205 protein-coding genes, 9 tRNA genes, 6 rRNA genes, 4 pseudogenes and 1 riboswitch (2 of these 225 cut by a window edge) are annotated in these 230,686 nt (G+C 52.6%); of the genes and pseudogenes, 78 read left to right on the forward strand and 146 right to left on the reverse strand.

The genetic code is table 11. From position 1 onward, the window contains the following. A protein-coding gene (btuB, locus tag SK35_RS23080; protein WP_048215166.1) for a TonB-dependent vitamin B12 receptor BtuB crosses the window boundary here: on the reverse strand, nt 1-1,181 show its 5' portion. The gene continues 676 nt to the left of window position 1, outside the view; the window shows 1,181 of its 1,857 coding nt (coding positions 1-1,181); its start codon is at nt 1,179-1,181; its stop codon lies off the left edge, out of view. Between the two features lie 65 nt (nt 1,182-1,246). Continuing rightward, a riboswitch (cobalamin riboswitch) is annotated at nt 1,247-1,433 on the reverse strand. Nucleotides 1,434-1,548: 115 nt separating this feature from the next. Between btuB and trmA the strand changes: the two genes are divergently transcribed. Continuing rightward, nucleotides 1,549-2,649 carry a tRNA (uridine(54)-C5)-methyltransferase TrmA gene (trmA, locus tag SK35_RS23085; protein ID WP_048215167.1) on the forward strand — a complete coding sequence of 367 codons (1,101 nt, stop codon included), beginning with the start codon at nt 1,549-1,551 and terminating at the stop codon, nt 2,647-2,649. A gap of 72 nt (nt 2,650-2,721) precedes the next feature. Here the strand turns inward: trmA and SK35_RS23090 are convergent, their stop codons facing one another. Together SK35_RS23090 and fabR are read right to left on the reverse strand one after the other, a co-directional pair. After that, nucleotides 2,722-3,081, reverse strand: a complete 360-nt coding sequence (locus SK35_RS23090; protein ID WP_003825114.1) for a YijD family membrane protein — start codon at nt 3,079-3,081, stop codon at nt 2,722-2,724. A 15-nt stretch (nt 3,082-3,096) separates the two neighbouring features. Continuing rightward, a complete protein-coding gene (fabR, locus tag SK35_RS23095; RefSeq protein WP_003028862.1) occupies nt 3,097-3,732 on the reverse strand; it encodes an HTH-type transcriptional repressor FabR in 636 nt (211 codons plus the stop codon). Between the two features lie 191 nt (nt 3,733-3,923). Between fabR and sthA the strand changes: the two genes are divergently transcribed. Beyond that, nucleotides 3,924-5,324, forward strand: coding sequence for a Si-specific NAD(P)(+) transhydrogenase (gene sthA / locus SK35_RS23100; RefSeq protein WP_003028860.1), 1,401 nt, complete (start codon nt 3,924-3,926; stop codon nt 5,322-5,324). On the opposite strand, the gene oxyR is transcribed toward sthA, so the two are convergent. From oxyR to argC, 4 genes are all read right to left on the reverse strand, one after another. Beyond that, nucleotides 5,307-6,224, reverse strand: a complete 918-nt coding sequence (oxyR, locus tag SK35_RS23105) for a DNA-binding transcriptional regulator OxyR (protein WP_008787060.1) — start codon at nt 6,222-6,224, stop codon at nt 5,307-5,309. The genes sthA and oxyR overlap by 18 nt on opposite strands. 333 nt (nt 6,225-6,557) lie before the next feature. Beyond that, entirely contained in the window at nt 6,558-7,928 is a 1,371-nt protein-coding gene (argH, locus tag SK35_RS23110; RefSeq protein WP_008787059.1) for an argininosuccinate lyase, read from the reverse strand. 108 nt (nt 7,929-8,036) lie between these two features. Then, nucleotides 8,037-8,810 (reverse strand): acetylglutamate kinase, encoded by a 774-nt coding sequence (argB, locus tag SK35_RS23115; RefSeq protein ID WP_003028854.1) that lies wholly within the window; start codon nt 8,808-8,810, stop codon nt 8,037-8,039. Nucleotides 8,811-8,820: 10 nt separating this feature from the next. Then, nucleotides 8,821-9,825 carry an N-acetyl-gamma-glutamyl-phosphate reductase gene (argC, locus tag SK35_RS23120; protein WP_032945645.1) on the reverse strand — a complete coding sequence of 335 codons (1,005 nt, stop codon included), beginning with the start codon at nt 9,823-9,825 and terminating at the stop codon, nt 8,821-8,823. A 155-nt stretch (nt 9,826-9,980) separates the two neighbouring features. Between argC and argE the strand changes: the two genes are divergently transcribed. The 4 genes from argE (at nt 9,981) to SK35_RS23140 (ending at nt 17,008) form a co-directional block, all read left to right on the forward strand. Further along, a complete protein-coding gene (gene argE, locus SK35_RS23125) occupies nt 9,981-11,132 on the forward strand; it encodes an acetylornithine deacetylase (RefSeq protein WP_048215168.1) in 1,152 nt (383 codons plus the stop codon). Nucleotides 11,133-11,401: 269 nt separating this feature from the next. Continuing rightward, the gene (gene ppc / locus SK35_RS23130) at nt 11,402-14,053 is read left to right on the forward strand and encodes a phosphoenolpyruvate carboxylase (protein WP_003825139.1); all 2,652 of its coding nucleotides are present in this window, start codon (nt 11,402-11,404) and stop codon (nt 14,051-14,053) included. Nucleotides 14,054-14,262: 209 nt separating this feature from the next. After that, entirely contained in the window at nt 14,263-15,996 is a 1,734-nt protein-coding gene (locus SK35_RS23135) for a phosphoethanolamine transferase CptA (RefSeq protein ID WP_048215169.1), read from the forward strand. A gap of 151 nt (nt 15,997-16,147) precedes the next feature. Further along, a complete protein-coding gene (locus SK35_RS23140; RefSeq protein WP_048215170.1) occupies nt 16,148-17,008 on the forward strand; it encodes a helix-turn-helix transcriptional regulator in 861 nt (286 codons plus the stop codon). Here SK35_RS23140 and SK35_RS23145 read toward each other — a convergent pair. The 5 genes from SK35_RS23145 to SK35_RS23165 form a co-directional block, all read right to left on the reverse strand. Continuing rightward, on the reverse strand, nt 16,995-17,351 hold the full coding sequence (locus SK35_RS23145) for a PTS fructose-like transporter subunit IIB (protein ID WP_048215171.1): 357 nt from the start codon (nt 17,349-17,351) through the stop codon (nt 16,995-16,997). The two genes, SK35_RS23140 and SK35_RS23145, sit on opposite strands and share 14 nt — an antisense overlap. Before the next feature lies 1 nt (nt 17,352). Continuing rightward, complete coding sequence (locus SK35_RS23150) at nt 17,353-18,231, reverse strand: [formate-C-acetyltransferase]-activating enzyme (RefSeq protein WP_048215172.1); 879 nt, start codon at nt 18,229-18,231, stop codon at nt 17,353-17,355. Then, entirely contained in the window at nt 18,197-20,494 is a 2,298-nt protein-coding gene (locus SK35_RS23155) for a formate C-acetyltransferase (protein ID WP_048215173.1), read from the reverse strand. The genes SK35_RS23150 and SK35_RS23155 overlap by 35 nt, the downstream gene beginning before the upstream one ends. A 169-nt stretch (nt 20,495-20,663) precedes the next feature. Beyond that, nucleotides 20,664-20,984: a PTS fructose-like transporter subunit IIB gene (locus tag SK35_RS23160; RefSeq protein ID WP_048215174.1), complete on the reverse strand. Its 321-nt coding sequence runs from the start codon at nt 20,982-20,984 to the stop codon at nt 20,664-20,666. A gap of 14 nt (nt 20,985-20,998) precedes the next feature. Beyond that, a complete protein-coding gene (locus SK35_RS23165) occupies nt 20,999-22,078 on the reverse strand; it encodes a PTS fructose transporter subunit EIIC (RefSeq protein WP_048215175.1) in 1,080 nt (359 codons plus the stop codon). A 308-nt stretch (nt 22,079-22,386) separates the two neighbouring features. On the opposite strand from SK35_RS23165, the gene ptsP reads away from it, so the two are divergent. The 3 genes from ptsP to gldA are packed head-to-tail and all read left to right on the forward strand — an operon-like array spanning nt 22,387 to nt 26,682. Continuing rightward, entirely contained in the window at nt 22,387-24,888 is a 2,502-nt protein-coding gene (ptsP, locus tag SK35_RS23170; protein ID WP_048216367.1) for a phosphoenolpyruvate--protein phosphotransferase, read from the forward strand. Between the two features lie 15 nt (nt 24,889-24,903). Then, nucleotides 24,904-25,566, forward strand: a complete 663-nt coding sequence (gene fsa, locus SK35_RS23175) for a fructose-6-phosphate aldolase (protein ID WP_048215176.1) — start codon at nt 24,904-24,906, stop codon at nt 25,564-25,566. 12 nt (nt 25,567-25,578) lie between these two features. Beyond that, nucleotides 25,579-26,682, forward strand: a complete 1,104-nt coding sequence (gene gldA, locus SK35_RS23180) for a bifunctional L-1,2-propanediol dehydrogenase/glycerol dehydrogenase (protein WP_048215177.1) — start codon at nt 25,579-25,581, stop codon at nt 26,680-26,682. Nucleotides 26,683-26,768: 86 nt separating this feature from the next. On the opposite strand, the gene katG is transcribed toward gldA, so the two are convergent. The 3 genes from katG to SK35_RS23195 all read right to left on the reverse strand — a co-directional run bounded on the left by katG (nt 26,769) and on the right by SK35_RS23195 (nt 31,071). Continuing rightward, a complete protein-coding gene (katG, locus tag SK35_RS23185; RefSeq protein WP_048215178.1) occupies nt 26,769-28,949 on the reverse strand; it encodes a catalase/peroxidase HPI in 2,181 nt (726 codons plus the stop codon). Between the two features lie 168 nt (nt 28,950-29,117). Beyond that, a complete protein-coding gene (metF, locus tag SK35_RS23190; protein WP_003825161.1) occupies nt 29,118-30,005 on the reverse strand; it encodes a methylenetetrahydrofolate reductase in 888 nt (295 codons plus the stop codon). A gap of 157 nt (nt 30,006-30,162) precedes the next feature. Next, nucleotides 30,163-31,071, reverse strand: a complete 909-nt coding sequence (locus SK35_RS23195) for a LysR family transcriptional regulator (protein ID WP_048215179.1) — start codon at nt 31,069-31,071, stop codon at nt 30,163-30,165. 89 nt (nt 31,072-31,160) lie between these two features. Here SK35_RS23195 and SK35_RS23200 point away from each other — a divergent pair, with 89 nt between their 5' ends. Then, nucleotides 31,161-31,538: a carboxymuconolactone decarboxylase family protein gene (locus SK35_RS23200; RefSeq protein WP_048215180.1), complete on the forward strand. Its 378-nt coding sequence runs from the start codon at nt 31,161-31,163 to the stop codon at nt 31,536-31,538. Nucleotides 31,539-31,576: 38 nt separating this feature from the next. Here SK35_RS23200 and SK35_RS23205 read toward each other — a convergent pair. Then, nucleotides 31,577-32,572, reverse strand: a pseudogene (locus SK35_RS23205) (bifunctional metallophosphatase/5'-nucleotidase); the annotation flags it as partial. A gap of 58 nt (nt 32,573-32,630) precedes the next feature. Here SK35_RS23205 and SK35_RS23210 point away from each other — a divergent pair. Beyond that, nucleotides 32,631-32,864: a hypothetical protein gene (locus SK35_RS23210; RefSeq protein WP_048215181.1), complete on the forward strand. Its 234-nt coding sequence runs from the start codon at nt 32,631-32,633 to the stop codon at nt 32,862-32,864. Nucleotides 32,865-32,908: 44 nt separating this feature from the next. On the opposite strand, the gene SK35_RS23215 is transcribed toward SK35_RS23210, so the two are convergent. Together SK35_RS23215 and metB are read right to left on the reverse strand one after the other, a co-directional pair. Then, nucleotides 32,909-35,341 carry a bifunctional aspartate kinase/homoserine dehydrogenase II gene (locus SK35_RS23215; RefSeq protein ID WP_048215182.1) on the reverse strand — a complete coding sequence of 811 codons (2,433 nt, stop codon included), beginning with the start codon at nt 35,339-35,341 and terminating at the stop codon, nt 32,909-32,911. 2 nt (nt 35,342-35,343) lie between these two features. Beyond that, nucleotides 35,344-36,504, reverse strand: coding sequence for a cystathionine gamma-synthase (metB, locus tag SK35_RS23220; protein ID WP_003028818.1), 1,161 nt, complete (start codon nt 36,502-36,504; stop codon nt 35,344-35,346). Between the two features lie 265 nt (nt 36,505-36,769). Between metB and metJ the strand changes: the two genes are divergently transcribed. Beyond that, nucleotides 36,770-37,087, forward strand: coding sequence for a met regulon transcriptional regulator MetJ (gene metJ, locus SK35_RS23225; RefSeq protein WP_003825168.1), 318 nt, complete (start codon nt 36,770-36,772; stop codon nt 37,085-37,087). Nucleotides 37,088-37,145: 58 nt separating this feature from the next. Here the strand turns inward: metJ and SK35_RS23230 are convergent, their stop codons facing one another. The 3 genes from SK35_RS23230 to rpmE all read right to left on the reverse strand — a co-directional run bounded on the left by SK35_RS23230 (nt 37,146) and on the right by rpmE (nt 39,880). Continuing rightward, nucleotides 37,146-38,570, reverse strand: a complete 1,425-nt coding sequence (locus tag SK35_RS23230; protein ID WP_032945626.1) for an MFS transporter — start codon at nt 38,568-38,570, stop codon at nt 37,146-37,148. Nucleotides 38,571-38,648: 78 nt separating this feature from the next. Beyond that, nucleotides 38,649-39,329, reverse strand: coding sequence for an oligogalacturonate-specific porin KdgM family protein (locus SK35_RS23235; RefSeq protein ID WP_003825173.1), 681 nt, complete (start codon nt 39,327-39,329; stop codon nt 38,649-38,651). Nucleotides 39,330-39,667: 338 nt separating this feature from the next. Next, nucleotides 39,668-39,880 carry a 50S ribosomal protein L31 gene (rpmE, locus tag SK35_RS23240; RefSeq protein ID WP_008787040.1) on the reverse strand — a complete coding sequence of 71 codons (213 nt, stop codon included), beginning with the start codon at nt 39,878-39,880 and terminating at the stop codon, nt 39,668-39,670. Nucleotides 39,881-40,137: 257 nt separating this feature from the next. Between rpmE and priA the strand changes: the two genes are divergently transcribed. The 7 genes from priA (at nt 40,138) to rraA (ending at nt 48,124) form a co-directional block, all read left to right on the forward strand. Then, on the forward strand, nt 40,138-42,336 hold the full coding sequence (gene priA / locus SK35_RS23245; RefSeq protein WP_048215183.1) for a primosomal protein N': 2,199 nt from the start codon (nt 40,138-40,140) through the stop codon (nt 42,334-42,336). A gap of 156 nt (nt 42,337-42,492) precedes the next feature. Beyond that, a complete protein-coding gene (gene cytR / locus SK35_RS23250) occupies nt 42,493-43,518 on the forward strand; it encodes a DNA-binding transcriptional regulator CytR (RefSeq protein ID WP_003825179.1) in 1,026 nt (341 codons plus the stop codon). Nucleotides 43,519-43,611: 93 nt separating this feature from the next. Then, entirely contained in the window at nt 43,612-44,586 is a 975-nt protein-coding gene (gene ftsN / locus SK35_RS23255; RefSeq protein ID WP_071692614.1) for a cell division protein FtsN, read from the forward strand. 91 nt (nt 44,587-44,677) lie between these two features. Beyond that, a complete protein-coding gene (gene hslV, locus SK35_RS23260; protein WP_003028805.1) occupies nt 44,678-45,208 on the forward strand; it encodes an ATP-dependent protease subunit HslV in 531 nt (176 codons plus the stop codon). 9 nt (nt 45,209-45,217) lie between these two features. Further along, nucleotides 45,218-46,549, forward strand: a complete 1,332-nt coding sequence (hslU, locus tag SK35_RS23265) for an HslU--HslV peptidase ATPase subunit (protein ID WP_003028803.1) — start codon at nt 45,218-45,220, stop codon at nt 46,547-46,549. A 67-nt stretch (nt 46,550-46,616) separates the two neighbouring features. Next, the gene (gene menA / locus SK35_RS23270; protein ID WP_003825185.1) at nt 46,617-47,546 is read left to right on the forward strand and encodes a 1,4-dihydroxy-2-naphthoate polyprenyltransferase; all 930 of its coding nucleotides are present in this window, start codon (nt 46,617-46,619) and stop codon (nt 47,544-47,546) included. A 92-nt stretch (nt 47,547-47,638) separates the two neighbouring features. Beyond that, complete coding sequence (rraA, locus tag SK35_RS23275; RefSeq protein WP_008787034.1) at nt 47,639-48,124, forward strand: ribonuclease E activity regulator RraA; 486 nt, start codon at nt 47,639-47,641, stop codon at nt 48,122-48,124. A gap of 221 nt (nt 48,125-48,345) precedes the next feature. Here rraA and zapB read toward each other — a convergent pair whose 3' ends face one another. Further along, complete coding sequence (gene zapB / locus SK35_RS23280; RefSeq protein WP_095533156.1) at nt 48,346-48,591, reverse strand: septal ring assembly protein ZapB; 246 nt, start codon at nt 48,589-48,591, stop codon at nt 48,346-48,348. Nucleotides 48,592-49,019: 428 nt separating this feature from the next. Here zapB and SK35_RS23285 point away from each other — a divergent pair, with 428 nt between their 5' ends. From SK35_RS23285 to fpr, 4 genes are all read left to right on the forward strand, one after another. Further along, nucleotides 49,020-49,865 (forward strand): MIP/aquaporin family protein, encoded by an 846-nt coding sequence (locus SK35_RS23285; RefSeq protein ID WP_008787032.1) that lies wholly within the window; start codon nt 49,020-49,022, stop codon nt 49,863-49,865. Nucleotides 49,866-49,887: 22 nt separating this feature from the next. After that, the gene (gene glpK, locus SK35_RS23290) at nt 49,888-51,396 is read left to right on the forward strand and encodes a glycerol kinase GlpK (RefSeq protein WP_003028792.1); all 1,509 of its coding nucleotides are present in this window, start codon (nt 49,888-49,890) and stop codon (nt 51,394-51,396) included. Nucleotides 51,397-51,531: 135 nt separating this feature from the next. Beyond that, complete coding sequence (glpX, locus tag SK35_RS23295) at nt 51,532-52,542, forward strand: class II fructose-bisphosphatase (protein ID WP_008787030.1); 1,011 nt, start codon at nt 51,532-51,534, stop codon at nt 52,540-52,542. Nucleotides 52,543-52,637: 95 nt separating this feature from the next. Then, nucleotides 52,638-53,384 (forward strand): ferredoxin--NADP(+) reductase, encoded by a 747-nt coding sequence (gene fpr / locus SK35_RS23300; protein ID WP_048215185.1) that lies wholly within the window; start codon nt 52,638-52,640, stop codon nt 53,382-53,384. A gap of 63 nt (nt 53,385-53,447) precedes the next feature. Here fpr and SK35_RS23305 read toward each other — a convergent pair whose 3' ends face one another. After that, nucleotides 53,448-53,876, reverse strand: coding sequence for a DUF805 domain-containing protein (locus SK35_RS23305; RefSeq protein ID WP_008787028.1), 429 nt, complete (start codon nt 53,874-53,876; stop codon nt 53,448-53,450). Nucleotides 53,877-53,976: 100 nt separating this feature from the next. On the opposite strand from SK35_RS23305, the gene SK35_RS23310 reads away from it, so the two are divergent. Together SK35_RS23310 and tpiA are read left to right on the forward strand one after the other, a co-directional pair. Continuing rightward, nucleotides 53,977-54,579, forward strand: a complete 603-nt coding sequence (locus SK35_RS23310; protein WP_032945595.1) for a YiiQ family protein — start codon at nt 53,977-53,979, stop codon at nt 54,577-54,579. A gap of 228 nt (nt 54,580-54,807) precedes the next feature. Next, nucleotides 54,808-55,575 (forward strand): triose-phosphate isomerase, encoded by a 768-nt coding sequence (tpiA, locus tag SK35_RS23315; RefSeq protein WP_003028783.1) that lies wholly within the window; start codon nt 54,808-54,810, stop codon nt 55,573-55,575. Nucleotides 55,576-55,614: 39 nt separating this feature from the next. Here tpiA and SK35_RS23320 read toward each other — a convergent pair whose 3' ends face one another. The 7 genes and pseudogenes from SK35_RS23320 to cpxP all read right to left on the reverse strand — a co-directional run bounded on the left by SK35_RS23320 (nt 55,615) and on the right by cpxP (nt 62,999). Further along, entirely contained in the window at nt 55,615-57,087 is a 1,473-nt protein-coding gene (locus SK35_RS23320) for a DASS family sodium-coupled anion symporter (protein ID WP_003825206.1), read from the reverse strand. Between the two features lie 113 nt (nt 57,088-57,200). Then, nucleotides 57,201-58,183: pseudogene (locus SK35_RS23325) on the reverse strand (SLC13 family permease). Nucleotides 58,184-58,256: 73 nt separating this feature from the next. Next, nucleotides 58,257-59,006 (reverse strand): CDP-diacylglycerol diphosphatase, encoded by a 750-nt coding sequence (locus SK35_RS23330; RefSeq protein WP_048215186.1) that lies wholly within the window; start codon nt 59,004-59,006, stop codon nt 58,257-58,259. A gap of 104 nt (nt 59,007-59,110) precedes the next feature. Further along, on the reverse strand, nt 59,111-60,100 hold the full coding sequence (gene sbp, locus SK35_RS23335) for a sulfate/thiosulfate ABC transporter substrate-binding protein Sbp (protein WP_032945592.1): 990 nt from the start codon (nt 60,098-60,100) through the stop codon (nt 59,111-59,113). 200 nt (nt 60,101-60,300) lie between these two features. Continuing rightward, the gene (gene pfkA, locus SK35_RS23340; protein WP_003825214.1) at nt 60,301-61,263 is read right to left on the reverse strand and encodes a 6-phosphofructokinase; all 963 of its coding nucleotides are present in this window, start codon (nt 61,261-61,263) and stop codon (nt 60,301-60,303) included. Between the two features lie 185 nt (nt 61,264-61,448). Then, nucleotides 61,449-62,351: a CDF family cation-efflux transporter FieF gene (gene fieF, locus SK35_RS23345; RefSeq protein WP_003825216.1), complete on the reverse strand. Its 903-nt coding sequence runs from the start codon at nt 62,349-62,351 to the stop codon at nt 61,449-61,451. A gap of 147 nt (nt 62,352-62,498) precedes the next feature. Further along, entirely contained in the window at nt 62,499-62,999 is a 501-nt protein-coding gene (gene cpxP, locus SK35_RS23350) for a cell-envelope stress modulator CpxP (RefSeq protein ID WP_008787022.1), read from the reverse strand. Nucleotides 63,000-63,149: 150 nt separating this feature from the next. Between cpxP and cpxR the strand changes: the two genes are divergently transcribed. Next, nucleotides 63,150-63,848 (forward strand): envelope stress response regulator transcription factor CpxR, encoded by a 699-nt coding sequence (gene cpxR, locus SK35_RS23355; RefSeq protein ID WP_003028763.1) that lies wholly within the window; start codon nt 63,150-63,152, stop codon nt 63,846-63,848. Then, nucleotides 63,845-65,218 carry an envelope stress sensor histidine kinase CpxA gene (gene cpxA / locus SK35_RS23360; protein WP_032945590.1) on the forward strand — a complete coding sequence of 458 codons (1,374 nt, stop codon included), beginning with the start codon at nt 63,845-63,847 and terminating at the stop codon, nt 65,216-65,218. Before cpxR ends, cpxA begins: the two co-directional genes overlap by 4 nt. Nucleotides 65,219-65,258: 40 nt before the next feature. Here cpxA and SK35_RS23365 read toward each other — a convergent pair whose 3' ends face one another. The 4 genes from SK35_RS23365 to yiiM form a co-directional block, all read right to left on the reverse strand. After that, a complete protein-coding gene (locus SK35_RS23365; protein ID WP_103015331.1) occupies nt 65,259-66,503 on the reverse strand; it encodes an MFS transporter in 1,245 nt (414 codons plus the stop codon). A gap of 122 nt (nt 66,504-66,625) precedes the next feature. Then, complete coding sequence (locus tag SK35_RS23370) at nt 66,626-67,579, reverse strand: sugar phosphate isomerase/epimerase family protein (protein ID WP_048215188.1); 954 nt, start codon at nt 67,577-67,579, stop codon at nt 66,626-66,628. Nucleotides 67,580-67,587: 8 nt separating this feature from the next. Beyond that, entirely contained in the window at nt 67,588-68,292 is a 705-nt protein-coding gene (locus tag SK35_RS23375) for a GntR family transcriptional regulator (protein ID WP_020996112.1), read from the reverse strand. A gap of 227 nt (nt 68,293-68,519) precedes the next feature. Then, complete coding sequence (gene yiiM, locus SK35_RS23380; protein ID WP_048215189.1) at nt 68,520-69,194, reverse strand: 6-hydroxyaminopurine reductase; 675 nt, start codon at nt 69,192-69,194, stop codon at nt 68,520-68,522. Between the two features lie 152 nt (nt 69,195-69,346). Between yiiM and SK35_RS23385 the strand changes: the two genes are divergently transcribed. Continuing rightward, a complete protein-coding gene (locus SK35_RS23385; RefSeq protein WP_048215190.1) occupies nt 69,347-70,243 on the forward strand; it encodes a dihydrodipicolinate synthase family protein in 897 nt (298 codons plus the stop codon). 41 nt (nt 70,244-70,284) lie between these two features. On the opposite strand, the gene kdgT is transcribed toward SK35_RS23385, so the two are convergent. Next, complete coding sequence (gene kdgT, locus SK35_RS23390) at nt 70,285-71,268, reverse strand: 2-keto-3-deoxygluconate transporter (protein WP_020996114.1); 984 nt, start codon at nt 71,266-71,268, stop codon at nt 70,285-70,287. Nucleotides 71,269-71,501: 233 nt separating this feature from the next. Then, nucleotides 71,502-72,122 (reverse strand): superoxide dismutase [Mn], encoded by a 621-nt coding sequence (sodA, locus tag SK35_RS23395; RefSeq protein ID WP_003825239.1) that lies wholly within the window; start codon nt 72,120-72,122, stop codon nt 71,502-71,504. A 289-nt stretch (nt 72,123-72,411) separates the two neighbouring features. On the opposite strand from sodA, the gene rhaT reads away from it, so the two are divergent. After that, nucleotides 72,412-73,446, forward strand: coding sequence for an L-rhamnose/proton symporter RhaT (rhaT, locus tag SK35_RS23400; RefSeq protein ID WP_003825242.1), 1,035 nt, complete (start codon nt 72,412-72,414; stop codon nt 73,444-73,446). Here the strand turns inward: rhaT and rhaR are convergent. Further along, complete coding sequence (gene rhaR / locus SK35_RS23405) at nt 73,443-74,291, reverse strand: HTH-type transcriptional activator RhaR (RefSeq protein WP_048215191.1); 849 nt, start codon at nt 74,289-74,291, stop codon at nt 73,443-73,445. The genes rhaT and rhaR overlap by 4 nt on opposite strands. Before the next feature lie 147 nt (nt 74,292-74,438). Further along, complete coding sequence (gene rhaS / locus SK35_RS23410) at nt 74,439-75,287, reverse strand: HTH-type transcriptional activator RhaS (RefSeq protein WP_008787013.1); 849 nt, start codon at nt 75,285-75,287, stop codon at nt 74,439-74,441. A 303-nt stretch (nt 75,288-75,590) separates the two neighbouring features. On the opposite strand from rhaS, the gene rhaB reads away from it, so the two are divergent. The 5 genes from rhaB to rhaM all read left to right on the forward strand — a co-directional run bounded on the left by rhaB (nt 75,591) and on the right by rhaM (nt 80,820). After that, nucleotides 75,591-77,060 carry a rhamnulokinase gene (gene rhaB / locus SK35_RS23415; protein ID WP_048215192.1) on the forward strand — a complete coding sequence of 490 codons (1,470 nt, stop codon included), beginning with the start codon at nt 75,591-75,593 and terminating at the stop codon, nt 77,058-77,060. Then, the gene (gene rhaA / locus SK35_RS23420; RefSeq protein ID WP_008787011.1) at nt 77,057-78,316 is read left to right on the forward strand and encodes an L-rhamnose isomerase; all 1,260 of its coding nucleotides are present in this window, start codon (nt 77,057-77,059) and stop codon (nt 78,314-78,316) included. The genes rhaB and rhaA overlap by 4 nt, the downstream gene beginning before the upstream one ends. Before the next feature lie 143 nt (nt 78,317-78,459). Next, nucleotides 78,460-79,287, forward strand: coding sequence for a rhamnulose-1-phosphate aldolase (gene rhaD, locus SK35_RS23425; protein ID WP_008787010.1), 828 nt, complete (start codon nt 78,460-78,462; stop codon nt 79,285-79,287). Nucleotides 79,288-79,360: 73 nt separating this feature from the next. Further along, nucleotides 79,361-80,509, forward strand: a complete 1,149-nt coding sequence (gene fucO, locus SK35_RS23430; protein ID WP_048215193.1) for a lactaldehyde reductase — start codon at nt 79,361-79,363, stop codon at nt 80,507-80,509. Further along, nucleotides 80,506-80,820 (forward strand): L-rhamnose mutarotase, encoded by a 315-nt coding sequence (gene rhaM, locus SK35_RS23435; protein WP_048215194.1) that lies wholly within the window; start codon nt 80,506-80,508, stop codon nt 80,818-80,820. The genes fucO and rhaM overlap by 4 nt, the downstream gene beginning before the upstream one ends. 57 nt (nt 80,821-80,877) lie before the next feature. Here the strand turns inward: rhaM and SK35_RS23440 are convergent, their stop codons facing one another. Next, complete coding sequence (locus SK35_RS23440; RefSeq protein WP_003825255.1) at nt 80,878-81,426, reverse strand: helix-turn-helix domain-containing protein; 549 nt, start codon at nt 81,424-81,426, stop codon at nt 80,878-80,880. Between the two features lie 101 nt (nt 81,427-81,527). On the opposite strand from SK35_RS23440, the gene SK35_RS23445 reads away from it, so the two are divergent. Beyond that, nucleotides 81,528-82,187: an AzlC family ABC transporter permease gene (locus SK35_RS23445; RefSeq protein ID WP_048215195.1), complete on the forward strand. Its 660-nt coding sequence runs from the start codon at nt 81,528-81,530 to the stop codon at nt 82,185-82,187. Further along, nucleotides 82,187-82,510, forward strand: a complete 324-nt coding sequence (locus SK35_RS23450) for an AzlD domain-containing protein (RefSeq protein WP_003825260.1) — start codon at nt 82,187-82,189, stop codon at nt 82,508-82,510. Before SK35_RS23445 ends, SK35_RS23450 begins: the two co-directional genes overlap by 1 nt. A 42-nt stretch (nt 82,511-82,552) precedes the next feature. On the opposite strand, the gene SK35_RS23455 is transcribed toward SK35_RS23450, so the two are convergent. Continuing rightward, nucleotides 82,553-82,765 (reverse strand): DUF1471 domain-containing protein, encoded by a 213-nt coding sequence (locus SK35_RS23455; protein WP_003825262.1) that lies wholly within the window; start codon nt 82,763-82,765, stop codon nt 82,553-82,555. Between the two features lie 129 nt (nt 82,766-82,894). On the opposite strand from SK35_RS23455, the gene SK35_RS23460 reads away from it, so the two are divergent. Both SK35_RS23460 and SK35_RS23465 read left to right on the forward strand, forming a co-directional pair. Then, a complete protein-coding gene (locus SK35_RS23460; RefSeq protein ID WP_048215196.1) occupies nt 82,895-83,416 on the forward strand; it encodes a Crp/Fnr family transcriptional regulator in 522 nt (173 codons plus the stop codon). 58 nt (nt 83,417-83,474) lie between these two features. After that, complete coding sequence (locus tag SK35_RS23465; protein ID WP_032945569.1) at nt 83,475-83,981, forward strand: YgjV family protein; 507 nt, start codon at nt 83,475-83,477, stop codon at nt 83,979-83,981. On the opposite strand, the gene fdhD is transcribed toward SK35_RS23465, so the two are convergent. Beyond that, nucleotides 83,948-84,784 carry a formate dehydrogenase accessory sulfurtransferase FdhD gene (gene fdhD / locus SK35_RS23470; RefSeq protein ID WP_071692610.1) on the reverse strand — a complete coding sequence of 279 codons (837 nt, stop codon included), beginning with the start codon at nt 84,782-84,784 and terminating at the stop codon, nt 83,948-83,950. The genes SK35_RS23465 and fdhD overlap by 34 nt on opposite strands. 194 nt (nt 84,785-84,978) lie before the next feature. On the opposite strand from fdhD, the gene fdnG reads away from it, so the two are divergent. From fdnG to fdhE, 4 genes are read left to right on the forward strand one after another with little or no spacing between them, the layout of a single operon-like run. Beyond that, nucleotides 84,979-88,029, forward strand: coding sequence for a formate dehydrogenase-N subunit alpha (gene fdnG / locus SK35_RS23475; protein ID WP_156174783.1), 3,051 nt, complete (start codon nt 84,979-84,981; stop codon nt 88,027-88,029). Between the two features lie 12 nt (nt 88,030-88,041). After that, on the forward strand, nt 88,042-88,944 hold the full coding sequence (gene fdoH / locus SK35_RS23480) for a formate dehydrogenase O subunit beta (protein WP_003825273.1): 903 nt from the start codon (nt 88,042-88,044) through the stop codon (nt 88,942-88,944). After that, nucleotides 88,941-89,576, forward strand: coding sequence for a formate dehydrogenase cytochrome b556 subunit (fdoI, locus tag SK35_RS23485; protein WP_003028686.1), 636 nt, complete (start codon nt 88,941-88,943; stop codon nt 89,574-89,576). Before fdoH ends, fdoI begins: the two co-directional genes overlap by 4 nt. Further along, nucleotides 89,573-90,502 (forward strand): formate dehydrogenase accessory protein FdhE, encoded by a 930-nt coding sequence (gene fdhE, locus SK35_RS23490; RefSeq protein WP_003028685.1) that lies wholly within the window; start codon nt 89,573-89,575, stop codon nt 90,500-90,502. Before fdoI ends, fdhE begins: the two co-directional genes overlap by 4 nt. A 43-nt stretch (nt 90,503-90,545) precedes the next feature. Here the strand turns inward: fdhE and nadS are convergent, their stop codons facing one another. Then, nucleotides 90,546-90,833: a NadS family protein gene (nadS, locus tag SK35_RS23495; RefSeq protein WP_048215199.1), complete on the reverse strand. Its 288-nt coding sequence runs from the start codon at nt 90,831-90,833 to the stop codon at nt 90,546-90,548. After that, the gene (locus SK35_RS23500) at nt 90,834-91,145 is read right to left on the reverse strand and encodes a hypothetical protein (RefSeq protein ID WP_048215200.1); all 312 of its coding nucleotides are present in this window, start codon (nt 91,143-91,145) and stop codon (nt 90,834-90,836) included. 220 nt (nt 91,146-91,365) lie between these two features. Between SK35_RS23500 and SK35_RS23505 the strand changes: the two genes are divergently transcribed. The 3 genes from SK35_RS23505 (at nt 91,366) to SK35_RS23515 (ending at nt 93,134) form a co-directional block, all read left to right on the forward strand. Continuing rightward, on the forward strand, nt 91,366-92,295 hold the full coding sequence (locus tag SK35_RS23505) for an alpha/beta hydrolase (protein ID WP_048215201.1): 930 nt from the start codon (nt 91,366-91,368) through the stop codon (nt 92,293-92,295). A gap of 84 nt (nt 92,296-92,379) precedes the next feature. Further along, nucleotides 92,380-92,691 (forward strand): type II toxin-antitoxin system HigB family toxin, encoded by a 312-nt coding sequence (locus tag SK35_RS23510; protein WP_048215202.1) that lies wholly within the window; start codon nt 92,380-92,382, stop codon nt 92,689-92,691. Beyond that, the gene (locus SK35_RS23515; RefSeq protein ID WP_048215203.1) at nt 92,688-93,134 is read left to right on the forward strand and encodes a helix-turn-helix domain-containing protein; all 447 of its coding nucleotides are present in this window, start codon (nt 92,688-92,690) and stop codon (nt 93,132-93,134) included. Before SK35_RS23510 ends, SK35_RS23515 begins: the two co-directional genes overlap by 4 nt. 17 nt (nt 93,135-93,151) lie before the next feature. Here SK35_RS23515 and fabY read toward each other — a convergent pair whose 3' ends face one another. The 10 genes from fabY to yihU all read right to left on the reverse strand — a co-directional run bounded on the left by fabY (nt 93,152) and on the right by yihU (nt 102,827). Further along, nucleotides 93,152-94,093, reverse strand: a complete 942-nt coding sequence (gene fabY / locus SK35_RS23520; RefSeq protein ID WP_003825286.1) for a fatty acid biosynthesis protein FabY — start codon at nt 94,091-94,093, stop codon at nt 93,152-93,154. Nucleotides 94,094-94,137: 44 nt separating this feature from the next. After that, nucleotides 94,138-94,575 carry a D-aminoacyl-tRNA deacylase gene (gene dtd / locus SK35_RS23525; RefSeq protein ID WP_003825289.1) on the reverse strand — a complete coding sequence of 146 codons (438 nt, stop codon included), beginning with the start codon at nt 94,573-94,575 and terminating at the stop codon, nt 94,138-94,140. Next, nucleotides 94,572-95,444: a virulence factor BrkB family protein gene (locus tag SK35_RS23530; RefSeq protein WP_048215204.1), complete on the reverse strand. Its 873-nt coding sequence runs from the start codon at nt 95,442-95,444 to the stop codon at nt 94,572-94,574. Before SK35_RS23530 ends, dtd begins: the two co-directional genes overlap by 4 nt. After that, on the reverse strand, nt 95,438-96,037 hold the full coding sequence (gene yihX, locus SK35_RS23535; protein WP_008786997.1) for a glucose-1-phosphatase: 600 nt from the start codon (nt 96,035-96,037) through the stop codon (nt 95,438-95,440). The genes SK35_RS23530 and yihX overlap by 7 nt, the downstream gene beginning before the upstream one ends. 90 nt (nt 96,038-96,127) lie before the next feature. Further along, nucleotides 96,128-97,018, reverse strand: coding sequence for an aldose epimerase family protein (locus SK35_RS23540; protein WP_048215205.1), 891 nt, complete (start codon nt 97,016-97,018; stop codon nt 96,128-96,130). Between the two features lie 30 nt (nt 97,019-97,048). Beyond that, on the reverse strand, nt 97,049-98,374 hold the full coding sequence (locus SK35_RS23545) for an MFS transporter (protein WP_048215206.1): 1,326 nt from the start codon (nt 98,372-98,374) through the stop codon (nt 97,049-97,051). Nucleotides 98,375-98,478: 104 nt separating this feature from the next. Then, nucleotides 98,479-99,912: an MFS transporter gene (locus SK35_RS23550; protein WP_008786994.1), complete on the reverse strand. Its 1,434-nt coding sequence runs from the start codon at nt 99,910-99,912 to the stop codon at nt 98,479-98,481. Between the two features lie 69 nt (nt 99,913-99,981). Further along, nucleotides 99,982-100,992 (reverse strand): zinc-dependent alcohol dehydrogenase, encoded by a 1,011-nt coding sequence (locus SK35_RS23555; protein ID WP_008786993.1) that lies wholly within the window; start codon nt 100,990-100,992, stop codon nt 99,982-99,984. Nucleotides 100,993-101,023: 31 nt separating this feature from the next. Beyond that, a complete protein-coding gene (locus tag SK35_RS23560) occupies nt 101,024-101,911 on the reverse strand; it encodes an aldolase (RefSeq protein ID WP_008786992.1) in 888 nt (295 codons plus the stop codon). 25 nt (nt 101,912-101,936) lie between these two features. Then, entirely contained in the window at nt 101,937-102,827 is an 891-nt protein-coding gene (yihU, locus tag SK35_RS23565) for a sulfolactaldehyde 3-reductase (protein WP_008786991.1), read from the reverse strand. A gap of 172 nt (nt 102,828-102,999) precedes the next feature. On the opposite strand from yihU, the gene SK35_RS23570 reads away from it, so the two are divergent. Next, nucleotides 103,000-103,896: a sugar kinase gene (locus SK35_RS23570; protein WP_008786990.1), complete on the forward strand. Its 897-nt coding sequence runs from the start codon at nt 103,000-103,002 to the stop codon at nt 103,894-103,896. A gap of 39 nt (nt 103,897-103,935) precedes the next feature. Beyond that, nucleotides 103,936-104,724, forward strand: coding sequence for a DeoR/GlpR family DNA-binding transcription regulator (locus SK35_RS23575; protein ID WP_008786989.1), 789 nt, complete (start codon nt 103,936-103,938; stop codon nt 104,722-104,724). Nucleotides 104,725-104,791: 67 nt separating this feature from the next. Here the strand turns inward: SK35_RS23575 and typA are convergent, their stop codons facing one another. Further along, nucleotides 104,792-106,615 carry a ribosome-dependent GTPase TypA gene (gene typA / locus SK35_RS23580; RefSeq protein ID WP_008786988.1) on the reverse strand — a complete coding sequence of 608 codons (1,824 nt, stop codon included), beginning with the start codon at nt 106,613-106,615 and terminating at the stop codon, nt 104,792-104,794. A gap of 379 nt (nt 106,616-106,994) precedes the next feature. On the opposite strand from typA, the gene glnA reads away from it, so the two are divergent. From glnA to SK35_RS23600, 4 genes are all read left to right on the forward strand, one after another. Continuing rightward, nucleotides 106,995-108,404 (forward strand): glutamate--ammonia ligase, encoded by a 1,410-nt coding sequence (gene glnA / locus SK35_RS23585; RefSeq protein WP_008786987.1) that lies wholly within the window; start codon nt 106,995-106,997, stop codon nt 108,402-108,404. Between the two features lie 282 nt (nt 108,405-108,686). Continuing rightward, complete coding sequence (gene glnL / locus SK35_RS23590; RefSeq protein ID WP_008786986.1) at nt 108,687-109,736, forward strand: nitrogen regulation protein NR(II); 1,050 nt, start codon at nt 108,687-108,689, stop codon at nt 109,734-109,736. A gap of 10 nt (nt 109,737-109,746) precedes the next feature. Continuing rightward, a complete protein-coding gene (gene glnG, locus SK35_RS23595) occupies nt 109,747-111,156 on the forward strand; it encodes a nitrogen regulation protein NR(I) (protein ID WP_003825317.1) in 1,410 nt (469 codons plus the stop codon). 111 nt (nt 111,157-111,267) lie between these two features. Then, nucleotides 111,268-111,378 carry a YshB family small membrane protein gene (locus SK35_RS23600; protein WP_020996121.1) on the forward strand — a complete coding sequence of 37 codons (111 nt, stop codon included), beginning with the start codon at nt 111,268-111,270 and terminating at the stop codon, nt 111,376-111,378. Between the two features lie 87 nt (nt 111,379-111,465). On the opposite strand, the gene hemN is transcribed toward SK35_RS23600, so the two are convergent. The 3 genes and pseudogenes from hemN to SK35_RS26960 all read right to left on the reverse strand — a co-directional run bounded on the left by hemN (nt 111,466) and on the right by SK35_RS26960 (nt 113,892). Continuing rightward, a complete protein-coding gene (hemN, locus tag SK35_RS23605; RefSeq protein ID WP_048215207.1) occupies nt 111,466-112,839 on the reverse strand; it encodes an oxygen-independent coproporphyrinogen III oxidase in 1,374 nt (457 codons plus the stop codon). Nucleotides 112,840-113,027: 188 nt separating this feature from the next. Then, on the reverse strand, nt 113,028-113,537 hold the full coding sequence (gene yihI / locus SK35_RS23610) for a Der GTPase-activating protein YihI (RefSeq protein WP_003028627.1): 510 nt from the start codon (nt 113,535-113,537) through the stop codon (nt 113,028-113,030). Between the two features lie 169 nt (nt 113,538-113,706). Next, nucleotides 113,707-113,892: pseudogene (locus SK35_RS26960) on the reverse strand (hypothetical protein). Nucleotides 113,893-114,101: 209 nt separating this feature from the next. Between SK35_RS26960 and yihA the strand changes: the two are divergent. Beyond that, nucleotides 114,102-114,734 carry a ribosome biogenesis GTP-binding protein YihA/YsxC gene (gene yihA / locus SK35_RS23615; protein ID WP_071845249.1) on the forward strand — a complete coding sequence of 211 codons (633 nt, stop codon included), beginning with the start codon at nt 114,102-114,104 and terminating at the stop codon, nt 114,732-114,734. A 119-nt stretch (nt 114,735-114,853) separates the two neighbouring features. On the opposite strand, the gene SK35_RS27175 is transcribed toward yihA, so the two are convergent. The 3 genes from SK35_RS27175 to SK35_RS26965 form a co-directional block, all read right to left on the reverse strand. Continuing rightward, a complete protein-coding gene (locus SK35_RS27175) occupies nt 114,854-114,901 on the reverse strand; it encodes a spot 42 RNA, inhibition of DNA synthesis (RefSeq protein ID WP_071892919.1) in 48 nt (15 codons plus the stop codon). Between the two features lie 166 nt (nt 114,902-115,067). Next, entirely contained in the window at nt 115,068-117,854 is a 2,787-nt protein-coding gene (gene polA, locus SK35_RS23620; protein WP_048215208.1) for a DNA polymerase I, read from the reverse strand. 215 nt (nt 117,855-118,069) lie between these two features. After that, complete coding sequence (locus SK35_RS26965; protein WP_230320052.1) at nt 118,070-118,405, reverse strand: hypothetical protein; 336 nt, start codon at nt 118,403-118,405, stop codon at nt 118,070-118,072. On the opposite strand from SK35_RS26965, the gene SK35_RS23625 reads away from it, so the two are divergent. Beyond that, nucleotides 118,299-119,153, forward strand: a complete 855-nt coding sequence (locus SK35_RS23625) for an acyltransferase (RefSeq protein WP_231587334.1) — start codon at nt 118,299-118,301, stop codon at nt 119,151-119,153. The genes SK35_RS26965 and SK35_RS23625 overlap by 107 nt on opposite strands. 13 nt (nt 119,154-119,166) lie before the next feature. On the opposite strand, the gene dsbA is transcribed toward SK35_RS23625, so the two are convergent. The 3 genes from dsbA to SK35_RS23640 form a co-directional block, all read right to left on the reverse strand. Beyond that, complete coding sequence (gene dsbA / locus SK35_RS23630; protein ID WP_003028621.1) at nt 119,167-119,790, reverse strand: thiol:disulfide interchange protein DsbA; 624 nt, start codon at nt 119,788-119,790, stop codon at nt 119,167-119,169. A gap of 16 nt (nt 119,791-119,806) precedes the next feature. Next, nucleotides 119,807-120,793, reverse strand: coding sequence for a serine/threonine protein kinase (locus SK35_RS23635; RefSeq protein WP_048215210.1), 987 nt, complete (start codon nt 120,791-120,793; stop codon nt 119,807-119,809). A gap of 76 nt (nt 120,794-120,869) precedes the next feature. Further along, nucleotides 120,870-121,139 carry a YihD family protein gene (locus SK35_RS23640; protein ID WP_003028616.1) on the reverse strand — a complete coding sequence of 90 codons (270 nt, stop codon included), beginning with the start codon at nt 121,137-121,139 and terminating at the stop codon, nt 120,870-120,872. A 126-nt stretch (nt 121,140-121,265) separates the two neighbouring features. Here SK35_RS23640 and mobA point away from each other — a divergent pair, with 126 nt between their 5' ends. Together mobA and mobB are read left to right on the forward strand one after the other, a co-directional pair. Continuing rightward, nucleotides 121,266-121,793: a molybdenum cofactor guanylyltransferase MobA gene (mobA, locus tag SK35_RS23645; protein ID WP_230320601.1), complete on the forward strand. Its 528-nt coding sequence runs from the start codon at nt 121,266-121,268 to the stop codon at nt 121,791-121,793. Continuing rightward, nucleotides 121,775-122,293, forward strand: coding sequence for a molybdopterin-guanine dinucleotide biosynthesis protein MobB (mobB, locus tag SK35_RS23650; RefSeq protein ID WP_103015350.1), 519 nt, complete (start codon nt 121,775-121,777; stop codon nt 122,291-122,293). Before mobA ends, mobB begins: the two co-directional genes overlap by 19 nt. Before the next feature lie 338 nt (nt 122,294-122,631). Here the strand turns inward: mobB and rrf (SK35_RS23655) are convergent. The 9 genes from rrf (SK35_RS23655) to pepQ form a co-directional block, all read right to left on the reverse strand. Next, nucleotides 122,632-122,747 (reverse strand): 5S ribosomal RNA (gene rrf / locus SK35_RS23655). A gap of 100 nt (nt 122,748-122,847) precedes the next feature. After that, nucleotides 122,848-125,754 (reverse strand): 23S ribosomal RNA (locus SK35_RS23660). Nucleotides 125,755-125,963: 209 nt separating this feature from the next. After that, a tRNA-Ala gene (locus SK35_RS23665) sits at nt 125,964-126,039 on the reverse strand. Between the two features lie 105 nt (nt 126,040-126,144). Further along, nucleotides 126,145-126,221, reverse strand: a tRNA-Ile gene (locus tag SK35_RS23670). 71 nt (nt 126,222-126,292) lie between these two features. Next, a 16S ribosomal RNA gene (locus SK35_RS23675) occupies nt 126,293-127,834 on the reverse strand. Together the 16S, 23S and 5S rRNA genes with 2 tRNA genes alongside form the textbook arrangement of a ribosomal RNA operon. A gap of 378 nt (nt 127,835-128,212) precedes the next feature. After that, entirely contained in the window at nt 128,213-128,758 is a 546-nt protein-coding gene (hemG, locus tag SK35_RS23680; RefSeq protein ID WP_032945724.1) for a menaquinone-dependent protoporphyrinogen IX dehydrogenase, read from the reverse strand. Nucleotides 128,759-128,769: 11 nt separating this feature from the next. Next, nucleotides 128,770-130,221, reverse strand: coding sequence for a Trk system potassium transporter TrkH (trkH, locus tag SK35_RS23685; RefSeq protein ID WP_003017848.1), 1,452 nt, complete (start codon nt 130,219-130,221; stop codon nt 128,770-128,772). A gap of 38 nt (nt 130,222-130,259) precedes the next feature. Beyond that, a complete protein-coding gene (locus SK35_RS23690; protein ID WP_003017851.1) occupies nt 130,260-130,874 on the reverse strand; it encodes an IMPACT family protein in 615 nt (204 codons plus the stop codon). After that, on the reverse strand, nt 130,874-132,205 hold the full coding sequence (gene pepQ / locus SK35_RS23695) for a Xaa-Pro dipeptidase (RefSeq protein WP_048215211.1): 1,332 nt from the start codon (nt 132,203-132,205) through the stop codon (nt 130,874-130,876). The genes SK35_RS23690 and pepQ overlap by 1 nt, the downstream gene beginning before the upstream one ends. Nucleotides 132,206-132,393: 188 nt before the next feature. Here pepQ and fadB point away from each other — a divergent pair, with 188 nt between their 5' ends. Both fadB and fadA read left to right on the forward strand, forming a co-directional pair. Continuing rightward, entirely contained in the window at nt 132,394-134,583 is a 2,190-nt protein-coding gene (gene fadB / locus SK35_RS23700) for a fatty acid oxidation complex subunit alpha FadB (protein ID WP_048215212.1), read from the forward strand. A gap of 9 nt (nt 134,584-134,592) precedes the next feature. Beyond that, complete coding sequence (fadA, locus tag SK35_RS23705; protein WP_003828895.1) at nt 134,593-135,756, forward strand: acetyl-CoA C-acyltransferase FadA; 1,164 nt, start codon at nt 134,593-134,595, stop codon at nt 135,754-135,756. Between the two features lie 154 nt (nt 135,757-135,910). On the opposite strand, the gene SK35_RS23710 is transcribed toward fadA, so the two are convergent. From SK35_RS23710 to ubiD, 4 genes are all read right to left on the reverse strand, one after another. After that, nucleotides 135,911-136,891: a LacI family DNA-binding transcriptional regulator gene (locus tag SK35_RS23710; RefSeq protein ID WP_032945721.1), complete on the reverse strand. Its 981-nt coding sequence runs from the start codon at nt 136,889-136,891 to the stop codon at nt 135,911-135,913. After that, nucleotides 136,888-137,814, reverse strand: coding sequence for an ROK family protein (locus tag SK35_RS23715; protein ID WP_048215213.1), 927 nt, complete (start codon nt 137,812-137,814; stop codon nt 136,888-136,890). The genes SK35_RS23710 and SK35_RS23715 overlap by 4 nt, the downstream gene beginning before the upstream one ends. Before the next feature lie 228 nt (nt 137,815-138,042). After that, complete coding sequence (gene fre / locus SK35_RS23720; RefSeq protein WP_003828903.1) at nt 138,043-138,744, reverse strand: NAD(P)H-flavin reductase; 702 nt, start codon at nt 138,742-138,744, stop codon at nt 138,043-138,045. Nucleotides 138,745-138,784: 40 nt separating this feature from the next. Further along, on the reverse strand, nt 138,785-140,278 hold the full coding sequence (ubiD, locus tag SK35_RS23725; protein ID WP_048215214.1) for a 4-hydroxy-3-polyprenylbenzoate decarboxylase: 1,494 nt from the start codon (nt 140,276-140,278) through the stop codon (nt 138,785-138,787). Between the two features lie 204 nt (nt 140,279-140,482). Here ubiD and rfaH point away from each other — a divergent pair, with 204 nt between their 5' ends. Next, nucleotides 140,483-140,971 (forward strand): transcription/translation regulatory transformer protein RfaH, encoded by a 489-nt coding sequence (gene rfaH / locus SK35_RS23730; RefSeq protein WP_003017881.1) that lies wholly within the window; start codon nt 140,483-140,485, stop codon nt 140,969-140,971. Between the two features lie 5 nt (nt 140,972-140,976). Here rfaH and tatD read toward each other — a convergent pair whose 3' ends face one another. The 9 genes from tatD to udp form a co-directional block, all read right to left on the reverse strand. Beyond that, nucleotides 140,977-141,759 carry a 3'-5' ssDNA/RNA exonuclease TatD gene (gene tatD, locus SK35_RS23735; RefSeq protein WP_032945714.1) on the reverse strand — a complete coding sequence of 261 codons (783 nt, stop codon included), beginning with the start codon at nt 141,757-141,759 and terminating at the stop codon, nt 140,977-140,979. A gap of 41 nt (nt 141,760-141,800) precedes the next feature. Continuing rightward, nucleotides 141,801-142,592: a Sec-independent protein translocase subunit TatC gene (gene tatC, locus SK35_RS23740; protein ID WP_003828911.1), complete on the reverse strand. Its 792-nt coding sequence runs from the start codon at nt 142,590-142,592 to the stop codon at nt 141,801-141,803. Nucleotides 142,593-142,594: 2 nt separating this feature from the next. Further along, nucleotides 142,595-143,143, reverse strand: coding sequence for a Sec-independent protein translocase protein TatB (gene tatB / locus SK35_RS23745; RefSeq protein ID WP_048215215.1), 549 nt, complete (start codon nt 143,141-143,143; stop codon nt 142,595-142,597). 3 nt (nt 143,144-143,146) lie between these two features. Continuing rightward, nucleotides 143,147-143,401: a Sec-independent protein translocase subunit TatA gene (tatA, locus tag SK35_RS23750; protein ID WP_003017888.1), complete on the reverse strand. Its 255-nt coding sequence runs from the start codon at nt 143,399-143,401 to the stop codon at nt 143,147-143,149. A 78-nt stretch (nt 143,402-143,479) separates the two neighbouring features. After that, nucleotides 143,480-145,120: a ubiquinone biosynthesis regulatory protein kinase UbiB gene (gene ubiB, locus SK35_RS23755; RefSeq protein ID WP_003828916.1), complete on the reverse strand. Its 1,641-nt coding sequence runs from the start codon at nt 145,118-145,120 to the stop codon at nt 143,480-143,482. Beyond that, nucleotides 145,117-145,722 (reverse strand): ubiquinone biosynthesis protein UbiJ, encoded by a 606-nt coding sequence (gene ubiJ / locus SK35_RS23760; protein ID WP_003828918.1) that lies wholly within the window; start codon nt 145,720-145,722, stop codon nt 145,117-145,119. The genes ubiB and ubiJ overlap by 4 nt, the downstream gene beginning before the upstream one ends. Nucleotides 145,723-145,735: 13 nt before the next feature. Beyond that, the gene (ubiE, locus tag SK35_RS23765; protein WP_003017897.1) at nt 145,736-146,491 is read right to left on the reverse strand and encodes a bifunctional demethylmenaquinone methyltransferase/2-methoxy-6-polyprenyl-1,4-benzoquinol methylase UbiE; all 756 of its coding nucleotides are present in this window, start codon (nt 146,489-146,491) and stop codon (nt 145,736-145,738) included. A 94-nt stretch (nt 146,492-146,585) separates the two neighbouring features. Next, entirely contained in the window at nt 146,586-148,016 is a 1,431-nt protein-coding gene (gene rmuC / locus SK35_RS23770) for a DNA recombination protein RmuC (RefSeq protein WP_156174784.1), read from the reverse strand. A 140-nt stretch (nt 148,017-148,156) separates the two neighbouring features. Next, the gene (gene udp / locus SK35_RS23775) at nt 148,157-148,918 is read right to left on the reverse strand and encodes a uridine phosphorylase (protein ID WP_003828923.1); all 762 of its coding nucleotides are present in this window, start codon (nt 148,916-148,918) and stop codon (nt 148,157-148,159) included. 265 nt (nt 148,919-149,183) lie between these two features. Here udp and SK35_RS23780 point away from each other — a divergent pair, with 265 nt between their 5' ends. Continuing rightward, nucleotides 149,184-149,990, forward strand: coding sequence for a dienelactone hydrolase family protein (locus tag SK35_RS23780; RefSeq protein WP_003828924.1), 807 nt, complete (start codon nt 149,184-149,186; stop codon nt 149,988-149,990). Between the two features lie 96 nt (nt 149,991-150,086). Here the strand turns inward: SK35_RS23780 and metE are convergent, their stop codons facing one another. Beyond that, nucleotides 150,087-152,348 carry a 5-methyltetrahydropteroyltriglutamate--homocysteine S-methyltransferase gene (metE, locus tag SK35_RS23785; RefSeq protein ID WP_048215216.1) on the reverse strand — a complete coding sequence of 754 codons (2,262 nt, stop codon included), beginning with the start codon at nt 152,346-152,348 and terminating at the stop codon, nt 150,087-150,089. A 235-nt stretch (nt 152,349-152,583) separates the two neighbouring features. On the opposite strand from metE, the gene metR reads away from it, so the two are divergent. Further along, complete coding sequence (gene metR / locus SK35_RS23790) at nt 152,584-153,537, forward strand: HTH-type transcriptional regulator MetR (protein WP_003017908.1); 954 nt, start codon at nt 152,584-152,586, stop codon at nt 153,535-153,537. Here metR and SK35_RS23795 read toward each other — a convergent pair. The 3 genes from SK35_RS23795 to pldB form a co-directional block, all read right to left on the reverse strand. Then, complete coding sequence (locus tag SK35_RS23795) at nt 153,425-154,324, reverse strand: carboxylate/amino acid/amine transporter (RefSeq protein WP_008787092.1); 900 nt, start codon at nt 154,322-154,324, stop codon at nt 153,425-153,427. The two genes, metR and SK35_RS23795, sit on opposite strands and share 113 nt — an antisense overlap. A 79-nt stretch (nt 154,325-154,403) precedes the next feature. Next, complete coding sequence (gene yigL / locus SK35_RS23800; RefSeq protein WP_008787091.1) at nt 154,404-155,204, reverse strand: sugar/pyridoxal phosphate phosphatase YigL; 801 nt, start codon at nt 155,202-155,204, stop codon at nt 154,404-154,406. A 15-nt stretch (nt 155,205-155,219) separates the two neighbouring features. After that, nucleotides 155,220-156,236 (reverse strand): lysophospholipase L2, encoded by a 1,017-nt coding sequence (gene pldB, locus SK35_RS23805; RefSeq protein WP_048215217.1) that lies wholly within the window; start codon nt 156,234-156,236, stop codon nt 155,220-155,222. Nucleotides 156,237-156,346: 110 nt separating this feature from the next. Here pldB and rhtB point away from each other — a divergent pair, with 110 nt between their 5' ends. After that, entirely contained in the window at nt 156,347-156,967 is a 621-nt protein-coding gene (gene rhtB, locus SK35_RS23810) for a homoserine/homoserine lactone efflux protein (protein ID WP_003828938.1), read from the forward strand. A gap of 45 nt (nt 156,968-157,012) precedes the next feature. Here the strand turns inward: rhtB and rhtC are convergent, their stop codons facing one another. From rhtC to pldA, 3 genes are all read right to left on the reverse strand, one after another. Continuing rightward, nucleotides 157,013-157,633, reverse strand: a complete 621-nt coding sequence (gene rhtC, locus SK35_RS23815; protein ID WP_003828942.1) for a threonine export protein RhtC — start codon at nt 157,631-157,633, stop codon at nt 157,013-157,015. A gap of 63 nt (nt 157,634-157,696) precedes the next feature. Beyond that, a complete protein-coding gene (recQ, locus tag SK35_RS23820; protein ID WP_008787089.1) occupies nt 157,697-159,526 on the reverse strand; it encodes an ATP-dependent DNA helicase RecQ in 1,830 nt (609 codons plus the stop codon). An 88-nt stretch (nt 159,527-159,614) separates the two neighbouring features. Beyond that, a complete protein-coding gene (pldA, locus tag SK35_RS23825; RefSeq protein WP_003828947.1) occupies nt 159,615-160,484 on the reverse strand; it encodes a phospholipase A in 870 nt (289 codons plus the stop codon). Nucleotides 160,485-160,649: 165 nt separating this feature from the next. On the opposite strand from pldA, the gene yigI reads away from it, so the two are divergent. Both yigI and rarD read left to right on the forward strand, forming a co-directional pair. Beyond that, nucleotides 160,650-161,117: an acyl-CoA thioesterase YigI gene (gene yigI / locus SK35_RS23830; RefSeq protein WP_003017917.1), complete on the forward strand. Its 468-nt coding sequence runs from the start codon at nt 160,650-160,652 to the stop codon at nt 161,115-161,117. A gap of 51 nt (nt 161,118-161,168) precedes the next feature. After that, a complete protein-coding gene (rarD, locus tag SK35_RS23835) occupies nt 161,169-162,062 on the forward strand; it encodes an EamA family transporter RarD (protein ID WP_048215218.1) in 894 nt (297 codons plus the stop codon). Between the two features lie 72 nt (nt 162,063-162,134). Here rarD and corA read toward each other — a convergent pair whose 3' ends face one another. From corA to lptM, 8 genes are all read right to left on the reverse strand, one after another. Continuing rightward, complete coding sequence (corA, locus tag SK35_RS23840) at nt 162,135-163,085, reverse strand: magnesium/cobalt transporter CorA (RefSeq protein ID WP_003017920.1); 951 nt, start codon at nt 163,083-163,085, stop codon at nt 162,135-162,137. Nucleotides 163,086-163,239: 154 nt separating this feature from the next. Continuing rightward, the gene (ysgD, locus tag SK35_RS23845; protein WP_212723238.1) at nt 163,240-163,296 is read right to left on the reverse strand and encodes a YsgD/CorL family protein; all 57 of its coding nucleotides are present in this window, start codon (nt 163,294-163,296) and stop codon (nt 163,240-163,242) included. Between the two features lie 247 nt (nt 163,297-163,543). Further along, nucleotides 163,544-165,706, reverse strand: a complete 2,163-nt coding sequence (uvrD, locus tag SK35_RS23850) for a DNA helicase II (RefSeq protein WP_003828957.1) — start codon at nt 165,704-165,706, stop codon at nt 163,544-163,546. Nucleotides 165,707-165,794: 88 nt separating this feature from the next. Beyond that, nucleotides 165,795-166,511 (reverse strand): 5-amino-6-(5-phospho-D-ribitylamino)uracil phosphatase YigB, encoded by a 717-nt coding sequence (gene yigB, locus SK35_RS23855; protein WP_008787086.1) that lies wholly within the window; start codon nt 166,509-166,511, stop codon nt 165,795-165,797. Beyond that, nucleotides 166,511-167,413 carry a tyrosine recombinase XerC gene (gene xerC, locus SK35_RS23860; RefSeq protein ID WP_048215219.1) on the reverse strand — a complete coding sequence of 301 codons (903 nt, stop codon included), beginning with the start codon at nt 167,411-167,413 and terminating at the stop codon, nt 166,511-166,513. The genes yigB and xerC overlap by 1 nt, the downstream gene beginning before the upstream one ends. Continuing rightward, nucleotides 167,410-168,117, reverse strand: coding sequence for a DUF484 domain-containing protein (locus SK35_RS23865; protein ID WP_048215220.1), 708 nt, complete (start codon nt 168,115-168,117; stop codon nt 167,410-167,412). Before SK35_RS23865 ends, xerC begins: the two co-directional genes overlap by 4 nt. Further along, nucleotides 168,114-168,938 carry a diaminopimelate epimerase gene (gene dapF / locus SK35_RS23870; protein WP_003017933.1) on the reverse strand — a complete coding sequence of 275 codons (825 nt, stop codon included), beginning with the start codon at nt 168,936-168,938 and terminating at the stop codon, nt 168,114-168,116. The genes SK35_RS23865 and dapF overlap by 4 nt, the downstream gene beginning before the upstream one ends. A 48-nt stretch (nt 168,939-168,986) precedes the next feature. Further along, nucleotides 168,987-169,190 carry an LPS translocon maturation chaperone LptM gene (lptM, locus tag SK35_RS23875; RefSeq protein WP_003017937.1) on the reverse strand — a complete coding sequence of 68 codons (204 nt, stop codon included), beginning with the start codon at nt 169,188-169,190 and terminating at the stop codon, nt 168,987-168,989. A 138-nt stretch (nt 169,191-169,328) separates the two neighbouring features. On the opposite strand from lptM, the gene cyaY reads away from it, so the two are divergent. Continuing rightward, a complete protein-coding gene (cyaY, locus tag SK35_RS23880) occupies nt 169,329-169,649 on the forward strand; it encodes an iron donor protein CyaY (protein ID WP_003828967.1) in 321 nt (106 codons plus the stop codon). Between the two features lie 75 nt (nt 169,650-169,724). Here the strand turns inward: cyaY and cyaA are convergent, their stop codons facing one another. Continuing rightward, the gene (gene cyaA / locus SK35_RS23885; RefSeq protein WP_032934207.1) at nt 169,725-172,271 is read right to left on the reverse strand and encodes a class I adenylate cyclase; all 2,547 of its coding nucleotides are present in this window, start codon (nt 172,269-172,271) and stop codon (nt 169,725-169,727) included. 394 nt (nt 172,272-172,665) lie between these two features. Between cyaA and hemC the strand changes: the two genes are divergently transcribed. Genes hemC through hemY form a run of 4 tightly spaced genes read left to right on the forward strand, consistent with a single transcriptional unit; the run spans nt 172,666 to nt 176,743 of the window. Continuing rightward, nucleotides 172,666-173,607, forward strand: a complete 942-nt coding sequence (hemC, locus tag SK35_RS23890) for a hydroxymethylbilane synthase (RefSeq protein WP_003828972.1) — start codon at nt 172,666-172,668, stop codon at nt 173,605-173,607. Next, nucleotides 173,604-174,344 (forward strand): uroporphyrinogen-III synthase, encoded by a 741-nt coding sequence (gene hemD, locus SK35_RS23895; protein ID WP_003828974.1) that lies wholly within the window; start codon nt 173,604-173,606, stop codon nt 174,342-174,344. The genes hemC and hemD overlap by 4 nt, the downstream gene beginning before the upstream one ends. Before the next feature lie 21 nt (nt 174,345-174,365). After that, nucleotides 174,366-175,541 carry a uroporphyrinogen-III C-methyltransferase gene (hemX, locus tag SK35_RS23900; RefSeq protein WP_003828975.1) on the forward strand — a complete coding sequence of 392 codons (1,176 nt, stop codon included), beginning with the start codon at nt 174,366-174,368 and terminating at the stop codon, nt 175,539-175,541. A gap of 2 nt (nt 175,542-175,543) precedes the next feature. Further along, nucleotides 175,544-176,743 carry a protoheme IX biogenesis protein HemY gene (gene hemY, locus SK35_RS23905; RefSeq protein WP_048215221.1) on the forward strand — a complete coding sequence of 400 codons (1,200 nt, stop codon included), beginning with the start codon at nt 175,544-175,546 and terminating at the stop codon, nt 176,741-176,743. Between the two features lie 581 nt (nt 176,744-177,324). Here the strand turns inward: hemY and SK35_RS23910 are convergent. From SK35_RS23910 to trxA, 20 genes are all read right to left on the reverse strand, one after another. Beyond that, nucleotides 177,325-177,401, reverse strand: a tRNA-Pro gene (locus SK35_RS23910). Between the two features lie 41 nt (nt 177,402-177,442). Then, nucleotides 177,443-177,528 (reverse strand) — tRNA-Leu (locus SK35_RS23915). A 20-nt stretch (nt 177,529-177,548) separates the two neighbouring features. Continuing rightward, nucleotides 177,549-177,624 (reverse strand) — tRNA-His (locus SK35_RS23920). Between the two features lie 56 nt (nt 177,625-177,680). Then, nucleotides 177,681-177,757: transfer RNA gene (locus SK35_RS23925), tRNA-Arg, on the reverse strand. Between the two features lie 102 nt (nt 177,758-177,859). Then, on the reverse strand, nt 177,860-179,245 hold the full coding sequence (gene thrP, locus SK35_RS23930) for a bifunctional threonine/serine APC transporter ThrP (protein WP_003828980.1): 1,386 nt from the start codon (nt 179,243-179,245) through the stop codon (nt 177,860-177,862). Between the two features lie 278 nt (nt 179,246-179,523). Next, nucleotides 179,524-180,264 carry a lipopolysaccharide N-acetylmannosaminouronosyltransferase gene (gene wecG, locus SK35_RS23935; protein ID WP_048215222.1) on the reverse strand — a complete coding sequence of 247 codons (741 nt, stop codon included), beginning with the start codon at nt 180,262-180,264 and terminating at the stop codon, nt 179,524-179,526. Then, nucleotides 180,264-181,619: an ECA oligosaccharide polymerase gene (gene wzyE / locus SK35_RS23940; protein WP_020996101.1), complete on the reverse strand. Its 1,356-nt coding sequence runs from the start codon at nt 181,617-181,619 to the stop codon at nt 180,264-180,266. The genes wecG and wzyE overlap by 1 nt, the downstream gene beginning before the upstream one ends. Then, complete coding sequence (locus SK35_RS23945; RefSeq protein ID WP_048215223.1) at nt 181,616-182,695, reverse strand: TDP-N-acetylfucosamine:lipid II N-acetylfucosaminyltransferase; 1,080 nt, start codon at nt 182,693-182,695, stop codon at nt 181,616-181,618. Before SK35_RS23945 ends, wzyE begins: the two co-directional genes overlap by 4 nt. Next, nucleotides 182,692-183,942, reverse strand: coding sequence for a lipid III flippase WzxE (gene wzxE, locus SK35_RS23950; RefSeq protein WP_003017971.1), 1,251 nt, complete (start codon nt 183,940-183,942; stop codon nt 182,692-182,694). The genes SK35_RS23945 and wzxE overlap by 4 nt, the downstream gene beginning before the upstream one ends. A gap of 1 nt (nt 183,943) precedes the next feature. Further along, nucleotides 183,944-185,074, reverse strand: a complete 1,131-nt coding sequence (gene rffA, locus SK35_RS23955; protein WP_048215224.1) for a dTDP-4-amino-4,6-dideoxygalactose transaminase — start codon at nt 185,072-185,074, stop codon at nt 183,944-183,946. Nucleotides 185,075-185,078: 4 nt separating this feature from the next. Continuing rightward, nucleotides 185,079-185,756, reverse strand: a complete 678-nt coding sequence (gene rffC, locus SK35_RS23960; RefSeq protein WP_048215225.1) for a dTDP-4-amino-4,6-dideoxy-D-galactose acyltransferase — start codon at nt 185,754-185,756, stop codon at nt 185,079-185,081. Next, nucleotides 185,734-186,615, reverse strand: coding sequence for a glucose-1-phosphate thymidylyltransferase RfbA (rfbA, locus tag SK35_RS23965; RefSeq protein ID WP_032945685.1), 882 nt, complete (start codon nt 186,613-186,615; stop codon nt 185,734-185,736). The genes rffC and rfbA overlap by 23 nt, the downstream gene beginning before the upstream one ends. A gap of 33 nt (nt 186,616-186,648) precedes the next feature. Then, a complete protein-coding gene (rffG, locus tag SK35_RS23970; RefSeq protein WP_048215226.1) occupies nt 186,649-187,716 on the reverse strand; it encodes a dTDP-glucose 4,6-dehydratase in 1,068 nt (355 codons plus the stop codon). After that, nucleotides 187,716-188,978: a UDP-N-acetyl-D-mannosamine dehydrogenase gene (gene wecC / locus SK35_RS23975; protein WP_048215227.1), complete on the reverse strand. Its 1,263-nt coding sequence runs from the start codon at nt 188,976-188,978 to the stop codon at nt 187,716-187,718. Before wecC ends, rffG begins: the two co-directional genes overlap by 1 nt. Continuing rightward, nucleotides 188,975-190,105, reverse strand: a complete 1,131-nt coding sequence (wecB, locus tag SK35_RS23980) for a non-hydrolyzing UDP-N-acetylglucosamine 2-epimerase (protein ID WP_032934208.1) — start codon at nt 190,103-190,105, stop codon at nt 188,975-188,977. Before wecB ends, wecC begins: the two co-directional genes overlap by 4 nt. A 55-nt stretch (nt 190,106-190,160) precedes the next feature. After that, a complete protein-coding gene (gene wzzE / locus SK35_RS23985; protein ID WP_003829003.1) occupies nt 190,161-191,207 on the reverse strand; it encodes an ECA polysaccharide chain length modulation protein in 1,047 nt (348 codons plus the stop codon). 12 nt (nt 191,208-191,219) lie between these two features. Then, nucleotides 191,220-192,323: a UDP-N-acetylglucosamine--undecaprenyl-phosphate N-acetylglucosaminephosphotransferase gene (gene wecA / locus SK35_RS23990; RefSeq protein WP_048215228.1), complete on the reverse strand. Its 1,104-nt coding sequence runs from the start codon at nt 192,321-192,323 to the stop codon at nt 191,220-191,222. Between the two features lie 238 nt (nt 192,324-192,561). Continuing rightward, the gene (gene rho, locus SK35_RS23995; RefSeq protein ID WP_002437993.1) at nt 192,562-193,821 is read right to left on the reverse strand and encodes a transcription termination factor Rho; all 1,260 of its coding nucleotides are present in this window, start codon (nt 193,819-193,821) and stop codon (nt 192,562-192,564) included. 87 nt (nt 193,822-193,908) lie between these two features. Continuing rightward, on the reverse strand, nt 193,909-194,028 hold the full coding sequence (locus SK35_RS24000) for a rho operon leader peptide (RefSeq protein WP_049259789.1): 120 nt from the start codon (nt 194,026-194,028) through the stop codon (nt 193,909-193,911). A 130-nt stretch (nt 194,029-194,158) separates the two neighbouring features. Continuing rightward, complete coding sequence (gene trxA, locus SK35_RS24005; protein ID WP_001280776.1) at nt 194,159-194,488, reverse strand: thioredoxin TrxA; 330 nt, start codon at nt 194,486-194,488, stop codon at nt 194,159-194,161. Nucleotides 194,489-194,631: 143 nt separating this feature from the next. Here trxA and rhlB point away from each other — a divergent pair, with 143 nt between their 5' ends. Further along, entirely contained in the window at nt 194,632-195,900 is a 1,269-nt protein-coding gene (gene rhlB / locus SK35_RS24010; protein ID WP_003829013.1) for an ATP-dependent RNA helicase RhlB, read from the forward strand. A gap of 136 nt (nt 195,901-196,036) precedes the next feature. After that, nucleotides 196,037-197,518 (forward strand): guanosine-5'-triphosphate,3'-diphosphate diphosphatase, encoded by a 1,482-nt coding sequence (gppA, locus tag SK35_RS24015; RefSeq protein WP_048215229.1) that lies wholly within the window; start codon nt 196,037-196,039, stop codon nt 197,516-197,518. A 51-nt stretch (nt 197,519-197,569) separates the two neighbouring features. On the opposite strand, the gene rep is transcribed toward gppA, so the two are convergent. The 4 genes and pseudogenes from rep to SK35_RS24035 form a co-directional block, all read right to left on the reverse strand. Continuing rightward, entirely contained in the window at nt 197,570-199,591 is a 2,022-nt protein-coding gene (rep, locus tag SK35_RS24020; protein WP_003829018.1) for a DNA helicase Rep, read from the reverse strand. A gap of 104 nt (nt 199,592-199,695) precedes the next feature. Further along, nucleotides 199,696-200,424 (reverse strand): annotated as a pseudogene (pnuC, locus tag SK35_RS24025) (nicotinamide riboside transporter PnuC). After that, nucleotides 200,424-201,173: a nucleoside phosphorylase gene (locus SK35_RS24030; protein WP_048215230.1), complete on the reverse strand. Its 750-nt coding sequence runs from the start codon at nt 201,171-201,173 to the stop codon at nt 200,424-200,426. Before SK35_RS24030 ends, pnuC begins: the two are co-directional and overlap by 1 nt. Before the next feature lie 25 nt (nt 201,174-201,198). Further along, nucleotides 201,199-201,903, reverse strand: a complete 705-nt coding sequence (locus tag SK35_RS24035) for a Crp/Fnr family transcriptional regulator (protein ID WP_048216370.1) — start codon at nt 201,901-201,903, stop codon at nt 201,199-201,201. A gap of 193 nt (nt 201,904-202,096) precedes the next feature. Here SK35_RS24035 and ppiC (SK35_RS24040) point away from each other — a divergent pair, with 193 nt between their 5' ends. Together ppiC (SK35_RS24040) and ppiC (SK35_RS24045) are read left to right on the forward strand one after the other, a co-directional pair. Further along, a complete protein-coding gene (gene ppiC / locus SK35_RS24040) occupies nt 202,097-202,378 on the forward strand; it encodes a peptidylprolyl isomerase PpiC (RefSeq protein WP_038634595.1) in 282 nt (93 codons plus the stop codon). Nucleotides 202,379-202,427: 49 nt separating this feature from the next. Further along, on the forward strand, nt 202,428-202,709 hold the full coding sequence (ppiC, locus tag SK35_RS24045) for a peptidylprolyl isomerase PpiC (protein ID WP_003017999.1): 282 nt from the start codon (nt 202,428-202,430) through the stop codon (nt 202,707-202,709). 100 nt (nt 202,710-202,809) lie between these two features. On the opposite strand, the gene ilvC is transcribed toward ppiC (SK35_RS24045), so the two are convergent. Beyond that, on the reverse strand, nt 202,810-204,285 hold the full coding sequence (ilvC, locus tag SK35_RS24050; protein WP_003829020.1) for a ketol-acid reductoisomerase: 1,476 nt from the start codon (nt 204,283-204,285) through the stop codon (nt 202,810-202,812). Nucleotides 204,286-204,449: 164 nt separating this feature from the next. Here ilvC and ilvY point away from each other — a divergent pair, with 164 nt between their 5' ends. After that, the gene (ilvY, locus tag SK35_RS24055; RefSeq protein WP_003829023.1) at nt 204,450-205,352 is read left to right on the forward strand and encodes an HTH-type transcriptional activator IlvY; all 903 of its coding nucleotides are present in this window, start codon (nt 204,450-204,452) and stop codon (nt 205,350-205,352) included. Between the two features lie 172 nt (nt 205,353-205,524). Further along, nucleotides 205,525-206,718 carry an enoyl-ACP reductase FabV gene (gene fabV / locus SK35_RS24060; RefSeq protein WP_008787067.1) on the forward strand — a complete coding sequence of 398 codons (1,194 nt, stop codon included), beginning with the start codon at nt 205,525-205,527 and terminating at the stop codon, nt 206,716-206,718. Between the two features lie 63 nt (nt 206,719-206,781). Here fabV and ilvA read toward each other — a convergent pair whose 3' ends face one another. The 6 genes from ilvA to ilvL form a co-directional block, all read right to left on the reverse strand. Next, nucleotides 206,782-208,326: a threonine ammonia-lyase, biosynthetic gene (ilvA, locus tag SK35_RS24065; RefSeq protein WP_003018007.1), complete on the reverse strand. Its 1,545-nt coding sequence runs from the start codon at nt 208,324-208,326 to the stop codon at nt 206,782-206,784. A gap of 5 nt (nt 208,327-208,331) precedes the next feature. Further along, nucleotides 208,332-210,182: a dihydroxy-acid dehydratase gene (ilvD, locus tag SK35_RS24070; protein WP_048215231.1), complete on the reverse strand. Its 1,851-nt coding sequence runs from the start codon at nt 210,180-210,182 to the stop codon at nt 208,332-208,334. Between the two features lie 158 nt (nt 210,183-210,340). After that, on the reverse strand, nt 210,341-211,270 hold the full coding sequence (locus tag SK35_RS24075; protein ID WP_003829030.1) for a branched-chain amino acid transaminase: 930 nt from the start codon (nt 211,268-211,270) through the stop codon (nt 210,341-210,343). 17 nt (nt 211,271-211,287) lie between these two features. Continuing rightward, nucleotides 211,288-211,551, reverse strand: coding sequence for an acetolactate synthase 2 small subunit (ilvM, locus tag SK35_RS24080; RefSeq protein ID WP_003018017.1), 264 nt, complete (start codon nt 211,549-211,551; stop codon nt 211,288-211,290). Next, the gene (ilvG, locus tag SK35_RS24085; protein ID WP_048215232.1) at nt 211,548-213,194 is read right to left on the reverse strand and encodes an acetolactate synthase 2 catalytic subunit; all 1,647 of its coding nucleotides are present in this window, start codon (nt 213,192-213,194) and stop codon (nt 211,548-211,550) included. The genes ilvM and ilvG overlap by 4 nt, the downstream gene beginning before the upstream one ends. Before the next feature lie 139 nt (nt 213,195-213,333). Then, nucleotides 213,334-213,432, reverse strand: a complete 99-nt coding sequence (gene ilvL / locus SK35_RS24090; RefSeq protein WP_001311244.1) for an ilv operon leader peptide — start codon at nt 213,430-213,432, stop codon at nt 213,334-213,336. 352 nt (nt 213,433-213,784) lie between these two features. Here ilvL and SK35_RS24095 point away from each other — a divergent pair, with 352 nt between their 5' ends. Then, a complete protein-coding gene (locus SK35_RS24095; protein WP_020996103.1) occupies nt 213,785-215,305 on the forward strand; it encodes a YifB family Mg chelatase-like AAA ATPase in 1,521 nt (506 codons plus the stop codon). Between the two features lie 24 nt (nt 215,306-215,329). Here the strand turns inward: SK35_RS24095 and maoP are convergent, their stop codons facing one another. Then, nucleotides 215,330-215,668, reverse strand: coding sequence for a macrodomain Ori organization protein MaoP (maoP, locus tag SK35_RS24100; protein ID WP_003018025.1), 339 nt, complete (start codon nt 215,666-215,668; stop codon nt 215,330-215,332). 106 nt (nt 215,669-215,774) lie between these two features. Here maoP and hdfR point away from each other — a divergent pair, with 106 nt between their 5' ends. After that, nucleotides 215,775-216,620 carry an HTH-type transcriptional regulator HdfR gene (hdfR, locus tag SK35_RS24105; RefSeq protein WP_008787063.1) on the forward strand — a complete coding sequence of 282 codons (846 nt, stop codon included), beginning with the start codon at nt 215,775-215,777 and terminating at the stop codon, nt 216,618-216,620. 100 nt (nt 216,621-216,720) lie between these two features. Here the strand turns inward: hdfR and SK35_RS24110 are convergent. The 6 genes from SK35_RS24110 to SK35_RS24135 all read right to left on the reverse strand — a co-directional run bounded on the left by SK35_RS24110 (nt 216,721) and on the right by SK35_RS24135 (nt 222,027). After that, nucleotides 216,721-216,796, reverse strand: a tRNA-Trp gene (locus SK35_RS24110). 52 nt (nt 216,797-216,848) lie between these two features. After that, nucleotides 216,849-216,925: transfer RNA gene (locus tag SK35_RS24115), tRNA-Asp, on the reverse strand. A gap of 55 nt (nt 216,926-216,980) precedes the next feature. After that, nucleotides 216,981-217,096, reverse strand: a 5S ribosomal RNA gene (gene rrf, locus SK35_RS24120). Between the two features lie 100 nt (nt 217,097-217,196). After that, nucleotides 217,197-220,103: ribosomal RNA gene (locus SK35_RS24125) — 23S ribosomal RNA — on the reverse strand. 221 nt (nt 220,104-220,324) lie between these two features. Continuing rightward, nucleotides 220,325-220,400, reverse strand: a tRNA-Glu gene (locus SK35_RS24130). An 85-nt stretch (nt 220,401-220,485) separates the two neighbouring features. Continuing rightward, nucleotides 220,486-222,027 (reverse strand): 16S ribosomal RNA (locus SK35_RS24135). Between the two features lie 481 nt (nt 222,028-222,508). Here SK35_RS24135 and SK35_RS24140 point away from each other — a divergent pair. After that, a complete protein-coding gene (locus SK35_RS24140; RefSeq protein WP_003023753.1) occupies nt 222,509-223,213 on the forward strand; it encodes a FadR/GntR family transcriptional regulator in 705 nt (234 codons plus the stop codon). 1 nt (nt 223,214) lies between these two features. Then, nucleotides 223,215-224,642 (forward strand): multidrug transporter subunit MdtD, encoded by a 1,428-nt coding sequence (mdtD, locus tag SK35_RS24145; RefSeq protein ID WP_008786557.1) that lies wholly within the window; start codon nt 223,215-223,217, stop codon nt 224,640-224,642. Here the strand turns inward: mdtD and rbsR are convergent. From rbsR to kup, 7 genes are all read right to left on the reverse strand, one after another. After that, nucleotides 224,608-225,600, reverse strand: coding sequence for a ribose operon transcriptional repressor RbsR (gene rbsR, locus SK35_RS24150; protein WP_003023757.1), 993 nt, complete (start codon nt 225,598-225,600; stop codon nt 224,608-224,610). The two genes, mdtD and rbsR, sit on opposite strands and share 35 nt — an antisense overlap. 3 nt (nt 225,601-225,603) lie before the next feature. Beyond that, nucleotides 225,604-226,533, reverse strand: coding sequence for a ribokinase (gene rbsK / locus SK35_RS24155; protein WP_003826997.1), 930 nt, complete (start codon nt 226,531-226,533; stop codon nt 225,604-225,606). A gap of 141 nt (nt 226,534-226,674) precedes the next feature. Next, complete coding sequence (rbsB, locus tag SK35_RS24160) at nt 226,675-227,565, reverse strand: ribose ABC transporter substrate-binding protein RbsB (protein WP_003023760.1); 891 nt, start codon at nt 227,563-227,565, stop codon at nt 226,675-226,677. A gap of 24 nt (nt 227,566-227,589) precedes the next feature. Beyond that, nucleotides 227,590-228,555, reverse strand: coding sequence for a ribose ABC transporter permease (gene rbsC, locus SK35_RS24165; RefSeq protein ID WP_003826999.1), 966 nt, complete (start codon nt 228,553-228,555; stop codon nt 227,590-227,592). A gap of 5 nt (nt 228,556-228,560) precedes the next feature. After that, nucleotides 228,561-230,066: a ribose ABC transporter ATP-binding protein RbsA gene (rbsA, locus tag SK35_RS24170; protein ID WP_003023764.1), complete on the reverse strand. Its 1,506-nt coding sequence runs from the start codon at nt 230,064-230,066 to the stop codon at nt 228,561-228,563. A gap of 7 nt (nt 230,067-230,073) precedes the next feature. Beyond that, on the reverse strand, nt 230,074-230,493 hold the full coding sequence (gene rbsD, locus SK35_RS24175; protein ID WP_003827001.1) for a D-ribose pyranase: 420 nt from the start codon (nt 230,491-230,493) through the stop codon (nt 230,074-230,076). 192 nt (nt 230,494-230,685) lie between these two features. After that, nucleotide 230,686: a 1-nt sliver of a low affinity potassium transporter Kup gene (gene kup / locus SK35_RS24180; RefSeq protein WP_003827003.1), read on the reverse strand. It continues 1,868 nt past the right edge of the window; a 1-nt sliver of its 1,869-nt coding sequence is all that appears in the window; its start codon lies beyond the right edge, outside the window; the stop codon is cut by the window's right edge — 1 of its three bases falls inside, at nt 230,686.

Consider the following 230,686-nt stretch of genomic DNA (forward strand, 5'->3'; position numbering starts at 1 on the left):
CAGCCTGCAGCAGTCTGCCAGGTGCCATGCCAGCCGAATTGTTCATCATGATCTTCACGGCCTGAGGCTTCCAGCGTGACGCTATCAATTTGTTGTTGCCCAGTTAGATAAAGTCCGGTCGTATCACGTTTATAAGAGTCCGATTTCGTGGTACTACTGGAAGTCAGCTTTTCTTGTTTCCAGTCGACACCACCGCTAATCGCTCCATGCCCAACCTCAACGTTATTTCCCCACTGAATATAGCGCTGTTCCATATTATCCAGCGTAGCATCCCCCGCATAACGACCGAGTTGATTGCTATAGTTGTAATCTTTGAGATGCTGGTAGTTAGCAATCAGTTGGGCGGAATAGATACCTGAGCTGTAACGAAGGCCGGAATCCCAGGACTGAGTGTAACTCTGAGCTTCGTCATTACCGCCAGCATAGCCATAAGAGCCCTGATCGTAATCGCTATTCGCCGTGTAGCCGTAACCACGGAAGAAACCGGAGAAGTTATCGTTAAACTTGTGCTGCAAGCCGCCCCAGAACAGTTTGTTGCGATAACCATCGCGATCGCTGTCACCGCTGTAAGGGGAATCAGGTTGAATGTTAAAACCTTTGGTCGTCTGGTAAGCGCCAGCCGCCGTCACCATCGTGTCACCAAATCGTTTATTTATCGTGCCGTCGTAGGTCTGATAACCATCAGTCCCCATACCTGCGTTGATCTGTGATTTCTCTTCATTACTCATCGTAATGATGTTCATCACACCACCGATCGCACCAGATCCGTACACAGCTGAACGCGGCCCGCGAATATATTCAACACGTTGCACCAACGATACCGGAATCTGACCAATATCAATCGCATTACCGATGCCCGCACGCGCCATCGGCACGCCATCAATCAATACCAGGACATGCCGGGACTCAGTACCGCGAACATACAGCGAGGAGCTTTTCCCCATACCGCCGCTTTGCGAAATATCTACGCCCGGCAATCGGCGCATGACATCATTGAGATCTTTTGACTGCCAGCGCTGAATATCTTCACGCGTCACCACATCAGTGGGAGCAAGGACAGTATTAACAGGCTGCTGAAAACGGTTGGCAGTAACAACGAGAGTATCTGGGCTAGTATCCTGTGCCCAACCAGAAAATGCCGTGACGGAAAGTGCCGTGCACAGCAACGATTTTTTAATCATTGTAAAGCATCCACAATATAAGAAGGATGCCGCAGGTCCCACCGATAGTACGCGATGATGAAAGCCAGATGCGACGTTAGCCGGCAGGTCTTCGGGCTTGGAGGCAACTTAAAGAGACGATGACTTCCCACGGCATGCCGCAGTGTCTGCACCAGGTGCGCTCATCCCCTACCTTCCTTACCGCTGCGCGTCAGCTCCAGATTCACACTGGATTCCCTTTTAACTCACAGGACCGGAAAACGGATGCTACAGTTTGTTACAACCCACTGTCCAGACTGCGTATCACAATATCGGAAATCATCAATGACTGGACATCTGATGAGCAATCCCTACAATCCCCGCGTACTTTTATTTTTCAGGACGCATCATGACCCCCGAACACCTTCCGACAGAACAGTACGACGCACAGTTAGCTGAAAAAGTGGTGCGTCTGCAGAGCTTAATGACGCCATTTTATGCACAGGCTCCGGAAGTGTTTCGCTCACCGGTCAGCCACTACCGTATGCGCGCGGAATTCCGTTTGTGGCATGACGGTGATGATCTGTACCACATCATGTTCGACAGTCAGACTAAAAACCGTATCCGTGTCGACAGCTTCCCGGCAGCCAGTGAGCTTATCAACACGCTGATGACGGCAATGATCGAAGGCGTTCGCAACAACCACGTCCTGCGTCACAAACTGTTTCAGATTGATTACCTAACTACCCTGAGCGATCAAGCGGTGGTCTCGATGCTGTACCATAAAAAGCTGGATGACGAATGGCGTCAGGAAGCTGAAGCGCTGCGGGATGCGCTGCGAGCGAAAAACCTGAATGTGCATCTGATTGGCCGGGCAACCAAAACCAAAATCGAGCTGGATCAGGACTACATTGACGAACGCTTGCCGGTTGCGGGTAAAGAGATTATCTATCGCCAGGTTGAGAACAGCTTCACCCAGCCGAACGCCGCCATGAATATTCAGATGTTGGAGTGGGCGATTGATGTCACCAGGGGCTCAAAAGGCGATCTGCTGGAGCTGTATTGCGGCAATGGCAATTTCTCGTTAGCCCTGGCACAAAACTTCAACCGCGTACTGGCAACGGAAATCGCCAAGCCGTCCGTTGCTGCTGCACAGTACAACATTGCGGCTAACCAGATTGAAAACGTACAAATAATCCGCATGGCGGCCGAAGAGTTTACTCAGGCGATGAACGGCGTTCGCGAGTTCAACCGTTTGCAGGGAATCGATCTGAAGAGTTACCAGTGTGAAACTATCTTCGTTGACCCACCGCGCAGCGGTCTGGACAGCGAAACGGAGAAAATGGTGCAGGCGTATCCGCGCATTCTGTACATCTCCTGCAATCCGGAGACGCTGTGTAAAAACCTGGAAACGTTAAGCCAGACGCACAATGTTTCACGTCTGGCGCTATTCGATCAGTTCCCGTATACGCACCATATGGAGTGCGGCGTACTGTTAACCAAGAAGTAAAACTGAACGTAGGCCGGCCGCTTCAGATTGCCGGATGGCGGCTTTGCCTTATCCGGCCTACAGTTACAACTGTTACTCTGCTATTTCCTGCTTACGGTTACGCACTTTAAAGCCGATCCAGAACACCAGAATCACCGACAGTACCGCCGGGAAGAAGTTAGAGCCGATATCCGGATATTCAGCGCGTACTACGGTGCTGTACAACAGAACGCCGAGGATAAAGCAGGCGGCAGCCAGGCCCGGCAATCCCACAGGCATGGTGCGGTTCTGATAGCGTTGATGCAGACAATAAACCGTCAGCACCAGCGAAATGATCGGGAATACTGAGAATGGCACAATGGAGCTAAACAGCGCCGCAAATGTACCATTGATCGATAAGCCAGCAACCAGCGCCAGCAGCAGCGTACCTTTATCTTGACCTGACTGTTTCATTGCTTGTCCTTCTCGTTACTCGGAGTGGTGCGTCATCTTCTCTTGTTCACGGCGGTACCAATAAAATGCGCCTTTCGCGATCATGCGTAGTTGCAATACCAGCCGCTCTTCCAGCTGTCGGCGCTGCTCAGCGCCAACATCCAGTGCTTCTGCCCCGGCGCTGAACACAATGGTTACCATGGCTTCGGCTTGCGCTTCAGTAAACGCACGAGGCATATGGTTTTCGAGTTCCAGATAGTCCGCAAGTTCCGCAATGAAGTGCTGAATTTCACGAGCGACCGCTGCACGAAACGCTGCGGATGTCCCCGAACGCTCGCGCAATAATAAACGGAAGGCGTTGGGATTGTTGCCGATGAACTCCATAAATGTTGAGACCGAGGTGCGGATCACACTCCCGCCCTTCGCGATACGCTGGCGCGCCTGGCGCATCAACTGACGCAGCATCAGACCGCTCTCGTCCACCATCGTCAGGCCGAGTTCATCCACATCGCGGAAATGGCGATAAAACGAGGTTGGCGCAATGCCCGCTTCACGAGCGACTTCGCGTAAACTGAGGCTGGCAAAACTACGCTCAGCGCTGAGTTGACTAAATGCGGCTTCTACCAGCGAACGCCGGGTTTTCTCTTTTTGTTGCGCTCTAACGCCCATCACGATGTCTGAATCCTTCCACATACCTTGCTGGCACTATACCAGAGATTAGGCGGTTGGCATGGCTTTGTGAATGATTGTTTACGCGCAGTTTGTGCTTCGACTTCGCAAAAAAGCACAACGATAATTGGGTTATCTCAACAACGATGTTACTATTCTGTTGCTTTTATGTATAAGAACAGGTAAGCCTGACCATGTCACATTCTTACGATTACGATGCAATAGTAATAGGTTCCGGTCCCGGCGGCGAAGGCGCGGCAATGGGTCTGGTTAAGCAAGGAGCGCGCGTCGCGGTGATTGAGCGCTATCATAATGTCGGCGGAGGTTGTACCCACTGGGGCACCATCCCGTCGAAAGCTCTCCGCCACGCCGTCAGCCGCATTATTGAATTCAATCAGAACCCACTGTACAGCGACCACTCCCGACTCCTTCGTTCTTCTTTCGCTGATATTCTCAACCACGCTGATAACGTTATTAATCAGCAAACGCGTATGCGGCAAGGATTTTACGAGCGCAACCACTGTGAAATTTTGCAGGGAAATGCCCGTTTTGTTGATGAACACACGATCGCCCTGGAATGTCACGACGGTACGGTGGAAACGCTGACTGCGGATAAGTTTGTTATTGCCTGCGGTTCGCGTCCTTATCGCCCTGTTGATGTCGACTTTTCGCATCCCCGGGTTTACGACAGTGACTCTATCCTGAGCCTGCACCACGAACCCCGTCATGTGCTGATTTATGGCGCAGGGGTCATTGGCTGTGAATATGCGTCGATCTTCCGTGGAATGGACGTCAAAGTTGATTTAATCAACACACGCGATCGTCTGCTGGCATTCCTCGATCAGGAGATGTCCGACTCGCTCTCTTACCACTTCTGGAACAGCGGTGTGGTCATTCGCCACAACGAAGAGTATGAGAAGATTGAAGGTTGCGATGACGGCGTCATCATGCACCTGAAGTCCGGTAAGAAACTGAAGGCCGACTGCCTGCTGTACGCCAATGGCCGTACCGGTAATACCGATTCGCTGGCGCTGGAAAACATTGGTCTGAAAACCGACAGCCGCGGGCAGCTCAAAGTGAATAGCATGTACCAGACGGCGCTGCCGCATGTGTACGCCGTAGGGGATGTGATTGGTTATCCGAGCCTGGCATCGGCGGCCTACGACCAGGGACGCATTGCCGCCCAGGCACTGGTAAAAGGCGAGGCCACCGCGCATCTGATCGAAGATATCCCAACCGGGATTTACACCATTCCGGAAATCAGCTCCGTTGGTAAAACAGAACAGCAGCTCACAGCAATGAAAGTTCCATACGAGGTTGGCCGCGCCCAGTTTAAGCATCTGGCACGTGCACAAATCGTGGGTATGAGTGTCGGAACGCTGAAGATCCTGTTCCATCGCGAAACCAAGGAGATTTTGGGGATCCACTGCTTTGGGGAGCGCGCGGCCGAAATTATTCACATCGGGCAAGCGATAATGGAGCAAAAAGGTGGTGGTAACACTATCGAGTACTTCGTTAACACCACCTTTAACTACCCAACCATGGCAGAAGCCTATCGGGTAGCGGCGCTAAATGGCTTAAACCGCCTGTTTTAACGCACTGTCGAAATGGCCATCCATTGATCCACGGATGGCCTCTGCCAGCTGTTCATAACGGCTGCGCAGCGGCGAACCAGGACGGTACACCAGACCAATCGTACGACGCGGTTCGGGTTTAATGCATGGCAGATAAACGACACCATCACGCTTACGCTCCGGCGGAACGGCCAGCGCAGGCAGTAACGTAATACCGCTACCTGCCGCCACCATATTGCGCAGCGTTTCCAGACTGGTTGCCCGGAAATGGGTATCTTCATCAGCACCCGCTTCAAAGCAGAAGCCCATCGCCTGATCGCGCAGACAGTGGCCATCTTCCAGCATCAGCAGTTTTTCACCCGCCAGATCGGACATCGGTACACAGTCACGGTTTGCCCATGGGTGATCTTCATAGATCGCCAGCATCATAGGCTCATCAAATAACGGTACTTCGATGAACGCCTCACTCTCTTTGACCAGCGCCAGAATGACGCAGTCGAGCTTGCCGCTATCCAGTTGCGCCAACAGCTGATGTGTCTGCGCTTCATGGAGATACATCTCCAGTTTTGGGAAGGTCTGGTGCAACATCGGAATAATATGCGGCAGCAGGTATGGCCCCACCGTTGGGATCAAACCAATATGCAGCGGGCCAGACATTGTCTCGCCTTGTTGGCTTGCCATCTCCTTGAGCACTTTGACCTCGCGCAGCACGGTGCGCGCCTGATCCACCAGCAGCAAACCGGCCTGGGTGAACAGCACCTTGCGACTCGTACGCTCCAGCAACATGACGCCAAGCTCATCTTCCAGCTTGCGGATCTGCCCGCTCAGCGTGGGTTGGCTAACGTGACAGGAGTCTGCCGCTCGTCGGAAGTGACGATGTTCGGCTAGCGCCACCAGGTATTCAAGATCACGAATATTCATTATTCATCCTCCATCGCCACGATAGTTCGTAGCGATAGGTAGCATAGCAACGAACGATTATCCCTATCAAGCTTTCTGTTTAATAATGCACCACAGAAACGGAACGGTACCCCTTTAACCCTTGAAGCTACTGTCCGTTTTGAGAGTTTCTCTCATACTCGAAATAACTAAAGCCAACGTGAACTTTTGCGGACCTTGCGTCCGCATTTTTTTTGCATAAAAAAGCCCGGCGTCGCAAAGCTCGGCCGGGTTATGGTTTGGTAGGCCTGATAAGCGTAGCGCCATCAGGCAGAACGGCGCACAGTGCCGGATGGCGGCTTTGCCTTATCGGACCTACAGACGTGCCTTCGCGTAGTCGATCGCCTGCGCAACCTGCTGCGGCGACACGCCACCTTTCGCTGCACGTTTATCCAGACACGATTGCAACGAGAGGATCGGGTAAACGTCATCACCAATCACCTGGCTAAACTTTTGTAAGTCGACAAGCGACAGCGCTTCCAGCGGTTTGCCCTGACGAATCGCCTCGACTACCGTTTCCCCCACAATATGGTGCGCTTCGCGGAACGGGACGCCCTTCGCCACCAGATAATCCGCCAGCTCAGTGGCGTTAGCATAACCCTGCTGCGCCGCTTCCTGACAACGCGGACGTTTCACCTGAATGCCATCCAGCACCAGCGCGGCCATATGCAGGCAGTCCAGCCAGGTGTCGAGCGCGTCGAACAGCCCTTCTTTGTCTTCCTGCATATCTTTGTTGTATGCCAGTGGAAGGCCTTTTAACGTCATCATCATGCCGGTCAGCGCACCCTGCACGCGACCGCATTTGCCACGGATCAGCTCCAGCGCATCCGGGTTTTTCTTCTGCGGCATCAGAGATGAACCGGAAGTCACACGGTCGGAGAGTTCAACAAAGCCCGCTTCGCCGGTGTTAAAGAAAATCAGATCTTCAGCAAAACGCGACAGGTGTACCATGCCGATAGAGGCATCGGAGAGTAACTCCAGCACGTGGTCACGGTCAGAAACGCTGTCCAGGCTGTTGCGCGTTGCCGAGGCAAAGCCCAACCAACCCGCCAACTGCTCTCGATCGATTTCATACGCCGTACCCGCCAGCGCGCCGCAGCCTAACGGACTGACGTCCAGGCGTTTGAGCGCATCCTGCAAACGGCTCTCGTCACGCGCCAACATTTCAACATAGGCCAGACACCAGTGAGCAAACGTCACCGGCTGCGCACGTTGCAGGTGGGTGTAACCCGGCATGACGGCGTCCTGGTTATTCTCCGCCGTCACCACCAGCGCAGTTTGCAACTGACGATTGGCCGACAGTAATTCGATAACCGTGTCTTTGCACCACAGCTTGAGATCGGTCGCGACCTGGTCATTACGGCTACGCCCGGTATGCAGTTTTTTACCAAGCTGGCCGACTTTATCAATCAGCTTACCTTCCACCCAACTGTGAATATCTTCGGCATCGCTTTGCAAAATCTGCTGAGGATTCGCGCGAACCTCTTCCAGCAGGTTATTCAGCGCCTCTTCCAACTGCAGCTGTTCATCGGCAGTCAGTACACCGACCGTTACCAACGCTTTGGACCAGGCCACAGAGCCAACAATATCCTGTTCTGCCAGGCGGTAGTCAAAACGCAACGAGTCGTTGAACTGTTTGAACCGCTGATCTGCTGCCTGTGTAAAACGCCCACCCCAAAGTGCCATAACGAATTTCCTTAATATGATATTTTTGCCCGGTGGCGCTGCGCTTACCGGGCCTACAAAACCCACGTAGGCCGGATAAGGCGAAGCCACCATCCGGCACATTAATAGTTAAGCCAGAATACGCGTACCAATTGGCGTGCCGTTAAACAGCGCCGGAAGCTGCTCTGCATGACGCCAGGAGGCGATATCCACCGGACGGCCCAGCGTACGCGCGGCATCCAGCGCCGCATTCACCTTCACGATCATGCCATCGGTAATAATGCCCTGTTCAATCAGCTGTTCCGCTTTCGCTGCGGTCATTTCGGCAATGCGCTGGCCTTTGCCATCCAGAATACCGCTCACATCAGAGAGCAGGATCAGATCCGCACCCAGCGTTGCCGCCAGCGCCGTTGCAGCCTGATCGGCATTCACGTTCATCAGCAGACCATCATCAGTGACACCAATAGAGCTCACTACCGGCAGAAAACCGCTTTCCAGCAGCGTGTTAATCAGCTTAGGCGAACCCGGCTGCGCCAGTCCAACATGACCCAGTTCTTTATCGAGCGGCGTCACTTTTACGCTGTCGCCATCGCCAAGATACAGACCCACAGACGCGATGTGATGCTTTTTCGCCCAGGCCAGCAAGGTTTTATTCGCCGTTCCCGCCAGGGCACCGGTAATAATGTCAATTTGATCGGCAGGCGTGACGCGCAGACCATTTTTCTTTTTCACCGGCAGATTCAGCTGCTTCATCAGCTCGTCGACCACGCAGCCGCCACCGTGCACAATGACCAGCGGACGCTGGTGCGACTCACGATAATTCACCAGTGCGGTAAACAAGCGCTCCAGCGCCTCTTCACTATCCAGTAAAACGCCGCCCAGCTTGATAATTAATGGATTCATTGTTGCACCCTTAAATAAGAGACTGCGTTTGGGCAAAGCCAAAACGAATATTTGCGCACTGCATCGCCTGTGCCGCCGCGCCTTTCAATAAGTTGTCTTCCGTCGCCACAACGATCAGATGCTCACCCTGCACAGCAAACCCGATATCGCAGAATGGTAATCCAACCACATTCTTCAACGCTGGAACCCCTTTGTCATACAGACGCACCAGCGGTTTATCGCCATACGCCTGTTGCAGCGTCTGCGCTACCTGAGCATGAGTTACACCCGCTTTAAGGCGGCAAGTGATAGTTTCCAGAATTCCGCGCGGGAAGTTGCCCAGATGCGGGGTGAAAATCACTTCAGCCCCCAGATGAGTAGCGATTTCCGGCTGATGACGATGGGTAAACACGCCATACGGTTGCAGGCTTACTTCGCAAAAACTATTAGAGATAGCCGCTTTACGGCCCGCGCCGCTTACGCCGCTGGTCGCATTAATTACCGGCCACTGGCTGAGATCCAACAGCCCGGCGTCAATCAGTGGTTTCAGCGAAAGCTGCGCCGCCGTCGGGTAACAACCCGGCACAGCAATCAGATTCGCTTCTTTCAGTTGGTCTTCTTTCCATTCCGCCAGCCCGTAAACTGCCTGCTCCAGCAGGTCGGGATGCTGATGGGTAAAACCATAATATTTTTCATAGAACGCGCCGTCATTTACGCGAAACGCGCCAGAGAGGTCAAACACCACGCAACCGGCCTGCAAAAACTGCGGAGCCAGGTCATGACTTACCTCATGAGCCGTTGCGAGGAACACAACATCCACCCCTGCGCTAAACTCGCTGATATCTGACATTGGCTGCAACGGTAAATCGACAATGCCTTTCAACTGCGGATGCAAATCGGAGATTAATTTTCCTGCATCATTGCTTTGCGCTGAGACGGTCAAAGCGGTTATGGTCATATCAGGATGGCGATTTACATAGGTCACAAGCTCTGCGCCGGCATAGCCACTGGCGCCCACAATCAGCGTATTCAACATCGGGGCTGCTCACCTTCTTCGATTCTGTTGCCAGGTATAAGCCTTTATCACCTCACCTTACACTTGGTGGGTTTTATTACGCTCAACGTTAATGTATTTTTATTCATAAATACTGCATGAATATTGATACTATCATGACCCGAGGTGTGTCAACAATGAAAAACAATTTACCGCCATTTATCGAGATTTACCGCGCTCTGATTGCCACGCCATCGATTAGCGCTACCGAAGAAGCGCTCGATCAAAGCAATGCAGGTTTAATCACTCTGTTGGCGGGCTGGTTTAAAGATTTAGGCTTCAATGTGGAGGTCCAGCCGGTTCCCGATACGCGGAATAAATTCAATATGCTGGCGAGCATTGGACAGGGCTCTGGTGGTCTGTTGTTGGCGGGCCATACCGATACCGTACCCTTTGACGACGGACGCTGGACGCGCGATCCGTTCACCCTGACCGAGCATGACAATAAGCTCTATGGTTTGGGTACGGCGGACATGAAAGGCTTCTTCGCCTTTATCCTCGACGCGTTGCGTGATGTCGACGTCACGAAGCTGAAAAAGCCCCTCTACATTCTGGCCACTGCTGACGAAGAGACCAGCATGGCGGGAGCTCGCTACTTCTCTGAAACCACTGCTCTGCGCCCAGACTGCGCGATTATTGGCGAACCCACTTCACTGCAACCGGTTCGCGCACACAAAGGTCATATCTCTAATGCGATACGCATTCTGGGACAATCGGGTCATTCAAGCGATCCGGCGCGTGGCGTTAATGCGATTGAACTGATGCATGATGCCATCGGCCATATCATGCATCTGCGCGATGACCTGAAAGCGCGCTATCACCATGATGCCTTTACCGTTCCGTATCCAACGTTAAATTTGGGCCACATCCACGGCGGCGACGCCGCCAACCGAATCTGCGCCTGCTGCGAACTGCATATGGATATTCGCCCGCTACCGGGTATGACGCTAAACGATCTCAATGGGTTACTTAACGAAGCGCTGGCCCCTGTCAGCGAACGCTGGCCGGGTCGCCTGACCATATCGGAACTGCATCCACCGATTCCAGGCTATGAGTGTCCACCTGACCATCAACTGGTAGAGGTGGTTGAGAAACTGCTGGGCGCACAGACTGAAGTGGTGAACTACTGCACCGAAGCGCCATTTATCCAGACGCTTTGCCCGACGCTGGTATTGGGTCCTGGTTCTATTAATCAGGCGCATCAGCCGGATGAATATCTGGAAACACGCTTTATTAAGCCAACTCGCGAATTAATCACCCAGGTTGTGCATCATTTCTGCTGGCATTAACTGCTTGTCACCCCGCTAATCCTTTAGTGGTAAGCGGGGTGATTTTTTAACATTTCCATAAGCAACGCTTATTTGATTGGATGTGAATTAAATAACGTAAATTCACGGCATTTATTCGTTTGCTGAACCGATTTCGCAGCAATTGACGTCACGTGTTTTACGTGGCTTTATAAAAGACGGCTAAAAAGTTAAGTCCGCAAGATTTCGCGTGATAGTCAGGCGTGAAAGATACAGGACATATTCAAAATAGATGGGGTGTCTGGGTTAATATGAACGAACAATATTCCGCGTTGCGTAGTAATGTCAGTATGCTCGGCAAAGTGCTGGGAGAGACCATCAAGGATGCGCTGGGAGAGAACATTCTTGACCGCGTAGAAACAATTCGTAAGCTGTCCAAATCATCTCGCGCTGGCAATGAAGTTAATCGCCAGGAATTGCTCACCACACTGCAAAATCTGTCTAACGACGAGCTGCTGCCGGTTGCCCGCGCATTTAGCCAGTTCCTGAACCTGGCCAACACCGCCGAGCAATACCACAGCATTTCGCCAAAAGGCGAAGCAGCCAGCAACCCGGAAGTGATTGCTCGCACTCTGCGTAAACTGAAAGAGCAGCCCAACCTCAATGACGCCACCATCAAGAAAGCCGTAGAATCACTCTCTCTGGAGCTGGTACTCACCGCCCACCCGACCGAGATCACTCGTCGTACGCTGATCCATAAAATGGGTGAAGTGAACGCCTGCCTCAAGCAGCTTGATAACAAAGACCTCGTCGATTATGAACGCAACCAACTGATGCGCCGTCTGCGTCAGCTCATTGCCCAGTCCTGGCATACGGATGAGATCCGCAAGCTGCGCCCAAGCCCGGTTGATGAAGCTAAATGGGGTTTCGCGGTAGTTGAAAACAGCCTGTGGGAAGGTGTACCGAACTACCTGCGTGAGCTGAATGAACAACTGGAAGAGCATCTGGGTTATAAGCTGCCGGTTGATTTTGTCCCGGTTCGATTTACTTCCTGGATGGGCGGCGACCGTGATGGTAACCCGAACGTAACGGCAGATATCACCCGTCACGTGCTATTACTCAGCCGCTGGAAAGCGACAGACCTGTTCCTGAAAGACATCCAGTTTCTGATTTCTGAGCTGTCGATGGTGGATGCCACGCCGGAGCTGATGGCGCTGGTAGGCGAAGAAGGTGCAGCTGAACCTTATCGCTATCTGATGAAAACCCTGCGTTCTCGTCTGATGGCAACCCAGGCCTGGCTTGAAGCCCGTCTGAAAGGCGAGAAATTGCCGAAACCTGCGGGACTTCTCACCCAAAACGAACAGCTCTGGGACCCGCTTTACGCGTGCTACCAGTCTCTGCAGGCCTGTGGCATGGGCATCATCGCCAATGGCGAATTGCTCGACACCCTTAGGCGCGTGAAGTGTTTCGGTGTGCCGCTGGTGCGTATTGATATTCGTCAGGAAAGCACCCGTCATACTGAAGCCCTGGGCGAACTGACCCGTTATCTGGGCATTGGCGACTACGAAAACTGGTCGGAAGCGGATAAACAGGCTTTCCTGATCCGCGAACTGAATTCCAAGCGTCCGCTCCTGCCACGTAACTGGGAACCGAGCAACGACACCCGCGAAGTGCTCGACACCTGTCGGGTCATTGCCGAAGCCCCATATGGCTCCATTGCCGCCTATGTTATCTCGATGGCGAAAACTCCGTCGGATGTGCTGGCCGTGCATCTGCTGCTGAAAGAAGCCGGAATTGGTTTTGCTATGCCGGTCGCTCCGCTATTTGAAACGCTGGACGACCTCAACAATGCCGATGACGTCATGTCTCAACTTTTAAATATCGACTGGTACCGCGGCTTTATTCAGGGCAAACAGATGGTCATGATTGGCTATTCTGATTCTGCAAAAGACGCGGGCGTGATGGCGGCCTCCTGGGCGCAATACCAGGCTCAGGACGCGCTAATCAAAACCTGCGAAAAAGCCGGTATCGAACTGACGCTTTTCCACGGTCGCGGTGGTTCCATTGGTCGCGGCGGCGCGCCTGCACATGCGGCGCTACTCTCTCAACCGCCGGGCAGCCTGAAAGGCGGTCTGCGCGTGACAGAACAAGGGGAGATGATCCGCTTTAAATACGGCCTGCCGGAAGTGACCATCAGCAGCCTGTCGCTGTACACCGGAGCAATTCTGGAGGCCAACCTGTTACCACCGCCAGAACCGAAAGATAGCTGGCGTCATATCATGGATGAGCTTTCCGATATTTCCTGCGAGCTCTATCGTGGATATGTGCGTGAAAACAAAGACTTCGTCCCTTATTTCCGCTCGGCAACACCTGAGCAGGAACTGGGTAAACTCCCGCTCGGTTCACGTCCGGCAAAACGCCGTCCGACCGGCGGGGTAGAGTCTCTGCGCGCCATTCCGTGGATCTTCGCCTGGACGCAGAACCGCCTGATGCTCCCGGCCTGGCTGGGTGCAGGTACCGCGCTGCAAAAAGTGGTTGAAGACGGCAAGCAAAGCGAACTTGAAGCCATGTGCCGCGACTGGCCATTCTTCTCCACACGCCTTGGCATGCTGGAAATGGTTTTCGCGAAAGCAGACCTGTGGCTGGCAGAGTATTACGATCAGCGCCTGGTCAAAAAAGATCTGTGGCCGTTGGGTGCAGAGCTACGCCAACGCCTGGCAGCAGATATCGATGTCGTACTGGCGATTGCCAACGACTCACATTTGATGGCCGACCTGCCGTGGATTGCCGAGTCCATTCAGTTAAGAAATATTTATACTGACCCGCTGAACGTATTACAGGCAGAGCTGTTACACCGCTCACGCCTGGCGGAAGAGCAAGGCAATGCACCGGACCCACGCGTGGAACAAGCATTGATGGTCACAATCGCTGGTGTCGCCGCTGGTATGCGTAATACTGGCTAACGACCCCTCTCGTCGCCTTCGTGCTATTGTATGAAGGCGACGGCAAAAACTGCTGTCCTAACCGCTTCTTTTTCAATATATTCCCGCCTGAATATATTCACTCCATGAATATATCAACAACAAAACACGATCCTAAGATCGTGATGCTTCAGTTCCTCTTAATGTTTAGTCGCTACTCTTGGCGCTACGATTAAAGACAGGCTCACATTATGCAATCCTTACAACTCCAGTCTAAACCCGTATTTAGCTGGAAAGCCCTGGGTTGGGCGCTCCTCTATTTTTGGTTTTTTTCCTCATTACTGCAGGCCGTTATCTATTTTAGTGGCTACAGCGGATCTACCGGTTTACGCGACTCCTTGCTGTTTAGTTCACTGTGGTTGATTCCGGTATTCTTATTTCCAAACCGTATCCGCATTATTGCTGCAGTGATAGGCGTGGTGTTATGGGCGGCCTCGCTGGCTGCTCTGAGCTATTACGTCATCTACGGGCAAGAGTTCTCGCAAAGCGTTCTGTACGTAATGTTTGAAACCAATGCGAACGAAGCCAGCGAATATCTGAGCCAATATTTCAGCCTGAAGATTGTCTTAATTGCGCTGGCCTATACAGCTGTGGCAATTCTGCTATGGACACGTCTGCGTCCTGTGCATATTCCATCACCCTGGCGCTATCTGGTGTCGTTTGCACTGTTATACGGATTGATTCTGCACCCGATGACAGTGAACACATTTATCAAACATAAGCCGTTTGAAAAAACGTTGGATGGCCTCGCTTCACGCATGGAGCCTGCCGCACCGTGGCAGTTCATCTCCGGGTATTATCAGTATCGTCAGCAGTTGACCGCGCTGAATAGCCTGCTGAATGAGAACAATGCCCTGCCGCCGCTGGCCAACTTTAAAGACAACTCCGGTGATGCGCCGCGTACGCTGGTACTGGTGATTGGCGAGTCAACGCAACGTGGCCGCATGAGCCTGTACGGTTACCCACGCGAAACAACGCCGGAACTGGATGCGCTGCATAAATCCGATCCTAACTTCACCGTGTTCAATAATGTCGTGACCTCACGTCCGTACACCATTGAAATCCTGCAGCAGGCGCTGACTTTTGCCAACGAGAAGAACCCGGATCTGTATCTGACTCAGCCGTCCCTGATGAACATGATGAAACAGGCAGGTTATAAAACCTTCTGGATCACCAATCAGCAGACGATGACCGCCCGCAACACCATGCTGACGGTGTTCTCTAAGCAGACGGATAAACAGTTCTATATGAACCAGCAGCGTACCCAAAGTGCGCGCGAATATGACAGCAACGTGCTGGCGCCATTTAAAGAAGTACTGGCTGACCCTGCACCGAAAAAGTTCATCATCGTTCACCTGCTGGGTACGCATATTAAGTACAAATTCCGTTACCCGGATGGTCAGGGTAAGTTCGACAATAATATCGACCATGTGCCCGCTGGCCTGAGTAACGATGAGCTGGAAGCTTACAACGATTACGACAGCGCGAATGTTTACAATGACCATATCATTGCCAGTCTGATCAAAGACTATAAAGCGACCGATCCGAACGGCTTCCTGCTGTACTTCTCCGATCATGGAGAAGAGGTATACGATACGCCGCCGCATAAAACGCAGGGTCGTAATGAAGACAACCCAACGCGCCATATGTATACGGTGCCGTTCCTGCTGTGGACCTCGGAAAAATGGCAGGCCGCACACCCGCGTGACTTCTCACAGGATGTGAATCGTAAATACAGCAGCTCAGAGCTTATCCACACCTGGTCTGATTTAGCGGGCTTCACCTATGATGGTTTCGATCCAACTCGTGCCATTACCAGCCCGCAGTTCAAAGAGACGACCCGCTGGATTGGCAACCCGTACAAAAAGAATGCCCTGATTGATTACGATACCCTGCCTTACGGCGATCAAATCGGTAATCAGTAACAGTCTGCCGGATGCGCTACGCTTATCCGGCCTACAGCTCGCAAAGACTTGTAGGCCGGATAAGGCATTAGCCGCCATCCGGCAATAATCACTTGAGGGCGATTGTTTTCAACGTTACTGTTTCCCTGTCTGCTGCCTGCAAGGGATTAACATGTATCACGACATCAGCCACCTGCTCTCTCGCCTGATTAACGGCCCCACACCGCTGCGGCAGATTTACTTTGCCAGCACCAGTAGCTCAACGCCGGAACTGGCGTATCAGGTCGATTTTCCCCGACTGGAGATTGTGCTGGAAGGTGAATTCACCGATAACGGTGTTGCTGGCGCATCCGCGACGTTACAGCCTTGCGATGCCTTGTTCGTTCCGGCTGGTGGCTGGAACTTTCCACAGTGGCTCACACCGGTGACCACGCTCAGTATCTTATTTGGCAAACAGCAACTGGGTTTTAGCATCGTTCAGTGGGACGGTAAGCAATATCAAAACCTTACCCGCCAGCACGTTGCGCGGCGTGGACCGCGTGTTGGCTCATTCCTGCTGCAAACGCTCAATGAAATGCAGATGCAGCCGCAGGAGCAGCAAACCGCCAGGCTAATCGTTGCAAGCTTACTGAGCCACTGCCGCGATCTGCTCGGCAGCCAGATCCAAACCGCATCACGCAGCCAGGCGCTTTTCGAAGCCATTCGCAACTATATTGACGAACGCTACGCTTCACCGCTCACCCGAGAATCCGTCGCGCAGGCGTTCTACATCTCACCCAATTATCTTTCCCACCTTTTTCAAAAAACGGGCGCTATCGGGTTTAACGAATACCTGAACCACACGCGACTGGAACACGCAAAAACGCTGTTGAAGGGTTACGAATTGAAGATTAAAGAGGTGGCGCACATTTGTGGGTTTGTTGACAGCAACTACTTCTGCCGCCTGTTTCGCAAAAATACCGAACGTTCACCATCAGAATACCGTCGGCAGTACCACAGCCAATTGACGGAGAAAGAAGCTAATCCAGAGTAAGATGTGTGTGCTGTGGCGCTGAAAGCAGCTTTCGTACGGCGCTCATCACCCGCTGCGGCTCACGCAGAAATGCGCTAATGCCCGACTGAACGTATCGGCTCTGCGTAAAACGCTCTGCTCCTGCCAGTTCAATATCAGTAATGAGCAACACCACATCAGCGCGGTTAATATCCTCTTCCATCAGGCGATTTTCGGTTCCCAATGCCCCTTGAGTTTCGATCTTGATGCTCCATTTTTCCTGCTGGCAGAGTTTCTCCAGCCGCTCAGCTGCCATATAGGTATGGGCCACGCCGCTTACGCACGCGGTGACAGCAACCAGATATCGTACAGGTGCGATGGTCATACTATCCTCCTACTGTTACCTGAAATCCGGCGCATTCTGCCATCTTACGTATAATATCCACCTCTTGCGCCGTCGGTACGGGCACTTCTTTCATCAACCAGGGCAAACCGAGCAGGCTGTATTTGGGCTCGCCATATTGATGAAACGGTAGCAGGTGTACCTGTTTTATGCCTAGTGATGACAACATCGTCAACACATGCTGCGTGTTATCTGAATTCATCGTAAAGCCCGGAATCAGCGGCAGGCGAGGTATGACATTAACCCCTTCCTCCACCAATAGCCGTAAATTCGCCAGTACACGCGGTAGGTTCATGTTGATGACCTCACGAGCCAGATCTCCATCCATTATTTTGAGGTCGAACAACACCTCATCACACTCTTTTGCCAGCGATAACAAGCGACCGGCCGGCGCATCGCCAGCCGTTTCAATTGCACAGCGCACATCCCAGCGCCGCAGACGTTGCAGGAACCGTGTGGCAAAGGGCGCTTGCATCAGCACTTCACCGCCGGAAAGCGTTACCCCCCCACCAGAAGAACGAAAGAAAATATCATCTTTCATCACTTCACGTTCCAGATCGTCCAACGTGATATCACGACCAATACGTTCAAATGCCCCAGAGGGACACTCGTCGGCATCACGCAGACAGGGTGTACAGTGCAGACATTTACTCTCCCGCCGTACCGTTTCAATACGTGGCGAGAGTGATTCCGGGTTAGCACACCAAGGGCAGGTATGCGGACAGCCTTTAAAAAAGACGACCGTACGAATACCCTGCCCATCATTCAGTGAGTAACGCTGAATGTTGAATATACGCGCGACTTCCTCGCCACGAGGGTTAATTACCTCACAGTTGATGCGCGGTGCGGCGAATGATGTCATCCTGGATCTCCTTCGACAACTCGACAAAGAAGGCGCTGTAACCCGCCACGCGCACCACCAGCCCGGTGAAATCCTGCGGGCGCTGCTGCGCTTCGCGCAATGTGTCGGCATTCACCACGTTAAACTGGATATGCTGGAGTTTGAGCTGGGTAAATGCCCGCAGAAAATCCGCCAGCTTGCGTAAACCGGCCTCACCTTCCAGTGTGGCTGGCGTAAACTTCACGTTCAGCAACGTCCCATTGGAAAGCAGTGTGTTATCCAGCTTGCTGACCGACTTCAATACCGCCGTCGGTCCTTGCATATCCTGTCCCAGCATCGGCGACAGCCCCCCATCTGCCAGTTGCTCCCCGGCTAAGCGGCCATCCGGTGTTGCCCCAACGACCGAACCCAGCGGCACGTGTGCAGAGACGGTATACGAACCCGGCGTAAATTGCCCGCCGCGCGGATTCTGGTATTTCTCTACCTCTTTGCAGTAATGACGTAGCAGTTCGGCGCTAATGTTATCTACATCATCGATATCGTTGCCGTATTTTTCGAAGCGATTGATCAGCCTGGCGCGAACTTTCTCGCCTTCCGGGGTAGCAAAGTTATCTTTTAGCACCGACAAAAGTTCATCAAAAGATAAGCGCTGTTGTTCGAATACCAGCCCATTGAGCGCATGCAGCGAATCGCTCAGGTTTGCAATACCGATCCCCTGTACGCCGGAGAAGTTATAACGCGCACCGCCGTCGGTAATATCGCACCCTTTATCCAGACAGTCGCTAATAAACGAGGAGAGCAGCGGCACCGGCGCCCAGTCGCGGTGACCGATATCGCAGATATTACTGCCCTCCACCATCAACGTGATGTAGTGGCTGATTTTGGCACGAATATGCGCCAGGAGATCGTCGTACGTCAGAGTGCGGTTGCCTTCGTTCTCATGCAGACAAATTTCCATCACTTTCAGCAGATTAAACATAGCGATATCGTGCAAACCGTATGTTCTGCCTGGAATAGACAGCTCGACACAGCCTACTACCGCGTAATCCCGCGCATCTTCCAGCGAAACACCGCGATTCAGAAACGCGGGCACCACCACTTCATCGTTAAAGATTTGCGGGATGCCGGTACCAAGGCGAATGGTCTGTGCTGTTTTCATCAGGAACGGTGTATCGATCAATGCATTCGTGCGCACACCGAGGTTTGGTTGTGGTAGCTGTACGTTCTGATACGCATCAAGACAGAGGAAAGACAATACATTTACCGCACTACGACCATTCTCCGTCAATCCCCCCAGTAGCGCGGTGTAGCCTGTTGGGAAGCCAGCGAAGTAGCGCGCACTGCTGGTGGATCGCAGCAGTACGATGTCATTACATTTCACCCATAGGGATTCGAGGATCTCTTGTAAGAATGCTGGGTCTTCCCCCTGCGTCAGCGAAGCCTGATAAAACGGCAGCATATACTGGTCGAAGCGTCCAAGTGAAAGAGAACTGGCGTTGGATTCATATTGCAAAATAATGTTCATGTACCAGAACAGCTGACATGCCTGCCAGAAGGTTTGCGGCTTGCTTTGGGCGTTATGCCGAGAGTTTTCAGCAATCGTCAGTAATTCCTGGCGTCGCTGCGCATCCGGGCAGCTTTCCGCCATCTTCTCTGCCAGCATAGCGTAACGCAGAATATGGTTTTGCGAAGCCTCAAGCAGCAGCAGCGCAGCCTGATAAAAGTGATTCTCCGGCTGCTGCAGACAATACGCTCGCATCTGCGCTACCAGTTCGCCAAGCCCATGATTCAACAGGCGTGGATAATCAATAATGATATGTCCCTGACCTTTGTCAGTCTGGTTAATGCTAAAAATCTGGGTACTGACGGCAGCTTTAACCTCATCGGTCATCTGACCGTTGATGAAATCTTTCATCGACCGCTTTTCCCAGTACGGATACAGCACATCGCGATAGAGATGTTTATCCTCTTCGCTGATGTCAAAACGGTCCTGCGGACGGGTTGGAAACTGCTCCAGCTCTTTAAGCAGCCAGTAAGGATCCATTTCCGGTGACATAATGCCCGCACGCGGTTTAACAGTACGGTTTCCGGCAATCAGTTCCTCATCACGAATCGAAATCTCAACGTGCTCAAGAATATATGCGGTGGCTTTCGCCCGACGCAGAATAACCGGCTCTCCCTCCGTCTGCTGGTGGCTGGCGGTATATAACAGTGCACGTTCAAGCGAAATTTCACGGTTGTTCTGAAACAGAGCGGTTTTTAAACGTTGGATACGGTTAGTCATGAGGAACTCCCTGGAACCTGTCCATCAGGCTATCTTATTTGTCATTTTGAACCAGGGCAGTGCTCGCGCCCCTCACGTACTGCGTGTACGCTCGGGTTCCTGCGCGCTGTCCGTGTTCAAACTGCCTGCAACGATAACGCCTGATGAAGCAGGCTCTAAAAATGAAAAGTTAAGCGGTTTGCGCAAGGTGCGCGCCAATCTTGTTCATGATGGCATCGGCACGTTTCACTGCATCGCTGATGTTGACGCGAACGATAGTTTTGCCCGTAAAACGTTCTTCAAATTTAATACCAATGTCCTTGGTCAGAATGACCATGTCGGCTTCCGCCACATCCGCCGCGGTCAGTTCGTTTTCCAGACCGATCGAACCCTGAGTCTCAACCTTTACTTGCCAACCTTTAGCTTTAGCGGCGCTTTCCAGCGCTTCGGCTGCCATATAGGTGTGGGCAACGCCAGAAGGACATGCGGTTACTGCGATAATCTTGGTCATGACTCATTCCTCACTTAATTCATTTCAAAATCTAAATCCAGGTCATCTTCTTTCTGATCGACCTGAGACACTTTTTTCCGCGCCAGACTTTTCAGTACGTTAACGCACACGGCGGTCACTACAGCACCAACGGCAACCGCCGCGATATAACCCAGTTTTCCTTCCACTACAGGCAGAACAATCAGTCCGCCCCAGCCGGCATAACACTGCGCACCAAACAGGGCGGCGGTTACCGTGCCACAGGCGGAACCCACCATAATCGATGGAATGACACGCATCGGATCGGCTGCAGCAAACGGAATCGCGCCTTCCGTTACGCCAACGCAGCCCATTACCAGCGCAGCTTTACCGGCTTCGCGTTCTTCAGAAGAGAAATTCTTACGACCAATCAGCGTCGCTAAACCTAAACCCAGCGGCGGCACGCAGATCCCTACTGCGGCGATTGCCACGACGGTATAAACCCCCTGCGCCACGCAAATCAACATGAAGGCGTAGGCAACTTTGTTAATTGGCCCTCCCATATCGAAGGCCAACATCAGTCCCATAATTACCGCCAGCAGCACAATGCTGCCCTGCTGCATACCCTGCAGCCACTCGGTCAGGCTAGTGGTTAACGCGCCAACAGGCTCCCCCAGCCCCCACATCATGATGCCTGCGGTGATAAAAGTGCCGACGATGGGAATAACGAAGATAGGCATTACCGAACGCAACACCTTATGTACGGGGATCTTCTTCAGATAATGGACAACGATACCGCCAATAATCCCAGCAATTAATGCGCCAAAGAAACCTGCACCGAAGCTGTTTCCCACCCATGCGCCAATCGCACAAGGGGCCAGAGCAGAACGTTCAGCGATGGAATAGCCGATATAAGCAGCAAGAAATGGCACCATCAAAGTCAACCCGGCGACGCCAATATCAAACAGCTTTTTAAGATTAGGATCGGTCGCAGCATCCGGTACCGCGCCTTTGCCATACAGCATGACGGAGACAGCCAGCAAAATACCGCCCGCTACTACGAAGGGGATCATATGCGAAACACCGGTCATCAGGTGCTGACGAGTATTTTTCAGGATTTGTACCAACTCTTTCATAAGTCGCTCCCGGGCTGCCTAAAGCCCATATCCATAAACTTGTTGCGGAAAACAATAGGCAATCTGACGCGACGCAAACAGTGGATAAAAAGGCCATTTGCTGGACTTTTGTAATGTCAGTACAAAAATGCGATCCGCCTCATAACTTGCAGTTTCTCGGAATTTATAGTGGATACGCTGACTTGTGAGGGATGTCTCACTTTGATAGTTACATTACATTTATCCAGTTTTTGGCAGATTTGTCACATGGCAGGCTCAGGCGTTGCCCTTTTATCCTGTAGCGAGAAATCGTTATGGGAGATGAGGCTATGGCCCTGATTGTGGAATTTACCTGTGAGCTACCCAATGGCGTACATGCACGCCCGGCAAGCCACATAGAAACGCAGTGCAACACCTTTACCTCACACATTGAGTGGCACAACCTGCGTACCGAACGTAAGGGCAACGCTAAGAGCGCACTATCGTTGATTGGCACCGATACTCTGGCAGGTGATAGCTGCCAGTTGCTGATTTCCGGTACAGATGAACAGGCAGCCCACCAGCATCTGAGCCAATGGTTACGAAATGAATTTCCGCACTGCGATGCACCGCTAGCGGAAGCCAAAAACAACGAGCTGGAGCCACTTCCGGCATCGCTCACCCATTTAAATCCACAGCTTTTCCGCGCTCGCACCGTCTGCAGCGGCAGCGCAGGAGGCGTTCTGAGTCTGCTTTCTTCGCTGGATCTTAACGCGCTCAGTAACCTTCCATCCGCTCAAGATATTGAAACCGAGCAAGCGGCACTGGATAACGGTTTAACGCTGTTGATGAAAAATATTGAGTTTCGATTACTCGACAGCGACGGCGCTACCAGTGCGATTCTGGAAGCACACCGCTCGCTGGCAAGCGACCTCTCACTGCGCCAGCACCTGTTCGCTGGCGTATCACGCGGGTTAAGCTGCGCCCAGGCGGTTGTCGAAAGTGCCGGACATTTTTGTGATGAATTCGCCCGTTCAAGCAGCAGTTATTTACAGGAGCGTGCACTGGATGTACGCGATGTTTGCTTCCAGCTTCTGCAGCAAATTTATGGGGAACAGCGCTTCCCTGCACCGGGAAAACTGACCCAGCCTACGGTTTGCATGGCGGATGAGCTAACACCGAGCCAGTTCCTCGAACTGGACAAAACATTGCTGAAAGGCTTGCTGTTAAAAAGCGGTGGTACTACGTCACACACGGTGATTCTCGCCCGGTCATTCAACATCCCTACGCTGGTTGGCGTAGATATTGAATCTTTGATGCCATGGCTACAGCAAACGGTTTATATCGATGGTAACGCAGGAGCAGTCGTCGTTGCCCCTGATGAATCCATCGTACGTTATTATCAGCAAGAAGCCCGTATCCAGGATGCCATTCGGGAACAGCAACGTATCTGGCTGACCCAGGAGGCACGCACGGCTGATGGAATCCGTATGGAAGTCGCCGCCAACATCGCCCACTCCGTGGAAGCACAAGCAGCCTTTAGTAACGGTGCGGAAGCGGTTGGCCTGTTCCGTACGGAAATGCTGTATATGGACCGTACCTGCGCCCCGGATGAGAACGAACTATACAACATTTTCTGCCAGGCGCTGGAACCCGCAAAGGGACGCAGCATTATTGTACGCACCATGGATATCGGCGGTGATAAACCCGTTGATTATCTGAATATTCCTGCTGAGACCAACCCATTTCTCGGTTATCGCGCGGTGCGTATTTATGAAGAATATGCCACGTTGTTTACTACGCAACTGCGATCGATCCTGCGCGCCTCAGCGCACGGTAGCCTGAAAATCATGATCCCAATGATCTCCTCGATGGAAGAGATCCTGTGGGTCAAAGAGAAACTGGCAGAAGCCAAGCAGCAACTGCGAAGTGAACACATTCCGTTTGATGAGAAGATCCAGCTCGGTATTATGCTGGAGGTTCCGTCTGTGATGTTCATCATTGACCAATGCTGTGAAGAGATTGATTTCTTTAGTATTGGTAGCAATGACCTGACGCAATACCTGCTGGCGGTCGACCGCGACAACGCCAAAGTTACCCGCCACTACAACAGCCTGAATCCGGCTTTCCTGCGCGCGCTGGATTACGCCGTGCAGGCAGTACATCGGCAGGGGAAATGGATTGGCCTGTGCGGCGAACTGGGTGCCAAAGGTTCGGTGCTGCCATTGCTGGTGGGACTGGGTCTGGACGAGATCAGTATGAGCGCTCCCTCCATTCCCGCCGCCAAAGCGCGGATGGCGCAACTCGACAGCCGTGCCTGCCGTCAATTGCTGAATCAAGCGATGGCTTGTCGAACCTCGCTGGAGGTCGAACATCTGCTGGCCCAGTTCCGCATGACCCAACAGGATACGCCTCTGGTTACCGCCGAATGCATCACACTGGACAGCGACTGGCGCAGTAAAGAAGAGGTCATCAAAGGGATGACCGACAACCTCCTGCTGGCAGGCCGTTGTCGCTATCCACGTAAACTGGAAGCAGACCTGTGGGCACGCGAAGCCGTCTTCTCTACCGGATTAGGTTTTAGCTTCGCCATTCCACACAGCAAATCCGAACATATTGAGCAGTCCACCATCAGCGTAGCGCGCCTGCAAGCGCCGGTACGTTGGGGTGATGATGATGCACAGTTCATTATTATGCTGACGCTCAACAAACATGCCGCAGGCGATCAGCATATGCGTATTTTCTCGCGTCTGGCGCGCCGCATTATGCATGAAGAATTCCGTAACGCGCTGGTTAGTGCCGCCTCAGCCGACGCTATCGCCAGCCTGTTGCAACATGAACTTGAACTTTAAAGAGGATGTTTTTGTATGGAACTTTACCTTGATACCGCCAACGTCGCGGAAGTTGAACGTCTGGCACGCATCTTCCCTATCGCGGGTGTTACCACCAACCCAAGCATTGTGGCGGCAAGCAAAGAATCTATCTGGGATGTACTGCCACGCCTGCAAAACGCCATCGGCGAAGAGGGTATTTTGTTTGCCCAAACCATGAGCCGAGACGCACAGGGCATGGTGGAAGAAGCCAAACGCCTGAGCAACGCGGTGCCTGGTCTGGTAGTGAAAATCCCGGTGACATCCGAAGGTCTGGCCGCGATTAAGATGCTGAAAAAAGAGGGTATCACCACGCTGGGAACCGCCGTATACAGTGCATCTCAGGGGCTACTGGCTGCGCTGGCAGGAGCTAAATATATCGCGCCTTACGTTAACCGTATCGACGCACAGGGCGGCGACGGGATTCGCACAGTACAGGAACTGCAAACGTTACTGGAGCTGCATGCGCCAAACAGCATGGGACTGGCAGCCAGCTTTAAAACCCCGCGTCAGGCGCTGGATTGCTTACTGGCAGGATGTGAAGCTATCACCCTGCCATTAGACGTAGCGCAACAAATGCTCAATACCCCTGCGGTAGAGTCAGCAATAGAGAAGTTTGAGCAGGACTGGAACAACGCATTTGGTCACATCAACCTGTGAGGGAAATAAAGTATGGATCGCATTATTCAATCACCTGGTAAGTACATCCAGGGTGCCGATGTTATTACCCGTCTTGGCAGCTACCTCAAACCACTGGCAGAACGCTGGCTGGTCGTTGGGGACAAGTTTGTCTTAGGCTTTGCCCAGGGCGCACTGGAAAAAAGCTTCCAGGATGCCGGACTGGCGCTGGAAATTGCACCGTTTGGCGGCGAATGTTCACAAAACGAAATCGACCGTCTGCGCGGCGTAGCGGAAAAAGCGCAGTGTGGCGCAGTACTTGGTATTGGCGGCGGTAAAACGCTGGATACCGCCAAAGCGCTGGCGCACTTTATGGGCGTGCCTGTCGCCATTGCCCCAACCATCGCCTCTACCGATGCGCCGTGCAGCGCGCTGTCCGTCATTTACACCGATGCCGGTGAATTCGATCGCTATCTGCTGCTGCCCAACAACCCGGACAGGGTCATTGTGGATACCAAAATTGTCGCGGGCGCACCGGCGCGTCTGTTAGCTGCGGGTATTGGCGATGCGCTGGCAACCTGGTTCGAAGCACGTGCCTGTTCACGCAGCGGCGCAACCACCATGGCGGGCGGTCAGTGTACTCAGGCGGCGCTGGCGCTGGCAGAGCTGTGCTTTAATACGCTGATCGAAGAAGGCGAAAAAGCGATGCTGGCAGCCGAGCAGCACGTGGTGACACCAGCACTGGAACGTGTTATTGAAGCCAACACCTATCTGAGTGGCGTCGGTTTTGAAAGCGGTGGTCTGGCAGCGGCTCACGCCATTCATAATGGTCTGACCGCAATCCAGGATGCGCATCACTACTATCACGGCGAGAAAGTGGCGTTTGGTACGCTGACGCAGCTGGTGCTGGAAAACGCACCGGTCGATGAAATTGAAACCGTTGCCGCGCTGTGCCATTCCGTTGGCCTGCCGATTACCCTGGCGCAACTGGACATCAAACAGGATATTCAGGCGAAAATGCGCATTGTGGCTGAGGCCGCCTGTGCCGAAGGCGAAACCATCCACAACATGCCTGGCGGCGCAACGCCGGACCAGGTGTATGCCGCCCTGCTGGTGGCTGACCAGTACGGTCAACGTTACCTGCAAGAGTGGGAATAACCTGCAAATAGAAAATCCCCGCACTCGCGGGGATTTTTTTATTCATACTATGCCGGATACGCACAAGCGACATCCGGCATTATCTGTTACAGCAGATCGAAACGATCCAGGTTCATCACTTTCACCCATGCGGCAACGAAATCTCTCACGAACTTCTCGTGAGCATCGCTGCAGGCATAAACTTCAGCCACTGCGCGCAGTACGGAGTTAGAACCGAACACCAGATCGGCGCGGGTTGCCGTGTATTTTACTTCGCCGCTCAGACGGTCACGACCTTCAAACAGCTCTTTTGACTCATCAACCGCCTTCCACTCATGGCGCATATCCAGCAGATTGACGAAGAAGTCAGTGCTGAGCACGCCAGGACGATCGGTAAAGACGCCATGCTGGCTGCCGTCGAAGTTGGTGCCCAGTACGCGCATACCGCCCACCAGCACGGTCATTTCCGGTGCGGTCAGCGTCAGCTGCTGTGCTTTATCAATCAGCAGCGACTCGGTGGTCGATACGTCAGGACGAGCGCGGTAGTTACGGAAACCATCGGCAATCGGCTCAAGCAGTTCAAACATCTCAATATCCGTTTGGTCCTGACGCGCATCCACGCGGCCCGGCGCAAAAGGTACTTTAATGCTGACACCCGCAGCGCTAGCCGCCTGCTCTATACCGACAACACCGGCCAGCACGATAATATCGGCTAACGAAGCGGTATGGGCTGACTTATAAATGCCTTCCAGCACAGGCAGTACGCGTGCTGCGGTAGCATTCACATCCCAGCCACGCTGTGGGTCCAGCGCCAGACGCGCGCCGTTAGCGCCGCCACGTTTATCCCCACCGCGGAACGTTGATGCCGAAGCCCACGCTACCGATACCAGTTCGCCCACGGACAACCCGGAAGCGGCAATGGTCGCCTTCAGTTTCAGGATATCTTCTTCGCTTGGGTTAAAGAACGCATGCGGCAGCGGGTCTTGCCAAATCAGATCTTCTTTTGGCACTTCCGGTCCGATGTAACGTGCTTTTGGCCCCATATCACGGTGCGTCAGCTTAAACCATGCGCGGGCAAATGCTTCGTTGAAGGCCTGCGGATCGTTCAGGAAACGACGGGAGATCTTCTCGAACTCCGGATCGAAACGCAGCGTCAGGTCGGTAACCAACATTGTTGGCTTACGTTTTTTCGACGGATCGAACGGATCGGGGATAATTTCCGGTGCGTCAACCGCTTCAAATTGAATCGCACCTGCCGGACTGCGGGTTTGTACCCATTCATATTTGAACAGGTTCTCGAAGAAATAGTTGCTCCATTGGGTCGGCGTCTGCGTCCAGACAACTTCCAGACCGGAAGTAATTGCGTCTGCACCCGCGCCGCTGCCGTAGCTGCTGGCCCAGCCCAGGCCCTGCGCTTCAATTGGTGCGGATTCTGGATCGGCGCCTACGTGCGAAGCCGGTGCAGCACCGTGAGTTTTGCCCAACGTATGACCGCCGCCAATCAGCGCTACGGTTTCTTCGTCGTTCATGCCCATGTTACCGAAGGTCGCGCGAATAGCCGCTGCCGCAGAGAGCGGTTCGCCGCTATGGTCCGGCCCTTCCGGGTTCACATAGATAAGGCCCATTTCGGTTGCGCCCAGCGGCGCTTTTGCCAGTTCTTCCGGATGACGGTGGGTCAGCCAGGCTTTTTCATCACCCCAGTTTACGTCGAGATCCGGTTCCCAGACGTCTTCACGACCGGCACCGAAGCCGAAGGTACGGAAGCCTGAGTTTTCCAGCGCCACGTTACCCGCAAGGATAAACAGGTCGGCCCAGGAAATTTTCTGGCCATATTTCTGCTTGATTGGCCACAGCAGACGACGCGCTTTATCCAGGCTGACGTTGTCCGGCCAGGAGTTCAGTGGTGCAAAACGCTGCTGTCCGCGACCCGCGCCACCGCGTCCATCGATGGAGCGATAGGTCCCTGCACCGTGCCATGCCATGCGGATAAATAATCCGGCATAGGTTCCCCAGTCAGCGGGCCACCACGGTTGAGATTCGGACAGAAGGGCTCTGAGATCCCCTTTCAGGGCAGAATAGTCGAGTTTGCTAAACTCTTTACGGTAGTCGAAGTCCTCACCCAGCGGGTTAGAACGGTTGGAATGTTGGTTTAAAAGATCTACACGGAGTTGATTGGGCCACCAGTCGCGGTTGTTCGTTCCTGCTCCCGCACTCTGATCGTGACCGCCCTGATGAAAAGGACACTTACCGGCAGTTGATGCGTTTTGGCTATCGTCGGACATGCTCATCTATATGCTCCCTTTACAGTGTTCTGACTACGATATACACCACCAGAGATAAGATATAGTCGAAAAAACCCACAGATTCGATAGCTAATTCCTTTTATATTTAAAGTTACAGAGATGTAGATCAAAATGATCAATAAAAAGCCCTCCGTAGAGGGCTGGGGCATCTGTTTAATTCGGTCTTACACCCAGTGTGTGACAAATAGCGTAGCTCATCTCGGCACGGTTAAGGGTATAGAAGTGAAAATCTTTCACCCCTTCGCGACTGAGGATTTTCACCATGTCCATAGCGATGTTTGCACCTACCAGCTTGCGGGTTTCCGCATCATCATCCAGACCATCAAACATGGTCGACATCCAGGAAGGGATACGAACATTGGTCATATCGGCAAATTTTTTCGCCTGTTTAAAGTTGGAGACTGGCAGGATACCCGGAATAATTTCCACATCGATTCCCGCAGACACGCAGCGATCGCGAAAACGTAGATAGCTTTCCACATCGAAGAAAAACTGAGTAATGGCGCGGTTTGCACCGGCATCAACCTTACGCTTCAGGTTCAGCAAATCGGCCTGAGCGCTCTTCGCTTCTGGGTGTACTTCCGGATAAGCCGCAACGGAGATATCAAAGTCCGCAACGTCTTTCAGCAGAGTCACCAGGTCAGAGGCATACATATCCGGTTTACCGCTTCCCGGCGGCAAGTCACCGCGCAGAGCAACAATATGACGAATACCGTTATTCCAGTAGTCCTGAGCAATGGTCCGCAGCTCATCGCGGGTAGCATCAATACAGGTCAGGTGCGGAGCCGCTTCAAGGCCAGTGCGATCCTTAATGCCTTTAATAATGCTGTGCGTACGGTCGCGCTCACCAGAGTTTGCACCATAGGTGACTGAAACAAACTTCGGCTTCAGGCTGCTCAGGCGATCGATGGAGTTCCACAGGGTTTGCTCCATTTCACTGGTGCGCGGCGGGAAAAACTCAAACGAAACGTTAATCTGACCCTGTACTTCCGCCAGGCTCTGATTCAGGGCTTCCCGCTGGTTGGCGTGAAAAAAGCTCATACCTTACCTCATCAATCTTTTGTCGTTATATGTTGTGTTGTGAACTGCTATACGTTTAGACGTCTAGATGTAAAAATGACGGAAAAGCATGCTGGCGTCAACACAAAAATCATCGTTAAAGGTGAGGAATACTCAGCCAACGTGAAAAAAATTCACATCAGCCTGAAATGATGAGGGATTGCGTCACGACCGTCTGCAGCCACGCTAATTTTGTTACGTTCTCAGGCAGCATCAGCAATCCCATGCTAATACGCAATTCGGTATCGGTAAGAGGAAGGAATATCACGCCCTGACGCTGGATCGCGGAAAAGGAGGCCGGAATCAGGCTCAGGCCGTCACCCTGCGCGATCCGCGCCAGCAGCACGTCATGTTCCAGCGGCTCTTCAATACAGGCAGGCGAGTAACCCGCACGACGAAAAATGTGTCGGGTGTAATCAAAGAAAGCAGGGTTACGTTCGCGTTTGAACCAGAACAGCGGTCGGTGGCTCAGCGCGGTTAATGAGAGTGACGACAGTGCCGCTTCTGCCCACTGCGCGGGTAAGGCGGCAATCATCGATTCTTGCCAGCCAAGCGGCGTGACGCTAAGCCCCGAAGTTTCAAGCGGTAGTGCCACCAGAGCGGCATCCAGTTTTCCCCGACGCACCTGGCGCGCCAGTTCAGGCGAACCATGCCGGACAATATGTAGCTTCTGTACGCGCATATTAAGCCGGGACTCAAGCGCCGTAAAGACACCCTGCTCAAACGCCGTACTTAGCCCTAAGCGCAGAGATTGCTCCCCCGTTTTCGCTAACTGACCCAGCGCCGCCCAGGTTTTATCCTGTAGCGCCAATAGCGGGCGTACGATTTCAAGTACGCGCAGACCATCTTCCGTCAGCGTCAAACCACGGGTATGACGGACAAAAAGCGTCACTCCCAGGCGTTCTTCAAGCTGGCGAATGTGGCGACTCAGCGGCGGCTGCGACATAAACAAGCGCTGCGCCGCCCGGCTCATATTGTTCTCTTCCGCTACTACGGAAAAGTAACGCAGCAGGCGAATGTCCAGAGAGTGCAAAGACGATGTTGTCATACCGAAAAGGTATCACGGAAACGGTATTATCCCAATCATTCCGCACGCCCTATCCTCACACTACAAACCACACGAAAGAGGAAGGAATGATGCCTTCAGAACGCTTTATTATCGGTCAGGAGATGTTGCAAAAAGTGGATGGTAAAGGGGGCGATGCGGTCGTCGAAAGTCTGCAGGATATTGCGCCAGACTTCGCCCAATACCTGATTGAATTTCCTTTTGGCGACATCTATTCAAGGCCGGAGCTGGATTTACGCAGTAGAGAAATCGCTACCGTCGCGGCATTAACTGCGCTGGGTAACGCCGCACCGCAGTTGAAAGTGCATATTGGCGCGGCATTACACGTGGGTTTAACGCAGGATGAGATCATTGAAGTGATTATGCAGATGGCCGTATATGCTGGCTTCCCCGCGGCACTCAACGGCTTGTTCGCCGCAAAAGAGGTGTTTACCTCCCACAAAGGCTAAAAAAACAGGCCAGCGGAATATCTGCTGGCCTGACCTCACTACGGTTTCACATCTTCCACACGCATGCCTTTGAGTTGCTCATCCGTCAGCGTATTTCCCGCTTTGAAATAATCAACGACAGCATTAGAGACATAGTAACCGCCGGATGTGTTACGCGCTTTACCTGCGGTGAATGCCGTAAAACCATCACCGCCGTCTGCCAGGAAGCTATTGGTGGCAATGTGATAAACCACAGCGTCCTCAATTGGCTTACCGTTAAGCGTCAATACGGTGACCCGCTGACCAACCGGTTTGCTGCTGTCATACTTCATCTCCAGTCCTTTGGACACCTGCAATACGCCGTTGCTTAAACCCGCGCCGTGCTCCATCAGGCTACGTAACTGCTTCCCGGTGAGATCCATGGTTGCCAGCTCGTTCGGGAACGGGAAGGTGCTAATGACGGCACCCATCGTGATAGCACCTGCCGGGATTTCATTCCGGATGCCGCCCGAGTTAGTGAGTGCTAACTGGGTATCTTTACCCGCCGCAGCCAGCAATGCATCTGCCGCCAGATTTCCCAGGGAAGAAGATTCACCGTAAGCACGCGTCAGCTCAACCGGAGAGTTGGCTACCGTTTGTTGTACCACTTTATCGAGCTTTTTATTCCAGCCATCAATGACCTGTTTCGTTTGCGGGTCTGGCTGCCACTCATCAGCAAAAATGGTCTTCAGTTCGAAGTTCTTAACGGTAAATTGATGCGGTTTTTGCTGGTAATCCAGCACCAGTTTACCCACATCAATACCGCCGCTGTCGGTAGACAGAATCAGGGTGTTACCGACTTTAATCGGCTCCGGCGTGCCCACATGCGCATGACCGGTGATCAGGATATCCAGGCCATGCACCTGACCTGCAGTCTGGATATCTTTATCCAGCGCACGGCGCACATCGGTGCCCCCCAGACTGGACTGACGTGCTGGCGTGCCTTCGTGGATGAGTGCCACGGTGAGATCGACTTTGCCTTTAAGCTCATCGAGATAGCGTTGCAACCACTTAACCTATCAGGGATGGTGGCAAAATGAGTGGCAAATCTGGCAACGAGGCGATACGCGTAAAATGGTGTGTTTGTTAACGCAGGGGCGTGTTGAAGAAGGCGCGTCAAAAACTCTGGCGGCAAGCCATCATTTTCTCGCCTGGTTGCGGCAACAGACGGAATTTCAGCAAAGCCCCCGCTACTCCGCCCATTCGGTATTTCAGACGATAAGGACGCTGGTAGATCAATACAACGCCCTGATCACCCAGCACGATTTGCCCGGTGGCGCTGCCGCTTACCGGGCCTACGATTCATGAAATATGTAGGCCGGATAAGCGTAAGCGTCATCAGGCAACGCAAACTACAGCAGCTGCGCCAAACGGTTGATGTCTGACTGAATAGCGCCGGCGGTAACGTCACGACCTGCGCCCGGTCCACGGATTACCAGCGGGTTATCGCGATACCAGCGGCTTTCAATGGCGAATACGTTATCGCACGGCAACAGCGCCGCCAGCGGGTGTTCAGGACGAACCGCTTCAACACCAACGCGCGCTTTACCGTTAGCATCAAAACGCGCCACATAGCGTAGCACCAGCCCCATTTCACGCGCCGCTTCCAGACGCTGCACCATCTGCTCGTTAAGCTCATCACCATTCTCAAAGAAATGGTCAATAGAGCCTTCTTCACAGTGCGCAGGCACCAGCGATTCCACGCGAACCTGGTCCGGTTCGATGTCGTAACCTGCTTCACGCGCCAGAATCACCAGCTTACGCATCACATCTTTGCCGGAAAGATCTACGCGCGGATCGGGTTCAGTCAGCCCCTGTTGCCACGCCTGATCCACCAGATCGGTGAACGGGACCGTGCCATCAAATTGCAGGAACAACCACGACAACGTACCGGAGAAGATCCCGCTGATCGACAGAATGGTATCTCCGCTATCAATCAGATCGCGCACGGTATGATTGATCGGCAAGCCTGCGCCTACGGTAGCGTTATACAGCCAGTGGCGACCGGTTTTTTCAAAAGCATCATGAATTTGGCGATAATTATGACTGCTGCTTGCCCCCGCCAGTTTGTTGGCGCTGATAACGTGGAAACCATGGCTGGCAAAATCCAGATACTGATCCGCAAGTTGCTCGCTGGCAGTAACGTCCAGCACCACTAAATCATCATACGGGTGAGCACGCATCCACAGGAATAGAGACTCTTCATCCTGCTCTACTGCCTCGTCATCAAAGAAAGCTAACGCGCGGCTGGCATCCAGCCCTTCGTAATTCAGCAGGCTACGACGGCTATCAACCACACCCGCCAGCACAAACTCTAATCCGGTGCGCGCCGAGAGCGTGCTCTGCTCGCGAGCGAACAGCTCCAGCCAGCGCGAGCCAATGTTGCCTTTGCCGAAAAGCACCAGACCAATGCGTTTTTCCGCGCGGAAAATAGACTGATGCAGACCCTGAATCAGGCTCTCTGTTGGCCCAGTACGCAGTACCGCGACCAGGCTGATACCCTCTTCCGATTGCCAGGTGAATTCAACCGGCTGACCTTTCAACTGTTGCCAAAAACGGTGGCAATGCAGCGGATTACGGGTGACGCCCGCCCCGACCATCGCCACCAGCGCCAGCCCCTGGCGCAGACGCAGCTCGCCTGGCAGACCAGCTTCATCAAGAATTTTCAGTGCGCCGTCAGCAACTTCGGAGGTATAGCAAAATTGCAGCAGTTGGCGGTCAGGATGCACACCCACTGCCAGCGGACGCACCTGGGTACGTTTTAAAACCTGATCAATCTCTTTATAAGCCAGCTTAAAGTCCTGGCCAGTCGGAACCAAAAACTCAATCAGGCAGACGTCATCATGACTGGTCACAATACGCGCCCCGGTACCGGAGGCCAGTACGCGTTCAATGCGCGTTGAACCCTGCTCCGGCGTATAGCTACAACGCAGTTGGAGATCGATATCGCTACCGGAAACCGGCTGTAAGGTACGGGCATGGAGAACCGGTGCCGCCAGACGCGCCAGCTCGCTGGCTTCATCCAGACGCAGCAGCGGCAGCAAACAGGCGTCTTTTACTTTACGCGGGTCCGCGCTGTAAACCCCGGCGACATCGCTCCAGATAGTTACGCGAGAAACGCCCGCCAGCGCGCCAACCTGCGTCGCCGAGTAGTCGGAGCCGTTACGCCCCAGCAGGACCGTTTCACCGGCATTGCTGCGGCTAATAAAGCCGGTAACCACCAGCCGTTTACCCGGATGCTGCGCCAGCAGTTGCTGTAGCAGCGGGTAAGAAAGACCTTCATCTACCTGCGGCTGGGCACCGCGTTCAGCACGTAAAAAATCACGCGCATCCAGCCAGGCTGACTCCAGCCCCTGTTGGTTAAGGACCGCAGACATCAAACGCGCGGACCATACCTCACCATGCCCAACAACCTCAGCATAGACGGCATCGTTCACGCCGCTGTCGAGTAATCCAGCCAGACGCTCCAGATCGTGAATAAACGCGCCAATTAGTCCATCCGCTATATCAGGCGGTAACAAACCGCTGATAAGCTCGCTCTGATAGCGACGTAACGCCTGTTGAACCTGATGCGCAGAAAGGCGATCGGTCTGGCTTAATTTCAGCCAGCTAATCAACTGGTTAGTGGTACTGCCTGCGGCTGAAACAACCATCATGTCATCAGGCTGCGAGTACTCCGCCATAATGCCTGCGACACGCAGATAACATTTCACGTCTGCCAGACTACTACCACCAAATTTGTGCAGTTGACGACCCTTCGCCCCTGCCTGCGCAATCACACTCATGTTTACCCCTTGTTTGCAGCCCGGAAGCCATTTTCCAGGTCGGCAATTAAATCTTCGCCATCTTCAATACCGGTGGAGATACGCAGCAGCGTTTCGGAAATTCCGGCAGCAGCACGCGCTTCTGGCGCCATGCCCGCGTGTGTCATGGTTGCGGCGTGGGAGATCAGACTTTCAACGCCCCCTAACGATTCCGCCAGCGTAAACAATGACAACCCGCCAAGGAAGCGGCGCAGCGTTTGCTCATCACCATCCAGTTCAAAACTTAACATCGCGCCAAAGCCTTTTTGCTGACGCGCGGCAATCTCATGGCCCTGATTATCCGGCAATGACGGGTGATACAATTTTTTCACCAGCGGCTGAGTTTGCAGATAATCGACTATCGCCTGAGCATTACGTTGCGCCACCTCCATTCGAGGAGACAGAGTACGCAGGCCGCGCAACAGCAGATAACTATCAAACGCGCCGCCGGTCACACCAATATTATTCGCCCACCATGCCAGTTCAGTGACCGTTTCCGGATCTTTCGCTATCACAACACCAGCCACCACATCTGAGTGACCGTTTAAATATTTCGTGCATGAATGCAACACCAGATCGGCGCCCAATGCCAGTGGATTTTGCAATGCCGGGCTTAAAAAAGTGTTGTCGACCACGCTGACCGCGCCAGCTTCACGCGCCAGCTGACAGATTTTCGCAATATCCACCACGCGAAGCAGCGGGTTGCTTGGGCTTTCTACCAGCACCAGTTTCGGTTTTTCCGCCAATGCGGCCTGCAATGCCTGCTCATCACCTTGATCGACAAACAGGACGCGGTAACAGCCACGTTTTGCCAGACTGTCAAACAGTCGGTAGCTCCCGCCGTAGCAGTCATGCGGTGCGACCAGCAGATCGCCTGGCTTGAGGAAGACCGTGGTCACCAGATGAATCGCCGACATGCCAGTATTGGTCAGCACAGCACCTGCACCGCCTTCCAGTTCCGCCAGCGCACGCTGAACAACATCGCGCGTTGGGTTGCCGCGACGCGAATAGTCATGGGCGCGAGGTTCATTAAATCCGGTAAAGTTATAGGTGCTGGAGAGGTGAATCGGCGGGACAACGCAACCGTACTGTTCGTCGTCATTTAACCCGCTACGCACTGCGATGGTGGCCTGTTTACGCGTCATATTGAGGAGATCCTGGCTGAGTCGGTGAAAAGTCAGACACCAGAGTAATCATAGTTACGATAGCCGTCAATACATCTGGACATCTAAACTTCTTTGCGTATAGATTGAGCAAACTGGAAATAGCCGTTAAAATTATATGCATTAGCGTACATCTGCGTCGGCTTACTTCGTGTCAGGGCCACGCCACTACGATAAACTACGCGCAATTATGGTCCGGGCTCAGGTTCTGGCCTCAATATTAATGACGAAGAGGATTAGGTATCTCATGGCTGAATGGAGCGGCGAATATATCAGCCCATACGCTGAGCACGGTAAGAAGAGTGAGCAAGTCAAAAAAATTACGGTTTCCATTCCTCTGAAGGTGTTAAAAATCCTTACCGATGAACGCACGCGTCGTCAGGTGAACAACCTGCGCCACGCCACCAACAGCGAACTGCTGTGTGAAGCGTTTCTGCATGCTTTTACTGGGCAACCCTTACCCAACGATGACGACCTGCGTAAAGAACGCAGTGATGAAATCCCGGAAGAAGCAAAGGTAATCATGCGTGAACTGGGTATCAACCCGGAAACGTGGGAATACTGATAGTTAGAACGGCAATGGGCATGTAGAGGCGGGAATGCTCCCGCCTTTTCTCACAGTGTTACTTACTAATACCATTGAGTTTATTCAATGTTTCTTCCATTTTGAGCGTTTCCGTACGGTTCAATGGATAGAAATAAATCAGAATGACCGCCGCCAAAAACAGGCATAGCGCCGGCAAGAGATTCGCCATCGTATAAATATTTTCCTGCACAATGCTGGTTTGCACTGCACCACCTGTTGACGATGATTGATAGCCAATGATAGCCAACATAAAGCCACCAATCGCCCCTGCGCATGCCTGACCAACCTTGCGCGCAAAGAAGTTCACACCATAAACCGTGCCATCCTCGCGATCGCCAGTGACATACTGATGGTAGTCACAAACATCAGTCATAAACGCCCAAATCATCAGGTTGAATAACCCTGCACCCAGCGTCGCCAGGAACAAGAAAACCAGATAGACCTTTGCATCCGTAATGTGGACAAAGTACATAATCACATACATGACCACGGCAAAAAGCAACGCGCCTACGCTGGCTTCTTTTTTACCAAACCGCTTCGTGAGCCAGGATGCCGATGGTGCCAGCAAAACCAGGGAACCAAAGGTAAACAGCAACGCGACTGACATCGCCTCTTTATTGTGGAAATAGTCATTAAACAGGTAAGTCATGTTGGTACCGGACAACCCCTGATTAATTACAATCAGCAAATCCACAACCACTAAAACAATCAGCGCCTTATTGCGTGCCAGTCCCTTCAGCAACACCGAAACGGGCATGCTCTCTTTTCTCTCCACGCGCACGCGCTCCGTCGTTAAATGACAGGTCAAGGATAAAAAGATCAAGCCCAGCACTGCGCAACCAATGGAAATCCAGAAGAAGTGTTGCCCGGAAATCACCTGGCTTCCATCCACCAGGGTGGTGTACATCAGGATTGGAATGAAAAAGCCAGTTGCCCCACCGCCAATTGCTGACCCAACGCTACGCCAGGTTGAAAGCGATACACGATCTTCAGGATTCGAGCTAATCGCCGCAGACATAGCACCGTACGGAATACTCACGGTCGATAACAGCGAACCGTAAATGAAATAGGAGCAGCAGATGTAGATGATTTTCGCCGTATAAGAAAAATCATTCACAAACGGCAGGAACAGGACAACCGCAATGATGCAAAATGGATACTTCATGCGACGCACCCACGGGTTGAAACGTCCATGTACCGTCAGTTTAGAGGTATCGCATAAGCGCCCTACACCAACATCAACGAACGCATCAAAGAGTTTGGTCACAAAATAGAGTGAGCCAACAATAACGCCGGAAATACCGAGGACGTTAGTGTAATAAATCATTAAAAAACTATTAACTAAGCCAAGAATAAAACAGGTTCCGAGGTCACCACATAAATAACCAATTTTATCTCTAATTCCGAAAGGCCTGACGGCAGTGGTTTCATTATTTCCGATAATAGTTCCATCATTAGACATGATGTCAACTCCTTAGACATATTATTCACACAAACTATGCTTATCGACGTAATCAGCCGATACGAAAACTATTACCGATTAAAAGTTATAACCAAGACCGACACGATAACGGGTCTGACGATCGTCTGTCGTTGTTGTGTTATAACCCGAGGAAACGTTGCCAACCTCAACAAATGGAACCCAGGAGCCTAATTTGTACGCCACGCGGAAGTTATATTCATAATCATCTTTCCGGTTGTTATATAAATCTTCGCTATCGGCAATTTTATAAATACCATTTAACTCAAACATCCAGTCATTGACGTTATAACCAAGCCAGGCTTCCGGACGATAGACCATGCGGTCATCTTTGCCGTCAGTGTTTCTACGCATGTACTCCTGACGATAGCGGAACGCGGTCCACCAGTTGTCGTTGATGTTGTACTGCACGCGGATATAAGGCTTATAAATCGCGATATTATCGCCCGTTTCGATCGCAATGCCGGGCTGCCAGACAAGACCCTGCCAGGTGAACTGGTAGCTTGCGGTATACTCGTTGCCATTACTTTCCATATTATTCCACGCATCATTTGACTGCGTGTTTTCGGAACGAGAAATGGCTTCTACTGCCACACCAAAACCCGTGGCAAAACGGTGAGACATATACACACGATCGTAATTACGTCCATCGTCATAATATTCATGCCGGTAATCAACATAACCCGCTTGTGCGGCCGCAGAGAATAATGGAATCAGTAATAACGCAGATTTAAATTTCATGACAATCCCTCTTCACACTCAATAACGGAAATAATCCATCTCGTTTGTCCATAAAATGGGAAAACAAAAAGGCTTTTAGATTAATTTTATATTTCCACGAAAGTGTATTTTAGAAAGAAAGCAGAAACCTTTGGTATTTTGCCAGGAACTGGTAAAAGTGGCAAAAGACAGAAGATAAAAAGGATGCAGATCACCAGTTGTAATATTTTACTGAAAAAGTAAAACACCGTTTTACTTATTAAATAAAATAGATTATTCAATGCATCAATATATATTTCAGTTCTGAAACGCAGAAACAAAAAAAGCGCCGTAAGGCGCTTTTTTCTGACAGCTGAAACTTACTTGCTGCCTGGGATGCTGAAACGCTTGTTGAAGCGATCAACACGGCCACCGGTAGCAACATCACGCTGCTTGCCAGTATAGAACGGGTGGCACTGACCGCACACGTCCAGGTTCAGATCGTGACCGACGGTAGAGCGGATTTTCATGACGTTACCGCAAGAGCAGTTTGCAGTAATTTCTTCGTATTTCGGGTGAATATCTTTTTTCATGGGAAAACCTCGGTTTAAGGCCGCGTCGCTCTTCCAGCCCTAACGCCAGACACCACGCGATGTTAATTATTCCCCGTCACCTTTCACGCTGCATCAACAGCCTGAAACTCTCGGGTAATGGTCATTGTTTGACGCAATCAATTTGCATCAAAGGCGGCGAATCATACAGAAATTAACCTGCTCATGCAAACTGATCCGCATTCTACCCTCCACTAATGTGTATACTAACCCGCCAGATTTCAAGTCAGGATGATTCAATGCCCGTTGCGCACGTTGCCTTACCTGTTCCGCTACCTCGCACCTTTGACTACCTCCTGCCGGAAGGCTTGAGTGCCAAAGCCGGGTGTCGTGTACGCGTGCCCTTTGGCAAGCAGCAGGAGCGCGTGGGTATTGTCCTTTCCGTCAGCGAGCACAGTGAACTGCCGCGGAGCGAATTGAAAGCCGTTCTCGAAGTGCTGGACAGCGAACCGGTCTACTCGACCTCCGTCTGGCGTCTGCTGTTGTGGGCGGCTGATTATTATCATCATCCCATCGGTGACGTACTGTTTCACGCTCTGCCAATTTTACTGCGCCAGGGACGCCCGGCGACAAACGCGCCCATGTGGTACTGGTTTGCTACTGAAGAAGGCCAGGTTATTGACCTCAACAGCCTGAAGCGTTCTCCCAAGCAGCAACAGGCGCTGGCTGCGCTACGCCAGGGGAAAATCTGGCGCGACCAGGTGGCTGAACTGGAATTTAATGATGCCGCATTACAGGCACTGCGGAAAAAAGGGCTGTGCGATCTGGCGAGCGAAACACCAGGCTTTAGCGACTGGCGTACGCACTACGCGGTTTCCGGTGAGCGTCTGCGGCTGAACACCGAGCAGGCCACCGCCGTCGGGGCGATTCACAGCGCCTCAGACAGTTTTAGCGCCTGGCTATTAGCGGGCGTAACGGGATCAGGCAAAACAGAGGTCTATCTCAGCGTTCTGGAAAACGTCCTTGCCCAAGGCAAGCAGGCGCTGGTGATGGTGCCGGAGATTGGCCTGACGCCGCAAACTATTGCCCGTTTTCGCGAACGTTTTAATGCGCCGGTCGAAGTCCTGCACTCCGGTTTAAACGACAGTGAACGTCTTTCAGCCTGGCTGAAAGCAAAAAATGGCGAGGCGGCGATTGTTATCGGCACGCGTTCTTCGCTGTTTACGCCGTTTAAAAATCTCGGCGTGATTGTCATCGACGAAGAACACGACAGCTCTTATAAACAGCAGGAAGGCTGGCGCTATCATGCGCGCGACCTCGCGGTTTACCGCGCCCATAGTGAGCAGATCCCGATTATTCTCGGCTCAGCCACTCCGGCACTGGAAACGCTGTGTAACGTGCGGCAGAACAAATACCGCATGCTGCGCCTGACGCGCCGCGCCGGAAATGCGCGCCCAGCCACTCAGCACGTGCTGGATCTCAAAGGTCAGCAAGTGCAGGCCGGACTCGCCCCTGCTCTAATCGCCCGTATGCGTCAGCACCTGCAGGCGGATAACCAGGTGATCCTGTTTTTGAACCGTCGTGGTTTTGCGCCTGCGCTGCTGTGCCACGACTGTGGTTGGATTGCAGAATGTCCGCGTTGCGATCACTACTACACGCTACATCAGGCGCAGCACCACCTGCGTTGCCACCACTGCGACAGCCAGCGCCCAATACCGCGTCAGTGCCCTTCCTGTGGTTCAACGCATATGGTTCCGGTAGGACTCGGCACCGAACAGCTTGAGCAGGCTCTGGCACCTTTTTTCCCCGGTGTGCCAATTTCACGTATAGACCGCGACACCACCAGCCGTAAAGGGTCGCTGGAGCAGCATCTGGCGGAAGTGCATCGCGGCGGCGCACGAATTCTTATAGGCACGCAAATGCTGGCCAAAGGCCACCACTTCCCGGACGTCACTCTGGTGGCGCTGCTGGACGTTGACGGCGCGCTATTCTCCGCAGATTTCCGGTCAGCAGAACGCTTCGCCCAGCTCTATACGCAGGTCTCTGGCCGTGCCGGACGCGCCGGGAAGCAAGGCGAAGTGGTGCTGCAAACGCACCATCCTGAACATCCGCTGCTGCAAACCTTGCTGTATAAAGGCTATGACGCGTTTGCCGAACAGGCGCTGGCCGAGCGACAAACGCTCCAGCTTCCACCGTGGACCAGCCATGTGATCGTGCGGGCAGAAGACCATAACAACCAGCATGCACCAATGTTCTTGCAGCAGCTACGGAATCTCATTCAAGCCAGCCCGTTGGCCGATGACAAACTCTGGGTGCTCGGCCCGGTTCCCGCACTGGCGCCCAAACGCGGTGGTCGTTATCGTTGGCAAATATTGTTGCAACATCCATCACGAATTCGTCTGCAACATATCGTCAGCGGCACGCTGGCACTGATCAATACGCTACCCGATGCACGCAAGGTTAAATGGGTGCTGGATGTCGATCCCATCGAGGGATAACCCCTCACGATGCGAGGCGGATCGTAAAATTAAAGATCCATCACACTTTTTATGAAAATTCTGTAACCGCTTCCATTCACTATCTGATAAAAATGTTTCAGATGAAGGTTATCCAGGGACGAGTCTGTGCCAGCAGCTCTCTGGCGAGGAGAAAGAGTGAAACCGAATAAGCAGGTTGCCGCCGCTACGATGAAAGATGTTGCTCTGAAGGCGAAAGTCTCAACGGCAACCGTATCCCGCGCATTAATGAACCCGGACAAAGTCTCACAGTCAACCCGTAACAAGGTTGAGCAGGCAGCGCTGGAAGTGGGATATCTACCCCAATCAATGGGACGTAACGTTAAGCGTAATGAGTCACGTACCATTCTGGTGATTGTGCCGGATATCTGCGATCCGTTTTTTAGCGAAGTGATTCGTGGCATCGAAGTGACTGCCGCAGAACAGGGATACCTGGTGCTTATTGGCGACTGCGCGCACCAGAATCAGCAGGAAAAGACGTTTCTTAACCTCATTATCACCAAGCAGATCGATGGCATGGTACTGCTCAGCTCGCGCCTGCCGTTTGATGCCAGCGTGGAAGAACAGCGCAATTTACCGCCGATGGTCATGTCGAACGAGTTCGCGCCAGAGCTGGAACTCCCTACCGTGCACATTGATAACCTCACCGCCGCCTTTAACGCGATGAATTATCTGCTGGAACTGGGGCATAAACGCATTGGTTGTATCGCCGGCCCCGAAGATATGCCGCTGTGCCATTACCGTCTGCAAGGCTACGTTCAGGCATTACGCCGCAGCGGAATTACGGTCGATCCGCATTTCATCGCGCGCGGTGACTTTACCTATGAAGCGGGAGCCAATGCGTTGAAGCAGCTCCTTGAACTACCGCAGCCGCCTACCGCTGTCTTTTGTCACAGCGACGTCATGGCGCTGGGCGCACTCTCTTACGCCAAACGTCAGGGTCTGAAAGTCCCTGATGATTTATCCATTATTGGCTTTGATAACATTTCGCTCACGGAATTTTGTGATCCACCCCTGACAACCGTCGCACAGCCGCGTTTCGATATCGGACGTGAAGCTATGCTGTTACTGCTCGATCAATTACAAGGGCAGAGCGTCAGCAGTGGCTCACGTTTACTGGACTGCGAGCTTATTATTCGGGGTACTACCCGGGCACTGACGTAAAGTAAAGTGCTTTCGGACTCCCCTGTCTGGTCAAAGGCCCGCCGCTTAAGTAACATGGCGGGCTGACGAACGAATAAATACAGCGAAACGATAGTGGCACAACGAGATTATGTACGTCGCGGCCAACCGGCACCTTCGCGGCGCAAGAAGAGCACATCACGGAAAAAACAACGCAATACGCCTGCGGTATCGCCCGCAATGGTTGCTATTGCTGCAGCCGTACTCGTGACCTTTATCGGTGGTCTGTACTTCATTACGCATCACAAGAAAGAAGAGTCCGAAACGCTGCAAAACCAGAAAGTCACCGGTAATGGCATTCCGCCAAAACCGGAAGAGCGCTGGCGATACATCAAAGAGCTGGAAAGCCGTCAGCCTGGCGTACGTGCGCCTACCGAACCGTCTGCGGGCGGCGAGGTGCTGAATGCCGACCAGCTAACCAATGAGCAGCGCCAGCTATTGGCGCAAATGCAGGCTGATATGCGTCAACAGCCGACACAGCTCAACGAAGTACCGTGGAACGAGCAAACGCCTGAACAGCGCCAGCAAACGCTGCAGCGTCAGCGTCAGGTGCAACAGCAGCAGTGGAATAACGCACAGCAGCAGGCTCAGCAGCCGCGTCCACGGGCAACAGAACAGCCGTATCAGCAGCAGCAAACGCGTACAGCACAAGCCGCGCCGGTACAGCAGCCGAAAGCGCAGCCAAAACCGGCGGCGCAACAGCCGTATCAGGATCTGCTGCAAACGCCTGCGCATACCACCGCCGCTCAGCCGAAAACGCAACCGGCCGCGCCAATAACGAATGAAACGCAACCGCCAAAACAGACGGCGGAGAAAAAAGATGAACGCCGCTGGATGGTTCAGTGCGGGTCATTTAAAGGCGCTGAGCAGGCAGAAACCGTGCGCGCGCAGCTGGCCTTTGAAGGGTTCAACTCGCGTATTACCACCAATAACGGCTGGAATCGCGTGGTCATTGGTCCGGTCAAAGGCAAAGAGAATGCCGACAACACCATCAGCCGCCTGAAGGTTGCTGGTCACACAAACTGCATTCGACTCGCCACTGGGGGTTGAAACCCCCAAAATCCCCCCCATCTATACTTGCATTACGCCCCGCATCCTGTGCGGGGCCTGTATTCTGCATTTGTAACCAAGGGGTCTGCTCGTGACAACAATAGTAAGCGTACGCCGTAACGGCCATGTGGTAATCGCCGGTGATGGTCAGGCCACACTGGGTAACACCGTAATGAAAGGCAACGTGAAGAAAGTCCGCCGTCTGTATAACGACAAAGTCATTGCGGGCTTTGCGGGCGGTACTGCGGATGCATTCACGCTGTTCGAACTGTTCGAACGCAAGCTGGAAATGCACCAGGGTCACCTGGTGAAAGCGGCCGTTGAACTGGCAAAAGACTGGCGTACCGACCGTATGCTGCGCAAACTCGAAGCGCTGCTGGCCGTCGCAGATGAAACTGCATCGCTCATCATCACCGGTAACGGCGACGTCATCCAGCCAGAAAACGATCTGATTGCTATCGGCTCCGGCGGTCCCTACGCCCAGGCTGCTGCACGCGCTCTGCTTGAAAATACCGAGCTTGGCGCACGCGAGATTGCTGAGAAAGCGTTGGATATTGCAGGGGATATCTGCATTTATACCAACCACTTCCATACCATCGAAGAATTGAACTCCAAAGCGTAAGGATCCCCCATGTCTGAAATGACCCCACGCGAAATTGTCAGCGAACTGAACAAACACATCATCGGCCAGGATAACGCTAAGCGTTCCGTGGCGATCGCCCTGCGTAACCGCTGGCGTCGTATGCAGCTCAACGAAGAGTTGCGTCATGAAGTCACGCCGAAAAACATTCTGATGATTGGCCCGACCGGTGTCGGTAAAACCGAAATCGCCCGTCGTCTGGCAAAACTGGCCAACGCGCCGTTCATCAAAGTTGAAGCAACAAAATTCACCGAAGTCGGCTATGTTGGTAAAGAAGTAGATTCCATCATCCGCGATCTGACCGACGCTGCCATTAAGATGGTCCGCGTGCAGGCAATCGAGAAAAACCGCTTCCGTGCCGAAGAGATGGCGGAAGAGCGCATTCTCGACGTGCTGATCCCACCTGCTAAAAATAACTGGGGACAGTCAGAGCAGCCGCAGGAACCTTCTGCAGCGCGTCAGGCATTCCGTAAAAAACTGCGTGAAGGCCAGCTGGATGATAAAGAGATCGAAATCGATCTCGCGGCCGCACCGATGGGCGTTGAAATTATGGCGCCTCCAGGAATGGAAGAGATGACCAGCCAGCTGCAGTCCATGTTCCAGAACCTGGGCGGTCAGAAGCAAAAACCGCGTAAGCTGAAAATCAAAGACGCGATGAAGCTGCTGATTGAAGAAGAAGCGGCCAAACTGGTGAACCCGGAAGAGCTGAAACAAGAAGCTATCGACGCCGTTGAGCAGCACGGGATCGTGTTTATCGACGAAATCGACAAAATCTGTAAGCGCGGCGAATCCTCCGGCCCGGACGTGTCCCGTGAAGGCGTGCAGCGCGACCTGCTGCCGCTGGTTGAAGGCTGCACGGTCTCCACCAAGCACGGCATGGTGAAAACAGATCACATTCTGTTTATCGCTTCTGGTGCATTCCAGGTAGCCAAACCGTCCGACCTGATCCCAGAACTGCAGGGGCGTCTGCCGATTCGTGTCGAGCTGCAGGCGCTGACCACCAGCGATTTTGAGCGTATCCTTACCGAACCGAATGCCTCCATCACCGTCCAGTACAAAGCGCTGATGGCGACTGAAGGTGTGGACATCAACTTCACTGAATCCGGTATTAAACGCATTGCCGAAGCGGCCTGGCAGGTTAACGAAACCACCGAAAACATCGGTGCACGTCGTCTGCATACCGTTCTGGAACGTCTGATGGAAGATATTTCCTATGATGCGAGCGATTTGAACGGCCAAAGCATCACAATTGATGCCGAATATGTGAGCAAACATCTGGATGCGCTGGTCGCAGATGAAGATCTGAGCCGTTTTATCCTATAATCGCGTTCAATGCATTTTCATCACTGTTGATGGGGCTGATAAAGCCCCATTTTTATTGGCGCTAAATATGACTGAACAACAACAAATTAGCCGCTCACAAGCCTGGCTGGAAAGTTTACGACCTAAGACCTTACCGCTCGCCTTCGCGGCGATCATCGTCGGTACGGCATTAGCATGGTGGCAAGGATACTTCGATCCGCTGGTTGCTCTGCTGGCATTGATTACGGCAGGACTGCTGCAAATTCTGTCCAATCTCGCTAACGACTATGGCGATGCCGTTAAAGGCAGCGACAAACCCGACCGTATTGGACCGCTGCGCGGTATGCAAAAAGGGGTCATCACCCAACAGCAGATGAAGCGCGCGCTGATCGTCACCGTGGTGCTGATCTGTCTGTCCGGGCTGGCCCTGGTAGCTGTAGCCTGTCACACGCTGGCGGATTTTGTCGGTTTCCTGGTGCTCGGCGGCCTGTCGATTATCGCCGCGATCACCTACACCGTGGGTAATCGCCCTTACGGATATATCGGCCTGGGCGATATTTCTGTGCTGGTATTCTTCGGCTGGCTCAGCGTAATGGGAAGTTGGTACCTGCAGGCGCATACGTTGATTCCAGCGCTGATTCTGCCTGCCACCGCCTGCGGCCTGCTGGCAACCGCCGTGCTCAACGTCAACAACCTGCGCGATATCAACAGCGACAGAGAAAACGGCAAGAACACGCTGGTCGTGCGTTTAGGCGCTGTCAATGCCCGCCGCTACCACGCCTGTCTGCTGATGGGCACGCTGGTCTGTCTGGCACTGTTCAACCTGTTCTCACTGCAAAGCCTGTGGGGATGGCTGTTTATCCTCGCCGCTCCGCTGCTGATCAAACAGGCTCGCTATGTAATGCGCGAGATGGACCCGGCTGCAATGCGTCCGATGCTGGAACGCACCGTAAAAGCGGCACTATTAACTAACCTACTGTTTGTCGTTGGGATTTTCTTAAGTCAGTGGTCTCTTTAACTGACAAATATCAATTAACAATTGATGATTTTGCCAACAGTACACATAGCGCGATATACTAAAAATTCTCGCAGCAACTGAACGTTAAGCCTATGAAATACGATACATCCGAGCTTTGTGACATCTATCAGGAAGATGTCAACGTCGTGGAACCGCTGTTCTCTAACTTTGGAGGACGGTCGTCGTTTGGCGGACAAATCATCACGGTAAAATGTTTCGAGGACAACGGGTTGCTGTACGATCTGCTCGAACAAAACGGCCGTGGTCGCATTCTGCTGGTCGATGGCGGCGGTTCTGTCCGTCGTGCGCTGGTCGATGCCGAACTGGCACGGCTGGCCGTACAGAATGAATGGGAAGGTCTGGTCATCTACGGCTCAGTACGCCAGGTAGACGATCTGGAAGAACTGGATATCGGCATTCAGGCGATTGCCGCAATTCCGGTAGGCGCTTCCGGTGAAGGCATTGGGGAAAGCGATGTGCGCGTCAACTTTGGCGGCGTGACGTTCTTCTCCGGCGACCACCTGTACGCCGATAACACCGGGATAATCCTCTCCGAAGACCCGCTCGATATCGAGTGATCAAAAAGGCACCGCAAGGTGCCTTTTTTTATGCGTTGTCGCTGATTGCCGGATGTCGGCTCACGCCTTATCCGGCCTACAGGTATCCGCATTCTAAATCCTCTATAGATTTCGCGTCAGGGCAAGGCGGCAAGTAAGTGAATCCCCAGGAGCATAGGCCACTATGTGACTGGGGTGAACGCACGCAGCCAACGCCGCCATAACGTGAAATATGACGAGGATTAGACTTCTTCCATACGACCCAGCAGGGCATGCAGACGATCCTGCCAGCCGCTCTGCTGTTCTTTCAGGCTGTTGTTCTCACGCTCCAGTTCTTCACGCTGCTGCTGTGCAGTCTGAACTTCCTGCGACAGTGAGTTGTTCTTTTCTTTCAGCTCTTCGATTTCCATCTGCAACAGCGTGATGGTATCAATCGCCTGCTGTACTTTTGCTTCCAGTTTCTCAAACACTTCTAATGACATCGTCATACCTCTCCTGAATTGCAAGGCGTTGATGGATAAAAATCCTCGTCCCGATAACCGGCGACGCCTTAATAAAAACGAGCGCACTCTACTTAACACCGATTGTATGAAGCCGCGTCATCCCTGTCCAGCGGCATCCCGCGCAGATTGCGGTTTGCAACACTTTTAGTCTTTCTCCTGGTGACATTACTGTCATAACTCTTAAGTGTTAACAGGTTGATCAGTGAAATGATTCAGCTCACACTATTTTTGTATAACAAATACCTCACAATGGCGCGAAAACGCTCATTTTGTTGATGCAGTACACACATTTTAATTTCGATATTTCTCGTTTTTGCGCGTTAACGATAAATTAACAGTGTGCCTACCGGCTCCGGGGATGTCAGTGACCTTCTCGCACACAATAAACATTAAACTCTCTTCAGGATCCGATTATGAGTCAAACATCAACCTTAAAAGGCCAGTGCATTGCTGAATTCCTCGGTACCGGGTTGTTGATTTTCTTCGGTGTGGGCTGTGTCGCTGCACTTAAAGTGGCTGGGGCTACTTTCGGTCAGTGGGAAATCAGTGTCATCTGGGGTCTGGGGGTAGCGATGGCTATCTATCTGACCGCAGGCGTTTCTGGTGCACACCTGAATCCCGCGGTAACCATCGCACTCTGGCTGTTCGCCTGTTTTGATAAACGCAAAGTTGTTCCTTTTATTATTTCGCAAATTGCCGGCGCCTTTTGCGCAGCGGCACTGGTTTACGGGCTTTATTACAATCTTTTCCTCGATTTCGAACAAACTAACCATATCGTACGCGGCAGTACCGAGAGCCTGGGTCTGGCAGGTACTTTCTCCACCTATCCAAACCCGCATATCAATTTTGTGCAGGCCTTCGCGGTTGAAATGGTCATTACCGCTATTCTAATGGGGCTGATTCTGGCTCTGACCGACGATGGTAACGGTGTACCTCGTGGTCCGCTGGCACCACTGCTGATCGGCTTGTTGATTGCCGTTATTGGTGCTTCCATGGGTCCGCTGACAGGTTTTGCGATGAACCCGGCACGTGACTTCGGACCGAAACTCTTCGCCTGGATGGCCGGATGGGGTGAGATTGCCTTCACGGGTGGTCGCGATATCCCTTACTTCCTGGTTCCGGTGTTTGGCCCGATTACCGGCGCGATTTTGGGCGCATGGGCATATCGCAAACTGATTGGTCGTCATTTACCGTGCGATGTCTGCGCGATTGAAGAAAAAGACGTTGCGGCCAACACTCAACAAAAAGCTTCGCAGTAATGTGACTACGGGACAAAAAATTATGACTGAAAAAAAATATATCGTTGCGCTCGACCAGGGCACCACCAGCTCCCGCGCGGTCGTAATGGACCACGATGCGAATATCGTTGCCGTTTCACAGCGCGAATTCGAACAAATTTACCCGAAAGCAGGTTGGGTAGAACATGACCCGATGGAAATTTGGGCGACCCAAAGCTCCACGCTGGTAGAAGTTCTGGCGAAAGCCGATATCAGTTCCGATGAAATTGCAGCGATCGGTATTACCAACCAGCGTGAAACCACCATTGTCTGGGAACGCGAAACCGGTAAACCTATCTATAACGCGATTGTGTGGCAGTGTCGTCGTACCGCGGATATCTGCGAAAAGCTCAAGCGCGACGGTATGGAAGAGTACATCCGTAATAATACAGGTCTGGTCATTGACCCGTACTTCTCCGGCACCAAAGTGAAGTGGATCCTCGACCACGTAGAAGGCTCACGTGAGCGCGCTCGTCGCGGCGAACTGCTGTTCGGTACCGTAGATACCTGGCTTATCTGGAAAATGACGCAGGGACGTGTACACGTCACGGATTACACCAACGCCTCACGTACCATGCTGTTCAACATCCACTCCCTGGACTGGGATGACACGATGCTGGATGCGCTGGATATTCCGCGTGCAATGCTGCCGGAAGTACGTCGTTCTTCTGAAGTGTACGGCCAAACCAACATCGGTGGTAAAGGCGGCATTCGTATTCCTATCTCCGGTATCGCTGGTGACCAGCAGGCGGCGCTGTTTGGCCAGCTGTGCGTGAAGGAAGGGATGGCGAAAAATACTTACGGTACCGGCTGCTTCATGCTGATGAACACCGGCGAGAAAGCCGTTAAGTCCGAAAACGGACTGCTGACCACCATCGCCTGCGGACCGACCGGGGAAGTGAACTACGCGCTGGAAGGTGCGGTATTTATGGCTGGCGCATCTATCCAGTGGCTGCGTGATGAAATGAAACTCATCAGCGATGCGTTCGACTCCGAATATTTCGCCACCAAAGTGAAAGACACCAACGGCGTGTACGTCGTTCCGGCATTTACTGGCCTGGGTGCACCATACTGGGACCCGTATGCTCGCGGCGCCATCTTTGGTCTGACCCGTGGGGTAAACTCCAACCACATCATCCGTGCCACGCTTGAGTCTATTGCATATCAGACTCGTGATGTTCTGGAAGCAATGCAGGCTGACTCCGGTATTCGCCTGCACGCCCTACGCGTCGATGGCGGTGCGGTCGCCAACAACTTCCTGATGCAGTTCCAGTCCGACATTCTCGGCACGCGCGTTGAGCGCCCGGAAGTCCGCGAAGTCACCGCATTGGGTGCGGCATACCTGGCCGGTCTGGCAGTAGGCTTCTGGCAGAATCTGGATGAGCTGCAGGAAAAAGCGGTCATCGAGCGTGAATTCCGCCCAGGCATCGAAACCACCGAACGTAACTTCCGTTACAGCGGCTGGAAAAAAGCGGTCAAACGCGCCATGGCATGGGAAGATCACGACGAGTAATACGTCATAGCCGGATGGCAACTGTGCCTTATCCGGCAATATCTTCGTGCGGGGGCAACCCCGCACACACATCAATAATCTCGCCCCCTCCCCTGTGCTACACTTCGCGCCATTCCTTTCAGCTACGAGTTTGCAATGAGACGAGAACTTGCCATTGAATTTTCACGCGTGACCGAAGCGGCCGCGCTGGCTGGCTATAAATGGCTGGGCCGCGGCGACAAAAATACCGCTGACGGCGCGGCGGTAAACGCCATGCGTATTATGCTCAACCAGGTCAATATCGACGGCACCATCGTGATTGGCGAGGGTGAGATCGATGAAGCACCGATGCTGTTTATCGGTGAGAAAGTCGGGACCGGTCTTGGTGATGCGGTCGACATCGCCGTCGATCCTATCGAAGGCACACGCATGACGGCAATGGGTCAGGCAAACGCGCTGGCCGTACTGGCTGTTGGCGATAAAGGCTGCTTCCTGAACGCGCCAGACATGTACATGGAAAAGCTGATTGTCGGCCCAGGCGCAAAAGGGTCTATCGACCTGAACCTGTCGCTGGAAGCCAACCTGCAGAACGTTGCCGCTGCACTCAATAAGCCGCTGAGTGAACTGACCGTCACCATTCTGGCCAAGCCACGCCATGATGAAACGATCGCCGAAATGCAAAAATTGGGCGTGCGCGTCTTTGCTATTCCAGACGGTGACGTTGCTGCCTCCATTCTGACATGCATGCCAGACAGTGAAGTTGACGTGCTGTACGGCATTGGCGGCGCACCGGAAGGCGTCGTTTCGGCCGCCGTTATCCGCGCGCTGGACGGTGACATGCAGGGCCGTTTGCTGGCACGTCATGACGTCAAAGGCGACAGCGAAGAAAACCGTCGCATTGGCGAACAGGAACTGGCTCGTTGCGCCGCCATGGGCATTGAAGCGGGCAAAGCGCTGCGCCTCGATGAAATGGCGCGTAGCGACAACGTCATTTTCTCTGCCACCGGCATCACCAAAGGCGATTTGCTGGAAGGGATTAGCCGCAAAGGCAATATCGCAACCACCGAAACGCTGCTGATCCGCGGTAAATCACGTACGATCCGCCGCATTCAGTCGATTCACTACCTCGATCGCAAAGATCCCGATGTGCAGGCGCACATCCTGTAATTGATTTGATCAATAGAGCCTTCCAGCCCATATGGGCTGGAAATCTTTCGTCCAACGAACGAAGATAAGGCAATCAAAGCAGACAGGAGAGAACCATGGCAGATTGGGTAACAGGCAAAGTCACGAAGGTACAGAACTGGACCGATGCCCTGTTTAGTTTGACCGTGCGAGCTCCGGTTCTTCCTTTCACTGCAGGTCAATTCACCAAGCTTGGCCTTGAGATCGAGGGCGAGCGCGTCCAGCGCGCCTATTCTTACGTCAATGCCCCTGATAACCCCGATTTAGAGTTTTATCTGGTGACGGTTCCCGACGGCAAACTCAGCCCTCGTCTGGCAGCACTGAAGCCTGGCGATGAAGTCCAGGTGGTGAGTGAAGCTGCTGGTTTCTTCGTGCTGGATGAAGTCCCCGATTGCGACACGCTGTGGATGCTGGCAACCGGCACGGCTATCGGCCCATACTTGTCGATTCTGCAATTAGGCAAAGACCTGGATCGCTTCAAAAATCTGGTGCTGGTCCACGCCGCGCGCTATGCCGCCGATTTGAGCTATCTGCCGTTGATGCAGGCGCTGGAAAAGCGCTACGAAGGTAAATTACGCATCCAGACGGTGGTCAGCCGTGAAACCGTGGCAGATTCGCTGACCGGGCGTGTACCGGCGCTAATTGAAAGCGGTGAACTGGAAAAAGCGGTCGGGCTGCCAATGGATAAAGAAACCTGTCATGTGATGCTGTGCGGAAACCCGCAGATGGTACGCGACACGCAGCAGTTGCTGAAGGACACCCGGCAGATGACCAAACACCTGCGCCGCCGACCAGGCCATATGACCGCAGAGCACTACTGGTAAGAACGTTTCAATGCCCGGTAAACACCCGGGCATTTTGCCGGATGGCGCTTACACTTATCCGGCCTACGAGTCAGCTCTGTACTTTACGTCCTGCGTATCCTTACCATATTTATTTGCGTCCTGGGTGCCAATGAACGCCCCCAGATCGATAAGCATGCCGACCAGAATCAACGTTGGAACAAAGCGGCCTACCGCCCATTGCCAGACGCCGGGTAACATCGCCCAATTTCCGGCCAGCAGCATCCACGCCAGAATCATCAACAGCGCCCACGCTCCGGAACGCCCCCGGTCATGCAGACGTTTTACCGTCACTGCCGCCGTTGGCCATAGCAGACACACCAGACAAAAAGCCGCGGTCTGAATATCGAGTAATTGTTTGCTCGCCAGCGAAAACAAAACCAGCATGCCGACGATCCATAGGCCAATCCAAATCCAGAAATCACGGCGCCCGATGCGCCCTTTAAATGAGAATAACCACTGCTGTATGGTCATGTAAGTTCCTTTATTATTACCTTCCAGAACAGTTTACCCTTTTGACAAGCTCGACGGTTACCGTTTTAATCGTGAGCAGTGAGAATGAAAGGTACGATTGATGAAGCACGGATTTACACTGTTTTTATTATTGTTTTCAGCCTTAACCGCCAGCCCTGCGGCATTGGCGGAAGAGCCATCGACGGCAACCACAGCCCCCTATTTACTGGCGGGCGCGCCGACCTTTGACCTGTCGATTAGCCAGTTTCGCGAAAACTTTAATACACAGAATCCGAAGCTGATCCTGAATGAGTTCCGCGCCATCGACAGCAGTCGCGATCGGGCAAATCTCACCCGCGCGGCCAGCAAAATCAATGAAAACCTGTATGCGTCTTCCGCCCTTGAGCGCGGCACCCTGAAAATCAAAAGCATGCAAATAACCTGGTTACCAATTCAGGGACCAGAGCAAAAGGCAGCTAAAGCGAAAGCGCTGGAATACATGACCGCCGTCATCCGCACCGTCGCACCGCTACTGACGAAGGAACAGAGCCAGAAAAAGCTACAAAAACTGCTCGCCGCAGGCAAAGGTAAGCACTATTACGCCGAAACAGAAGGCGCAATTCGCTATGTCGTAGCAGATAACGGTGAAAAGGGGCTGACCTTCGCTGTTGAACCGATTAAGCTGGCTCTATCTGAAAACCTCGAAGGGTCGAATTCCCCCTAAATTATTCACGTTTCAGGAAGGCGGCGACGCAACGAATCCCCAGGAGCTTACATCAGTAAGTGACTGGGGTGAGAGAGTACAGCCAACGCACCTGCAACGTGGAGAATGACGGGGAAATGACAAAAAGCAAAGCCTTTCGGGGGATGAATCTCTATACTGTTTCACAGACCATGCTGCCCTGAGGGGCGGCCATATTCCTTAATTCGCTGACAAGCGTGGAGAAATGAAATGCGACATCCTTTAGTGATGGGTAACTGGAAACTGAACGGCAGCCGCCACATGGTAAACGAACTGGTTGCTAATCTGCGTAAAGAACTGGCTGGCGTTGCTGGCTGTGCAGTAGCGATTGCTCCGCCGGAAATGTATATCGACCTGGCGAAACACGCCGCTGCCGGTAGCCACATCATTCTGGGCGCGCAGAACGTTGACCTGAACCTGTCTGGCGCATTCACTGGTGAAACAAGTGCTGAAATGCTGAAAGACATCGGCGCACAGTACATCATTATCGGTCACTCTGAGCGTCGTACTTACCACAAAGAATCTGACGAGCTGATCGCTAAAAAATTCGCCGTGCTGAAAGAGCAGGGTCTGACTCCAGTTCTGTGCATCGGTGAAACCGAAGCAGAAAACGAAGCGGGCAAAACTGAAGAAGTTTGTGCACGTCAGATCGACGCGGTTCTGAAAACTCAGGGCGCGGCAGCATTCGAAGGCGTCGTTATCGCTTACGAACCAGTATGGGCTATCGGTACCGGTAAATCTGCAACTCCTGCTCAGGCTCAGGCTGTTCACAAATTTATTCGTGACCACATTGCTAAAGCTGACGCGAAAATCGCTGAGCAAGTAATCATCCAGTACGGCGGTTCTGTAAACGCAGCTAACGCGGCAGAACTGTTTGCTCAGCCGGACATCGACGGCGCGCTGGTTGGTGGTGCTTCTCTGAAAGCAGACGCCTTCGCCGTCATCGTTAAAGCAGCAGAAGCCGCTAAACAGGCTTAAGTTGTTAAGGCGGGAGGAGCACTCCTCCCGCTGTATTAACTACCAGTATCCCAACCAGTGCCACCAGAAGGCGCCGGTCACCCCCCAAATGGTCAGGTTGACCACACTCATCACCAGGCCCGTTTTCCACCACTCCGCCAGCGTGACATAGCCCGAACCAAAGATGATCGGCGCAGTACCCGTGCCATAGTGCGTGAGCGACATCATCAGGGAGGAGGAGAAACCGAGCATTAAACCAAGCAATGCTGGCGGCGCGCCGAGGCCTAATCCTGCGGCGAAGAACGCAGCGAACATAGCCGTAATATGCGCAGTAGTGCTGGCGAAAAAGTAGTGCGAGTAGACGTAAAGCAGAATCAACAGCAGCGTTGCAACACTCCAGTGCACGCCAAGATGGTCGATTGCACTACCAACGCTGGTTGCCAGCCATCCCACCAACCCCAGTTTGCTGAGAAAATCCGCCATCATCACCAGCGCGGCAAACCAGACTATCGTATCCCATGCCCCGCGGCATTTAAGAATGTCATCCCAGCTCAATACGCCCGCCATCAATAGAATCGACAAACCAATTAACGCGGCGCTAGTGGGGTTTACGCTCCAGGCACTGCCCATCAGCATCGCTGGAACACCCGCCCACAGGCAGAGCAGCAAAATGAACACTGCCAGGGTGATTTTTTCTGCCAGTGATAGTGGACCCAGCGCATCCAGTTTTTGCCGCGCGAACTGCGGCGCATTTGGCGTGCGCGTGATAGCTGGCGGATAGAGCCACCAGATTACAATCGGCATGACAACCAGTGATACCAGAGCGGGAAGAAGCGCCGCAATAGCCCACATTCCCCAGGTCATGTTCAGCACGCCATCCGTCCCCTTCGTCAAAAAGCTGACGATTAACGGGTTAGGTGCGGTCGCGGTGATGAACATTGCCGAGCTGATCGGGTTAATGTTGTAGTTCACCAGCGCGAGATAACGGCCCGTTGAGCCATTCTCGGCATGGCCTGGCTGCGAGCCGAGGCTTTCCGCAATCGCCCGCATTACCGGGTGGATAATGCCGCCTCCACGCGCGGTATTGCTTGGCGTTACGGGTGCAATTAGCGTTTCCGCAAGGGTTAATGCCCACGCAATACCCAGCGTTCTTTTACCAAATAGCGCAATAAACCCGTAGCCAATACGCGCTCCCAGGCCAGTCTTTAACAGACTTTGCGACAGCATAATGGATAAACCAATCAGCCAGATTAACTGGTTCGAAAAGCCACTCAACGCATCGTTCAACGCCGCGGAGGGTTTGCCGGGGTTAGTAACGCCAGTCATCGCCACCAGCATAATCGCCACAATCGCAATTGCGCCAATGGGCATAGCTTTACCGATAATCGCAGCGATCGTACCAATAAACAGTGCCAGCAAGTGCCACGCTTGCGGGGTTACGTCAGGAGGACACGGGATAACAAACCAGATGGTCAGCGTAATCACGAGCGAGATGATGGCAGGCCAACAGCGGATAGGGGTCAAACTGTCCATGAATCAATCCTTGAGTTTCCAGTGCGCAAATCTGCGCTCAGGCATTAACCGATATTGCCGCGCATAATACAATTCACTCACTCACAAAACATAAAATTAACATTTTGATACAGCTACAGTTTTCCTAACACCGTAAACCAGGCGTAATCCAGCGGCAGAAGAATCAAATACGTTGCCGCCGCCAGTGCGATACACAGCAGCATCCCCGCCCTTGCAGGTACTTTCCCGAGCGCCATCGCCACTACGATCGGTGAAGCCTGGTACGGCAACAGTGGCGTTGAATAACCCAGCACCTGGATCATAATCACCGACAGCAGCGGGAATCCCGTCGCATCGGCAAAACTTTGCGCCAACGTGGTATACAGCGCCGGAACACCGTTCGCCGTCATAATAAAATTAAGCGCAGTGGTAATACCGGTCAGCGCGAGGAAACTGGTAAACGGCTTTTCCGCATCCAGCGGCATCACCTGTAACAGCGCTTCGCCAACAGCGCTACCAATACCGGTCTGCGTGACGGTGATCGCCAGCCCCAGAATACCCGCCACATAAATACAGGTACGAATGTTGACCCCAGTGGAAAACTCGTCGCCATTGATAAAGCCAACCCGTGGTAGCAATGTGATAACTGCCGCCGCCAGCCCGGTCCACGCGGGGCCAATGCCGTGCCAGCTTTCGCTTACCCACAAGAACAGCACCACCGCTAACATCCAGGCCAGACGTTTTTCATCCCGGCTCATCGGCTCCGGCGGCGTGAGATCGCGCGGCGCATGCGGCTTGCCAGGGAACAACCAGCAGATAAGCACAATGAGCACCGCGCCTTTAAGCCAACCCAGAACCGGCGTATGCAGCAGCAAATAGGGAAGATAATTGAGGTGGATGCCGTAAGAGCCTTCCGCCGCGCCGCTCATCACCAGAATGCGGAGGACGCAAAGCCGCCAAAAATCACATCCGGTGGCGCGATTTTGGCGACCATCGCCACGGCAAAGAACAGCAGCGCCGTTATAAACTCCGGCAGCAGCGACGTAGCCCAGAGCAGAATGGTGATACCAACCACCAGAGAGGGGATAAACAGAGGGTGTGTAAGCCAGAGCGACATGCCTGTCTCCTGTTGTTTTTTTCAACAAGAATACGGGGACAGGCATGCGGAGTAAACGCCAGATTAGGTGGGGTTAACGCAGAATATCACATTGATGATCCTGAATTTCCTCAGCGGAGGCGAGATTCAGTGCCAGCAGATTGCGCTGAGTAGCCAGCAGGACAAAGGATTCGTCGCTCTGGCGCACCATCGCCAACGCATAGCTGCCCATATGCTCTCGCGCATCCGGCACCTCTTCCGCCAGCATCATAAACGGGCTGCGTTGTGCCAGTTCATTTTCCGTGACGCGACGCGCCAGATATTCATGACCGCGCAGCCCACCCGGTAATGGTAGCCAGCGGGTGCTGATTTTCGCCAGGTTGTCATCCAGCTGCTTTCTGACATCGGTTCGCAGGCAGGAGATATGAATATGCAGGTGATTTTGCGTACGCCCGCTACGTGAATTAATGGTCAGAGAGATTGCTTTGTCAGGGATTTCCTGGCCGTATTTTTGGCTCATAAAGCTACGCGCCTGCCAGGCCAGCCAGAAAAAGTTCGGCGTGCCTGATTTCAACAGCAGCGGACTTTCCGTACCGTTGATCCGCCAGGTAGGCATCAACAGATATTGCAGTGGGCCGTTACGGTCTTTGAACACCACATATCCGGCATCCGGCTTTACTTCAGCGCATGGGGCGGGGTCCTGCTGCTGCAACTGGTGCGGCAGGCATTGCTGAAGAACGATCTGGCGTAATGCGTCCGGGTTGCCGGTGAATTTCCAGTACCCGATACCTGCAGCGGCGGCGACCACAATCACCGCCAGTAAAAGATAGCCTGCTTTTTTCATTACGCGTTTCCTGTATCCCATTGAAGGGCAAGAGTAACGCAAAACCATGACAAATAAAAAACCCGGTCGCGTTAGGCCACCGGGTCGGTAAATCACAGACTTATTTATCGTTTACTGATTTGGTCGAACGTACCGCCGTTAGAGAAGTGCTCTTTCTGCGCTTTCGTCCAGCCGCCAAACTCTTCGTCGATAGTGAACAGCTTCAGCTTCGGAAATGCGTTTTCGTATTTCTTCGCGACTTCTGCATCACGTGGACGGTAGAAGTTTTTCGCTGCTATCTCCTGACCTTCCGGCGAGTAGAGATACTTCAGGTAAGCTTCCGCTACCGCCTTGGTGTCTTTCTTTTCCACCACTTTATCAACCACGGATACGGTCGGCTCCGCGAGAATAGATTCACTCGGGGTCACTATCTCGAATTTATCTTTGCCCAGCTCGTTCGTTGCCAACAGCGCTTCGTTTTCCCAGGCAATCAGCACATCACCGATACCACGTTCAACGAAGGTATTGGTTGAGCCACGTGCGCCAGAATCGAGTACCTCAACGTTTTTATACAGGGCCTTCACAAAGTCTTGTGCCTTGGCCTGATCGTTGTTGTTGTGGTGCAGGGCATAGCCCCATGCCGCCAGATAGTTCCAGCGAGCTCCGCCGGAGCTTTTCGGGTTTGGCGTAATGACCGACACGCCCGGTTTGATTAAATCGTTCCAGTCATGAATTTGTTTGGGATTGCCTTTGCGGACCAGGAACACGATGGTGGAGGTGTAAGGCGCAGAATTATCCGGCAGGCGTTTAATCCAGTTTTTATCGATACGGCCACGTTCAGCAATGGCATCCACGTCGTAAGCAAGTGCCAGCGTCACAACATCGGCTTCAATGCCGTTGATGACGGAAGTCGCCTGTTTACCCGAACCGCCGTGCGACTGGCGGATCACAACGTTGTCGCCCGTTTCCTGCTTCCAGTGCGCGCTGAAGGCCTTATTGTACTGCTCGTACAATTCACGCGTTGGATCGTACGATACGTTAAGTAACTGAATATCCTTTGCCAGAACGCTGGTCGATGCCAGCAATAATGTTAACCCTACGCCCCATTTGTTCATCGCCCAGCTCTCTTAGGTAGTGTTGTGATGAGCAAAGCGTGCCAGAAAGGCATCCAAACATTAAAGAATAAAAAAAGATTTGCTATATCTTGGGGGAATATATGGAGTCGAGTTTTTGCCTGATGGCGCTACGCTTATCAGGCCTACGATTTGCATCATGTAGGCCGGATAAGGCGCAAGCCGCCATCCGGCAATTGCAATTAGTACAGTTTTTTCGCGCAGTCCAGCCAGTCACCTTTGAACGGACGCTTCATGTTTTCGATAGCGTCGATGATGTCGTGGTGAACCAGCTGCTCGTTCTGAATACCTACGCAGCGACCGCCGTGACCTTCCAGCAGAAGTTCAATGGCATAGGCGCCCATACGGGATGCCAGGATACGGTCGTAAGGAACCGGGGAACCACCACGCTGAATGTGACCCAGTACGGTTGCACGCGTTTCACGACCCGTTTCTTTCTCAATGTAATGCGCCAGTTCGTCAACGTCACACATGTGTTCAGTGATCGCTACGATTGCGTGTTTTTTACCTTTCGCGATGCCCGCTTTGATTTCAGTAACCAAATCGTCACGGCTGAATTCCACTTCCGGAACCACCACGAACTCACAGCCACCGGCAATCGCTGCTGCCAGGGTCAGGTCACCACAGTAGCGGCCCATCACTTCAACGATAGAAATACGCTGGTGAGAAGAAGATGTATCACGCAGACGGTCAATCGCTTCGACAACGGTACCCAGCGCGGTGAAGTAACCGATGGTGTAGTCGGTACCTTTGATATCGTTATCGATAGTGCCCGGCAGACCGATGCATGGGAAGCCCATTTCGGTCAGGCGTTTTGCACCCATGTAAGAACCGTCACCCCCGATAACAACCAGGGCGTCGATGCCACGCTTCTTCAGGTTTTCGATCGCCACCGCACGTACGTTTTCATCACGGAATTCCGGGAAGCGAGCAGAACCGAGGAAAGTACCGCCACGGTTGATCATGTCGGACACGCTGTAGCGGTCAAGCTGGACCATACGGTCTTCATACAAACCCAGGTAGCCATCATGGATCCCCATGACTTCCAGCCCTTCCGTCAACGCTGCACGTACAACACCACGGATTGCTGCGTTCATGCCCGGCGCATCACCGCCGCTTGTCAACACACCGATTTTCTTAATCATGACTACCTCTGAACTTTGGAATGCAAAATGAAATCTGCTGCCGGAAGTCGATTCCGCATATCGAAACGATCCAACGAATATGCAGATAGTATAACAATCACTTCCTGCTGAATTGATTCAGGTCAGGCCAAATGGTGGTAATTTATACACAAAATGCTGGCCCGGTTCACTTTTTTTACAACGAATTATGAAAGCTCAAACATCTTGCCTTCCTTGGGTACGACTGAACAGGGATCCTGATGAATGATGACATCCGATCCCGGGAAACGCCGTAAAATTGCCTGCTCAACCTGTTCAGCCACTAAATGCGCCTGAACGAGCGGCAGATTATCTTCCATTTCCAAATGAATCTGAATAAAGCGAGTCGGCCCTGACTGCCGCGTGCGAAGATCGTGAGCGCCGCTGACTCCAGGCCATGACGTCACGATATCAATAATTTCCTGACGTTCCTCATCGGGTAAAGCGCGATCCAGCAAAGATTGCACTGCCTCATACCCCATGCGTAATGCGCTATATAAAATATAGATGCCAATCCCGAGCGCAAACAAGGCATCTGCACGATGCCAGCCATACCATGCCAGCCCGAGCGCAATGAGAATCGCACCGTTCATCATAACATCAGACTGATAATGAAGCATATCTGCCCGAACGGCCTGACTTTGCGTGCGCTTCACTACCCAGCGCTGAAACGAGACCAGAATGATTGTACACACTAACGCAATGATGGTGACAACCACCCCAACGCCAGGATCTTTCATCGGCGTGGGTTGGATGAGATGCTGAATCCCGGTCAGGAATAAAAACAGCGCCGAACCAGAAATAAACATGCTTTGCGCCAACGCCGCCAGCGATTCCGCTTTTCCGTGTCCGAACGTATGCTCATCATCGGCCGGTTGCAGCGAATAGCGCACCACCAACAGGTTGGTTAACGACGCCGCGATGTCCACCAGAGAATCCACCAGTGCAGCCAGAATACTGACCGATCCGGTGTACCACCACGCGAAAATTTTGATCAAAAGTAACAGCGATGCCATCACGGTTGCCGCGATTGCCGCCCGGCTCACCAGCCGCCCATAGGTTTGATTCATAAACACTCCTGCCAGGATATGCCGCTAGTATAACGGATGAAGTAAAACAGTCAGGCAATAACCGAGGGACAAATTTTGGGCAAAAAAAACCCCCACATCATGTGGGGGAAGACAGGGATGGTGTCTATGGCAAGGAAAACAGGGTTACTACTGGGAACGTGAGTTGCTACTACTCAATAAATTCAACGATGAGCTTTTTTTCCAGTGCGCTACATCGCGCAGTTGCTCCATTCGTTGTTCATGTTTCTCATTTAAAACCGCTTGCTGCTCTGGCGTTAACAGGCGATACATCTGGTTGCGGATCCTGGCTATTTCAACCTGGCGGGCAACCTGTTCTTGCGCCATTCTTTCTGCCTGAGCGCGCACTGCGCTTTCATCAAATTTCTCTGCGGTGACAAGGCGATGCATTGTCTCCATTTCGCTAACATTAACAGGAGGCTGTTCGTGTCTTGCCTGCTGCATTAAATCTCGCATCTGTTGACGTTGATGTTCGGTTAAACTGATACCGTCAAACATGTGGCTCTGAACGCTGCGTTGCGATGAGCCTTCACCCAGGTGCCAGTGATCGCCTGTGACGACTTCAGCTGCATGGCTAAATGTACTGAGTGCCAGCGTTGAGGCCATGACGGCAGCGGTAACTTTGCCCATCACTTGCTCCCAAAATCTTTTCTGTCGCGATTCAACGAGAGACAGTTTACGATTCGGGCTGCAAACATGCGTCAGGGGGTGTAAAACAACGTAAAGTCATAGATTAGCGACGCCTGATGACGTAATTTCTGCCTCGGAGGTACGTAAACAATGAATAAAATCCTGTTAGTTGATGATGACCGAGAGCTGACTTCCCTGTTAAAGGAGTTGCTCGAAATGGAAGGTTTCGATGTGCTGGTTGCCTATGATGGGGAACAGGCGCTTGAGCTTCTGGATGACAGCATCGATTTACTTTTGCTCGACGTCATGATGCCGAAGAAAAACGGCATTGATACGCTGAAAGCACTTCGTCAGACACACCAGACACCCGTAATCATGCTGACCGCTCGCGGCAGCGAATTGGATCGCGTACTTGGCCTTGAGCTGGGCGCGGACGACTATTTACCTAAACCGTTTAACGACCGTGAACTGGTCGCGCGCATCCGCGCTATTCTGCGTCGCTCACACTGGAGCGAACAGCAGCAGAACAGCGATAACGGTTCGCCGACGCTGGAAGTTGATGCGTTAAGCCTTAATCCGGGTCGCCAGGAAGCCAGCTTTGACGGGCAAATTCTGGAGTTAACCGGCACCGAATTCACCCTGCTCTATTTGCTGGCTCAGCATCTCGGTCAGGTGGTTTCGCGTGAGCACCTGAGCCAGGAAGTGCTGGGCAAACGCCTGACGCCTTTCGATCGCGCGATCGACATGCATATCTCGAACCTGCGTCGTAAGCTGCCAGAGCGTAAAGACGGACACCCGTGGTTTAAAACCCTGCGTGGTCGCGGCTACCTGATGGTCTCCGCTTCATGATAGGGAGCTTAACCGCACGCATCTTTGCCATCTTCTGGTTGACGCTGGCGCTGGTGTTGATGTTGGTACTGATGTTACCCAAGCTCGACTCACGCCAGATGACCGAGCTACTGGACAGCGAGCAGCGCCAGGGGTTAATGATTGAGCAACATGTTGAAGCTGAACTGGCGAACGATCCACCCAACGATTTGATGTGGTGGCGTCGCTTGTTTCGGGCGATAGACAAGTGGGCGCCGCCAGGACAGCGGTTATTACTTGTTACGACGGAAGGACGCGTGATCGGCGCAGAACGCAACGAAATGCAGATCATTCGTAACTTTATTGGTCAGGCCGATAACGCCGACCATCCGCAAAAGAAAAAATACGGTCGCGTTGAGATGGTCGGGCCTTTCTCCGTCAGAGACGGTGAAGATAACTACCAGTTGTATCTCATACGACCTGCCAGCAGCTCACAATCTGACTTTATCAACCTGCTGTTCGACCGACCGCTGTTGTTGCTGATCGTCACCATGTTAGTCAGCTCACCGCTATTGCTTTGGCTTGCCTGGAGTCTGGCGAAACCGGCGCGTAAGTTGAAAAACGCGGCGGATGAAGTAGCTCAGGGTAACCTGCGTCAGCATCCAGAGCTGGAAGCCGGTCCGCAGGAGTTCCTGGCGGCAGGCGCAAGCTTTAACCAGATGGTGACGGCATTGGAACGGATGATGACCACACAGCAACGCCTGCTGTCGGACATCTCTCACGAGCTGAGAACACCGCTAACGCGTCTGCAACTGGGCACCGCTCTGCTGCGCCGTCGTAGCGGTGAGAGCAAAGAGCTGGAGCGCATTGAAACAGAAGCACACCGACTGGACAGCATGATCAACGACCTGCTGGTGATGTCGCGTAATCAGCAGAAAAACGCGCTGGTCAGCGAAACAGTGAAAGCTAATCAGCTTTGGAGTGAAGTGCTGGATAACGCCGCCTTTGAAGCTGAGCAGATGGGTAAATCACTCACGGTGAATTTCCCGCCGGGTCCGTGGCCGCTGTACGGTAACCCAAATGCGTTGGAAAGTGCGCTGGAAAACATTGTGCGCAATGCCCTGCGCTATTCACATACGAAGATTGAAGTTGGCTTCGCGGTGGATATCGACGGGATTACCATCACCGTGGACGACGATGGCCCAGGCGTTAGCCCTGAAGACAGAGAACAAATTTTTCGTCCGTTCTATCGTACCGATGAGGCGCGCGATCGCGAGTCTGGCGGAACAGGTCTGGGTCTGGCGATTGTGGAAACCGCGATCCAGCAGCATCGTGGCTGGGTGAAGGCCGAAGACAGCCCGCTGGGTGGTTTACGGCTGGTGATTTGGTTACCGCTGTATAAACGCGCTTAACAGGCTTCCCCGGTCATTTATTGCCGGGGAAGCACTCACGTTATGCTGCCGCAGCCGCTAGCTTTTGCTTTTTAATCCGCTTCACCAGAATTGTCGAACAGATAAAGCCCATTAAGCTGAACGCAATCATCACGCTAAAGACATAGTTGTAGCCAGTGATGCCGCTATTGGTATCCAGCAAATAGCCGTACAACGTGTACGCAAACATCGCTGGCATATAACCGATGATGCAACCAAATGCCATTGCCGAGCCCGCATACTCACGTGGGGTACCGATCTCATCCATCGGCGCGAAGAAAATGGCGCGCTGTGAGAAGATAATCGCTCCGAACCCTAATGTCGCCGCCATACCGATATACACGTTCATTGTTTGATGCGGTAACTGCATGAACACAAGCATCGCCACAGCAGAGATCAGGAACGTCCACTTCAGATACACTGTCGGTGATTTAGCAACTTTATCTGCCAACATTCCGCCAATCGGCCCACCTACCATTTTTAACGCATACTGGTTGATGATGCCGTACGCACCGACGAGAGCTACCGGCAGCATATAGATATCTTTTAAGAACGGGATAAAGTAAGTCAGTCCACAGTACGCGGCATAAACGAAGAAAATACCTAAAGAAGCCAGCCAAACATTAGGGCAGGACAAAACATGTTTGATACCCTTTAACACTTCCATGTTGGCACTGGTTTTCTCGCCGCCTTTCACTTTGTCATCATCGACAATAAAGTACGTCACAATACCTGCCACAAGCGTAATTACCGTATAGAACAACAGGCCCGCCTGCATCCCCGCTTTACCTTCACCAAACTGGACGAAAACAAACAGAGCGCCAGATGCAACGATAACATCCACCACGCCACGTCCGGCCTCTAAAAAGCCGAACATGCGTCCTTGTTCTTCTTTCGTTCCCAGCAAACGAACGGCTTTCAGCAACACCGGCCAATAAACCACATCGGCAAAGAAAGCCATCGCGGCAAAGCAAATGAGATAACCAGTAAATGACGGTAGCGTTGCCAGATATAAGCCACATAACCCAACGCCAATCAGACCGAACGGTAATAATATTTTCTTGGAGTAACGATCTGCGATATAGAGAGAAAGAAAAAGTCCGGTTGTCTGAACAATCGTATAAACCGTAAAGCTCAACCCAATTTGCGTATTAGTTAAACCCCAGTCATTCTGCATTGGCACATAGAAAACATCTTTCATACTTGAAAGCTTGAATATCGTGCCGCCGCCTAAAATCAAAAAACAGAGCCTTGCCCATTTATTCATGAACATGATTAAACCCTCATTGCTTGTTGAGAGAAATATCTAAATTAAATTGTATAATTAATAAAGCCAAGGGATTACTTTCATAATCCTTTCCGCATTTAATAATATTTTAAGAAAACTAATTAATTGCCTATAAACTTGTCACATATATCACGAATGTATTTTATTTGGGCAAGAGCATGTTCTTTTTCCTGCGCCAGTCGCGCATCAACCATGTTGCTGTCAGGCAGCGGCGTATAACTTGCATCGCGCCATGGGATCCATGGATTATCACCCTCATCGTCGAAGCGAAATGCAGGGGCATAATATTCAACTTCTTCTTCCAGGCCAAAAGCATGTACTTGCGGTTTATCTTCACCTAAAAGTAATAATGCCTTAAGCATTTCTTCCATGGGTAAATCGCCGTGTCCTGAACGACAAGCCTCATGCCCCCAGCCTTTACCTTCTTTAATAATTTTTGCGTCTTTGATATGCACCTGAGTGATCAGAGGAGACATAACCTCTAACGCAGAAAGCGGCTGCTCATTGGCATTAATCATGTTGCCAAAATCAAACAGAATAGAGAGATTTTTCATCCCGCTATTGTTAACCAGCGTCACCAGCTCATGGCCTTGCAGATCTTCATGCTGTTCGATAGTAAAGCTTAGTCCGCAATCGTCATACTGAGACAGCCACGCAATATCATTGGCAATCTTCGCCATAACATCGTTGAGATGCCCTTCATAACGCGGGTAGAAACGCACTGAAGTTGCACCAGTAGCAACAGCAATACGGATGGCATCCGTCAATGTCGCCTTATCCGATGCGCTCGTTTCGATATGCACATCCAGATTATATTTTTTGGCCTTCTCTTTAAAATCGTGTAGCTGCTGATCGTTCAGTTTCTGCAGTGATTGGGACTCACCATCCTCAACATGTATTTTTACACCCTTCAATTTTTGCTGATGCGCAATATCCAGAAGATCCCCCGGCAGGACTCTCTCGTAGCGCATATTCAGATGAAAAGCATAAGCATGTAGGTACAGCGGTATATTTCTCGCGCGTTCCGCAAGAAGTTCTTGGTTACATTTTCCCATTATTTTTCTCATTCATCGCGAATAACAAGTTCCACTGATTCAAGTCTCCAGTATTCGAAATCAACCTGAACCACTTTTTTATCTCGGGTAGCCCGATGTTTTTCTACTAAAATTCCATACGTATTAGGCGCAACACCCAGCTCTTTGCAGGCCACTTCTGGCATATTGACCGGTTTAAAAATCATTTCTTTGATATTTAAAACATGGCCAAACGCATCTTCCCAGACGCTGGCAAAAGACTGATTGCCCAATTTATTAATGAATCCTGGCGCAACATCAGCATCAATATAGGATTCATGGTAAAACACTTTATGTGAATCAAGACCGCACCAGCCGGTAACTAAATAGCGGTCACCGGAGGAGAGAAAAACATCATCAACATGATGCGGAACTGTATCAATGGTTTCTTTGGTTAAATAATCCCAAAAAGGCTTACGTCCCTGAGCACAGGCTTCAGCATTGAAGCTGGAAAGTGATTTAGGGTTATAAATAAATCGCTTCGACGAAATAAACCAACCACTGCGGTTCTTGCGGAAAATACGCGCATCGATCTCAAGCTCAATCAGAACCTGACGTAAGGTCATACGCTTTGCATCCAGCAGCTCACATAACTCCCTTTCCGAAGGCAATTTGGACCCCGCTGGTAAATTCTTCTCGTTTAACCAGCTTTCAAAGCGCTCCCTGAGCACATCAACATTGTTTTTCTTTTTCATTTCGCCAATCTGGTTTAAACCAATTTGAAGCTAAGATATTTGAGTGCAGGAAATACTCAAGTTTTTTTTCAACGCAGAGTTTCTTTTTGTGGGCCAGGTATCAAGAATGGCTTTGAAGCAAACCGTGACCGTCAGGTTTTTGCCCGGTTTTGTACGCAGGGAGATGAACCACAGGGAGAGGTAAATCAGGTGTCGCCACCTGATTTAATTGTAAGATGAAGGTGGGTTTATTTTCCCCACAAACGACGGGAATTGTCTTCGATCTTGCCGCTTAGACGGCGCTTTTGCATCGTTCTGGTCCAGCTTTTTGATAACCCGGCAGCCGACAGTAAACGGTGATATTGCGAATCATCAAACGGCATATGCCAGGCGATAGCAATGGCCTCCCGCACGCTGACGTCGCTCACGCGTGACGCCAGGATCAACGGCGCGTCTGCTGACACCTGACCAGGCGCGATGACGCTGCACAGCCAGCCTGTCTTACCCGCATCCTGCATCTGGCTGGCCATATCGCTGATGCCAAAATGGAAATTCAGCTTAAAGCATGGCGAGCGCGGCTGCGTGACCTGAATCAGCGCCTCTCCCCACTGGAAAATGTCGCCAATATACACATTCTCTTCAGTCAGCCCCTCAGTAGAGAGGTTCTCACCAAACGCGGGGGCGACAAATAGCTCCGCCTGCTCCGGAAACGCTTGTCTCCAGTGCTGATAGTGTTCACGCGGATAGTGACACAGCGCGCGATCCGGCCCGCCGTGAATTTTCGTTTCCGCTTGTTCATCCCCCGTCAGCCCCAGTTCGGTCAGCATCAACTCACCGTCAATCTGGACTTTAGCAATCGCGCTGGGACGGCTTCCCGTGTAGTCCCGAACTTTGCCCGTAAAAACATCGACCGGATATCGCATCTGTTCCCTCTCCCGATAAATTTCCCCCATTACACCACATTTATTTTACCCCAGTCGCTCAAAATGAGAGCACGGTTCACATGAAACTTAGGGACACATGCTATCAATGTAATCTGGTTTTGAAACATCATTTCAAATAAGGAGTCGACAACGTGACTGGTCAATCGCAATTTGCTGGCGTCTGGTGTCCTTCCATTACGCCAATGGACAATGATGGCAAGATCGATCTCAACGGTCTAAGCCTGCATCTCAAACGCCTTACCGAGGCCAAAATCGACGTGATTTTGCTGATGGGCAGCATCGGGGAATTTGCCTCCTTTACGCTCGAAGAAAGGCTGCTGCTGATCCGCGAGGCCCGCGCCATGAGCTCGCTAAAGATGGTCGCCAACGTCTCATCCACCTGCCAGAATGATGTTTTATTGATGGCGCAGGAAGCGTATCGCGCAGGTTACGATGCCGTGATGATCCTGCCGCCCTACTACTACGGACAAACGGCGAAACAGCTGCTGAGCTACTTCCGTCAGTTGGGGCAGAAACTCAGCGGCAAATGGTTTGCTTATAACTTCCCGGCACGCACCGGCTGCGATTTAACCCCCGAACTGGTAGCCACCCTCGCCGCCGAGTTCCCGAATTTCGCTGGCATTAAAGACACCGTCGACTGCCAGTCCCATACCCGCAGTATGATTCAGACCACCCGCGCCGTGCGGGAGGATTTTGCCGTGCTGTCCGGCTATGACGAATACTACATTCCCAACCTGTTAGCAGGTGGCGCGGGGATAATTTCAGGGTTGAACAACGTCATGCCGGAACTGTTTGTCAGCGCGCGGGAAGCGTTTAAACAGGGCGACCTGGCAGCGCTTCGCGATATTCAGGACCAGATTGGCACCTACATGTCCATCTATGCTATCGGCGAAGATTTTGTCACCACCATCAAAACCGTGGTATCGCGTAAGTTTGGCTATTGTACCGGCGTGTCACGTAATGCCGGTGGAGAGTTGAACGAGAGTGAGTGTCGAACAATCGATGAGGTGTTTGTCGTCAAAGGATAAATAATTAAGCCGGATGGTGCAGACCATCCGGCTTAAGAGACTTACTTCACGGTGCCACGAATATCAATTTCTGCCGCCCTTGCTTTGGCCCTTTTCGACCAGATAGACGTGATAATCGGCACCAGAATGGAGGTCACAATCACCGACGTGGCGACCAGGGAAGTTGCTGCCGGTGCCATCGGTTTAAATGCCGGAACCATTTCAGCAATCAGCACAGGCGTAGCAACCGCCGCCCCCGCAGAACTGGAAGCGGCAATCCCCGCCGTACCATCGCCACCACCAATCAGTTTATCGGCGATAATCAATGGAATACCAGTGATGATAATCACCGCCACGCCCAGCAGAATACCCAGCACGCCGGTCTGCGCAATCACGCTCAAATCAATGGTGTTACCTAATGCGAAGGCAAAGAACGGGATCAGCGTCTGCACCGCTTTGCTGAAGAACTCCCGCAGTTCAGGGTCCAGATTCCCCAGCGCAAAGCCAATCAGGAACGGCAATACTGCACCAACAAATACGTGTGGTTCAAACGACGCGATCCCGGCGGTTCCCAGAATCACCATGGTCATCAGCGGGCCAGACTCCAGCGACATCAGGACAAACGCCCCGGCCTCTTCTTTGGTGCCGTACTGCTGCATAATCGAGGCATACAGCCCGCCGTTGGTCATATCCATCGCGGCCACCAGCGCCAGCGTAGACAACCCTGCGAAGAATCCAACCTCTACACCATGTTCCGGCAGAATGCGTGAAGCAATCGCTGCAACCACCCACGCCACCAGAATCTTGGTGATGACTAACGTACCTGATTTACGCAGCACGGTGCCGGTGGCGCTTAGCTTGATCGACGCCCCCATGCAAAAGAACCAGACTGCCAGGATAGGCACCGTACCGGTGATCATACCGTTGGTAAAAGAGCCGAAATATTTGCCGGCGCCGGGGGAAAAGGTGTGACACAACGCGCCCAGGAAAAGCGGCACCAGCATCATACCGCCTGGGATTTTCTCTATCGTACGTTTGATCTGCATTTCCATCACCTGTAGACATAAAAATGGGGCAATTTTTATGGGCGATTGCATCTTGCTTTGAGATGCGCCCGTCTTGATGAAAAGAAGATAGACATTCATAGAGACTATAAAAGTGATCCCACTCGCATAATAAAACCTTGTTTCAATTTAAGTGGATCATTGTTTTTATATTGAGTTTGATCACAAAAAAACCCCACAAACATCGCTTGCAGGGCTTTGTTAAAGCGTAGAACTTATTTTTTTGCTGCGAAACGCGCGGCAGCTTCGTCCCAGTTCACGACGTTCCAGAACTCTTTGATGTAGTCCGGGCGACGGTTCTGGAATTTCAGGTAGTAAGCGTGTTCCCAAACGTCCAGGCCCACGATTGGGAAACCGGAAGCGCCAGAGATAGCTTCACCCATCAGCGGGGAATCCTGGTTGGCGGTGGAAACAACAGCCAGTTTGTCACCTTTCAGAACCAGCCACGCCCAGCCGGAGCCAAAGCGGGTTGCCGCTGCTTTTTCAAATTCAGCTTTGAAGTTGTCAACGGAGCCGAAGTCACGTTCGATAGCCGCTTTCAGGTCGCCCTGCAGCGTAGTACCGGTTTTCAGGCCTTTCCAGAACAGGCTGTGGTTAGCGTGACCGCCCGCGTTGTTACGCAGTACGGTTTTCTTGTCTGCTGGCAGTTGATCCAGTTTGGTGATCAGCTCTTCAACGGACAGGCTGGCAAATTCAGGCAGGCTTTCCAGCGCAGCGTTGGCGTTATTTACGTAAGCCTGGTGGTGTTTGGTGTGGTGGATTTCCATCGTCTGCTTATCGAAGTGCGGTTCAAGGGCATCATAAGCGTACGGCAGGGATGGCAGTGTATAACTCATAATCATCTCCAGTATTGTCGGGCGGCCAGTGTTAACGCCGCGTAAGCAGTTGGGTCATTATAGTTAATTAAATGATATTGAAAATGATTATCAATGCCGTACTTTTTACAGGGTCTTAATGAATCAAACCCATTGTTAAAGATGTGAGCCGAATCACCCACTTAACGTGATGATTGCCAACATGCGCAAAAGGACGGCAATCGTTAAAAGGTTAACCACCTGCGTAATTTTTAAACTCGTTAGGTCGGAGGGGTCATTACCGACGATAAAAAATAACGAGGATTAAGTCATGAGTAACGCGATTACGATGGGTATCTTTTGGCATTTGATAGGGGCAGCCAGTGCCGCCTGTTTCTATGCCCCGTTCAAGCAAGTCAAACATTGGTCATGGGAAACGATGTGGTCGGTTGGCGGGATCGTCTCCTGGATAATCCTGCCGTGGACCATCAGCGCCATGTTACTTCCCGATTTCTGGGCCTACTTCAGCTCCTTCAGCCTCTCCACACTGGCGCCGGTATTTCTGTTTGGTGCAATGTGGGGGATTGGCAATATCAACTATGGCCTGACCATGCGCTATCTCGGTATGTCGATGGGTATCGGGATTGCGATAGGTATTACGCTGATTGTCGGCACGCTGATGACCCCGATTATCAACGGCAATTTTGATGTACTGATCAATACCTCTGGTGGCCGCATGACGCTGCTTGGCGTACTGGTCGCGCTGATTGGCGTGGGCATTGTTACCCGTGCCGGTCAGTTAAAAGAACGAAAAATGGGCATCAAAGCGGAAGATTTCAACCTGAAAAAAGGTCTGGTTCTGGCCGTCATGTGCGGTATTTTCTCCGCCGGGATGTCCTTTGCGATGAACGCGGCGAAACCGATGCACGATGCCGCCGCCGCGTTGGGCGTCGATCCGCTGTATGTCGCCCTGCCTAGCTATGTGGTCATTATGGGCGGTGGCGCGCTTGTTAACCTGGGCTTCTGCTTCATTCGTCTGGCAAAAGTGAAGAACTTGTCGATAAAAGCCGACTTCTCGTTAGCCAAACCGCTGATTATCACCAACGTGCTGCTCTCTGCGCTTGGTGGCTTGATGTGGTATCTGCAATTCTTCTTCTACGCCTGGGGCCACGCACGTATTCCGGCGCAGTATGACTATGTAAGCTGGATGCTGCACATGAGCTTCTATGTTCTGTGCGGCGGGATTGTCGGTCTGGTATTGAAAGAGTGGAAAAACGCGGGTCGTCGTCCGGTCAGCGTGCTAAGCCTCGGCTGCGTAGTGATCATTGTCGCGGCAAACATTGTCGGTCTGGGAATGGCCAGCTAAGCATGCTGAGTACTGAGATGACGCCACTGGCTCGGCGTCATCCCGGTTTCCCGCGTAAATACCACCGAAAAGTAGTTACTGTCCTCAAAGCCGCAGCGCATGGAAATCTCGCTAATCATCAACCGACTATGTTTGAGCAGATACTGCGCATGGCAAACCCGCACCTGGCGGAGATACTGGTTGATGGTCATCCCGGTCTGGCTGCGAAACTGCTGGCGCAAAACGCGCTCGCTGCATTGTTCGCGCTCGCAAAACGTATCCAGTTCAAACGCATGCTCATGGCTACCGGCTAACGCGGTGATCAGTTTATCCAGCAGCGTTTCACTGGAGGTCGCCGGTAGCGTATCCGTGGCATAACGATGCCGCTTAAGGTGTGTCACCAACTGCCCGAACAGCAGTTCAGCCATGGTAAAAGCCTGTGCATCACGTTGATTGCTTTCATGCTCAAGCTGGCTTATCACCTGTCGGACCTGGCTCATGCCAACGCTACCGAGTCGCCAGTGCGGCTGCCTCGGCGTACCGTCAAATCCGGGGATCGCCCCTTGCCAGTCAACATTCAGCGTCAACCGCTCCGGGCAGTAGATGATATTTTGCAACACCAGGTCGTTCACGGAGGTGTAGGAGTGTTTATCTTCGGCGCGAATGTAAAACAGATCGCCACGGGTTATCCGGTACGGGCGATCGTTAAGGACATGCAGACCATTACCGCGCCAGACCATGACCAGCTCGCAAAACTCGTGGGTATGCTCAGCAAAGACATCCTGCGGATAACGGTCAGCCACGGCCACAGCCTGCTGCTCATGCGCAAAGAAGTCTGATTTCAGAAGGACCAGATGATTCGCCATCACAATATTCCCTGTCGGATGGCGGCTACGCCTTATCCGACCTACAGATTACGTGACACGTAGGCCGGATAAGGCGTAGCCACCATCCGGCGTTAAGGGACATGATTATCTGAGATTCGGCGGTAAAAAACGTTGATAGCTTTCGCGTTACTGGAGGCGGCTTGCCACAACGAGATCGCGCCCCTGACGAATATCGCGTGGTGACCACTTGAACTCACGACGAAAAAGCGTCGAAAAGTGGTTACTGTCGCCGAATCCGCAGAGATAAGCGATGTCTGTCACGCTGTCATCACTGTGGCGAAGCAGATGCCGGGCCTTGATCAGCCGCAAGCGGTTAAGGTAGCGCTGCGGCGTCAATCCGGTTTGCTGTTTGAGCTGGCGATGCAGAGTGCGCAAAGAGAGGGAAAACTTCTCGGCCAGCGCCTCCCAACACACCTCGTCGGCAAAGTTATCTTCCAGCCACGCCATCAGGAGGTTAAGCCGCGCGTCGTTATCGGTCGCTGCTTCCATCAGGCTGCTTTTACGCAGCAGTACCAGCAACTGCATAAACAGGATCTCGCGATTTGCCGCCGTTGGTGTATCCATCCCCTCACCGAGCGCTTCCATCTGCCCCACCAGTTGTCGAACCTGCTGCAATACCCCCTGATTCACCCGCCAGTGGGAGGGATACTGCCCATTCTGTTCCTGAGGTAAAAGCTGATTCAGCCCAGCCAGAAATTGAAACGCATCCGGGGAGCGATACAACACATTGGTCAGGCACAGATTGTCAGTATGTTCATATAAATGCCGGTCATGATCGCGAACGAAACACACCGTACCGCCGCTGATTGTGTAAGGCTGCCCGTTGAACACATGGATCCCCGTTCCATGTTCGACCACCACAATTTCATGAAAATCATGATGATGCTCTGGAAACGCAGGTTGAGGAAGCCGCGGTTCAATAGCCACTGGCGCTTTACCTGTCGGAAAAAAATCCACGCAATGCAATACCGTCATGATGACATCCTTCCCGATCAAATGAACATGGCTGAATAGTAATTAAGGGTTATCACCCTCACCTTAAATTTTTGACGCCAAAGTGCGTAAACACGGTTAATTCTTCAAGAAATGGCGGGAAAGATCGGGAATTGCGGAAGGCGTCACATCTGCTAAAACAGGTGCTATTAATAGAAATTGTGAACTGCGTCACGTTCACCTTTGCCATGTTGCCAGCCGCTAATTGTGGCTGTCACTGTCAAGAAGGTACGCGTTATCTGGGGTTCTTAGACTGAGTGCAATAAAACTCAGAAGGACCTCGCTATGACTTTTCGCCATTGTGTCGCAGTCGATCTCGGCGCATCCAGTGGGCGCGTAATGCTGGCGCGTTATGACAGTGAACACCGCTCCCTGACGCTACGTGAAATCCACCGCTTCATGAACTGCCTGCAAAAAACAGACGGTTTTGACACCTGGGACATCGACAGCCTGGAAAACGATATTCGTCTTGGCCTGAAAAAAGTCTGCGATGAAGGCATTCGGATAGACAGCATCGGCATTGATACCTGGGGCGTGGATTACGTTCTGATCGATAACGTCGGTCAACGTGTCGGTCTGCCGGTCTCTTACCGTGACAGCCGCACGACCGGCATTATGGCGCAGGCGATGGAACAGCCGGGTAAAGGTGAAATTTACCGCCGTAGCGGCATTCAGTTTCTGCCCTTTAACACCCTGTATCAACTGCGTGCACTGGTTGAACAGCAGCCAGAACTGCTCCCGCAGGTGGCCCATGCCCTGCTGATCCCCGACTACTTCAGCTTTCGCCTGACCGGCAAAATGAACTGGGAATACACCAACGCCACCACCACCCAGCTAGTCAATATCAATACCGACGACTGGGATAACACACTGCTGGCGTGGACCGGGGCAGACAAAGCCTGGTTTGGTCGCCCGACGCATCCAGGGAACGTGATCGGCCACTGGATTTGCCCGCAGAAAAACCAAATTCCGGTTGTCGCCGTCGCCAGTCACGACACGGCCAGTGCGGTCATTGCTTCTCCGCTGGCCGATAAAAACAGCGCCTATCTCTCTTCCGGGACCTGGTCGCTGATGGGCTTTGAGAGCAGAACACCTTATACCAACGATGCGGCGCTGGCAGCGAATATCACCAATGAAGGCGGCGCGGAAGGACGCTACCGTGTCCTGAAAAATATCATGGGGCTATGGCTGCTCCAGCGCGTATTAAAAGAGCGCCAGATTACCGACCTGCCAACGCTTATCAGCCAAACGCAAGCGCTGCCGGCCTGCCAGTTCCTGATAAACCCGAACGACGATCGCTTTATCAACCCCGACGATATGAGTGCAGAAATTCAGGCAGCATGCCGTGAATCAGGCCAACCCGTTCCCCTGCAAAACGCCGAACTGGCGCGCTGTATCTTCGACAGCCTGGCGTTGCTGTACGCCGACATCCTGCAAGAACTGGCACAACTGCGTGGTGCAGCATTTAGCCAACTGCACATTGTCGGTGGCGGCTGCCAGAACACCTTACTGAACCAGCTATGTGCGGATGCCTGCGGCATTCGCGTGATGTCCGGGCCGATTGAGGCTTCCACGCTCGGCAATATTGGCATCCAGCTGATGACGCTGGACGAGCTGAACAACGTCGATGATTTCCGTCAGGTGGTGCGCGCCAACTACGAACTGACCACCTTCATTCCCAATCCTGAAAGTGAAATTGCCCGCTACCAGGCGCAGTTTCAATCACTACGACAGACAAAGGAGCTTTGCGCATGACCACTCAACTTGAACAAGCCTGGGAACTGGCAAAACTGCGTTTCGCCGCGGTAGGTATTGATGTCGAGGCGGCCTTACGCCAGCTCGATCGTCTGCCGGTCTCCATGCACTGCTGGCAGGGCGATGATGTCGCCGGTTTCGAAAATCCGGAAGGCTCGCTCACTGGCGGTATTCAGGCTACTGGTAACTATCCGGGTAAAGCGCGTAACGCCACCGAACTGCGGGCCGATCTGGAGCAGGCGCTGAGCCTGATTCCTGGTCCAAAACGTCTGAATTTGCACGCGATCTATCTGGAATCTGATACGCCGGTTGCACGCGACCAAATCAAACCTGAGCACTTTAAAAACTGGGTGGAGTGGGCGAAAGCGAACCAGTTAGGGCTGGATTTCAACCCATCCTGCTTCTCACACCCGCTGAGCGCCGACGGTTTCACTCTGGCGCACGCCGACGACACCATTCGCCAGTTCTGGATCGATCACTGCAAAGCCAGCCGTCGCGTCTCGGCGTATTTTGGCGAGCAGTTGGGTACACCATCGGTGATGAACATCTGGATCCCGGATGGCATGAAAGACATCACCGTTGACCGTTTAGCGCCGCGCCAGCGTCTGCTGGACGCACTGGACGAAGTGATCAGCGAGAAACTCGACCCGGCGCACCATATCGATGCCGTCGAAAGCAAGCTGTTTGGCATCGGTGCGGAAAGCTACACCGTGGGCTCTAACGAGTTCTACATGGGTTACGCCACCAGCCGCCAGACCGCACTGTGTCTGGATGCGGGCCACTTCCATCCGACTGAAGTGATCTCCGACAAAATTTCCGCCGCCATGCTGTATGTACCGCGCCTGCTGCTGCACGTCAGTCGTCCGGTGCGTTGGGACAGCGATCACGTGGTGCTGCTGGATGATGAAACTCAGGCGATTGCCAGCGAGATCGTTCGCCACAACCTGTTCGACCGCGTACACATTGGCCTCGACTTCTTCGACGCCTCCATTAACCGCATCGCCGCGTGGGTGATCGGCACCCGCAATATGAAAAAAGCCCTGCTGCGCGCGCTGTTAGAACCCACCGAGCAACTGCGTCAACTCGAAGCCAGCGGCGACTACACCGCACGCCTGGCCCTGCTGGAAGAGCAAAAATCGCTGCCGTGGCAGGCCGTCTGGGAGATGTATTGCCAGCGCCATGACACGCCTGCGGGCAGCCAGTGGCTGGACAGCGTGCGCGCTTATGAAAAAGAGATTTTGAGCAAACGTAGCTAACCGTGACGCCAGGCTTGTAGGCCGGATAAGACGCCCCGCGTCGCCATCCGGCAATAAATGAAACACGATTGCCGGATGGCGCTTCGCTTATCCGGCCTATGTAAGACCCGATAACGTTCGGGCAATAAACAGGAACACCGAACATGCAAAAAATTACGACTTCCTGGTTCGTCCAGGGGATGATCAAAGCCACTTCTGATGCGTGGCTGAAAGGCTGGGACGAGCGTAATGGCGGCAACCTGACGTTGCGTCTTGATGAAGCAGATATCGCGCCGTTTAGCGCCGATTTCCACGAAAAACCACGCTATATTGCGCTAAGTCAGCCGATGCCGCTGCTGGCAAACACACCGTTTATCGTCACCGGTTCCGGTAAGTTTTTCCGTAACGTCCAGCTCGATCCCGCGGCAAACTTGGGCGTGGTACAAATAGACAGCGACGGTGCGGGCTACCACATCCTCTGGGGCCTGACCCACGAGGCCGTGCCGACCTCTGAACTGCCGGCTCACTTCCTCTCTCACTGCGAACGCATTAAAGCGACGAACGGTAAAGACCGCGTGATCATGCACTGCCATGCCACCAACCTGATCGCTCTGACCTACGTACTGGAAAACAACACAGCGCTGATTACCCGCAAGCTGTGGGAAGGCAGCACCGAGTGCCTGGTGGTGTTCCCGGATGGCGTTGGCATTCTCCCGTGGATGGTGCCGGGTACAGATGAAATTGGTCAGGCTACCGCCGAGGAAATGCAGAAACACTCGCTGGTACTTTGGCCGTTCCACGGCGTGTTCGGAAGCGGACCTACCCTCGACGAAGCGTTCGGTTTGATAGATACCGCAGAGAAATCCGCCGAAGTTCTGGTCAAAATCTTTTCGATGGGCGGTATGAAGCAGACCATCTCACGTGAAGAGCTGGTCGCACTTGGCAAACGCTTTGGTGTTACGCCGCTGGCAAGCGCCATAGAGCTGTACTGATACCTCCCAACGCAACGCCGGATGCGGCTTCGCCTTTCCGGCCTACAGGATTTTATTATTAAGGAGAATAATGATGAGCTTTATGTTGGCACTGCCAAAAATTAGCCTGCATGGCGCCGGCGCGATTGCCGATATGGTGAATCTCGTGGCGAATAAACAATGGGGCAAAGCGCTGATCGTCACCGATGGTCAACTGGTAAAACTGGGCCTGCTGGATAGCCTGTTTGCCGCGCTGGATAAACATCAAATGTCTTACCACCTGTTTGATGAAGTATTCCCGAACCCGACAGAAGAGCTGGTACAGAAAGGGTTTGCGGCCTATCAGGGCGCAGAATGTGACTACATCATCGCCTTCGGTGGCGGCAGCCCGATCGATACCGCCAAAGCGGTGAAAATCCTGACAGCCAACCCTGGCCCTTCTACCGCTTACTCCGGCGTGGGCAAAGTGAAAAATGCGGGCGTCCCGCTGGTCGCCATCAACACTACCGCCGGTACGGCAGCAGAGATGACCAGCAACGCGGTCATTATCGACTCTGCCCGTAAGGTCAAAGAGGTGATCATCGACCCGAATATCATCCCGGACATCGCTGTGGATGATGCCAGCGTCATGCTGGAAATCCCGGCCTCCGTCACCGCCGCAACCGGTATGGACGCCCTGACCCACGCGGTGGAAGCCTATGTTTCCGTTGGTGCTCATCCGCTCACCGACGCTAACGCGCTGGAAGCGATTCGCCTGATCAACCTGTGGCTACCAAAAGCGGTCGACGACGGTCATAACCTCGAAGCTCGTGAGCAAATGGCGTTTGGTCAGTATCTGGCGGGGATGGCATTTAACAGCGCTGGTCTGGGTCTGGTGCATGCGCTGGCGCACCAGCCGGGCGCAACCCATAATCTGCCACACGGCGTCTGCAACGCCATCCTGCTGCCGGTAATCGAAAACTTTAACCGTCCGAACGCCGTGACGCGCTTTGCCCGCGTGGCGCAGGCAATGGGCGTCGATACCCGTGACATGAGCGATGAAGCGGCAAGTATGGAGGCCATCAACGCGATTCGTGCACTCAGCAAGCGTGTTGGTATTCCTGCGGGCTTTAGTTCCCTTGGCGTGACGAAAGAGGATATTGAAGGCTGGCTGGATAAAGCGTTGGCCGATCCGTGTGCGCCATGCAACCCGCGCACCGCCAGCCGCGACGAGGTCCGAGAGCTGTATCTGGAGGCGTTATGATCCGCAAGGCCTTTGTTATGCAGGTGAATGCCGACGCGCACGTTGAATATCAACGTCGGCACAATCCCATCTGGCCAGAGCTGGAAGCGGTGCTGAAAGAGCACGGCGCCCATCACTACGCGATTTATCTCGATCAGGCGCGCAATCTGCTGTTCGCCACCGTTGAGATTGAGTCCGAAGAACGCTGGAATGCCGTTGCCAGCACCGACGTTTGCCAACGTTGGTGGAAGCATATGCGTGACGTAATGCCAGCAAACCTGGACAACAGCCCGGTTAGCGCAGAGCTAAAAGAAGTGTTTTATTTGCAATAGACTTGTAGGCCGGATAAGGCGCTAACGCGCCGCATCCGGCACAACGCAACAGAACAGTTAGTTCTGCTCAGAAACCAGAATCGCCTGGGTGTCAGGCTCCAGCGCTTTAAAAATATGCGCCCGATCGGCGGGGTAACAAATATAGTCCCCCTCGCCTAACTCCTCCGGGGCTTCCGTCAATCCTACCATCGCCTTACCCTGCGTCACGATGATGTGTTCAACCGATCCCGGTGGATGCGGCTGTGAAATACGATCCGCGCCCGGCTGCGTCAGCAGCAGATAGATATCCCGCCGCGCCCCCGGTGGGCAGGCGGCCAGTAAAATGGCCTGATAGTGGGCCTGCTCAGCCACCACCTTTGTTCCTTCGCCGCGGCGAATCACCTGCGTTTTTTGTTCCTGCGGCTCCAGCAAGCGAGCAAAGGGAATATCTAACGCCACACACAGCGACCAGAGCGTTTCCAGGCTAGGATTGCCATTGCCCGCTTCCAATTGCGAGAGTGTCGATTTTGCAATCCCTGCGCGACGGGCAATCTCTGCCAATGACAAACCGGTGCGCTGACGTTCACGCACAAGGCTTTTCGCGATCATACTGATGGGCTGGGTCATTCACGACTCCATGTTCTTTATATCGAACGATTCGTTCGACTTGTAATATTAACTGGTCGCGTTCATTATAATGGAAATTCGTTCGATATGGCTAAAACGGTATGAAACATTATTTTTCCAGTCTCAAAGGCGACACGATTAAAGCAATATTTTTAGTCTGTCTGGCCGTCGGCGTAGTCGGCATGTCATACGGCTCGCTGGCGATGGCCTACGGCTTCCCACTGTGGGTACCGTTTGTGCTTTCGATTACGGTACTGGCGGGTGCGTCCGAGTTTATGTTTATCGGCATCGTCGCCAGTGGCGGTAACCCACTGGCGGCTGCGGCTGCCGGCTTACTGGTCAACGCACGACACGTGCCGTTTGGCGTCACGGTGCGCGATCTGGTGGGCTCGCGGGCTGCGAGTTTCCTCGGCTGTCATATCATGAACGACGAAAGCGTAGTCTTTGGCCTGTCGCAAAAAACGCCCGAACAACGTAAAGCCGCCTTCTGGCTGTGCGGTCTGGGCGTCGCGCTTTTCTGGCCTGTTGGCACACTGATCGGCGCGGGCGTCGGCAAACTGCTCCCCGCCCCGGAAACCATCGGTCTGGATGCCGTCTTCCCTGCAATTTTATTAGCCTTAGTGGTCCCGGCCTTTAAAAACCGCACCACGCTGATTCGCGCCTGTAGCGGCGCCGGGTTGTCGCTTGCCGCCATCCCCTTTGCGCCGGTCGGTTTACCTGTTTTGCTCTCACTGTTTGGCTTACTGACGAGGAAAAAATAATGGGCAACATGACGCTGTTTATCGTCGGTATCGCCATGTTATCTCTGGGAACATATTTAATGCGTTTAGGAGGAGCGAAGCTTGGGAGCCGTTTAGCGTTCTCGGAACGCTCGCAGGCGCTGCTTTCCGACGCCGCAACGGTATTACTGTTCTCCGTTGCGCTGGCGACTACCTTTTACGAAGGCGAACACTTCGCTGGCATGGCGCGCGTGCTGGGCGTGGCTTTTGCGGTATTTCTCGCATGGCGCAAGATGCCGCTAATCGTGGTGATCGTCGCTGCCGCAGTGGTGACCGCATTGCTGCGAATGGCGGGTATAAACTAAAAAAGCGCCTCAAGGGCGCTCTTTCGACAGTACTAAGGTATCTTATTTCAGCAGTTCGGCGGTCATGTGCACGCGGTTACCGGTGTATGCCTGAGTGATTTTGTAATCGCTGGCGCCTGCACGTTCAGCCTGAGCGGCGATTTTTGCTTCAGCGCTTTCCAGCGTAGAACCGGTTGCGGTCACTGTCTGAGCAGCGAAAGAACCGAAAGAAGTAGCCAGAGCGATAACTGCGACAAAAGTTTTGATGCTTTTCATGATATAAACCCTTTAACTTAGTTGTTTGAGTAAGGCACCGTGCCTTGATGTGATAAATAATAGGCTGATACCCGAACAACTGAAAGCGGAAGGATTTGCCAGTCTTATTCAAATTATTTGAGAGATAAGATGTTACGTAATCAGGAATCACAATGGCTTGCTGGCAGCCGTAGAAAAACGCAACTGGCGGGTAATTGGTTACTTCGTCAGGGTGAACCACAAAGTAAAATTCATCTTTTACATCATGGTGTGGCTCGTGCGGTTTATCACGCGGACAACGGCGTTGAAAGGGTTAAAGAGTTCTACTTTGCCGGGGAATACTGCTTTCTGTACCTGAACTGGCTAACTAACACACCTGCCGATTACAGCCTACAAATGATCGCCGCGGGAGAAACCACTGAAATACCCTTGGCTTTGCTTGATGCGCCGGAAAATCAGGATATTAAGACTCAGCTACTGGTCCAGCAATTGATCTACAAAGAGAAAAAAGAGCAAATGCTGCTGCTCAATACCCCAGAGCAACGCTATCAGTACGTACAAACACACTTCCCGGGCTGGGAGTCACAGCTCACCCAGCGCGATCTTGCCAGCTATATCGGCATTACCCCCGTTAGCCTGTCCCGTATTCGCCAGCGTCTTAACAAAGGTTAACGCCTTACGGTGATGCGTCGATTATTGTCCCGTCACTCTTTAATAGATGGCGACCACAATGAACGCATTTCTTCTTTCTCAGATGCTGGCTGGCATCAGCTTCTTACTGGATATTTCCGCTTTTCATTTTCAACGCCGGGCTATCACTTTAACGCTGCTCACCAGTTCTACGTCTCTGTTAGCTATCCATTTCTATCTTTTGGATCAACACGCTGCGGCTGGGTTAATGATCATTGCCGCATGCCGCTACGCGACAGCCATCGTCACCTTTCACCGCTGGGTGATGTGGGGATTTATGCTGGGGTCGCTGCTGTGTAGCATTTATCTTTGGCAAAATCTGTCGAGTATTTTGCCGCTGATGGGAAGCCTGCTGATGACCTTTGCGTCATTTCAAAAACGCAGCGGAAAATTACGGGGATACACCTTGTGCGGCAGCCTGTGTTGGCTGCTGAACAATGTGATTGTTGGCTCGCCAGTTGCCGTAATCATGGAACTGGCATTTTCCGGCAGTATTCTGGCCGCCTGGTGGCGTCACAGCGCGACCAGACGTTGCGGATGCGTATAGATCGTCGCCCTGCCCGGTTTGCAAAAACCCACCAGCGTCAGGTTACAACGTTCGGCAACTTCCACGGCGAGCGTTGTCGCCGCAGAAACAGCAAACAGGATCTCCACACCGCACATCGCCGATTTCTGCACCATCTCATAACTGGCACGGCTGGAGACTAATACCGCGCCCTGTTGCCAGGTTTCCCCTTCGATTGCACGTCGTCCCAGCAGTTTATCCAACGCAACATGACGTCCAACATCTTCATGCCCGCCCGCCAGATGACCTGACGGCTGTACCCAGGCAGCCGCGTGCGTGCAGCCTGTCAGTTGCCCCACGGGTTGAAAATCGTTGAGGTGTCGTAAAGCGTTATCAAGATTCGCCAGATCGAATGTCTGGGTAAACGGCAGCGGCTGGACCGGCTTGCCAATGTCATTGAGCTGCTCCACGCCACAAACGCCGCAACCGGTGCGACCGGCTAGCGCGCGACGACGCTCCTTCAGCCCCATAAAGCGACGGCTGGACAGTTCAACCTGCACTTCCAATCCGTTGCAGGAAGGCACTACGTCCATTCCGTAGATATCCTGCGGGGACTCAATAATGCCTTCAGAAAGTGAAAAACCCACCGCGAAGTGCTCAAGATCTTTCGGTGATGCCATCATCACCACGTGCGAAATCCCGTTGTATACCAGCGCAACAGGCACTTCTTCAGCTACCTCATCAGGCTGAGGATGTTGCAAATCCTCGCGCTTCCAGAGGGTCAACTGGCGCGATCCTGTCGAAGATGTCACATTCTTGATGTTTTCTTGAATAATCTTATTCACTTTCTTTTAACCATATTGGAACACGCATACCAACATTGTGGTATTCTTTACAAATCCCTCCTGGACGGAGGGAAATTCACCCAATTCTGGACCTTTGCGGTCCCGTCCGCAAAGAAAAATAACAACCACTTCCCTCGCGTTCGCGTTACAGAAAAGCGAAGGGAACGTGACAATGTCGAAACAAGGAGCGAACCATGCAGGTCAGCAGAAGGCAGTTCTTTAAGATCTGCGCTGGCGGTATGGCAGGCACCACGGCAGCGGCACTGGGTTTTGCACCCGGCGTAGCGCTCGCGGAAACACGGCAATATAAACTGCTGCGCACCCGCGAAACCCGTAACACCTGCACTTACTGTTCCGTTGGCTGTGGACTGTTAATGTACAGCCTCGGTGACGGCGCAAAAAACGCCAAAGCATCCATCTTCCATATCGAAGGGGACCCGGATCACCCGGTGAACCGTGGCGCATTGTGCCCGAAAGGGGCAGGACTTGTGGACTTCATCCACTCCGAAAGCCGCCTGAAATTCCCGGAATATCGCGCACCAGGCTCAGATAAGTGGCAACAGATTAGCTGGGATGAGGCATTTGACCGCATCGCTAAGCTGATGAAAGAAGACCGCGACGCTAACTACGTTGCACAAAACGCTGAAGGCGTAACCGTTAACCGCTGGCTTTCCACCGGGATGCTGTGTGCATCCGCTTCCAGTAACGAAACCGGCTATTTAACGCAAAAATTCTCCCGCGCGCTCGGTATGCTCGCGGTCGACAACCAGGCACGCGTCTGACACGGACCAACGGTAGCAAGTCTTGCTCCAACATTTGGTCGCGGTGCGATGACCAACCACTGGGTCGACATTAAAAACGCCAACCTCGTCGTGGTGATGGGCGGTAACGCCGCTGAAGCTCACCCGGTCGGATTCCGCTGGGCGATGGAAGCCAAAATTCACAACGGCGCGAAGCTGATTGTTATCGATCCACGCTTTACGCGAACCGCTGCGGTGGCTGATTTCTATGCGCCGATTCGTTCCGGTACTGACATTGCTTTCCTGTCAGGCGTTTTGCTGTACCTGCTGAACAACGAAAAATTCAACCGCGAATACACTGAGGCCTACACCAACGCCAGCCTGATCGTGCGTGAGGATTACGGTTTCGAAGATGGCCTGTTCACCGGCTACGACGCGGACAAACGCAAGTATGACAAAACCAGCTGGAACTACGAGCTGGATGAAAAAGGCTTCGCCAAACGCGATGTCACCCTGCAACATCCGCGCTGCGTGTGGAACCTGCTGAAACAGCACGTCTCCCGCTACACGCCGGACGTCGTAGAAAACATCTGCGGTACGCCAAAGGCCGACTTCCTGAAGGTCTGTGAGTACATCGCAGAAACCAGCGCCAAAGATAAAACCGCGTCGTTCCTGTACGCCCTGGGCTGGACACAACACTCCGTGGGTGCGCAGAACATCCGTACCATGGCGATGATCCAGTTGCTGCTTGGCAACATGGGGATGGCCGGCGGCGGTGTTAACGCCCTGCGCGGTCACTCCAACATTCAGGGTCTGACCGACTTAGGCCTGCTGTCACAAAGCCTGCCAGGCTATATGACGCTGCCAAGCGAGAAACAGACTGACCTGCAAACCTACCTTGCCGCCAACACGCCAAAACCGTTGCTGGAAGGTCAGGTGAACTACTGGGGCAACTACCCGAAATTCTTCGTTTCGATGATGAAAGCCTTCTTTGGCGATAAAGCGACAGCGGAAAACAGCTGGGGCTTCGACTGGCTGCCGAAGTGGGATAAAGGGTACGACGTCCTGCAGTACTTCGAGATGATGAATCAGGGCAAAGTGAATGGCTATATCTGCCAGGGCTTTAACCCGGTCGCGTCATTCCCGAACAAAAACAAAGTTGTGGCTTCACTGTCCAAACTGAAGTTCCTGGTCACTATCGACCCGCTCAACACCGAGACCTCCACTTTCTGGCAGAACCACGGTGAGTCAAACGATGTTGATCCGTCGAAAATCCAGACCGAAGTATTCCGTCTGCCGTCCACCTGCTTCGCCGAAGAGAACGGTTCTATCGTTAACTCCGGTCGCTGGCTGCAGTGGCACTGGAAAGGCGCGGATGCCCCGGGGATTGCCGTTACCGATGGCGAAATCCTCGCCGGTATCTTCCTGCGTCTGCGCAAGATGTATGCCGAGCAAGGTGGCGCGAACCCGGAACAGGTGCTGAGCATGACCTGGAACTACTCCACCCCGCACGAACCGGCTTCGGAAGAAGTGGCGATGGAGAGTAACGGTAAAGCGCTGGCCGACATTACCGACCCGGCAACCGGTGCGGTTATCGTCAAGAAAGGCCAACAGCTTAGCTCGTTCGCCCAACTGCGTGACGATGGCACGACCTCCAGCGGCTGCTGGATTTTTGCCGGTAGCTGGACGCCGGAAGGCAACCAGATGGCACGTCGCGATAACGCCGACCCGTCAGGCCTTGGTAATACGCTGGGCTGGGCCTGGGCATGGCCGCTTAACCGACGCATTCTGTATAACCGCGCCTCCGCTGATCCGCAGGGGAATCCGTGGGATCCAAAACGTCAGATCCTGAAATGGGATGGGGCGAAGTGGAGCGGGATGGATATTCCGGACTACAGCGCTGCCGCACCTGGCAGTAACGTAGGGCCGTTCATCATGCAGCCGGAAGGGATGGGACGCCTGTTTGCTATCGATAAGATGGCGGAAGGTCCGTTCCCGGAACACTACGAGCCGTTTGAAACACCGCTGGGGACTAACCCGCTGCACCCGAACGTAATCTCTAACCCTGCCGCGCGCATCTTTAAAGGTGACGAAGAAGCACTGGGTAAAGCAGATAAGTTCCCGTACGTCGGTACAACCTACCGTCTGACCGAGCACTTCCACTACTGGACCAAGCATGCGCTGCTGAATGCCATCGCTCAGCCGGAACAGTTTGTGGAAATTGGCGAGAAGCTGGCGAATAAGCTCGGTATCTCCCACGGCGATACCGTCAAAGTCTCCTCTAATCGCGGCTACATTAAGGCCAAGGCGGTGGTGACCAAACGTATTCGCACGCTGCAGGCTAACGGTAAGGATATCGACACTATCGGTATTCCGATTCACTGGGGCTACGAAGGTGTGGCGAAAAAAGGCTTTATCGCTAACACGTTAACGCCATTCGTCGGTGATGCGAACACGCAGACGCCGGAATTTAAGTCCTTCCTCGTGAACGTGGAAAAGGTGTAACGGAGACGACCTATGGCTTATCAATCGCAAGACATCATTCGTCGTTCCGCCACTAACGGTTTCACCCCCGCGCCTCAGGCGCGGGACCATCAGGAAGAAGTGGCGAAGCTTATCGACGTCACCACCTGTATCGGCTGTAAAGCATGTCAGGTGGCGTGTTCTGAATGGAACGACATCCGTGATGAAGTGGGCAACAACGTTGGGGTGTACGACAACCCGGCCGATTTGACCGCCAAATCCTGGACGGTGATGCGCTTCTCGGAAGTGGAACAAAACGACAAACTGGAATGGCTTATCCGCAAGGATGGCTGTATGCACTGCGCCGATCCGGGCTGCCTGAAGGCGTGTCCGGCTGAAGGCGCAATCATTCAGTATGCCAACGGTATCGTCGACTTCCAGTCTGAGCAGTGCATAGGCTGTGGCTACTGCATCGCGGGCTGCCCGTTCGACGTGCCGCGCCTCAATCCGGAAGACAACCGCGTCTACAAATGTACGTTGTGCGTTGACCGTGTTGTGGTCGGGCAAGAACCGGCCTGCGTGAAAACCTGCCCAACCGGTGCCATTCATTTCGGCACCAAGGAGTCGATGAAAACCCTGGCAGGCGAACGCGTGGCGGAGCTGAAAACGCGTGGTTACGAAAACGCGGGTCTGTACGATCCGGCGGGTGTTGGCGGTACGCACGTAATGTACGTATTGCACCATGCGGACAAGCCAAATCTGTATCACGGCCTGCCGGAGAACCCGGAGATCAGCGCTACCGTTAAGTTCTGGAAAGGCATCTGGAAACCCCTCGCAGCCGTCGGCTTTGCAGCGACATTTGCGGCCAGCATCTTCCACTACGTCGGCGTAGGCCCGAACCGTGCGGAAGAGGAAGAAGACAATCTGCATGAAAAAGACGACGAGGTGCGCAAATGAAACGACGTGACACCATCGTGCGCTACACGGCGCCGGAACGCATCAACCACTGGATCACCGCCTTCTGCTTCATTCTGGCGGCGGTGAGCGGGATGGGCTTTCTCTTCCCGTCTTTTAACTGGCTGATGCACATCATGGGCACTCCACAACTGGCGCGAATTGTGCACCCGTTTGTCGGCGTGATCATGTTTGCCTCGTTTATCATCATGTTTTTCCGTTACTGGCACCACAATCTAATCAATCGGGATGATATCTTTTGGGCGAAGAATATTCGTAAGATTGTCGTCAACGAGGAAGTAGGTGACACGGGACGTTATAACTTCGGCCAGAAATGCGTATTCTGGGCGGCGATTATCTTCCTGGTCCTGTTGCTGGTGAGCGGAGTGGTCATCTGGCGTCCGTATTTTGCGCCTGCTTTCTCAATCCCGGTGATCCGATTCGCGTTAATGCTGCATTCATTTGCCGCAGTAGCGTTAATTGTGGTTATCATGGTGCACATTTACGCCGCCCTTTGGGTGAAAGGCACCATTACCGCGATGGTGGAAGGATGGGTTACCAGTTCATGGGCGAAGAAACATCACCCGCGCTGGTACCGTGAAGTCCGCCAGAAACAGGAAAAGTCATCTGAATGAGTATTCGCATAATCCCGCAAGATGAGCTGGAGAAGAGCGAGAAACGCACGGCGGATATGATTCCGCCGTTATTATTCCCCAGACTCAAAAATTTGTATAACCGCCGCGCTGAGCGCCTGCGCGAGCTGGCCGAGAACAACCCGCTGGGCGACTACCTGCGCTTTGCCGCACTGATCGCCCACGCGCAGGAAGTGGTGTTGTACGACCATCCGCTGCAGATGGATCTGACCGCTCGTATCAAAGAAGCGAACGATCAGGGCAAACCGCCGCTGGATATCCACGTTCTGCCACGCGACAAGCACTGGCAAAAACTGCTGCAGTCGTTAATTGCTGAGCTGAAACCAGAAATGAGCGGCCCTGCGCTTGCCGTGATCGAAAATCTGGAAAAAGCCTCAGAGCAGGAACTGGAGCTGATGGCCAGCGCGCTGTTTGCCTCTGATTTCGCCTCCGTCAGCAGCGATAAAGCGCCGTTTATTTGGGCTGCCCTGTCGCTCTACTGGGCGCAGATGGCAAGCCTGATCCCCGGCAAAGCCCGTGCGGAATACGGTGAACAGCGTCAGTACTGCCCCGTGTGTGGTTCAATGCCGGTCTCCAGCATGGTGCAAATCGGTACCACTCAGGGGCTGCGTTATCTGCACTGCAACCTGTGTGAAACCGAGTGGCACGTGGTACGCGTGAAGTGCAGCAACTGCGAGCAAAGCCGTGATTTGAACTACTGGTCGCTGGATAACGAACAGGCGGCAATTAAAGCTGAAAGCTGCGGCGACTGTGGGACTTACCTGAAGATTCTCTATCAGGAAAAAGACCCTAAAGTTGAAGCCGTGGCTGACGATCTCGCTTCACTGATGCTGGACGCGCACATGGAGCAAGAGGGCTTTGCCCGCAGCTCCATCAACCCGTTCCTGTTCCCAGGTGAAGGGGAGTAAGTTTTAAGATCTTCCCCCGGCAATTGAACCAAACTGCCGGGGATTATCTTAGTGCCTGAATGACATGTTTTGGATCATTGGCAATAGCACGTAACAACGCTTTTGCTGGACCGGTCGGTGAACGACGCCCTTGCTCCCAATTTCGCAACGTATCCACGCTTACCGATATCAAATCTGCGAAACGACTCTGTGATAATCCTGAAGACTGGCGAATTTCCTTTATTTTCATGGCGTCAATATGAAAGGTACGGGAAGGTTGTCGCGTTCCTTCAGCGATCTCATTCATCTGAACCATACTTTGAGTTAATCGCTCAAATAGTGCCTTATCCATTTACCACCTCCCATCCAACATACGCAGCAGCACTTTTTCTTGTGGAGTCAGATCATCCTTGATCCCTTTCTGATAAATCAGCAACAATCGAATTTGTGATTTTCTGATTTGATGAAAGTAAATAATCCTCACACCGCTACGTTTGCCTTTCCCTCGCGATCTCCAGCGAACCTTTCTCAGCCCGCCCGTTTCTTGTATCAGATCGCCACAATCAGGCTGAATCGCAAGGAATATCTGTAATCTGCGGTATTCATCATCATCCAGTAATTTTTTGACGTCTTCAGTGAAGATTTCCGTTTCTATGAATAGCATTTTGAGTACGCCATTGGACTATATTAATAGAAATTAACTATACGTCAATGGCGTATAGTACATTTTCCTCACAATACAGAATTCAAACAGCAGAAACCAATGACGGTATTTAATCTGCGAGCCGCTTTCCAAAATCATACCGGCCCCCATTTTTCCCATTTTCATTCTTAGTTATCCAGGTTATAAACCTGTATATCCATACAGATAAGGAGATGTGAAAATGGCACTGGAAAGCGGGATTGCACAGCTGGTTGAGGCATTTATCGCGGCGGGACGCCCTTCTTCGCGCGAGCAGAATATTGATGACCGGAGAGCAGGCTACATCGCCAGCACGGTCCTGGCCGGAGACACTGAAACCCGCGTACAGGTTGAAGATATTGAACTCGATGCCATGATGTTTCGCGTAGTTTCGCCGCGGGGCAGCACGGGAAATCTCCCCTGCGTTATCTATTATCACGGCGGCTGCTTTGTCAGCGGCGGATTTACCACACATGATAACCAGCTAAGGCAACTCGCCTGGTACAGCGGCTGTCGGGTCATTGCGGTGCAGTATCGCCTCGCACCAGAGCACATCTTCCCGGCAGCACATAACGATGCTGAATCGGGGGCCAATCTTATCTGGAAGTATGCCCAGAAACTGGGTGTCGACCGCAGCAACATTACGCTGGCTGGCGACAGCGCTGGCGGGCATCTGGCGCTGGTCACCGCACTACGCCTGAAAGCTACCAGGCAATGGCAACCTGCGCAGCTTATGCTGATCTACCCGATGCTGGATGCAACCGCCAGCTTTGCGAGCTATGACCACAATGGAAAGGATTACATTATCACCCGCGACACGCTGCTGTCGGGCTACGAGATGTATATGCCGCAAACCAATCCACTGCATCCCGAAGTCAGCCCGCTCTGGCGCGAAGACTTCAACGGTTTACCGCCCACGCACATCATTACAGCTGAATTCGACCCACTGCGAGATGAAGGTGAGGCCCTGTATCAACGGTTCCAGGAGCAGGGCGTGGATTGCACCTGCCAACGCTATCTCGGTGTTATCCACGGATTTTTCCAGCTATCAGGGGTGAGTCAAGCGGCACGAAGCGCAATGCGGGATGTTGCCTGGCGCGCCATAAATTCTACAGCAGTAAGACATGCTTAATTAATATAGTGTTTTCATCTTGTAAACTTAATTGCGTTGCGTTATTTTGTTTTCAGGTTGAAAACCTTGTAATGGAACTACACCGTGCATGTTATCAGCCGAAAACCTTTTAACGAGGCAATGCTCATGTATCCAAATCATCAGCTTGCTCTCGCTGATTTACTGAATGTTTTGGAGAAAAAAACATTCATTCAGCCTGAAGAGATGAAGCAGTATATTCCTTCACTGGATAATTTTAAGTACAGAGATAAATGGTGGGTGATTGATGTTTCTGGTAACAGCCTAAGACTCATCTCCTACATAGATTTCAGGTCACATAAGATATTTGTCAAACATATCGTTTCCCATGCCGAATATGACAAACTGACAGCATATTATCGGGGTAATAAAGAATGAGAACGCATCGTCATATGGATGCAGCCAGCGCAAAAAAGATTGTTGATACCTTCAGCGATGCGGTAAAAACCATCCCACTGTTGGGGGAAGACCGAAATGACACTGAGTATCGCAGGGCACTTGCGCTAGTGGAGTATCTGGTCGACCACGACGATCTTGAAAACCCACTATTTGAATTGCTCTGTGCCCGAATCAGTAAATATGAAAAACATGCGCCGGAATTCAAAGCACTCAACCAACACCTGGAGAAAACACCCTCTGGCGTTTCAGTATTGCGTACGCTCATGGACCAATACAGTCTCAAAGCAGCAGACCTTGCCAACGAACTCGGTTCAAAATCGAACGTCAGCAACATCTTAAATGGTCGCAGAGCACTGACTGTAAGCCATATTAAAGCGCTTGCAGAACGCTTTAATCTTCCGGCAGACGCATTCATCGAGTAGAGAAGATACCCTCTGACTTACTCTTCCTCGTTCCCGCCTTCTTCATATGCGCCAAACGGTTTTGCGGGTAGCACAATGTAGGTGCCTTCGAACACCACGCCCGGCGTGTCGTCGCCAAATACCCCGACCTGCATCTGAACGCGCGCCTTACGACCTCTTGCCAGACGATCCAGGTCTCCGCTCAGCGAGCCCAGATCGGCGATGGCTGTAGGTTTCCCGGTGATCGGCCTGCTGTACCGTATATGCGCGTCAGCAAGGATTATCGTCCCGCCGAGATGACGCTCGCGCAGCATTAGCCAGATTAGCCCCCAGCCCGTTAGCGTCGCCAGTGAAAACAGGCTCCCGGCAAACAGCGTATGGTGCGGGTTCTGATTGCCCGTCTCGGGCATCGTGGTGATAAATTTCTGCCCGGTATATTGCTGAATGCGCACACCCATTTTCTCACTCAATGGAATATGTTCGTACCAGGCTTGCTGTAGCTGTCCGCACCAGTCCCCGCGATGGAGAATGTCGTCCAGCGTCGCGATGGGTTTAATCATCAAAAAGTGACGCACCGGCGTGGTTTGCGGCGTGGTGATTTCTCCCTGGCTCACAAACCCCAGCTTGGCGAAAAATTCGACCGCATCTTCACGGGCGCTACAGGTTACGCGCTTTACCCCTTCCTGACGCGCCACAGACTCCAGGGTCATCGCCATCAGCGTGCCCAACCCTTTCTCCTGCACGGAGGGGTCAACGGCCATAAAGCGTATGGAGGCTTCGTTATCCGCATTGATGTACAGACGTCCTACTGCGACCAGATTCCCCTCTTCGTCCACCACCATCTGGTGATGCGCCATCGCATCCCAGGCATCCCGTTCGGAGCCTTTAGGCTGGTGCAACGGTTTACGCAGCATCTCCCAGCGAAACTGGTAGTAACGCTCCAATTCTTCTTCTGTTTGCGGTACTCGAAGGTGATACATCGTCGTATTCTCTCTTGTTGTCCGCGGCCACACCGGTAGCTGGTTCATACTTGTAACCAGAACGTCACGGGGCCATCATTAACCAGTGAAACCTGCATATCCGCAGCGAATCGACCGGTTTGCGTATTCATTTCCTGTTGGCGGCAACGCTCAACAAAGTACTCATACAGCGCCTCTGCACGATCGGGCGCAGCCCCTTTTGAAAACCCCGGGCGCATGCCGCGTTCGGTATCTGCCGCCAGCGTGAACTGTGAAACCACCAGCACGCTGCCCCCTGACTGCTGCACGTTAAGGTTCATTTTGCCTTCGGCATCGCTAAAGATTCGATAGCCGAGTACGCGCTCGCACAGGCGGTTCGCTTTCTGTTCGTCATCATCCCTTTCGACACCTAACAGGACCAAAAGTCCTGGGCCAATTTCACCCGTCACCTCGCCCTCCACGGTGACGCTGGCACGGGTTACGCGCTGAATTAATGCAATCATGGTTGCTCTGCTTCTTCTTGTTCTGCGGCTTGTTTAAGTTTGCGGTATTCCCCGAGAGTGACAGTTATTTCCGCGCCTAGCAAGACGATACACCAGGTCCAGTATACCCAGACGAATAAAATGGGGATCACCGCCAGGACACCGTAAATGAGCTGATAAGACGGGAACATCGTGATATAGAGCGCAAATCCTTTCTTTCCGGTTTCGAACAACACAGCGGCCACAAAGGCACCAATAACCGCATCACGGTTAGGTACACGCGTAGTCGGTACGATGCTGTAAAGCAGCCAGAAAGAGAGCCAGGAAAGCACCAGCGGGAAAATACGCAGGACGTTATCAATCACCGTGTTGAGATCGCTGGCCCAGCGCAATGACAACAGATAAGAGCTGATCGCCAGACTGGCCCCCGCCAGCAGTGGCCCCAGCGTTAAAATCATCCAGTAAACGGCGAAAGAGTAAACTTTAGGCCGAGTACGCTTGCTGCGCCAGATAGTATTCAGCGCGTTATCAATGGAATACATCAGTAATAGCGCTGTCACAATCAGCCCACACGCCCCAACGGCGGTCATTTTGTTCGAGTTGGCGACGAACTGTTCGATATAACGCTGAATGACATCTCCCGTCGCCGGGATAAAGTTTGCGAAAATGAAATGACGTAGCTGGACGCTGACGTCAGAAAACATCGGAAATGCGGCGAAAAGCGCAAAAACTACGGCAATAAGCGGCACTAATGAGAGCAATGAGACATAGGCAAGATTCCCTGCCAGCGTCGTCATGTTGTCCTCATCAATCCGCTGCCATAGTAGTTTCAGCCAGGCCCGAACAGGACGTGTATGGTGCCTGGCTTGTTGCCGAACATTTTTTAGCATAGCAACTTCGCGAAATAGTCCGGAATGGTCGTTTTATCGACAACCTGGATGCTGGTAATCCCTAACCGATTAGCCCCTTCAATATTATCGGCGTTGTCGTCGAAAAATACCGCCTCATGCGCAGAAAAACCTTCAGACTGCAGGACATGCTGGTAAATCCGCGCTTCCGGTTTACGCATGCCCAGATCCTGGGAAAGGTAAATATGGTCAGCAGCCTGACGGATTTCGGGGTATTCGTCCGGCCAAAACGTCGTGTGCAGACGATTAGTATTCGACAAGACGACCACCCGATGCCCCTGCTCACGCAGCTTTTGCATGATGTCGATGACTTCAGGACGCAAGGCAACAAAAACAGCCTGCCAGCCGTGGGAGAACTGCTCATAGCTTAGCGGTAGCGCCATGTCATGACATAGCGCTTCGGCAAAGGCTTCATCCGTTATTTCACCTCGCTCGTGCTGGTGAAAAGCCTCTCCCATGGTGAAACTTTGCTTTAACGAAGCCAGCGGTACACGGCTCAGATCGCTCCAAGTACCTAACACGCGATTGAAGTCGATATCGACAATCACATTCCCCAAATCAAAGATATAGAGCATGCCCTTCTCCTTATTCGCCGTGGATGAATAACTGTAGCGGGAAAGGAGAAGTTTGACTATGAGTCCCTGTCGGGATTATTGGCTAAGCCATCAGAATTCCTGTGTAAATTGCCAGCGCGATTCAATCACCAACGGAAGACCTGCACTGACAAACTGCGGTGTCCTATTTATCGCATTTGGCGCCTGAGTAAGCGGATTGACACATGTTGCGTCGGGCTGTTTGTCAAAAACAACCAGGCTTTGCGCACTCGATGTCATCGTCATACTCAGCTTACCTGGCCACTGTAATCTGACATTGAGACCATCATTAAAACCAAAGCAGTCATCCCACGGGCCTGATTGTGGGGGGATTTTATTACCTGTTGGTAACTCATTATTCCCGGCTTCTTCCTGCCAGTCGGCCTTAAAACATACCAGTAATTCATCTTCTTCATTCTGCTGGCCCAGTTGTTTTGCAAACCAGGGGTGCCATCCAGCAGATGCCGGAAAAGTTTCAGACATGGTGTGAATTTCAAGTCGCAGAATTAACGCATCGTCTTCAAGAGTCAGCGTCTGCAGGACCTCTCCTTGCCAGGGCCAGGGAGCGCCCAGTGGCATGCGCAGTTTCAAGGTATCCGCTTTATGTTCGACAATTTCCCATGATGAATAACAGGCCATACCATGTAGAGCATGAGGCGGTTTGTTAGCAGGTAATACGTACTGTTTCTCCCCCACGGTCAATGTTGCATCGCCAAGGCGGCCTGCCCAAGGAACCATAGGAAAGCAGCCATACTGAAATGCTTTACGCTGTGGCTCCCATTGACGTAACACTTCAAAACCAAACGCCTGAACCGAGGTGATTCTGGCACCATCGCGCGGAAAAATTTGCAGACGTAGATGTCCTTTTTCCAGAAAAATAGGTTGGCCGATCGGTCCCGGCCAGACGGTATCAAAAGCACGTTGTAATGCTTGATAATGCTCAGTATTCAATTCATTGTTCATGTTATTGCTCTCTGATATTTCGGTAAGAAGTTAAATGTTATTAGCGTCATTTTTATTGTCTGAATGTGGCTCGATAAGCCAGACGCAAATGAATGAAAGTATTGAGATAACAAACAGAAACAGTGCTACATACCACGGTTTCCCGCCTCCCAGCGCCAACAAGCTGGAGGCAATGAGCGGGCTTAACCCACCCAGAATTGCTGAGAACTGATAGGCAAAGGAAAGACCCGTATAGCGCACTCGTGTTCCGAACATACGAGTAAATAAGGTGGGTTGTACTGCAAACATCATCGTTGGCCCCAGGTTATAGCCAAGGATCATGCAGCACCAGATGATAAGTGTGCTTTTCGTATCCAGCAGCAGGAAGAATGGGAATGCAAAAAGGATGCAAAAACCAGCGCCAAATAAATACATCTTCCGTTGCCCAACGCGGTCAGAGATCCAACCAATTAATGGACAACACACAATGCCAATTGCTGAGGCGATTAGCATGCCGTTGAGTGGAATATCCCTTGATAATGCCAACTGGCTGGAAATATAGACAATACCAAAGGCATTAATGATGTTCGACGAAACGCTCTCCGCCAGCCTGGCCCCTAGCGCTAACAGAATATTCCGTGGATGCTTACGGAAAAGTTCAATCAACGGTGGTGCTGATTGTTCCTGTGAGACAGCCGTTTTTTGTTTTTTAAAATCCAGTGTTTCTTCAGTATGTAACCGTATAAACATCCCAACAATTAACATGATGGCAGATAGCCAAAAAGGGATACGCCATCCCCAGGCCAGAAACTCTTCCTGAGTCAGGAAGTGATTGCATAATGCAAACACCCCTGTCGCCAGCATTATCCCAACTGAGGCTGCCGTTTGTGGGAGCGAACCTAAAAACCCGCGCTTCGCCTCAGGCGCAGATTCAATAGTCATCAATGCAGCCCCGCCATATTCCCCACCCAGACCGAACCCCTGAACCAGGCGCAGAACCATCAATATAATCGGGGCCCAGATACCAATATCCTGGTATGTTGGAATGAAACCGATTAAAAACGTTGAGGAGCCAACTATCGCTAACGTCCAAATCAACGTTATTTTGCGACCGACTTTATCGCCAAAGTGGCCAAAAACAATGCCTCCAAGCGGACGTGACAGAAAACCCACACCAAAGGTGGCGAATGCGGCGATTAAACCAATAAAAGGATCGCTATCAGGGAAAAACAGGGGAGCAAAGACTAGCCCTGCCGCCGTTCCGAAAATAAAAAAATCGTACCATTCCATCAACGCGCCAGCGAAACTGCCCATGACAACGCGTCTCATGGCTTTGCCGGATAGCTCTTTCCCTGGTACATGTTCTATTTCAGCCATAATTTTCCTCTCCGGGTCGGCGAGAAATCTGCGCAATAAAATCACTAAAAAAGCGGCGGATTTATACGAAAAAGCGCGTCGGCATGTTGCGACGCGCTTGCTTGTTATTTATCCAGCTCAGCCAGTACCTCAGCGTCTTCAGCGTCAACGTTTGCGCCAAGTGGTTCCCACTTAATCAACACGCATGTCAGGAAGCCGAGAAAAGGAACAATTGCCAGCCAATAGAACGCTTCTGTCTTTAATGCACCCCACAACATAGGCCAGAAAATAAGTCCGGCAATCGCCCCAGTACGCATAATTGCACGAGCAAATCCTACGCCTGTCGGGCGAATAGATGGCGGATAAGAAAGTGTGGCAATGGTCATTCCCAGGCCGCCCGGGCCCGCTGAATGGAAGAAAATGATTGCGCCCAACAAACCTAAAGAAAGCCATGGGTTGGTGGTTGCTAATGCACCTAAAGCCAGTAATGCAACCGTTACGACGGCGAAACCATACATCGACTGAAGGCGAGTTCCCAAACGCTGGAGGATAAGAGAACCAATCAATCCACCTGTAATGCCACACAGGGCATTCACTACCGCAGAACCGCTAAGAGCCCCGGTTAATCCGCCACTTAGGATTCCCGCCAAAGTCAGAGGTAAATAAACACCTACGGCGTTATATTGCCAGGCTTGCATCGTCGCCACAACGCAGCCGAGAATAGTACGTTTGCGATAACGTGAGTTAAATAAAATCCCATAGCCGCCATGAAACTTACTTTCTGTTTTTTCAGCAGAAAAATCATCGTTTTTTGGTTTGGCAGCAACGCGAGCATGAACACCATAGCGTTTAGCCAGAATATCGCAGGCTTTATCATAACGTCCGACTCGTGCGGCCCACATTGCAGACTCACCGATGAAGAAATAACGCAGAATCATGATAATGACGGCAAAAATAGCACCAATGAAAATACCATAGCGCCATAATTGCTCTTCCGCGATACCCGACAACAACAGTGGAAGCAGCACAAGATAGACAACCGTAGTTGATACATACCAGGCCATTTGCCAGAGATTAACTGACGAACCGGTTTTCTTAGATGTTGAGCCGCGTAGTTCTGCCACCGCATTTGTTGCCAGCGGGAAATCAATACCCAAGCCAAATCCCATGATTACGCGACACACCAGCACCCACCAGATGTTCGGGGCTATCGCGACAGCTGCGGCACCTATTGTGCACAGGCCCATTCCGATGATAAATGCACGCTTTTGACCAAAGCGGTTAATCACACGGTTCGCCAGTAATCCACCAATCAGGGCGGCGACTAAAACAGAGGCGTTAACCGTCGCCGCCAGCCCCGGTGAAATACCAAATTGCAATGCGATATATTTATTACCAAAACCCACCATCGCCGCCTGATAGGCATCAATTAGAATGCCACCAAGAGCGATAAAAATGACGCCGACACTGGTGTTTACTGCTGAATGTTTATTAACAATATCAATCACGTCCTGGGGACGACCGATCGAGTAAGGTGTAGGACTGGTGATGTGACTCATCGCAGCATCCTTTTTCATTGTTGTAGGATGGCGCTACCCTTAAGCAGCGCCAGACAGAGGGTTACAGCATCAAACCTCAGCAAATTGCAGCATGACTTTTATAGAGTCATTTTGCTGCGCACGTTCAAACGCCTTATCCGCATCTTCGACAGGGAAGAGATCGGTCACCAGTTCGCTGGTGTCAAACCGCCCATCCGCAAGCCATTCAATCACGGCATCGAAGTCTTCCGGGATGTACATGCCGGAATTCAACAAATCGCGTTCAAAGCGCTGCATCATCGGAAGAGGAATTTCACGTGGGCCACTCGGTACCCCCATGCACACTACCGTTCCGCCAGCATAAACATGGGTAAATGCATCATTCAGCGTGGCCTGGGCGGCAACAACATCAATTGCCCCCGTAAAACGGACCTGTGCATCCAATTCCCCCGGAGCCCAGACTTCCGTGGCACCTAGCTTTAACGACAACGCGCGCTTGGCGGCATCAGGCTCGATGACGGTGATCTTTCCCGCGCCCATGATGCGCAATGCTTGAACGATGGATAAACCAATTGTCCCTGCACCAATCACTAATACACTTTCCAATGACGCTTTCGGCATACGGCTCACGCAATGACGCGCGCAGGCTGCGGGCTCAGCGAAAGCCAGTGCTTTTAGTGGTAACGAAGCAGGTGCAACATGGCAGTTTCGTGCAGGTACAATGTGCTGCGAGCGGGCAAAACCCGGCGCCCGGAAGCCAGCAACCTGTGGCGGCTCACACAGATTAAAGCGACCCGCTTTACAAGCACGACACTCCATGCAGGCCATAATTGGGTCGACTACGACATGATCGCCCGGCTTAACATTCGTTACTTCACTGCCCACTTCAGTTACGCGTGCCGCAATTTCATGTCCAGGCACAACCGGAGGTTTTGCAAATGGGTGTCCTCCTTTCAGTACATGCAGATCAGAGCCACATATTCCATAAAACACCGGAGCAATGCGGACTTCTTGCGGTTTAAGTTCCTGGTGCGGCAGCTCAACATATTGGGTGGTCACCTTCCCAATATCAGAAAATAGAACTTGGGTAATCTTATCCATGGTTCTTCTCCAGATTCGTTAAAATGGGTGATTAACGCTGAGAAATCCCTTCATCGACGATTTCTGCCAGGCGTTGTAAGCGTGGAACCGACACATCACGCAACATTGTTTGCGGATCTTGAGCACCAACAACCGATGCCCAAACGGCACGCCCTGCCAGGAATCCGGAAGCTCCACCCTTCATGGCGATACGGACCGCGCGGCCAAAAATGTCCGCATCAACACCAGAAGAGAGAATGACCCACGGCATTTTCATTTGTTCATGCAACTTTTGACACGCAGCAAGCAGGGTCTGTTCATCACCTTTGCCGCCTAATGGCATTTCAGCTTTATAGAGGTCAGCATCGGTGCAGCCGAGTTCAGCCGCTGCGGCAACGATGGCGCTTTCCCGGTCAAATTCCCAGCCACGACGAGGAGGACGAACGACCGGCTCAATGATGCTGACCAGCCCTGCGCTACGACAGCGTTGAACAAACTCAGCCACCATAGCCAAACGTTCTTCTGCGGGTTCATCTTCACGCCACAGCACTAACAACTTCATGGCTTTCGCACCCATTTCGCGGGCTTTATGCGGATCAATCGCTCTGTCAATTTCGACACTATCAACCGGAATACCATTACCCGGAACAAAATGGTCAGCCGCCACAATCAGTCCACATGAATCAGCGACTGCACCTTGAGAAACAATCTGATCGAGACAAAATTGTTTATCTGCCAGAACCGCTGAAGCGTAGGGAGACAGAATTTGTGTTGCTGCAACTTTAAAATCAGTCAATACGCTGTCGGCAACAGGTTTAGGATGTCCAGACGCTGCAAACATCAGACGCATTGCTTCACGCTGATCAACGGCCAGCATGGCAAATCCACCGCCAGGGCGAGAAATATCTTTCAGCGTGTATGGGGTATTGTGGGAAGACATAATAACTCCTGTAACTGTTTAAAATTTAGAGTGAATCTGGTCGGCCAGCCTGCTGACGAACCTGAGATAACAGCGCACTCCAGTCCTGACGGCCTCGACCGTTCTCGCTGGCACGGGTGTAATAGGTTTCTGCTGCAATGCCCATATTGAGCGGCGCACCGGTCTGACTAGCGACATCGACGGCAATACGCAGGTCTTTCAACGCGAGGTCCACCATGAATGCCGGAGAAAGGTCTCCTTTAAGTACCTTGCCAGGCCAGGTTGTCGTAAAGTGCCCCTTGCCTGCGGCAGTACCGCTCATGACCTTAATGGCCACATCAAGGCTCAAACCCAATGACTCGCAAAGAACAGCGGCTTCCGCTGACAAGGCGTTCAGCGCAATACTCATATAGTTATTGATGAGCTTTACGCGGATCCCCATACCGGGACCGCCAGCTTCCACTAGCTCATTCCCCATACACATCAGCACAGGGCGAGCACGTTCAACCTGTTCAGGCGTTCCGCCAGCAAGAATCAGCAGCGTGCCGTCAATCGCGTTAACTGACGTCCTGCCCACAGGAGCATCCATCATGCTGATGCCTTTCTCTTTCATCTCATGAATCAACTCATCGGTCTGCAATGGATGAATCGTGGACATGTCAATAACCAGGGCATTGGGGGACAGGCCTTCGCTGACGCCATCTTTACCCAGCAGAACTTGCCGAACGATGTCGCCATTTGGCAGCATAGTGATTATGAATTCGGCACCTTTAGCGGCTTCAGCGGGTGTTTGAGCAGCAGTCGCACCTTTTTGTACTAATTCATTGACTGCCTGTTGGTTTACGTCGAACACACGCAAAGCATGTCCCTTTTGCAACAGATTATTAGCCATTGGGCTGCCCATCTGGCCCAAGCCCAAAAATGCAACGGTTGTCATGAATGCTCTCCTGTCTCAGGTTGACAAAATAATTACAATTAAAAACTCGTTTTCGTCTGTTTTTGAGCATATTTGTAATTTATGACTAAAAACAAGACACGCGTCACTAATTTGATCATTTATGTCATTAAAATGAACAAAAGAAGACAAGATCACACAGGACTAACCAAATATGACCAGAATTGCATGTGTTGGAATCACCGTTCAGGACCGTATTTATTCTCTGAACAACCTGCCCGATGGCGGGGGAAAATATCAGTCAAATCAATATCTGGAGACAGGTGGCGGCCCGGCGGCAACAGCAGCTGTCGCCATTGCCCGGCTTGGTATTGACGTTGATTTTATAGGCCGTGTAGGCGATGACAGTTGTGGGAATACCTTGCTTAACGAGCTTCAGAGCTGGGGGGTCAATACGGCGTTCTGCCGGCAATACCCGAACTCCCGTTCATCCCAGTCCGCAATTTTGGTCGACCAGCATGGCGAACGCATTATCGTGAACTATCCAAGCCCGGATCTCGATACGGATGCAAGGTGGCTGGAGTCGATTGATTTTTCCCGTTATGACATCGTTCTGGCCGATGTACGTTGGCATGAAGGGACGTTGAAATCCTTCGAACTGGCACGTGCCGCCGGAGTTCCAACGCTGTTGGATGCCGATATGACACCACAAGATATAACCCCATTGGTGGCGCTTGCCGATCATGCCGTTTTTTCAACTCCAGGTCTGAAGAGAATGACCGGGCAAGATGATGCACAACAGGCACTTAAACTGGCCGCTGAGCAAACCAATGGTAAAGTGTACGTTACGCTTGGCGGCGAAGGGTCACTATGGATCGAAAATGGTCATATGTGTCAACAGACTGCATTTTCTGTCAATGTTGTGGATACAACCGGTGCAGGCGATGTTTTCCATGGTGCAATGGCAGCAGCTCTTGCAGAGCAAATGCCGACTGACCAGGCGATTCGCTTCGCAAGTGCGGTGGCGGCGATGAAATGCACTCAGGCGGGCGGACGAGCCGGAATTCCTAATCGTGCGCAAACCGAATCATTTTTGTCACTTTATGCGTAAAATAGCCAACAATTACGGGGAAGAAGTCCAGGAGTATTCATGAGCATCATTGAAGTCACCGGTAATCCGCGACACGATCAACTTGTTCATTACATTACAGAACGCGGCTATATGAATATCGAAGAGCTCGCACAATTGCTGGACGTGTCCACGCAAACAGTGCGCCGGGATATTCGTAAGTTAAGCGAACAGGGCTTGATCACCAGACATCATGGTGGAGCCGGACGTGTATCCAGCGTCATGAATACCGCCTTTGAACAGCGAGAGTTGTCCCTTACCCAGGAAAAAGAAGCGATTGCGGAAGCGGTTGCTGATTACCTTCCTGAACGCTGTACGGTATTTATTACCATTGGTACAACGGTGGAAGCCGTCGCACGAGCTTTGCTGAACCGTCGGGATCTTCGCATCATTACTAACAGTCTTCGTGTTGCGCAGATCTTATATAAGAATCAAGATCTTGAGGTTATGGTGCCCGGTGGAACGTTACGTGCTCATAATGGCGGTATTGTTGGCCCAGGAGCAGTGAACTTTATTGAAGGATTTAGAGCCGACTATTTGATTACCAGTATTGGTGCCATCGAGGAAGACGGCACACTATTGGAATTTGACGTTAACGAAGCGCTTGTCGCCAAAACGATGATTAAGCATGCACGTAATACGCTGTTAGTTGCTGATCATACTAAGTTTACCGCCTCAGCCGCTGTATCCATCGGTAATATGCGTAAAATTCGGGCATTTTTTACCGATTCCCAGCCACCAAATTCATTCAAGCAATTGCTTGATTTAGAAAATATTGAGCTAGTCATTGCAGAGCAGGAAACGACCTGATCTTTTAGATAAAAAAAGCCGCTGATAATCAGCGGCTTTTTTGTGCTTACCTGAAAAAGAGTGTTAATTACTCTTCTTTCGCGCCACGCATTGCACGGCGACGATCGTTTTCAGTCAGGTGACGCTTACGGATACGGATAGAGGTTGGTGTTACTTCTACCAGTTCGTCGTCATCGATGAATTCCAGAGCCTGCTCCAGAGTCATCTTAACCGGCGGAACCAGAACCGTTGCTTCGTCAGTACCAGACGCACGCATGTTAGTCAGTTTCTTACCGGTCAGGCAGTTTACAGTCAGGTCGTTAGAGCGGCTGTGAATACCGATGATCTGGCCTTCGTAAACTTCAGCACCGTGACCCAGGAACAGCTTACCGCGGTCCTGCAGGCTGAACAGTGCGAACGCAACTGCTTTACCCTGGCCGTTGGAGATCAGTACGCCGTTCTGACGCTGACCCACATCACCCGCACGAACATCGTCGTAGTGGCTGAAGGTGGAGTACAGCAGACCGGTACCGGAAGTCATGGTCATGAATTCTGAACGGAAGCCGATCAGACCACGGCTTGGGATCACGTAGTCAAGACGTACGCGGCCTTTGCCATCTGGATTCATGTTTTTCAGGTCGCCTTTACGCTCACCCAGAGCTTGCATCACAGAACCCTGATGCTGCTCTTCAACGTCCAGCGTTACGTTTTCGAACGGCTCTTGTTTACGGCCATCGATTTCGCGGAAGATTACTTTCGGACGGGAAACCGCCATTTCGAAACCTTCACGACGCATGTTTTCGATCAGAACAGATAGGTGCAGCTCACCACGACCGGATACACGGAACGCATCCGCATCTTCGGTTTCTTCAACGCGCAGCGCAACGTTGTGCACCAGCTCTTTGTTCAGGCGGTCAAGGATCTGACGAGAGGTAACATATTTACCTTCTTTACCGCAGAACGGAGAGGTGTTTACGCAGAAGAACATGGTAACGGTCGGTTCATCAACGGACAGAGCTGGCAGCGCTTCAACATTCTGCGGATCGCAGATGGTGTCGGAGATGTTCAGTTCGCCCAGACCGGTGATCGCGATGATATCGCCTGCTTCGGCAATATCACTCTCGATACGTTCCAGACCCAGATGAGTCAGAACTTTACCGACTTTACCGTTACGGGTTTTGCCTTCGCTATCAATGATAGTGATCTGCTGGTTCGGTTTAACTTTACCGCGTTTGATGCGGCCGATACCGATTACGCCAACGTAGTTGTTGTAGTCCAGCTGAGAGATTTGCATCTGCAGCGGGCCATCAAGATCTACGCTCGGAGCCGGTACACGATCAACGATAGTCTGATACAGCGGAGTCATGTCTTCAGCCATGTCTTCGTGATCCAGACCCGCGATACCGTTCAGCGCAGAAGCGTAAACGATCGGGAAGTCCAGCTGCTCGTCGGTAGCGTCGAGGTTAACGAACAGGTCAAATACCTGATCAACAACCCAGTCAGGACGCGCGCCAGGACGGTCAACTTTGTTGATAACAACAATTGGCTTCAGGCCATGGGCAAAGGCTTTTTTGGTCACGAAGCGCGTCTGCGGCATCGGACCGTCCATTGCATCCACCACCAGCAGCACAGAGTCGACCATGGACATTACACGTTCAACTTCACCACCGAAGTCGGCGTGCCCCGGGGTATCAACGATGTTGATACGGTAGTCATTCCATTTGATAGCGGTGTTTTTAGCGAGGATGGTAATCCCACGCTCTTTCTCCAAATCGTTGGAGTCCATCACGCGCTCTTGGGTTTCAGCACGTGCATCGAACGTACCGGATTGTTGGAGCAGCTTGTCTACCAGGGTCGTTTTACCATGGTCTACGTGCGCGATGATGGCGATGTTACGCAAATTTTCGATCACAACTTTGCCTCAGGCATTTTAGAAATAGCGCGTTATTGTACACGGATTAATCGCAGTACAAAACAGGATCACAAACATCCTCCGCAAACAAGTATTGCAGAGTTTCTTTGTGATCACATTCACGGAGCGTTAAAAGGGGTAATCTGACATGCTTTGCACCAATATGGTGCTTAATGTTCACATTAAAGCACTATAATGGTGCAATACAACCTTCATGGTGCAGCCCCTTTGCACGATGGTGCGCATGATAACGCCTTTTAGGGGCAATTTAAAAGTTGGCACAGATTTCGCTTTATATTTTTTATGGCGACACGGCCAATTTTTGCAGAATTGAAGACTTCGTTACCACGACGACAATGACCAATCCGGGAGAGTAAGTATGTCCGCTGAACACGTTTTGACGATGCTGAACGAACACGAAGTGAAGTTTGTTGATTTACGCTTCACTGATACCAAAGGTAAAGAACAGCACGTCACTATTCCTGCTCATCAGGTAAATGCCGAATTCTTTGAAGAAGGCAAAATGTTTGACGGCTCCTCAATCGGTGGCTGGAAAGGCATTAACGAATCAGACATGGTTCTGATGCCAGATGCGTCTACTGCTCTCATCGACCCGTTCTTTGAAGAGTCTACCCTGATCATCCGTTGCGATATCCTGGAACCAGGTACGCTGCAGGGCTACGACCGTGACCCGCGCTCCATTGCTAAACGTGCTGAAGAGTATCTGCGTTCTACCGGCATCGCAGACACCGTTCTGTTCGGACCAGAGCCAGAATTCTTCCTGTTTGACGACATCCGTTTCGGCGCAACTATTTCCGGTTCCCACGTGGCTATCGATGACATCGAAGGCGCATGGAACTCCTCCACCAAATACGAAGGTGGTAACAAAGGTCACCGTCCAGGCGTGAAAGGCGGTTACTTCCCGGTTCCTCCGGTAGATTCTTCTCAGGATATCCGTTCTACCATGTGTCTGATCATGGAAGAAATGGGCCTGGTTGTTGAAGCGCATCACCACGAAGTGGCGACTGCCGGTCAGAACGAAATCGCGACCCGCTTTAACACCATGACCAAAAAAGCGGACGAAATTCAGATCTACAAATATGTCGTTCACAACGTCGCTCACCGTTTCGGTAAAACCGCGACCTTTATGCCAAAACCAATGTTTGGCGATAACGGTTCCGGCATGCACTGCCACATGTCCCTGTCCAAGAACGGCGTAAACCTGTTCTCCGGTGACAAATATGCAGGTCTGTCTGAGCAGGCGCTGTACTACATCGGTGGCGTAATCAAACACGCTAAAGCGATCAACGCCCTGGCTAACCCGACCACCAACTCCTACAAGCGTCTGGTCCCGGGTTACGAAGCACCGGTAATGCTGGCTTACTCTGCCCGTAACCGTTCTGCGTCTATCCGTATCCCGGTAGTTGCTTCTCCGAAAGCGCGTCGTATCGAAGTGCGTTTCCCGGACCCGGCTGCTAACCCATACCTGTGCTTCGCAGCGCTGCTGATGGCTGGTCTTGACGGTATTAAGAACAAGATCCACCCGGGCGAAGCAATGGACAAAAACCTGTACGACCTGCCGCCGGAAGAAGCGAAAGAGATCCCACAGGTTGCTGGTTCTCTGGAAGAAGCACTGAAAGAACTGGATCTGGACCGCGAGTTCCTGACCGCAGGCGGCGTGTTCACCAATGAAGCGATCGATGCGTACATTGCGCTGCGTCGCGAAGAAGATGACCGCGTGCGTATGACTCCGCACCCGGTAGAGTTTGAGCTGTACTACAGCGTTTAATCGTTTGAGTTGCCGTGGAACTTTTAGCCTGCTCAGGCAGGCTTGAGATCGATGGTGAATGATAGGACGCCTGATGGCGCAAACTTATCAGGCCTGGAGGGTAACATTACCTTGTAGGCCGGATAAGGCAAAGCCGCCATCCGGCATCTATGTTTGCCAGTCATCTGTAGCCCATCCCCGGATGGGCTTTTTTCTCCACTAACAACCTGCTTTTTCGCGCTTTTTTGATGTAAAAAGCTATAATGCACTAAATTGGTGCAACACTTTTCAGGAGACTGCTGAATGGCAACCGGCACGCTGCCCGATGCTGGGCAGATCCTCAATTCTTTAATCAACAGCATCTTACTCGTCGACGATGAGCTGGCTGTACATTACGCCAACCCGGCGGCACAGCAGTTGCTCGCCCAAAGCTCCCGCAAACTGTTTGGTACACCGCTTCCCGATCTGTTGAGTTATTTCTCCTTAAACATCGGACTGATGCGAGAGAGCCTGGAAGCAGGCCAGGGCTTTACGGATAACGAAGTGACGCTGGTGATAGACAGCCACTCACATATCCTCTCTGTGACCGCTCAGAGGCTGCCTGATGGCCTTATCTTGCTGGAGATGGCCCCTATGGATAACCAGCGCCGTCTGAGTCAGGAACAGCTCCAGCACGCCCAGCAGATTGCCGCTCGCGATCTGGTGCGTGGTCTGGCACATGAAATTAAAAACCCGCTGGGCGGATTACGCGGTGCGGCGCAACTTCTCAGTAAAGCGCTTCCGGACCCGGCGCTGACCGAATATACCAAAGTCATTATTGAACAGGCGGACCGCCTGCGTAATCTGGTCGACCGTCTGCTGGGGCCACAACAGCCCGGCATGCACATCACGGAAAGTATTCACAAAGTGGCGGAACGCGTGGTGGCGCTGGTCTCGATGGAGCTGCCGGAAAACGTCACGCTAATCCGGGATTACGACCCAAGTCTGCCCGAATTACTGCACGACCCGGACCAGATCGAGCAGGTTTTGCTGAACATCGTACGCAATGCTTTGCAGGCGCTGGGACCGGAAGGCGGCGAGATCATTCTGCGCACCCGCACCGCGTTTCAGCTCACGCTACACGGCATGCGTTACCGTCTGGCGGCACGAATTGATGTAGAGGATAACGGTCCAGGTATTCCCTCGCATTTGCAGGATACGCTGTTCTACCCAATGGTTAGCGGTCGCGAAGGCGGTACCGGCCTTGGATTATCTATCGCCCGCAATTTGATTGATCAACATTCCGGCAAAATTGAATTTACCAGTTGGCCGGGTCATACCGAGTTCTCGGTTTACCTGCCTATCAGGAAATAAGGTGACGTTTATGCAACGAGGAATAGTCTGGGTCGTTGATGACGATAGTTCCATCCGTTGGGTGCTTGAACGTGCGCTCGCAGGGGCAGGGCTAAGCTGTACCACATTTGAAAGTGGTAAAGAGGTACTGGACGCGCTGGCCAGCAAAACGCCGGACGTGCTGTTGTCGGATATCCGCATGCCGGGTATGGACGGCCTGACGCTGTTAAAACAGATTAAACAGCGGCATCCGATGCTTCCGGTCATCATAATGACCGCGCACTCCGATCTGGATGCTGCCGTCAGCGCCTATCAGCAAGGAGCGTTTGATTATCTGCCCAAACCTTTTGATATTGATGAAGCGGTGGCGCTGGTCGAGCGCGCCATCAGTCATTATCAGGAACAGCAGCAGCCGCGCAATGTTCAGATCAATGGCCCCACAACCGACATCATCGGCGAAGCGCCAGCAATGCAGGACGTCTTTCGCATTATTGGTCGCCTGTCCCGGTCTTCAATCAGCGTATTGATTAATGGGGAGTCAGGAACCGGTAAAGAGCTGGTCGCCCATGCGTTGCACCGTCATAGCCCGCGCGTCAAAGCGCCGTTTATCGCGCTGAACATGGCGGCAATCCCGAAAGATTTGATCGAATCTGAGCTGTTTGGCCACGAGAAAGGCGCGTTTACCGGGGCGAATACCATTCGTCAGGGGCGCTTTGAACAGGCAGACGGCGGTACGCTGTTCCTCGATGAAATTGGCGATATGCCGCTGGACGTGCAAACGCGTTTATTGCGCGTATTAGCCGACGGACAGTTTTACCGCGTTGGCGGTTACGCGCCCGTAAAGGTAGATGTACGCATTATCGCCGCCACGCACCAGAATCTTGAACTACGCGTGCAGGAAGGCAAATTCCGTGAGGACTTATTCCATCGCCTGAACGTCATCCGGGTACATCTGCCGCCACTGCGTGAACGTCGGGAAGATATCCCCCGCCTGGCGCGTCATTTCCTGCAGGAGGCCGCCCGCGAACTGGGGGTGGAAGCCAAACAATTACACCCGGAAACCGAGGCTGCGCTCACCCGTCTGGCCTGGCCAGGTAACGTACGTCAGCTTGAGAACACCTGCCGCTGGTTAACCGTCATGGCCGCCGGGCAGGAAGTCCTGATTCAGGACTTACCAACCGAGCTGTTTGAAACCTCTGTGCCAGACGCACCGTCCCATATGCAGCCGGATAGTTGGGCGACGCTATTGGCACAGTGGGCGGATCGGGCATTACGCTCCGGTCATCAAAACTTGCTTTCTGAGGCCCAACCAGAGATGGAGCGTACGCTATTGACTACCGCGCTACGCCATACCCAGGGGCATAAACAGGAAGCGGCACGCTTGCTCGGTTGGGGTCGTAATACCTTGACGCGTAAGCTAAAAGAACTCGGAATGGAGTGACATATCGTCACTGTGTAAAGATTAATAATTGAGCGCAAATAGCTGCTATTTTGCGCTTTACTGTTCCGATGAGTTAAGTATGATCGTGCCCGACTAACGGGGGAAGTCATCATGCTGGAATCAATCATTAATCTGCTGTCGAGCGGTGCGGTCGAAAGCCATACGCCACAAACTGCGGTCGCCGCAGTATTGTGCGCAGCGCTGGTTGGGCTGTTCAGTTAGCGGGTTCGCCGGATGGCGCTTCGCTTACCCGACCTACGTATTGAGATTTTCGTAGGCACAGTAAGCGAAGCGCCACCCGGTAAAGCGTTAAATCACCCGCGAGAATTGCTGCATCCGCGCTTTCTGGCGCAGATACGCATCGAAGCACATGCAAATATTACGGATCAGCAGACGGCCCTTCGGCGTGACCTGAATCCCCTTCTCATCGACATCCACCAGCCCATCCTTCGCCAGCGGTGCCAGCAGTTTCAGGTCTTCGGCAAAATAGTCAGCGAAGTTCAGATCCCATTGCTGTTCCACAGCGGCATAGTCGAGGCGGAAGTTACAGATCAGGAGCTTAATAACATCCCGACGAATGCAGTCGTCGCGGGTCAGGGCGATTCCGCGCCACAGCGCGTTCCCCTGCTCGTCTACCTGCTGATAATAGCGCTTCAGCTCTTTCTGGTTCTGCGCGTAGTTGTCACCAATCATACTAATGGCTGACACGCCCATTCCCAGCAGATCGGTATCACCCTGGGTGGTATAGCCCTGGAAATTGCGATGCAGAACACCCTCGCGTTGTGCAATGGCCAATTCGTCATCTGGGCGGGCAAAATGATCCATACCAATAAACTGATAACCGGTTTCGGTCAGTGACGAGATGGTCTCCTGCAAGATATCCAGTTTCTGCTGCGCGCTGGGCAGGTCGGCATCTTTAATTTTGCGCTGAGCGGCAAACAGCGTTGGCAGGTGCGCGTAGTTAAAGACGCTCAGTCGGTCTGGATTCAGCTCAGCAACGCGTTTCAGGGTAAAGGCAAAACTTTCCGGCGTCTGTTTTGGCAGGCCATAAATCAGATCGATATTTGTTGAGGTAAAACCAATCTCCCGCGCATGATTCAGCAGCGCAAAGATAAACTCCTCATCCTGCTCACGGTTCACCAGGCGCTGAACTTCTTTGTTGAAGTCCTGTACCCCCATGCTCAGGCGGTTAAAACCTTCAGCACGTAAATGATCGAGCACATCCAGCTCAATTTCACGCGGATCCACTTCGATCGAGATTTCAGCGTCGTCGTTAAAGTTAAAGTTGCCACGCAGCAGCGACATCAAACGACTGATTTGCGCTTTATTCAGATACGTTGGCGTGCCGCCGCCCCAGTGCAGCTGACTGACATGACGTCCGGCGAACAGCGGTGCGCGATGAATAATTTCTTGTTCTAAGACATCGAGGTATTGATCGGCTTTATGCTGCTGGCGAGTCACGACCTTGTTACAGCCGCAGAAGTAGCACAGCTTGTGGCAGAACGGGATGTGAACGTACAGCGAGAGAGGACGCTCAGGATAACGCGCCACGGCCTTTAGAAATGCTTCAGTGCCGTAGTCTTCAGAAAACTCCAGCGCGGTCGGGTACGAGGTATATCGTGGCCCGGAATAGTTATATTTCTGGATCAGGGCCAGGTCCCAGTCTATTAACTGCTCTGACATGCTCACTCCTTCCGATGGCGTCTCTGGCGGGTACGGCGTACCGACTTAACCCCAGTACGGGTGATAAGTCGGTTGCGCAGCCACTTCTGTCGCCGCGACAACCGCTGTAGTTTAACGAATAACCACACCAGATAACATATAACCGGAAGGGTTATAAGCAGGACGGGAAGACCCACGGTGTAAAACCGTTAGTTGCCGCCTTTCAGCAGGCGCATCATGTCTTCCTGCTTTTCTTCTTCTTCCTCTTCTTCCTCGTCATCGTAAGAAAGACCCAGCTTTTGCATCAGCTCATCGATGCGATCCAGCTTGGCATCAACCCAGGACTGATCTTCCGCGCTCAGGGTTTCTCCTGCTTCAAGACGCTCCAGCAGCGCATCCAGGCGCTCATCCGTTTCCAGTAAATCCAACTCAGCCTGTGGTGAAAGCATAGGTTTCTCACTCTTCGGTTTGTGCTGTTTGGTGACTTTTTCGGTCACGCCCAATGGAATGGGGGTTTTGCTGCCAATACGAGGATCTTTTTGCTTATTTTGGTTTCCGCCACCAGATGCGCCTTCGCTACCGGACGCACGGCTACCTGCCGCATGACCACGGTGTTTTTTCTGGCGCTTACGGTCGCGAGCTTCCTGGTTAATTTCTTCGCGTGTTTTACGACGCGCTTTTGCAGGACCTTTACCGCGTGGTGTAGAAGTTGGTTTCATCATGATTCGTCTTTGGCTGTTTTTATTCCGTATATAATTGCGCCGGAATCTAGCAGAAATAAAGAAAAAAGGCGACAGAGTAATCTGTCGCCTTTTTTCCTGACTCTCAACCCTTACGGGCTCTACAATCCCTGTTGGCTATCAACACACCCTGTTTTTCCCTTAGCCTCTAACATTCCGTGTTGTTTCCATTTCCTTTTACTAACGTCTCCGGACGTTTGTCTTCCTGACAATCCTGTGTCTTCGCCTCCTGGCGCTCCTGACCCTCATCCTGAGTCGTCTATCCTTTCAGCTTCCTCGCTATGGACGCTACTTTACCGTTTTGGTTTAAACGTACAAGTAACCTGGGTAACAATTTCTGATTTTAAGAATAGCGCCCAAATGTAACCATATGATTTATTTTAGTTCTGTCATTTTTTACTCTGTCATCTCGTATAGAAACTGTCGGCAATGTCTCACAAAGCGCGAGGTTTTTACTTACACAGCCCACTCGTCGAAAAACCAGCCTTTTGCTGGGGTTCAGGTATAATCGCTGCAAAGCCCTGATTGATGGAGAGGACTGCTTTGACTAACTTGAATTATCAACAGACGCACTTTGTGATGAGTGCGCCTGATATTCGCCACTTACCTTCCGATACCGGTATCGAAGTGGCTTTTGCTGGCCGTTCCAACGCAGGCAAATCCAGTGCGCTAAATACCCTGACGAATCAAAAAGGTCTGGCGCGTACATCTAAAACGCCGGGTCGTACTCAGCTCATCAACCTGTTTGAAGTCGTTGACGGCAAACGCCTGGTCGATTTGCCAGGATACGGTTATGCCGAAGTTCCAGAAGAAATGAAGCGTAAATGGCAGCGCGCGCTGGCTGAATATCTGGAAAAGCGTCAGAGCCTGCAAGGTCTGGTAGTGCTGATGGATATTCGTCATCCGTTAAAAGATCTCGATCAACAGATGATCCTATGGGCAGTTGAGAGCAACGTTCAGGTTCTGGTACTGCTGACTAAAGCAGATAAGCTGGCCAGCGGTGCACGCAAAGCGCAGCTGAATATGGTACGTGAAGCCGTACTGGCATTTAACGGTGATGTGCAGGTAGAAGCATTTTCATCGCTGAAAAAACTGGGTGTGGACAAACTGCGGCAAAAACTGGATAGCTGGTTTAGTGAACTGGCACCGGTTGAAGAGGTGCAGGAAGAGGAATAACCCACCGATATGCCGGATGACGCCGCTGCGCGTCTTATCCGGCCTACAGCATGTGCAAAACTTTTCTTTCGCACAATAAAAAACGCCCCAGTCATTACTGACTGGGGCGGCTAAAATATTCAGCCAAATCCGATTACGTGAAGTAAAAGGTCTGAAAGATAGAACATCTTACCTCTGTACCCTACGAGAATAACTTTACTCTTTTTTGAGCAGCTCAGAAAGCACTTTTTGTAATTTTTTTTCATTCCTTACATAGGAAATTCTAATGGACATCACAAAAAGCTCTCTCTTATGTTGCTTAGTTACGAAAAAGGCGCGTTATTAAGTAAACCCTTAGTGCGCCTGATCCCAGTTTTCACCACTCCCGACTTCCACCAGCAACGGCACGTCAATCTGAGTCTCGTTTTCCATCAGTTGGTGGATCTTTTTGGAGACGCTTTCCAGATCATCTTTGTGCACTTCAAACACCAGTTCATCGTGTACCTGCATGATCATGCGCACGCGCGGTTGCTCGGTTTGCAGCCATCCATCCACGGCAATCATGGCTCGTTTGATAATGTCTGCGGCAGTTCCCTGCATCGGGGCGTTAATAGCCGCACGTTCAGCACCAGCGCGACGAGCACCATTACTGGATTTAATATCCGGTAAATAGAGACGGCGACCTTCCAGCGTTTCTACATAGCCTTGCTCTTTCGCCTGCGCGCGGGTGCGTTCCATGTATTCCAACACACCAGGGTAGCGTTCGAAGTAGAGATCCATGTACTTCTGTGCTTCTTTGCGCGGAATATTCAACTGGCGTGCCAAACCAAAGGCGCTCATCCCGTAGATCAAACCGAAGTTAATGGCTTTAGCGCTGCGGCGTTGCTCGCTGGTCACAGAATCAAGCGGTAAACCAAAGACTTCTGCCGCCGTTGCGCGGTGAATGTCTTTCCCTTCGGCAAACGCGGTAAGCAGACCTTTATCACGTGAAAGGTGCGCCATGATACGCAGTTCAATCTGTGAGTAGTCCGCAGAGACAATCAGGTAGTCTTCTGGCGCAATGAACGCCTGACGAATACGACGACCTTCCTCATTACGTACCGGGATGTTTTGCAGGTTTGGATCCGTTGAAGACAAGCGCCCGGTGGCAGTAACCGCCTGATGGTATGAGGTGTGCACGCGCCCGGTTTTCTTGTTAATCATCAACGGAAGCTTATCCGTATAGGTCGACTTCAGTTTTGCTAAACCACGATATTCCAGGATCACTTTCGGCAATGGGTAATCCAGCGCGAGCTCTTCCAGTACCTCTTCCGACGTTGATGGCGCGCCGCCAGGGGTTTTCTTCAACGGCTTAATACCCTGCTTTTCAAACAGGATAGTTTGCAGTTGCTTAGTGGAAGAGAGGTTAAACGCTTCTCCGGCGATCTCGTGCGCTTTTTGCTCCAGCTCATTCAAACGCAGCGTCAGCTCTTCTGAATGCTTGTGCAGAACAGCCGGATCGATTTTCACACCGTTGCGCTCAACGCGAGACAAAACCGGCACCAGCGGCATATCGATATTTTCAAAGACGTTCAACGGCCCTTTATGCTGCTGCAATTCTGGCCACATCTTCAGATGCAGCTGTAGCGTAACGTCGGCGTCTTCCGCAGCGTAACGACCAGCCTCTTCCAGTGCTATCTGGTTAAAGGTCAGCTGGTTTTTGCCTTTTCCGGCGATCTCTTCAAAGGTGATGGTTTTATGTTTCAGCCAGCGGTCCGACAGGCTGTCCATATCGTGTCGTCCAGCGACGCTGTTAAGAATGTAGGATTCGAGCATGGTGTCAAAGGTGATGCCGCGCAGCTCGATGCCATAGTTCGCCAGGATGCCGCGATCGTACTTCAGGTTTTGCCCGACTTTGTGCGCGTTCTCATCTTCCAGCAGCGGCTTCAGCAGCTCCAGCGCGCGGTCGCGCGCGATCTGGTCAGGGGCATCCAGGTAATCGTGGGCAACAGGAACATACGCAGCCACACCCGGTTCAATGGCAAAAGACAGGCCAACCAGATTCGCGGAAATGTTGTCCAGGCTGTCAGTTTCAGTATCGAAGGCAAAGACTGGTGCTTTTTTCAGCTTAGCGATCCACTCTTCCAGCGTCGCTTCGTCCAGAATCGTCACATAGTTTTCATACGAAAGAACCGTGGCCGGCTCCTCAGGCGTTTCATCGACGACAATAGTTTCTTGCGGTTTTGCCGCCGGCTTCGTCCCTTTCGCCTGTAGCCATTTACCCGCTTCAACGTCGGTAACCCAACGTTTAAATTCATACTGTTTAAACAGGCCAAGCAGTTCTTCTGCAGCGGGCTGACGCACTTCAAGCTGCTCACAGGTCAATTCCAGCTCAACATCCGTTTTGATGGTAGCCAATTGATAAGAGAGGTACGCCACCTCTTTGTTCTGCTCAAGTTTGCCTGCCATGGTTTTCGCACCACGGAAGGTCAGCCCCGCTATTTTGTCTGATTCGGCATAGAGGGTATCCAGCCCACCCAGCCCCTGCAGTAGTGCCTGAGCGGTTTTTTCGCCTACGCCTGGAACGCCAGGAATGTTATCTGAGGAATCCCCCATCAGCGCCAGGAAATCGATGATCAGTTCCGGCGGGACGCCGTACTTATTCACCACTTCCTCCGGGCCGAGGATCGTATTGGTCATGGTGTTGATTAGGGTGATATTCGGCGTCACCAACTGAGCCATATCTTTATCACCGGTACTAATCAGCACCGGGCGACCGATCTTCTCTGCTTCCCGCGCCAGCGTACCGATAACATCGTCCGCCTCCACGCCAGAAACAGCCAACAGTGGCAACCCCATCGCCTTTACCATCGCATGCAGAGGTTCAATCTGCGCACGCAGATCGTCCGGCATCGGTGGGCGGTGAGACTTATAATGTTCGAATAATTCATCACGGAAGGTTTTACCCTTGGCGTCGAATACCACCGCTGCATGGGTTGGTTGATATTGCAGAATCAAGCTACGCAGCATGTTGAGGACACCGTACATCGCGCCCGTAGGTTCTCCTGCGCTGTTAGTCAGCGGTGGGAACGCGTGGTATGCGCGATACAGGTAAGATGAGCCATCTACAAGGATAAGTGGGTTTTCTGGGATCTGAACCATAATGTCCGTGCCTGTTTATCAGATTATGGGTAAAGGATGCCACAGACAGGATGAAAACATGAGTTTTTCGCCGCATTTGTCGAAAAACTTTTGCAGATCTTCTGCTTTGCTCGCAAAGATAGCTGTGGATAACTTTGTGAATAAATAATTTTCAGCTCTTTAAATATAGCAAGGCAATTAATGCTCCATTGTATTTATACAACATTTTCAATTGGTTAAATAAACTCACGGCATTTTATTCCATTTTTACAGCTTATATCCTGATGTGGATAGATATTCTCTTTTTTTCTATTCAGGGAAGATCCATCATTTGGTTCGTTTTCTGATAAAATCAGCCCCTTGCGCCTCTTTCGCGCACTGTCTATGGCTAACCTTTTGAATAATTTAATTATGACGAGAATACTCGCTGCGATAACGCTGTTGCTGAGTATCGTATTGACCATATTGGTCACAATTTTTTGTTCTGTGCCGATCATCCTTGCCGGGGTTGTGAAACTCCTTTTGCCCATTCCTGTCGTCTGGCGCAAGGTTTCTGTCTTCTGTAATTTCATGATGTACTGCTGGTGTGAAGGTCTGGCGCTACTGCTGCACCTTAATCCACGGCTGAAGTGGGATGTTGAAGGACTGGAAGGTCTTAGCAAGAAAAACTGGTATCTGCTCATTTGTAATCATTACAGCTGGGCCGATATCGTTGTGCTTTGCGTTCTGTTCCGTAAGCACATCCCGATGAATAAATATTTCCTCAAGCAGCAGTTGGCCTGGGTGCCCTTTATTGGCCTGGCTTGCTGGGCTCTGGATATGCCGTTTATGAAACGCTATTCACGTGGCTATCTGCTTCGCCATCCGGAACGCCGTGGTAAAGATGTCGAAACGACGCGTCGTTCCTGCGAGAAATTTCGTGCGCACCCGACAACCATTGTGAATTTTGTCGAAGGTTCGCGGTTTACTCATGAGAAGCGTGAGCAAACCCGTTCTCCTTATCAAAACCTGCTCCCACCCAAGGCGGCCGGTATTGCGATGGCATTAAATGTGCTGGGGTCACAGTTCGATAAAATGCTGGATGTCACGTTGTGCTATCCGGAAAACAGTAGCCGACCGTTCTACGATATGCTGAGCGGTAAGCTAACGAGGATTGTCGTGCGGGTGAATCTGGAGCCAATCCATGAAGAGTTACACGGTGATTACGTGAACGATAAGGCATTCAAGCGCCGCTTTCAGCTGTGGTTGAATACGCTGTGGAGTGAGAAAGACGCGCAGCTCGACGCGATTAAAGCTGCAAATAAAAAAGCCGGTCAGTGACCGGCTTTTGCTTTTACTTCTGACCGACCAGGTATTTCACGGTATCCGCATACTGTTGTACAAAGATATCCATGCTGCTGGTATCCATGCCCTGCGGGTTGACCTGATATTTGCCATTCACGAACATCGCCGGAACGCCCTGCAGCTGTAAATCAGCCGCTGCTTTTTCCTGCTGTGCCACGAGAGATTTCACTACGAAGCTGTTCCATGCCGCATCATAGTCTTCGCCTTTAATACCCGCATCGACAAACACTTTACGGATATCAGCAACAGACTGAACGGTCTGGGTTTTCTGAACCCCTTCAAACAGCGGAACAGTGACCTGATCTTCAACGCCCAGCGCCATTGCAACCGCCCATGCCTGCGTCAGATCTTTGCCCAACGGCCCGAGAAACTCGACGTGGTACTTGGTCATCTTGGTGCCTTCCGGCAGTTTTTTCTTCACGTTATCAGATACATGAAGCACTTCTTCAAACTGATAGCAGTGCGGGCAGTAGAAGGAGAAGAACTCCAACACTTGCGGTTCACCCGCAACAGGCTTCTCCAGGGTGATGTATTGTTTACCATCCTGGAACTGCGCTGCAGATGCGCTAAAAGCTAAGACCATACCAGCCAGCGCCAGCCATATTTTTTTCATGTTCAAGTTTCTCCGATTAATACATTGGCGTTAATTGTAAGGGGGGCTCTTGCAGAATTTTTGCCTGCTCAATAAAGGTCGCGGTCTGACGATGCCAGTAATCTTCCCCGGTTAACCACGGGAAGTTTTTTGGGAACGCAGGGTCAGCCCAACGTCGAATCAGCCAGGCAAGATAATAAACTAAACGCATAGCGCGTAAAGGTTCTATCAGTCCGATTTCAGAGATGTCGAACTCACTAAACTCTTCATAAGCCTCGATAATGGTTTCTAGCTGCATGCGTTGTTCAGCTTTATCACCATTGAGAAGCATCCATAAATCCTGAATAGCCGGACCATTGCGGGCATCATCTAAATCGACAAACATCGGGCCATCGCGCCACAGAATATTACCGGCATGACAATCACCGTGCAGGCGTAACGTAGTAAAACGAGTATGCCAGCGTTCGGTAACCACCGCGATAAGCGCATCCGTTGCCTTCAGGAAAGCCGCTTTTTGCCCTGATGGGATAAGCTGTGCGTGTTCAAAAACTTTACGCGGCTCAGTCAGGTATTCTTCAAGGCCAATCGTCGGTCGGAAGGTAAAAGTACGCTTGCATCCGGTCTGGTGCATACGCCCGAGATAGCGCCCCACCGCCTCCATCTGATCGATGTTGTCAGCTTCAAACTGTCGTCCACCGACGCTGGGGAAGATCGCATAATGGAAACCCTGATGGCTTAACAGCGTTTGGCCGTTCAGTACCAACGGCGCAGCTACCGGGACTTCATCGCTTACCAGTTCCAGAGCAAACTGGTGCTCTTCCTGGATCTGATCGACAGACCAGCGTTCAGGGCGATAAAACTTAACAACAAAGCGTCGACGGTCTTCGTCCTGGAATTGATAGACACGGTTTTCATAGCTGTTAAGCGGGGTAAGCCCGGAGTCCACCCGGATCCCCTGCTCAAACAGTGCATCCATGATGGTATCCGGGTGTAGCGTCTGGAAATTAAAAGCGTTGTCGTTCATCCCATCATCCGGAAAATACTACGAATGATTCAGGATATCATTTCGCAGCGCTTTCGGTGGCGGCGATTACAAGCTTTTACTCTTTAATTACACCACGAGCGCGGAGTAGTGCGGTTTTAAAATCTTCTTCATAATCTTTCTGAATACCTGGGATGACAGCATCCTTCGCTGAGTCTCGCATTTTCAGGTGATAGATCAGAATGTCATCAGTTAAATCCGCCAGTTCGCCGTCAAAACCTGACTCTTGCGCCAGTTTCTGCAAAAATTGCATCAGGTTAAGATCGGGTTCCTTCTGCCAGGCAGGCTGGAGGAGTTCAATAACTTCATTCAGACGTTTACATTTCATGGTTGTGCTCCTTAGGCTCAATACAGATACGTTAGCAGGGTCAATCCCACATTAAAAGAGGCGATATCAGTGATTCTGGATAGTGCAATAACAGGGGTTGTGCTGGCTGGCGGTAAGGCCAGACGGATGGGTGGAACCGATAAAGGTCTGCTTGAACTGGACGGTAAACCTCTTTGGCGGCATGTGGCCGACATTCTCGCTTTGCAGGTCGAAACCGTGGTGGTTAATGCCAATCGCCACCGGGATATATACCAGCAAAGCGGCCTGAAAGTTATTCCCGATTCATTGGCCGATTTCCCTGGCCCACTCGCCGGGATGCTATCGGTATTCCTGCAGCAAACGGGGGAGTGGTTTTTGTTCTGCCCGTGCGATATGCCCTATATTCCTCACGATCTGGTCGCTCGTTTAAAAGAGCAGCGCAAAGCTGCACCGGTTGTCTGGGTGCATGATGGTGAAAGAGATCACCCAACCATTGCGCTGATGCACCGCTCTATGCAGCCGTTGCTACAGGATTATCTTCAGTCCGGTGAACGACGCGTTATGGTCTTTATGCGTCTGGCTGGCGGTCATGCTGTCGATTTCAGCGATCATAAAGATGCGTTCGTAAACGTAAACACCCCCGAAGAGCTCGCAAAATGGCAGGAAAAATCATGATCCCATTACTCGCCATTGCGGCATGGAGCGGTACGGGAAAAACCACGCTGCTCAAAAAGTTGATCCCGGAGCTACGTGCCAGAGGTATACGTCCCGGATTGATTAAACATACTCATCACAATATGGATGTCGACAAGCCCGGTAAAGATAGCTATGAACTGCGTAAAGCCGGTGCAGCACAAACGCTGGTCGCCAGCCAGCAACGTTGGGCGTTAATGGTAGAAACACCGGAAGAGCCCGAACTGGATTTAGCGTATCTGGTAAGCCGGATGGATGCAGCAACGTTGGACCTGGTGCTGGTTGAAGGGTTTAAGCATGAACCTGTCGCTAAGATCGTGCTTTTTCGCGACGGTTGCGGGCATAGTCCTGAAGAATTGGCGATAGACGAATATGTTATCGCGGTTGCCAGTGATGTTCCGCTGGCGGTAGATGTTCCATTGTTAGATATCAACGACATACAGCAACTTGCTGATTTTGTTACGCAATGGATAAGATGGTAACCGTGTTGTTATGATGTGCCTGATGCGCTGCGCTTATCAGGCCTACTGAAACGCATTCACTGACGGGCTTTTGTAGGCCGGATAAGGCGGTACGCCGCATCCGGCGGTTTTCATCCCGCACAGACGCAAAAAAGCCCATCCGTCAGGATGGGCTTCTTCACTAAATTAATGCCTGGCAGTTTATGGCGGCGTCCTGCCCGCCACCCTCCGGGCCGTTGCTGCGCAACGTTCAAATCCGCTCCCGGCGGATTTGTCCTGGGCAGGAGAGCGCTCACCGACAGACAACAGATAAAACAAAAGGCCCAGTCTTTCGACTGAGCCTTTCGCTTTTATTTGATGCCTGGCAGTTCCCTACTCTCGCATGGGGAGACCCCACACTACCATCGGCGCTACGGCGTTTCACTTCTGAGTTCGGCATGGGGTCAGGTGGGACCACCGCGCTACAGCCGCCAGGCAAATTCTGTTTATCAACACACCTCCTGGGCATGTCGATGTAATCTGTAATCAAACTGAATCTTGTGTCTGTCTCTTCGCCAAAACATCTTCGGCGTTGTAAGGTTAAGCCTCACGGTTCATTAGTATCGGTTAGCTCAATGTATCGCTACACTTACACACCCGACCTATCAACGTCGTCGTCTTCAACGTTCCTTCAGGACCCTTAAAGGGTCAGGGAGAACTCATCTCGGGGCAAGTTTCGTGCTTAGATGCTTTCAGCACTTATCTCTTCCGCATTTAGCTACCGGGCAATGCCATTGGCATGACAACCCGAACACCAGTGATGCGTCCACTCCGGTCCTCTCGTACTAGGAGCAGCCCCCCTCAATTCTCCAGCGCCCACGGCAGATAGGGACCGAACTGTCTCACGACGTTCTAAACCCAGCTCGCGTACCACTTTAAATGGCGAACAGCCATACCCTTGGGACCTACTTCAGCCCCAGGATGTGATGAGCCGACATCGAGGTGCCAAACACCGCCGTCGATATGAACTCTTGGGCGGTATCAGCCTGTTATCCCCGGAGTACCTTTTATCCGTTGAGCGATGGCCCTTCCATTCAGAACCACCGGATCACTAAGACCTGCTTTCGCACCTGCTCGAGCCGTCACTCTCGCAGTCAAGCTAGCTTATGCCTTTGCACTAACCTCCTGATGTCCGACCAGGATTAGCTAACCTTCGTGCTCCTCCGTTACTCTTTAGGAGGAGACCGCCCCAGTCAAACTACCCACCAGACACTGTCCGCAACCCGGATTACGGGTCTACGTTAGAACACCAGCCATTAAAGGGTGGTATTTCAAGGATGGCTCCATGCAGACTGGCGTCCACACTTCAAAGCCTCCCACCTATCCTACACATCAAGGACCAGTGTTCAGTGTCAAGCTATAGTAAAGGTTCACGGGGTCTTTCCGTCTTGCCGCGGGTACACTGCATCTTCACAGCGAGTTCAATTTCACTGAGTCTCGGGTGGAGACAGCCTGGCCATCATTACGCCATTCGTGCAGGTCGGAACTTACCCGACAAGGAATTTCGCTACCTTAGGACCGTTATAGTTACGGCCGCCGTTTACCGGGGCTTCGATCAAGAGCTTCTCCTTACGGATAACCCCATCAATTAACCTTCCGGCACCGGGCAGGCGTCACACCGTATACGTCCACTTTCGTGTTTGCACAGTGCTGTGTTTTTAATAAACAGTTGCAGCCAGCTGGTATCTTCGACTGATTTCAGCTCCATGAGTAAATCACTTCACCTACATATCAGCGTGCCTTCTCCCGAAGTTACGGCACCATTTTGCCTAGTTCCTTCACCCGAGTTCTCTCAAGCGCCTTGGTATTCTCTACCTGACCACCTGTGTCGGTTTGGGGTACGATTTCGTGTTACCTGATGCTTAGAGGCTTTTCCTGGAAGCAGGGCATTTGTTACTTCAGCACCGTAGTGCCTCGTCATCACACCTCAGCGTTAAAAGGTACCGGATTTACCTGGAACCTCCGCCTACATGCTTAAACCGGGACAACCGTCGCCCGGCTAACATAGCCTTCTCCGTCCCCCCTTCGCAGTAACACCAAGTACAGGAATATTAACCTGTTTCCCATCGACTACGCCTTTCGGCCTCGCCTTAGGGGTCGACTCACCCTGCCCCGATTAACGTTGGACAGGAACCCTTGGTCTTCCGGCGTGCGGGTTTTTCACCCGCATTATCGTTACTTATGTCAGCATTCGCACTTCTGATACCTCCAGCATACCTCACGATACACCTTCAACGGCTTACAGAACGCTCCCCTACCCAACAACACATAGTGTCGCTGCCGCAGCTTCGGTGCATGGTTTAGCCCCGTTACATCTTCCGCGCAGGCCGACTCGACCAGTGAGCTATTACGCTTTCTTTAAATGATGGCTGCTTCTAAGCCAACATCCTGGCTGTCTGTGCCTTCCCACATCGTTTCCCACTTAACCATGACTTTGGGACCTTAGCTGGCGGTCTGGGTTGTTTCCCTCTTCACGACGGACGTTAGCACCCGCCGTGTGTCTCCCGTGATAACATTCTTCGGTATTCGCAGTTTGCATCGGGTTGGTAAGTCGGGATGACCCCCTAGCCGAAACAGTGCTCTACCCCCGAAGATGAATTCACGAGGCGCTACCTAAATAGCTTTCGGGGAGAACCAGCTATCTCCCGGTTTGATTGGCCTTTCACCCCCAGCCACAAGTCATCCGCTAATTTTTCAACATTAGTCGGTTCGGTCCTCCAGTTAGTGTTACCCAACCTTCAACCTGCCCATGGCTAGATCACCGGGTTTCGGGTCTATACCCTGCAACTTAACGCCCAGTTAAGACTCGGTTTCCCTTCGGCTCCCCTATTCGGTTAACCTTGCTACAGAATATAAGTCGCTGACCCATTATACAAAAGGTACGCAGTCACACCCCAAAGGGTGCTCCCACTGCTTGTACGTACACGGTTTCAGGTTCTTTTTCACTCCCCTCGCCGGGGTTCTTTTCGCCTTTCCCTCACGGTACTGGTTCACTATCGGTCAGTCAGGAGTATTTAGCCTTGGAGGATGGTCCCCCCATATTCAGACAGGATACCACGTGTCCCGCCCTACTCTTCGAGTTCACAACACATGCACTTTTGTGTACGGGACTTTCACCCTGTATCGTGCGACTTTCCAGACGCTTCCACTAACACACATGCTGATTCAGACTCTGGGCTGCTCCCCGTTCGCTCGCCGCTACTGGGGGAATCTCGGTTGATTTCTTTTCCTCGGGGTACTTAGATGTTTCAGTTCCCCCGGTTCGCTTCATTACGCTATGTATTCACATAATGATAGTGTGTCAAAACACACTGGGTTTCCCCATTCGGAAATCGCCGGTTATAACGGTTCATATCACCTTACCGACGCTTATCGCAGATTAGCACGTCCTTCATCGCCTCTGACTGCCAGGGCATCCACCGTGTACGCTTAGTCGCTTAACCTCACAACCCGAAGATGTTTCTTTCGATTCATCATCGACTTGCAAAAATTTGAGAGACTCGAACACACCATTTTCCATTTCTTATTACGGAGAAATGAAACAGTGTGTCGTTTCAATTTTCAGCTTGATCCAGATTTTTAAAGAGCAAAACTTCGCAGTGAACCTTTTCAGGTACACTCTGAAGTTTTCTTGTGTTTTTGCAGTAAGGGATGGTGGAGCTATGCGGGATCGAACCGCAGACCTCCTGCGTGCAAGGCAGGCGCTCTCCCAGCTGAGCTATAGCCCCATCGTAGTTATCTCATTCACCTTAATTCTTGCTGAGACAGGGCGTGGAGCGGCGAAGCATACTGAAGTATGCGAGTCGTTTCACAACGCGGTATCAGAAAGAATTTGGTAGGCCTGAGTGGACTTGAACCACCGACCTCACCCTTATCAGGGGTGCGCTCTAACCACCTGAGCTACAAGCCTGCAGAGATTTTCTTACTGCTAATTTTCATCAGACAATCTGTGTGAGCACTACAAAGAACGTTTCTTTAAGGTAAGGAGGTGATCCAACCGCAGGTTCCCCTACGGTTACCTTGTTACGACTTCACCCCAGTCATGAATCACAAAGTGGTAAGCGCCCTCCCGAAGGTTAAGCTACCTACTTCTTTTGCAACCCACTCCCATGGTGTGACGGGCGGTGTGTACAAGGCCCGGGAACGTATTCACCGTGGCATTCTGATCCACGATTACTAGCGATTCCGACTTCATGGAGTCGAGTTGCAGACTCCAATCCGGACTACGACATACTTTATGAGGTCCGCTTGCTCTCGCGAGGTCGCTTCTCTTTGTATATGCCATTGTAGCACGTGTGTAGCCCTACTCGTAAGGGCCATGATGACTTGACGTCATCCCCACCTTCCTCCAGTTTATCACTGGCAGTCTCCTTTGAGTTCCCGACCGAATCGCTGGCAACAAAGGATAAGGGTTGCGCTCGTTGCGGGACTTAACCCAACATTTCACAACACGAGCTGACGACAGCCATGCAGCACCTGTCTCACGGTTCCCGAAGGCACTAAAGCATCTCTGCTAAATTCCGTGGATGTCAAGAGTAGGTAAGGTTCTTCGCGTTGCATCGAATTAAACCACATGCTCCACCGCTTGTGCGGGCCCCCGTCAATTCATTTGAGTTTTAACCTTGCGGCCGTACTCCCCAGGCGGTCGACTTAACGCGTTAGCTCCGGAAGCCACGCCTCAAGGGCACAACCTCCAAGTCGACATCGTTTACGGCGTGGACTACCAGGGTATCTAATCCTGTTTGCTCCCCACGCTTTCGCACCTGAGCGTCAGTCTTTGTCCAGGGGGCCGCCTTCGCCACCGGTATTCCTCCAGATCTCTACGCATTTCACCGCTACACCTGGAATTCTACCCCCCTCTACAAGACTCTAGCCTGCCAGTTTCGGATGCAGTTCCCAGGTTGAGCCCGGGGATTTCACATCCGACTTGACAGACCGCCTGCGTGCGCTTTACGCCCAGTAATTCCGATTAACGCTTGCACCCTCCGTATTACCGCGGCTGCTGGCACGGAGTTAGCCGGTGCTTCTTCTGCGAGTAACGTCAATCGCTGCGGTTATTAACCACAACGCCTTCCTCCTCGCTGAAAGTACTTTACAACCCGAAGGCCTTCTTCATACACGCGGCATGGCTGCATCAGGCTTGCGCCCATTGTGCAATATTCCCCACTGCTGCCTCCCGTAGGAGTCTGGACCGTGTCTCAGTTCCAGTGTGGCTGGTCATCCTCTCAGACCAGCTAGGGATCGTCGCCTAGGTGAGCCGTTACCCCACCTACTAGCTAATCCCATCTGGGCACATCCGATGGCAAGAGGCCCGAAGGTCCCCCTCTTTGGTCTTGCGACGTTATGCGGTATTAGCTACCGTTTCCAGTAGTTATCCCCCTCCATCGGGCAGTTTCCCAGACATTACTCACCCGTCCGCCACTCGTCACCCAAGGAGCAAGCTCCTCTGTGCTACCGTTCGACTTGCATGTGTTAGGCCTGCCGCCAGCGTTCAATCTGAGCCATGATCAAACTCTTCAATTTAAAAGTTTGATGCTCAATGAATTAAACTTCGTAATGAATTACGTGTTCACTCGTTGAGACTTGGTATTCATTTTTCGTCTTGCGACGTTAAGAATCCGTATCTTCGAGTGCCCACACAGATTGTCTGATAAATTGTTAAAGAGCAGTGCCGCTTCGCTTTTTCTCAGCGGCGCGGGGTGTGCATATTACGCCATCCCGCTACGAAGTCAAGCATTTAATTTCGCTTTCTTCGCCGAAGTTCTCAGTGGAACCCCGCTGACCCGGCGGCTTGTAATCCGTTGTTCCGTGTCAGTGGAGGCGCATTATAGGGAGTTATTTCAGGCTGACAAGGGGAAATTTAAAATAATCTTCCGAGTGCGTATTTTTTATTCTTTGCGCTTATTTTAACAACGCTTTGTTGGTTAATTGGGCTATTTCTCGCGCGAATCTCGCAACCTGTTCCCAATCGGTATACACCACTTCTTTATTCGTATCCGTTTCACCGCCTGACATCTTCATTATCAGTTGGATCATAACGCGGTCATACCAGCGATAGCGTGGATACAGCAAAGCACCCGCAATGACTGCGCTGTGGTCTGGTCGCCACGGCGAACTCATCAAGAACTTACGCGCATAGCTGTTGGTTTGCGGCGTACGTTTCTCCGGTTTACGGGCAACCAGGTTTACGGAGTAGAACGCGCTCGGCATCGAATTCAGCCGTGTGGCATGCTTTTTCACAAACTCCTGAAAAGCAGCATGGTAATGACCGTAGCGAATCGAGGCGCCAATTACCACGCTGTCATAATTTTGCCAGTCCGGCTCCGCGGTACGATGCAAATTAACAACATCTGCCCAAACGCCCAGCTCTTTGAGTTCAGAAGCCAGATACTCAGCGATTTCACGCGTTTGTCCGTCCCGGGAAGAAAAAAGAATCAGTGTTTTCACGTGTTACTCCATTATTCACGCCAGAAGGTAGGGGTAAAGAGCACCAGCAGAGTAAAGACCTCCAGACGACCAAACAGCATATTGGCAATCAGGATCCACTTCGCCACAGGGTTCATACTGGCAAAGTTGTCGGCGACAACCCCCAGTCCTGGCCCCAGGTTATTCAACGTTGCCACAACAGAGGCAAACGCGGAGAAGTCATCAACACCGGTCGCAATAATCGCCAGCATACTGATAATAAAGACCAGCGCATAGGCAGAGAAGAATCCCCATACGGCTTCAAGAATTCGCTCCGGCAACGCACGGTTACCCAGTTTGATACTGTAAACCGCATTCGGATGGACCAGTCGTTTCAATTCGCGGTTACCCTGCTTAAACAGCAGCAGGATACGAATCACCTTCAAGCCACCGCCCGTCGACCCGGCACAGCCGCCGATAAAAGCAGAACACAGCAAAAGCACTGGCAGAAACAGCGGCCAGCGGGCAATACTGTCCGTGGTAAATCCGGCTGTCGTCGCCATCGATACCACCTGGAAAAAGGCCTGGTTGATCGTCGTGAGCGCCGAGCCATAGGTATTGTGTATCCATAGCACCAGCGTACAGACTGCCACCAGCGTCAGCTGCACGCCGATAAACATGCGGAATTCCGGATCCCGCCAGTAGACCTTCAGACTACGCCCACTTAATAAAGAGAAGTGCAGACCATAGTTACAACCGGAGATCAGCAAGAAGATAGCAATGATGGTGTTAATCGTGGGACTGTCGAAATACCCCACGCTGGCATCGTGTGTGGAAAAACCACCGATGGCGATTGTGGCAAAACTGTGCCCTATGGCGTCAAACGCGGGCATCCCGGCAAACCATAGCGCCAGCGCGCACGCCACCGTCAGTAATACATAGATTAGCCACAGCGTTTTCGCCGTTTCGGCAATACGCGGGCGCATTTTATTATCTTTCAGCGGCCCCGGCATTTCTGCACGATAGAGCTGCATCCCACCAACACCAAGAATAGGTAGGATAGCCACCGCCAGCACGATGATCCCCATCCCGCCGAACCATTGCAGCATCTGGCGATAAAAGAGAATCGCGTGTGGCAATGAATCCAGCCCCACCAGCGTCGTCGCACCTGTAGTGGTTAATCCGGAAAAGGATTCAAAAAAAGCGTCGGTTATCGTTAGGTTAGGGCTTTCTGCAAAGATGAACGGTAGCGCACCCACACTGCCCAGAACGGTCCAGAACAAAACGACAATCAGAAATCCTTCACGCGATTTCAGCTCACCCTTCTCTTTACGGTTTGGCCACCACAGCATGGAGCCGATCGCCAGAGCAACGAAGAAAGTTTGGGTGAATGCACGCCCAGCCCCATCGCGGTAGATGAGCGCTACCAGTCCGGGGATAATCATTGTCCCCGAGAATAAGATGACCAGTAGTCCAACGATTCGGGTGATGGCGCGAAAATGCATCTCTGCCGCTTCCTTAGTTCTTTAAAATGAGGTGGGGATTATTCTTCAATCGCTAACAATTGCAATGAACCACGACTAAAATCCGCCAGTTTTGCCGAAAACTCATCCACTTTGGCAAAAGGAAGCGCCACCCTGAGCCGAACAAAAGCCTGGTAATCACTGGCAACGACTTTACCGTCAAACTGCCCCAGCAAGGCTTCAATGCCTGCCAGCTGACCGTACTCACACTGCAAAGTATATTCGGTTAATGGCGTCTTGCGCTGTGTCGTTAACTGGCGCAACGCCTGATTCACACCGCCACCGTAGGCTTTTACCAACCCTCCAGTACCGAGAAGGATACCGCCGTAGTAGCGCACGACTACAGCGGTAATCTCACCGACGCCGCTCCCCATCAGCTGCGCGAGCATCGGTTTACCTGCCGTACCCGCCGGTTCGCCATCGTCTGAAAATCCCAGCTGCTGCGAGTCATTGGGCGCACCCGCCACCCACGCCACACAATGGTGTCGGGCGTCCGGGTGTTCCGCTTTGACTGACTCAACAAACGCTTTTGCCGCTTCTACGCCGTCCGTATGGGCGAGCAGCGTAATGAAGCGGCTTTTTTTGATCTCTTCGACGACGCTAACCGGCGCCGCAGGGATTAACCAACTGTCCATTACGCCAGTTTCAAATCCCGCGTCATGTTTTCGATATTGTTTTCGTGGACCACCACGTTGTCTTCAATACGAATACCGCCGAACGGTTTCAGTGCTTCAATTTTCTGCCAGTTGAAGTGCTTGCTGAACTGCCCTTCACGCCACGGCGCCAGCAGAGATTCAATGAAGTAAATGCCCGGTTCGATGGTCAGAACCATGCCCGGTTGCAGTACGCGGGTGCAACGCAGGTAAGGATATTTCGACGGTGCGGCCAGATGAGTACCGCTGTCGTCCTGCATAAAGCCAGCGACATCATGTACCTGCAGACCCAGCGGGTGACCGATACCGTGCGGCATAAACGGCCCGGTAAGATCGTTTTCCACCATCGCCTCTTCACTCATATCGGTGATGATTTGATGCTTACGCAGCAGCTTCGCGATGCGCTGATGGAACTGAATGTGATAATCCACGTAGCTGGTGCCTGCTTTCATGGTGGCAATCAGCGCCAGCTCTTCGTCGTTAACGTCTTTCACCAGATGCTCATAGTCATTGTCGCTTTTCGCCGACCAGGTACGCGTCAGATCTGCCGCATAACCGTTGTATTCCGCACCAGCATCGAGCAGGAAGCTGCGGATTTCAGACGGTGCCTGATGATCCAGCTTGGTGTAATGAAGAACCGAAGCATGCTCGTTAAGCGCCACGATGTTGCTATATGGCACGTCTGTGTCGCGGTGACCGGTGGCAGTCAGGTAAGCGAGGTTGATGTCAAACTCGCTCATTCCGGAACGGAACGCTTCTTCTGCGGCACGGTGTCCATTTACCGCCATTTTCTGCGCTTCGCGCATACAGGCCAGTTCGTAATCCGTTTTATAGGCGCGGTAATAATGCAGGTAGTCGATCACCCCTTTCGGGTTGATGTTGCTGGCCGCGATGTCCAGTTGCAGCGCACGTTCCGGAACCGGGCCGATGTAACCGATATTGCCGCGAGCAGCAGGCAGTTGGCTACCGATACCATCCGCTTTCGGCAGCGCGATGATCTCGATTTCTTCCGTCCAGAAAGAGGTTGGTAGCGGCTCAACGTTGTGCCAGTAATCGACCGGCAGGTAGAACCACAGTTTCGGCTTGTTTACGCCATCCACCAGCAACCAGCAGTTAGGAACCTGTGTTACAGGCACCCAGGCTTTAAATTGTGGATTGACCTTAAACGGATATGGATGATCGTCGAGAAAGACGTTAACAAGTTCGCCAGAGTGAATAAGTAACGCATCCAGTTTGAAGCGTTCCAGCGCGTCGCGCGTCCGTTCCTGTAAGGTAACGATATGATTTTTATAGAGTGCGGCCAGCGATTCCATTTTCTATCCTTCTGTTTTTTGACCTCAAGTCTCCGCATCTTAGCACATCGCTTTGTGAGTGCGTGATTTCTGCCGAGCGTGATCGAATCGTCATTTCTTTAATCATTTATTTGCATTTTATTAACATAAAACACACACTTCGATTCATCTGGTATGACCAGATCACCTTGCGGATTCAGGAGACTGACATGCTTTACAAAGGCGACACCCTGTACCTCGACTGGCTGGAAGATGGCATCGCCGAACTGGTGTTCGATGCCCCTGGTTCGGTCAATAAACTCGACACGGCCACCGTTGCCAGCCTGGGCCATGCGCTTGATGTGCTGGAAAAACAACCGAATTTAAAAGGACTGCTGCTGCGTTCTAACAAAGCAGCCTTTATTGTTGGTGCCGATATCACCGAATTCCTTTCACTGTTCCTCGTGCCTGAAGAACAACTGAGCCAGTGGCTGCATTTTGCCAACAGCGTCTTTAATCGCCTCGAAGATCTGCCTGTTCCGACCCTCTCCGCGGTAAACGGCTACGCGCTGGGTGGCGGCTGCGAGTGTGTTCTGGCAACCGATTATCGTCTGGCAACGCCGGACCTGCGCATTGGCCTGCCGGAAACCAAGCTGGGCATTATGCCGGGCTTTGGCGGCTCTGTGCGTATGCCACGTATGCTGGGTGCGGACAGCGCGCTGGAAATTATTGCGGCAGGTAAGGATGTTGGTGCTGAGCAGGCGCTAAAAATCGGCCTGGTCGATGGCGTAGTGAAGCAAGACAAACTGCTTGATGGCGCGATAGCGGTATTACGTCAGGCGATTAACGGCGACCTCGACTGGAAGGCCAAACGTCAGCCGAAGCTGGAGCCGTTGAAACTCAGCAAAATTGAAGCGGCTATGAGCTTTACCATCGCTAAAGGCATGGTGGCACAGACGGCAGGGAAGCATTATCCCGCGCCGATTACCGCGGTAAAAACCATTGAAGCAGCGGCCCGTTTTGGCCGTGAAGAAGCGCTGAATCTGGAAAATAAAAGCTTTGTTCCACTGGCGCACACCAGTGAAGCTCGCGCGCTGGTTGGGATCTTCCTTAACGATCAGTTCGTCAAAGCCAAAGCCAAAAAACTCACCAAAAATATTGAAGCACCGAAGCAAGCTGCGGTGCTGGGCGCGGGCATTATGGGCGGCGGCATCGCTTACCAGTCAGCCTGGAAAGGCGTGCCGGTTGTCATGAAAGATATCAATGACAAATCATTAACGCTGGGCATGACCGAAGCGGCCAAGCTGCTGAACAAACAGCTTGAGCGCGGCAAAATTGACGGTCTGAAAATGGCGGGCGTGATTTCCACTATTCATCCAACCCTCGACTATAGCGGTTTTGAGCGTGTGGACGTGGTGGTTGAAGCTGTCGTGGAAAACCCGAAAGTGAAAAAAGCGGTACTGGCAGAAACCGAAGATCAGGTACGCCCGGACACCGTACTGGCTTCAAATACCTCCACCATCCCAATCAACGAGCTGGCCAGCGCGCTCAAGCGCCCGGAAAACTTCTGTGGGATGCACTTCTTTAACCCAGTACACCGCATGCCACTGGTTGAGATCATTCGCGGCGAGAAAAGCTCGGATGAAACCATCGCCAAAGTTGTCGCCTGGGCAAGCCAGATGGGCAAAACCCCAATTGTGGTCAACGACTGCCCCGGTTTCTTCGTGAACCGCGTGCTGTTCCCGTATTTTGCCGGTTTCAGCCAGCTGCTGCGCGATGGGGCGGATTTCCGCAAAGTCGACAAAGTCATGGAAAAACAGTTTGGCTGGCCGATGGGCCCGGCCTATCTGCTGGACGTGGTGGGAATTGATACCGCACATCACGCGCAGGCAGTGATGTCCGCAGGCTTCCCTCAGCGTATGCAGAAAGATTATCGCGACGCGATAGACGCCCTGTTTGATGCGAACCGTTTCGGACAGAAAAACGGTCTTGGATTCTGGCGTTATAAAGAAGACAACAAGGGCAAGTCGAAGAAAGAAGAGGATGCCACCGTTGACGATCTGCTGGCAGAAGTCAGCCAGCCGAAACGCGACTTCAGTGATGAAGAGATTATCGCTCGCATGATGATCCCAATGGTCAACGAAGTGGTGCGTTGTCTGGAAGAAGGCATTATCGCCAGCCCGGAAGAAGCCGATATGGCGCTGGTTTATGGCCTGGGCTTCCCTCCGTTCCATGGTGGCGCGTTCCGCTGGTTGGATACGCTCGGCAGCGCGAAGTATCTCGATATGGCCCAGCAGTATCAGCACCTCGGAGCACTGTATGAAGTTCCGGCTGGTCTGCGTGATAAGGCGCGCCATAACGAACCGTATTATCCCCAGGTTGAGCCTGCCCGCCCGGTTGGCAGCCTGAAAACGGCTTAAGGAGTCACAATGGAACAGGTTGTAATTGTTGATGCGATCCGTACCCCGATGGGCCGTTCGAAAGGGGGCGCGTTTCGTAACGTGCGGGCAGAAGATCTCTCCGCACACTTAATGCGTAGCCTGCTGGCGCGAAATCCTGCGCTGGAGCCATCCGCGCTTGATGATATTTACTGGGGCTGTGTGCAGCAAACGCTGGAGCAGGGTTTCAACATCGCCCGTAACGCCGCGCTGCTGGCGGAAGTTCCGCACTCCGTTCCAGCCGTCACGGTCAACCGCCTGTGCGGTTCATCAATGCAGGCGCTGCACGACGCGGCACGCATGATCATGACCGGCGATGCTCAGGCGTGCTTGATTGGCGGCGTGGAGCATATGGGCCATGTACCAATGAGCCACGGCGTTGATTTCCATCCGGGCATGAGCCGCAACGTGGCAAAAGCCGCGGGAATGATGGGTCTGACTGCGGAAATGCTCTCTCGCATGCACGGCATCAGCCGTGAAATGCAGGATGCTTTCGCCGCACGTTCACATGCTCGCGCCTGGGCTGCAACACAGTCTGGCGCATTTAAAAACGAAATCATCCCGACCGGCGGCCATGATGCCGACGGCGTACTGAAGCAGTTTAACTACGATGAGGTTATCCGTCCGGAGACAACCGTTGAAGCGCTCTCCACCCTGCGCCCGGCGTTCGATCCGGTTAGCGGAACGGTCACTGCCGGTACCTCCTCCGCGCTCTCCGACGGCGCAGCGGCGATGCTGGTCATGAGCGAAAGCCGCGCCCGTGAGCTGGGTCTGACGCCGCGTGCCCGTATTCGTTCGATGGCTGTTGTTGGTTGCGACCCTTCAATTATGGGTTATGGTCCGGTTCCGGCCTCAAAACTGGCGCTGAAAAAAGCGGGACTCTCCACCAGCGATATCGGTTTGTTTGAGATGAACGAAGCCTTTGCCGCTCAGATCCTGCCGTGCATTAAAGATCTGGGGCTGATGGAGCAGATCGATGAGAAGATCAACCTCAACGGCGGGGCGATCGCTTTGGGCCATCCGTTGGGTTGCTCTGGGGCGCGTATCAGCACCACCCTGCTCAATCTGATGGAACGCAAAGACGTACAGTTTGGCCTGGCGACGATGTGTATCGGGTTAGGCCAGGGCATCGCAACGGTATTTGAGCGAGTTTAATCAAAGCATGTGACTTATTGTAGGCCGGGCAAGCGAAGCGCCCCCGGCGACTATGCCGGATGGCGACGCTGATGCGTCTTATCCGGCCTACAACACAAATGCCATTGTAAAACAATTTAGTTGCCGTTCTTCCCGCCTGTCAGGGGCGGGTTTTTTATTTCTCTGAACTACCACGTACCACTAACTGCACCGGCAACAGCAGATTCTCTTCCTGATTTTCTTCCAGCAATAAACGCAGCGCTTCACGCCCCAATTGTTGTTTATCAACCGCAATGGTGGTGAGTGGTGGATGTGACCAGGCCGCAGCATCGATATCATCAAACCCAACCAGCGCAAGATCTTCCGGGATACGTATACCCTGCTGCGCACACACCCGTTGAACAACCAGCGCTGCCGCATCGTTATAGGCAAAAATAGCGTCGGGCGGCTCTGGCAGACTGAGCAATTCATTCACCGCCTCCACCAAAGATTGCTCGGTATCCAGCAGCGGCGGCGCAATGGCTTCATACTCTGGCGGCATTAGCAAACGGGCCTCATACAATGCCTGACGGTAACCCTTCTCGCGCTGACGGATGCTGTAGTGCGCAAGCGTGCTGGCAAGAAAAGCAATACGGCTGCGACCTTGTGCAATCAAATGTTGTGTAGCCAGATAACCGCCCTGGGTGTTGTCCGGATTCACGCAAGGCAGGCCCGGCGCCCAGAGATCCACCAGCACCAACGGCAGCTTCATCTGTTGCAGCAAACCAAGTAATTCAGGCTCAAAAAATCCGGCACAGATCAGTGCATCAGGCTGGTGCAGCAGCACCTGCTCACTTACTGCATCGCCTGGGCCAATGGAGAGAAAGCTCAGCGCAATACCATGGTCACGACAATTATCTTCTATCCCCAGCAGCAGTTGAGAATAAAATGGCAATGCCCGGCTGATATTGTGCTGGCGGTGAAGCAAAAACAGGACGCGTTTGATCTTGTCAGTGCGCAGACGGGAAAAATCATAACCCTGCTGCTGCGCCACAGAAATAATGCGCAGCCGGGTGTCTTCACGCAGCCCCGGCTGCCCTTTTAGGGCGCGGGAAACTGCACCAACTGAAACACCACAAGCTTCGGCAATATCTCTGATACGTACAGGTTTCGTCATTTCACTCTCATTGATTCTACTATGGCTTGTTGCGCCCCCAGCCAGGCCGCGCCGCGTACGCCGCTGCTGTCGCCGTGACGGGCCCGAACTATCGGTGTGCGGCACTGCTTACCAAATACGTACTGCGCCACTCGCGCCTGTAAACCCGAATACAGTAAATCGATATTGGATACCCCGCCCCCCAACACAATGACATCGGGATCGAGCGTATTCACCACGCTTGCCAACGCACGCGCCAGTTGATCGCAATAGCGTTCCCATACAAAGCAGGCATCCGCATCACCCGATTCTACCTGTTGCATAATTTGTGGCACACCCACATGCTGCGCGGTGTGATTCATATACTGACGTTCCAGACCGCTACCGGAAATAAAACTTTCAATACAGTTCAACTGTCCGCAATAGCATGTCACTCCAGTCCCGTCCTGAGATTCGTGGTAGCGCGGCAATGCATTATGCCCCCACTCTCCTGCGCAGGCGTTAGGTCCAGAGATCAAGCGGTTATCGATGCATAGTCCACCGCCGCAACCGGTACCGAGGATCACGCCAAATACCACGCTATGCCCGTGTCCGCTACCGTCCATCGCTTCCGACAAGGTAAAGCAGTTGGCATCATTGGTAACCGGCACTGGCATTCCTGATGCTCGCTCAAGGTCTTGCGCAAAGGCCTGTTGATTCAGCACCAGGATGTTGGAGTTCTTAATTAACCCCTCGCTATCCACCGCACCGGGCACCCCAACGCCAACCGATAAAGGCTGATTAACGGCCAGTCTGGCCTTAGCAATCATCTCCGTCACGGCCTGGAAAAAATCACCGTAACTCTGCTTTGGTGTCGCGCATCGCTCGCGGTAAACAATTTCACCCGCGTTATCAATCACCACCGCTTCGATTTTAGTCCCGCCAATATCCAGTCCGAGTCTCATGGTCTTCCTCGTTTGCGCCTTGCAATTTGATTGCGTCTAGTTTGCCAATTTTGTTTACTAAACAAAAAGAGACCTGTCACAAAAGCTAAGTTTTGTGATTAATAGATAGGAAAAACATGTTTACTAAAAAACGTGGTGAAAAAGAGAAACAACGAGACCGGGCTTGCACCCTGTTAGAAGAAGTAAGGTTGGTGAGGAATGCGCCGGAAGGACTCCGGCGCACAGCGCTTAAATGAACGCGAAAGCGTCGCCAAACAGGCGATCTTCACGCGCACTGCGTTCATTACAGAACAGATCGCGCGCGATTTTGGCCATTTCGAAACGACCAGCGATGTAGATATCATGCTCCGCCAGGGTACCGTAATCCTGCAATACTGCCGTTAACACGGTTCCCGTACGACCACGCCAGCCGTCTTCAGGCTGTTCCACCACCGGCTCAACGCGCAGATTCGGGTGGTTCACAGACAGCGCTTCCAGCTCGGAGAGATCGTAGAGATGCTTCTCCTCGCGACCACCCCAGTAAATGGTGATATCGCGATTTGGATTACGCGCCAGCGCGGTAAGCAGAATAGAACGCACGTAAGAGAAACCTGTACCACCGGCAATCAGGATCAGCGGGCGCTCGTCTTCATCTCGCAGCCAGGCTTCGCCATGCGGAATGTCGACCTTGATTTCCCGGTCTTTCAGAATACGGTCCATCACAGCCATGGCGTAAAGATTTAGCTCAGAGGCGCCAACATGCAGCTCAATGAATCCTTGCTCGTCCGGCGTTGATGCCATGGAGAACGGACGCTTATCCCTTTCATCCATCACGACCATTAAATACTGGCCAGCACGAAAGGAAAATGCCGCGTCTGGCACTAAACGAACGCGATATACGGTGTCAGTGATAGCTTCTACCGAGGTCACTTTACAGCTTAAGGTTGTCATGCGCTCTCTCTGTCGGATCAATAGGCAAAACGATCGCGCCTCAGGCGCTTTTGCCGTCATTAAAGATGGCCAGTTCATCCCAAATTGCGTCAATGCGCGCAGTCACTTCAGGAACCTTTTTAATCGGACGTCCCCATTCGCGTTGGGTTTCGCCCGGCCATTTATTTGTGGCATCCAGCCCCATTTTTGAACCAAGGCCGGAAACCGGCGAGGCAAAGTCCAGGTAATCAATTGGCGTATTCTCTACCAGTACCGTATCCCGGGCCGGGTCCATACGGGTAGTAATTGCCCAAATCACATCATTCCAGTCGCGTGCGTTGACGTCATCATCGCAAACAATAACAAATTTGGTGTACATAAACTGACGCAAAAACGACCAAACGCCCATCATGACGCGTTTGGCATGACCAGCGTACTGTTTTTTCATCGTCACGACGGCCAGGCGATAAGAACAGCCTTCCGGAGGTAGATAAAAATCGACGATTTCCGGGAACTGCTTTTGCAGAATAGGCACGAAGACTTCGTTCAGCGCCACGCCGAGCACCGCGGGTTCATCTGGCGGGCGTCCGGTATAGGTAGAGTGATAAATTGCATCTTCACGCTGGGTAATGTGCGTGACGGTAAAGACCGGGAAGCTATCTACTTCGTTGTAGTAGCCGGTATGATCGCCATACGGCCCTTCCGGAGCCAGCTCGCCCGGTTCAATATACCCTTCCAGCACGATTTCAGCGCTGGCAGGCACTTCCAGGTCGTTGGAAATACATTTAACCACTTCGGTCTTGGTTCCGCGCAACAGCCCGGCAAATGCGTACTCGGATAATGTATCAGGGACCGGCGTCACGGCCCCCAGAATGGTCGCAGGATCTGCTCCTAACGCCACAGAAACCGGGAAGCGTTCACCCGGATGCGCTGCGCACCACTCCTGGTAATCAAGCGCGCCGCCGCGATGGGACAGCCAGCGCATAATGAGCTTGTTTTTGCCAATCAGCTGCTGACGATAGATGCCCAGATTCTGCCGCTCTTTATGCGGACCACGCGTTACGGTGAGCCCCCAGGTAATCAGCGGCGCGGCATCTTCCGGCCAGCAGGTCATAATCGGAATGCGGTTTAAATCAACGTCATCGCCCGAGTAGATTTTTTGCTGACAAGGCGCACCGCGCAACCGCTTAGTCGGCATGTTCAACACCTGCTTAAACTGCGGCAGCTTATCAAACAGATCGCGGAATCCTTTCGGTGGCTCTGGCTCTTTCAAAAACGCCAACAGTTTACCGACTTCTCGTAGCGCCGAGACATCTTCTTGTCCCATCCCCATCGCAACACGCTTTGGTGTGCCAAACAGGTTACACAGCACCGGCATTGAATAGCCTTTCGGATTCTCAAACAGTAACGCAGGCCCACCGGCACGCAGAGTGCGATCGGCAATTTCAGTAATTTCCAGATGGGGATCCACCTCAAGCGAAATGCGTTTGAGCTCACCCTGCTGTTCAAGCAGCGTCAGGAAGTCGCGTAAATCGTGATATTTCATGGCGTCCATTGTGGCCTCTTCGTAAGCGCTTCATTATACGGCGTTCATCATTGTGATGCTGTATTTTTGTTAAATTAGCGTGAACTCTGGCGATACATATAAGCCCCGGGCGTATATACCCATTGGGTTTCAGCCTGCGTTGAGGTGGGTATAATTAACTTAACGCATGGCTTTTGCTATGCTTGCGCTCAGAACAAGCGGATAAGAGTTATTATGCAATCCTGGTATTTACTGTACTGCAAACGTGGGCAACTTCAGAGAGCCCAGGAACACCTGGAAAGACAGGCGGTGAACTGTCTGACGCCTATGATCACCCTGGAAAAAATAGTGCGCGGTAAACGTACCACAGTCAGTGAACCACTATTCCCTAATTACATGTTTGTCGAGTTCGACCCGGAAGTGATCCACACCACCACTATCAATGCCACGCGTGGTGTCAGCCATTTCGTCCGTTTTGGCGCGACGCCTGCGACCGTCCCTTCTCCCGTTATTCACCAGCTTTCTATCTACAAGCCTGAAGGTATTGTGGACCCGCAAACTCCTCAGCCAGGGGACAGCGTGATTATTACTGAAGGGGCATTTGAGGGGCTAAAAGCGATCTTCACCGAACCGGATGGCGAAGCGCGTTCCATGCTACTGCTTAACCTGTTGAATAAAGAAGTTAAGCAGAGCGTGAAAAATACCGGTTTTCGAAAAATTTAAGCCGTTTAGAAGGTCACTTCGAACAACGTTCGGACGTTAGCATCAATGGTTGCTGACAGCCATTGAGGATCTTCTCCGCGCCAGTGGGCAATACGCTCAAGAATATGTGGCAGGTGCGCCGGTTCATTGCGCCGTGACGTCGGTTTAGGCGTTAAGTCGCGAGGAAGTAGGTAAGGCGCATCGGTTTCGATCAGTAGTCTTTCTACCGGAATAAACGGCAGCAGTTCCCGCAGTTCCATCCCACGGCGCTCATCACAGACCCAGCCGGTAATACCAATATAAAGCCCTCGGTCCACACAATCCTGCATCTCCTGCCGCGTTCCGGTAAAACAGTGCAGCACCGCGCCCGGGAGACTATCCAGCCACGGCTCCAGCAACGTCAGAAAACGCTCATGGGCATCCCGACAATGCATGAAAACCGGCATCTGCAGTTCAGCGGCAATGCGCAGTTGTGCCTCAAAAGCACGTTCCTGCTCCTGTGGCGTGGAGAAATTGCGATTGAAATCCAGACCGCACTCGCCAATAGCGACCACCTCAGACTGGTTTGCCAGCGCGATAATCTCGTCTTCCGTTGAGGATTGCCATTGGCTACTGTCATGCGGGTGCACGCCAGCCGTGGACCAGCAATGCGGATAATGTTGCGCCAACTTCAGCGCCTGCTGGCTTTCGTGCAGGTTTGTTCCGGTCAGAAGCATACCGTTTACGCCCGCAGCAAAGGCGCGCGCCACAACATCATCCCTGTCTTTCGCAAATTGTGAACTGGTTAAATTAACGCCAATATCAAACATGCTACCTCCCATATGACAACCGCCCTGACGGGCGGTTGAATTTACTCTTCTGTTTTCTCGGTGGCTTCGGCTTCTTTTGCTTCTTCAGCCTCGTTGTCCTCATCTCGCGTACGTCGCTTACCGACATAGAAACGAGAGAAGAAAACGCCCACTTCAAACAGGCAGTACATCGGTATCGCCAACAACGTTTGCGAGAAGACATCTGGCGGGGTCAGTAACATCCCGACGACGAATGCTCCCACCACAACGTAAGGTCGTTTCTTACGTAAATCTTCAGGTGTCGTAATGCCCATCCAGCATAGCAGCACAATGGCGACAGGGACCTCAAAAGAGACACCGAAAGCCATAAATAGCGCCATTACGAAGCTGAGATAGCTGGCAATGTCCGTCGATACCTGCACGCCTTGCGGAGCCGTGTTAGCCAGAAAACCAAACGCCAACGGGAAGACGACAAAATAGGCGAATGCCATGCCGATGTAGAACAACAACGAGCTGGAGACCAGCAGCGGCACAACCAGGCGACGTTCATGTTTGTACAAAGCAGGCGCAATAAATGCCCACACCTGGTAGAGGATCACTGGCGCTGACAGGATCAGCGACACCATGAAGGTTAACTTTATAGGGGTAAAGAACGGTGAGGCCACATCGGTGGCGATCATCGTTGCACCCTGCGGCATCTGTTTAATCAGCGGTGCCGCAACCATATGGTAAATGTCGTTGGCAAAGTAAACCAACGCCAGAAAGATCACGATAACCGCAATAATGCAGTTCAGGAGTCGCTTACGCAGCTCGATAAGATGCGTAATGAGCGGTTGGGTATCTTCTACAGCCATGTTTACGGTTTATCACTCGACGAGGGGGAGGATTCGACAACAGGTGCGGCAGCTTTCTTTTCTGCATCCATCAACGTGGCGGAAGTCTTTTCCGTCTGCTCTGGCGTTTTAGCACCCGTGGATTCCGGTTTTTGCTCCGGCGAACTGGCCTGGTTTTCAGCGGCAGCAGGGGTTACCCCTTCTCGCTGCGCTTCACCTTCTTTCACCACCGGATTATGGATAGTGTGCGCTTCATCGCTCGCTTTCTCAGGATCGTGCACGCTGTAAGAACGCTTCATCGATTCCGCCGCTTCACGCAGCTCATCCATTGACGCTTTCAGCTCCGGGGTCAGATTTGTCAGGCTCGCTTTCTCTACTTTCTTCAGGCTGTCCTGAAACTCCTGAAGCTTAAGCTCCTGGGTCAGTTCATTCTGAACAGTAGTTGCAAGGGAACGCAAAGCGCGAACCCAGCCAGCAACCGTTTTTACCGCTACAGGTAATCGTTGCGGCCCCAGAACAATGAGGCCGATCACGAACACCAATAACAGTTCGCTAAAACCGATATCAAACACGGATTATACCTGCTCTTTATCTTGGCTTTTGGCGTCTTCCTTTTTCACTTCACCCTGCTTATCGGTGATGGATTTAGCAGTAAAATCAGCGTCCTGGCTGGTTTTATCTTGCTTAGGCTCATCATCACCCATCGCTTTTTTGAAGCCTTTGATCGACGCGCCAAGATCGGAACCGATGGAGCCGAGTTTCTTGGTGCCAAATAGCAGTACAACGATGACGGCAATGATCAACAACTGCCAAATACTGATACCACCCATACATGTTCCTCTGTCATAGATGATGAATTAATAAGGCCGTAGTATACGTTACACGACCTGCCTTGGGCGATGAAAAATTCAGCGCATTTTGCGCCAGCCGATCAACCAGGCTATGACGCCTCCCGCCATTAACCAGCCCGGCATAAGCCCCCACTCAGGGCGGCTTACCAGCAGGAATGTTCCACTTAGCAACAATGTTGCGCCAATGCCCAATAAATAACGGGATTGTCCCTGGCGTACATGATTCGCGTGAAGCTCGCGGGCAATCTTATCAACACTGTGCTGTAAATATTTGCCCTGGCGCAAACTGTCATACACCAGTTCAGGTATTTCTGGCATTTTTTCGACCCAGAACGGTGCTTTTTCTTTAAATGCCCTAACGAGCGCCGGAATACCGACCTGATCTTTAATCCAGGATTCGAGGAATGGCTTAGCCGTTTTCCACAAATCTAACTGAGGGTAGAGTTGTCGTCCGACACCTTCAACGTACAGTAGCGTCTTCTGGAGCAATACCAGTTGAGGCTGAACTTCCATATTGAAGCGGCGCGCAGTGTTGAACAGATTCAACAGCACGTGACCAAAGGAAATCTCCGCCAGCGGCTTTTCAAAAATCGGCTCGCACACGGTACGAATGGCAAATTCAAACTCTTCTACGTTGGTATCCGGCGGAACCCAACCAGAATCCACGTGCAGTTCAGCAACTTTGCGGTAATCGCGGTTAAAGAACGCAATGAAGTTTTCAGCCAGGTAGCGCTTATCTTCTTTGTTTAAAGAGCCCACAATCCCACAATCAATACCAATGTATTTCGGGTTTTCAGGGTGCTCATAACTGACAAAAATGTTCCCGGGGTGCATATCCGCATGGAAAAAGCTGTCGCGGAATACCTGAGTAAAGAAGACCTGAACACCACGCTCGGCCAACAGTTTCATATTGGTGCCGTTCTTCTCAAGCGTGGTGACATCTGAAACCGGGATACCGTAAATGCGCTCCATCACCATCATGTTCTGACTGCAATAGTCGGAATACACTTCCGGGATGTACAGCATCGGACTATCTTCAAAATTACGTCGTAGCTGAATGGCGTTCGCCGATTCGCGCAGCAGATTCAGTTCATCGATCAACGTTTTTTCATATTCACGGACGACTTCTGTTGGTCGCAGGCGACGCCCATCTGGTAGCAGACGAGGAACCCAACGAGCCAGGCGGTAGATCAGTTTTAAATCCGCTTTGATGACCGGCAGTATGTCCGGGCGAATAACTTTGATCACTACCTCTTTGCCATTCGATTTCAATCGCGCAGTGTGAACCTGAGCAACAGACGCAGATGCCAGCGGAGTGATTTCAAAATCATCAAACCATTCCTCGACGGGCAGCCCGCCCATGGCCTCTTCGATTTGTTTTTTCGCTCTAAGCCCATCGAACGGGGCAACCCGATCCTGCAATAGCGCAAGCTGATCGGCGATGTGCGGAGGGAAAAGGTCACGACGGGTGGAGAGCATCTGCCCAAACTTGATCCACACCGGGCCGAGTTCCTGTAAAGCCAGTCTCAGCCTTTCTCCCAGCGGTTTGTCTTTATGTCGGTTGGGCATCCAGAACAATGAGTAACGCCACAACCGAAGCGGCAGCGTGATTCGCATTTTGGGGATGAGTTCATCAAGACCGTAGCTTAAAAAAGTGCGAATGATGAAATAAAGGCGCCGTACTTCACCTGGCGTCATTTGGCCTCCAGTTTTTCCAGCCGTTTGGCCAGAGATTCAACCGCGCGCTCAACGGCTGCTGTTTCTTCCGCAAACCATGCAACCTCTAGTGGACCAGGAGCCATGCGCCACTCTTCAGTGATCGCTTCGGCGACATAGCGCTGCTGGCGCTGAAAGTTATGGCACAGGAACTTCGCTCCACCACGCAAGACTTTGCTGACCCCTTCCGCGACGATATCGCCGGTATAGGGTGCTAACAGTTCTGCAGGATCCAACTCCGCCAGATCGGCCAGCGCAACAAAGTTCTGTACTACCTGGATATCGCCCTGGACTTCCAGCTCACCGCTGCGGATAAGCGTGGTGAGTTGCTGTCGATCACGCAATTTCGGTAACACACTGGCATATGTGATTACGGTGCAATCGGCTTCGCCTTCCCATGCCCCCAGCACATCGACCTGGCGCTCGCTAAATACCAGGACTAACGGTGTTGAAAATCCTTTGAGATCAACACGCAGCACCTTACCCTGTAAACGCGTTCGGGCTGACTTCAGCGCAGGAGAACGGTACAGAAAGGTGTTGAGCAGATTTTCAACGCCTGCGGTTACTAAGGGTTTTAAAGGCATCCCCACTCTCCTGTCAGAACTTGTAACCACGATGCAGCGCAACGACACCTGCTGTCAGGTTGTAGTAATCAACGCTTTCGAACCCGGCATCTTGCATCATTGCTTTTAAGGTGTCCTGATCGGGATGCATACGGATAGACTCCGCCAAATAACGGTAGCTATCCGCATCGCTTGCTACCATTGAACCTATGCGCGGCAGAACATGGAAAGAGTATGCGTCGTAGGCTTTGCTCAACGGTTCGATGATGGGTTTGGAGAATTCCAGCACCAGTAGACGTCCGCCTGGCTTCAATACGCGGTACATGGAGCGTAATGCTTTGTCTTTATCCGTTACGTTGCGCAGACCGAAAGAGATGGTGATGCAGTCAAACGTGTTGTCAGGGAAAGGTAATGCTTCCGCATTCGCCTGAACGTACTCAACGTTACCTACCACGCCAATATTACGCAGCTTTTCGCGACCCATTTTGAGCATTGAGTCATTGATATCCGCCAGCACAACTTTGCCGGTTTCACCAACCATGCGAGAGAATTTCGCCGTCAGATCGCCGGTACCGCCTGCTAAATCGAGAACGGTTTGCCCGCGACGCACGCCACTGCAATCAATGGTGAAGCGCTTCCACAAACGATGAATGCCAAATGACATTAAGTCATTCATAACGTCATATTTAGACGCCACAGAATGAAAAACGTGGGCCACCATGTCAGCTTTCTGCTCTTTAGCGACGGTCTGAAAGCCAAAGTGCGTCGTTTCTTGTGAATTATCCACCATCTCAGTGCCTGCTCATCCAAAAAATGTTCGAGAAGTGTAACAGATTGGGCCAATTTGCCCTACCCTTCTGCCGGGTTCAACTACCCCAAATGGACTAGTTTGATTGCTGATTTACCGCTTCATCATCGTGGTAAGATGCATCTTGTTGCGTCTCAGGGACCGAGCGCAAGCGGTATTCTTCATCCTGTGTAGTAGCTTGTTCAGCCAGCTCAGGATTAATCTCGCGCTTAATTTCCACGCCTAAACTACGAAACGCTTCTGCCTGCGACAGGACGTTTCCACGACCGGAAGAGAGTTTTTTCATCGCCTGTCGGTAGTTGTCCTGGGCTTTGTCCAGGCTTTGACCTATTGCCGACATATCATCCACAAACAACCGCATCTTGTCATAAAGTTTGCTGGCCCGATCGGCAATTTGTTGCGCATTACGACTCTGATGCTCGTAGCGCCACAGGTTGGCGATCGTGCGCAATGCCACCAACAGCGTGGTAGGGCTCACCAGCATAATGTTATTTCTAAGCGCTTCGGTAATCAGTTCGGGCTGTCTGTCGAGCGCCAGCAAAAAAGCGGGCTCAACGGGGATAAACATCAACACATAGTCAAGCGTACGCAGCCCAGGAAGCTGCTGATAATCTTTGCGCCCCAGTAGTCGAATATGGTTGCGCACCGAGGCGATGTGCTCCTGCAATGCACTTTCGCGGGTGTATTCATCTTCTGCGTTAAAATAGCGCTCATAGGCGACCAGCGTCATTTTCGCATCGATCACCACATCTTTACCCTGCGGTAGCCGAACGATGACATCAGGCTGCATTCGCGAACGGGCGTCGTTTTCGATGCTGACCTGGGTTTCATATTCATAACCCTCACGCAGACCAGAGGCTTCGAGTACCCGCGTAAGTACGACCTCTCCCCAGTTACCCTGCGTTTTGTTATCGCCTTTTAATGCCCGCGTCAGGTTTACCGCTTCCTGCGCCATCTGCGCATTCAGTTGTTGGAGATTACGAATTTCGTGTGCCAGGGTATGGCGTTCTTGTGCCTCTTTACCAAAGCTATCCTGAACCTGGCGACGAAAACCGTCCAGTTGTTCACGAAGCGGCGCAAGCAGGCTGTTCAGACTTTGGCGATTTTGCTCATCAACACGGCGGTTGCTGTGCTCAAAAATACGATTCGCCAGATTTTCAAACTGTTCGCTCAGACGCTGTTCGCTGTTGATCATCTGGCGGATTTTATCTTCCGCATGCTGTTGCGTTGCTTCCAGCCGGGTAGTGACTTCACGGAGATCGGCTTCCAGAGAGGTGTTGATACTGTGCAGACTGCGTAATTCGTTATTGAGTAGTTCGCACTCATCACGCCAGTGAGCTTCCTGCGAGAGCTGCTGGCGAGCGGCGCTTAGCGCAATATCCAGTTCACGTCGCTCTTCGATGAGGTCGGCACGGATTTGATCGGCGCGTGCTTTCGTCGCCAGCCACCCTACCAGTAGCCCTGCGGCTAACGCCAACATGGCACTCATCATAATTGAAATATCCACAACGCCCCCTTACAGCAACGACTTACCCGCTCAAAATAGAATTGTGCTGTATAAACGTCCAGTTTAAAAGGAATTTCCTGCGAGGCACTACGCAAAATAAAAAGGCCGAACGCGTCGGCCTTTTTGAATAGAAGGGAGAATTACAGTAAACGACGCGCGGCTTCTACCACGATTTTCACCGCGTGGCTTTCCGTTTGTTTCATCGTTTCCGCATTAGGGATCTCTTGCTGAGTACGGTTCACGATAACACCTGCGACCATACCGGCACGCAGACCCTGGCTTGCGCACATGGTCAGCAGCGTAGCAGATTCCATTTCGTAGTTCATGACGCCCATAGACTGCCACTCTTCCATTGAGCCTTTGAAACGGCTCACGACGCGACCAGAGAAGGTGTCATAACGCTCCTGGCCTGGGTAGAAGGTGTCAGAAGACGCAGTAACACCCACGTGAGTGGTGGCGCCGATAGATTTCGCCGCTTCCACCAGCGCGGTGGTGCACTCGAAGTCCGCAACGGCCGGGAATTCCATTGGTGCGAAGTGTAGGCTTGCACCGTCCAGACGAACAGATGCAGTGGTAACCAGTACATCACCCACGTTGATATGCGGCTGGATAGCGCCAGTCGTACCGATACGCAGGAAGGTACGAATGCCCAGCTGTGCCAGTTCTTCTACGGCAATAGAGGTGGACGGGCCGCCGATACCGGTAGAGCAAACGATCACGGCTTTACCATCCAGCTCAGCACGCCAGGTGGTGAACTCGCGATGTGATGCCAGCTTAACCGGCTTATCCATCAGCGCGGCGATCTTTTCCACACGCTCCGGGTCGCCAGGGACGATAGCAAGCGTAGCCCCTTGTAAATCGTTCTTAGTGAGGCCGAGATGAAAAACATCAGACTTAGACATAAAAACTCCTCTGTGAATCGGTTTTGTCAGAAGAAGCAAAAACACACTTTACCGAAGGCATAAACATATTTTCGTGACAGTCATCACTATGATGTAAATCAATTGCATTCGATTACCATTAAATAGTGATCTTTATCACATAAATGATGCGATATAAGTAAGCCCTGCACAAAAGATAGACCGTTTAAGGCAATGTGGTTCGTTGCATGTGTCTATAGTTAACAATGCGCTTTTTTGCTGAATATTTAAGGGTACGGAGAATACCATGACAACACGACAATCTGGCTTTGCACCTGCTGTATCTCCACCGACGTCTACCACGGTTCACACCCCGGATAATGCAATTATCGCCGGTGTAACGTCTATACCTTCACAAGGCGATGATATGCCAGCGTATCACGCACGACCAAAACAGACTGATGGCCTGCTGCCCGTAGTCATTGTCGTGCAGGAGATTTTTGGTATTCATGAGCACATTCGTGACGTTTGCCGTCGTCTGGCTCTGGAAGGGTATCTGGCTATCGCACCAGAACTCTATTTTCGCGAAGGCGATCCCAATGACTTTGCCGATATCCCTACGCTGCTTAGTGGCCTTGTCGCCAAAGTGCCTGACTCTCAGGTACTGGCCGATCTGGACCACGTCGCTAGCTGGGCCTCCCGCAACGGAGGAGATGCGCACCAGTTGATGATCACCGGATTTTGCTGGGGTGGACGCATCACCTGGCTGTATGCCGCACATAATCCGCAGTTAAAAGCGGCCGTGGCGTGGTATGGCAAACTGGTGGGTGACAAAACCCTCAACTCGCCAAAACATCCCGTTGATATCGCAACCGATCTTAACGCCCCCGTTTTGGGGCTTTATGGCGGCCAGGACACCAGCATTCCGCAAGATACCGTTGAAACAATGCGCCAGGCGCTACGCGCCGCCAATGCTAAAGCGGAAATCGTGGTCTATCCCGATGCCGGACATGCGTTCAACGCCGATTATCGCCCGAGCTATCACGAAGAGTCCGCGAAAGACGGTTGGCAGAGAATGCTGGAGTGGTTCGTGCAATACGGTGGGAAGAAATAAACGTTAATTGCCCGGTGGCAGCGACGCCTGACCGGGCCTACAACTATTGCGATTTCCTGTAACCCGGGTAAGCACCAGCGCTTCCCGGGCACCGAATTACGCCTGACGCAGATTCTGCGCCGCTTTGACCATGTTCGCCAGCGCGGCACGGGTTTCCGGCCAGCCGCGGGTTTTCAGGCCGCAGTCCGGGTTCACCCACAGACGTTCTGCTGGAATGCGCTGCTCGGCTTTCTTCAACAGGGCTTCAATCCACTCCACGCTCGGAACGTTCGGCGAGTGAATATCGTATACGCCCGGCCCGATTTCATTCGGATAGTCGAACTCTTCAAACGATTCCAGCAACTCCATATCAGAGCGCGAGGTTTCAATGGTGATCACGTCCGCATCCAGCGCCGCAATGGAGTCCATGATGTCGTTGAACTCGCAATAACACATGTGGGTGTGGATCTGGGTTTCATCCTTCGCTACCGCCGCGTTAATGCGGAAGGCCTCCACTCCCCACTCCAGATACGCCGCCCAGTCGCTGCGACGCAGTGGTAAACCTTCGCGCAGTGCCGGTTCATCAATCTGGATGATGCCGATACCCGCCGCTTCCAGATCCGCCACTTCATCACGCAGCGCCAGCGCGATCTGCTTCGCGATGGTTTCACGCGTCACGTCTTCACGCGGGAATGACCAGCAGAGAATGGTCACCGGACCGGTCAGCATGCCTTTTACCGGTTTGTCGGTCAGCGACTGGGCATATTTCGCCCACTCCACGGTGATCGCTTCCGGGCGGCTGACGTCGCCAATCACCACCGGCGGCTTCACGCAGCGAGAGCCGTAGCTCTGCACCCAACCGTTCTGGGTAAAGACGAAGCCGTCCAGGTGTTCGCCAAAGTATTCGACCATGTCATTACGCTCGGCTTCACCGTGTACCAGCACGTCGAGACCAAGACGTTCCTGTTCAACAATCGCCTGTTTAATATGTTCCGCAATTCCAGTGCGATAGTTACCAGCATCCAGGTTGCCCTTTTTGAAGTCCAGGCGCAGGCCGCGAATTTCTGTGGTTTGCGGGAATGAACCGATAGTCGTAGTCGGCCATGCCGGCAGATTAAAGCGGGCACGTTGCGCCTCGGCACGAACCGGATAAGCGTTAGCGCGCTGGCTGTCCTGGGCGGTGATTGCCGCCAGACGTTTTTCCACTGTGGCGTTGTGTACGCGGGTAGAGTGACGACGAGCCTGAATCGGTGCGCTCCACTCGACAATTGCTGCCGTATCACCGCTATTCAACGCATCGCGCAGCAGCGCCAGCTCGCCGCACTTTTGCAACGCGAAGGCAAACCAGATCTTCACTTCTGCATCAAGGCGGGTTTCCACACTGAGATCGATTGGGCTATGCAGCAGGGAGCAGGAAGAAGCCACCCACAGGTTACGTTTCCCGACGATATCTTTGATTTGTGCGTATTTTTCGCTGAGATCGGCACGCCAGACGTTGCGGCCGTTCACCAGCCCCGCTGACAGCAGCCAGTCGGCTGGCAGACGCGTGTGCAGCTCGGCTGCATCATCTTTGCCGTGCACGAAGTCAACGTGCAGCCCCTGTACCGGCAGGGCGGTAATGGTATCCAGGTTTGGCGTTACGCCTTCGAAGTAAGTGGTCAGTAGCAGCTTCACCTGACCCGTCAGCGCGTCATAAGCTGGTTTGAAGGCGTCCAGCCACGCTTGCGGCAATTCCAGCACCAGAGCGGGTTCGTCAATCTGCACCCACTCAATACCGCGTTTCGCCAGCTCGGCCAGCACCTGCTGGTAAACCGGCAGAATGTCGTTCAACAGGCTCAGGCGGTCAAACTGTTCGCCTTTCACTTTACCCAACCACAGGTAGGTTACCGGCCCCAGCAGCACAGGCTTCACCTTGTGACCGAGCGCCAACGCTTCGTCCACTTCATCCAGCAGTTGGGTCCAGGTCAGTTTAAACTGCTGACCTTTAGTGAACTCTGGCACCATGTAGTGATAGTTGGTGTTAAACCATTTGGTCATTTCTGCCGCCGCCGCGGGTTCACCCGTTGGTGCGCGGCCACGGCCAATGCGGAATAAGGTATCGATATCGACCGAGCCGTCTTTATTTTGATGGCGAGCCGGAACGTTGCCGAGCAGCAGGCTGGTAGTCAGCACGTGATCGTACCAGGCAAAATCACCCACCGGCAGCAGGTCAACGCCCGCCTGCTTCTGCTGATCCCAGTGGCGGGCACGCAGCTCGCGGCCAACGGTCAGCAAATCTTCACGGGAAGAATTTCCCGCCCAGTAGCTTTCTTGCGCTTTCTTCAACTCGCGACGCAGGCCAACGCGAGGGAAACCGAGGGTGTGATTCAATATTGTCATTTTTCTTCCTCTAATTATATGTAAATCCTATGGATTTTGAATTTAGGGAAGGCGGCAAGTTTACTTATCCCCAGGAGCTTACTGAAGTAAGTGACTGGGGTGGGGAAACGAAGCCAACGCACCATAAATTTAAAAGACGAAGGATTTTAGCCGTCCAGATGTTTACACATCCATAATTGGCGGTTACTGTATATTCCTCAAGCGCAATTTGTTCATGCCGAAGTGAAGGACTTTCATGATCGAGATTAAACACCTGAAAACGCTCCAGGCGTTGCGGAATAGTGGTTCTCTGGCAGCCGCAGCGGCGACGTTGCATCAGACCCAATCCGCCCTTTCTCACCAGTTCAGCGATCTGGAGCAGCGCCTTGGCTTTCGACTTTTTATCCGTAAAAGCCAGCCTCTGCGCTTTACGCCGCAGGGAGAAATCCTGCTGCAGTTAGCCAATCAGGTGTTGCCGCAAATTGGTCGTGCGCTGCAGGCCTGCAACGAACCGCAGCAAACCCGGCTGCGAATCGCGATTGAATGTCACAGTTGTATTCAATGGCTGACGCCCGCGCTGGAGAATTTTCGTGCCAACTGGCCGCAGGTGGAGATGGACTTTAAATCCGGCGTGACGTTCGATCCGCAACCAGCGCTACAGCAGGATGAGCTGGATCTGGTGTTAACCTCCGACATCCTGCCGCGCAGCGGATTGCACTACTCACCGATGTTTGATTTTGAAGTCCGCCTGGTACTGGCGCCTGACCATCCGTTGGCCAGCAAAACACAAATCACACCGGAAGATTTGGCCAGCGAGACGCTGCTGATTTACCCGGTACAGCGGAGTCGACTGGATGTATGGCGGCATTTTCTGCAGCCTGCAGGCGTTAGTCCGTCGCTGAAAAGCGTGGATAACACCTTGCTGCTGATTCAGATGGTTGCAGCCAGAATGGGTATCGCGGCATTACCGCACTGGGTGGTGGAGAGTTTTGAACGCCAGGGCCTGGTAGTGACCAAAACCCTGGGTGATGGATTGTGGAGCCGACTGTACGCCGCCGTGCGTGATGGCGAGCAGCGACAGCCGGTCACAGAAGCGTTTATTCGCTCAGCGCGGAATCACGCCTGCGATCACCTACCGTTTGTACGGAGTGCGGAACGACCCACTTTCGATGTACCCACAGTGAAGCCACTATCACAGCCGCACCAATGATGAAGCTTGGCCAGTGAGGTTGTTGATGCCAGATAGCCAGGTTAACCAGCAGTCCGGCAGGGACATGCATATTGTTCATGATGCCCAGCGTGCCCGCATCCACCTGGGTCGCGCCGTAGTTCCACATAAAGTAACCAATGCCGGACGCCGCCACGCCAAGAAAGACCAGAATTCCCCACTGTAGCGTGGTTGCAGGCATTTTCTGCGCATTGCCCAGCATGAACCAGGCCACGACAGCCACCATAAAGGCGCCCATATAAAACCAGGCAAAGGCGTTGTGCTGCGGCATTGGCCGCGTCTCCATCAGACGTTTATAGCCCACCATACCAATGGCAAAGCTGATATTGGACAACTGCACCAGCAGCAGACCGGTCCAGAAGTGGCTGGTCACCTGATCGTAACGAATGATCCCCGCGCCAATCACCGCCAGTAACGCACTAAAGGCGTAACTCCAGCGCAGACGACGTCCGCTCATCAGATCATAAATCAGCGTAATGTAGAGCGGCGTCAGCACGGTAAAGAGCAGCAGTTCTGAAACCGTCAGGTACAGATAGGCGTGAAAACTCAGCATGTACATAATGCCAAGCTGCATGGCCCCCACCAGCATATACAGCCCGATCGTTTTTACGCTGTGCCCACGAGTACGTAAAAACGGCAGGAACACCAACGCCGCCAGCCCAACGCGCACCAGCACCGCAAAATAGCTATCGACATGACCGGCAAGGTACTCGCCAAACAGGCTAAAGGAAAAGGCCCACAGAATTGTGGTAATGATGAGTAACGCCACAATGGATGTCTCTTAACAAAAGGTACACCCATTGTAGCGGAGTTTTTAGTTGACAACTGGTCAGCTAACGAACAGAAGGTTACTGCAAAAACAGTTCACGCAGATAGTGTGGCACGGCATCGTCGGCATTAAGACCAATGACTTCCAGTTCCGGGTGCAGATCCTTCAGGCGCTGGTGGGCGTTGCCCATGATGCAGCCTTTACCTGCCATGGAGAGCATTTCCGCATCGTTCATCCCATCGCCAAAGGCGATGCAGTCTTTCAGGCTGTAGCCCATCGCTTTTGCTACCGCTTCCAGCGCATGACCTTTCGATACGCCGCCAGCCATGACTTCCAGACAGGTAAGCGTAGAGAAGCTGACGTTGACGCGATCGCCCCAGCGGGCGTTGATCGCCTGCTCCAGCGGCAGTAGCCTTTCGTGAGAGTCGGTGGTGAAGAACACTTTGCTGACGCCCTCAGGCTCCAGTAATGCAGGTTCAAACAGTGAATAGTTAAACACCGCTTCTTTGAAGAAACGCATTTCGTCCGGACGATGGCGATTCATAAACCACTCATCATCACGATATACGTTGGTCACGATGTCCGGGTTTGCATTCACTACGCCAAACAGGTCGCTGGCAATATCGCGATCCAGGTTATGGGAAAACACCAGATTCCCGTCAGAATCATGCACGCGCGCGCCATTGGACGTGATCATGTAGGTTTTAATGCCGAGGTTATCGCGAATTTGCCCCACATCAACATGATGACGGCCAGTCGCAAACACGAAGTTAACGCCGCGAGCGGTCAATAACTTCAGCGTCTCTTTGGCATAAGGGGACAGAGTATGGTCGGGAGAAAGCAGCGTACCGTCTAAATCAGACGCAACAACCTGATACATAAGAAAATTCAACCTCTAGGCAAAGCGGGTTCCGCTGGATGAGTTATGCTTGTCTAAAAATTCGACAATAGCGTTAAGCGCGACTGAGCGCATGGCGTCCTTTTCAAAAAGGATCTCATGGTACGCGCCTTTGATGACAAGCGGCTGCCCCCCTTCTACAGGATGGCCTGCTGCGGCGCGGAGTTCACAAAAACGATCGTGCATGCGGTTATCTACCACACGCTCTTCTTCAGCCTGAATCAGCAGCGTCGGCGTCGCATCATCCCCGGCGCCAGCCAAAACCTGTTCGCCAGCCAGAATCCCTTCACGTACCCAGTGATAGGTGGGACCACCAACGCGCAACCGCGGCTCATCAGCATAAAAGCGCAGATTGCGCCGATAGCGCTGTCGACTATGGGTTAACGCATTCATACCGAACGGCAGCGCCCGCCAGCGCCCGGTTCCCATCGCATAACCTTCGCGGATCCGCGGATGCCCTTCGGCCCAGTCCAGTATATGGCGCACCATCCAGTCGGGAAAGCGCATCACAATACCAAACATCGGTGCGCAAAGCGCGATGGCATCACACTGATTCGGGTGGCGTTGCAGGAATAACGTGGCAATCGCCCCGCCCATTGAATGCGCCAGGATATAGCGTTTTCTCCACGGGCCGGGTAGCACTTCCTGCTGCCAGAAGGCGGTTAGATCGTCGACATAATCATTAAAGTTATCGACATGACCGCGGTGCGGATCCGAAAGCATACGCCCGGAACGCCCCTGGCCACGGTGATCGATAATGAGAACGTCAAAACCAGAATGAAACAGGTCATACGCCAGTTCAGCGTATTTCACGTAGCTTTCAATGCGTCCAGGACAGACGACGATGACGCGATCGTTTTTTTCTGCATGAAAACGAACAAAATGTACGGGAATATCATCCACGCCCGTAAATTCCGCTTCTTCCCGCTGACGCCAGAAATCTGTCAGTGGCCCCATGGAAAAAGCAGCAAACGCGTTTTCTCTTGTTTCCCAGTCTTTTTGCTGCTGAAACATCGGGTATCCAGCCTCGCTGACCAAGTAAAATCGTTTTTTTCGCCGTCACTGACACAACCTAACGGCAGTAGCGTATTGTGGCATAAAAATAGACAATCCGGGAGTTTCTCATGACCTTTGAATGGTGGTTCGCCTACCTGCTGACCTCTATTATTTTGAGCTTGTCCCCAGGCTCTGGCGCTATCAATACCATGACCACCGCCATCAGCCACGGATATCGCGGTGCCAGCGCGTCGATTGCGGGTTTGCAGACCGGGTTGGGTATTCATATCGTTCTGGTTGGCGTAGGACTGGGAACGCTATTTTCACGTTCGGTGATCGCATTTGAGGTGCTGAAGTGGGCGGGAGCGGCCTATCTGATTTGGCTGGGTATTCAGCAATGGCGCGCGGCGGGTGCTATCGATCTGAATACCATGGCGAATACGCAATCGCGCAGCCGGCTGTTCAAACGCGCGGTCTTTGTTAATCTGACCAATCCCAAGAGCATAGTTTTTCTTGCCGCTCTGTTCCCGCAGTTCATCCTGCCGCAGGAACCGCAGTTGATGCAGTACGTGGTGCTTGGCGTCACGACCATCGTGGTCGATATCATTGTGATGATCGGTTACGCGACGTTGGCCACGCGCATTGCTGGCTGGATTAAAGGGCCAAAGCAAATGAAGGCGCTCAACAAAGTGTTTGGCTCGCTGTTTATGCTGATAGGCGCCCTGCTGGCATCGGCAAGGCATGCGTGATGTGAGTGCCGGATGGCGCTAGCGCTTATCCGGCCTGCTGGTAAATTAGCGCGAAATAATCAGATGGATACCGAAGCCTGCGAACAGCGCGCCGGCAAAACCATCAATCCACTTCGCCAGACGCTGATAGCCACGACGCATTTTCGGGAGCGCAAACAGGCTGGCGACCACGGTAAACCACGCCAACGTTTCCACGATAATCAGAGCAAAGATCCCCCAACGCGCGCCCGTTCCCACGTTGTCGCCAACGAACAATGAGAAGACGGAGCCAAAATAGATAATGGCTTTAGGGTTCGCCAGGTTGGTCAGCAGACCTTTCAAAAAGCTGCGTCCGCTCTGCGCCAGCTCCACCTGCGGAGTGGGCGCTGCAACATCCTGTTTTTTAAACGCGCCGCGCAGCATCTGATAACCCATCCAGCACAGATACAGCCCCCCGCCTACCATAATAATGGTATGCAGCCAGGCCATTTTTTCGATAATCAGATGCAGGCCGAGCAGTGCCACGCCAGCCCAGACCATGACGCCGCAGGTAATGCCCAGCACACCCATCATAGCTTCTTTGCGCGAACGGCTAACCGCAGTTTGAGAAACAAAAAAGAAATCGGGACCGGGGCTCATCAGCGCAACGATATGCACCAACGCAACGGTGAAAAATAGCGTTAACATAAAAATGACTCGCGGGGGAATAGTTCAGTGAGTCACCATCCTGGCACTTTTTTGCCCGGCTGACTACTCTTCGTCGTCACCATCAACGTGTGCGCGAATAAGCGCCATAAACTCTTTACCGAAACGCTCAAGTTTCCGCATCCCCACACCGTTGACGCTTAGCATTTCACTCGGTGAAACCGGCATCTGCTCCGCCATTTCAATCAGCGTGGCGTCGTTGAACACCACGTACGGCGGAATGTTCTCTTCGTCGGCAATGGCTTTACGCAGCTTACGCAATTTGGCGAACAGTTTGCGGTCGTAGTTACCACCGAAGGATTTCTGCATCGCACGCGGTTTCAGCGCCACAATACGTGGTACAGCAAGCTGTAACGCAACGTCACCGCGCAACACCGGACGCGCGGCTTCTGTTAGCTGTAACGCGGAGTGATGAGCAATATTCTGCGTCACCAGGCCCAGGTGAATAAGCTGGCGAATAACGCTCACCCAGTGTTCGTGGCTTTGCTCGCGACCAATGCCATAGACCGGCAGTTTGTCATGAGCCAGTTCGCGAATACGCTGGTTATTCGCTCCGCGCAGCACTTCCACGACGTACCCCATGCCGAAGCGTTGGTTAACACGGTAAATCGTCGACAGCGCTTTGCGCGCATCCATAAGTCCGTCGTATTGTTTTGGCGGATCGAGGCAGATGTCGCAGTTACCGCAAGGCTCCTGACGCCCTTCGCCAAAATAGTTCAGCAGCACCAGACGACGACAGGTTTGCGCCTCGGCAAACGCCCCCATCGCATTGAGCTTATGCCGTTCGATATCCAGCAGTTGCCCAGCGGGTTTCTCTTCGAGGCAACGGCGTAGCCATGCCATATCAGCCGGATCGTAAAACAGCATGGCTTCCGCCGGCAGGCCATCACGCCCGGCGCGGCCGGTTTCCTGGTAATAGGATTCGATATTGCGCGGAATATCGAAATGCACCACGAAGCGTACGTTAGGTTTGTTGATCCCCATACCGAACGCCACGGTCGCCACTACGATTTGCAGGTCATCACGCTGGAATTTCTCCTGCACCTCGGCGCGTACGGCGTTTTCCAGCCCGGCATGATAAGCCCCGGCGCTGATGCCACGGCTTTGCAGACGCGCGGCGGTGTCTTCGACTTTGGCGCGACTGTTACAATAGATAATGCCAGACTTACCGCGCTGCTCTTGCACGTAGCGCATCAGCTGATCGAGCGGCTTAAACTTCTCCATCAGCATGTAGCGAATGTTCGGGCGGTCAAAGCTGCTGATCTGAATTAACGGATCGTTCAGTCCCAGCAGACGCACAATGTCCAGCCGGGTTGTCTCATCCGCGGTCGCGGTCAGCGCCACAAACGGCAGCGTCGGGAAACGCTGACGTAACTGGCCCAGCGCAGCGTACTCGGGGCGGAAATCATGCCCCCACTGCGAAATACAGTGCGCTTCATCAACCGCCAGCAGCACCGGATTCCAGTGCGCCAGATGCTCAAGGAAGTTATCCAGCATCAGGCGTTCGGGCGCAATATACAGTAAGCGAATCTGCCCGCTGCGGCAGCCCGCCATCACCTCAAGCTGCTGTTCACGACTTTGAGTAGAATTCAGGCACGCCGCCGCCACGCCGTTGGCTAGCAGTTGATCGACCTGATCTTTCATCAGGGAAATCAGCGGGGAAACAACAACGGTGAGTCCGTTTAGCAATAATGCGGGAATTTGATAGCACAGGGATTTACCGCCGCCGGTCGGCATAACGACCAGGCAGTCGCGACCAGAGAGCACGGTATCAATGATTTCTTCCTGACCGGGGCGAAACTGTTGGTAGCCAAAGGTTTCCTGCAAAACCTGTTTAGCGCCCATTTCCAGATTCAACACTTCCGCCTGCGCCACATTAACCCCATTCGCCCGAAATAAAAACAGGCGCTATTTTCAGCGCCTGAGAGAGAAACTGCAATGATTAAAATACTCTCAATACTTATCAGAAGATATCGTTGAGCATCACGCCCACACCGACACGCGTCTGATTGAAGTTGTAGTCAATCAGCGATTCGCCGTAACCACTGTAGACCTGAGTGTATAGACGCACATGCTTCGTGATGGGGTAACTGGCCCCCAGCTCTGCGCCGCCGTAGCCGGTATTCCAGTTGTACTGGCCTTTCACGCTGATAACCGCGTCACCCAGGTGATACCCCATTTTCAGCTGATAGTAGCCCATGTATTTAGTGATATCAGGGTTATCGTCGGTGCTACCAATCACGTACCACGGCTTAACTTCCACCAGCCAGTTACCATTTTCAGCCATCAGACGGGTATAAAGACGGTTCCAGCTACGTGACGTGGGATCGGAACGGCCGTTGGAGTCATGGTTATAACCCATTTCGACATCACGAAGCGTCCAACCGGCAAAGCGATAGTCGGTGGCGAAACCGAGGAACAATTGCGGTTCGTAGTTGGTTTCGCGAAACGGTGAAGACTCTTCACTGTTCGAAAGCTGCCACCAGGACTTCTGGGTATAGGAACCGCCAAGTACCGAGTTTGGGCCTAATATCCCGCGCCAGAGCGGAAACGCCAGGCTTAGCTGAAACTTAACCTCATCTTTGCGCGCATTTTCGGACCAGCTATAACTGCTGATCGCCTCTTTGTTCATGTCGCTGGTATTGGTGTAAATAAGATAGTTGGTGTCATAAGGATAAAGCGTGAAAGGGTTGTCATGTTCCTGCAGCATATTGGCGATAATACTGCCACGAACCGCCGGTGCATCATGAATCTCTTTCACTGTCGCTTCCTGCGCATAAGCGGTCAACGGCAGCATAATTGCTGGTAGTAACCATCCCAGAATCGCCCGCATCGGTAATGTTCTCCTGAACCAAAATATTGATGAATTGTATAATTATCTGGCAAGTATTCTACATACTTAGCTAGTTACTCGTTAGTTATCCCGTCCTAAAGTAGAAAACAACAAATAATAAGCATAGTATCAACATTTCATTAACCATTGAGATGTAGGGATCGTATGTCTGCCGTACTTACTGCTGAGGAAGCGCTGAAGTTAGTGGGTGAAATGTTTGTCTATCATATGCCGTTTAACCGGGCGCTGGGACTAGAGCTCGAACGCTATGAGAAAGAATTTGCTCAATTAGCCTTTAATAACCAACCGATGATGGTCGGCAACTGGGCGCAAAGCATTCTGCATGGCGGCGTGATCGCCTCGGCGCTGGACGTCGCCGCCGGGCTGGTATGCGTTGGGAGTACGCTGACCCGCCATGAAACGATCAGCGAGGACGAACTGCGTCAGCGGATGTCACGCATGGGTACAATCGATTTGCGTGTTGATTATCTGCGCCCCGGAAGAGGGAATCGCTTTACCGCCACCAGTAGCCTGCTGCGGGCGGGTAATAAAGTCGCTGTTGCGCGCGTGGAATTGCATAACGAAGAACAGCTTTATATTGCCAGCGCAACCGCCACTTATATGGTGGGGTAAGTGCCTAAAAAAAGGTAAACTGCTGTTACATTTCTGCAATGAGTTTTCCCGATGGATGCTAAACAAACGCGGCAGGGCGTGCTACTCGCTCTTGCTGCTTATTTTATTTGGGGTATCGCTCCCGCCTACTTCAAGCTGATTTACTATGTTCCGGCGGATGAGATCCTGACGCACCGCGTCATCTGGTCATTTTTCTTTATGGTGGTACTGATGAGCATCAGCCGCCAGTGGTCAGGCGTCAAAACGCTGCTACAAACGCCAAAGAAGATCTTCCTGCTGGCGCTCTCTGCAGTGCTCATCGGCGGAAACTGGCTGCTGTTCATTTGGGCGGTCAATAATCACCATATGCTGGAAGCCAGCCTCGGCTATTTTATTAACCCACTGGTGAATATTGTGCTGGGAATGCTATTCCTCGGTGAGCGCTTTCGTCGCATGCAGTGGCTGGCGGTACTGTTAGCCGCCTGCGGCGTGCTGGTACAGCTGTGGACCTTCGGATCGCTGCCAATAATCGCGCTGGGACTGGCGTTCAGCTTTGCGTTCTATGGGCTGGTGCGCAAGAAGATTGCCGTCGAAGCACAAACCGGCATGCTGATCGAAACCCTGTGGCTTTTACCTGTCGCCGCCATCTATCTGTTTGGCATTGCGGACAGCTCAACCAGCCATATGGGGCAAAACCCCATCTCGCTCAACCTGCTGCTGATTGCCGCGGGTGTCGTGACCACCATTCCGCTGCTGTGCTTTACCGGCGCGGCAACCCGCCTGCGTCTGTCCACGCTGGGATTCTTCCAGTATATCGGGCCTACGCTGATGTTCCTGCTGGCCGTCACCTTCTATGGTGAAGTTCCGGGAACGGATAAAATGGTCACGTTTGCGTTTATCTGGGTGGCGCTGGCGATTTTCGTGATGGATGCGATTTATACGCAACGACGGGTTCGTCGGAGCTAGGGGAGTGCCGGATGGCGCTTCGCTTATCCGGCCTACAAAAGCACATCGCCGTAGGCCGGATAAGTACAGTTATTACAGCCAGTTCTTGCGCTTAAAGTACAGATACGGCGCCAAACCCGCGAGCATCATAAAGACAATCGCGCCCGGGTAACCGAAGCTCCAGTGCAATTCCGGCATAAACTCAAAGTTCATCCCGTAGCTGGAAGCCACCAGCGTCGGCGGCAGGAATACCACAGAAACCACCGAGAAGATCTTGATGATGCGGTTCTGCTCGATGTTGATAAAACCCATCGCCGCCTGCATCAGGAAGTTAACCTTCTGGAACAGCGATTCATTATGCGGCAGCAGTGACTCGATATCGCGCAGGATCTCACGCGCCTGCTCCAGCTGACTGCCCGGCAAACGCGCTTTACGCACCAGGAAGTTCAGCGCGCGCTGGGTATCCATCAGACACAGACGTACTTTCCAGCCGATATCTTCCAGTTCCGCCAACGTCGACAGCGCTTCGTCATACTCATCGCCCTGACGCCCTTCCATGATCACACGGCTGAGTTTTTCCAGGTCGCTGTAGATGTTTTCGATTTCATCTGCCAGCTGTTCAATTTTGGTTTCGAACAGGTCGAGCAACAGCTCGTAAGCGTTACCATCCACCATCGCCTGGTTACGCGCACGCATGCGGTACAGGCGGAAGGCCGGCAGTTCGCGCTCGCGCAGAGTAAACAGGCGGCCTTCGCGAATGGTAAATGCGACGGTTGAGTTACCCGCGTGATCGTCGGCGTCTTCGTAAAAGAAGAAGGAGTGGATGTGCAGACCGTCTTCGTCTTCAAAAAAACGTGCGGATGCTTCGATGTCTTCCAGTTCAGGGCGCGTAGCCAGATTCTGGCCCAAGTCCTTTTGCACACGGTTTCGTTCTTCGTCATCCGGCTCGACTAAATCGACCCAAACCGAACTGGCCAGGTGCTCGATCTCGTCTGCCTCAAGGCGAGTTAAACGATTGTTTTCCAGTTGAAATGCGCTCAGCATGACCGGGACTCCCAATGCAAAAAATTATCGGACAGTTCGGAGGGCACACAGAAACAAATTGGGTTTCAGACCATTAAACAGCCTGACTCAGCGCGACGGGAAAAAACAGAAGGTCGCTGACAACCGCGAAGGCTATCAGCAAAAAGGGATAGCCTTAGGAGTTGATCCTGGATGACAGGATAATGAGCCAGTATCTACTGGGTGTGTCCAAGGCGAATGTCCTCTTAGCGTAATCGTGCGCGCATGTTACGCCAGCAAAATTTTGACGTCAACACGCAACGGATGGCGAAAAAGTAATAATTTCCCCTTATACAGAAAGGTTAGCAGAGGGGAATTATTTATCTATGATTTCAGAATATTAACCGACAGATAGCCGGATGGCGGCTTCGCCTTATCCGGCCTACAAATCAAAATATTACGTTCCGCGTAGGCCTGATAAGCGCAGCGACATCAGGCGATCATACCGTTTCCAGTCTGGCGTAGGCGGCAACCAGCCATTTGATCCCCTGCCCCTGGAACGCGACCTGCAAACGACTGTGTTCGCCGCTTCCTTCCAGGTTGACGATAGTGCCCTCGCCAAATTTAGCGTGGCGCACTCGCTGGCCGAGCTTATAGCCGGTATCATTTTCCGCCATTGGCGTACCCATCCGCTGATGGCTCACCGGTCGGCTGACAGTGGCGCGCAGGCGAACCTCTTCAACGCACGCTTCCGGCAGTTCGCCGATAAAGCGCGACGGACGATGGTAAACCTCTTTGCCGTACAGACGACGCGTTTCGGCGTAGGTCAGCGTCAGCTTTTGCATCGCGCGGGTCACACCTACGTAAGCCAGACGGCGCTCTTCTTCGAGGCGACCACCTTCGTCCAGCGACATCTGGCTGGGGAACATACCTTCTTCCATCCCCACGATAAACACCTGCGGGAACTCCAGACCTTTCGCCGAGTGCAGCGTCATCAGCTGTACCGCATCCTGCCAGGTATCCGCCTGCCCTTCGCCCGCTTCCAGCGCGGCGTGAGACAGGAACGCCTGCAACGGCATTAAGTCTTCGTCTTCTTCGTTGTAGCTGAACTGGCGCGTTGCCGTCACCAGTTCGTCTAAGTTTTCGATACGCGTCTGGCCTTTCTCGCCTTTTTCCTGCTCGTACATCATGCGCAGGCCGGAGTCTTTAATCACCCTGTCAGTCTGCACGTGCAGCGGCATATCGGCGGTCTCCTGCGCCAGTGCGTCAATCAGCTCCATAAAGCGCTGTAAGGCGCTGGCGGCGCGACCCGCGAGGGCTTTTTCCTGCAACAGCTCACGACAGGCCTGCCACAACGTTAGCTGGCGGTCACGGGAGGTCTGACGCACCACATCTAAAGTACGATCGCCAATCCCGCGGGTGGGCGTATTCACCACACGTTCAAATGCGGCGTCGTCATTGCGGTTGGCGATCAGGCGCAGGTAAGAGAGCGCATCTTTGATTTCCTGGCGTTCGAAGAAACGCATCCCGCCATAAATCCGATACGGCATGCTGGCCTGTAACAACGCCTCTTCCAGTACGCGCGACTGGGCGTTGCTGCGATACAGAATGGCGCATTGCTCCAGCGCACCACCGTTGTCCTGCCAGGTTTTGATGCGATTGACCACGAAGCGCGCTTCATCGAGTTCGTTGAACGCGCAATACAGCGAGATCGGTTCGCCGTCGACGCCATCGGTCCACAGCTTTTTACCCAGACGCCCGTTGTTGTTTTCAATCAGGGCGTTGGCCGCGCTGAGGATATTGTTAGTCGAGCGGTAGTTCTGCTCCAGGCGAATAGTTTCTGCGCCGGGGAAATCCGTGAGAAAGCGCTGGATGTTCTCCACCTGCGCTCCGCGCCAGCCGTAGATTGACTGATCGTCATCACCGACGATCATTACCTTGCCGGTATCGCCCGCCAGCAGGCGGATCCACGCGTACTGAATGTTGTTGGTATCCTGAAATTCGTCCACCAGGATATTGGTAAAACGTTCGCGGTAGTGCTGCAGGATATGCGGTTTGTTGAGCCACAGCTCGTGGGCGCGCAGCAGCAGCTCGGCGAAATCCACCAGCCCCGCGCGGTCACACGCTTCCTGGTAAGCCTGATACACTTTCTGCCAGGTTTGCTCAACCGGGTTGCCGTAGCTTTGCAGATGATGCGGACGCAGCCCTTCGTCTTTCTGGCTGTTGATGAACCACATCGCCTGACGCGGTGGCCACTGCTTCTCATCAAGGTTCATCGCTTTGATCAGACGCTTGAGCAAACGCAGTTGGTCTTCACTGTCGAGGATCTGAAAATCCTGCGGCAGGTTCGCATCCATATGGTGCGCGCGCAGCAGGCGGTGGGCCAGACCGTGGAATGTCCCCACCCACATACCGCCCTGGCTGGTTCCCATGATCTGGCCGATACGGTGGCGCATTTCCGCCGCCGCTTTGTTGGTAAAGGTCACCGCCATAATGGAGTACGGCGAGTTGTTCTCAACCGTCAGTAACCAGGCGATACGGTGCACCAGCACGCGCGTTTTACCACTCCCCGCGCCTGCCAGAACCAGCATGTTGCTGCGTGGCGCGGCCACCGCTTCACGCTGTTTATCATTAAGGCTGTCGAGCAGGTAAGAAACGTCCATTGGCACCGCCGCGTAAAAGTAGGTAAGGCGGATAAGCGTAGCGCCATCCGCCAAAAAGCTGGGTATATATACAGAGTTCTGCTGGTGATTATATCAGCGAGGTCAGAGATGCCAACTGTGAAATTTCGATATGCGGAAGCAAACGACTGTCTGCGGTTTGCATCAGGTCGGCATTTTCCGGTTTGATCCAGCAGGCCTGCATACCACAACGGATGGCGCCCGCGACGTCCGTCGTCAGGTCATCACCCACGTGCAGAATCTCACCCACAGGCATTTTCAGTTTTTCCGCCGCCAAGGTGTACATGTCGCTAAAGGGTTTTGATCGCCCGTCGGGACCGGCGCGAAGCACAAACTCAAAGTAATCACCCAGGCCAAACAGTTCCGGCTGCGCGTTACCGTTGGTGATCGCCACCAGCGGCCATTTGCGGGCCAGCGCCTTCAGCGTGTCATGCGTCGGCTGCGGGACTTCAATGCGGCTACGCCATTTGGCAAAATTCATCATCGCCGCATTCGCCCCCATTCTGGCTTCTGCCGCTGACAACCCCGCCTCCAGCATAGCGCGCTCTACGGCACGGTGACGCCATTGGGTAACATCGTGGTAGATTTCCGGCTCGGCGTCGCGTACGGCCTGGCGTAAGCGCTGTAGGTCGCTATTTTGCAGCGAATTCAACGCCGGATGGTAATTCTGTACAAACGCGAGCGCTTCCTGCTCGGTGCGTGTGATAACGGGACGGTTATCGTAAAGGGTGTCATCAAGGTCAAAGGTGAGCGCAGAAATGCGCCCCAAAGGCCGGTAAAAACGCATTATTTCCCCCGTTTGGCGCGCGGATGCGCCGCATCGTACACTGAAGCCAGGTGTTGAAAATCAAGATGGGTATAGATTTGGGTCGTGGAGAGATTGGCATGCCCCAATAACTCCTGCACTCCGCGCAGATCGCCGCTCGACTCAAGCATATGCGTCGCAAAGGAGTGACGCAATTTGTGGGGATGTACGTGGCTGTTCAGCCCCTGCTTGATACCCCATTCAGCAAATCGTTTCTGCACGTTACGCGCCGAAATACGTTTGCCCAGTTTGGACAGAAATAGCGCATCGTCATCGCTGCCAAATAGCCCGCGTAGATCCAGCCAGTGCTCAATCCAAGCCACCGCGTTGCGGCCAATCGGCAGACGACGCTCTTTACTGCCCTTACCCATCACCCACACTTCGCCGGTGTCGAGGTCGAGATGTTTAATATCCAGCCCAACCAACTCAGATAAACGCAGACCCGCGCCGTACATCACTTCCAGCATTGCTCTATCGCGCACAGCAAGGGGATCGTTGAGATCGATATCCAGCAGACGATTAACATCGTCGACATCGATATTTTTAGGGAGATGACGCGGTGCTTTCGGCGCGGAAACGCTTTTTGCCGGATTAGCTTTCAGCTCGCCCTGATTAACCAGCCAATCGAAGAAACTGCGTAACGCGGAGAGACGCAGTGCCAGACTCGCCGGCCCCAGTCCTTTACGACGGCAGCGAACAGCAAAACTACGTACCATCGCAGCATCACATTGTTGCCAGCTTTGCAGACCGGTCTCTCCGGCTAACGCAATGATGGCATCAAGCTGACGCTGATAATTAAGCAATGTGACCGGGCTAAGCTGACGCTCAACGCCCAGATAGCGCAAAAAGCGCGCCACATCCTGAGAAAGGGGTGAATCGGTCATACGCGTTCAATCCAGCGCTCCAGCAGTTCCGGCAACATCAGCGAGATTTCCTGCAGCAATTGCGTGCCTTGCCCCTGCTGGTAATGATTAACGTCACGGCTGCTAAACAGCATCACGCCCAGAGAGCCATCTTGCCCGAGCATCGACATCGCCACCGAGCCTATGGCTTTCGCCTCCGGCATCATGACCAGCAATTCCGGACCATTGAGCGGCCCAAGATAGTGCTGTGACTGACCCAGACGCTGGATACGCAGCGGTTCAAAAGCCTGACGGCTTAATGCCAGATGGGTGAATTTTGATGGCGCGCCAAGTCGCCAGCGATCCGGGAACAGACGAACCGTCGCTCCGGCCAGCCCTAACTCACGCGCCCAGCGATGAAGTCGCATCAGCATGTCGTCAAGACTGCTGGCCGACACCAGCCGCCCTTGCAGATTTAACAGACGATAGAACAGGCTTTCATTGGCGTTGGCTTGTTCCATCAACAACGCCATGTTCTCTTCCAGCACGTTAATATGATTACGTGCCCGCGCCATATGCCATTCCACTAAAGAGACCGTGCCCCGCACTGGGTGCGGAACTCGCATCGCTTCAACGGCCTGGGCATTACGGATAAAAAACTCAGGATTACGTTGCAGGTAATCGACGACCGCCCGGTCGTCCAGCTCCATGAGCGTTTCCTGTAGTTCTTCCCCTGGTTGCTTCATAAGTGAATAAATCCGTCGTAGACATGTGCCGCCGGGCCAGTCATATACAGCGGATGACCCGGACCTTTCCAGGCGATATCAAGTCGACCGCCCGGTAATTCCACCCTCACTTCTTCTGCCAGCAGACCCTGCTGGATACCGACCGCAACGGCAGCGCACGCACCGCTGCCGCAGGCCTGCGTTTCACCCGCGCCGCGCTCATAGACGCGCAGCCGGATATGCTCGCGTTTTACCACCTGCATAAATCCGATATTGGCGCGTTCAGGGAAGCGTTCGTGGCTTTCCAGAACCGGTCCCAGTGTTTCTACCGTGGCCGTATCAACATCATCAACCTGAATCACGCAGTGCGGGTTCCCCATTGAAACCACGCCGCACAATACTGTCTGTTCGGCCGCGCGCATAATATAGGTCTTCTCTGCTTTGTTAGCGCGAAAAGGAACCTGCGAGGGTTCAAAATTGGGTTCGCCCATATTCACCCGCACCAGCTCGTCGTCGGTTACGGTTAATACCATACGACCATTCGCGGTACTGACGCGAATATCACGTTTATTAGTCAGCCCTTTCAGGCGAACAAAACGGGCAAAACAGCGGGCGCCATTGCCACACTGTGACACTTCACTGCCGTCGGCATTAAAAATACGGTAGTGGAAATCCAGCTCCGGATCATACGGAGGCTCAACCACCAGCAGTTGATCAAATCCAACGCCGAGATGTCTGTCGGCCAAGCGGCGGATCAGCTCTGGTGAGAAAAAGACATTCTGCGTTACCGCGTCGACGACCATAAAATCGTTGCCAAGGCCATGCATTTTAGAGAATTGCATCATTCACTCCGTTCACGCGGGTACAGAAATGTAAATCTATTCCTGCCGTTAGTAATTCACCTGAGAAGGCCCATCACTAATCCCACGATCGTTTTTCTCAGGCGTGGTGGATTGCGATTGCGGCTGAACGCTCTTGGTCGGAGGCGGCGCGGTTTTATCAGCTGGCGGGAAATAGAGCGGGCCTTTTAACCCACAGCCCGTCAGGCTGAACAGAGTAAAAATGACAGCGAGTGGCTTTAACACGTTTTTCATTATGGATTGCCTGTAAAGTTCATGCTTTCTGTTTTCTATCATCGCAGGAGAAGGCGTAAAAGCAAGAGTTTGGCTAAAAACTGCATCGCGATTTATTCCACGTTATACTGCGGGCATCACGAAAAATAGGATAAGAAAATGAACGACAGTGAATTTCATCGCCTTGCTGACACCCTGTGGATGACCATTGAAGAACGTCTGGATGACTGGGATGGCGACAGCGATATCGATTGTGAGATCAACGGCGGCGTGCTGACCATCAGCTTCGAAAACGGCAGCAAAATTATCATTAACCGTCAGGAGCCGCTCCACCAGGTGTGGCTGGCGACCAAACAGGGCGGCTACCACTTTGACCTGAAAGGCGACGAATGGATCTGCGACCGAAGCGGCGAAACGTTCTGGGATCTGTTGGAACAAGCGGCAACGCAGCAGGCGGGTGAAGAGGTGAGCTTCCGCTAAGCTTTAGTGCCGGATGCGCTTTGCTTATCCGGCCTACTTTAGCCCGGTAAGCGTCGCGCCACCGGGTAAGTTAACTCACGAGAAATACTGCTGTAACAGCGGCGTGTCGTTGTCCTGACTGGCTGGCGGAACAGCGCTAATCGGCTGGGTGCGGAACGGAATCACCTGCGCGCGCCCGTCGGTTTTCACAATCTGATAGAACTGCGGCAGGTTAAAGTTGATGAAGCTGGAGCCGTAGGTAAAACGATCGTGCGACGATGAGTAGAAACGGCTGACGTCTCGTACCAACTCCTCTTTGCTACCTTCGCAGTGGTGATACACCTCGGCCCGATTGCTTTCGTCCAGAATGTAGATATTAAAGCCCTGCTCATCACCCGTTTCTTCGAAAAAGAACTGAATAATCCCTTCACTGGCAAAACCGTCGACCACCGACGGCAGTTTCACATGGTTGGTCTCAACCTGGACGGAAAGCCCGTGCAGTTTGTTATGTGAAATCGCGCCATAGAATTCAATCGCGTTTTCCAGCTTCTGTACCGAAACGTTCAGGCGCTCGAAGAACAGTCCCCACGTCTGCCCGGAAACGCGCAGCGCTTTGAAGCGTCCGGTTTCCTGACGGGTACTGGAGAGGCGTAATTCGATGCACTCAGACACCAGTTGCTGCACGCGGGTGCGAATTAAACCGCGCAGATGCTGGCTATAGCAGAAGACCTCGACGCTATCCGGCGGCGCGGCATCCTGGTGCATTTTGCCCAGAATCGTTTTTAACGCTTCAATCATCGCCTGCTCGCCGTTGAAGTGCAGCGTACGCACTTCATTCCACGAGTTGCGGTACAGCAGGTCTACGCTACCCACCAGGCAATTTTGCTCTTCGCCAAAGCTGAAGACGTCCAGCTTACGGAAATCAAAATGCACCACCTGATTGCGAAACGCTGCCGTCGGGTCATATTCGAGGTTAACGATAATCGCCAGGTGGCGAATTTCGCATGGGCTATAGAGCGCTTTCGGCGTTGGCGCAGGCAGTCGCAGTGGGAAGTGGTGCGACACGTCGGCGACCATTTCCTGCAGCTTCGGCAAATCAACAATGCCGTTGCCCTTAATAAACAAATGCGTACGCGAGGTCAGCAGGCCATTGAACCAAGCCCACGCCACCAGCTTGTTGAGATAGCGGTTATATTCCAGCGGCTGATGACTGATGATCGAGTCCATGTTAGGCGCGCGGTTGTAGAGATACCAACCTGAACGGTTGGCGCGACCCGGCGGTACATGGATAAAGGTCAGATTCGGTTCCGAGAGATCCGGAGATATCTGTGGGTTCACCAGCGTGACTTTACCCGGCAACGCTTCAAACGCGGCATATAGCTTACGGGTCAGCACGCCGATATCCTGCGGGCTGGCGCTGACGCTGAGGTTATTGCGCCGCGCAAAGCGGATCAGGTTACGATAGCTCTGCATCATCGCATCGAGCAGTTCGTTATGTGCTTCGCGTACCTGGTCAATCTTCCAGTTAGCACGGTTATCCAGCATGGTCAGACGGGCGTCATCCCAGCCCCACTCTTTCACTAACTGACTTAATACTTCACGACGCCAGCCCACGCAGGCGCGCTCACGGCTCAGTTTCTCACACACTTTTAAGTAGAAACATCGACGCACTAAATCCAGGCGCGTCGGATCTTCGATCGCCGTGAGGTACTCGGTAACGCGCTCCAGCATCATGCAGTAAGGATCGAGACCAAAAGAGACGATCTCGCCGTCATGCAGGCGCTGTTTAATATCTTTCGCCAACAGGCGTGGATTTGGGTATTCCCAGGAATAGGCTTCCAGCAGCAGCGTTTTCAGCACCGCTTTGTACGGGGAGTCGATACTCTTGTACAACTGCCAGAGGCTGGCGCCAAAGTACTCTTCGGCGGAAAGCGAACTGAGCCCGCCGAGATCTAGCCATTCGTTTGGCGTTAACACCCCCTGTGCGTAGAGCGTCATGACGTAATCGTCGTAATGCTCTTCTTCGTCGCCCGGCACCATATTCCACAGAATACGTTTACCCGCGAGGCGCACAGCGGTGCGATAGAATTCATCAAGCAACAGGATATGCTGCGTCGAGCCACAGTCTTCACCACCCAGACTGCCGCTTTCATTGTGACGGAAACGGTTTTCATCAATCAGGAAGAAACTGACTTCAACGCCCAGCGAAGCGGCCCAGCTTTCCAGCAGGCTACATTTTCGCTGCAGCAGCTGGCGCTCTTCGCTATCCAGCCAGGATTGATGGCAGACCCAGATATCAAGGTCAGAGGAACAGCTTTGCCCTACCGAAGAGGTGCTACCCATTGAGTAAACGCCGGTGATCGGCAGTTCGCCCTTGGGAGGATCCTGCGGCGACATACCGCGGTACAGTTCCAGTTCGTTCAGGTAGTGGCGTTGGGTTTCATCAGGCGTGTAAAAGCATATGCCTTTGGGAACGTTACCATCGAGGTAACCCGGCATCAGCGGATGGTGGTAGTGCAATAATGTCGGCAGCAGACTGTATACCTGCTGGAAGGCAGGTCCCATGGCAGCAAGCGCGCGATCCACACGCAGTTGATTTATGGCATCCAGTCTCTGTTTCAGAGTCTCAATATAGAGGTACAAGACGTATCGCCTGATGTTGCTATCCGTCATGTTGTCGATTGCCGCGGCGCAAGCGCTCACAATAATCGCCATCAATTCGGATAAACCGTATGTCAAAAATAACCGTTACCTGTTTTTCGCCCATATTTTTTTATGCTGTTCAGCCGAAAAAATGGTCTAAAACGTGATCAATTTAACACCTTGCTCATTGACCGTAAAGAAAGATGCGCTACATACAAGTGTAGCACCGTTCGTTACGTGTAAATTCCTTCATACGGTCGGGAGGTTTCTCGTCATTATTCACTGCCAGTGATGATGCAGCGCCTTTTCCTCTCACTTACGTTTGAGCGTAACGCTGACATCCCTTTGATAAGGATGTTAGGATGGTCAATGATTGATAATGACGGTAACAAGCATGTTAGACAATGTTTTGAGAATTGCCACACGCCAAAGCCCCCTTGCGCTCTGGCAGGCACATTATGTCAAAGACGCCTTAATGGCAAACCACCCCGGTCTGATCGTGGAACTGGTTCCTATGGTAACCCGTGGCGATGTGATCCTTGATACCCCGCTGGCGAAGGTTGGGGGGAAAGGGTTGTTTGTTAAAGAACTGGAAGTCGCGCTGCTGGAAAAACGCGCCGATATCGCTGTGCATTCCATGAAGGATGTGCCGGTTGAATTCCCTGACGGTCTTGGACTGGTCACCATTTGTGAGCGAGAGGATCCGCGTGATGCTTTCGTCTCAAATAAGTACAACTCGCTGGATGAACTCCCCGCAGGCAGCATCGTCGGGACATCCAGTTTGCGCCGCCAGTGCCAGTTGGCGAAGCGTCGCCCGGATCTCGTCATCCGTTCGCTGCGCGGCAACGTAGGCACGCGCCTCAGCAAACTGGATAACGGCGATTATGACGCCATTATTCTGGCAGTCGCCGGATTAAAACGTTTAGGTCTTGAGTCGCGAGTCCGCACCGCTCTGCCGCCGGAAGTCTCCCTGCCCGCTGTTGGGCAAGGCGCAGTAGGCATAGAATGTCGACTGGATGATATGCGCACTCAGGCGCTGTTAGCGCCGCTCAACCATGAAGAGACCGCGCTACGCGTCAAAGCAGAACGCGCCATGAACACCCGCCTGGAAGGGGGATGTCAGGTACCTATTGGCAGCTATGCCGAAATCATCGACGGTGAGATTTGGCTACGTGCGCTGGTCGGCGCGCCTGACGGTTCACAGATGGTATGCGGAGAACGTCGCGGCGCCACACAGGATGCCGAACAGATGGGTATATCTCTGGCAGAAGAACTGCTGGAGAACGGTGCGCGCGCCATTCTGGCGGAAGTTTATAACGGAGAAGCCCCCGCATGAGTATTCTGGTCACCCGCCCGTCTCCCGCAGGGGAAGAGTTAGTGAGCCGACTGCGCACACTGGGGCAGGTGGCCTGGAGTTTTCCGCTCATCGAGTTTTCACCTGGTCGGGAACTGGCAACGGTTGCTTCCCGACTGTCGGCGCTGACGGAGAACGATCTGGTCTTCGCTCTCTCGCAGCACGCCGTCACCTTTGCAGATGCCGAGCTTCGCCAGCAAGAGAAAAGCTGGCCATCCCTTCCGCGTTATTTTGCCATTGGCCGTACAACGGCGCTGGCGCTGCATACTGTTAGCGGCTTCAATATTCACTACCCTCTGGATCGGGAAATTAGCGAAGTCTTGCTACAATTACCTGAATTACAAAATATTGCGGGAAAACGCGCGCTTATATTACGCGGCAACGGTGGCCGGGAGCTGATAGGTGAAACCCTGACGGCACGCGGAGCCGATGTCGATTTTTGTGAATGTTATCAACGCAGTGCAAAACATTACGATGGTGCGGAAGAAGCTATGCGCTGGCAATCCCGTGGCGTAACCACGGTGGTTGTCACCAGCGGAGAGATGCTACAACAGCTCTGGTCGCTCATTCCGCAGTGGTATCGTGAGCACTGGTTACTACGCTGTCGGCTGTTGGTCGTCAGTGAGCGTCTGGCGCACCTCGCCCGGGAACTGGGCTGGCAAGATATTAAGGTCGCTGATAACGCCGACAACGATGCGCTACTACGCGCATTACAATAACTCTCATAATGGGATGCCATAATGACGGAACAAGAAAAATCCTCCGCCGTGGTTGAAGAGACCAGGGAGGCCGTGGAAACCACGTCACAGCCAGTCAATACTGAAAAAAAGAGTAAGAACAGTACGGCGCTGATTCTGAGCGCTGTGGCGATTGCTATTGCGCTGGCTGCAGGCGTTGGGCTGTACGGCTGGGGGAAACAACAGGCAACAACACAAACGGCAACCAGCGATGCGCTGGCGAACCAGCTGACGGCGCTGCAAAAAGCGCAGGAAAGCCAAAAAGCTGAGCTGGAAGGCATTATTAAACAGCAGGCAACACAGCTGGATGAAGCCACTCGCCAGCAGGCCGCGCTGGTCAAACAGCTTGATGAGGTCCAGCAAAAAGTCGCCACCATCTCCGGCAGCGATGCTGGCACATGGCTGCTGGCGCAGGCTGATTTTCTGGTGAAACTGGCCGGTCGTAAATTATGGAGCGATCAGGACGTCACCACCGCCGCGGCGCTGTTGAAAAGCGCCGACGCCAGTCTGGCAGATATGAACGACCCGAGCTTAATTACCGCGCGACGTGCGATTACTGACGACATCGCGAGCCTCTCCGCGGTGACTCAGGTCGACTATGACGGCATTATCCTGAAAGTGAATCAGCTCTCTAATCAGATTGATAACCTGCGTCTGGCCGACAACGACACCGACGATTCACCAATGGACTCCGACAGCAGCGAGCTTTCCAGCTCGATTAGCGAATGGCGCGTCAATCTGCAAAAAAGCTGGCAGAACTTTATGGACAGCTTCATCACTATTCGTCGTCGTGATGAAACCGCCGTCCCGCTGCTGGCACCGAACCAGGACGTTTACTTACGTGAGAACATCCGTTCTCGTCTGTTAGTGGCCGCACAGGCCGTGCCGCGTCACCAGGAAGAGACATACCGCCAGGCGCTGGAAAATGTCTCCACATGGGTGCGTGCTTACTACGACACCGACGATGCAGCGACCAAAGCGTTCCTTGAAGAAGTAGACCAACTGAGCCAGCAAAGCATCAGTATGGATGTTCCGGAAACGCTGCAGAGCCAGGCTATTCTCGACAAGTTAATGCAGACCCGCGTACGTAATTTACTGGCGCAGCCTGCCACAGCACCGGTAGCAGCAGCGCCAGCGCCTTCGACAGACGCTCCGGCAACCGCGCCGCAAGGAGAATAATGATGCTAAAAGTATTGTTGCTCTTTGTGCTGTTGATCGCCGGGATCGTCGTCGGTCCGATGATAGCTGGTCATCAGGGTTACGTGCTGATCCAGACGGATAACTACAATATCGAAACCAGCGTGACGGGCCTGGTGATCATCCTGATCGTCGCCATGGTCGTCCTGTTTGCGATTGAATGGCTGTTGCGCCGAATTTTCCGCACCGGCGCACATACCCGTGGGTGGTTTGTGGGTCGTAAGCGCCGTCGCGCCCGTAAGCAGACCGAACAGGCCCTACTCAAACTGGCAGAAGGTGACTATCAGCAGGTTGAGAAGCTGATGTCGAAAAATGCCGATCATGCAGAACAGCCGGTAGTGAATTACCTGCTGGCGGCAGAAGCGGCTCAGCAGCGCGGTGACGAAGCGCGCGCCAACCAACACCTTGAGCGTGCTGCCGAACTGGCCGGAAATGATACGATCCCGGTAGAAATCGCTCGCGTTCGCCTGCAACTGGCGCGTAATGAAAATCACGCCGCACGCCACAGCGTAGACAAACTGCTGGAAGTGACGCCACGTCATCCGGAAGTGCTGCGTCTGGCTGAGCAGGCCTACATTCGCACCGGCGCATGGAGTTCCTTGCTGGATATCATCCCATCCATGGCAAAAGCGCATGTGGGTGATGATGAGCACCGCGCCATGCTGGAACAACAGGCATGGGTTGGCTTGATGGATCAAGTCCGCGCCGATCAGGGCAGCGAGGGGCTGCGTGCATGGTGGAAAAACCAGAGCCGTAAAACCCGTCATCAGGTTGCCCTGCAGGTGGCGATGGCTGAACATCTGATTGAGTGTGACGATCACGATACGGCGCAGCAGGTCATCATTGATGGTTTGAAACGTCAGTACGATGACCGCCTGGTGCTGCCGATCCCGCGTCTGAAAACCAATAATCCGGAACAGATAGAAAAAGTGCTGCGCCAGCAGATTAAAGCCGTGGGCGATCGCCCGTTGCTGTGGAGTACGCTGGGTCAGTCGTTAATGAAGCATGGGGAATGGCAGGAAGCTACGCTCGCCTTCCGTGCCGCTCTTAAACAGCGCCCGGATGCCTATGACTACGCCTGGCTTGCTGACGCGCTGGACAGACTGCACCAGCCGGAAGAAGCCGCCACCATGCGCCGTGATGGCCTGATGTTGACGCTGCAGAACAACAATCCCCCGCAGTAACTCCTGAATGCCCGGTGGCGCTTTCGCTTACCGGGCCTACATATTTTTCAATCGTATAAGCAAAATCCTTCGAGAAGTCGCTTGAAGGATTTTGTTTATGCATAAAAAAACGCCCGCTCGGTAAGGAGCAGGCGTTAAACAGGTCTGTATGACAACATAAATGGGTGCTTCACTCAACGTTATGTCCATGGTGTTTGATGAGGCTATATGCTTCATCCTTCACGCTGTCTCTTCGTTGGCTGCGCACGCTCACCCCTGTCACTTACCTTTGTAAGCTCCGGGGGATTCCCGTGCTGGCCGTCTCGACACATCATGAATGATTTAGCATATAAGATGCGACATCTGTCTGTGGACGATAAGCACCGTAAACGGCTCTGCATCATTCCTGAGTTTATGAGGCCAGATGGCGAACATAAGAGATGGAATGAGCATCTACCCGCATATTATTGCACAACGCATGCCACGATTGCACTGCAAAAACCAGGTATTCGGACTTTTTAAGACTTCAGGAAATTCGCAGATGCGAAGGCTAAGAAGGGAAATCAGAAAACAAAAAACCCCGCCGAAGCGGGGTTCAAAATTGGTCGGCGAGAGAGGATTCGAACCTCCGACCCACTGGTCCCAAACCAGTTGCGCTACCAAGCTGCGCTACTCGCCGTTTTACTGCTTTTTGAATTTTTAGTTCAATTCTTTAAGTCGTGGTGCGAGGGGGGGGACTCGAACCCCCACATCCTAAGGACACTAACACCTGAAGCTAGCGCGTCTACCAATTCCGCCACCTTCGCATTTCACAACTTTAAATTAATGGGGTGGCTAATGGGATTCGAACCCACGACAACTGGAATCACAATCCAGGGCTCTACCAACTGAGCTATAGCCACCACTGCAAATCTTTTACGCGGTATTAAAACCACCGCAGCTCTGGCACCCTACTAAATGGTGCGCCCGACAGGATTCGAACCTGAGACCTCTGCCTCCGGAGGGCAGCGCTCTATCCAGCTGAGCTACGGGCGCTTAGCGCCGTTGCGGGGCTGGATATTACGGAGGTCTCGGTCTTCTGTCTAGTGCTTTTTTAAAATAAATTATCGTTTGGTCATGGTTTGTGCGTTTTGTCGCTTATTCCCGCAATTTATGGGCTGTGCCATGACGATTCAGACCAAAAACCTTATAAATGAGCGTCACGGCCAGTAAGAAACCCATGCCAACAAAAAGCGACATTCGGGTATCTTCATTAAAGTACATGCCAATTAATACGCAAATCAGGAACGCCATCGTCAAATAATTCGCCCACGGGAACAGAATGGAGCGGAATGGATGACTGGCAATCGCCGCTTTATGCGCCTGACGGAAACGCAGCTGGCTTATCAGGATCACAAACCACGGCACCATCCCCGGCAACACGCTGGCGCTATAGACATAAACAAACACGCGCTGCGGGTTAGGAATAATGTAGTTCAGGCATGAGCCAATCAGCAGGATCGCGATAGAAATAGCCACTCCGGCAACCGGCACGCCATGGCGTGATACTTTTCCAACAACGGCAGGAAGCTGGCGATTCTTTGCCAGCGCGTAGAGCATACGCCCACAGCTGTACATGCCGCTGTTACAGCCAGACAGCGCCGCCGTCAGCACCACAAAGTTAATAATCCCTGCCGCAGCAGTAATACCAATCTTGGCAAAGGTGAGAACAAACGGGCTGCCGTTGCTGCCAATCTCATTCCACGGGAAAATAGTGACGATGACAAAAATCGCACCAACGTAGAAAATCAGAATGCGCCACAGCACTTTACCCACCGCGCTACGCAGCGTGACCTGTGGATTCTTCGCTTCTCCTGCAGTGATGCCGATCAGCTCCACGCCCTGGTAAGACGCCACAACAATACACAATGCCGTCAGGAAGCCCTTCCAGCCCCCAGCAAAGAAGCCGCCGTGCTCGGTCAGGTTGCCAAAACCAATCGCCTGGCCGCCATTGCCAAAGCCGAAGAAAATCACCCCAACCCCAATGACGATCATCACAATGATGGTGGTCACTTTGATCATGGCAAACCAGAACTCAATTTCACCATACAGGCGAACCGCAGCGAGGTTTGCCAACGCAACCAGTCCGACCGCGATCAGTGCGGGTATCCATTGCGCCATTTCCGGGAACCAGAACTGCACATACACCCCGATGGCGGTAATCTCTGAGATCCCCACAGCCATCCACATAAACCAGTATGACCAGGCGGTGAGATAGCCAAAGAAGGGGCTCATATAACGGTGAGCGTAAACAGCGAATGAACCTGCAACCGGCTCGAGGAATAACATCTCCCCCATAGAACGCATAATGAAAAACACGAACAGCCCGGCGACGATATACGCCAGCAGAACCGAAGGTCCCGCCCATTTCAGGGTACTGGCGGCCCCCATAAATAGCCCAACGCCAATAGTGCCCCCAAGGGCAATTAATTCGATGTGACGAGCCTCCAGCCCACGCTGTAGCTCAGGTTTGTTCTCAGCCATAAATCCTCTTGATGTGTTTGCATGCTGTCCGGTATTACCGGTTCTCGTTATGGGTACATCTTGTTATGCCATAACAGGCCATGCGGCACCGACCGCTTTACGGTTGGCGCCAAAAACACCACGGCACTGCAATGATTGTTGCGAATGGTTTCCTAAAATCGCTTAAATGGCAATTAAAGCATTCAAAAAATGAATAGATTGTGCGAGAAAGCAGCGATTATGTTGTGAATAAGTAGCGTAATTAGCAGATCACGCTACTTATCAGAGGAGAGAGAGCGTCAGAGGTTGCCGGTATAGTGCCAGCGGAGATAGCGTAATAAGCGAAGTTGTCGAGTAATACGGCTCGGCTGCGACAATAAGCGATACAGCCACTCCAGCCCCAGATTTTGCCAGATTTTAGGCGCACGCTTAACGTGACCGGTAAAGACGTCGTAGGTGCCCCCTACGCCCATATACAGCGCGTCAGGGTGAGTCTTGCGGCAATCACGCATAAAGATCTCTTGTTTTGGCGAGCCCATCGCCACCGTCACAATTTGCGCACCGCTGGCGTGAATACGCTCAAACAACGCCTGACGCTGCTCTGGGGTAAAATAACCGTCCTGACTACCCGCAATGTTCACGCGCCACTGCGCACGTAGTTTTGCTTCTGTTTGTGCCAGAACTTCAGGCTTGCCGCCAACCAGGAAAACTGGCGTTCCGTTTTGCCCAGCTCGCGCCATCAGCGCTTCCCAAAGGTCAGCTCCGGCCACGCGTGAAACCTGCGCCTGTGGGAATTTTTTGCGCACCGAACGCACCACGCTAATCCCATCCGCATACTTGAACTCCGCGGCGTTGATCAGCTCCCTCACCTCAGGGTTATCTTCTGCAGTCAGCATCTTCTCAGCGTTGATAGCCACCAGCGTTCCTGACCGGAGGTGTCCTTCGGCAAACAGGTAATTCAGCGCATGTTGCATATCGCGCCAGCCAATCAGTTGTAATCCGCGCAGCGAATACAGCGGCGCAGTTGTGTTATCTGTCATTACGATCCTTCAATCTGTGTCCGGGGCAGCGATTTGATTCGTTTATGAATGAGTCCCGCGCTATCAAACAGCCAGAACAATAATTTTGCCACCAGTAGGCAAACGCCGAAAATCACGAGGAAAAAGACCACTCGTGAGACAAACGAATCCAGCCCTTCACGTGCCAACACGATCATATTGAAAATGGCGCCAAAACAGAAACTGTGCAAAATCGCCGCCTTATAGCGATTGGTTTCTCGGTTACCTAGCTCATACAGCCAGTCGAACCACTTGATGATGAGCCCAACAACAATCGCGCCTAATGGTATAAACAGCGCCCCGCCCATCACCACCAGTGAACCAATTAACGTCGGCGAAATCGCCAGTCCTGAGTGGTTGTTCAACACTTCCCAGGTAAAGTAGTTCGCTGAGTTGAGTACAATACTCGGCCGCCCAGGCCACAGCCAGGAGGGAATAAAGACGTAGAAGTCACGGACAATCGGCGCCAGCCCCTGGAACTCAATATTGTGGTAATTCTGCAGCAACAGCGCCAGGTTCTCCCACGGTGAGAAGGTGTCGCGCGTAAGGTACAGGAACGTATAGAACGCCTCATCGCCGCTAACGCTCATTCCGTAGCGCTTCAACGCCAGCCAGAACATCCCGACAATGCCCAACACGCCTGCAGCGGCCAACATCCACAGCGAAATCCAGCCGCGAATAATGCCGATAAACAAGAAGATGGCAAACGCGATAATGATATTGGCCCGCGTCCCACCCACAATCATATAGGTCAGCAAACCAAACGCGACGGTACTCACGAGGAAGAACACCCACGCTTTGCTGTCCTGACGCAAGAAATAAACCACCAGCATTGCCGGAATGAAGAAGTAGAAGAAACGCTTCAGAGCGACGCCAGAGACTTCACTGGAAAAAATCTGGCTATAGGATTGCAATCTGAACAGCAGGAATCCGTTGTGCATAAAGAAGATGCCCACGCTCACCAGCGCAATCGCCATCAGGATAACCCAGGTCAAATGGGCTTCAACACGATTGATGGTAAACAGCGGCCTGCGCGGCTTATCATCTACTCGTTTGCGCAAGCGCGTTTTATACGTCACGTAGTAGACGGCATAGAAACAGGCGGCTGACAGCAAGGCCTGCAGCAGGATCTCCGGCGGAGCCACTGCCACATCAAAGCGGAACACCAGGATGCTGGTTAACGGGAATCCGAAGAAGAACGTCAGCAAGAACAACAATGAGAAGAAAACATTGAAGTTAAAACGCACGCGGCGGAACTCAAACCAGGTCAGCGTGGCGATAAACAAGGTGGAGAGCAGCCAGACCACCAGAAGACCGCTGAATTGCATCAGGCTCATACGGTTTCTCCTGAAGCAATGCGCAGCGCATTGTGCCACGGCTGCAGATAATTCGGGCTAAAGAAGGTAATAGTATTTTTATCTACCGATGCCAACTGGCGCTGCGCTTCACGTACGACGCCTTCATTGAGATCATCAGTGGTAAATAACACCGGAAGATTTTGTTCCACCATATCCTGCCAGAAGGGATTTTCACGGTTGAGCACGCATGGGATACCCGCCTGGATCAGCAAACACAGGGTACCGATTCCCTGTTGACGGGCAAAAATAAAGTAACCCAAATCACACTGCCGCAATAATGTTAGATAGGCATCAAATTCCAGCTTTTCACTCAAAATTTGCAGATTATCTGCGCTAAATAACGCCAGGCCAGCCTGGCGAACCTCGTCGATATAGGCCGCATTATTGGCGGGATAACCCATCGGCACAATCACATTCACCGTGTCACCAAACTGCTGATGGACGGCACGAAGCGCGGCAACATGCTCATTGCTGCGATCGCCAGAGTTGCCAACCAGCACCGTCATCTTGCCGCTGCGCTGGCAATCATTGCTCATGTTATTGAGTGAAGGATCCATTCGCGTTGGGAAATAGAGCAACTCACCCCGCACACGGGGATGTTGCTCGGCGAAATAACGTAAATCGCCCCGTGTGGCAAACACGCAGCCCACACGATTCTGCGCCATGCGGCGAATCGGGTAAAACAGGCGGAATTTCAGTCCACTGGAGACTTCGTATAAATCAGCGCCCCAGATATGCCAGTAAAACTGCGCCGGTTTAATCCCGCCACTCAGCAGCGCCAGCCACAGGCTGGTGTTGAACTGACCGTGGAAGAAGAAACGCTGTTGGCGATCCGCTTTTGCTTTCGCGATCACAGCGTCAGCAAGCGCCTTTTTCCCGCTGTAGAAGCTTAGCGATAACGCCGGGCAGCTCTCACTGAGTCCCGCATCCTGACCGGCAACCATAAACGTGCGCGCATGCTCGCTCGTCGCGGCCAGCGAGTCGTTGAAAAACCGCAACACGGTTTGGTTATGGTGAGGGATATCCGATCCCAGAACGTGAATCAGTTCAGTCATGCCCGCCTACGCCAGAGTAAAAACACGCCACAACAAAGAGAAAAATAGACGATGTACGTTGCCATATAAGCCTGTGCCGCTCCCAGCGCACCGTGTGCAGGGATCAGCCAGTGAGCAAACACCGTCAATAACATGAACTGGCTAATTTCAGCCAAAATATAAAACCGCAGCGATGCTTTCGCGATCACCAGATACCCAAAGACATACGCCCCAACTTTCAGTACATCACCGACCAGTTGCCAGGCAAACAGATCGCGCATGGCGGTGAATTTTGCGGAGAAAAGCAGCCAGATCGCAAAATCACGCAGCAACCAAACAGTAAAGCTCGCTGCGGCAACCGCCGGTAACACGAACTTCAGCGACTTAACCACCTCGCGCGTAATGTCGCGCTTTTCGGTCAGTCGAGACAACGTCGGAAGCAAGTAAACGCTGAATGAGGCGGTAATGAATTGCAGATAAGCATCAGAGATACTGCTTACTCCCTGCCAAATCCCCACATCATCCCAACTGTACTGCGCCGCCAGCAGGTTTCGCATCATCACGTATGCCACAGGCAGCGTTACGGAGGTAATCAGCGCCATCAGGGTAAACTTGCTTAGCTGTCCAGCCAGGCCGTTATCCCACGAGGGTTTCAGGTAATGCAGGGGAATTGCCCCACGCTTAATCAGCATAATAGCGGCGGGGATAACGACCAACGCGGGCACTAACGCCAGACCCAGCAAAGCGCCTTCATACCCTCCCAGGCGATAACAGCCATAATAAGCCACCACGCCTACCAGGCTACCCACAATCAACGACAGCGCGTTACCCGCCGCATCGCGAAAGCCCTTCATCAACGCCAGCAGCAGGTTCGCCCAGGCAATACCCATCTGCACCAGCGCAACCAGTCTTACCAGCCCCTGATAATGAGTATGGCCAAACAATCCCTGACTGATTGGCGCGGCCGCCAGCAGAAAAATCACCGCCATCAGCGTAGAGAATCCCAGCACCATCGCGGAAGATGTACCGACTACCTTACGGAGCCGGGTCGGATCGTCATGGTGCTGCGCAACATATTTCGTGACGCCGTTGAAAATGCCGGCCCCCGCCAGGACACCAAGCACGGTGACCATCTGGCGGAAGTTACCCGCCTGCCCCACGCCTGCCGGGCCAAACGACACCGCCAGCAGCTTAACGACCAGCAAACCTGCACCAATTTTTACCAGCGTACTGGCTGCCGTCCATAAGGACGCTTTAGCAAGCGACATATCAGGCGAAGTAGTTGAGTAAGGTCGAAATGACCGTTCGCTGGTTTACTGGCGACAGGTTGTAAAACAGCGGCAAGCGCAGCAGACGCTCGCTCTCTTTAGTGGTGAAACGATCAACACCGGCAAATACGCCGAATTTATCGCCAGCCGGACAATCATGTAGCGGGATATAGTGGAACACCGCCATAATTTCAGCTTCTTTCAAGAAGTTAATCAACGCCGTGCGATCGTCGATATCGCGCAGCTTGATATAAAACATATGGGCATTCTGCACGCAGTTTTCCGGGACAGAAGGCAGATCAATGCGTCCGGCACGCGCCAGCGGTTCGAGAGCATCATAGTAGTTCTGCCACAGCGCCAGACGCTGCTGGTTAATACGGTCAGCCGCTTCCAGTTGTGCCCACAGATAGGCAGCCTGCAGATCGGACATCAGATAGCTGGAGCCAATATCACGCCAGGTATACTTATCCACCTGACCGCGGAAAAACTGGCTGCGGTTAGTTCCTTTTTCACGGATGATCTCTGCACGTTCGACTAATTTTTTATCATTAATCAGCGTCGCACCACCTTCACCGCCTGCGGTATAGTTTTTGGTCTCATGGAAGCTAAAGCAACCGATGTGACCAATCGTCCCCAGCGCCCGACCTTTGTAAGTCGACATGACGCCCTGGGCCGCATCTTCCACGACAAACAGGTTATGTTTGGCCGCCAGCGCCATGATGGTATCCATTTCACAGGCTACGCCCGCGTAATGCACCGGAACGATAGCGCGGGTCTTGTCGGTGATCGCCGCTTCAATCAGCGTTTCGTCAATGTTCATGGTATCCGGGCGGATATCAACAAAGACAATTTTCGCGCCGCGCAGCACGAAAGCATTGGCCGTGGAGACAAACGTATAGCTCGGCATAATGACTTCATCGCCAGGCTGGATATCCAGCAGCAATGCCGCCATCTCAAGCGATGCGGTGCAGGAAGGCGTCAGCAATACTTTCTCGCTGCCAAAATGCTGTTCCAGCCACTGTTGGCAGCGACGGGTAAAACCACCGTCGCCACACAGTTTGCCGCTGTTCATCGCAGACTGCATGTAATCGAGTTCAGTGCCCACCACCGGCGGTGCGTTAAATGGAATCATCGTGTCACCTGTATAACCAATACGCGGTGCTTTCCACATTCGCACCACTGTGTATATAACGTTTAAGCGCGGCGGTATTGCCCATTTGGGTCGCCACGCGCAATGTTGTTTTACCGCGAGTCTGTGCCCAGCAAAGGGCGGCCTGCATCAGTTCTGCTCCCGCCCCACGCCCGGCCAGCAGGCCAATTCGCGCATCGGTCGCATTCAGTTCACGCAGCGAGACATAGCCACGAATATCACCTGCCGGTGTACGAAAAACGAGGCATTGATGATCGAACGTCCCCAGCACCGCGTTTTCAATCCACTGCGCATAAAAACGCGTGCTGGCATCTGCGGCATACCACGGAGCGCGAAAACGACTTTGCGCGAACGCCTGTCCTGCCAGTTGGCGTAATGCAGGGATATCCGTAGTTTGTGCGACCTGCGCACCGGGGTCGCCATGCGTACACATCACCGGCAGCACAAAATCCACTTCACCTTCAACCAGTGAGAAACCCAACTGTTGCAGGGCATCTAATTCATGGGTATTGGCGGCAGGAATTTTTGCCTGTACCCGCGACCAGGGCTGCAACACATCCGCAGTCAGAACCGGCGCGCGTTGGTCAAAACGCACAATGGCGCTATTCACGCCAAAGAACGTATTTTCCCAGCTAAGCGGCTCAATACTGGCGCGGACGAGCACGGAGCAGCTCCAGCAGGTATTGACCATAACCCGTTTTGGCCAGTGAACTGGCAGCACGCTTCACGCCTTCGTCATCCAGCCAACCGTTACGCCAGGCGATTTCTTCCAGACAGGCTATTTTAAAGCCCTGGCGTTTTTCCACCGTCTGCACAAAAGTACTCGCTTCGATAAGACTGTCGTGCGTACCGGTATCCAGCCAGGCAAAGCCACGCCCGAGCAATTCTACCGTCAGATGTCCGTCATCAAGATACATCTGGTTGATAGACGTAATCTCCAGCTCCCCACGCTCAGAAGGTTTTACGCGTTTTGCGTATTCCACCACCTTGCTGTCATAGAAATAGAGACCGGTCACCGCCCAGTTTGATTTTGGTGCTTTCGGCTTCTCTTCCAGAGAGATAGCGCGAAAATTGTCGTCAAACTCCACGACACCAAAACGTTCAGGATCCATCACCTGGTAACCAAACACCGTCGCGCCTTGTGTTCTGGCGGCTACATGACGCAGTTTTGGACTGAATCCCTGACCAAAGAAGATATTGTCTCCTAACACCAGACATGATGGTTCCCCGTTAAGGAACGTTTCACCAATGATAAACGCCTGTGCTAATCCATCCGGACTGGGTTGCTCAGCATAGTGCAATTCAATGCCGAACTCAGATCCATCGCCCAGTAAGCGCTGGAAATAGCCTTTATCTTCCGGTGTAGTGATAATCAGGATTTCGCGAATTCCCGCCAGCATCAATACTGATAACGGGTAGTAAATCATCGGCTTATCGTAAATAGGCAATAGCTGCTTCGATACGCCACGCGTAATGGGATACAGGCGAGTACCTGAGCCACCCGCCAGAATGATACCTTTCATGCGTTGTCTCCTCCGGGAGCCAAAACCAGGCTGTTAGCCCTTCAGACCTAAACGTTCGCCCTGGTAACTGCCGTCCTGCACGGGTTTCCACCATGCCTGATTAGCCAGATACCACTGCACGGTTTTGCGCATTCCGCTTTCAAACGTTTCTTGCGGCATCCAGCCTAGTTCACGCGCAATTTTCGACGCGTCAATGGCGTAACGCAAATCATGACCCGGGCGATCGTCCACAAAAGCGATCAAGTCGCGGTACTGCGCGATACCCTGCGGCTTTTGCGGTGCCAGCTCTTCCAACAGGCTGCAAACCGTTTCGACAACTTCCAGGTTTTTACGCTCGTTATGACCACCGATATTATAGGTTTCTCCCACCGCGCCCGTTGTCGCCACACAATAGAGCGCCCTGGCGTGATCTTCTACATACAACCAGTCACGGATCTGTTGCCCATTGCCGTAAACCGGCAACGGCTTCCCCGCCAATGCGTTGAGGATCATCAGCGGAATCAGTTTTTCCGGAAAATGGTACGGACCATAGTTGTTAGAACAGTTGGTTATCAGCGTTGGCAGACCGTAGGTACGCAGCCAGGCGCGAACCAGATGATCGCTGCTGGCTTTCGACGCGGAATAAGGGCTGCTCGGTGCATACGGTGTGGTTTCAGTGAAGAAATCATCCGTAGAATGCAGGTCGCCATACACCTCGTCAGTCGAGATATGGTGGAAACGAAACGCTGATTTTTTCTCGCTGGTTAAATCACCCCAGTAAGCGCGCGCCGCTTCCAACAGCGTGTAGGTTCCCACGATGTTAGTTTCGATGAAGGCGGCCGGACCATCAATTGAGCGATCGACGTGGCTTTCTGCCGCCAGATGCATCACGCAGTCCGGCTGATAGTGTTGAAACACCCTGTCGAGCGAAGCTCGATCGCAGATATCGACTTTCTCAAAGGTAAAACGAGGATTCTGTGCAACCGGCTCCAGCGACATCAGGTTTCCAGCATAGGTCAGCTTATCGACCACAATTGCCGCATCCTGAGTCTCCTGAATGATATGCCGTACAACCGCCGAGCCGATGAATCCCGCTCCACCGGTAACCAGAATTCGTTTCATTAGCGCCAGACCCCTTTGGTATCAACGATATATTGCTGGTGAACCGCATCGCCTTTAATGGCTTTAAATTCATTATGGTCGACCAGCAAGACCAGCACATCGGCGCTTGCCAGAGCATCATCCAGCGCTGCCAGTTGGCACAGACCGTCCAGTTTTTTTGGCAGTTGATGGATGTTCGGTTCCACCACCAATGTTTCGCCTTTGTGCCAATGCGCGATGCTTTGCGCAATTCCCATCGCCGGGCTTTCACGTAAGTCATCAATATTCGGTTTAAATGCCAGACCAAAACAGGCAATTTTCACTTCGCTGGCCCGTTTATTGGTATCCGCCAGACAGTCGGCCACGGCAGCTTTTACCTGATCAACCACCCAATGAGGCTTACCGTCGTTAACCTCACGCGCGGTGCGAATCAATTTCGCCTGCTGCGGGTTCTGCGCCACGATAAACCACGGATCAACCGCGATACAGTGCCCGCCAACCCCCGGACCCGGTTGCAAAATATTCACGCGCGGATGGCGATTTGCCAGTCGAATCAGTTCCCAGACGTTGATCCCCTGATCGGCGCAAATCAGCGACAGCTCATTGGCGAAGGCGATATTGACGTCGCGGAAGCTATTTTCAGTCAGTTTGCACATTTCCGCCGTACGGGCGTTGGTCACGACACATTCGCCCTCCAGGAAAATGTTGTACAGTTCGCTAGCACGCGCGGAACAGACGGAGGTCATTCCCCCAATCACGCGGTCGTTTTTAATCAGTTCAACCATCACCTGGCCCGGCAGCACGCGCTCTGGGCAATAAGCAATGTTAACGTCCGCGTGTTCACCGACTTGCTGCGGGAAAGTCAGGTCAGGCCGCATTTCTGCAAGCCATGTGGCCATCTGTTCAGTGGCCCCGACAGGCGACGTCGATTCAAGGATCACCAACGTGCCTTTTTTCAGCACCGGTGCAAGAGATTTAGCCGCGGCTTCCACATAAACCATATCGGGTTCGTGCTCCCCCTTAAACGGAGTAGGCACAGCAATCAGATAGGCATCCGCATCTACAGGGGTTGTGGTCGCACGCAGAAATCCATTTTCGACCGCCGTTTTCACCACGGCGCCCAAATCTGGCTCAACGATATGAATTTCACCGCGATTAATGGTATCCACCGCGTGTTGATTTACATCTACGCCAATCACATGCTTTTGACGGGAAGCAAAGGCAGCCGCCGTCGGCAGTCCGATATAACCCAGCCCAATGACAGAAATGGTCGTAAAACTCATAGCGATATCCGATTATTTTTTAACGCGTGTAAAATGCGGCCACATGCCTGCCCGTCACCATACGGATTATGGGCGCGGCTCATGGTCTGATATTCATTGTCGTCATGCAGCAAACGCGTGACTTCTTCGACAATACGCTGCGGGTCGGTCCCTACCAGACGTACTGTGCCTGCAGTAATCGCTTCCGGACGTTCCGTCGTTTCGCGCATCACCAGAACCGGTTTCCCCAGAGATGGGGCTTCTTCCTGAATCCCGCCAGAGTCGGTAAGGATCAGCCAGGCGTGATTCATCAGCCAGACAAACGGCATATAATCCTGCGGTTCAATCAGGATGACGTTTTCAACGTGCCCCAGAATGCGATTAACCGGTTCGCTGACGTTAGGATTCAGGTGCACCGGATAGACAATCTGTACGTTCTGATTGGCCGCGGCAATTTCCGCCAGCGCATGACAAATGTGTTCAAAACCACGACCGAAGCTTTCCCGACGATGACCGGTCACCAGTATCATCTTTTTATCCGAGCTCAGGAATGGGTAATGCTCTGCCAGTTCAGCTCGTAATGCATCACTCGCCAGTACGCGATCGCGTACCCAGATCAACGCATCAATAACCGTATTACCTGTAACGAAGATACGGCTATCAGAAATGTTTTCCCGTAACAGGTTTTGGCGCGAGTTTTCTGTTGGTGCAAAATGATACATCGCCAGATGCCCGGTTAGCGTACGGTTCGCCTCTTCCGGCCAGGGAGAGTAGAGATCGCCTGTACGTAAGCCTGCCTCCACATGCCCTACCGGGATGCGCTGATAGAACGCGGCCAGGCTAGTAGCAATGGTGGTTGTGGTATCGCCGTGAACTAACACAACGTCAGGTTTAAAATCAGCCAGAATTGGCTTTAATCCTTCCAGTATTCGGCAGGTAATTTCTGTTAGCCCCTGACCTGGCTGCATAATATTGAGATCGTAGTCAGGTACAATGGAAAAGAGGTTCAACACCTGATCGAGCATCTCCCGATGCTGCGCCGTGACGCAAACTTTTGCCTCAAAATCAGGATCTTTTGCCAGCGCATGAACCAGAGGTGCCATTTTTATGGCCTCCGGTCGCGTGCCAAATACAGTCAGTACTTTCACATCGATTCTCTTCGGATTGGCAGTGAGGGCCCAGCCCCTCACTGCAACGATATTGCTAAATCGTGCGGCGACGGGTTAACGCGACACCAGCACCGATCAGAGCCCCAACGATGCCCCACATAATCATCAGGAAGGCACGACGAGGGCTGTCACGTTTTACCGGTTCCTCCGGCGTACGCAAATAACGATAGGTCTGAAAACGCGGATCCAGAGTTGGCCCAACGTTCAGTGTGTTAAGCATGGCTCGGTTTTGGAAGTAGTCCAGATCGAAATCGGGACCAACAGATTGCAGGTTTTCGAGTCGCGCCTGCAGCATAGGACGTCCAAGCAAAAACAGTTCAGAATCGGGTAGCTCTTCAGCCGGAACGTCAGTGGAAGTACGCGAAATATTATGCTGTTCAGCAATTTTGAGAGCCTGCTCAATGTTGTGAACTCGGCGAGAGAAAATCGATTTCGCCACTTCTTCCTGGCGTTTAACCTGCGCCTTCATCTGCACAGTGCGCGCAGCCCAGGCTCCCTTTAACTCGTCGTTCAGATGACGCGCCGCACGCTGGCTGGCAAACGCGACGTACTGACGCAACAGATTGTTGGCATCAGGTGCCGTTTCGGCAATCAGCTTCACGCTGTCATTGGTATTACGAACCGCATCGCCGGGCATAAACTGAATGTTATTAATCAGTTCATCCAGCATCGCCGCATCGGCTTTACTGTTCCCCACCATACGTTGCTTGTAGTAATCAGTCTGCTGCCAGAATTCACGGCGCGTATCCCATGAGGCAAGCTGCATGATAAATTCTTTATAGGCCTCATCCATCACTGACGGCTGATCCGCAGATGCGAGACTGGCCTTGATGTCCAGGTTACGTAAGAACTGCTGCTGAGAGTAATAGCCGCCCAACATATTAACCGTTGGCCTGTCTGAAATCGCCGTCGCGCTCCACTCCTGACGAGCAAAAAACGTATAGGCGAGAGCGACTAACGCGAAGGCGAGAGCCATACCGACGATCCACACCTTCCCTGTCCACAAAGTACGAAACAACCCACGGATGTCCAGTTCATTTTCAGCGCTCATGGCATGTTCCCCCGGTAATGGTTGTGTCATCGTACCCTCAATTTATTTGGTTAAGTTTGGTTTACTGTCACGGTTTCTACGCAACTTGCGCTTCCAGCGTTTGATAAATCTCGCTACCTTCCAGGCACGTTTAATACAATAGTCATACAAGACAAATGCCAGTAAAAAGAGCACCAGCATCACCCATTCCGGAACGACCCGAGAATATTCAGCCAACACGCCGATAGAAGCCAGGATCGCAGCAGCCAGCGTAATCAGGACAAAAGCCTGTCGGGAAGTAAACCCGGCGCGCATAATTAAATGGTGAATATGTTGGCGGTCCGGGGAGAAAGGGCTCATACCTTTACGTAAACGACGATACATGATCGCCACCATATCCATTAACGGAATGGCAATAATCCACAGTGCGGTGACCGGGCTAATAGGATGCGTTTTACCTTGAGTGGTCTCCAGCAGGATCCAGATGACCGTAAAGCCAATCAGCGTACTCCCCGCATCGCCCATAAAGACCTTATAGCGACGTCCGAGAATACCCAGGTTCAGCATGATGTAAGGCAGAATGGCGGCGATCATGGCAAAACACCAGATAGCCAGGCTTGTCTGGCCGTCAAACCACAAGATAAGCCCCATTGCGGCGAATGATACGCTGGATAGCCCGCCTAACAGACCATCAATCCCATCCACCATGTTAAAGGCGTTAATTGCAGCCCAAACGGCGAAAAGGGTAAGGAAATAGCCAAAAGGACCGAGCACCATCTCCCAAGGGCCAAAAATGAACCCAAGGCTCAACAGATAGAGCTTACCTACCGCCATCATAATGATGCCGATGATAGCCTGGATGGTCGCACGGATTTTTACACTGATATCAAAGCGGTCGTCCAGCGCACCGATAAACACCAGTACACCGGCACAAGCCAGGTAGAGAGTTGCATGCGGGATATAATAATCGGCGATGAAGAACGTAAAGCAAATGCCTGCGTAAACCGAAATCCCCCCAACCAACGGAATCAGTCCCTGATGACGTTTGCGGAAGTTGGGTTTATCCACCAATCCTATCTTTTTCGCAACCTTACGGGCAAAGAAAAGAAACAGCGTTGTGAATAAAAAAATACTGATGAGATCAGTACTTGCTGTCAGTAAATTCACTATACATACTCTCAAAGAATATCAATATATGAAGTATAACCATCCAGGCGATTATTCAGAAGAGAAACCCGATTCCATATCAGGTGGTTCTGTATGATTATTAACCACAAAATACGAATTACAACCCTTCATCGCCAGGCGGTATGTCATACCGGATTATTATTATTGTGTCGTTAAGATTACATCCACAAAAGCAAAACGCCACGTAAAAACGTGGCGTTTTCAGATGATGCCCGAATCAGGAACGCTTCATCATATCGAAGAAATCGTCGTTGGTCTTGGTCATCGCCAGTTTGTTAATGAGGAATTCCATTGCATCGATTTCACCCATCGGATGGATGATTTTGCGCAGGATCCACATTTTCTGCAGCTCTTCCTGGGTAGTGAGCAGCTCTTCTTTACGGGTACCGGAACGGTTGTAGTCGATAGCCGGGAAGACGCGTTTTTCAGCAATCTTACGAGAGAGATGCAGTTCCATGTTGCCGGTACCTTTAAACTCTTCGTAGATAACTTCATCCATTTTAGAGCCGGTATCAATCAGCGCAGTCGCGATGATGGTCAGGCTACCGCCCTCTTCCACGTTACGTGCAGCACCAAAGAAACGCTTAGGACGATGCAGGGCGTTGGCGTCCACACCACCGGTCAGTACTTTACCGGAAGCCGGAACCACGGTGTTATATGCACGCGCCAGACGGGTGATGGAGTCAAGCAGAATGATAACGTCTTTCTTGTGTTCAACCAGACGTTTCGCCTTCTCGATAACCATTTCCGCAACCTGAACGTGGCGGGAGGCTGGTTCGTCAAAGGTAGAGGCAACCACTTCACCTTTCACCAGACGCTGCATCTCGGTAACTTCTTCCGGACGTTCGTCAATCAGCAGCACCATCAGCACGCAGTCAGGATGATTGTATGCAATGCTCTGCGCGATATTCTGCAGCAGCATGGTTTTACCCGCTTTCGGCGGAGCAACAATCAGACCACGTTGGCCACGACCGATCGGCGATGCCAGATCCAGTACACGCGCCGTTAAGTCTTCAGTAGAACCGTTACCGCGTTCCATACGCAGACGAGAGTTTGCGTGCAGCGGCGTTAAGTTCTCAAAGAGGATTTTGTTACGGGCGTTTTCTGGTTTGTCGTAGTTAACTTCGTTAACTTTCAACAGCGCAAAGTAGCGTTCACCTTCTTTCGGCGGGCGAATCTTACCAGAAATGGTATCACCAGTGCGGAGGTTGAAACGGCGGATTTGGCTGGGAGAAACGTAGATGTCATCAGGACCGGCGAGGTAGGAGCTGTCTGCAGAGCGGAGGAAACCAAATCCATCCTGCAATATCTCCAGCACACCGTCACCAAAGATATCTTCGCCACTCTTTGCGTGCTGCTTCAGGATGGCAAAAATAATGTCCTGCTTGCGCATACGAGCCAGGTTTTCAAGGCCCATATTTTCGCCGAGAGTGATCAGCTCAGAAACCGGCGTATTCTTTAATTCGGTAAGATTCATAATGGTGTGAGTTCTTAAACTTGGGGTAAATCTCGAACTTAATGTTGTGAATGGTATGGCAGGGTCATCCATGCCTGTTTACGGCCATCAACTCATGTCTGTTCGCTGTCTGGTCACAGGAAAGTACGCAGAACTGAAACGACAAGACGGATTGAGTGACAAGCCAGGAATCTGTCCACTCCTCGCGCGAGAAACAACGGGAAGTATTGGATATAACTAGATTCAAACTTAATAAGGTATGTTTAATACGAAGTCAACACTAACTTAGCACGACTCAAGTCGGGCGTCCAGTCATCCGAATCATTTCGAAGTAGGGTCGCCCGATCATGAGACTTCCTTACGCTAAATTAGCGTCGAGGAATTCTTTCAACTGACCTTTGGACAGCGCGCCGACTTTCGTCGCCGCAACTTCGCCGTTTTTAAACAGCAGCAGGGTCGGGATGCCACGGATACCATACTTCGGCGCGGTGCCTGGGTTTTGGTCAATGTTCAGTTTAGCAACCGTCAGTTTGCCCTGATATTCGTCAGCGATTTCATCCAGAATCGGAGCGATCATTTTGCACGGACCGCACCACTCTGCCCAGAAATCAACGAGGATTGCTCCGTCCGCTTTGAGTACATCCGTGTCAAAACTGTCGTCAGTCAGGTGAATAATTTTATCGCTCATAATAACTCCACAGGAATAAGCCTGGTGCATTGGTGTAGCATTAATCAACGACGTGTTGATGTAGCATTAACCAACTAAAGGTTGACTTTATTTCACCGGATACGCTTTCGTAAAGCAATAGTAAGCTGATATTCTACCACACTATGAGCAAAACACATTTAACAGAACAGAAGTTTTCCGACTTCGCCCTGCACCCAAAGGTGATAGAAGCCCTTGAAAATAAAGGCTTTCATAACTGTACGCCCATTCAAGCCCTCGCGCTGCCGCTAACGCTGGCTGGTCGTGATGTTGCCGGGCAGGCGCAAACCGGTACCGGAAAAACGATGGCGTTCCTGACGTCAACGTTTCATTATCTTCTCTCTCATCCCGCGATTGCCGATCGCAAGGTGAACCAACCGCGTGCGTTAATTATGGCGCCAACGCGTGAATTAGCCGTGCAGATCCACGCCGATGCCGAGCCGCTGGCACAGACCACTGGTCTGAAATTAGGCCTGGCGTATGGCGGCGACGGTTACGATAAACAGCTGAAAGTGCTGGAAAGCGGCGTCGATATTCTTATCGGCACGACCGGTCGTCTCATCGACTATGCAAAACAGAACCACATTAATCTGGGCGCGATTCAGGTCGTGGTGCTGGATGAAGCCGATCGTATGTACGATCTGGGCTTTATTAAAGATATCCGTTGGCTGTTCCGTCGTATGCCGCCAACCACCCAACGTCTGAACATGCTGTTTTCTGCAACCCTCTCATACCGCGTTCGCGAACTGGCGTTCGAACAGATGAATAACGCTGAGTACGTTGAAGTCGAACCGGAACAGAAAACTGGCCACCGCATTAAAGAAGAGCTCTTCTACCCTTCCAACGAAGAGAAAATGCGTTTGCTGCAAACGCTGATTGAAGAAGAGTGGCCAGATCGAGCCATTGTTTTTGCTAACACCAAGCATCGTTGTGAAGATATCTGGGGCAGCCTTGCTGCGGACGGTCATCGCGTCGGTCTGCTGACCGGTGACGTAGCACAGAAAAAACGTCTGCGTATTCTTGATGAGTTCACCCGTGGCGATCTCGACATTCTCGTTGCGACGGATGTCGCTGCGCGTGGCCTGCATATCCCAGCAGTAACGCACGTATTTAACTATGACCTGCCGGATGACTGTGAAGATTACGTTCACCGAATCGGTCGTACCGGACGTGCTGGCGCAAGCGGTCACTCTATCAGCCTGGCTTGTGAAGAGTACGCGCTGAATTTACCCGCAATCGAGACCTATATCGGCCATTCGATTCCGGTCAGCAAATATAACCCGGATGCGCTGATGACCGATCTGCCGAAGCCGTTGCGCTTAACGCGCCCGCGTACAGGCAATGGCCCACGCCGTACCGGTGGTGCTCCGCGTAATCGTCGTCGTTCAGGTTAAGAAAAGTTATGCCATACACAAAATCATTCAGCCTGTATCAAGGCGGCAAGAAAACGAATCCCGATGAGCTTATTTTAGTAAATGATTCGGGTGAGAGAACGCAGCCAACACAGATACAGGTTGAAGGATGAAGTGTATGAATTCTACTTCGCTGTATGCAGCAATCGATCTCGGCTCGAATAGTTTTCATATGCTGGTTGTACGCGAGGTGGCAGGAAGCATCCAGACGCTCACGCGTATCAAACGCAAAGTGCGTCTGGCCGCTGGACTCAACGGTGACAACGAGCTCTCTGTTGAAGCGATGGAGCGCGGCTGGCAATGCTTGCGCTTGTTTGCAGAACGTCTGCAGGATATTCCGCATCCTCAAATCCGCGTGGTCGCCACGGCAACATTACGCATCGCCGTAAATGCCGATGTGTTTATTGCTAAAGCGCAAGAGATCCTTGGCTGCCCTGTCCAGGTAATTAGCGGTGAAGAAGAAGCGCGACTGATTTATCAAGGTGTGGCCCACACAACCGGCGGTGCCGATCAGCGTCTGGTTGTGGATATTGGTGGCGCCAGCACTGAATTAGTCACCGGTTCCGGCGCACAAACCACCTCTCTGTTCAGCCTGTCGATGGGCTGCGTCACCTGGCTCGAACGTTATTTTACCGATCGTAATCTGGCACAGGATAACTTTGACGAGGCAGAGAAGGCCGCACGTGAAGTTCTGCGCCCGGTCGCCGACAAACTGCGTTTTCATGGCTGGAAAGTTTGCGTTGGTGCCTCTGGTACCGTCCAGGCGTTGCAGGAAATCATGATGGCGCAGGGTATGGATGAGCGCATTACGCTGGCCAAACTTCAGCAGCTTAAGCAGCGCGCCATTCACTGCGGTCGTCTGGAAGAGCTGGAAATCGAAGGGTTAACGCTGGAACGTGCGCTGGTTTTCCCCAGCGGGCTGGCCATTCTGATTGCTATTTTCACCGAACTGAACATTCAATGCATGACCCTGGCCGGCGGCGCATTACGTGAAGGTCTGGTCTACGGCATGCTGCATCTGGCGGTGGATCAGGATATTCGTAGCCGCACATTACGCAATATCCAGCGTCGCTTTATGGTCGATACAGAGCAAGCACATCGCGTTGCCAATTTAGCGACTAAATTTCTCGATCAGGTAGAAAAAAAGTGGCATCTTGAACCGATTAGCCGCGAACTACTGATTAGTGCCTGTCAGCTGCATGAAATTGGCCTGAGCGTTGATTTTAAACAGGCACCACAGCATGCCGCTTATCTGGTGCGCAATCTCGATCTCCCGGGTTTTACCCCTGCGCAAAAGAAACTGCTAGCAACGCTGTTACTCAACCAGACCAACCCCGTCGATCTCTCTTCGCTCCACCAGCAAAACGCAGTGCCACCGCGCATCGCGGAGCATCTTTGCCGTTTGCTACGTTTGGCGATCATCTTCGCCAGCCGTCGCCGTGACGATCTTGTGCCGGAAATTCAAATGGATGCAAGAAACGAGCACCTGACGGTCACGCTACCAGAAGGCTGGCTGGAACATCATCCGCTGGGTAAAGAGTTAATCGATCAGGAAAGTCAGTGGCAAAGCTATGTCCACTGGCCGCTGGACGTTCATTAGATGTTGGTTGCCGGATAGCGCGCGTTTACACGTATCCGGCCTACAAAATACCTACTTCGCTTTGGCTTTCGCCATCATTGCCCGAATATTAGCGATGCTTGCCTGCCCTTTTTGCATCCGCTCCTCAGCGCTCACCACTTTACGCTCTTGTTCCCAGATAACGTCATCCTGTGGCAGCTCCAGCAGGAAACGACTCGGTTCCGGACGCACCAGCTCACCATACTGACGACGCTCTTTACACAGAGTGAAGATGAGTTCTTTCTGTGCACGCGTAATCCCTACGTAAGCCAGACGACGTTCTTCGTCGATATTGTCTTCATCGATACTGCTCTGGTGCGGCAAAAATCCTTCTTCCATTCCCACCATAAACACGTAAGGGAACTCCAGCCCTTTTGAGGCATGCAGCGTCATCAACTGCACCTGATCCAGCTCTTCTTCGCTCTCTCCACGCTCCATCATGTCGCGCAGGGTAAAGCGGGTAACTACCTGGGTCAGGGTCATCGGCTCTTCCAGCTCACTGCCTTCCAGCATCTCCGTCATCCAGCTGAACAGCGTATTGACGTTTTTCATACGCATTTCAGCCGCTTTCGGGCTCGGCGAGGTTTCATACAGCCAGGATTCGTAATCAATACCGTGGATAAGATCGCGCACGGCGGCAACCGGTTCGCGCTCCGCCAGGCGCTGAATTTCACCCAGCCAGTGCGTAAAGCGGGTCAGAGAGTCATACCCGCGCCCGGTCAGTGTCTGGCTAAGCCCCATATCAAAGCTGGCGGTAAACAGGCTTTTATTACGCGTCATCGCCCATTCACCCAACTTTTGCAGCGTGGCTGGACCGATTTCACGCTTTGGCGTGTTTACGATGCGCAAAAATGCGCTGTCGTCATCCGGGTTGCTCAGCACGCGCAGGTAGGCCAGCAGATCTTTAATCTCCGGACGCGAGAAGAACGACGTTCCGCCGGAAATTTTGTACGGGATACGGTTCTGCATCAGAAACTTTTCGAACACGCGCGACTGATGATTACCGCGATAAAGAATGGCGTAGTCTTTATATTGCGTCTTGTTCACAAAGTGGTGGGCAATTAATTCCCCGGTCACTCGTTCGGCTTCGTGCTCTTCATTATTGGCACTTAGTACCTTCAGCTCAGCACCGTAACCCAACTCGGAAAAGAGCCGCTTTTCAAAGACGTGTGGATTGTTCGCAATGAGGATGTTCGCCGCCTTAAGAATGCGACCTGATGAACGGTAGTTTTGCTCCAGCTTCACCACCTGTAAAGCCGGAAAATCTTTGCTCAACAGTACCAGGTTCTGCGGACGGGCGCCGCGCCAGGAGTAGATCGACTGATCGTCATCGCCCACGACGGTAAAGCGCGCACGTTTCCCTACCAGCAACTTCACCAGCTCGTACTGGCTGGTGTTGGTATCCTGATATTCATCCACCAGCAGGTAGCGGATTCTGTTTTGCCAGCGCTCACGCACTTCTTCATTGCGCTGTAGCAGCAGAGTAGGAAGCAGGATAAGATCGTCAAAATCGAGGACGTTACACGCCTTCATATGCGCGTCATACAGACCATAGCAGTGGGCAAAAATACGATCGCGCTCGCCCTTTGCGCTGGCTGCCGCCTGCGCCGGAGTCATCAGATCGTTTTTCCAGTTGGAGATCGTCGAGATCAGCTGCTGGAGAATAAGCTTATCGTCTTCGATTAGCCCTTCGGTCAGTTCCTTAAGCAAGGCCACCTGGTCAGTATCGTCAAACAACGAGAAGTTCGACTTCATCCCCAGCGCCGCGTATTCACGCTTAATGATATCCAGTCCCAGGGTGTGGAAGGTGGAGATCATCAACCCACGCGCCTCTTTACGACCCAGCGTTTGCGCCACGCGCTCTTTCATCTCGCGCGCAGCCTTATTGGTAAAGGTCACTGCCGCAATATGTCGTGCCTGATAGCCACATTCACGGATCAGATGGGCTATTTTGTTGGTGATAACACGCGTCTTGCCGGAACCCGCTCCCGCCAGCACCAGGCAAGGTCCGGTGACGAATTCGACGGCTTGTTGTTGTCCGGGGTTCAAACGCATAAGGGATTGCTCAATCTGTAAACACGGGGGAGGTGGATTGTAGCAGAAAGAGGGAGAAAAAGAGTAACTGGCTACCCCTGTGAGTAGCCAGAAAATCGGGTCAATCAGGAAGCTGTCGCGGCTAGTGGTGTATAGCCGTTGCGCTGCGCGCTCTTGATCCAGCTGTAGGATCCCATCACCGCGATTGCCGTCAGCAGGACATACTCAAGCGACATGGCGTAAACGCCCTGCACCGCGTAAATAACCACGCTAATCACGTCGATGAGCACTCACAGCAGCCAGTTTTCGACATATTTACGCGTCATCAGAATCATGGCCGCAATCGACAACACCAGCATGGTGGAATCCCAGAACGGGAAGGCATCGGGCTGAAGGTCAGGCATCGCGACCGGTATACCTATCATTTGTAGCAGTGCAATCATAATGCGGGTAAGCGCTGCAAACACCGGATCGATAAACAGCGTCATCAAAACTATCGCCACCGCGCAAACGCCGCCCAGTACCAGGGTTTGCTGACGGGAAAGCCAACGTACCTTGAGCGCAGCTTCCTGCGCCTCGTTTTGTCGGCTCCACGCATACCAACCGTAAATGTTAGCGGCGAAGAAAAACACCTGTAGCAACAAGCTGGCATAGAGCTGAATCTGGAAAAAGATTGCTGCAAACAGCGTGACGTTAATCAGGCCAAACAGGTAATTGATGATTTTTTCCCGGCTGGCACACCAGATACATAACAGACCAAATACGGTACCAATGGCTTCAATCCAAGATAGTGCATAGCCGCCTTCGCCGAGAGGAATGTTGACCATTACATTGTTAATGCTAAAAAAGTCCATCACTGACCTCCTTGCTGACTATCGGAATGAATGGCGCGTAGCGCCAGGGTAATTTGCCGTTCTTCGCCCTGTTGGCACAACGTTTCCTGCTGGACATAATCATTGATACTGCTATCCAGACAACCGTTGTGGGCAACCACCACATTGAGTAATGACGCCGTACGTAACCCGCGCAGCGCACCGATGGTCATCAAAGCGGCACTTTCCATATCCGCACCCAGAACGCCGAGTGCCGACCACTGCGCATCCAGTTCCGCTTCCCTGTCGGTATAAAAACTATCGTGGCTGCGCACCAGGCCGCATGTGGCGGGAATATTCATCTGCCGCGCTTGCGCCATCAGTTCCCAGGTTAACTGCGGGTCGGCGCAGGCCGGATAGCCCGCAGGCGCATAGGTACGGCTGGTCCCGTCATCCTTTACCGCGGCATGGGCGATAATCACGTCACCAAGCGCAAGATTATCCTGCAATGCCCCGCAGCTACCGATACGAATCAGGGTCTTTACACCGATTTGACGCAGTTCTTCAATGGCAATAGCCGTAGACGGTCCACCGATTCCGGTAGAGAGCACTAAAATCTCGATCCCCTGATACCAACCTCGCGCGGCGCGAAACTCACGGTTTTGACCAAGCGATTCTGGGTTATCAAGAAAATTGGCGATGCGATCAACTCGCAACGGGTCTCCCGGCAGCAGCGCATAGCGTGCGCCTGTCATCTCCTTGCTTAACTGGATATGGGGTTGCAGCGACATTCTCCCGCCTCCTTCACTCTTGCGGTTATCCGATATCAGCCTCCCGCTTTAATTTTTCAGGGGCTGACAACACAATACTTTCACCATCGGTATCAATAATCTGTAGCGCTTTCAGGTCATGTAAAATACGGTTAATACTGCGTGTCGTCGCCGCCAGTTCCTGACTGAGGTTTAGCTTATCCAGCAAAATTTCATTCGTGCCATCTTGTTGATAACGCAGCCATAACGCCTGGCACACTCGCTGATACAGCGAGTAAAGATTGTCGCTGCTGGCCTTTTTCGACAGCTGGTAATATTGCTGACTAAAGAAGCGCAGCATCCGCTGGTTAAAATGGTTATCTAACGCCAGCCAGCGGCTGAAGTATTCCTGCGATAAGCTCAGAAGCTGCACATGTCCTACCGCCACTACCGAACAGATGTAATGGCGCGACTCAAAAATCTCGAGTTCGCCCAGCATATCGCCTTTCCGGTAGCGGGCTTGACGATAACGACGTCCATCTTCAGCCTCATAGAAAACATCGACTTCACCGGCAATAATCAGCGAAAAACGCTGACATATTTCCCCCTGCCGACAGATAAAGGCACCGCGTTGGATCTCTTCAAAACGCCAGCGCTGCATGATGTCCAGAGGGCAATATTTCAATAATTCATAGAGCTGTGGATCGCGAACAATATCACCCAGCCCGGTAAGCCATCCGACTGAAAATTCAGTATTTTTCATTGTATCCATGATATCTCGCTCCATGGCTGTAGGGACAGGACGGAGGTCCCCGGCAAAAGGGAATGCGGCAGAGAAAATGTCGCTCATCTCCCGTTTCCATACATCAGGCGAGACATCTGTCCCGCGATGGCGAAGAGTATATGTCCACGACTAAGACGGGTGATAAAGTAATGGGACATCTTTGAGACATGAGAACAAAATAATGGCTAAGAGCGCGGCAGCCCTACATATCCTGGTAAAAGAAGAGAAATTAGCTCTGGAGATCCTGAGCAAGCTGGATCGCGGTATTAGCTTCGATCATTTGGCAAAACGCTATTCTCGCTGCCCCTCTGGGCGCAACGGAGGCGATCTGGGCGAGTTCAAACAGGGGATGATGGTGGGGCCATTTGATGCCGCTGTGTTTAGCTGCCCACTGCTTAAACCTTACGGGCCTGTAAAAACCAAATTTGGCTACCACATCATCAAAGTGCTGTATCGACGGTAAGCCATGCTAAAATCGCGAGCCTTACAGACCCCCTTTTGAAGGCACGATCATGGCAAAAACAGCAGCAGCAGTGCATATCCTTGTTAAAGAAGAGAAACTGGCATTGGATCTTCTGGAACAGATTAAAAACGGCGCCGACTTCGGCAAACTGGCGAAGAAACACTCCATCTGCCCATCAGGCAAACGCGGCGGTGATTTAGGCGAATTCCGTCAGGGCCAGATGGTTCCGGCGTTCGATAAAGTGGTCTTTTCCTGCCCTGTGCTGGAGCCAACCGGCCCGCTGCACACTCAGTTCGGTTACCACATCATTAAAGTGCTGTACCGTAACTAATAGAAAGCCCGGTGTTTAAACACCGGGCTTTTTTTGCCGGATAGCGCTTCGCTTATCCGGCCTACGAAGCGCTGTTGATATGCCATTCCTCTATGAGGAATTATCCTGCGACCGCAATGCGCTTCATATCGGTCATGTAGCCACGCAGTTTCTGGCCCACTTTCTCGATAGCATGACCGCGAATCGCATCGTTCACGTCACGCAGCTGCGCGTTGTCTACCGCGCCTTCAGCAATCGCTTTGCCCAGGTCGCCGGTCTGCAGGGTGGTCATGAACTCTTTCAGCAGCGGTACGCAAGCGTAAGAGAACAGGTAGTTGCCGTATTCTGCGGTATCAGAGATAACCACGTTCATTTCGTACAGACGCTTACGGGCAATAGTGTTGGCGATCAGCGGCAGTTCGTGCAGTGATTCGTAGTAAGCAGATTCTTCGATGATGCCGGAATCCACCATGGTTTCGAACGCCAGCTCAACGCCCGCTTTCACCATCGCAATCATCAGAACGCCTTTATCAAAGTATTCCTGCTCGCCGATTTTACCGTCGAACTGGGCAGCGGTTTCGAACGCGGTTTTGCCGGTCTCTTCACGCCAGGTCAGCAGTTTCTTATCGTCGTTGGCCCAGTCAGCCATCATGCCGGAAGAGAATTCACCGGAGATGATGTCGTCCATGTGTTTCTGGAACAGCGGCGCCATGATCTCTTTCAGCTGTTCGGACAGCGCGTAAGCACGCAGTTTCGCCGGGTTAGACAGACGGTCCATCATCAGGGTGATGCCGCCCTGCTTCAGCGCTTCGGTGATGGTTTCCCAGCCGAACTGAATCAGTTTTTCAGCATATGCCGGGTCAGTACCTTCTTCTACCAGCTTATCGAAGCACAGCAGAGAACCGGCCTGCAGCATACCGCAAAGGATAGTCTGCTCACCCATCAGGTCAGATTTCACTTCCGCCACGAAGGAGGACTCCAGTACGCCAGCACGGTGACCGCCGGTGGCCGCAGCCCAGGCTTTAGCAATCGCCATGCCTTCGCCTTTCGGATCGTTTTCCGGGTGAACGGCGATCAGCGTAGGTACGCCGAAACCACGTTTGTACTCTTCACGCACTTCTGTACCCGGACATTTCGGTGCCACCATCACAACAGTGATGTCTTTACGGATCTGCTCGCCAACTTCCACGATGTTGAAGCCGTGGGAGTAACCCAGCGCTGCACCGTCTTTCATCAGCGGCTGTACAGAACGCACAACGTCGGAGTGCTGCTTGTCCGGAGTCAGGTTAACCACCAGATCAGCCTGCGGGATCAGCTCTTCGTAGGTACCCACTTTGAAGCCGTTTTCGGTCGCTTTACGCCAGGAAGCACGCTTCTCAGCAATGGCTTCTTTACGCAGTGCGTAGGAGATATCCAGACCGGAGTCACGCATGTTCAGGCCCTGGTTCAGACCCTGGGCGCCACAGCCGACGATGACCACTTTTTTACCCTGAAGGTAGCTCGCACCATCGGCGAATTCGTCGCGACCCATAAAGCGACATTTACCCAGCTGTGCCAGCTGCTGGCGCAGGTTCAGTGTATTAAAGTAGTTAGCCATGATGGTGTACTCCGTGATGTTGTGTTGTGGTGCTTATTATTCGGTTCGCAGATTTGTATTTGCGAGATTGAATCCACATTACAACAGGAAATTTATTGCGGAAATTGATATATTCACAACGTCAAATTGCAATTTATGCAACGTAGAAAATCGGAGGCTCGTCTGTGGATTTACGCGATCTGAAAATGTTCCTGCATTTGGCTGAAAGTCGTCACTTTGGTCGCAGCGCGCGGGCAATGCACGTCAGCCCATCCACGCTTTCCCGACAGATTCAGCGCCTCGAAGAAGACCTCGGCCAGCCGCTGTTTGTGCGCGATAACCGTACGGTTACGCTGACCGAAGCCGGTGAAGAGCTGCGCGTGTTTGCCCAACAGACGCTGTTGCAGTACCAGCAGTTACGCCACACTCTCGATCAACAAGGGCCGTCGCTGTCAGGCGAACTACATATTTTCTGTTCGGTAACTGCCGCCTACAGCCATCTGCCGCCAATCCTTGACCGTTTCCGCGCCGAGCATCCGTCAGTGGAAATTAAGCTCACCACCGGCGACGCCGCCGATGCGATGGATAAAGTGGTCACTGGTGAAGCCGATCTGGCGATTGCCGGTAAGCCCGAAACACTGCCTGGCGCGGTGGCGTTCTCGATGCTGGAGAATCTGACGGTTGTGTTGATCGCTCCGGCGTTGCCCTGCCCGGTGCGTAATCAGGTATCGGTCGATAAGCCGGACTGGTCGACGGTGCCGTTTATCATGGCCGATCAAGGTCCAGTACGCCGCCGTATCGAGCTGTGGTTCCGCCGTCACAAAATCAGCAACCCATCGATTTACGCCACGGTGGGTGGGCACGAAGCGATGGTCTCAATGGTGGCGCTGGGCTGCGGCGTGGCGCTGCTGCCGGAAGTGGTGCTAGAAAACAGCCCGGAGCCGGTGCGTAATCGCGTGATGATTTTAGAGCGAAGTGACGAAAAAACACCGTTCGAGCTTGGCGTCTGCGCGCCGAAAAAGCGACTGCATGAACCGCTGATCGACGCGTTTTGGAAGATTGTTCTGGAACGTAAATCCGCAGAGTAGCGCCAGCGTCAGGTCTAAAATCAGTGGTAGATTCAGTATTGGCGCTCCTTTTCTGTATAATGTCGTGATCCATTGTAGTGGGGGGCTTGTTAACCATCGCGTTAAGCAGGCCAGAACAGACGGTGTCATTGCGCACTTGACAGCGAAAATACAAACTTAATTAGCCATCATTATGATAATCAAACCAAAAATTCGTGGATTCATCTGTACAACGACCCATCCGACTGGCTGCAAAGTCAATGTGGAAAAGCAGATCGAGTATGTTAAGCAGAACGGGAAAATCGAGAACGGCCCGTCTCGCGTGCTGGTGATCGGTGCTTCCACCGGTTACGGTCTGGCTTCCAGAATTTCAGCCGCCTTTGGCAGCGGTGCCGCCACTATCGGCGTATTTTTCGAAAAACCGGGCACGGATACCAAACCAGGTTCCGCAGGCTGGTATAACTCTGCAGCTTTCGACGAAGCGGCCAAGCGTGAAGGTCTGTACTCCAAAAGCATCAACGGCGATGCGTTCTCTGACGAATGCCGTGATGAAGTGATCAAACTGATCAAAGAAGACCTGGGTCAGATTGACCTGGTGGTTTACTCACTGGCTTCCCCAGTGCGTAAAATGCCGAAAACCGGTGAAATCGTCCGTTCAGCGCTGAAGCCAATCGGTGAGGTTTACACCTCTAAAGCGATCGATACCAACAAAGATCAGATCATCACCGCCAGCATTGAGCCGGCAACCGAAGAAGAAGTTCAGAACACCGTCACCGTCATGGGCGGCGAAGACTGGGAACTGTGGATGGGCGCGCTGAGCGAAGCGGGCGTGCTGGCTGATGGTGTGAAAACCGTAGCCTACTCCTACATCGGTACCGACCTGACCTGGCCAATCTACTGGCACGGCGCGCTGGGCAAAGCGAAAGAAGACCTCGATCGCGCGGCGGGTGAGCTGCGTAACCAGTTGGCACCACTGAACGGTTCCGCTAACGTTGCCGTACTGAAGTCCGTTATCACCCAGGCATCTTCTGCGATTCCGGTAATGCCGCTGTACATCTCCATGGTCTTCAAGCTGATGAAAGCGCAGGGGATTCACGAAGGTTGTATTGAGCAGATCAACCGTCTGATGACCACCAGCCTGTACGGCGATAAAGTGGCGCTTGATGACAACCAGCGTATCCGTATGGATGACTGGGAACTGCGTGACGACATTCAGCAGGCATGTCGCGATCTGTGGCCGCTGATCACTACCGAAAACCTGGCGCAAGAAACTGACTATGCAGGATACAAGCAGGAATTCCTGAATCTGTTCGGTTTTGCCCTCGACGGTGTGGATTACGATGCTGACGTGAATACCGAAGTCGAATTCGACGTTATCACGCTGTAATCTGCTGATACAGTAGCAAAAAGGGTTCATGTTTTTACATGAACCCTTTTTTAATGGCTGTCGTTAACCCGCCAGGAAGAACCTGAACGCCGGGTTATGTGTTTCATCATGACAGTCATAACCCAGTTCATTCAGCCGCGTTTCGAAATCAGGCTCGTGTTCACCCAACTCAAACGCCGCCAGCACACGACCATAGTCAGTGCCGTGACTGCGATAGTGGAACAATGAAATATTCCAGTGCGTCCCCAGGGTATGCAGGAATTTGAGCAACGCCCCCGGCGACTCCGGAAATTCGAAGCTATAAAGACGTTCCTGTAAGGGTTTCGACGGACGTCCACCGACCATATAGCGCACGTGTAGCTTCGCCATCTCGTCATCAGACAGATCCACCACGCTATAGCCGCCCTCATTGAGCAGTTGCAGGATTTCCTTACGCTCTTCCAGCCCACGGCTCAGACGTACGCCGACAAAAATGCAGGCGTCTTTCGCATCAGCAAAGCGGTAGTTAAACTCGGTCACCGAGCGCCCGCCCAGCAGTTGGCAAAACTTCAGGAAGCTGCCCTTTTCTTCCGGGATGGTCACGGCCAGCAAGGCTTCGCGCTGTTCCCCCAGCTCGCAACGTTCAGAAACGTAGCGCAGGCCGTGGAAGTTAACGTTAGCGCCGGAAAGAACATGCGCCAGACGCTCGCCGCGAATATTATGCTGGGCGATATATTTTTTCATCCCCGCCAGCGCCAACGCCCCGGAAGGCTCCGCCACCGCGCGTACATCTTCGAACAGGTCTTTCATTGCCGCGCAAATAGCATCGCTATCCACGGTAATAATATCGTCGAGGTATTCCTGGCACAGACGGAAGGTTTCATCGCCAATACGTTTCACCGCCACGCCTTCGGCAAAGAGACCCACTCGAGGCAGATCCACCGGATGACCGGCATCCAGCGCCGCTTTCAGACAGGCCGAATCTTCCGCTTCCACGGCAATCACTTTGATTTGCGGCATCAGCTGTTTAATCAGCACCGCAACACCTGCCGCTAATCCGCCACCACCAACTGGTACGAATACGCGATCGAGATGCGCGTCCTGCTGAAGTAACTCCAGCGCCAGCGTGCCCTGCCCGGCAATCACCATCGGATGATCGAACGGCGGCACCCAGGTAAAACCCTGCTGCTGCGACAATTCAATCGCTTTGGCTTTGGCTTCATCAAAGTTCGCGCCGTGCAGCAGCACTTCTCCGCCGAAGCCGCGAACGGCATCGACTTTGATATCGGCGGTAGCCGTTGGCATGACAATCAGCGCCTTCACGCCTAATCGCGCAGAAGAGAAAGCGACGCCCTGAGCATGATTACCAGCCGATGCGGTAATGACGCCATGCGCTTTTTGCTCTTCGGTCAAGCCCGCCATCATGGCATAGGCACCGCGTAGCTTGAAGCTGTGAACGGGTTGACGGTCTTCGCGCTTCACCAGAATGACGTTGTCGAGGCGCGAAGAGAGTTTTTCCATTTTCTGTAGCGGCGTTACCTGTGCCGCTTCGTATACCGGCGCACGCAGTACCGCTCTGAGATACTCGGCGCCCTCAGGAGCGCCGGATAGAGGTTGTGAATCCGCCATGGTCATTATCCCCCGAGCTTCGACTTATCGCGCACCGCACCTTTGTCGGCACTGGTTGCCAGGCTGGCGTAGGCGCGCAGTGCAAAGGAGACCTGACGCTGACGATCTTTTGGCGTCCAGGCTTTGTCACCGCGAGCTTCCTGCGCTTCACGGCGCGCAGCGATTTCCGCATCACTCAGTTGAAGTTGAATACCACGATTCGGGATATCGATGGCAATCATGTCACCATCTTCGATAATCGCGATATTACCGCCGCTGGCCGCTTCCGGAGAAACGTGACCAATGGAAAGCCCCGAAGTACCGCCGGAGAAACGACCGTCGGTAATCAGCGCGCAAGCCTTACCGAGGCCCATCGATTTCAGGAAGGTGGTGGGGTAGAGCATTTCCTGCATGCCAGGCCCGCCTTTCGGCCCTTCGTAGCGAATGACAACCACGTCGCCAGCCACCACTTTACCGCCGAGGATGGATTCAACCGCATCGTCCTGGCTTTCATACACTTTTGCCGGGCCGGTGAATTTCAGGATGCTGTCATCCACGCCTGCGGTTTTTACAATACAGCCGTTTTCCGCGAAGTTACCGTACAGAACTGCCAGACCGCCGTCTTTGCTGTAAGCGTGCTCCAGCGAGCGAATGCAGCCTTCAGCGCGGTCGTCATCCAGCGTATCCCAACGGCAGTCCTGTGAGAACGCCTGGGTAGTACGAATGCCGGCCGGGCCTGCACGGAACATTTTTTTCACCGCGTCGTCTTTGGTCAACATCACGTCATACCGATCGAGCGTTTGCGGCAGAGTCAGCCCCAGCACGTTTTTCACGTCGCGGTTCAGCAGTCCAGCACGATCCAGTTCGCCTAAAATACCCAGTACGCCGCCTGCGCGGTGCACGTCTTCCATATGGTATTTCTGCGTACTCGGCGCCACTTTACACAGCTGCGGGACTTTGCGGGACAGCTTGTCGATATCACTCATGGTGAAGTCGATTTCCGCTTCCTGCGCGGCCGCCAGCAGGTGCAGAACGGTATTGGTGGAGCCGCCCATGGCGATATCCAGCGTCATGGCGTTCTCAAACGCTGCCTTGCTGGCAATGTTGCGCGGCAGCGCGGAAGCATCGTCCTGCTCATAATAACGTTTGGTCAGCTCGACGATGCGCTGGCCTGCGGTGAGGAAAAGTTCTTTACGGTCGGCGTGAGTCGCCAACAGCGAACCGTTACCCGGCTGCGACAAGCCCAGCGCTTCGGTCAGGCAGTTCATCGAGTTAGCGGTGAACATACCGGAACAGGAGCCGCAGGTTGGGCAAGCGGAACGTTCAACCTGCTCGCTTTGTGAGTCGGAAACTTTCGGGTCAGCGCCCTGAATCATCGCATCAACCAGGTCGAGCTTGATGATTTGGTCAGAGAGCTTGGTTTTCCCGGCTTCCATCGGGCCGCCGGAAACGAAGATAACCGGGATGTTCAGGCGCAGAGAGGCCATCAACATCCCCGGGGTGATTTTGTCGCAGTTGGAGATACAGACCATCGCATCGGCGCAGTGGGCATTAACCATGTACTCAACGGAGTCAGCGATCAGCTCACGCGACGGCAGTGAATACAGCATGCCGCCATGACCCATGGCGATACCATCATCCACCGCGATGGTGTTGAACTCTTTCGCCACGCCGCCTGAGGCTTCGATTTGTTCGGCAACCAGCTTACCCAGATCGCGCAGATGGACGTGACCCGGTACGAACTGGGTAAAGGAGTTCACCACAGCGATAATCGGTTTACCGAAGTCATCATCGGTCATCCCGGTGGCGCGCCACAATGCGCGGGCACCCGCCATATTGCGGCCGTGGGTGGTGGTGGCAGAACGATACTTAGGCATGCTTGATTAACTCCCGTCTGTCTTTCCCCTGCATACTTCACGCCGCAGGTGCGTTGGCCGCCTCGCTCACCCCAGTCACTTACTACAGTAAGCTCCTGGGACTTGCTGCGTTGCCGTCTTCCTGCAACGTGAATTTTTTTGGGGAAATATTAATTTTGTTATTGGTTTACTGAATCCAACCAGCCGTATTTATCTTCCGTTTCACCGGTGAAGAGGCCAAAGAAGGCCTGCTGGATGCGTTTGGTGACCGGACCGCAGCGGCCTTCACCCACCTGGATACCATCGACACTGCGTACTGGGGTGATTTCGGCCGCGGTACCGGACATGAACACTTCATCGGCCAGGTACAGTGATTCACGAGACAGCACCTGCTCACGTACTTCGATATCGAGATCTTTCGCCAGCTTAATGATCGCATCACGAGTGATACCCGGCAGCGCGGAAGAGGTAAACGGCGGGGTAAACAGAATGCCGTCTTTTACTTCAAACAGGTTTTCGCCCGCACCTTCGGAGATGTAACCATTCACATCCAGCGCAATGCCTTCCTGATAGCCATGACGACGCGCTTCGCTACCCACCAGCAGCGAAGACAGATAGTTACCGCCCGCTTTAGCAGCAGTAGGGATGGTGTTCGGCGCCACGCGGTTCCAGGATGAAACCATCGCGTCGATCCCCTGCTCCAGCGCTTCTGCACCAAGGTAAGCACCCCACGGGAACGCGGCGATGATCACGTCAGTGGTGTATCCCGCTGGCGGGTTAACGCCCATCCCCACGTCGCCAACAAACACCAGCGGACGGATATAGGCGCTGGTCAGATTGTTTTTACGAATCACCTCGCGGCAAGCTTCCATCAGCTCATCAACGCTCTGAGAAACCGGAAAACGATAGATCTTGGCTGAATCACGCAGACGCTGCATATGTTCGCGATGACGGAACACCACCGGCCCTTTGTGAGAATCGTAGCAACGGATGCCTTCGAATACTGAAGTACCGTAGTGCAGCGCGTGGGACATCACGTGAACCTTCGCGTCTTCCCAACGAATCATCTCGCCATTAGACCAAATGTAATCAGCTTTTTTCGTCGTCATTTTTCTTCCTTTTGCGCTCAGGCGCGGATTTGTTGTGATGTGGTTGTGCTCTGGCAGATAGCAACATGTGCAACGTCTACCAGTTTACTTAACTGACTAAACAGTAAGTCGACCGACCGGGGGCTGGCAACGGTCAATTCGATATTTATATTTTGCGCATCGCTGGCGGCTTCCATATTCATGGAGCACACCTGAAAACCGCGATGGCGTACCACGCGTAAAACACGTTCTAACGTTTCCGGATTGAAACGAGCCTCAACGGCGACCTGATGTTGCATCATGATAATTTCTCCAGCATTTCTGAGTTACTGGCACCTGGCGGTACCAGAGGCCAGACATTCTCAAGTTCGTCGATTGAGACATGAAGCAGGTATGGCCCCTCGCTGTTCAGCATGGTGTCGAGTGCCGCTTCAACCTGGTCTTTACGGGTGATGTGTTGACCTGGTATGCCGAAGGCGCTGGCCAACATGAGGAAATCGGGGTTATCGGTAAGGGTGGTTTCGCTATAACGTTCCTGGAAAAACAGCTGCTGCCATTGTCGCACCATGCCTAACCGCTGGTTGTCGAGTAAAACTATTTTCAGCGGCAACTGCTTGCGTTTTACGGTGCCCAGCTCCTGTACATTCATCATGAAGGAGCCGTCACCGGAGATACAGATTACCGTATCGTTCGGGCGAGCAACCTGCGCACCAACCGCTGCTGGCAGGCCAAAGCCCATCGTACCCAGGCCGCTCGAGGTGATGAAATTTTCTGGGCGGGTGTAGGTCATATGCTGCGCCGACCACATCTGATGCTGACCAACATCCGTTGTCACTACGCTGTCCGTGGGTTTGCGATCGGACAACTGCTTCAACAACAGTGGCGCGTAGATAGCCTCACCGGGATGATCATAGCGCCAGGTATGCTCTGTGCGCAGTTCCGCACAATTCTGGCGCCATGCGTCAATCTTCAGCGATTGCTGCAATGCCGGCAGCAGAGAATTTAAATCACCCTGCAGGGCGACGTGCGCCTGGCGCAGCTTGTTCATTTCCGCAGGGTCGATATCCATGTGGATCACGCTGGCGTTCGGTGCGAAGGTATTCAGCTTACCGGTCACCCGGTCATCAAAACGCGCGCCCACTGCAATCAGTAAATCACATTCTTGCACCGCGAAATTTGCCGCTTTAGTGCCATGCATTCCCAACATACCCAAATAGTATGGGTAGTCAGCTTCTACTGCGCCCAGACCTTTCAGCGTGCAGGCGACCGGCATTTGGGTTACCGCGATAAATTCACGCAGGGCCGGGACCGCCTGCGCCATACCAACGCCGCCACCGACGTACAGGATCGGTTTTTGCGCCTGCGCCAGCATTTTACGTGCCTGCTCAACGTCAGCGTGCGGGAAATCCTCTACGTTTTCGACGGTCGTAAAATACGGCTCCAGCGTACCGCTGGCCAGTTGGATGTCTTTCGGGATATCAACCAGAACCGGACCCGGACGACCGGAGTTCGCCACAGCGAAAGCCTCTGCCATAATGCGCGGCAGCTCTTCCAGTGACTGCACCAGGAAACTGTGTTTGGTGCAGGACAAAGACATACCCAGAACGTCCACTTCCTGAAACGCATCCGTTCCGATGAAAGGTGAGGCCACCTGACCGGTGATCGCCACCACAGGAACAGAATCTAACAGCGCATCGGCAAGTCCGGTGATCAGGTTGGTAGCGCCAGGACCTGAAGTGGCAATACACACGCCGGTTTTACCGGTCGCACGGGCATAGCCAATTGCCGCCATTGCCGCGCCCTGCTCGTGTCGGCACAACAGGTGTTCTACGCCGCCGTCATACAACGCATCGTAAACCGGCATAATTGCGCCACCAGGATAACCAAAGACGGTTTGAACCCCTTGTGCACGCAACGCATGTACCACCCACTGAGCCCCATTCATAGTTACATCCCCGCCGTAAATCTTGAGAAACAGAATTTTATGCTACCGTTCACTTTCTGCTCCTCGTGTATGTTTTTAAGGTCAAAAAAAACCCCCGGACCTTTCGGTGCGGGGGTCTTAGTTCGTTAAGGCTTGTTTTCTAAGCCTTTCCTCGTCCAAGTGCAGCCCCGCACGGTGGGATAATAATCACCACCACGCTAATCACGACCAGGCTAATCACTCGTAGAAGGGCTGTCATTTTTGTATTTTCTTGCATCTTGTTCGAAGGAATACCTAAAGAGTTACCATAGAATTTGCAAATGACACAAGATATTTTTTTATTCGTTTTTCTGACGCCGTTAACGGTTTAGATAAATATCGTTGTTTTTTATACAAAAAATCAAAAGTGAAAATATTTCACGTTTCAGGTGATTCTCGGCAACCCGTTCCCTACTAAAAACGTTATTCAAAAGCGTTTGCGAGCGCTATTCCAGGCTTTATGCAAGCAGTATTGAGCTACATAAAAACACGGGAATAAGCCTCTAAAAACCGTAATTATGTGAAATCTTGCCGCGATGTATTGCGACATAATACTTTCATCAGGAGGGCTTATGTCACTATCGATTGTTCACACACGCGCTGCGCTGGGCGTGAATGCGCCAGCCATTACCATCGAGGTACATATCAGTAATGGTTTGCCTGGTTTAACCATGGTGGGATTACCCGAAACAACGGTAAAAGAGGCTCGCGATCGAGTTCGCAGTGCGATTATTAATAGCGGTTATGAATTCCCGGCGAAGAAGATAACCATAAACCTCGCTCCGGCCGATCTCCCGAAAGAAGGGGGACGATATGATTTACCTATCGCAGTTGCGCTTCTGGCAGCGTCTGAGCAGCTTACAACCCATAACCTCGATACATATGAGCTGGTAGGCGAATTAGCGCTTACAGGCGCGTTACGCGGCGTTCCCGGTGCGATATCAAGTGCAACTGAAGCTATTCGCGCAGGCAGGAGAATTATTGTCGCAAAAGAGAATGCTGCTGAAGTGGGACTGATACACGGTGAAGGGTGCCTTATTGCCGATCATCTACAGGCTGTATGCGCATTTCTCGAAGGTAAGCATGATTTAGACAGACCATCATCGGCAGATTTTACCCCTTGCGCATTAGCAGATGATCTGAGCGATGTTATCGGCCAGGAACAGGGTAAACGCGGGCTGGAGCTTACCGCAGCTGGCGGTCATAACCTCTTACTCATCGGGCCGCCGGGAACGGGTAAGACCATGCTGGCCAGTCGCCTGAGAGGATTGCTTCCGCCACTGAGCAATGATGAAGCACTGGAAAGCGCCGCGATTCTAAGTCTGGTCAATTCCGACACGCTACAAAAACAGTGGAAACAACGCCCTTTTCGTTCGCCGCATCACAGTGCTTCATTAACTGCCATGGTCGGTGGCGGCTCTATTCCTGCGCCAGGCGAGATATCTCTGGCGCATAACGGCATACTGTTTCTGGATGAACTTCCCGAGTTTGAGCGGCGCACGCTGGATGCACTGCGAGAGCCCATTGAGTCCGGGCAGATTCATTTATCCCGTACTCGGGCAAAAATAACTTACCCCGCGCGTTTTCAGCTTATTGCTGCCATGAATCCTAGCCCAACAGGACATTATCAGGGGAACCATAACCGCTGTACCCCAGAGCAGACGCTACGCTACCTCAATCGATTATCAGGCCCATTTCTTGACCGCTTCGATCTCTCCCTCGAAATCCCCTTACCGCCGCCCGGCATACTCAGCCAGAGCCAGGTAAAAGGGGAAGATAGCGCAACGGTGAAGCAACGCGTTATAGCAGCACGAGAGCGTCAGTATCGGCGGCAGAATAAGTTAAATGCGCAACTGGACAGTCAGGATATCCATAAATACTGTCCACTGCGTAGCGACGATGCGCAGTGGCTTGAAGAAACGCTCGCGCATCTCGGATTATCCATCCGCGCCTGGTTACGCCTGATAAAGGTCGCTCGAACGATCGCGGATATAGAACAATCTGACCATATATCTCGCCAGCACTTACAGGAGGCTGTTGGGTATCGGGCGATAGACAGATTACTCATTCATTTGCAGAAACTACTGGCATAAAAAAAGGGCTTTCGCCCTTTTTTATTAATCATCAGATTCGGTGTAGTCTTCCGCACCTTCCACCTGAGGTTTCCCGCCAGACAGCGTGTGGAAGCGTTTTGGACGCTTAATGCGCGTCATGTATTTGGACCACACACGTTCAGCTTCGGTAACCGGTTCGCGCTCACCACGGCATACCGCAACAAACAGTTTTTCTTCTTCCGTTACCGGCTCACGCTTGCCCAGATCCAGCTCGTTGAAAGCATAACCGTGACGCTCAAGCAGTTGTGCTTCTTTAATGGTGAAATCACCATGACGGGAGAATCCGCGGGGATAATATTTATTATCGAAATATCGATTAGTCGTCGTAAAGCTTTCCGCCATCCTGCACGCTCCTAATTCTTTGGCCGAGCTATTTATGGCGCGGAGTATTAGTTACGCTTGACAGAGCGTCAAACAAAAGATTTAAATCATAACGACAAATAATTTTATGGAGCGAGTTGTGGATACGGAATTGTTAAAAACTTTCCTGGAAGTTAGCCGGACACGCCACTTTGGCAGGGCTGCTGAAGCGCTCTATCTGACCCAATCAGCGGTTAGTTTTCGGATCAGACAACTGGAAAATCAATTGGGTGTAAACTTGTTCACCCGACACAGAAACAATATCCGCTTAACCGCTGCAGGTGAAAAATTATTACCTTACGCTGAAACGCTGATGAATACGTGGCAAGCAGCACGTAAGGAGGTTGCGAATACCTCGCGGCATAACGAGTTTTCTATTGGTGCCAGCGCATCCCTCTGGGAATGCATGCTTAATGGCTGGCTGGGGCGTTTGTACCAATCCCAGGAGCCGCAATCCAGCCTGCAATTTGAAGCGAGGATCGCGCAGCGACAGTCGTTAGTAAAACAGCTTCATGAACGACAGCTTGATCTATTGATTACTACCGAAACGCCCAAAATGGACGAATTTAGCAGCCAACTGTTGGGATATTTCACGCTGGCGCTGTATTGCAGTTCTCCTTCACAAACCAAAGATGAACTGAATTATCTGCGTCTGGAATGGGGACCTGACTTTCAGCAACACGAGGCTGGATTGATTGCGGGAGATGAAGTGCCGGTACTTACCACCAGTTCGGCAGAATTAGCCAGGCAGCAACTTTCAGTCCTCAAAGGTTTTAGTTGGCTACCGGTCAGCTGGGCTAAAGGTAAAAGCGATCTCCATACGGTTACCGACAGTACAACGCTTTCACGCCCGTTATATGCAGTTTGGCTGCAAAATAGCGATAAACATGCGCTGATTTGCGATCTGCTGAGAACGAATATTCTGGAAGATTAAGGAAAACGCTGGCAAGGATGCCGGGAGTAAAATAGAAAGAAGGAAAAACTCAAATTACAGGTAAAAAAAAATCCTTAGCAATAATGCTAAGGATTGTTTCTGGCAGGGGCGGAGAGACTCGAACTCGCGACACCCGGTTTTGGAGACCGGTGCTCTACCAACTGAGCTACGCCCCTAAATCTTCTTATCATTAAGCCTGCTTAGTAGCAGGCTTAATTTTCTAATAAGTGGCGGAACGGACGGGACTCGAACCCGCGACCCCCTGCGTGACAGGCAGGTATTCTAACCAACTGAACTACCGCTCCACCGAATTTCTTTGTCACCACCCGGATTATTCATCCCGGTTTACTGCAATTTGATGCCTGGCAGTTCCCTACTCTCGCATGGGGAGACCCCACACTACCATCGGCGCTACGGCGTTTCACTTCTGAGTTCGGCATGGGGTCAGGTGGGACCACCGCGCTACAGCCGCCAGGCAAATTCTGTTTATCAACACACCTCCTGGGCATGTCGATGTAATCTGTAATCAAACTGAATCTTGTGTCTGTCTCTTCGCCAAAACATCTTCGGCGTTGTAAGGTTAAGCCTCACGGTTCATTAGTATCGGTTAGCTCAATGTATCGCTACACTTACACACCCGACCTATCAACGTCGTCGTCTTCAACGTTCCTTCAGGACCCTTAAAGGGTCAGGGAGAACTCATCTCGGGGCAAGTTTCGTGCTTAGATGCTTTCAGCACTTATCTCTTCCGCATTTAGCTACCGGGCAATGCCATTGGCATGACAACCCGAACACCAGTGATACGTCCACTCCGGTCCTCTCGTACTAGGAGCAGCCCCCCTCAATTCTCCAGCGCCCACGGCAGATAGGGACCGAACTGTCTCACGACGTTCTAAACCCAGCTCGCGTACCACTTTAAATGGCGAACAGCCATACCCTTGGGACCTACTTCAGCCCCAGGATGTGATGAGCCGACATCGAGGTGCCAAACACCGCCGTCGATATGAACTCTTGGGCGGTATCAGCCTGTTATCCCCGGAGTACCTTTTATCCGTTGAGCGATGGCCCTTCCATTCAGAACCACCGGATCACTAAGACCTGCTTTCGCACCTGCTCGAGCCGTCACTCTCGCAGTCAAGCTAGCTTATGCCTTTGCACTAACCTCCTGATGTCCGACCAGGATTAGCTAACCTTCGTGCTCCTCCGTTACTCTTTAGGAGGAGACCGCCCCAGTCAAACTACCCACCAGACACTGTCCGCAACCCGGATTACGGGTCTACGTTAGAACACCAGCCATTAAAGGGTGGTATTTCAAGGATGGCTCCATGCAGACTGGCGTCCACACTTCAAAGCCTCCCACCTATCCTACACATCAAGGACCAGTGTTCAGTGTCAAGCTATAGTAAAGGTTCACGGGGTCTTTCCGTCTTGCCGCGGGTACACTGCATCTTCACAGCGAGTTCAATTTCACTGAGTCTCGGGTGGAGACAGCCTGGCCATCATTACGCCATTCGTGCAGGTCGGAACTTACCCGACAAGGAATTTCGCTACCTTAGGACCGTTATAGTTACGGCCGCCGTTTACCGGGGCTTCGATCAAGAGCTTCTCCTTACGGATAACCCCATCAATTAACCTTCCGGCACCGGGCAGGCGTCACACCGTATACGTCCACTTTCGTGTTTGCACAGTGCTGTGTTTTTAATAAACAGTTGCAGCCAGCTGGTATCTTCGACTGATTTCAGCTCCATGAGTAAATCACTTCACCTACATATCAGCGTGCCTTCTCCCGAAGTTACGGCACCATTTTGCCTAGTTCCTTCACCCGAGTTCTCTCAAGCGCCTTGGTATTCTCTACCTGACCACCTGTGTCGGTTTGGGGTACGATTTCGTGTTACCTGATGCTTAGAGGCTTTTCCTGGAAGCAGGGCATTTGTTACTTCAGCACCGTAGTGCCTCGTCATCACACCTCAGCGTTAAAAGGTACCGGATTTACCTGGAACCTCCGCCTACATGCTTAAACCGGGACAACCGTCGCCCGGCTAACATAGCCTTCTCCGTCCCCCCTTCGCAGTAACACCAAGTACAGGAATATTAACCTGTTTCCCATCGACTACGCCTTTCGGCCTCGCCTTAGGGGTCGACTCACCCTGCCCCGATTAACGTTGGACAGGAACCCTTGGTCTTCCGGCGTGCGGGTTTTTCACCCGCATTATCGTTACTTATGTCAGCATTCGCACTTCTGATACCTCCAGCATACCTCACGATACACCTTCAACGGCTTACAGAACGCTCCCCTACCCAACAACACATAGTGTCGCTGCCGCAGCTTCGGTGCATGGTTTAGCCCCGTTACATCTTCCGCGCAGGCCGACTCGACCAGTGAGCTATTACGCTTTCTTTAAATGATGGCTGCTTCTAAGCCAACATCCTGGCTGTCTGTGCCTTCCCACATCGTTTCCCACTTAACCATGACTTTGGGACCTTAGCTGGCGGTCTGGGTTGTTTCCCTCTTCACGACGGACGTTAGCACCCGCCGTGTGTCTCCCGTGATAACATTCTTCGGTATTCGCAGTTTGCATCGGGTTGGTAAGTCGGGATGACCCCCTAGCCGAAACAGTGCTCTACCCCCGAAGATGAATTCACGAGGCGCTACCTAAATAGCTTTCGGGGAGAACCAGCTATCTCCCGGTTTGATTGGCCTTTCACCCCCAGCCACAAGTCATCCGCTAATTTTTCAACATTAGTCGGTTCGGTCCTCCAGTTAGTGTTACCCAACCTTCAACCTGCCCATGGCTAGATCACCGGGTTTCGGGTCTATACCCTGCAACTTAACGCCCAGTTAAGACTCGGTTTCCCTTCGGCTCCCCTATTCGGTTAACCTTGCTACAGAATATAAGTCGCTGACCCATTATACAAAAGGTACGCAGTCACACCCCAAAGGGTGCTCCCACTGCTTGTACGTACACGGTTTCAGGTTCTTTTTCACTCCCCTCGCCGGGGTTCTTTTCGCCTTTCCCTCACGGTACTGGTTCACTATCGGTCAGTCAGGAGTATTTAGCCTTGGAGGATGGTCCCCCCATATTCAGACAGGATACCACGTGCCCCGCCCTACTCTTCGAGTTCACAACACATGCACTTTTGTGTACGGGACTTTCACCCTGTATCGTGCGACTTTCCAGACGCTTCCACTAACACACATGCTGATTCAGACTCTGGGCTGCTCCCCGTTCGCTCGCCGCTACTGGGGGAATCTCGGTTGATTTCTTTTCCTCGGGGTACTTAGATGTTTCAGTTCCCCCGGTTCGCTTCATTACGCTATGTATTCACGTAATGATAGTGTGTCGAAACACACTGGGTTTCCCCATTCGGAAATCGCCGGTTATAACGGTTCATATCACCTTACCGACGCTTATCGCAGATTAGCACGTCCTTCATCGCCTCTGACTGCCAGGGCATCCACCGTGTACGCTTAGTCGCTTAACCTCACAACCCGAAGATGTTTCTTTCGATTCATCATCGACTTGCAAAAATTTGAGAGACTCGAACACACCGCTTTTCATTTCTTATTACGGAGAAATGAAACAGTGTGTCGTTTCAATTTTCAGCTTGATCCAGATTTTTAAAGAGCAAATATCTCAAACGTGACTCGTAAGTCAGTTTTGAGATACTTCGGTCGGCGACTTTCACTCACACATACCAGCAAGTGGCGTCCCCTAGGGGATTCGAACCCCTGTTACCGCCGTGAAAGGGCGGTGTCCTGGGCCTCTAGACGAAGGGGACACTGAAGTCTCAATCGCAAGACGCCTTGCTATTTACTTTTCATCAGACAATCTGTGTGAGCACTGCAAAGGTCGGTTCTTTAAGGTAAGGAGGTGATCCAACCGCAGGTTCCCCTACGGTTACCTTGTTACGACTTCACCCCAGTCATGAATCACAAAGTGGTAAGCGCCCTCCCGAAGGTTAAGCTACCTACTTCTTTTGCAACCCACTCCCATGGTGTGACGGGCGGTGTGTACAAGGCCCGGGAACGTATTCACCGTGGCATTCTGATCCACGATTACTAGCGATTCCGACTTCATGGAGTCGAGTTGCAGACTCCAATCCGGACTACGACATACTTTATGAGGTCCGCTTGCTCTCGCGAGGTCGCTTCTCTTTGTATATGCCATTGTAGCACGTGTGTAGCCCTACTCGTAAGGGCCATGATGACTTGACGTCATCCCCACCTTCCTCCAGTTTATCACTGGCAGTCTCCTTTGAGTTCCCGGCCGAACCGCTGGCAACAAAGGATAAGGGTTGCGCTCGTTGCGGGACTTAACCCAACATTTCACAACACGAGCTGACGACAGCCATGCAGCACCTGTCTCAGAGTTCCCGAAGGCACCAAAGCATCTCTGCTAAGTTCTCTGGATGTCAAGAGTAGGTAAGGTTCTTCGCGTTGCATCGAATTAAACCACATGCTCCACCGCTTGTGCGGGCCCCCGTCAATTCATTTGAGTTTTAACCTTGCGGCCGTACTCCCCAGGCGGTCGACTTAACGCGTTAGCTCCGGAAGCCACGCCTCAAGGGCACAACCTCCAAGTCGACATCGTTTACGGCGTGGACTACCAGGGTATCTAATCCTGTTTGCTCCCCACGCTTTCGCACCTGAGCGTCAGTCTTTGTCCAGGGGGCCGCCTTCGCCACCGGTATTCCTCCAGATCTCTACGCATTTCACCGCTACACCTGGAATTCTACCCCCCTCTACAAGACTCTAGCCTGCCAGTTTCGGATGCAGTTCCCAGGTTGAGCCCGGGGATTTCACATCCGACTTGACAGACCGCCTGCGTGCGCTTTACGCCCAGTAATTCCGATTAACGCTTGCACCCTCCGTATTACCGCGGCTGCTGGCACGGAGTTAGCCGGTGCTTCTTCTGCGAGTAACGTCAATTGCTGCGGTTATTAACCACAACACCTTCCTCCTCGCTGAAAGTACTTTACAACCCGAAGGCCTTCTTCATACACGCGGCATGGCTGCATCAGGCTTGCGCCCATTGTGCAATATTCCCCACTGCTGCCTCCCGTAGGAGTCTGGACCGTGTCTCAGTTCCAGTGTGGCTGGTCATCCTCTCAGACCAGCTAGGGATCGTCGCCTAGGTGAGCCGTTACCCCACCTACTAGCTAATCCCATCTGGGCACATCCAATGGCAAGAGGCCCGAAGGTCCCCCTCTTTGGTCTTGCGACGTTATGCGGTATTAGCTACCGTTTCCAGTAGTTATCCCCCTCCATCGGGCAGTTTCCCAGACATTACTCACCCGTCCGCCACTCGTCACCCAAGGAGCAAGCTCCTCTGTGCTACCGTTCGACTTGCATGTGTTAGGCCTGCCGCCAGCGTTCAATCTGAGCCATGATCAAACTCTTCAATTTAAAAGTTTGATGCTCAATGAATTAAACTTCGTAATGAATTACGTGTTCACTCGTTGAGACTTGGTATTCATTTTTCGTCTTGCGACGTTAAGAATCCGTATCTTCGAGTGCCCACACAGATTGTCTGATAAATTGTTAAAGAGCAGTGCCGCTTCGCTTTTTCTTAGCGGCGCGGGGTGTGCATATTACGCCATCCCGCTACGAAGTCAAGCATTTAATTTCGCTTTCTTCGCCGAAGTTCTCAGTGGAACCCCGCTGACCCGGCGGCTTGTAATCCGTTGTTCCGTGTCAGTGGAGGCGCATTATAGGGAGTTATTTCAGGCTGACAAGGGGAAATTTAAAATAACTTTCCGAGTGCGTGTTTTTTCACCAAAACAACCATTAACATGCCATAAAATAAGCAAATTGCCGTTTTTGCAGCCGCAATCACACTTCCAGGTGGCATACTAATGAATAAGAAAAAGAGTAAGGAAGAACATTCATGCCGTTAAATGCCCAACAGCTAGCCGCACAGAAAAACTTGTCCTACGTTCTGGCCGAAAAGCTGGCTCAGCGAATATTAAAAGGTGAATACGCGCCGGGTGCGATATTGCCTGGCGAAATAGAGCTGGGCGATCAGTTTGGCGTGAGTCGCACCGCGGTAAGAGAGGCGGTAAAAACATTAACAGCAAAAGGTATGGTATTACCGCGCCCACGTATTGGCACACGCGTCATGCCGCAAGCAAACTGGAACTTCCTTGACCAGGAGCTACTCACCTGGTGGATGACGGAAGATAATTTCCCGCAGGTCATTAAACATTTTCTGGTGATGCGTATCAGCCTGGAGCCTCAGGCGTGCTTACTGGCAGCGACTATAGGTACGGCTGAACAGAAAGCGCACCTCAACACGCTGATGGAAGAGATGGTCGAGCTGAAAAGAAACTTCAGACGCGAACGCTGGATTGAGGTTGATATCGCCTGGCATGAGCACATCTATGAAATGAGTGCGAATCCGTTCCTTATTTCCTTTGCATCTCTGTTCCATTCGGTTTACCAGACCTACTTTACCTCTATTACCTATAACGATGTGGTGAAACTGGATTTGCACCAGGCCATTGTCGACGCAATAGATGATAACGATGGCGATCGCGCCTTTGCTGCCTGTCAGGCATTGCTGATAGCACCGAACGTGCTACCGGATAAATAATATGTCAGAAAAGAAATCACGCAGTATGGCCGGGCTACCGTGGATAGCAGCCATGGCCTTTTTTATGCAGGCACTAGACGCCACGATCCTCAATACCGCCCTACCCGCAATAGCACATAGTCTTAACCGCTCTCCACTCGCCATGCAGTCGGCCATTATCAGCTATACCCTGACTGTCGCGATGCTGATCCCGGTAAGTGGTTGGCTGGCAGACCGATTTGGTACCCGACGCGTCTTTATGATTGCCGTTAGCCTGTTTACGTTGGGATCGCTGGCCTGCGCGCTGTCCAGTTCCTTAAGCGAGCTGGTGATTTTCCGTGTCATTCAGGGGATCGGTGGCGCCATGATGATGCCCGTTGCCCGTCTGGCGTTATTGCGTGCTTACCCCCGCAGCGAACTGCTTCCCGTGCTTAACTTCGTCACCATGCCAGGACTTGTGGGGCCGATTTTAGGTCCGGTATTGGGCGGTGTACTGGTTACATGGGCCAGTTGGCACTGGATCTTCCTGATTAATATTCCAATTGGCATTGCCGGTATCTTCTATGCCCGCAAATATATGCCGAACTTCACCACGCCACGCCGCGGTTTTGATATGACCGGTTTCTTTCTGTTTGGTTTGAGCCTGGTGTTGTTTTCCAGCGGCGTTGAATTGTTCGGTGAGAAGCTTGTCGAGACCTGGGTCGCACTCGGTATTATTCTTGCCAGTGTGTTGTTACTACTCGCCTATATTCGCCATGCGCGTCGCCACCCAACGCCGCTGATATCGCTTCCGATATTTAAGACTCGGACCTTTTCTGTTGGGATCGCCGGAAACCTCGCCACTCGCCTGGGCACAGGCTGCGTGCCCTTCTTAATGCCGCTGATGTTGCAGGTAGGATTTGGATATCCGGCTCTGATAGCCGGCTGCATGATGGCGCCAACAGCGTTGGGTTCAATTCTGGCAAAATCCATGGTGACGCAGGTTCTGCGCAAACTCGGCTACAGGACCACATTGGTGGGTGTTACGGTATTTATCGGCCTGATGATTGCGCAGTTCGCTTTGCAATCTCCTGCCATGCCGATCTGGATGCTAATCCTGCCGTTGTTCATTTTAGGTATGGCGATGTCCACCCAGTTTACTTCAATGAATACCATCACTCTGGCGGATCTGACCGATGAAAATGCCAGCAGCGGCAACAGCGTATTGGCTGTTACTCAGCAGTTATCAATCAGTTTAGGGGTTGCCATCAGCGCCGCCGTTCTGCGTATCTATGAAGGTATGGAAGGAACCAATACGGTCGAACAGTTCCACTACACCTTTATGACGATGGGCGCTATCACGGTAATATCCGCGCTGATGTTCATGCTGCTAAAAGCCAAAGATGGACGTAACCTGATCAAAGATCGGCACAAACCTAAACCGACCCCCGCTCCATCAGAACAGGAGTAAGCTGCAAACGCTGTTGCTGTAATGCGGGCTGCGCCATCCGGTGAATTAATACATCGATGGCCAGTTCGCCCAATTCATCTTTTGGTTGGTGGATGGTCGTCAGGGGCGGCGTCATATAGCGCGCCAGCTCGATATCATCGTAACCCACCACAGCCATATCCTGCGGAATGCGCAATCCTGACTGGTACAGAGCCTGATACGCGCCAACTGCCATAGCATCATTGCCGGTAAAAACGGCCTGCGGTCGCTGTTTATGCGACAGCAACGTTTGCATAGCTTCAAAGCCGCCGCCGAACTCAAAGTCACCGGTAATCTCGTAGCCTTCCGGGACAGGCAACCCCGCCCGCTTCATTGCTGCCCGATATCCTTCCAGACGCAAACGCGCCGGGGTTTTATCCAGCGGCCCGGTGATGCAGGCAATGCGCGTAAAACCTTTTTCGATAAGATGTTGCGTGGCTAAATCCCCGCCCAGCAAGGAGTTATCCTGAATCAGATCGCTTTCACCATCAAAAGGCGACCAGTCCATCATCACGGTCGGTATAGAAGGATAACGCTGCATTATCTCTCTGGAAGGCTGATGTGTTTCGGTGCAGAGCAGCAACAAGCCGTCCACACGTTTTTGCATCAGAGTTTCCAGGTTACGGTTCATGCGCTGTTCATCGCCTTCGGTATTGCACAGCACCAGGCTGTAGCCGCGCTCAAAACAGCTACGTTCAACGCCGCGCACTAGTTCAGAATAGAAGGGATTGGTACTGGCAGTGATTAACATGCCAATCGTGCGGGTCTGGTTTAACTTGAGACTACGCGCCAGCGCGGAGGGCGCGTAGTTAAGCGCTTTAATTGCAGCTTCTACTTTGTCAGTGACGGACTCACTGACAAAGCGATCTTTATTAATGACGTGAGAAACCGTCGACGTGGAAACACCCGCCAGGCGGGCGACGTCCTTCATTGTAGCCAAGCGTTACCTCTGTTGACTTAAAAACGCTTCTATTTCTTCGCGCCACGGAACGGAAGGCTGTGCGCCTTTACGGGTAACCGCAATCGCCGCAGCGGCATGCGCAAAACGGATCGCTTCAGGCAGCGGAGTCTCTTCCAGCAACGCCGTAATTAACGCGCCATTAAAGGTGTCTCCAGCGGCAATAGTATCAACGGCTTCCACTTTAAAACCGGGCACACGCTGTCCTTCGCCATTAACGCTGGCCCACACACCGCGACTACCTAAAGTAATCAGTACAGTATGGATACCTTTAGCGTGCAATGCCTGCGCCGCTTTGGCCGCGTCTTCATCATTTTCGACCCGGATCCCCGTCAGCTTTTCAGCCTCGGTTTCATTCGGGGTAATAATATCCACCAGCGCCAGCAGTTCATCAGAAAGTTCACGTGCCGGTGCCGGGTTCAGGGCGACCATGGTCTTATTTTGATGTGCAATCTTTGCTGCAGTCAGTACGCTTTCGATCGGCGATTCTAACTGCATAAGTAAGGCGGACGCCTGAGCAATACGCTCATGCTGTGCTTCCACCAACGCTGGCGAAAGAGCTGCGTTCGCTCCGGCATGAATGCCGATAACGTTCTCACCTTCACCATTCACAAAAATCAACGCCACACCGGTCGATTCCCCCGAAATTACGCTAATCGGCGCAATATCGATGTTATCTTTGGCTAACTGTTTACGCACACTTTCGCCAATATCATCATCGCCCGTACAGGCAATGAATGCGATATTCGCGCCACTACGACCCGCAGCAACAGCCTGATTCGCGCCTTTACCGCCAAATGCGACCTGATAATGGCTACCTGTTACGGTTTCACCAGGTGTCGGGAAAGAGTTAAGGTTAAGGATGTGATCGGCATTAATACTGCCAAGAACAACGAGGTTGCCTGCGGTTTTCATATTTGGTGTTCCAAGTCAAAGTGCGCCACCGGGTTAGGGTGGCGCGTGCCCTGCTTTTCTTTTTACGCTTTCATCCCCGAAACCAGATACGGGGATAGCGTATTTATGTCTCCATCAGGCCGCGAGCGACCTGAATCGGTATTACTGCTTGATGACCAGCTTCAGGTCAACCGGATATTTAGCCTGAACCTTCTCGCCTTTCAGGACCTTATCCGCAGTCTCAACGCCTTTCGCGCCGATCTGATCCGGCAACTGAGCAATGGTCGCAGCCAGTTTGCCATCATTTACTGCTTTTTCGCCATCTGGAGTGCCGTCAAATCCAACCACCATCACATCAGATTTACCCGCGGTTTGCAGTGCGCGCAGCGCACCCAGCGCCATTTCATCGTTCTGGGCAAATACGGCCTGCACATCAGGATGCGCGGTCAGCAGGTTCTGCATGACGTTCAGACCTTTGGTGCGGTCGAAGTCTGCCGGCTGGCTGGCCAGTACGTTAAATTTGTGTGCCGCAACGGCCTGCTGGAAACCTTCGCCACGCTCACGCGCCGCTGAAGTTCCGGCAATCCCTTGCAGTTCGATAACTTTCGCGCCTTCACCTGCTTTCTTCGCGATGTAATCACCCGCAATTTTGCCACCCAACACGTTATCAGACGCGATGTGGCTTACCACTTCGCCTTTGGAGGCAACACGGTCAAGGGTAATAACCGGAATTTTTGCCTGGTTAGCCATCTTCACAGCATTACCAACGGCATCAGAGTCAGTCGGGTTGATCAGCAGAATTTTAGTTCCACGAACCGTTAAGTCCTGAACGTTAGCCAGCTCTTTCGCCGGATTGTTCTGCGAGTCCAGAATCACCAGGTTGTAACCCAGCTTATCCGCCTCTTTTTGCGCCCCATCCTTCAGAGAAACAAAGAACGGGTTGTTGAGGGTGGAGACCACCAGCGCAATGGTATCTTTCGCCATCGCATTCGCGCTCACGGTGGCGCTCAGCGCAACAGCAGAAACCAGGGTAGCCAGTTTTTTCATGTTCATATTTAAGATGTCCTGTAATCGTTGTTACTGCTTTTTGTTGTCTACCAGTACCGCCAGCAAAATCACCACCGCTTTGACGATCATCTGGTAATAGGAGGATACACCTAACAAATTCAAACCATTATTGAGGAAACCAAGAATCAATGCGCCGATCAGCGTCCCAACAATACGTCCTTTACCACCCGCCAGGCTGGTACCGCCTAACACCACCGCTGCGATAGCATCCAGCTCATAGCCAGTACCTGCCGTCGGTTGTGCGGAGGAGAGTCGCGCGACTTCAATGATGCCCGCCAGCGATGCCAGCAGACCGCACAGTGAGTAAACGATAATTTTGATTTTACTGACGCTGATACCGGACAAACGCGTTGCCGCTTCGTTACCGCCCAGCGCGTAGATATAACGACCAAGACGAGTGTGGTGCAGCATGTACCACGCCGCGAGGAAGACAATCCCCATGATCCACACTGGCGTAGGGATGCCTAACGGACGACCAATACCAAACCAGCCAAACAGATCGGCATTGTCAGTAAATCCGGTATTAACCGGACTGCCGTTGGTGTACACCATGGTCACGCCGCGCAGCAACAGCATCATCACCAGCGTTGCAATAAACGCCTGCACCCGGCCTTTCGCAACAATCACCCCGGTGACTGCGCCAATGGCAGCGCCGAGCGCCAGGGCTGCAGCAACAGCCACCAGCGCATTGACCTCAATCCCTACAATTGAAGCCGCAACCGCGCCGGTAAGCGCCAGCAAGGAACCGACGGACAGATCGATACCCGACGTCAGGATAACCAGCGTCATGCCAACGGCCATGATGGCGTTCACCGACGTTTGCTGGAGAATGTTGAACAGGTTATTAACGGTAAAAAAGTTAGGGCTCATGGTGGAAACAATCGCGATCAGCACTAACAGAGCGATGAGCGACTTTTGCTCCAGAAGCCATGCTTTAGTGAAATAACGGCGACCAGAAACAGCCTGGGTAGTCATCTTTTTTACTCCTGATTCACGCGATTAAGCTTGCCCACAGCGGCAGCCATTAATACTTCCTGAGTGGCCTGCTCGCGAGTGAACTCACCGCCGAGATGCCCTTCATGCATAACGATAATTCGATCGCTCATGCCCAATACTTCTGGCATCTCAGAGGAGACCAGAATGATACTCAGCCCGTCAGCCTTAAACTGGTTGATAAGCTGATAGATTTCTTTCTTAGCCCCAACGTCAACGCCGCGCGTTGGTTCATCAAGGATCAGCACCTTTGGCCGGGTCATCAGACCGCGCGCAATCGCCACTTTCTGCTGGTTACCACCGGAAAGCAGGCCGATAGCCTGTTCCATTGATGGTGTTTTAACATTGAACAGACGAATAAAATCACCCACCGCCTGCTGCTCATCTTTATGTTTAAGGCTTCCACCGGCGCGGCTGAAATAACGCAGCGCGGTCAGTGACATGTTCTCTTTCACCGACATGCCCAGCACTAAGCCATCACGTTTACGGTCTTCAGAAATATAGACGATGCCGTTAGCCAACCCATCCTGCGGCGAACGGGTAACCACTTCATGGCCATCAAGCGTGACGTAACCGCTGGTGCGCGGCAATGCGCCGTACAACACTTTCATCAGTTCAGTACGTCCGGCCCCCATCAGCCCGGATACGCCAAGGATCTCGCCTTTACGCAGCGTGAACGAAACATCGTTTACGCCAGGACCGCACAGGTTATCGACCTTCAGGCGAATATCACCCGGCGCTTTTTCCAGGCGCGGGTACTGATCTTCCAGCTTACGTCCCACCATCATTTCAATCAGCGAGTCTTCTGTCAGCGAGGCAACTTCACGTTCGGCAATAAACTGCCCGTCACGGAAGACGGTTACGTCGTCGCAAATCTCGAAGATCTCTTTCATACGGTGAGAAATATAGACAATGCCGCGTCCCTGGGATTTCAGTTCGCGGATGACGCGGAACAGGGATTCGGTTTCGGTATCGGTGAGGGCATCCGTCGGTTCATCCATAATGATGACCTTCGATTCAAAGCTAAGCACTTTGGCAATTTCGACCATTTGCTGATCGCCAATCGACAGCTCACCAACCAGTCTGTCGCTTTTAAAGCGCAGATTCAGTTTGGCGAGCAGCAGATCGGCTTCGGCGTACATCTTCTTCCAGTCAATTTTGCCAAAGCGATTCACAAACTCGCGGCCAAGAAAAATGTTCTCGGCGATAGTGAGTTGCGGGATCAGGTTCAGCTCCTGGTGGATGATACCGATTCCGGCTTCCTGGGAGGATTTCGGGCCGTTAAAGGTGGTCTCTTTCCCCAGCCACAATAAAGAACCGGCATCACGGGTATAGATCCCGGTCAGCACTTTCATCATGGTGGATTTGCCCGCGCCGTTTTCGCCCACCAGCGCCATCACGCGGCCAGGGTAGACATTCAGCGCGGCGCCGGATAGCGCTTTTACGCCCGGGAACGCTTTATCGATCCCTTTGAGTTGCAGTAATGCGTTCATGATGGCCTCAGAACGTGACGCCAGCACAGAGAATGATATTCGCATACGGAGAACATTCTCCGCTGCGAATTACCGCCTGACTGTCTGCGGTTTGTTTTTTGAATTGTTCATGCGTGGTGTAACGAATTTCTATGGTGTTTCCCTGGTGTTGTTGCAGTTGCTCAATGTGGCTGAGCAACGTTTCGTGGAGTTGCGGATTATGTTGTTTAATTTCCGACGCGAGAATGGCCGCCTCGACCTGCATTTCACGTGTGACCACATCCAGTACCTGCATAAAAGAAGGTACGCCCTGGGTTAATGCCATATCAATACGCGTTGTGCTGTTCGGGATGGGTAAACCTGCATCACACACCACCAGCGTATCGGTATGCCCCAGACGGGAGATCACCGTTGAAATTTCAGAGTTGAGTACCGTGCCTTTCTTCATTTTCTTTCCCCACTAGCGAAACGTTTCGCTGGAGATAAGTGTAGTGCGAAGAGTGGACAGAAAACCACCGCGACGTTACGAAAATGTGATCGCCATCGAAACGTTTCGCAAGGATTATCATTTGATGAAATGAAAACTGAGAGGGGCAAAACAAAACGCCCCCTTTCGCGATGAAAGAGGGCGTCGATGAGAT

It is taken from the genome of Citrobacter sp. MGH105, from assembly GCF_001037485.2.
In the GTDB taxonomy this organism is placed as follows: domain Bacteria; phylum Pseudomonadota; class Gammaproteobacteria; order Enterobacterales; family Enterobacteriaceae; genus Citrobacter; species Citrobacter portucalensis.

What these genes read in the sequence shown, in the direction of transcription:
- trmA (WP_048215167.1), top strand. Translation starts at nt 1,549, where the DNA reads ATGACCCCCGAACACCTTCCGACAGAACAGTACGACGCACAGTTAGCT.
- SK35_RS23090 (WP_003825114.1), bottom strand. Translation starts at nt 3,081, where the DNA reads ATGAAACAGTCAGGTCAAGATAAAGGTACGCTGCTGCTGGCGCTGGTT.
- sthA (WP_003028860.1), top strand. Translation starts at nt 3,924, where the DNA reads ATGTCACATTCTTACGATTACGATGCAATAGTAATAGGTTCCGGTCCC.
- oxyR (WP_008787060.1), bottom strand. Translation starts at nt 6,224, where the DNA reads ATGAATATTCGTGATCTTGAATACCTGGTGGCGCTAGCCGAACATCGT.
- argH (WP_008787059.1), bottom strand. Translation starts at nt 7,928, where the DNA reads ATGGCACTTTGGGGTGGGCGTTTTACACAGGCAGCAGATCAGCGGTTC.
- argB (WP_003028854.1), bottom strand. Translation starts at nt 8,810, where the DNA reads ATGAATCCATTAATTATCAAGCTGGGCGGCGTTTTACTGGATAGTGAA.
- argC (WP_032945645.1), bottom strand. Translation starts at nt 9,825, where the DNA reads ATGTTGAATACGCTGATTGTGGGCGCCAGTGGCTATGCCGGCGCAGAG.
- argE (WP_048215168.1), top strand. Translation starts at nt 9,981, where the DNA reads ATGAAAAACAATTTACCGCCATTTATCGAGATTTACCGCGCTCTGATT.
- ppc (WP_003825139.1), top strand. Translation starts at nt 11,402, where the DNA reads ATGAACGAACAATATTCCGCGTTGCGTAGTAATGTCAGTATGCTCGGC.
- SK35_RS23135 (WP_048215169.1), top strand. Translation starts at nt 14,263, where the DNA reads ATGCAATCCTTACAACTCCAGTCTAAACCCGTATTTAGCTGGAAAGCC.
- SK35_RS23140 (WP_048215170.1), top strand. Translation starts at nt 16,148, where the DNA reads ATGTATCACGACATCAGCCACCTGCTCTCTCGCCTGATTAACGGCCCC.
- SK35_RS23145 (WP_048215171.1), bottom strand. Translation starts at nt 17,351, where the DNA reads ATGACCATCGCACCTGTACGATATCTGGTTGCTGTCACCGCGTGCGTA.
- SK35_RS23150 (WP_048215172.1), bottom strand. Translation starts at nt 18,231, where the DNA reads ATGACATCATTCGCCGCACCGCGCATCAACTGTGAGGTAATTAACCCT.
- SK35_RS23155 (WP_048215173.1), bottom strand. Translation starts at nt 20,494, where the DNA reads ATGACTAACCGTATCCAACGTTTAAAAACCGCTCTGTTTCAGAACAAC.
- SK35_RS23160 (WP_048215174.1), bottom strand. Translation starts at nt 20,984, where the DNA reads ATGACCAAGATTATCGCAGTAACCGCATGTCCTTCTGGCGTTGCCCAC.
- SK35_RS23165 (WP_048215175.1), bottom strand. Translation starts at nt 22,078, where the DNA reads ATGAAAGAGTTGGTACAAATCCTGAAAAATACTCGTCAGCACCTGATG.
- ptsP (WP_048216367.1), top strand. Translation starts at nt 22,387, where the DNA reads ATGGCCCTGATTGTGGAATTTACCTGTGAGCTACCCAATGGCGTACAT.
- fsa (WP_048215176.1), top strand. Translation starts at nt 24,904, where the DNA reads ATGGAACTTTACCTTGATACCGCCAACGTCGCGGAAGTTGAACGTCTG.
- gldA (WP_048215177.1), top strand. Translation starts at nt 25,579, where the DNA reads ATGGATCGCATTATTCAATCACCTGGTAAGTACATCCAGGGTGCCGAT.
- katG (WP_048215178.1), bottom strand. Translation starts at nt 28,949, where the DNA reads ATGAGCATGTCCGACGATAGCCAAAACGCATCAACTGCCGGTAAGTGT.
- metF (WP_003825161.1), bottom strand. Translation starts at nt 30,005, where the DNA reads ATGAGCTTTTTTCACGCCAACCAGCGGGAAGCCCTGAATCAGAGCCTG.
- SK35_RS23195 (WP_048215179.1), bottom strand. Translation starts at nt 31,071, where the DNA reads ATGACAACATCGTCTTTGCACTCTCTGGACATTCGCCTGCTGCGTTAC.
- SK35_RS23200 (WP_048215180.1), top strand. Translation starts at nt 31,161, where the DNA reads ATGCCTTCAGAACGCTTTATTATCGGTCAGGAGATGTTGCAAAAAGTG.
- SK35_RS23210 (WP_048215181.1), top strand. Translation starts at nt 32,631, where the DNA reads ATGGTGTGTTTGTTAACGCAGGGGCGTGTTGAAGAAGGCGCGTCAAAA.
- SK35_RS23215 (WP_048215182.1), bottom strand. Translation starts at nt 35,341, where the DNA reads ATGAGTGTGATTGCGCAGGCAGGGGCGAAGGGTCGTCAACTGCACAAA.
- metB (WP_003028818.1), bottom strand. Translation starts at nt 36,504, where the DNA reads ATGACGCGTAAACAGGCCACCATCGCAGTGCGTAGCGGGTTAAATGAC.
- metJ (WP_003825168.1), top strand. Translation starts at nt 36,770, where the DNA reads ATGGCTGAATGGAGCGGCGAATATATCAGCCCATACGCTGAGCACGGT.
- SK35_RS23230 (WP_032945626.1), bottom strand. Translation starts at nt 38,570, where the DNA reads ATGTCTAATGATGGAACTATTATCGGAAATAATGAAACCACTGCCGTC.
- SK35_RS23235 (WP_003825173.1), bottom strand. Translation starts at nt 39,329, where the DNA reads ATGAAATTTAAATCTGCGTTATTACTGATTCCATTATTCTCTGCGGCC.
- rpmE (WP_008787040.1), bottom strand. Translation starts at nt 39,880, where the DNA reads ATGAAAAAAGATATTCACCCGAAATACGAAGAAATTACTGCAAACTGC.
- priA (WP_048215183.1), top strand. Translation starts at nt 40,138, where the DNA reads ATGCCCGTTGCGCACGTTGCCTTACCTGTTCCGCTACCTCGCACCTTT.
- hslU (WP_003028803.1), top strand. Translation starts at nt 45,218, where the DNA reads ATGTCTGAAATGACCCCACGCGAAATTGTCAGCGAACTGAACAAACAC.
- menA (WP_003825185.1), top strand. Translation starts at nt 46,617, where the DNA reads ATGACTGAACAACAACAAATTAGCCGCTCACAAGCCTGGCTGGAAAGT.
- rraA (WP_008787034.1), top strand. Translation starts at nt 47,639, where the DNA reads ATGAAATACGATACATCCGAGCTTTGTGACATCTATCAGGAAGATGTC.
- zapB (WP_095533156.1), bottom strand. Translation starts at nt 48,591, where the DNA reads ATGACGATGTCATTAGAAGTGTTTGAGAAACTGGAAGCAAAAGTACAG.
- SK35_RS23285 (WP_008787032.1), top strand. Translation starts at nt 49,020, where the DNA reads ATGAGTCAAACATCAACCTTAAAAGGCCAGTGCATTGCTGAATTCCTC.
- glpK (WP_003028792.1), top strand. Translation starts at nt 49,888, where the DNA reads ATGACTGAAAAAAAATATATCGTTGCGCTCGACCAGGGCACCACCAGC.
- glpX (WP_008787030.1), top strand. Translation starts at nt 51,532, where the DNA reads ATGAGACGAGAACTTGCCATTGAATTTTCACGCGTGACCGAAGCGGCC.
- fpr (WP_048215185.1), top strand. Translation starts at nt 52,638, where the DNA reads ATGGCAGATTGGGTAACAGGCAAAGTCACGAAGGTACAGAACTGGACC.
- SK35_RS23305 (WP_008787028.1), bottom strand. Translation starts at nt 53,876, where the DNA reads ATGACCATACAGCAGTGGTTATTCTCATTTAAAGGGCGCATCGGGCGC.
- SK35_RS23310 (WP_032945595.1), top strand. Translation starts at nt 53,977, where the DNA reads ATGAAGCACGGATTTACACTGTTTTTATTATTGTTTTCAGCCTTAACC.
- tpiA (WP_003028783.1), top strand. Translation starts at nt 54,808, where the DNA reads ATGCGACATCCTTTAGTGATGGGTAACTGGAAACTGAACGGCAGCCGC.
- SK35_RS23320 (WP_003825206.1), bottom strand. Translation starts at nt 57,087, where the DNA reads ATGGACAGTTTGACCCCTATCCGCTGTTGGCCTGCCATCATCTCGCTC.
- SK35_RS23330 (WP_048215186.1), bottom strand. Translation starts at nt 59,006, where the DNA reads ATGAAAAAAGCAGGCTATCTTTTACTGGCGGTGATTGTGGTCGCCGCC.
- sbp (WP_032945592.1), bottom strand. Translation starts at nt 60,100, where the DNA reads ATGAACAAATGGGGCGTAGGGTTAACATTATTGCTGGCATCGACCAGC.
- pfkA (WP_003825214.1), bottom strand. Translation starts at nt 61,263, where the DNA reads ATGATTAAGAAAATCGGTGTGTTGACAAGCGGCGGTGATGCGCCGGGC.
- fieF (WP_003825216.1), bottom strand. Translation starts at nt 62,351, where the DNA reads ATGAATCAAACCTATGGGCGGCTGGTGAGCCGGGCGGCAATCGCGGCA.
- cpxP (WP_008787022.1), bottom strand. Translation starts at nt 62,999, where the DNA reads ATGGGCAAAGTTACCGCTGCCGTCATGGCCTCAACGCTGGCACTCAGT.
- cpxR (WP_003028763.1), top strand. Translation starts at nt 63,150, where the DNA reads ATGAATAAAATCCTGTTAGTTGATGATGACCGAGAGCTGACTTCCCTG.
- cpxA (WP_032945590.1), top strand. Translation starts at nt 63,845, where the DNA reads ATGATAGGGAGCTTAACCGCACGCATCTTTGCCATCTTCTGGTTGACG.
- SK35_RS23365 (WP_103015331.1), bottom strand. Translation starts at nt 66,503, where the DNA reads ATGAATAAATGGGCAAGGCTCTGTTTTTTGATTTTAGGCGGCGGCACG.
- SK35_RS23370 (WP_048215188.1), bottom strand. Translation starts at nt 67,579, where the DNA reads ATGGGAAAATGTAACCAAGAACTTCTTGCGGAACGCGCGAGAAATATA.
- SK35_RS23375 (WP_020996112.1), bottom strand. Translation starts at nt 68,292, where the DNA reads ATGAAAAAGAAAAACAATGTTGATGTGCTCAGGGAGCGCTTTGAAAGC.
- yiiM (WP_048215189.1), bottom strand. Translation starts at nt 69,194, where the DNA reads ATGCGATATCCGGTCGATGTTTTTACGGGCAAAGTTCGGGACTACACG.
- kdgT (WP_020996114.1), bottom strand. Translation starts at nt 71,268, where the DNA reads ATGCAGATCAAACGTACGATAGAGAAAATCCCAGGCGGTATGATGCTG.
- sodA (WP_003825239.1), bottom strand. Translation starts at nt 72,122, where the DNA reads ATGAGTTATACACTGCCATCCCTGCCGTACGCTTATGATGCCCTTGAA.
- rhaT (WP_003825242.1), top strand. Translation starts at nt 72,412, where the DNA reads ATGAGTAACGCGATTACGATGGGTATCTTTTGGCATTTGATAGGGGCA.
- rhaR (WP_048215191.1), bottom strand. Translation starts at nt 74,291, where the DNA reads ATGGCGAATCATCTGGTCCTTCTGAAATCAGACTTCTTTGCGCATGAG.
- rhaS (WP_008787013.1), bottom strand. Translation starts at nt 75,287, where the DNA reads ATGACGGTATTGCATTGCGTGGATTTTTTTCCGACAGGTAAAGCGCCA.
- rhaB (WP_048215192.1), top strand. Translation starts at nt 75,591, where the DNA reads ATGACTTTTCGCCATTGTGTCGCAGTCGATCTCGGCGCATCCAGTGGG.
- rhaA (WP_008787011.1), top strand. Translation starts at nt 77,057, where the DNA reads ATGACCACTCAACTTGAACAAGCCTGGGAACTGGCAAAACTGCGTTTC.
- rhaD (WP_008787010.1), top strand. Translation starts at nt 78,460, where the DNA reads ATGCAAAAAATTACGACTTCCTGGTTCGTCCAGGGGATGATCAAAGCC.
- fucO (WP_048215193.1), top strand. Translation starts at nt 79,361, where the DNA reads ATGAGCTTTATGTTGGCACTGCCAAAAATTAGCCTGCATGGCGCCGGC.
- rhaM (WP_048215194.1), top strand. Translation starts at nt 80,506, where the DNA reads ATGATCCGCAAGGCCTTTGTTATGCAGGTGAATGCCGACGCGCACGTT.
- SK35_RS23440 (WP_003825255.1), bottom strand. Translation starts at nt 81,426, where the DNA reads ATGACCCAGCCCATCAGTATGATCGCGAAAAGCCTTGTGCGTGAACGT.
- SK35_RS23445 (WP_048215195.1), top strand. Translation starts at nt 81,528, where the DNA reads ATGAAACATTATTTTTCCAGTCTCAAAGGCGACACGATTAAAGCAATA.
- SK35_RS23450 (WP_003825260.1), top strand. Translation starts at nt 82,187, where the DNA reads ATGGGCAACATGACGCTGTTTATCGTCGGTATCGCCATGTTATCTCTG.
- SK35_RS23455 (WP_003825262.1), bottom strand. Translation starts at nt 82,765, where the DNA reads ATGAAAAGCATCAAAACTTTTGTCGCAGTTATCGCTCTGGCTACTTCT.
- SK35_RS23460 (WP_048215196.1), top strand. Translation starts at nt 82,895, where the DNA reads ATGTTACGTAATCAGGAATCACAATGGCTTGCTGGCAGCCGTAGAAAA.
- SK35_RS23465 (WP_032945569.1), top strand. Translation starts at nt 83,475, where the DNA reads ATGAACGCATTTCTTCTTTCTCAGATGCTGGCTGGCATCAGCTTCTTA.
- fdoH (WP_003825273.1), top strand. Translation starts at nt 88,042, where the DNA reads ATGGCTTATCAATCGCAAGACATCATTCGTCGTTCCGCCACTAACGGT.
- fdoI (WP_003028686.1), top strand. Translation starts at nt 88,941, where the DNA reads ATGAAACGACGTGACACCATCGTGCGCTACACGGCGCCGGAACGCATC.
- fdhE (WP_003028685.1), top strand. Translation starts at nt 89,573, where the DNA reads ATGAGTATTCGCATAATCCCGCAAGATGAGCTGGAGAAGAGCGAGAAA.
- nadS (WP_048215199.1), bottom strand. Translation starts at nt 90,833, where the DNA reads ATGGATAAGGCACTATTTGAGCGATTAACTCAAAGTATGGTTCAGATG.
- SK35_RS23500 (WP_048215200.1), bottom strand. Translation starts at nt 91,145, where the DNA reads ATGCTATTCATAGAAACGGAAATCTTCACTGAAGACGTCAAAAAATTA.
- SK35_RS23505 (WP_048215201.1), top strand. Translation starts at nt 91,366, where the DNA reads ATGGCACTGGAAAGCGGGATTGCACAGCTGGTTGAGGCATTTATCGCG.
- SK35_RS23515 (WP_048215203.1), top strand. Translation starts at nt 92,688, where the DNA reads ATGAGAACGCATCGTCATATGGATGCAGCCAGCGCAAAAAAGATTGTT.
- fabY (WP_003825286.1), bottom strand. Translation starts at nt 94,093, where the DNA reads ATGTATCACCTTCGAGTACCGCAAACAGAAGAAGAATTGGAGCGTTAC.
- dtd (WP_003825289.1), bottom strand. Translation starts at nt 94,575, where the DNA reads ATGATTGCATTAATTCAGCGCGTAACCCGTGCCAGCGTCACCGTGGAG.
- SK35_RS23530 (WP_048215204.1), bottom strand. Translation starts at nt 95,444, where the DNA reads ATGCTAAAAAATGTTCGGCAACAAGCCAGGCACCATACACGTCCTGTT.
- yihX (WP_008786997.1), bottom strand. Translation starts at nt 96,037, where the DNA reads ATGCTCTATATCTTTGATTTGGGGAATGTGATTGTCGATATCGACTTC.
- SK35_RS23540 (WP_048215205.1), bottom strand. Translation starts at nt 97,018, where the DNA reads ATGAACAATGAATTGAATACTGAGCATTATCAAGCATTACAACGTGCT.
- SK35_RS23545 (WP_048215206.1), bottom strand. Translation starts at nt 98,374, where the DNA reads ATGGCTGAAATAGAACATGTACCAGGGAAAGAGCTATCCGGCAAAGCC.
- SK35_RS23550 (WP_008786994.1), bottom strand. Translation starts at nt 99,912, where the DNA reads ATGAGTCACATCACCAGTCCTACACCTTACTCGATCGGTCGTCCCCAG.
- SK35_RS23555 (WP_008786993.1), bottom strand. Translation starts at nt 100,992, where the DNA reads ATGGATAAGATTACCCAAGTTCTATTTTCTGATATTGGGAAGGTGACC.
- SK35_RS23560 (WP_008786992.1), bottom strand. Translation starts at nt 101,911, where the DNA reads ATGTCTTCCCACAATACCCCATACACGCTGAAAGATATTTCTCGCCCT.
- yihU (WP_008786991.1), bottom strand. Translation starts at nt 102,827, where the DNA reads ATGACAACCGTTGCATTTTTGGGCTTGGGCCAGATGGGCAGCCCAATG.
- SK35_RS23570 (WP_008786990.1), top strand. Translation starts at nt 103,000, where the DNA reads ATGACCAGAATTGCATGTGTTGGAATCACCGTTCAGGACCGTATTTAT.
- SK35_RS23575 (WP_008786989.1), top strand. Translation starts at nt 103,936, where the DNA reads ATGAGCATCATTGAAGTCACCGGTAATCCGCGACACGATCAACTTGTT.
- glnA (WP_008786987.1), top strand. Translation starts at nt 106,995, where the DNA reads ATGTCCGCTGAACACGTTTTGACGATGCTGAACGAACACGAAGTGAAG.
- glnL (WP_008786986.1), top strand. Translation starts at nt 108,687, where the DNA reads ATGGCAACCGGCACGCTGCCCGATGCTGGGCAGATCCTCAATTCTTTA.
- glnG (WP_003825317.1), top strand. Translation starts at nt 109,747, where the DNA reads ATGCAACGAGGAATAGTCTGGGTCGTTGATGACGATAGTTCCATCCGT.
- SK35_RS23600 (WP_020996121.1), top strand. Translation starts at nt 111,268, where the DNA reads ATGCTGGAATCAATCATTAATCTGCTGTCGAGCGGTGCGGTCGAAAGC.
- hemN (WP_048215207.1), bottom strand. Translation starts at nt 112,839, where the DNA reads ATGTCAGAGCAGTTAATAGACTGGGACCTGGCCCTGATCCAGAAATAT.
- yihI (WP_003028627.1), bottom strand. Translation starts at nt 113,537, where the DNA reads ATGAAACCAACTTCTACACCACGCGGTAAAGGTCCTGCAAAAGCGCGT.
- polA (WP_048215208.1), bottom strand. Translation starts at nt 117,854, where the DNA reads ATGGTTCAGATCCCAGAAAACCCACTTATCCTTGTAGATGGCTCATCT.
- SK35_RS26965 (WP_230320052.1), bottom strand. Translation starts at nt 118,405, where the DNA reads ATGAAATTACAGAAGACAGAAACCTTGCGCCAGACGACAGGAATGGGC.
- dsbA (WP_003028621.1), bottom strand. Translation starts at nt 119,790, where the DNA reads ATGAAAAAAATATGGCTGGCGCTGGCTGGTATGGTCTTAGCTTTTAGC.
- SK35_RS23635 (WP_048215210.1), bottom strand. Translation starts at nt 120,793, where the DNA reads ATGAACGACAACGCTTTTAATTTCCAGACGCTACACCCGGATACCATC.
- SK35_RS23640 (WP_003028616.1), bottom strand. Translation starts at nt 121,139, where the DNA reads ATGAAATGTAAACGTCTGAATGAAGTTATTGAACTCCTCCAGCCTGCC.
- mobA (WP_230320601.1), top strand. Translation starts at nt 121,266, where the DNA reads ATGGGTGGAACCGATAAAGGTCTGCTTGAACTGGACGGTAAACCTCTT.
- mobB (WP_103015350.1), top strand. Translation starts at nt 121,775, where the DNA reads ATGGCAGGAAAAATCATGATCCCATTACTCGCCATTGCGGCATGGAGC.
- trkH (WP_003017848.1), bottom strand. Translation starts at nt 130,221, where the DNA reads ATGCATTTTCGCGCCATCACCCGAATCGTTGGACTACTGGTCATCTTA.
- SK35_RS23690 (WP_003017851.1), bottom strand. Translation starts at nt 130,874, where the DNA reads ATGGACAGTTGGTTAATCCCTGCGGCGCCGGTTAGCGTCGTCGAAGAG.
- pepQ (WP_048215211.1), bottom strand. Translation starts at nt 132,205, where the DNA reads ATGGAATCGCTGGCCGCACTCTATAAAAATCATATCGTTACCTTACAG.
- fadB (WP_048215212.1), top strand. Translation starts at nt 132,394, where the DNA reads ATGCTTTACAAAGGCGACACCCTGTACCTCGACTGGCTGGAAGATGGC.
- fadA (WP_003828895.1), top strand. Translation starts at nt 134,593, where the DNA reads ATGGAACAGGTTGTAATTGTTGATGCGATCCGTACCCCGATGGGCCGT.
- SK35_RS23710 (WP_032945721.1), bottom strand. Translation starts at nt 136,891, where the DNA reads ATGACGAAACCTGTACGTATCAGAGATATTGCCGAAGCTTGTGGTGTT.
- SK35_RS23715 (WP_048215213.1), bottom strand. Translation starts at nt 137,814, where the DNA reads ATGAGACTCGGACTGGATATTGGCGGGACTAAAATCGAAGCGGTGGTG.
- fre (WP_003828903.1), bottom strand. Translation starts at nt 138,744, where the DNA reads ATGACAACCTTAAGCTGTAAAGTGACCTCGGTAGAAGCTATCACTGAC.
- ubiD (WP_048215214.1), bottom strand. Translation starts at nt 140,278, where the DNA reads ATGGACGCCATGAAATATCACGATTTACGCGACTTCCTGACGCTGCTT.
- rfaH (WP_003017881.1), top strand. Translation starts at nt 140,483, where the DNA reads ATGCAATCCTGGTATTTACTGTACTGCAAACGTGGGCAACTTCAGAGA.
- tatD (WP_032945714.1), bottom strand. Translation starts at nt 141,759, where the DNA reads ATGTTTGATATTGGCGTTAATTTAACCAGTTCACAATTTGCGAAAGAC.
- tatC (WP_003828911.1), bottom strand. Translation starts at nt 142,592, where the DNA reads ATGGCTGTAGAAGATACCCAACCGCTCATTACGCATCTTATCGAGCTG.
- tatA (WP_003017888.1), bottom strand. Translation starts at nt 143,401, where the DNA reads ATGGGTGGTATCAGTATTTGGCAGTTGTTGATCATTGCCGTCATCGTT.
- ubiB (WP_003828916.1), bottom strand. Translation starts at nt 145,120, where the DNA reads ATGACGCCAGGTGAAGTACGGCGCCTTTATTTCATCATTCGCACTTTT.
- ubiJ (WP_003828918.1), bottom strand. Translation starts at nt 145,722, where the DNA reads ATGCCTTTAAAACCCTTAGTAACCGCAGGCGTTGAAAATCTGCTCAAC.
- ubiE (WP_003017897.1), bottom strand. Translation starts at nt 146,491, where the DNA reads ATGGTGGATAATTCACAAGAAACGACGCACTTTGGCTTTCAGACCGTC.
- udp (WP_003828923.1), bottom strand. Translation starts at nt 148,918, where the DNA reads ATGTCTAAGTCTGATGTTTTTCATCTCGGCCTCACTAAGAACGATTTA.
- SK35_RS23780 (WP_003828924.1), top strand. Translation starts at nt 149,184, where the DNA reads ATGACAACACGACAATCTGGCTTTGCACCTGCTGTATCTCCACCGACG.
- metE (WP_048215216.1), bottom strand. Translation starts at nt 152,348, where the DNA reads ATGACAATATTGAATCACACCCTCGGTTTCCCTCGCGTTGGCCTGCGT.
- metR (WP_003017908.1), top strand. Translation starts at nt 152,584, where the DNA reads ATGATCGAGATTAAACACCTGAAAACGCTCCAGGCGTTGCGGAATAGT.
- yigL (WP_008787091.1), bottom strand. Translation starts at nt 155,204, where the DNA reads ATGTATCAGGTTGTTGCGTCTGATTTAGACGGTACGCTGCTTTCTCCC.
- pldB (WP_048215217.1), bottom strand. Translation starts at nt 156,236, where the DNA reads ATGTTTCAGCAGCAAAAAGACTGGGAAACAAGAGAAAACGCGTTTGCT.
- rhtB (WP_003828938.1), top strand. Translation starts at nt 156,347, where the DNA reads ATGACCTTTGAATGGTGGTTCGCCTACCTGCTGACCTCTATTATTTTG.
- rhtC (WP_003828942.1), bottom strand. Translation starts at nt 157,633, where the DNA reads ATGTTAACGCTATTTTTCACCGTTGCGTTGGTGCATATCGTTGCGCTG.
- pldA (WP_003828947.1), bottom strand. Translation starts at nt 160,484, where the DNA reads ATGCGGGCGATTCTGGGATGGTTACTACCAGCAATTATGCTGCCGTTG.
- yigI (WP_003017917.1), top strand. Translation starts at nt 160,650, where the DNA reads ATGTCTGCCGTACTTACTGCTGAGGAAGCGCTGAAGTTAGTGGGTGAA.
- rarD (WP_048215218.1), top strand. Translation starts at nt 161,169, where the DNA reads ATGGATGCTAAACAAACGCGGCAGGGCGTGCTACTCGCTCTTGCTGCT.
- corA (WP_003017920.1), bottom strand. Translation starts at nt 163,085, where the DNA reads ATGCTGAGCGCATTTCAACTGGAAAACAATCGTTTAACTCGCCTTGAG.
- uvrD (WP_003828957.1), bottom strand. Translation starts at nt 165,706, where the DNA reads ATGGACGTTTCTTACCTGCTCGACAGCCTTAATGATAAACAGCGTGAA.
- yigB (WP_008787086.1), bottom strand. Translation starts at nt 166,511, where the DNA reads ATGCGTTTTTACCGGCCTTTGGGGCGCATTTCTGCGCTCACCTTTGAC.
- xerC (WP_048215219.1), bottom strand. Translation starts at nt 167,413, where the DNA reads ATGACCGATTCACCCCTTTCTCAGGATGTGGCGCGCTTTTTGCGCTAT.
- SK35_RS23865 (WP_048215220.1), bottom strand. Translation starts at nt 168,117, where the DNA reads ATGAAGCAACCAGGGGAAGAACTACAGGAAACGCTCATGGAGCTGGAC.
- dapF (WP_003017933.1), bottom strand. Translation starts at nt 168,938, where the DNA reads ATGCAATTCTCTAAAATGCATGGCCTTGGCAACGATTTTATGGTCGTC.
- lptM (WP_003017937.1), bottom strand. Translation starts at nt 169,190, where the DNA reads ATGAAAAACGTGTTAAAGCCACTCGCTGTCATTTTTACTCTGTTCAGC.
- cyaY (WP_003828967.1), top strand. Translation starts at nt 169,329, where the DNA reads ATGAACGACAGTGAATTTCATCGCCTTGCTGACACCCTGTGGATGACC.
- hemC (WP_003828972.1), top strand. Translation starts at nt 172,666, where the DNA reads ATGTTAGACAATGTTTTGAGAATTGCCACACGCCAAAGCCCCCTTGCG.
- hemD (WP_003828974.1), top strand. Translation starts at nt 173,604, where the DNA reads ATGAGTATTCTGGTCACCCGCCCGTCTCCCGCAGGGGAAGAGTTAGTG.
- hemX (WP_003828975.1), top strand. Translation starts at nt 174,366, where the DNA reads ATGACGGAACAAGAAAAATCCTCCGCCGTGGTTGAAGAGACCAGGGAG.
- hemY (WP_048215221.1), top strand. Translation starts at nt 175,544, where the DNA reads ATGCTAAAAGTATTGTTGCTCTTTGTGCTGTTGATCGCCGGGATCGTC.
- thrP (WP_003828980.1), bottom strand. Translation starts at nt 179,245, where the DNA reads ATGGCTGAGAACAAACCTGAGCTACAGCGTGGGCTGGAGGCTCGTCAC.
- wecG (WP_048215222.1), bottom strand. Translation starts at nt 180,264, where the DNA reads ATGACAGATAACACAACTGCGCCGCTGTATTCGCTGCGCGGATTACAA.
- wzyE (WP_020996101.1), bottom strand. Translation starts at nt 181,619, where the DNA reads ATGAGCCTGATGCAATTCAGCGGTCTTCTGGTGGTCTGGCTGCTCTCC.
- SK35_RS23945 (WP_048215223.1), bottom strand. Translation starts at nt 182,695, where the DNA reads ATGACTGAACTGATTCACGTTCTGGGATCGGATATCCCTCACCATAAC.
- wzxE (WP_003017971.1), bottom strand. Translation starts at nt 183,942, where the DNA reads ATGTCGCTTGCTAAAGCGTCCTTATGGACGGCAGCCAGTACGCTGGTA.
- rffA (WP_048215224.1), bottom strand. Translation starts at nt 185,074, where the DNA reads ATGATTCCATTTAACGCACCGCCGGTGGTGGGCACTGAACTCGATTAC.
- rfbA (WP_032945685.1), bottom strand. Translation starts at nt 186,615, where the DNA reads ATGAAAGGTATCATTCTGGCGGGTGGCTCAGGTACTCGCCTGTATCCC.
- rffG (WP_048215226.1), bottom strand. Translation starts at nt 187,716, where the DNA reads ATGAAACGAATTCTGGTTACCGGTGGAGCGGGATTCATCGGCTCGGCG.
- wecC (WP_048215227.1), bottom strand. Translation starts at nt 188,978, where the DNA reads ATGAGTTTTACGACCATTTCTGTCATTGGGCTGGGTTATATCGGACTG.
- wzzE (WP_003829003.1), bottom strand. Translation starts at nt 191,207, where the DNA reads ATGACACAACCATTACCGGGGGAACATGCCATGAGCGCTGAAAATGAA.
- rho (WP_002437993.1), bottom strand. Translation starts at nt 193,821, where the DNA reads ATGAATCTTACCGAATTAAAGAATACGCCGGTTTCTGAGCTGATCACT.
- trxA (WP_001280776.1), bottom strand. Translation starts at nt 194,488, where the DNA reads ATGAGCGATAAAATTATTCACCTGACTGACGACAGTTTTGACACGGAT.
- rhlB (WP_003829013.1), top strand. Translation starts at nt 194,632, where the DNA reads ATGAGCAAAACACATTTAACAGAACAGAAGTTTTCCGACTTCGCCCTG.
- gppA (WP_048215229.1), top strand. Translation starts at nt 196,037, where the DNA reads ATGAATTCTACTTCGCTGTATGCAGCAATCGATCTCGGCTCGAATAGT.
- rep (WP_003829018.1), bottom strand. Translation starts at nt 199,591, where the DNA reads ATGCGTTTGAACCCCGGACAACAACAAGCCGTCGAATTCGTCACCGGA.
- SK35_RS24030 (WP_048215230.1), bottom strand. Translation starts at nt 201,173, where the DNA reads ATGTCGCTGCAACCCCATATCCAGTTAAGCAAGGAGATGACAGGCGCA.
- SK35_RS24035 (WP_048216370.1), bottom strand. Translation starts at nt 201,903, where the DNA reads ATGGATACAATGAAAAATACTGAATTTTCAGTCGGATGGCTTACCGGG.
- ppiC (WP_038634595.1), top strand. Translation starts at nt 202,097, where the DNA reads ATGGCTAAGAGCGCGGCAGCCCTACATATCCTGGTAAAAGAAGAGAAA.
- ppiC (WP_003017999.1), top strand. Translation starts at nt 202,428, where the DNA reads ATGGCAAAAACAGCAGCAGCAGTGCATATCCTTGTTAAAGAAGAGAAA.
- ilvC (WP_003829020.1), bottom strand. Translation starts at nt 204,285, where the DNA reads ATGGCTAACTACTTTAATACACTGAACCTGCGCCAGCAGCTGGCACAG.
- fabV (WP_008787067.1), top strand. Translation starts at nt 205,525, where the DNA reads ATGATAATCAAACCAAAAATTCGTGGATTCATCTGTACAACGACCCAT.
- ilvA (WP_003018007.1), bottom strand. Translation starts at nt 208,326, where the DNA reads ATGGCGGATTCACAACCTCTATCCGGCGCTCCTGAGGGCGCCGAGTAT.
- ilvD (WP_048215231.1), bottom strand. Translation starts at nt 210,182, where the DNA reads ATGCCTAAGTATCGTTCTGCCACCACCACCCACGGCCGCAATATGGCG.
- SK35_RS24075 (WP_003829030.1), bottom strand. Translation starts at nt 211,270, where the DNA reads ATGACGACGAAAAAAGCTGATTACATTTGGTCTAATGGCGAGATGATT.
- ilvM (WP_003018017.1), bottom strand. Translation starts at nt 211,551, where the DNA reads ATGATGCAACATCAGGTCGCCGTTGAGGCTCGTTTCAATCCGGAAACG.
- ilvG (WP_048215232.1), bottom strand. Translation starts at nt 213,194, where the DNA reads ATGAATGGGGCTCAGTGGGTGGTACATGCGTTGCGTGCACAAGGGGTT.
- ilvL (WP_001311244.1), bottom strand. Translation starts at nt 213,432, where the DNA reads ATGACAGCCCTTCTACGAGTGATTAGCCTGGTCGTGATTAGCGTGGTG.
- SK35_RS24095 (WP_020996103.1), top strand. Translation starts at nt 213,785, where the DNA reads ATGTCACTATCGATTGTTCACACACGCGCTGCGCTGGGCGTGAATGCG.
- maoP (WP_003018025.1), bottom strand. Translation starts at nt 215,668, where the DNA reads ATGGCGGAAAGCTTTACGACGACTAATCGATATTTCGATAATAAATAT.
- hdfR (WP_008787063.1), top strand. Translation starts at nt 215,775, where the DNA reads ATGGAGCGAGTTGTGGATACGGAATTGTTAAAAACTTTCCTGGAAGTT.
- SK35_RS24140 (WP_003023753.1), top strand. Translation starts at nt 222,509, where the DNA reads ATGCCGTTAAATGCCCAACAGCTAGCCGCACAGAAAAACTTGTCCTAC.
- mdtD (WP_008786557.1), top strand. Translation starts at nt 223,215, where the DNA reads ATGTCAGAAAAGAAATCACGCAGTATGGCCGGGCTACCGTGGATAGCA.
- rbsK (WP_003826997.1), bottom strand. Translation starts at nt 226,533, where the DNA reads ATGAAAACCGCAGGCAACCTCGTTGTTCTTGGCAGTATTAATGCCGAT.
- rbsB (WP_003023760.1), bottom strand. Translation starts at nt 227,565, where the DNA reads ATGAACATGAAAAAACTGGCTACCCTGGTTTCTGCTGTTGCGCTGAGC.
- rbsC (WP_003826999.1), bottom strand. Translation starts at nt 228,555, where the DNA reads ATGACTACCCAGGCTGTTTCTGGTCGCCGTTATTTCACTAAAGCATGG.
- rbsA (WP_003023764.1), bottom strand. Translation starts at nt 230,066, where the DNA reads ATGAACGCATTACTGCAACTCAAAGGGATCGATAAAGCGTTCCCGGGC.
- rbsD (WP_003827001.1), bottom strand. Translation starts at nt 230,493, where the DNA reads ATGAAGAAAGGCACGGTACTCAACTCTGAAATTTCAACGGTGATCTCC.